Genomic DNA, 230,686 nt, shown 5'->3' on the forward strand with positions numbered 1-230,686 from the left:
GGCGCGCCGAACAGCTCGAACATTCGCTCGGCCGCGCCGCTCTTCACGATCGCGATGATCTCGTCTCCGGGCCGCAGCACCGTGTCGCCGGTCGGAATCTCGAAGTCTCGCTCGGCGCGGTTGATGGCAACGACGACGGAACCGTGTGGAAACTGCACCTCGGAGAGTGGCTTCCCCGCGAGCGGCGAATGCGGTGGAACGCTGACCTTGACGAGTCGCAGATCGCCCTTGCCGAACAGATGTAGCGTCTCGACGGCCGGCGCGTTACCTGCAGCGTTGACGTAATCTTGCAGCACGTCGAGGATGATCTCCGTCGACGAAATGACGGTGACGGGATCCTTAGGATCGAGGGACTCGAATATCTGGCGGTTGCGCGGATTGTTAACCCGGGCGATGCAGCGCGCCTTCGATCGCTTCTTCGTGATGAGCGCGACGACGAGATTGTCTTCGTCGTCGCCCGTATCGGCGACCACGACGTCCGCGCGCTCGAGGCCGGCGCCTTCGAGCACGATTGGGTCGCACCCGTCTCCGACGACGGCGACCTGCCGATCGATGAGACGCTCGAGCATCCTCGCCTTGCGCTCGTTCTTCTCGATGACGACGACCTCGTGGCCGGCACCAATGAGCGCTCGCGTGAGATAGGAGCCGACTTTCCCTCCGCCGACGACGAGGATGAACACTATGCCGGAACCTCGGCGCGCGTCGCCTCTTTGAAGAGCTTCGCAAAATCGCTGATGGCGTCCGGTGCGACGACGGCCTGCACTTCATCCCCGCGCTCGAGCACCGCGTCGTCGGTCGCAACGACCGCCTTCCCCGGTCCGCGGCGAATCGCGCTGATGCGAATGCGCCCGCGCGACTCGATCTCCGAGACGCGCCGGCCTGCAGCCTCGTTTCCGACCACCGCGCAGAGCGCGGTCAAACGTCCGTAATCGAACGGCTGCATGCCGTTCCACGGCGCGTCGACCAGCCGATCGCGAATCAGCTTGGCGCCAACGGTTGTCGGGCAGACGGTCTCCACGCCCAGCTCCCGATACATCTGTCCGCGGGGCGGGTCGTAGATCCGCGCAACGATACGCTTGATCTCGAACATGCGCTGCGCGATGAGCGCCGCCATGATGTTGCGATTATCGCCGTCGGTGACGGCGACGAAACCGTCTGCCGAATCAGCGCCGGCGTTCCTCAAGACTTCGTAGTCAATGCCGTTGCCGACGACCATGTGACCGCGAAACTTCTGGCCGAGCCGCTTGAATGCGTTAGGGTTCTCATCGACGACGATCACTTCGTGGCCGTCAGCATCGAGGAGTTTCGCGAGCGCGGAGCCTACGCGACCGCACCCGACGATTAGGAATCTCATGTGCGCCTCGTGACCTTCATGCTGCGACGGCGCCGCCCCTTGCGCGGGGCCTCTCGAGCGAGCGAACAAGGCAAGAGAGGCCTGCGAGCCGGCGGCTGCGAAACCTCTCCATCCCTCGGGGCGTGGCTCAGCTTGGTAGAGCGCATCGTTCGGGACGATGAGGTCGCTGGTTCGAATCCAGTCGCCCCGAAGTTCCTCCCGCTGCTCCGTAAAAGGACCCGGCTCACCGGTTGTTTTCGCACTTCACTCCCGCGTCGTGGCGCGTCGTTCGGGCGGCCGAGCAAGAGTCTCGGAACCACAACGACTACTTCATCGGTGCCGAGCATTTGCTCGCGGCGCTCTTGGAGGAGCGCGACCCGGCCGTCCTCTCTGCACTCGGCGCATCCGGCATAGACCTTCACGAGGTTTACGCGGAGGTGCGCCGCTGTCTTGGCAATGCCGGGGAGCGGCTCTGGGAGGGAATATTGGTGACGCCGCGCGTGCGCACGATCGTCACCTTGGCCGAGCAAGCGGCGGCGGGTCGCGAGGTGACGCCGCTCGACCTCTTCAACGCGCTGCGCGCGGAGGGAGGGAGTACGGCCGCGCAGGTGCTGCGCAGGCTGGCTACACGAAACACGGCACCGGCCGCCGAATAGCTATCGACGTTGATGCACTTTCAGAACGCGGTCCTCGCGCTCGTCCATCACTATGGCTACTTAGGCCTGTTCGTCGGACTGACGCTCGGCAACGTCGGCTTTCCGGCCGGCGCCGAAGTGCTCGTTCCGACGGCTGGCGCGCTGGTCGCAAAAGGCCATCTGAGCCTCGCGCTCGTCTTCGTCTCGGCGCTCGGCGGCGAGCTCGTCGGCGGGACGCTCGGCTACGCCGTGGGCCGCTTTGGCGGGCGCACCGTGGCCGAGCGCTATGGCAAGTACGTCGGGTTCCACCACGAGCGGCTCGACGCAGTGCACGCCTTCTTCGAGCGCTGGGGAAGCTTTGCCGTCTTCATCTGCCGCTTCATTCCGATGGTGCGCGGTTTGTCGCCCTTCGTCGCCGGCGTCGCCGAAATGGATCTCATGCCGTTCTACGTGTGGACGCTGCTCGGCTCGGCGATCTTCTGCGGCGGCCTGGCGCTGCTCGGCTATGCTCTAGGATCTCGGCTCGATAGCGTTCTGCCGGCGCTCGATCGGTGGAAGTACGCGATCGTGTCGGGGGCCGTCGTGCTCGCCGCCACTCTCGCGCTGATTGCCCGCGCGCGCGGACGCCGCACGCCTCGCTCCCGTCCGTGACGGCGCAGCTCGAGAGCACGCTCGCGCAGATTCCCGACGCTCCCGGGGTCTACATGATGCTTGCGAAGGACGCAGAGACGCTCTACATCGGGAAGGCGGTCTCGCTGCGCAACCGCGTACGTTCGTACTTTCAAGAGCGTGCCGCGCACCATCCGCGCATCGCTGCGATGATCGAGCGCGTCGCGGACGTTCGAACGATCGTCGTCACGAACGAAATCGAAGCGCTGATCCTCGAAGCGAACCTTATCAAGCGGCACCAGCCCGCCTTCAACGTGCGTCTGCGCGATGATAAACGCTATCCGTATCTCAAGGTCACGAACGAGGCGTTTCCACGTATCGTCTTCACGCGGGTCGTGAAAGACGACGGCGCGCGCTACTTCGGGCCGTATACGAACGCGCAGGCGCTGCGCGAGCTGATCGACCTCGTCCGCTTGGTGTTCCCATTGCGTACGTGCCGCGAGCCCATCGACGGGCGCCGCAAACGCCCGTGCTTGCAGTACCATATCAAACGCTGCCTCGCCCCGTGCGTCGGCTTTCAATCCGAGGCGCAATACGATGCGATGATCGACGAAGTCGTGCTCTTTTTGGAAGGTAAGCAGGACTCGCTCTTGGTGCGTCTGCAACGCGAGATGAAAGGCGCAGCCGAAGCACTGCATTTCGAGGCTGCCGCGCACATTCGCGATCGCATCGTGCACATTCGCCGCGTGACCGAGTCGCAGAAGGTCGTGTGGAAATCGCGGCTCGACATGGACCTCGTTGCCGTCGCGCGCGCGCAAGGGCAGGCGTGCGTACAAGTATTTTTCGTGCGCGGCGGCAAGCTCATCGGGCAGGAGCGATTCGTCCTCGACGGCGTCGCGGACCAAAGCGAGGCGTTCTTGGCGGCGGAGTTCTTGAAGCAGTTTTACACGGCGCGAACAGCGAGCGCGCCGGAAGCGAAGGGGGCTTCGGCGTTTCCCACGCGAAACGCGCGCGAGAACGAAGCGCCGGTGCCGCTGCGACGGCGTGGCGACGCGGCACTCGCGAGCGCCGCGATTCCCAAAGAGATCCTGCTGGAAACGATACCCGACGAGCGCGAGACGATCGAGGCGTGGCTTTCTACGCTGAAGGGCGCGCGCGTGCGGACGGTACGACCGCAGCGCGGGCCACGAGCGGAGTATTTGGCGCTGGTGCGTGAGAATGCGGAGCAGAATCTTCGCGCGTTCCTCGCGCATCAAGAGGTGCAGGAGTCGGCCCAGGCGCGCTCGCTCACGGAGCTCGCCGATGCGCTCGAGTTGCCGCGTCCGCCGCACCGTGTCGAATGCTACGACATCTCGAACATCCAGGGTGCTCACCCCGTCGCGTCGATGGTCGTCTTCGTCGAAGGACGGGCGAAGAAGAGCGACTACCGAAAGTTCAAGATCCAGTACGATCGCGGCGCGAATGATTTCGCAATGATGCAGGAGACGCTGCGGCGTAGGCTGCGTTACCTTCGCCACGCGACCGACGAGGACGTCGACGGCGATCCGCCGCGCCATCTCGCAATGCGCGAGCGCTTCGACAAAACCCCGGACCTGCTGCTCATCGACGGCGGAAAAGGGCAACTGTCGGCCGTCGTCGACGTCCTGGAGGAGCTCGACATGACGGGTATCCCGGTGGCGGGGCTCGCAAAAGAGCACGAGTGGCTGTACGTACCGGGCTCTTCCGAGCCGGTCGTCCTTTCGCCGAACTCGGCGGGGCTGCATCTCGTCATGCGGATTCGTGACGAAGCTCACCGGTTTGCTGTGACCTTTCACCGGGAGCGCCGGCGCAAAGCCATGACGCGTTCCGCGCTCGACGCGCTCGAGAATGTCGGTCCGGTGCGCAGGCGGCGTCTGTTGACCGCATTCGGTTCGGTCGCGGAGATCGAGCGGGCTCCACTCGACAAGATCGCTGCGGTGAAGGGGATGACGCCCGCGCTCGCCGCGCGCGTAAAGAGTGCGCTGGAGGCGCGCCACGGCGAATGATGCGTAATCCTCCACCGAGAATACCGGCCGGAAGCATGGATTCCGAAACGGTGGCGTCGGCCGCGCGGGAGTTTCGACAACGCGTACGCGCTTTCCAGCGCGGCATGTGGCGCAGCGGCCTCGCCGCGCTCTCGTGCGTCGGCATCATCGCCGCCGTCCTTGGCAACTTCTCTGCGCTCGAGCTGCTGTACGTCGCGGTCCTCATCGCCGCGTTCGGCACGGTCGCGTATTGGCTGGCCTCGGTCGTCGACCGGCACGAGCTGTCCTACGTCCGGCGTAGGCTCGCCGACGAATCCGCCCTGGACTTCCCGTCGGCGGTCCGGCGCCTACGAAACTTCGCGTGGCACGTAGCGGCGATCTACGTCGCGTGTTATGTCGTCGGCGCAATCGTGGTCGTCGGAGGCGCAAACGCATTGGCAGGTCTGCCCCTCGCCAAGAACCTTGGCGTAGGCGTTTTCGCGGCTTTCGCTGGAGCGGCAATCGACGTGGTACTCAGCACGCTCAACGCCGAGACGCTGGTTGCCGATCTCATCGCGATCCTTTGCCGCGTCCGCGATCGCGCTCCGCCGCTCGCCGGGCGGTCGAGAGGCGGAATCGGTCGCCGTTTCACGATCGTGGTGTTCATGGTCGTCGCGGTGCTCGTCGCCACGATGTCCGGCGCCGGCGTGCGTTTGTTCGGCGACTTCGTTTCGGGCCGGAGCAGCGCTTCCGCCGTGCTGCGCGAAGGGGCGTGGGACGCAGCCGCGCTCTTCGTCGTCATTCTCGCCGTCGGCCTCCTCGCGACCCACGCGCTCTCTCGTTCGATCGCGCGTCCCATCTTGCGCACGGTCTCGTTGCTCGAGCGATTTCGCGCCGGCGACATCGTCGAAGACCCGGGTCTCTTCGGCGAGCCGCGCGTGCCCCACGAGGCGGGGCTGCTCGTGGCCGCGGTGGCCGACGCGAATGCCGCACTCGGCAGGCTCGCGAGCGGCGGCGAGCGCCTTGCAGGCGGCGATCTTTCGGTGCAGCTCGTCCCGAGCAGCGATCGCGACATGGTTGCGATCGCCTTCCGCAAGGTCGTCGACGCGATGCGTACGGTGGTGAGCGACGTGCGCACGACGGCAGAGCTGCTCGAGAACTCCGCCGACGCACTGCGCGTGCGCGCGGAAGAGTTCGCAGGCGACGCTCGCGCGAACGCAACCGACCTCGCGCGCGCCGTGCTCACCGTCGGGACGCTCGACGAAACCGTTGCCGGCGTTGCCGAAGGCGCGGTCGACCTTTCGTCGATGGCGGCGCGCGCGAAAGACACTGCAGAACGCTTGGGAGCGGCCGCGCAGAACAATGCTGCCGGGCTCGACCAGCTCACGCGCACGGCGGCCGCAACGATCGACGCTGCCGGGGACGCGCGCGACATCTTCGAGTCCGCGGGACGCAGCGCCGACGACGCCGCACTCGCCATCACCGAGGCCGACCGCACCGCGCAAGACACGGAAGTCGTGATGAGTGAGCTGGTCTCAGGGATCGATTCCCTTCGCCTGACGTCCGAGCAGATCGGGTCGATCACCGAGAAAATCGACGAGATAGCGGATCAGACGAATCTTCTCGCGCTCAACGCTGCAATCGAGGCGGCGCGTGCGGGCGAGCACGGGCGAGGGTTCGCGGTCGTTGCCGACGAGATTCGCAAGCTTGCCGATTCGTCGGCGACCGCTACGCGCGAGATCTCGACGTTGATTCGCGCGGTGCAGCAAGAGATCGATCGCGCCGTGTTCGTCGCGAGGCGTGGAAACGAAGCCGTCGCGCACGGGCGCGTCAAGACGTCGCAAGTCGCACGAGCTCTCGTGCAGATCGTGGACAACGTGAAGGCCGTACGCGCGCGGATCGACGCCGTCGTGCTCGCGCAGCGCGAGCAAAAAGGCGCCACCGACTCGCTGGTCGACTCGACCCGTCTGGTCGAGCGCCTAACGTCGGACAACGCGCAGCTCGCGAAGACTCTTGCGAAGCTGGCGGGAGATTTACGCGGTTCCTCGGCGCAAGGTCAACAGGCAGCGCGATCGACGATCGAGGACGTGCAGGCCGTTGCCAGCCGCGGCGAGGGAATCGCGGCGGCCTCCGCCGAGCTCAAAGCGCTCACGCTTTCGTTGCGGGACGAGGCGGATCGTATTCGCGCGGCTATCGCAGGCTTCTCTCCCGCGGAGCGTTTGCCGCCGACGTCAGGCAACGGCGCGAAACGCGCCCTACGTTGACGAGATCGCGTCGAGCACGCGTTTTAGGCGCGCGTTCACATCGCTCGCGACGCCGTCCAACTGCGGGTTCCCCACGATCGCGAGCATCGCGCCCGCATCGACCGCGGAGACCGACGTCGCGCCGTCCAATTCTTGAACGACGACGTTGCACGGGAGCAGCAGACCGATCTGCGGTTCGGCCGAGATCGCACGATGTGCGAGCTGAGGATTACACGCGCCGAGGATGCAATACGGACGAAACGTCTCGCCGAGTTTTTCTCGAACCGTTGCTGCGACGTCGATCTCGCAGAGCACGCCGAAGCCTTCTTCCCTGAGGAGGGCCTTGACGCGCTCGACGGCCGCCGAATACGGGAGTGTGGTTTTTACCTGATTTCCATAGCTGGGCATGGATCAGAGTATACCCGGAGGCTGTGACGAACCGATGAAGCCTCTTCACCGGGCCTTCACGACCGGTGCGAAACCGGCGCTTGCTCGGGTGTGTTAGAATAGGTGTCCGCGGGGCTGAGATAGGTTCGACGGGAACATCCGCGGTTGACGCAAGCAGGCGGAGTTGCGAGCTCTCCTAAAACGATCGCAACGGCAATATCTGCCGACAATACCTACGCACTGGCTGCCTAATCTAGCGTAGCCACGGGACGCGAGAGGCTGCCGGAGCCATCTCGCCGACCGCCATGAAATCCGGCTAGCGAAGGCAATCGATCCGCCGCCTTCGCGAACCTAAGGATCTACGGCGAGTGCTAAGCCCGGCTTCGGGGCGTACGCTCGCTCAAAAACAAATGCGAAGCTGAGCCTGGAGAAAGCGGCAGCCGGGATTCTCGGACTCGGGGGGCAGCACCCCGACAGCTCCACCATTTTTGCTTTCGGCTCGCCTCGATCTCCGCGTCGGGCTCCGTCTTTGATTTCGCTTCCGAACGAGATCACGGATTCTGATCTTGAACGCCGCCGGTCACAGTAGCTGACCGCATGCGGGTGAAACCTGCGGTGGCCTTGAAGCGACTTCACGAATATGACCGATCAAGAAATCAACCCCTATGTCGGCAAGCCCGCTCGCGTGACTCTTGCCGATGGGCGCGTTCTCGCAGGGGTCCTACGCGCCAGCGATGACCACGGGCACGGGCATCGGCACTATGCCGTCTTCTCGGCCCCCCTCCGCGAAGGCGAACCGCCGGTGCGGGAGCTGATCCACGGAGGCGACCAGATCACGAATATCGACGACGCCTCCGGAGATGCCGCCGCCTCCCTGTAGCTCATTTCACGACCGAGCCAACTGGAACCGAGCATAATGAAGCATCCAGCCGTCTTCATGGCTAGCAGCGGCCGATGCATTCGTAGAAAGAGCGTTCAGCGGCTTCCGGAGGTGGCGTTATGGAGTTCACGCAGGTAGCAGACACGGGGCTGTGCCCTTCACGCATCGGCCTCGGAACGTGGGCGATGGGCGGATGGATGTGGGGAGGCGCTGACGACGATGCGGCTATTGCTACGATCGCTCGAGCGTTCGATGCCGGCATCACGCTCATCGACACCGCTCCTGTCTATGGACAGGGACATTCGGAGGAGGTCGTCGGTCGGGCCCTGTCCGGGCGGCGAGAGCGCGTGACCGTCGCTACGAAAGTCGGTCTGCGATGGGACGATCGCGGCGGCGTCACGCGTGACGCCTCGGCGGCGCGCATTCAACAGGAGGTTGAAGATTCGCTGCGGCGCCTCAGAACCGATTACATCGACATCTATCAAGTGCATTGGCCCGATCCCAGGGTTCCGATGGAAGAGACGGCGACGGCGATGGATGCGCTCTACCGCAGCGGCAAGATCCGCGCCATCGGCGTAAGCAACTTTTCGCCTATACAGATGGACGCGTTTAGGCGCTTTGCGCCGCTGCATACCGTGCAGCCGCCATACAACCTCTTCGAGCGTGGAGCGGAACGCGATGTGTTGCCGTACGCGAAAGAACATGGAATCGCGGCGCTGACGTATGGAGCGATCTGCCGCGGGCTGCTCAGTGGCCGCATGCGCGCCGACTCTGTGTTCACCGGCGACGATCTTCGACGCGACGATCCCAAGTTTCAACCGCCTCGCTTCGCGCAGTATCTGCGCGCGGTCGAGCGCCTCGACGCCTTGGCGCGCGAGCGCTTCGGCAGGCGCGTCATCCATCTCGCGCTACGGTGGGTGTTGGATCAGCCCTGGATCAGCGTCGCGCTCTGGGGCGCCAGGCGGCCGGATCAAGTCGATGCGCTCTCCGGCGCGCTCGGGTTTGCGCTCGATGATGCATCGAAGCGTGAGATCGAGCGCATCGTGGACGGCGAGGTGACCGATCCGATCGGTCCCGAATTCATGGCGCCGCCACTCGAGACGAGTGCCGTATGAAGCGCGTTGGAGTTGCCGGCCTCGGCAAGATGGGAAGCGCGATCGCGTGCAATCTCCTCGATCACGGCTATTCGGTATCGGTGTGGAACAGAACGACGGCGACTGCAGAAGAACTCGCCTCGGCGGGCGCGGTCGTTTGCCCGGACATCGCATCACTCGTAAGCGGAGTCGATGCCGTTATCGCGATGCTTTGGGACGATGCGGTCGCTCGAGAGGTTACGCTCAGCCAAATCATTCCTGCCGCGAAAAAAGGCCAGCTCGTCGTCGAGTCGTCGACGCTCTCACCGCAGATGTACGAAATGCTCGCGCAGGCGGCGGCACAACGCGAGATCGACTTTCTCGCGTGTCCGGTTATCGGGAGCATAACGGAGGCCCGCGCCGGTGCGCTCATTACGCTGCCGGGCGGTACGCAACAGGCGTACGATCGCGCCAACCTGCTCCTCGAAGCGATGGCGTCGACTGTCACGTACACGGGATCGCCGCTGGCAAGCGGTTACGTCAAACTTGCGAGCAATTCGGTTTTGGGCATCATCGCCGAAGCGGCCGGCGAACTCTTGCGCGTAAGCGACCGCGCGGGCGTCGATCGAGCGCTCGCGATCGAAATGATCCTCCACGCGTTCGCGCGTGCCCCGGGCAAGAAGGAGCAGCTGCTCGAGCGAGACTCGAAGCCTCGATTCTCCGTCGGCGCGCTCCTCAAAGATCTCCGGCTCGCTGAGGCCGCGTACGCAAAAGTGGACGCACCAGCACCGATTCTTGACTGCGTGCTGCCGAGTTTTGAACGCGCGGTAGGAGCTGGACTCAGCGACGCCGATTACATCGCGGTCGCACTTGCCATCGAAGAGTCGGGGCTGCCCGCGCGCTAGCTTTGTAAACATACACTGTGCCTCCGCCTGACGCACGCCGTACCTCGTTCGAGAAAGGAATCGCACGGTGCCCACACGTGGGGTGTCTTCGAATATACCGCCGAACGAGGACAATTCTTGGAGACCTTCGTCGTGGAATCGTGGGCGGAGCACTGCTCTCCCTGACCGTGGAATGAACGCGAAAATAGGGCATCCTCTGATCTCGAGGTAAGGTTGTGTACGTCAGACTCCCTTGCGACGACCGGCCGCCTTCCAGCGTGCCGAAGCACCCCGCATACGATGCCACGGGATCCGCTTGGGTGCTCCTTGCGACGATTTTAGGATCCGCGATGCCCGGTATCGATGCAACGGCCGTCAACGTAGCGCTTCCCGTACTGCAGCGCGAAATGCATGCCGGCGCAGATGCGATACAATGGGTCGTCGAGGGTTACTCCCTGTTTCTCTGCGCGCTGATCCTCGTCGGCGGATCGCTTGGAGATCATCTGGGGCGGCGGCGGATGTTCTTGTTGGGCGTGCTCGTCTTTGCCGGCGCATCTGCGGGGTGCGCTCTCTCGCAGACGATCGCCGAGCTGATCGCCGCGCGCTGCCTACAAGGAATCGGCGGCGCCTTGCTGGTGCCGGAGAGTCTCGCGCTGATCGCGGCGTCATTTGACGAGCGCCGCCGCGGCGCCGCCATAGGGACGTGGTCGGGCTTTCTCGCCGCGACGATGGCGATCGGGCCGCTGCTGGGCGGCTGGCTCGTGCAAGCCGTGTCGTGGCGCTTCGTGTTCGTCATCAACCTCCCGATCGCGCTCGCGATCGTCGTCGTCACGCGTCGCTACGTCGCTGAGAGCCGCGACGAACGAAGCGGACGGCGCATCGACTGGTCGGGGGCGGCGATCGTCACGGCAGCGCTCGGGCTGCTCACGTACGGCTTCATCGTGCTGCAGGGCACGCACGTAGAGATGGTGGGTTTTGCCGCGGTCGCGGGCGGCCTGGCGCTGTTCGGCCTGTTCGCGTACCTCGAGCATCGCGTTTCCGCGCCGATGGTTCCGCTGGAGATTTTTGCGTCGCCTGGCTTCGCGGTGGCGAATCTCTATACGCTGCTGCTGTACGCGGCGCTCGGTGCGGCCTTGTTCTTCGTTCCGTTCGATCTGATCAACGTTCAGCACTACGCGCCGGTCGTCGCCGGGGCGGCACTGCTGCCGATGATTCTCCTGATGGCCCTTTCGTCGCGCTGGTCGGGAGCGTTGGCGACGCGTATCGGTGCGCGCATTCCGCTTGCTCTGGGCGCGCTCGTCGCGGGCCTCGGCTTTGCCGCGCTCGGGTTCGCAGGCATCGGCGGCAGCTATTGGAGCGCGTTCTTTCCCGCCGTGCTGCTCGTAGGAATCGGCGCGTCGACGTTCGTCGCACCGCTTACCACGACGGTCATGAACTCCGCACCGCTGGAGCTGGCGGGGAGCGCTTCCGGCATCAATAACGCGGTCTCCCGCGCTGCCGGCTTGCTCGCGATCGCGCTCCTCGGCATCGTGATCGTTTCGTCGACGCATCAGGCGCTGCGGCGCAGCGACGGCGGTCTTCCGCCCGCGGTACGGCACGTGCTCGAAAAGAGCTCGCTGCTCAGTGGGCGCGCCCCGGATCGCGGCATCCCTCGAGCGCTGCGTGCAGCTGCGCAGCGCTCCGTCGATCGATCGTACGCAATCGGTTTCCGCGACGCAATGATGACCTGTGCGATCCTGGCGTGGATCTCGGCCGGGATTGCGCTCAGGCTGGTGCGTCCGGCTCCCGCGTAGACTCCCGGTCCGCTTCGTCCAGGCGACGCCACATGCGTAGGTGCGCGCCTACCGTTACGTCGCGCTGGAATCCGAGCTTGCTGAAGAAACCCGACGCACCGTGCGGGCCGGCCAGCGTCCACGCGTGGTAGCCGGGCGTCCCGGCCAGCGACTCTTCGAACGCCGCAACCAAGCGCGAGCCGACGCCACGGTCACGCGCATTGGGAGCCACCGCGACGAATCGCAGCTGGTGGCCGGCGTACGGTGCCGCCCCGAAACGCTTGGCCGGCTTCACGCGCGGCAGAAGAAGGCGCAGCAGCGATGCGTCGCGCGCGGAGGACGCCGCGATGCGCCACGCGTGCGCGCGAATGAAGTGCACGCGCGTTGCGTCGAGCTCGGGCGTGCTTCCCCCGATAAGAAAGCCGACGTCGTCCGCGCCGTCGGACGCGACGAAGAGGGCGGCGTTGCGTGCAAAGGCGTCAAAAAAAGCTCGCTCGATTGCCAGCTCTAGACGCGCGACCGGATGTCGCGGAAAACTCTGTGCGAACATTTCCACGATCGCGCGGCTCGGCGCTCCGCGCAGACGCACAACGACGATGCCATTGCTCGAACTCGGCTGCACCATGCGCAATCTCGCGTTTCCCAGCGCGCGCGAGGGCACCTGTTGTGCCACGGTTCGTGCACACTCCTTAAAGAAGCGCGAGACGTCCTCCGTCGACGATCAGCGTCGCGCCGTTGACGAACGCAGCATCGTCCGACGACATGAAGCAGATCGCGGCAGCGAGATCCTCCGGCCGCCCGACCGCGCCCGTGATCTTCTCCGCGCCACTCTTGACGTTCGGATTGTTCCACAGCATCGGCGTGTCGACCGCGCCCGGCGCAACCGCGTTCACGCGAATGCCGCGCGTGGCCATCTCGAGGCTGAAGCCGCGCGTAAACGCCTCAATCGCGCCTTTCGACGCCGCATAGGGAACGACGTTCTCCGTCGTCGCGTGGGCGTGCACCGAGCTCAGGTTCACGATCGCGGATCCCTGCGGCATGTGCGGTACGCCGTACTTCGCAAAGAAAAAGACCGAACCGAGATTGGTCGTGACGACCTTGAAGAAGTCTGCGTCCGCGATGTCGACGATCGGCGCGAACGTCATCATCGCGGCGTCGTTGACGATGACGTGGACCTGGCCGTACGTCGCTACCGTTTTGGAGATCGCGGCCTGCACCTGTGCTGCGTCTCCCACATCGCACTGGAGTGCCGTCGCCTCTCCCTTGGCTGCACGGATCTGCTCGACGGTGGCCTGGGCCGCATCGAGCCGCAAATCGGCGACGGCGACCCGTCCGCCTTCAGCCGCCATGCGCAACGCGGTGGCGCGGCCGATTCCCGAACCGCCCCCGGTGATGATGCACGTCTTGCCGGTAAATCGCATCTCGACTGCGTATGCTCCCATCCATGCACCCGTTTCCTCCCGATTTCCGCTTCGGCGTTGCGACCGCGGACCATCAATGCGAAGCGTACGACGGTCGGGACGACATCCGCGACGTCTGGGAGCGCGAACAGGAGCTGACGCCTCGCGGCAGGGCCACCGACTTCTGGAACCGCTACCCCGAAGACGTGGAGCTCGCGCGCGGTCTGGGCTGCACGGCGTTTCGCCTGTCTCTCGCGTGGGCGCGGCTCGAGCCGGCGGAAGGCGTTTGGGACGAGGAGGCGTTTGCTCACTATCGCGACGTGCTCGGCACGATGCGTGCTGCGGGCATGGCGACGGTCGTAACGCTCCACCACAATACGTGGCCCGTGCACGTGCAGGCGCTCGGAGGCGGTGCGGGGATGCTCGACCCGCGCTTTCCCGATCGTCTTGCAGCGTACGCGGGAGAGGTCGCTGAGCGCCTCGGCGATCGGATCGATTACTACGTCACGCTCAACGAGCCCAATCAACTCCTCTACGGTTTCGTGAAGCCGTGGTTCATGCGGACGTACGCGATGCCGCCCGGGCTCGGCCCGCACGCCACCTCGGAAGAGCAAATGGAAGCGCTGCTAGCACTCATCCCCAATCTCTTTCTGGCGCACGCACGCGCTCGCGCCGCCATACGGCGCGTTCGTCCCGCTGCGCGCGTCGGCAGCAACCCGCTCGTGCTCGGTCTGCCGCGGTGGCTGCAGCGTCTGGTCGACCGTGCGGCGACGCGTCTGAAGAGCGCCGACGATTTGCGCGCGCAGGCCAAGCGGCTCTCGCAATCGCAGATTCTCGATTCGGGCCGCGTCGACCTGACGATCGCGCAGCTCGAGCCGACGCAAGAGCGGATGACGCATGTGCTCTTTTCGAAACCGTATGCTCGCGGCTACGCCGTCGCCGTCGCACTCGGCAGCCATACGCTGCTTAACGTCGTCAACGCCGCCGTGCGTGAGCTCTGGCAACGCGGCACGCCGAGCGAGCCGGCGCGGCGACGCCTCGACGCTTCCGTCGAGGCGATCGTACGGCGCGGCACGCTTCGCGTCGGCGTTCGCGCGTCACCGGGAGTGTGCATGCGCACTGCCTCCGGTGAGTACGAGGGGCTTGAGCCGGATCTCGCGCGAAGCATTGCGCGCCGCATCTTCGGCGACGTGGAGCCGAAGGTGGAGTTCGTGCCGCTCGACGGCGAGGAGCGCATCGACGCGACGCGCTCGTGGCGCCGCCGGTTCGACGGCTTTCGTAAGGCGATCTCGATGTTCGCCACCATTCTCGGCACGAACTGGTGGAATCTCGGCATGGCTGGACGCTTGGCGCAGTTCCTGTGTCCCGCCGAGTGCGTCGGAGCGCTGGATTACGTGGGTTTCGATTACTACTGGGGCGTCCCGTCGCTACGGCCTTCGCAGCTCGAGCGCCTATTCGACGCCGCGCAGTGCCGCTACGCACGTGCCCCCGTGTGGCCGAACATCCTGCACGACATCCTCTGCGAGCAGCACGAGGACTTTCCAGGCAAACCGATCGTCGTCATCGAGAACGGATGCGTGACGAGCGCCGACGACGTCACGCGCGCGGAATACATCGCGCGCCACCTCGCCAACGTGCAACGTGCGGCAATCGACGGCGTTCCAATCGACGCGTATCTCTGCTGGAGCATAACGTCGAATCGCGAGTGGGGATTGCCGTTCGACGGGAATAGCGATTTCGGGCTCTACCACATCGATCTGGATACCGATCCGAACTTGACGCGCGTTGCGACGGCGGCGAGCGCCCGCTACGCCCAGATCATCTCGCGGCGCTCGGCCTTTTCGTGACGCTTCCCGGAGTGCACGCGGCGGTTCTGACGCCCTTGACCGAGTCCCTGGAGCCGGATGCGAAAAAGGCGACGGCGTACTACCGCGATCTTCTCGACCAAGGGTGCGACGGCGTCGTCATCCTCGGCACGACCGGCGAAGCGATGTCGTTCGACGTCGAGCAACGCCTGCGATTCATGGAAGCGATCGCGCGCAGCGGCTTGCCGCGCGAGCGCATCACCTGCGGCACCGGAGCGGCGTCGCTCGCGGGCGCCGTGCGCTTGACGCGAGCCGCCTTCGATCTCGGGTTTGCGGCGGCGCTCGTCTTGCCGCCGTTTTTCTATCGCGATGCCGGCGACGAGGGAATCCTCGCGTTCTTCGACACGCTGCTCGCGCGCTCGAACCCGCGCAACGGTGGGATCCTGCTGTACAACTTCCCGCGCATGAGCGGTATCACGCTACGTGCGCCGCTCGTTCGCCGGCTCGTCGATGCGTTTGCGGGCATCATCTGCGGGATGAAGGAGAGCTCGAACGACACGACGCTCCAGCGAGAGGTCATCGAGCGGCACGAGGGATTCGCCGTCTTCCCCGGCTCGGAGGCGTATCTCGCGCAGGCTCGCGCCTACGGCGCGGCGGGATGCATTTCGGGAAGCGTGAGCCTCTGGCCCGCGCTCGCTCAGGCGGTTTTTCGCACCGGAGATCCGGCCAAGGAAGCGGCGCTCGCGCAACGGCGAGAGCGTCTGAGCGGCGTTGCGTTCATCCCCGCCGTGCGCAGGCTCACCGCGGTTGCGCGCGACGACGCGTCCTGGGAACGCGCGATGCCGCCGCTGACGCCGCTTTCGCCGACATCCGTGCTATAATCCGCTCCATGAAAACGCGCCGTAGTGTCACGATTGCAGCGGTACTCGCCATTGCCTGCATTGCGGCGACGGGGCCCGGCGAAAACTGGACTGCCGACGTCGCTCGTTCTACGGCGACCTTCAGTACCGGTCACCTCTACGTCTCCACGGTCACGGGCACGATTCCGATCAAGAGCGCGGAGCTGACGATTCCTCCGGGCAGCGCGATACCGACCTCACTGAAAGCGACGCTCGACCCCGCGGGCGTAGACACGCACGACACCGCGCGCGATGCGGACTTGCGCTCCGCACGCTTTCTCGACGTTGCGGCGTATCCGACGATGACGTTCGAGAGCACGAGCGTCACCGACATCGACGCAAGCCGTTTCACCGTCACTGGAAATCTGACACTGCACGGCGTTACGCGTCCCGTCACGCTGAGCGCACGGTACGTCGGAGAGAGCGGCGCCGGGAGCGCGCTGCGCCTCTCGTACGAAGCAAATGCGACGATCGATCGAACGCACTGGGGAATGACGGGCGGCGCGCCCGTCGTCGGAACGTCGATCGCGATTGACTTGAAGGTCGACGTCACGCACGGATAGCTACGAACGCAGCATGTACTCGAGATCGGACGCGCCCGTCGGGTACGCGAAGAGCGTCGAGGCTACCAGATCGGCGTTCAAGCCGGCTCGCACGGCGAGCGCCAAGATGTTGATCTGCTCCTCCGCATGCGGGCCGAAGATCGTGGCGCCGGCGATCGTGCGCGAACCCGTCTCGACGACGACTTTATAGTACGCACCGCGTGCGGCGACGCGACGCGAGGAATACCACGACGTCATGTCGCCCACGTGCACCTCGACGTCGATCCCGCGCTCGCGCGCCTGCTGCTGCGTCAAGCCGGTCGTGCCGAGCGGCGGAATTGTGTAGACCACGTTTGCCAACCCCGCGGTGTCGAGCGTGCGCCGGTTCCCGTGCAGAATGTTCTCGGCGACGATCTCACCCTCGTATCCGGCAATCGGCGTCAGCGGGAGCGCGCCGCCGTCGGCGGCATCGCCCGCTGCATACACGTTGGGATTACTCGTGCTTTGCAGGTACGCGTTCACCGCGATGCCGCGCGGCGTTCTCGCTACGTTGCCGGCATCGAGCGCCAACTCGTCGATGTCGGCGACGCGCCCGGCAGCGAGTACGCCTGCTTCGGCGCGAAGCTCGCGCTGGCCGCCGCGCGCGGTCGCGCGCACGACGATGCCGCCGTCCACGTGCGCGACCGCCCGTACCGGCGCGTTGAGAACGAGCTCGATCCCGATCTCGCGGGTCGTTGCAACGAGCCTCTCGACGACGTCGGGATCGAATCCGCTCAGCACGCGATCGTGCGCGTGCACGATTGTGACCTTGGCGCCCGCGCGGGCGGCAACGTGAGCAAACTCGAGTGCGATGTATCCGCCGCCGACGAAGATCAACGATCCGGGCAGGGCCTGCAGATCCAGAAACTGCTCGCTGGTCAACAGGGCGTCGTCGCCGTCGGCGACGTGGCGAGGGCGCGCACCGGCGGCAATGACGACGTGCCCGGCACGCACGCGCTCGTCGCCGACGCGCACGGTTTGCGGATCATCGAACCGCGCCCGGCCGTGCAGCGTAACGATCCCTGCGGCGCCGTACTCGCGCTCGCGCTCTGGCGGGACGGGATCGGTAAAGGTGCGCTTGAAGCGCGCGAGCGCCGGCCAATCGATGACGGGTGCACGGTCGACGGCGCCGAGTGGAACGAGGCGCGTCGCGTCGTCGACGATGCTTGCGGCGCCGACGAGCACCTTCTTCGGATCGCAGCCCCGTAACGCGCAGGTCCCACCGTACGCGCGGTCATCGACGATCGCGACGGAACGCCCCTGCGATCGCGTCATCATCGCAGCCGTGCTGCCCGCGCTTCCCGTGCCGACGACCAGAACGTCGAACTCGCGCATCACGCGCCTCCTTTGCGTCTATGTGGGACTGATGGCTGGCGGCGCTCGTCGCCTTCGTTATCGGGATCCGGAAAGTTTTGCGATCAGAGCGGCGCGGCTATTGACCTGGAACGCCTTGAAGATCAGCTTGATGTGGTTGCGAATGGTGAACTCGCTGCGGCCGAGCGCAGTCGCGATCTCGGCCGTGGAGAGACCTTTGCGCAGCTGTTCCAAGACGCGGGCCTGCATCGGCGGTAGGGCAACGGGGCGCTCGGCAAGCTTTCGCAGCTCGTCTCCGAGCCAGCTCTGCGCGTAATGGCGCAGGAGTTCGCGCGCGGCGTCGAGGTAGGCAATCTCTCGCGTTGCCTCGTACAGGCGCAGCGCGCACCGGCCGGCCCTCCAATCGTAGGCGTGCGAGCCGAACGTCGCCAGCGCCTTCTTCAACAGATCGATGGCGATCTTGCGGTGATCCGTCGCCAGATCGACGATCGCCGCGGAGTATCCGGCGAGCGCACCCAGGCGCGGATCGCTCGTGAGGTGATGGTTGCGGCCCTCGATTCCGCCGGCGTCGTTGAAGCGCGCTTGATAGTACGATGCCTTTGCCGCGTCGATCGGAACGAACAACTCCGCGAGGAGAAGGAGCACGAGGCGCGCCTCGTCGCGTACCGCGTTCCAGTCGACGGCAGCGGCGTATTCCTCCGCTTCGGCCAACTCCTGGCGCGACCACAAGGGCTCGCCGTTGCAGCGCGCGAGCTCGGCACGCTCCGCGGCGGCGACCGTCCGCCAGGCATCGCTCGTCGCCTTGCGCGAGCACAGACGCAAGAAGCGAAACGCGTTGAAATAGTCGCCGCGCAACGCACACGCCCAGCCGAGAGCCTTGAGCGTTTGGAAGCGGCGATCGTCGAAATCGTCAGGCCACTGCGTCCCCCCGAGCTGGCGTTCGATCTCGCTCAAAGCTTCGGGCAGGTACAGTTCTCGGGCGAGCGTCGCGAGCGTGTTCGTCGCCCACGCGCGGATCTCCACGAACGCAAGGCTGTTAGGATCGATGCGGGAGAGCACGTGCATCAGGACGCGCGCCTGATCGTGATGCATTCCTTCCTGATCGAGAATGAAGCTCTCGAGGTGCAGCGTGCGCAGTTCGGCGAAGACGGTGTGGAGTGCCCGTGCTTCGGGAAGAAGAGCGCGCGCCGCATCGGGCCGTCGCTCGAAAAGGTACCGTTGTGCCCGATAATAGACGACGTCGTTCGCAAGCTCGCGGTCGGAGGATAGCCGCGCTGCAGCGTAAGCGGCGCCGAAGAGCTCGTCCGCGACGTCGTAGTGGCCGACGCGTGCGTGCGCCGATGCCAAGAACAGGTCGCGCCGCGCTGCGATGGCGGGGTCGCTCGTCGCGATCCCGTCCAGCAGCTTGATCGCGGCCGGAGCGTCGTCTTCGTTGAGATAGGCGCGTGCGCGAAAGAGCGCAGCGTGCGGGGGCGGCCTCTTGCCGGCCTCACGATCGTACGTCGCCGCCGCTTCGCGAAAGCGTCCGGCGTCCCAGGATGCCGCTATCCTTGCGGCGAGCGAGGAGCGCTGTGCCGACCCGGCCGCAGCCTCCGTGCGATGCCTCATGCCAGGCAACTCGCTTTCACGGGGCGGTGGGCCGGCCCTTGCCGTAGCACCACCCCCGTCCTGGACCGAGTTAGGATCAGCCCCCACCACCGCCGGTTGGGCATGCCGCCACCGTCGAGTACGGCGAGCTCCGAGGCGGCAAGGATGAGAAACGCAACGCGTGTGGCCATGGGAAGGAGCCTCCTTGCCCCGGCTTGCGGGCAAAGGACGAGTTACTAGCCTGTTATAACTAGCATGGAGAGGCTACTATGATCTTATTGAAGCAAGCTACCGCTAGGCAAGGAGGCCGGCGTACCGAAGGCTAAGCGATAGACCGATTGGGCCATCGCTGCTTCTCTCTTGCCGGCGCCGGTGTGGGCGAAAGGCGGGCGTCAGCCGCCGTTCAGGTCGAGATAGAGCTCGGTTGCGAAGGCGAGGAGAAATCCAAGCGTCATCATCGCGGTGGCCGCCGCGGAGAGGCCGGTGCGGCGAAGCACCGACCACATCTCTCCGATGACGAAGACAAGCGCGCCGACTGCGATCGCAAGAAAGAATACCGAGAGAAAGGGTGAGTTGAAGGCGTAGCCGACGATGGTGCCGACGAACGTTGGCCCACCGGCAACGAGACCGGCGATGGCGATCTGTCCCCAGCTGGGAACGACGCGTCCGATCAGCGGCGCAGCGACGCCGAAGCCTTCTGTGGCGTTGTGCAAGCCGAATCCGACGATCAACGCGAGAGCCACCGCCGTCGCACCGGACGACGCCGAAGCGCCGATGGCGAGGCCTTCGCCGAGATTATGCGCGCCGATGCCGATCGCGATGAGCGAGGCGAGCACCATAGGGTGATCCGCGCTCGTTGCCGCAGCAGCGCGAAACGCCAGCATCTGCGCGCCGCTTCCGAGGCCGATCAAGCCGAGTGCCAAACCTGCGACGAAGACGCAGACGAGACCGAACGGAAATGCGGCGCCTCCTGCGTGCCAAAGCGCGAGCTCAGCTCGAATCGGTGCGATGGCGTTCTGCGCGATCTCGATGACGAGATAGATCAAGATTCCGATAGCGAGTGCGTTGAGCAGCGCCACGGTCGACGGCTGCAAGCGCTGCGCTCGCGCGATCGGCAAACCGAGGAAGATCGTGAAGCCGGCAATCGCGCCCAGCAGGACCGTCATCCAGAAGGGAAGGCGCCGGCGCCCGCCGCTCTGCGCCTGCATCGCGGGCATCATTGCCGGCCCCATGCTGCGCAGGGTGTTCGGCGTGCCGGCATAGTGAATCGCCGTGATGAGCCCGTCGGCTCTACCGTGTGCGTCCTCGATATGGTCCAGTACGTGGCAGTGTACGAGCCACGTTCCCGGCTGCGCGTTCGCGTCAACGACGACGTCGGCGCGCTGCCCTGGCCCGATCAGCACCGTGTCTTGCATGTCGCGATAGGGTACGGGCTGCGCGTCACGATCGATGATCTGCTGATAGTGACCGTGCGTATGCATCGTGTGAAACTCTTCGCCCGAGATGTTGATCCACCGGATTCGAAAGCGCTCTCCGCGATGAACGTCCATCGTCTGCGTCGCCGGATACTCTTTGCCGTTGATCGTGAAGTGGTTCTCGCTCGTACTCTGAATTATCCACGAAGAGAGAACTTCCAAGAAATCGCCGCCGAGCCCGCGCTCCACCTGGCGCGGATGCGCGGGCTCCACGATGATCGCCCCGTAGAGTCCCGAATCGAGCATCGCCTCGTCGTCGTGCGTATGGTAGATGAACGTGCCAGGCGTGTCGGCGACGAACGTATAGCGAAAGTGCCCGCCGCGCGGAACGAGCGGTTGCGATATTCCCGCGACCCCGTCCATCGAAACCGGGATGTCGTGAATGCCGTGCATGTGAATCGAGTCGGGAACCGCATCGTCGTTCGTGTAGTCGATGACGAGCCTTTCGCCCTGGCGCACGACCAGCGCCGGCCCGGGAACGACGCCGTTGTACGTATTGGCCATGACGGTGAGTCCGGGTTTCAGCGTCCATGGCGCGGCGCGCTCGACGAGGTGGAAGGTCGCGGTTCGGCCGCGAGTCTGCGGGACGGCTTGGTACGAACCGTCGGGCCGGCGGAAGAGGCGCGATTCGCCCGGCGCCGGCGTCGAGACCGGAAGAGGGCCGGTCAGCGGCTGGAGCCCCGCCGCCGCAGGCACGGCGAGAGCGGCATCGGCGTCAGCCAGGGCCTGGAGGGGCATCGCGGTCGCCGCGACGACGGCGAGAAGAATGAAGAGGGACCTCATTTAGGAACTCCTAACGATGCTTCGCGGCATGCCTTACTCCACCCTCCCCTGGGTCTTGCGGACGGAGAGCGAAGCACGAGTCTCATGCAAAACCTGCCAGCGCTCGTCTACGACGAGTGGAGAGAGAGCCTCGACACGCTGCACTTGTGGACCCAGATCGTCGGCAAGGTGCGCCTGAAGCGGGAACCGCTTGTCAACCACTGGTGGAACGTGACGCTGTACGTGACGCCGCGCGGCCTCACGACGTCGACGATGTCCGCTCCGAATGGCGGGCAGTTCGAAATCTCGTTCGATTTCGTTTCGCACGAGCTGCGGATCGACCACAGCAACGGAGCGCAACGAGCCTTCGCGTTGCGTCCCATGAGTGTTGCGGCGTTCTACGAGCGCCTGATGCAAGAGCTGCGCGCGATCGGCATCGACGTACGGATCAATACGAAGCCGAACGAGGTTCCCGATGCGATTCCCTTCGAGAACGATACCGTGCACGCGTCGTACGACCCGCGCTACGTCGAGCGCTTTGCGCACGCGTTGCTCTTCGCGGATCGCCTCTGTAAGACGTTTCGTGCGCGCTTCCTCGGGAAGGCGAGCCCGGTGCATTTCTTTTGGGGAAGTTTCGATCTCGCCACGGCGCGCTTCTCTGGCCGACCGGCTCCGCCGCATCCGGGCGGATTTCCGAACATGCCGGATTGGGCGACCCGCGAAGCCTACTCGCACGAGGATCACAGCGTCGGCTTCTGGCCCGGCGGCTTCGGATTGGAAGCGCTCTTCTACGCGTACGCCTATCCCCAGCCGACCGGCTTCGCGGAGGCGGCCGTCGCGCCCGCGACCGCCGCATGGAACGCAACGCTCAAGGAGTTCGTGCTACCGTATGAAGTGGTGCGCGCGTCGGCGAACCCCGACGGTGCGGTACTCGACTTCTTCCAGTCGACCTACGACGCCGAGGCGACGCTCGCGCATTGGGATCCGGCGCTCGAGCGGCCGCGCGAGATTCCGTAGCTTCTGCGAAGCGCTACGTACCGCGCCTGAGGCGCAGCTCCGCGACAACGTGATTCCCGTACCCGCGCACGTGCTCGATCGCAAGGCGATCGCTCAGCTGCTGGGCGATGAAGAGTCCGCGCCCGCCCTCGCTCAAGGGGTCGTTCGGCAGACCGGCGCCTCGCCCGAACGCCGCGCCGCGATCGATGACGTGCAGCATGGGACGCTCGCCATGCCACTCGAGATGAACGTCGATGCCGCCGCTTGCGTGCCGGACGACGTTGCCGATCAGTTCTCCGAAAACGAGCTCCGCCGATTCGATGGCGCTCTCGTCGCTCACGTGCATCCGAAGATAGCGCACGAAATCGCTTCGCGCGTCGTTCGCCGCCTGCGCATTTTCGGCCGTGAACGTCCAGCCTTCCTGATCGCTGAATCGCATGGTGAGAATCGCCACGTCGTCGCTGCGGTCCTCGCGCACGCAGGCGTCGCGGATGAACGACGCGGGCGAGCGCGCGTGGAGCACGGCGTCGCTACGCATCACGGCGCGCAGACGCTCTTCGCCGTCGAGCAGCGTCTTGCGATCCTCGACGAGGCCGTCGGTGTAGAGCACGAGCAGGTCGGCGCCGCCGAGGGACGCGCTCTTCGTCTCGGAGGAAGCCGCGTTGCGCACGCCGAGCGGAAGCCCCGTCGATTGCAGTTCGACGATCTCGCCGCGCCGTCGTAGAAACGGCGGACGATGACCCGCATTTGCGTACCGGATGAGCGTGCGCTCCGGATTCACGATTCCGCAGAATGCGGTGATGAGAAGATCGGGGAAGCCTTGGCGCACGATGTGATCGGCCGCGTCGAGAATCGCCGACGGGTCTCGTTCGTACAGCGCCGCCACGGCGATGATCTGGCGAACCCGCGACATGATCGCCGCGGCGCCGATGCCGCGTCCCATGACGTCGCCGATGTCGACGAGCAGCGAACCATCGCGCAACAGGACGGAATCGTACCAGTCGCCGCCGATCTCCGCCTCCTCCGCGCCGGGCTGAAAGATGGCGTCGAGGTGCAGACCGGGCAACCTCGCGAGCGCGAGCGGCAGCGCCGCGCGCTGCAGCGTCTCGGCAATCCTGCGTTCTCGCTCGAAGCTCTTCGCGTTCTCCATGGCGATCGACGCCCGTCTGCCGATATCCTCGAAGACCGGCACGTCGCGCTCGTCCAGCATGCGAGTACCGTCGCCGTAGAAAAGGTACAGCCCACCGAACGTGATGCCGCGCGCGTGCAGCGGAATCGTCAGGGACGAGCGCGGGTGGAGCGGAGCGACGGCGGTTGCCAGATACGGCCAAAGCTGACCGCGTCCCGCCTCCAGGTTGAGATCGCCGATCACGCGCGGTCTTCCCTCGCGCAACCTCTGCCACTCGTTGCGTTCGGCGTCCGGCGTGAGCACACGCTCTCCACGCAGGCTCGCCACCATGCGACCGCGCTCGGGATCGCGATGCGCGGTCGCAACGGGACGTAGACGCCCGTCGTCGTCGGCGAGAAGCACGAGCGCGATATCTGCAGCGCGCGACACGATCAACTCGCAGAGCCCCACGAACGCTTTCTCGACGTCGAAGGACGCGAAGAGAATCTCGCTGGCCTGTGCCGTCAGCGCGAGGCTATCGCGCGCGCGACGCTGATCGTCGACATCGGTGCAGGTGCCGATCCATCGCAAGATCGCGCCATTCTCGTCGCGGACCGGCGTCGCGCGTGCGATGAACCAGCGGTAGAGCCCGGTAGCCGCTTCGCGCAGGCGGTACTCGATTTCGTACGCCGTGCCGCCGGCAAGCGCATTCGTCCAGCGCTCCCACATCGGCGGCAGATCGTCGGGATGGACCGTACCCTTCGCGCTGCCGTATTCGTGATTCGTCTCTTCCGTCGTGAGACCGGTGTAGGCGACCCAGCGGCGATTGTAATACTCGACGCGTCCGTCCGGGAAGGCGACCCACACGAGCTGCGGCATCGCATCGGCAATAGCTGCAAAACGCTCCACGCTCTCTCGGAGCGCGGCGGAAAGGGGGCCGAGATCACTACTATCGGTCACAAGGCTCAACAGGATCCTATTCCCGCCGTTCGACGCAGACAAACGTGCGATCGCCAGGGCCGACGTCCCTCCCGCCGGAAGGCTCCGAAAGTGCTTCCGTTGCGGCGCCTTCCACGCTCGCGGCTTGGCCGCATCCTCCTACGTACATCCGTAGTGACGACTGCGTTCCTTTTGGTCGCCTTCGTCCTCGCGGTCGCGCTGATTCAGGCAAGCGTCCAACACATGATCGTGCGAGGGGAGGCGATGCGCGCGGCCGAGATCGATCGCGCGCTCGTCCTCCGCTTGCAGATCGACGAGGAAACGAGCCTGCGCGGCTTTATGCTCACCGGCGACCGCTCGTTTCTCCTTCCGTTCCGTCGGGCGCGCGCGCGACTTCCGAGCGCCTTTGCGACCCTCGAGCGTCGCTTGCAGCGTTTAGCGTCGCCGCTCGTCTCCGTGGTGCACGAGCAGCGAGCGCTCAACGAGCGGTGGATTACCAGCGTTGCTCTGCCGATCGTCGCGCGCCGCAATCGCGCCGACCGGCATGCCTTGGAGTTGCAAGGAAAAAGGCAGATCGATCGTTTTCGTGAGCTCTCGACCCTCACCAGCGCGGCAGTGAACAGGCTCGCCGATGCGGCCGACCGCGAGGCTAGCCTCGATCTGCATCGCATCTTGATCGGAAGCGGAGTTCTTGGGGTTGTGCTTGCATTGGCGCTGGTCTTCTACGCGGGAGTGCAGATGCGGCTCAGCAGGGCTCTGTCGACGCAGGCGGATGAATACGAGCGGTTGCGCCGCATCGCTGCAGCGCTGCAAGAGTCCTTTCTCGTCGAACCGCTGCCTGACGTCCCGAATCTCTCGTTCGACGCGCTCTACGCGCCGGCAGTCGAGCAGGCGAGAGTCGGCGGCGACTGGTACGGCGTCTTCGCTCTCCCGGACGGTCGCGTTTTTTTCTCGATGGGCGACGTCGCCGGACACGGCGTGGCCGCAGCGGTCCTCATGACGCGCGTTCGCCAGACGATTCTTTCCATGGCGCTGCACGAGCGAGATCCATCGGTCATTCTCACGCGCGCAAACGAGGTCTTGCGGCTGCGCACCGAAACTCTGGTGACCGCGCTGTGCGGCTTCATCGTTCCGCAGACGCGGGAGATCTCGTACGCGAGCGCTGGACATCCGCCGCCGTTGCTCGTGACGCCGGAGGGAGGGTCCGTCTATCTCCCCAAAGGCGGGGCGCCGCTCGGCATAACGATCGACCCCGCTGCGCGGACGTTCACGCGTCGTGCGTCTGCCGGCTGCGTTCTGGTCCTCTACACCGACGGCATCACCGAGTTCGATCGCGATGTCGTGCGCGGCGAGCAGCGGTTGCGTGCCGTCGCGGAGACCGTGACGAAGGAGGGTGGCGACCGCCCCGCTGAGGCGATCGTGCGCCGTACGTTGAGCGGCGTCGAGCAGCGCGACGACATCGCGGTGCTCGTCGTGCGCTTTCTTCGCGACGCCTCTGCGTTGCTTGCGGAAGAAAGAACGAGCGAGACGGCGTAGAAGAACGCTAGCGTGAAGGCCCCCCGTATCGTCGCGCTACTCGTGCTTCTCGCGGTGGTCGCATACGTGTGCTGGTTCTTTCTGTTTCGTCCGCCACCGCCAACGGGACTGCTCACCGTCTATTATACGAAGCTCGACGGCTCGACGCTCGGAGCGTGGACGATCTCGCAGCGCCCGAGAGAACCGAACGAGAGCTCGCCGCAATATCTGCAGTATCGCGCGCTCTACGCTGCCATCCAGGCAGTCACGGGACCACCGAGCGACGTACGAGCGATCCGCTTTCCCAGCGGGACGCACGTGAACGCCGTAACGGTCGCGGGCCCCGACGCCGACGTCGATCTCTCGAGTGAGGTGACGCATCAAGCCGGTACGTTCGGTGAAAACGGCGAGTTCAAAGCGCTCGTCTACACGCTGACGGGCATCCGCGGCATCGATGCCGTCCAAGTGACCGTCGACGGACGCCGGTTGCAAACGCTCCCACACGGAAGTCTTGAGCTCGATACGCCGCTGCGCCGCTCGGATTGGTAGCGTCGCAGCCGCTCTCGCGTTCGTCGCCGGCACCTGCTGTGCGGCGCGCGCTGCGGGCAACGCGAGCGAGCTGCGGATCGTCAACGCTGCGTTCGTCTCGGTGAACGACGCATCGCTGCGCGGCGTTCTGCGCGCGATCGGTGCGACGCTTACGTGGCGCCGGGGCCGGCGCGACGTCATCGTTACGACGGCGAGTCACGAGCTCGTCACGTTCACGGTCGGCGACCGGCGATACGAAGCCGGAAGCGTGAGCGCTCAGGCCCCGTTCGCGCCGTACCTCAAAGCCGGGGTGCCGTTCCTCCCGACTGCTCCGCTCCTCTCCGCGCTGGCCTTAGGCTCGGCTCCGCAAGGCCGCACGCTGGTGCTCGAACCGGAAATCTCGTCGCTCGACGTCCGCAGCAGCGGCGCCGGCACGACGATCGTCGCCGTCGCCGCAATGCCCTTGCGTCCGCGCGTCGTGCGCCAAGCGCCGCGGCAGGTAACCTACGCGTTCGACGGCGTCGGCTCGACGGTTTCCGGTACGCGTCCCGTCGGCGGCGGCGGCGTGCGCGACGTCGCCGTGCGCTCGGTCGGGCGCGTGCCGTCGACGCGTACCTTCATTACTGTCGACCTGCTTGCCGGAGCGCGTCTTGGCGCGTCGCGCAGCGACGACGGGCGAGATTTCAGCGTCTCGGTTGCCGGCAACGCTCGTCCTAGCGTGCACGCAACGATCCCGGCACCGCGGCCGTCGGGCACGCAGGTGACGGCAGTCGACGTGATCCCCGCTACCGGCAGCTTTACCGTGGCGATCGCGATTGCCGGCGACGCGCGCTACGCGTGGCATCACTTGCCGCCGCCGGACAACCGCTTCTGGATAGACGTGGAAGGCGCGCGCTTGGACGCGCCACCGCGCGACGATCGCTGGATCGGGCGCGTCACCGGCGTTCGCGTACACCAAGACACGCCGGACACGGTGCGCGTCGCCCTTTCGCTGGCGGACCCTGCTGCGCTCACCGTCGTTCCGTCGGCAACCGGCGTGCGCATCGTCATCGGGAGTGCGGCCGCGCTCGACGCGCCGCGTGCGGGCAGCGGCAGCATCGGCAGTCTCGTTGCCGCCTCGGTGCAGGCCTTGCCACCAACGCCCGCGCCGGCCGCCACCGCTCTGCTGACGCCCGCTCCATACCATCCGCAGTACGTTGCGACGAATCCGCGGCTCATCGTCATCGATCCCGGCCATGGGGGCAACGATCCGGGCGTCGTGCGCGGCAGCGTCCAGGAGAAGACGCTCACCCTAGACATCGCGCAACGTCTGCGCGCGGTTCTCGTCGCCCGCGGGTGGCAGGTGCGCTTGACACGCACGACCGATATCGCTGTCGATGGTTCCGCCGCCTCGGATCGCGACGAACTCCAAGCACGCGACGACGTTGCCAACGACAACGGCGCTCGGATGTTCGTCTCGATTCACGTCAACGCGTATGCGCCCGATCCCGGGCCCAACGGTACGACGAGCTTCTATTCGAAGCCGGAGGACGTTCCGCTCGCTCGCGACGTCGAGAACGCCATCGCGGCCGGCGCGGGAATGCGTAACGACGGCATCGTCAAGAGCAAACTGTACGTGACGCTGCACGCGCGGATGCCGGCCGTTCTCGTCGAGACCGCGTTCATCACCAATGCGAGCGATTTTGCCAAGCTCGTATCGCCGGCGTGGCGCGAGCGCGTAGCGGAGTCCATCGCCGACGGCATCGAAACGTACGCGCGCGAAAATCCCGTGGCAACGCCGCCTCCCGGCCAGTGATCGGTCTTTTCGATTCCGGACTCGGCGGCCTGACGGTGTTGCGACGCCTGCGCGAACGGCTTCCCCAAGCCGACCTCGTCTACTTTGCGGATCAGGCGCACGTGCCGTACGGCGACAAGAACGTGAACGAACTCCGCGAGCTGCTCCGCACCAACGTCGCGTGGTTGAACGATTACGGCTGCGAACTCATCGCCATGGCCTGCAACACGAGCTGCTCGATCGCCAACGACTACGGGTGGCCGATCTCCCGCGCGCGGATTTTCGACCTGATCGATGCCGCGGCATGCGCTGTCGAAGCCGCAGGCTGCCGCCGCGTCGCCGTGCTCGCAACGACGGCGACGGTGCGCTCCGGAGCATACGCGCGCGCGATTCGCGCGCGCATCGCGAATGCGCGCGTCACGGAGATCGCCGCACCGCGCCTCGTTCCGCTCGTCGAGTCGGGCGCGGGCGCGACCGAGGTCGAGGCGGCCGTTTCCGCGTTGTGCGCGAGCGTGCCGCGTGAGATCGATGCGCTCGTGTACGGCTGCACGCACTACCCGCTGCTCGACGCGACGTTCGCGCGCTACGTCGGCACCGGTGTAGCGCGCATCGACCCCGCGATCGAACAAGCAAGCCGAGTTGCGCTCGCCGCCGAGCGTGCAGGCATTTCGGTTGAAAGCGGAGCAACGCACTATGTCACGACGGGTGACAGGGAGACATTCGATGCAAGCATCGCGGCACTCGCCGGCTAAGCCGGCATCGGCAGCAGGAACGCTTGTGCTGGGCGATCGCGTCGTCAATCGCGTCGGCTTCGGGGCGATGCGTCTGTGCGGCCCCGGCGTATGGGGACCGCCGGCGGATCCGCAGAACGCCGTTGCGGTCGTGCGCCGCGCGGTGCAGCTCGGCGTGACCTTCATCGATACCGCAGACTCGTATGGCCCCGACGTGAGCGAAGAGCTCATCGCGCAGGCGTTGCACCCCTACCCCGCAGATGTGGTCGTGGCGACGAAGGGAGGGCTCACGCGAGGCGGACCCGGCGAATGGGCGCGCGATTGCCGGCCGGAGCGGTTGAAGAGCTGTCTCGAAGGCAGTCTGCGCCGCCTGCGGCTGGATTGCATCGAGCTCTATCAATTGCATGCGGTGGACCCGAACGTCCCATGGGAGGACCAAGTCGGCGTGCTTGCGGAGATGCGAGCTGCGGGAAAGATCCGGCAGGTCGGGCTCTCGAACGTGGACGTCGAGCACCTCGAAGCAGCGCGGCGCATCGTGCCCGTCGTCTCCGTTCAAAACCGGTACAATGTCGGTGATCGCGCGAGCGAGCCGGTGCTGACGTACTGCGCGCAGCACGGCCTAGCGTTCATCCCGTGGTTTCCGCTGGACGCCGGCGACGTGCGTAAGCACGAAGGAATCGACGCGATTGCGCGCGCACATGGTGCGAGCGCATACGACGTGGCGCTTGCGTGGCTTCTGCACCACGCACCCGTGACGTTGCCGATTCCCGGAACGCAATCGCTGCAGCATCTCGAAGAGAACGTTGCCGTCGCGGCGCTGCGCTTGACCGACGAGGAGTACGCCGCGCTCGATCGTTCGGCGGCATAACGACGGCGGCAGGCGCATCCTGCCGTCGAACGGAAAGCTCCCTCCTCGCTTTGGGAACGAACTCTTGAGTACGCCTTTAGCATCGACACCGGTCGACGCGCTGCCGTCGATCCTTACGACCTATCCGCCGCGCGTCGCCGAAGCGATGCGCGAAGAAACGCTTGCGCCGAAGTCGATGACGGGTCGCATGTCGGGATATCATATCGGGTGGCTCGACGACGTGGGCCGCGAGCGCCGGGCCGTCACGGGGAAGCTCGTGCGCCCGAGTCTGTGCCTGTGGGCGTGTGAAGCGTGCGGCGGCGAGGCCGGCGACGCGATCCCCGCGGCGACGGCAGTCGAGTGGGTGCACAACTTCACGCTCGTGCACGATGACATTCAAGACGGCGATCGCGACCGGCACGGACGTCCGACGGTGTGGGCGGTATGGGGCGTCGCGCAGGCGATCAACGCGGGCGACGCACTGCACGCGCTCGCGTTTCGCGTTCTGACGGAGAGCGGCGTCGATCCGGAGCGCACGCTGCGCGCCGTTCGCGCGCTCTCCACGGCAACGCTGGAGGTGGTCGAGGGTCAGTGTCTCGATTTGGCGCTCGAGGGTCGCGTGCAGATCCCGGTACGCGCATACCTACGCATGGTGCGTGCGAAGACCGGGGCGTTGCTCGGTGCGGCCCTCGAAATGGGCGCGTTGACGGCCGGAGCACCGCTCGCGACGGTGCGCCGTTTTCGGCGAGCCGGATATCTGCTCGGCCTGTCCTTCCAAATGCGCGACGATTGGCTCGGCACGTGGGGCGACTCTGCGGTCACGGGAAAATCGAGTGCCGGTGACGTCGGACGGCGCAAGGCCTCGCTTCCGCTCGTCGCTGCCTATCACGCGCTCCCCCCGGCCGCGCAACGCCGCCTCTTGCGCGCATTTGCAGAACGCAGCGATGAGGCGACGTGCGAGATTCGTGCACTCCTGGACGACGCGGGCGGAGCGTGCTTGACGCGCGACGCGCCGCTACAGTTCGCGCAGAAATCGGTCTCCGTGGTCGCCTCGTGCGACGTGCCGGCGCGATTCCTTTCCGCATTCCGCGAGATGGCGCTTTATGTTGCAAACCGATCTCGCTAACGCGACGGCCGCGCGCAAAGCCGATCACCTTCGCATCAACGTCGAGGAGGACGTTGCCGCCAAGGGCGTGACGAGCGGCTTCGAACGCTGGCGCTTCGATCACTGCGCGTTGCCGGAAATCGATCTCGAGGACGTCGATTGCAGTACGTCGCTTTTCGGCCGGGCGATGCGCGCGCCGCTGCTCATATCGTGCATGACGGGCGGAACCGGCGAGGCGCGCGAGATCAACCGGCGGTTAGCGCGCGTGGCACAGCGGTGCGGGCTCGGCATGGGCGTCGGATCGGGGCGCGTGTTGCTCGAGCATCCGGAGCTGCTCGACACGTTCGACGTTCGCGACGAAGCGAAAGACGTGCCGTTGCTTGCGAACATCGGAGCGGTGCAGTTGAATCGCGGCTACGGTGTCGAGGACTGCAGGCGTCTCACCGAGATGCTGCGCGCAGATGCCCTCGTGCTCCACCTCAATGCGGTCCAGGAGGCGGTGCAACTCGAAGGAGACACGTGCTTCTCCGGCTTGCTCGAAAAGATCGCGCGACTCTGCGAGGCGCTCGAAACGCCCGTCGTGGTGAAAGAGGTAGGGTGGGGCATTGCGCCCGACGAGGTGGTGCGGCTCCTGGATGCCGGCGTACGCGGGGTCGATCTCGCCGGCGCCGGCGGAACCTCGTGGAGTGAGGTCGAGCGCAAGCGGCTGGACGAGCCCCGCCGCAGAAACGTAGCAGCCGCGTTTGCCGGCTGGGGCATCCCCACGGCAGAGGCGTTGGCACGCGCGCGGAAGGCGGCTCCCGGCGCATTGCTCGTTGCGAGCGGCGGGATCGTCGATGGCATCGACGTCGCAAAGGCAATCGCGCTCGGCGCTGACGCGGTCGGAATCGCCGGCGCCTTCTTACGTACGGCCGCACGCGGCGAAGAAGAGGCGGAGAGCTTCGCATGGGAGCTCACGTCGACGCTGCGCATCGCAATGTTCGCAACCGGATCCGCGACGCTGCGGGCGCTGCGCACGACGTCGCGGTTGCGTCGGGCGGAGCCGTCCACGTGAGCGAATACGCCGAGCTGCAGGCCGCCGATGCGTATTGCCGGCTGCTCACGCGAAAGCACTACGAGAACTTTCTCATCGTCTCGGGGCTGCCGAAGGGCCGGCTCCGCATCGACCTCATGCGAATCTACGCGTACTGCCGCACGACCGACGACTACGGCGACGAAAGCGGCGGCGCCGCAATCGCGCGGTTGGAGCTGTGGAGAGATCAGGTGCAAGCGCTCTTCGCCGGTGAGGCACCCGTGCACCCCGTGCTCGTCGCGTTGCGCGAAACCGTCGAGCACTACGGACTCTCCAGGGAGCCGTTTGCGAACCTCATCGAAGCGAATCTGCGCGATCAGACGACGACGCGATACGAGACGTGGGAGTCGCTGCGCGAGTACTGCACGTTCTCGGCTGCGCCCGTCGGCCGCATGGTGCTGGCGGCCTTCGGCATCGCGAACGCGCACATGGAACGGCTCTCCGACGACGTTTGCATCGGTTTGCAGCTCGCGAACTTTGCCCAAGACGTCACGTGGGATTTGGCCAAGGGCCGCAGTTACTTGGTTCAAGCGGAGGTGCGTGCGACGGGCGTTGCCGGCGCCGTTCGCGCGCACTGCGAGCGCGCGCGAAGCCTGCTCGCGTCGGGCTGCGAGCTCGAGCGTCTCGCTCCGCGCGCGCTGCGGCGGCAGCTCTCGTTGTACCGGCTCGGTGGCCTCGCGATCGTACGCGCGGTCGAGCGATCCGGCTACCGGAGCGATGCCGCCCGCCCTCGCGTGCCGACGCTTGCCAAGGTCGCGCTGCTCCTAGGAACCCTCGCGCATGTTTGAGGAGCGCAGCTACTCCTTGACGGGGAACGAGAACGCGCTCGACATCGCGCTCTCCGAGAGCTACTGTTCGGCGATCACGCGCTCCGAAGCGAAGAATTTCTATTGGGGGTTCATCTCGTTGCCGCGCGAGCAGCGGATCGCGATCTACGCGCTTTACGCGTTCGCGCGCGAGATCGACGACGAGGTCGACGACCAGCGGCGCTCGCGAGAGAATCTCGCGGCGCGTCTGCGCGCACAGCGCGATCGCGTGCACCGGTGCGTGCACGGCGATTATGCCGATCCCGTGATGCACGTGCTCTCGCGGGCCGTCGACCGTTTCGGCATCCCGGAGAACGAGCTGCAGGGGCTGATCGACGGGGTCGAGATGGATATCGAGCCGCGTGAGTACGCGACGTGGGGCGAGCTGCGCGGATACTGCCGGCTCGTGGCGGCCGTCGTCGGCCGGATGTGCGTCCGCATCTTCGGCTTTAGCGATCCGAAAGCGCTCGACCGGGCGGAAGAGCTCGGGGTGTCGCTCCAGCTCATCAACATGCTGCGCGACGTGCGTGAAGATGCAGCGATGGGGCGCGTCTATCTTCCGCGTGAGGACCGCGAGCGTTTCGGGATCGAGAGAAGCGTCTTTCGCGACGGCAACAGCGTCGCCGGGTGGAACGAGCTCGTTGCGTTCGAGGCGGAACGCGCGCTCGCGCTGTACTCGACGGGACTGGCCGTCGTGCAGTACATTCCGCACCGAGCGGGCGTCTGCGTCCGTTCGATGGCCGGCATCTATCGCGGCATCCTCGATCGCATCGTCGCCGACCCGGCGCGCCCACTGCGCGAGCGCGTCTCGCTGTCGGCGACGGCGAAGCTGCGCGTGGTCGTGCGGTCGTGGCTCGCCGTTCGGTAGCGGTCGTCGGCGGTGGTCTCGCGGGCCTCGCCGCGGGTCTGGAACTCTCCGACGCAGGATACGAGGTCGAGCTGTTCGAGCGCAGCCGATTGCTTGGCGGGCGCGCGACGTCGTTCGAGATCGACGGTGTTGAAGTCGACAACGGCCAGCACGTCTTCCTCGGATGCTGCAGCGACTTTCAGTCCTTCGTGGGGCGCGCGGGCATGGGCGATCGGCTTGCCCTGCAGGAGCGCTTCGATGCGCTCGTCGTCACGCGCGACGGCACCTCGCGCCTGCGTGCTGCGCGGCTTCCGGCACCCTGGCATCTCCTCGCATCCTTCGCGCGGTTCGGCGCTCTCGGCATCCGATCGAAGATCGACGTCGCGCGGGCTCTCGCCGCAGCGGCGCGAAACGGCGACGCGCGGAACGAGACGTTCGCGCAGTGGCTGCGGCGCCGCAAGCAGAGCGACGAAGCGATTCGCGTATTCTGGACGCCGTTCTTCGTGCCGGCGTTGAACGTAGCGCTCGATGAGATGGACGCGAGCGAGGCGCTCTTCACGCTGCGCACGGCATTCTTGGGCGATGCCGGCGCCGCGCGTTTCGGCTTCTCGACGGTTCCGCTCGCGCACATCGCTGACGCTGCCGCCGCGCGCGTTGCACGCGTGCATCGTTCGACGTCGGTTGCATCGCTGGAAACGAACGCGGACGCAACGCGCCTCGAAGGCCTCGTCACGACGTCCGGCGAGCGGCGAGAATTCGATGCGTTCGTTCTCGCGCTGACGCCTCCGCAGCTGCACCGGCTGCTCCGCGAACCCGCGCGCTACGGAGTGCCTCCGCTCGAGGTCTTCACGCCGCACCCAATCGTCGACGTTCATCTTCGCTACGCGTCGCCTCACCCCGAGCGCGTCGAAGGATTCGATTTTGCGGCGCTCGTCGATTCACCGGTGCAATGGGTCTTTCGCAAAGGCGAAGGATATCTGTGCTGCAGCATGAGCGCCGCTGACGCGCATTACCGCCGCTCGAGCGAGGACGTCATCCGCCTCGCCTGGGACGAAGTGCAGGCGATTCCCGCAATGCGCGGCGCTCGGCTGGAGCGCGGCGCGGTCACCCGCAATCCCGAGGCGACGTTCTCCGCGCCGCCGGATGCCGTGCGGCCCGGCCCCGAGACCTCCCTCGCGAATCTCGCCCTCGCCGGCTCGTGGACGAGGACCGGTTGGCCCGATACCATGGAGTCGGCGGTACGCAGCGGATTCGCAGCTGCGCGTCGCATCATGACGGGATGACCCCAGGCGTTCGCGTCCCCGACGCGATCTCGTGGCTCCTCGAGCGGCAGTCCCCGGAGGGCTGGTGGTTCGGCGAGCTGGAGACGAACGTCACGATGACCGCGGAGCACGTTTTGCTCCTGCGGTTTCTCGGCGTTAGCCTGGATCCGATTCGCGAAGGTGCGATCGCGCACGTTCTGCGCAACCAGCGAGAAGACGGCTCGTGGGGGCTCTACTACGAGGCGCCGGCCGACGTCAGCACGACGATCGAGGCGTATGCGGCGCTCAAGGTTCTCGGCGTCGATCCTAACTCGACGCCCATGCGCAAGGCCTTGCGCGTCATTCTCGATCTCGGCGGCGCGGCGCGAGCACGCGTCTTCACGAAGATCTGGCTTGCGCTCTTCGGCAAGTATCCTTGGGACGGCATTCCGACGATGCCGCCGGAGATGGTCTTCCTCCCGCCGCAGATTCCCTTCAATCTGTACGACTACGCATGCTGGGCGCGCGGCACCGTTGCGCCGCTCGCGGTGGTGATTTCGCACCGGCCGACGCGCGATCTCGGCGTTCCGCTCGGCGAAGTGATCGTCGAGGGAACCGAGGGCGAGCTGCACCGCGTGCAAGGCACGGGATTCTTCTGGTGGCTCGACAAGCTCGTGCTCAAGTCGTACGAACGATCGCCGGTGAAACCCGGTCGCCGGGTCGCGCGCAACCGGCTCACGCAGTGGATCGTCGAGCGTCAGGAAGCCGACGGCGGATGGGGCGGCATTCAGCCGCCGTGGGTCTACTCGCTGATCGCGCTCAACCTCGAAGGCATGACGCTCGATCATCCGGTCATGCGCAAAGGGCTCGATGGGCTGAGCGGCTTCTCGCTGCAGGACGAGCGCAACGGTTGGCGCCTGCAAGCGTGCATGTCACCGGTTTGGGATACGGCGTGGGCCGTCCTCGCGTTGCGTGCTGCGGGCGTGCCACGTTCGCATCCATCGATTCGCAGCGCGGTGCGTTGGCTACTCGACGAGCAGATCACCGGAAGCGGCGACTGGCAGATTCGCTGTAAAGACGCGCCGGAGTGCGGCGGCTGGGCGTTCGAGTTTCACAACGACATCTATCCCGACATCGACGACACCGCCATCGTCGTTCTCGCGTTGCTGCGCGGCGGCGAGGAGGACGAGGTGCGCGGCGCGCTCGAGCGGGCGCGGAAATGGGTCGTTGCGATGCGCTCTTCAAACGGCGCGTGGGCGGCATTCGATCGCGACAACTATCGCGAGCTGCTCTACCGGCTCCCCTTTGCCGATTTCGGTGCCTTCATCGACCCGCCGACCGAAGACGTCACGGCGCACGTGCTCGAGATGCTCGCCGGTCTGGGCAGTGACGGGCACGATCCCGCGGTCGCGAGCGGTCTCTCGTATCTGCGTGCGACGCAAAAACCGGGCGGCAACTGGTTCGGGCGCTGGGGCGTCAATCACGTGTACGGTACGTGGTGCACCATCGCCGCGCTCACCGCGCTGCGCGTGGGCGACGACATGGTGCAGCGCGCCGTCGCGTGGCTCGTCGAGCGGCAGAACGCCGACGGCGGCTGGGGCGAGACCTGTCATTCGTACGTCGACGAGTCGTTCGCTGGCGTCGGCAACAGCACGCCTTCGCAAACCGCATGGGCGGTGCTCTCGTTCCAACTCGCGGGCCTGCGCACGCACGACGCATGTCGGCGTGGCGTGTCGTATCTTCGGGAGCGGCTGAAGAACGGAACTTGGGAAGAGCCGTTTTACACGGGCACGGGCTTCCCGCGGGACTTCTACATCAACTATCATTTGTATCGCCACGTGTTTCCCTTGATGGCGCTTGCGAACGACGCGGCGCTGCACGAACGCGGTGTCATCTCGAATGCAGTCGAGGGAGCGCCGCGCGTCTCATCCCTCGCGTAGAAATGATCGCCTCTGGACGCGCGAATACCGGCGCTTCTGGGAATCGCGCTTCGATCGCCTCGACGATTGCTTGAAAACGCTTCAAACGGAGGTTGGACGCAGAGCCTGCAGCGCCTCGCAGACCACCTCACAAACCTGTGAATGCGTGAGAACGCGTCTCGCAAACGGAAGGATGACGGAAACGACGATTAGTCCAACGATCCAAAGGAGCCGCCGACATAACGACCGTTCTGTTTCGCTAGGACTGGCCGGCTGATCTTCAACGAACGCGAAGCTCGTGCAGCTCATCGACGGCCTCGACCGGAAAATCGAAGCCTTTCGAGAGAGCGTCGCATCGGACTTCCGCGATCTGCGTCTTGATATGGGGACCAGCGGTTCATGTGGCTGACGGGAATGATCGTTACGTCCTGGATCACGACGATCCTCACCGTCCTCTTTCACCGCTAGCCCCCGCAGCCGAGGGAACGCCAACTAGCCCAATCCGGGCCTTTTCGCAGGGGCCTCGGCCTCCGGGGGCAACTACAGAAGCATGAGCATGCCGTTAGCGCAGAAGATCGCAATCGGGAAGTACATCTTCGGCAAGCGCCTTCGCGGCGAAAAGAAATATCCGGTCGTCCTGGAGCTCGAGCCGCTCTTGCAGTGCAACCTCGCCTGCGCCGGCTGCGGGAAGATCCAGCATCCCGACGATATCCTGCGCAGGCGGCTCTCGGTCGACGAATGCATTGCCGCCGTCGAAGAGTGCGGCGCGCCGATCGTCTCGATCGCCGGCGGCGAGCCGCTCGTGCACGAGCAGATGCCGGAGATCGTAGAGGCGCTCGTGAAGCGCGGCAAGTTCGTGATCCTGTGCACCAACGCGCTGTTGCTGAAGAAGAAGATCGATCGGTTCAAGCCGAGCATCCGATTCGTGTGGATGATCCACATGGACGGTCTGCGCGACCGGCACGACGAGTCGGTCTGTCGCGACGGCGTCTTCGACAAGGCCGTCGAGGCGATCAAGATCGCCAAGGAGCGCGGCTTCCGAGTCTTCACGAACACGACGTTCTTCAACCAGGACGATCCGGCGTCGATTCGCGCGGTGCTGGACTACTTGAACGACGAGCTCAAGGTCGACATGATGCAGATCTCGCCGGCATACGCCTACGAGAAGGCTCCGGATCAGGAGCACTTTCTCGGCGTGGAGCAGACGCGCAAGATCTTCCGCGAGGCATTCGGCGAAGGCAAGCGCAAGAAGTGGCGCCTCAACCACAGCCCCGTCTACCTCGACTTCCTCGAGGGGAAGGTCGACTTCGAATGTACCCCGTGGGGCATTCCTTGCTATACGGTCTTCGGCTGGCAGCGGCCGTGCTATCTCATGAGCGACGCTCCATACGCGAAGACGTACAAAGAGCTGCTCGAGGAGACGGACTGGTCGCAGTTCGGCCGCGGCCGCAACGACAAGTGCGAAAATTGCATGGCGCACTGCGGGTACGAGCCCACGGCCGTCACGCGAACCGTGGGATCGCTCAAGGAGAGTATCCGCGCAGCCTTCGCGCACTGACTCATGCCGCCGACGGTTTTCCTCACCGGCGCCACGGGCTTCGTCGGGAGCCACGTTTTGCGCGTCCTCCGCGACGCGGACTACGACGTTCGCGCGCTCGTGCGATCCGCGGAGACGAAGCTCGACGCGCAAACCGTCGTCGGCGATCTCGCGCAGCCGGGGGCGCTGGCGCGTGCTCTCGACGGCTGCCGGTACGTCGTGCACTGCGCGGCGCTGTACTCCTTTGCGCCACACGCACGCGCGATGATGCATCGCGTGAACGTGCTCGGAACCGCCGGGCTGCTGGAGGCGGCGCGCATCGCAGGCGTTGAGCGCGCGGTCGTGACGTCGAGCTCCGCGACGCTGCACGCCCACGCAACGAACGGATCCGCGTACCATCGCTCGAAGGTCGAGCAAGAACGCGCGGCGCTCGCAGCGCGCGTGCCTGTCGTTCTCGTGCTGCCGACGGCGCCGATCGGTCCCGGCGACGCCAAGCCGACTCCCACGGGGAAGCTGGTCCTCGATTTTGCATGCGGGAAGATCGGCGTTGCACCGCCGCGCGGCGGCATGAACGTGGTCGCGGTCGAGGACGTCGCGCGCGCACACGTCGCGGCGCTCGAGCGCGGACGCGATCGCGAGCGCTACGTGATCGGGGGCGAGAATCTCACCTTCGAAGATATCTGGGCGCTTCTCGCGCGCGCGACCGGGCGTCGCAATCCGCGCGTGCGCATTCCGTACGGCGTACTGCTCGCCGCCGGCTGGTGCGACGAACTGCGCTGCCGCTATCTGCAGCCTGGGGCCGAGCCGGTGGTGCCGCTGGAGGGCGTACGCATGTCGCGGGAGCGCATGTTCGTCGACGCGCAGGCGTCGCGCAACGCGCTCGGCTTGGGCCAACCGGAGCCTGCGGGGCAGACGTTTGCGCGCGCGGTCGCATGGTATCGCGCGAACGCCCGGTAGTCGTTGCGGCGACGAGCCTCGAGGCGCGTGCCGTCCGTCACGCGGCACCGCACGTGCGCGTCGTCGAGTGCGGCGTCGCCTTCTCGCGCTGCGATCCCGAAGGACTCGGCACGATCGTCATTTCCTGCGGTCTCGCCGGTGGGCTGCGCGTCGATTTGCCGACCGGTACCGTGATCGTTGCCGACCGCGTGCGACGGCCGAACGGCGAGGAGCTCGTCTGCGACCGCGCGCTCGTGCTGCAGCTCACCGTTGCGGCGCGCAAACTCGGCTGCGAGCCCGTCGTTGCGTCGTTACTCACGAGCGCGTCGGTCGTGCACGGCGCCCAGCGAGAGCGATGGGCACGAGAAGGGTACGCGGCGGTCGACATGGAGAGCGGGCTCATCATCGCGCCGCGCGTCGGCGTGATCCGCGTCGTTCTCGACACGCCGGCTCGCGAGCTGTCCCCGGCCTGGCTGCATCCCGTGCGCGCCTTCGCGAATCCGCTCTTGTGGAAAGAGGGGCTTTGGCTGGCGCGCGAGGGCCCGCGCTGCGCCGCCCTCGGTGCCGCGGTGATCGCAGGAGTCGTGTGAAGAAACTCGTCGTGACCGCAGACGATTTCGGCGCCTCGCTCGAGATCAACGAAGCGGTCGAGCGCGCGCATCGCGAGGGCGTCTTGACGGCTGCGAGCCTCATGGTCGGCGAACCCGCCGCGGCGGATGCCGTCGAGCGCGCGCGCCGTATGCCGAGGCTGGGAATCGGTCTGCATGTCGCGCTCACGAACGCACGCCCGGTGCTGCCCGCTGCGCGCGTCCCCGATCTCGTCGACGGCCGGGGCCTCTTCGATTCCCGTCTGGTACGCGCGGGCGTGCGCTATTTCGCATCTTCGCGCGCGCGCGCGCAGCTTCGCGACGAGATCGCGGCGCAGTTCGACGCTTTCGCAGCGACGGGCTTGCCGCTCGATCACGTCGACGCGCACAACCACATGCACGTTCACCCGACGCTCTTTTCGATGATTCTCGAGAGCGGCAAAGCGCACGGTATGAAGGCGATGCGCGTGCCGTTCGAACCGTTCCACCTCTCCGCGGCGGGGATAGGAAACGCAATCGCGATCGGGCCGTGGGCGTCGCTCATGCGCGCACGTCTGCGCGGCGCCGGAGTCCTTGCCAACGATGCGGTATTCGGCCTGAACGACACGGGGCGTCTCGACGAGGAGCGCGTTCTCGAGATCGTCGCGCGGCTGCCGGAGGGCGTAAGCGAGCTCTACCTCCACCCAGCGACGTCACATGCCGGTTACGCGCGCGCTGAGGAGTTCGACGCGCTGCTCAGCTCTCGCGTGCGGGATGCGATCGCGCGCCGCGGCATCGCGCTCGTGACCTTCGGCGCTCTCGCCGCATGACGCACGTGCCGCTCGCGATCTCTGCCCTGTTCTTCGTTCTCGCGATCGCGAGCGTTCTGTATACCGATTTTGCGCTGATCCGGCTCGTGACGAAGCGCGCTGCGGCGCCGGCCGAGGGCAGCGAGCTGCCTACGCTGACGATCCTGAAGCCGCTCGCGGGGTTGGAGCCCGAGCTGGAAGAGAACCTTCGCACGTTCTGCGACCAGGAGTATCCACGCTTTCAGGTGATCTTCTGCGCGCAGAACGCCGACGATCCGGCGCTGGACGTCGCGCGCCGGATTCGCGCGTCGATGCCGCACTGCGAGATCGCGGTGGTCGCCGGCGGCGGAGCGCACGTACTCAACCCGAAGATCGAGAATCTGCTCGCCGCGCTCCCGTCGGCAACGGGGGAGATCCTCGTCGTCGCCGACAGCGACATGCGGGTCGAACGCGATTACCTGCGGCGCATCGCGAGCGCCTTCGCGGACCCCGCGGTCGGCGCTGCGACGACGCTCTACGGTGCGCGCGCGACGCAGGCTCTTGTCGCGCGCCTCGGCGCGATGTTCGTCAACGATCAGTTCATGCCGTCGGTCCTCGTTGCAACGGCGCTGCAGCCGTTGCGCTACTGCTTTGGGGCGACGATGGCGGTGCGCGCCCGGGTGCTCGACGAGGTCGGCGGCCTCGCGGCGATCGGGGCCACGATCGCGGACGATTATGCGCTCGGGGAACTGGTGACGCGCCGCGGTTATCGCGTCGCCCTCGCGAGCGCGATCCCGTTGACGCTCGTCTCGGAGAGGACGTTACGCGCGTTGCTGGCGCGCGAGATTCGATGGGCGCGCACGATTCGAGCCGTGCGTCCCTTGGGGTACGCCGGCTCGGTCGTCGCCTTCCCGATGACGTGGGGGCTGCTGAACCTCATCTTCGCGCCGGCCGCTCTCTCTGCCGGTGCACTCTTCGTGGCGGCCATCGCGTTTCGTGTTGCGGTGCACGTGTGGGCGCATCGCGTGTTACGCATTCCAGGCCGTTCTGCACCGTGGCTCGTGCCGCTGCGGGAAGCGTTGAGCGTTCTCGTATGGGCCGCCGGCCTGCTCGGAACGAGCGCTCGCTGGCGGCAAACCCGCGTCAGTACCCGCGCGGACGGCTGGTGAACCGGCCTTCTCGTCTCACCTAGTGCGCTGGAGCCACCTGCGTGATGTGGAAGAGGTGGAAGAAGAGAATCGTGGTTCCGGCACCCAGCGCGGCGCCGCCGACGACCTGTAAGAGCGTGTGCGCCCGTAAGTAGACGCGCGCCCAGCAAACCATCGGAATCAGCACGAGAAACGGAAGCGGCTGCCGGCCGTAGAGCAGCATAAGGGCGACGAGAGGTGCCGTGATGCCGAGGGCGTGCGTGCTGATCTTCCAATACCGCGTGATGAACTGCACGAGAATGGTCGAGAGCGTGTACCCCAGCATTGCAGCGATCATGACGCGCGGTGCGTGAACGAGATACAGCGCGATCGTGCCGAGAGAGTAGAAGACGACGAACGCGCTGAATATGGCTTCACGCTCGTGGCGCACGGACATGTCGAGGTCGGAGATGCGGTCGACCGCGTAGAGCCGAAAAACGTAGAGCATCGGGCCGATCGACGTAAAGCACGTCGAGAGGAACAGCAAGCGCCAGAAGCCCAGAACGTCGCGGCTTCCGACGTGTGCCAAGATCACGAACAGCGCCAATGCCGTGAGGAACGGGTTGAAAATCGTCGAGAGAATGCGCGCGAGGTCGCGCCAAATGCGCCGATTCTTGATCGGAACCACGGCCGGGCCGCTCTGCTCGGGCCTCACTTGCCTTCCTTCCGGGCGGATGGGTAAGGGTTCCTTGGGGGCCCACCGCGCAATCGGCGCAAGCGTACCGCTGCGCAAGGTCCAGCGCCGTTGGAGGGGAAGCAGGGCGGATGGTTATCGAGGGCATTGAACGACCCGCCGACGTCAAGGCGCTCACGCGGCCGCAACTCGACGTTCTCGCGCGCGAGATACGCGATATGCTCGTCGTCACGTGCTCGCGAAACGGTGGTCACTTGGCACCGAATCTCGGCGTCGTCGAGCTGACGATCGCGTTGCATCGCGTCCTCGATCTTCCACCCGACAAGATCATCTGGGACGTCAGCCATCAATCCTACGTGCACAAGCTGCTCACCGGCCGCCGCGAACGCTTCCACTCGTTACGCCAGGGAGGCGGAATCTCCGGTTTCTCGATGCGCAGCGAGTCCGAATACGACGTCTTCGGCGCGGGCCACGCGTCGACCAGCGTCTCTTCCGCACTCGGGATGGCGGTTGCGCGCGACCTCGCAGGCCGCGACGAGACGATCGTCGCGGTGCTCGGCGACGGAGCGCTGACCGGGGGGCTCGCCTACGAGGCGATCAACAATGCGGGGCAGCTCGGATCGAACTTCATCGTCATCCTCAACGACAACGAGATGTCGATCGCGCCGAACGTCGGGTCGATCGCGTCGTATCTTTCGATCCTGCGCAGCAAGCGATTTGCGAACGCTGCGCGCGAGAAGGCAAGGAACGTGCTGCACCGTCTTCCCTTCGGACGCATGGCGCGCAAGGCGTTCACCGCGGCGGAGATGGGTGCGATGCACTTCGTCTCACCGTCGGAGAAAACGACGGTGATCTTCGAGGAGCTCGGCTTCCGCTACATGGGGCCCGTGGACGGCCATAACATCGACGCACTCCTCGAAGCGATCGCTACCGCCAAAGGCATCGAGGGCCCGGTACTGCTCCACGTGCGCACGGTCAAGGGAAAAGGATACGAGCCCGCGGAGAAGGACTCGCGTACGTTCCATGGATGCGGCGCATTCGACGTCGAGAACGGGAAGCTCGAGGTCAAGCCGAACGCTCGCGCGACGTTCTCCGACGCGTTCGCCGACGCGATGAACGTCGTCGCTGCGAAAGATGCGCGCGTCATCGGCATCACCGCGGCGATGCCGGACGGCACGAAGCTGGCGAAGTTCGGCAAGAAGTTCCCCGAGCGATTCTTCGACGTCGGGATTGCCGAAGCGCATGCGGTCTGTTTTGCCGCCGGAGCCGCGTCGGCAGGGCTGAGGCCGGTCTGCGCCATCTATTCGACGTTCTTGCAACGCGCGTACGATCAGGTCGTTCACGACGTCTGCGTGCAGGAGCTTCCCGTCGTTTTCTGCATGGACCGTGCGGGGCTCGTCGGTGACGACGGTCCGACGCACATGGGCTTGTACGACATCGCGTACTTGCGGGCACTTCCCGGCATGACGATCATGGCACCGCGCTGCGAGGAGGAGCTGCTCCCGATGCTGGAGCACGCGCTCACGCTCGACCGTCCCGCGGCGATTCGCTATCCGCGCGGCTCGAGTACCGGGCGGCACGAAGATGCGGTCGCTCCGATAGAGCACGGAAAGGCAGAGGTGCTGCGGCGCGGTGAGGGCGTTGCGGTCCTTGCGCTCGGCAACACCGTGGACGTCGCCCTCGATGCGTACGACCTGCTCGAGACCTTGCGCGGCCACAACGGCCGTAAGCCGACCGTCGTGAACGCTCGCTTCGCACGACCGCTCGACGAGGGTCTGCTCGAAGAGCTTGCCCGTACCCACGACTGCGTCATGACGCTCGAAGAGCACTCGCTCGCAGGCGGCTACGGCTCGGCGGTCGTAGAGTGGTACTCGGATCGCGGCATCGCGATTCGCGTCGAGCGCGTCGGCATACCGAGCGTGCTGGTTCAGCACGATTCGCAGCCGCGCCAGCGGGTGGCGTTCGGCCTCTCTGCCGAGTTGGTGGCGGAGCGGATCGCGCAAGCATCGCGAGAAGGCGCGGCGCGAACGTCGGGTGCCGCGCAATCGTTGCGGGAATAGGGGAAGAGTTTGAGATCAGCCTTCACGATCGCCGCGGCTCCGCCCGCGGCGCCGCCGTCAATCGCGCCGGGGCCGCTGCAGAGCCCGCCTCCGCAAGTCACGCAGATCCCGACGTGGTGGCAGATGCACGCGTCGTGGTTCACGCACACGATCGCGGGAATCTTCGTGGTCTGCGCGATCTTGCTGATCGTCCTGCTCGCGGTCCAGACGACGAAGCAGGAGGGCTTGTCGGGGACGATCGGAGGACGCGTCGAGTCCGCATACCGCGGACGCATCGGCGCCGAGGAGCAGCTCAAGCGCGTGACAGGCTGGATCGCGGTCGGGTTCGTCGCCGCAGCTTTCATCCTGTCGCTGACGGGAATATAGGAGCTACCTTTCTGGCGACGCTGCTCGACGTTCGAAACCTCAGGACGACGTTCAGAACCGAGGACGGCCTAGCGACGGCCGTCAACGGCCTTTCGTTCTCTCTGCGGGCCGGTGAAACGTTGGGCATCGTCGGCGAATCCGGCTCGGGCAAATCCGTCACGGCGCTCTCGATCATGCGCCTCCTCCCGCGCAACGCAGCGGCCACGGCCGATGCCATCCTCTTCGCGGGCGACGACCTCTTGCGCAAGAGCGAATCGGAGATGCGGCGTATTCGCGGCCGCCGCATCGCGATGATCTTCCAAGATCCCATGACGTCGCTCAATCCCGTTCTCACGGTCGGCGAGCAGATCGCCGAGGCGGTGCGCCTCCACTTCGGCGCAAGCCGTAGTGAGGCGCGCAATCGTGCGGTCGAAATGCTGGAGAAGGTTCGCGTTCCCGAGGCGAGGCAGCGTCTCGACGAGTATCCGCACCAGTTCTCGGGCGGCATGCGCCAGCGCGTCATGATCGCGATGGCGCTGTCCTGCGGACCGGAGCTGCTCATTGCCGACGAGCCGACGACCGCGCTCGACGTCACGATTCAGGCGCAGATCCTCGAACTCATGAACGAAATTCAGCGTGAGACCGGCACGGCGATCATTCTCATCACGCACGATCTCGGGGTCGTGGCGGAGGTTTGCGCCAACGTGCTCGTCATGTACGGCGGCAACCTAGTCGAGTACGGTACGGCCACGCAGATCTTCGAGGCGCCGCGGATGCCGTACACGCAAGGTCTTTTGGCCTCGCTGCCGCGTCTGGACAAGCGCGATCGTACGCGGCTGGTTCCGATCAAGGGCCAGCCGCCGAACCTCCTGAACTTGCCGGCGGGGTGCGCGTTCGCACCCCGTTGCGCGTATCGTATGCCGATCTGTGACGAACCGGTCGCGCTCTACGATTTCGGCGGTGGGCACGTCGCCCGCTGCGTGCTCTATGACGACGCAGCGGCGACGCAGCGGCCCATCGAGGTCGAGACCGTGCCGCTCGCAAAAAAGTCGTGACGCCGTCGACGGCGGGCGCGCAGACGCCGCTCGTCGAGGTCCAGGATCTGTATAAGTATTTCCCCGTTCGCGCGGGGCTCTTCTCCCGTCACATTGCCGACGTGCACGCCGTCGACGGCGTCAATCTGAGGATCAAAGCCGGCGAGACCCTCGGCTTGGTCGGCGAATCCGGGTCGGGAAAGACGACGATCGGGCGTCTGATCCTGAACCTCGTGCGGCCGACGAAGGGCGCGATATTCTTCCGCGGCCGCAACATCACGAACCTACGCCGGCGGGAGGTCCGTGCTCTGCGCCGCGAGATGCAGATCATCTTCCAGGATCCCTATGCTTCCCTGAACCCCCGCATGACCGTCGGCGAGATCGTCGGCGAGCCGCTGCGCATCCACGGCATCGCACGTGGCGCAGCGGTCGCACGCCGCGTCGACGAGTTGATTCGCCTCGTGGGGCTGCGCTCGTATCACGTGAACCGCTACCCGCACGAGTTCTCCGGCGGCCAGCGTCAGCGCGTCGGCATAGCACGTGCGCTGGCGGTCAATCCGACGTTCATCGTGCTCGACGAGCCTGTCTCGGCGCTCGACGTGTCGATCCAGGCGCAGGTCATCAATCTGCTGGAAGACCTGCAGGAGCAACTCGGGTTGACCTATCTCTTCATCGCTCACGACCTCTCCGTGATTCGCCACATCTCGAATCGCGTGGCCGTCATGTACGTCGGCAAAATCGTGGAGGTTGCGCCGCGCGACGAGCTCTACGAAAATCCGCTGCATCCCTACACGCAGTCGCTCCTCTCCGCGATTCCGATCCCGGAGCCCGCCGTCGAAGCTCGTCGCAAGCGTATCGTGCTGACGGGCGACATTCCCTCACCGGTGCACCCGCCTTCGGGCTGCCGCTTTCACACGCGCTGCCCCGTCGCATACGACCGCTGCATCAAGGAAGAGCCGGCCTTGCTGCACTATGGAAACGGTCACTTTGCCGCGTGTCATCTCGTGGAAGAGCAGAGCGGCCGCGCTCCGTCGCTGATCGAAGGGCCGATCGTCGTTCCCGCGTCCTAAGAAGCCCTAAAGAGAAAAGAGACGACCGCATCGCGGCCGCCTCTCGTTCAATCTCTCGATCGGGTTGGTGCCTAGGCCTTTTTCTTCCGGCCACCCTTGCGCCGTCCGCCTTTGCGCGTTGCCTTCTTACGGCCGGCAGTCGCTTTCTTGCGTCCGCCCTTGCGTCCGGCTTTTTTGCGTCCGGCTTTCTTGCGTCCGCCCTTGCGTGCGGCCGTTTTACGGCCGGCCTTCTTGCGACCTTTGCGCGCTCCGCCTTTACGCGTAGCTGCTTTGCGCCCGGCCTTTTTCTTGCGTCCCGCGGTCTTGCGAACTGCGCCCTTGCGCGCAGCCTTCTTGCGAGACGTCTTCCGGCGTTTCGGCGGCTTGGGCTCTTCGCCCATCATTCCGCCGTTGCCCATGATGTCTTCCATCAAATCCTCCTCGTCCCAGGTGGGACGATCAGCGTTGGTTGACAGCGCATACATAGCGCTTTATTGCGCATGATAATGGATTTACGTCAACAATGCAAATCAACGCATTTGCAAATAACCAAGGCATTTTCGCGGGCGAGTCTCCCGCGTCACACGGATCGGTGCGGCAGATTCGCAGCGCGCGTTCGCGTAGGCGAGGTGAGGAGTGAGGTTCGCCCCACCGAGGAGGCTCTGAACGAGCCCCGGAGGCACGACGCCGAGAGGGCGACCCTCGCCCCGAGCCGCGTAAGCACCCCGGGAATTTGCCCTCTCCTTGACCCCGGGTGATATACTCGCCCCGTGAAAAAGCCCCTCATCATCGTCGAATCGCCGACCAAGGCACGAACGATTAAGAAGTTCTTGCCGTCGCGATATGTGGTGAAGGCGTCCGTGGGACACGTTCGGGACCTTCCGAAGTCTACGCTCGGGGTCGACGTCGACAACGGATTCACGCCGAAGTACCTGACGATCAAGGGTAAAGGCGACGTCATCAAAGAGCTGAAGAGCGCCGTCAAGGCCGCAGACGAGGTCTATCTCGCGACCGACCCGGACCGGGAGGGCGAAGCGATCGCCTGGCACTTGGCGGAGTTGCTGAAGCTTCCCGATCCGCACCGGATCGAGTTGCACGAGATCACGAAAGAGGCCGCGCTCGAGGCCATCAAGCACCCGCACCGCATCGACATGGATCGCGTGAACGCGCAGCAGGCGCGGCGCATTCTCGATCGGCTCGTCGGGTACAAGATCTCACCGCTGCTTTGGGCGAAGGTCCGCGGTGGGCTCTCCGCCGGGCGCGTGCAGTCGGTCGCCGTACGTCTCATCGTCGATCGTGAGCGCGAGATCCGAGCCTTCGTTCCGAAGGAGTATTGGACGATCGCGGCGCGCTTTGCGACGCCACGGGACCGAGAGACGGAGTTCGCGGCCGATCTCGTCACCTACCGCGGCGAGAAGCTCGAGATCGCGAATCAGGCGCAGGCCGACGCGGTCCTCGCGGGGCTCGAAGGCACGTCGTCGAGCCTCACCGGCATACGCAAGCGCGAGGTGCGACGTAACGCCTCCGCTCCATTTACGACCTCGACGCTTCAGCAGGAGGCTTCACGCCGGCTGCGTCTGCGCGTGCGCCGCACGATGCAGATCGCGCAGGCCCTCTACGAAGGCGTCGATCTCGGCGGGAAAGAGGGCACCGTCGGTCTCATCACCTACATGCGCACGGACTCGACGCGTATCTCCGATCAGGCGCGCGATGCCGCTCGCAGCTACATCACGCAGCAGTATGGCAAGGAGTTTCACGGCGGACGCGTGCACCGCGTCCGCGAAGGAGCCCAGGACGCTCACGAAGCGATCCGTCCCACGTCCGTGCTGCGCGCGCCGGCGCAGCTCGCAGGAATTCTCAAGCGCGATGAGCTGCGCCTCTACACGCTGATTTGGGAGCGTTTCGTCGCCTCGCAGATGTCGCCGGCGGTCTTCGACCAGACGACGGTGGAGATTACGGCGGGCGAGTACGGTTTCCGCGTGACGGGAAGCATTCTCAAGTTTGCAGGGTTCACCCGCGTCTACGAAGAGGGCAAGGACGAGCCCGCCAAAGAGCGCGTGCGCTTGCCCGAACTCTTCGAAGGCGATGCGCTCGAGCGGCGCGCGCTCGAGTCGAAACAGCACTTTACCGAGCCGCCGCCGCGGTACACGGAGGCTTCGCTCGTGCGCGTGCTCGAGGAGAACGGCATCGGCCGCCCATCGACGTACTCGACGATCGTTGAGACGATCCAGGCGCGCGGATACGTCACGCAGCAAGACCGGCGTTTCATGCCGACGGAGATCGGGGAAGCGGTCAACGATCTCTTGGTCGAGCATTTTCCGAAGATCGTCAACCCGGCGTTCACGGCGGAGATGGAGGGCGATCTCGATAAGGTCGCGGAGGGACACGAAGATTGGGTCGGCGTGCTGCGCGCGTTTTACGGTCCGTTCGCGGGCGAGCTCGAGGAGGCCGAGCGCAAGTTGCCGCGCCTCGAGGTGCGCGAGGAGCCGACCGACGAGATCTGCCCGAACTGCGGCCGTCCCATGGTCATCAAGATGGGACGCTTCGGGAAGTTCATCTCGTGCTCGGGATACCCCGAGTGCAAGACGACCCGCCCGATCGTGAAAGACACCGGCGCGAAATGCCCGAAGGACGGCGGCGCAGTCGTCGAGCGCCGCTCGCGCAAGGGCCGCACGTTCTACGGCTGCATCAACTATCCGAACTGCGACTTCATCTCGTGGGATCGCGTGATTCCGGAGCGCTGCCCCGTCTGCGGTTCGCATGTCGTCATCAAGACGCGACGCGGCTCGTCGCATCTCGAATGCGCCGCCGACAAAGAGCACGACGTGTCATCTCTGGTCAATGCCGAGCAGCAGGAGCAAGCAGAAGAAGCCGTCGCGTTGCCGTGAGACTGCTCGTTATCGGTGGTGGCCTCGCCGGATGTGAAGCGGCGTGGCAGGCTGCGCGCCAAGGCGTCGATGTCGATCTCTACGAGATGCGCCCGCACGCCAGCGGGCCGGCGCACAAGACCGCAAACCTCGCGGAGCTGGTCTGCAGCAACTCGCTGCGCGGTGCCGCGCTCGAAAACGCGGTGGGGCTGCTCAAAGAAGAACTCGCGCGCCTCGGTTCGCTGATCGTCAACGCCGCGCGTGAAACTGCGGTGCCCGCCGGCGGCGCGCTCGCCGTCGATCGCGAACGCTTTGCCGCGGCCGTCGAAGCGCGCGTCGTCTCCGAGCCCCGCATCACGCTGCATCGTGAGGAGGCGAAGGATATCCCGCTCGACCGGCCGGCGATCCTCGCCTGCGGCCCCCTCCCGAGCGACGCCCTGCTGGCAAGTATCGATCGCGTCATCTCCGCTTGTTGCCCGCATCCTGTCGAAGGGCGCCTCCACTATTACGATGCGGCCTCCCCCATCGTCGCGAGCGACTCGATCGACGAATCGAAGATGTATCGCAAGTCGCGGTACGAGAAGGGCGACGGTGACGATTACCTCAACATCCCGCTCGACCGCGAGCAGTACGCGCAATTGCTGTGCGACTTGCGAACGCTGCCGCGGCACGAAGCCAAGGAGTTTGACGGAACGCGATACTTCGAAGGCTGCCTGCCGATCGAGGAGATGGCCGATCGCGGCGACGACGTCCTGCGATTCGGGCCGATGAAACCTGTCGGTCTGCGCGATCCGCGCACCGGAAAGACGCCGTATGCCGTCGTCCAGCTTCGTAAAGAGAACCGCGAGGGGACCGCTTTCAATCTGGTCGGCTTTCAAACGCGCTTGACATGGCCCTCTCAGCGCGAGGCCTTCGGCCGTCTTCCCGGCTTGGAGCATGCGGAGTGGCTGCGCTTGGGCGTGATGCACCGCAACACGTTCATCGATGCGCCTCGGCTGCTCGAACCGACGCTGCGCCTGCGCGGAACCGATGCGCTCTACTTCGCCGGACAGATCACCGGCGCCGAGGGATACGTGGAAGCGGCAGCCTGCGGCGCGATGGCCGGCATCCATGCCGCGCGTGCGATGCTCGGACTGAAACCCGTCGAGGCCCCACGCGAGAGCGCGCTCGGCGCCGTCGTCGCCCATCTGCAAAATCGGGAATCGCCGGATTTTCAGCCCTCGAACGTCACCTGGGCGGCCTTCCCCGTTCTCATCACGCACGAGAGACTCGGTAAGCGGGAGAGGCATGCGCGGATGGCCGAGCGCGCGCTCGCCGCGCTCGACGCCTTCCGCGAGCGGTTGCAACCCGAACTTGTCGGTGCCGGTACTAAAGCGGGATGAAGATTCGCTCGACCACGATCGTTGCGGTCCGCCGCGACGGCAAGCTCGCGATGGCCGGCGACGGTCAAGTCACGATCGACAAGACCGTCGTCAAGCATCACGCGCGCAAAGTACGTCGCATCGCGGGCGGGACGGTGCTCGCAGGCTTTGCCGGGTCGGCCGCGGACGGGATCGCGCTGCTCGAGAAGTTCGAGGGTAAATACGCGGAGTTCAAGGATCTCACGCGTGCATCGGTCGAGCTTGCAAAGGATTGGCGCCAGGATCGCGTGCTGCGGCGGCTCGAGGCACTGCTCGTCGTCGGCACGCCCGAGCATCTCTTCATCCTTTCGGGTAACGGGGACGTGATCGAACCGGACGAAGGGATAGCGGCGATTGGCAGCGGCGGACCGTACGCGCAGGCCGCGGCTGCGGCGCTGCTGCGCACAACCTCGCTTGCGGCAGAGGAGATCGCGCGCGTCGCCATCGGCATCGCGGGCGAGATCTGCATTTACACCAACGCCGACATCACGGTCGAGGTTCTGCCATGAACGGACAGACGGCGCTCGACGGCGACGTGCAGGCGCTCACCCCGGCGCAGATCGCCAAGGCCCTCGACGCGTACATCGTCGGGCAGCAGAAGGCGAAACGCGCCGTGGCGATCGCGTTGCGAAATCGCTATCGGCGAGGGCGCGTGGCCGACGAGCTTCGCGCGGAGATCACGCCGAAGAACATCCTCATGATCGGTCCGACGGGCGTCGGCAAGACCGAGATCGCGCGCCGCTTGGCGAGCCTAGTCGGCGCGCCGTTCGTGAAGGTCGAAGCGACGAAGTACACCGAGATCGGTTACGTCGGACGCGACGTCGAGTCGATGGTGCGAGACTTGGTCGAGGTCGCCGTGCGCATGGTCATGGAGGCCCGCCGCACGGAGGTGCGCGACGTTGCCGAGCGTCAGGCGGTCGAGCGCGTCATCGACGTTCTGCATCCCGAAACGCGTCCGCCCCAGCCGCAAGGCCAGGGCGGGTTCGCGGCGACGCTCGGCTCGATCTTCGGGAACACGGCCGCGACGCAACCGGAGCCGCGCGTTCAAACGGTTCCCGGGCCGGACGCGCAGCGCGTGCGCGATCAGACCCGCGAAGAGGTCGAACGCGGCTTCTACGACGTGCGTTTGGTCGAGATCGAAGTGGAGGAGGCACCCGCGCTCCCGATCGGCGTCATCGCAGGCATGGGCGATCAGGGAGCGGACATCGGCGAGATGCTCGGCGGCATGCTGCCCAAGCGCAGGACGCGCAGACGCGTCACGGTCGCCGAAGCGCGCCGAATCTTCGTGCAAGAAGAAGCGGCAAAGCTCATCGACACCGAGGCAGTCAAACGCGAAGCGCTGCGCCGGGCGGGCGAAGACGGGATCATCTTCATCGACGAGATCGATAAGGTCGCAGGGCACGAGGGTTCTCGCGGCGGCCCGGACGTATCGCGTGAAGGCGTCCAGCGGGACATCCTTCCGATCGTGGAAGGCTCGACCGTCAACACGAAGCACGGCCAGATCAAGACGGATCACATTCTTTTCATCGCCGCCGGAGCGTTTCACATGAGCAAGCCCTCCGATCTCATCCCCGAGCTGCAGGGCCGCTTACCGATTCGCGTCGAGCTCGACTCCCTGACCGCCGAGGATTTCAAGACGATCCTCACCCAGCCGCGCAACGCGCTCGTCGAGCAGTACAAGGCGCTGCTCGGCACGGAGGGCGTGCAGCTCGAGTTTACCGACGACGGCATCGAAGAGCTCGCTCGATTTGCCATGCAGGTGAACGAGCAGAGCGAGAACATCGGAGCGCGACGGCTGCACACCGTGCTCGAGCATCTGCTCGAAGACGTCAGCTTCGCAGCCCCCGAGCGTGCCGGAGCCGTCCGCGTCGACGCGGAGTACGTGCGAAGCCGCCTCAGCGACGTGGCGCGCAACGCCGATCTCTCCAATTACATCCTTTAGAAACTCTAATCGCGCTTGTCGAGGAAGCACCTCGGAGATTTCCGAACGTATTATCTGCAATCGTCAATATATTTTGGGAGGATGCGCACGATGAACAAAGCTGGTCTCGCCTTGGTCCTTCTCGCCGGCTTGCTCGCCGGATGTTACGGAGGGCCTTCGTATTCGAACCCACCGGGGTACGGTACGAACTGCATTCCCCCGACGAACACCGTGCTCGTCTATCCGTCGAACAACGCAACCGGCGTTCCCGACAACACGATGACGGTGTACATCGCCGTTCCTACGCCGTTGCCGGCGCCGGGTACGAAAGACACGAATATCATCGGCCCGCCGTCGTACGGATCGCAACTCACGCAGGGCTTCACGGCGGTATCGTACGGCTCGATCCCGACGCCGAACACGGTACCGGGGTACCCGAACCCTCAATACTACGCAACGACGCTGCGGCAAACGCTGACCGCCGCCACGGCATTTGCGGTCCACTGGAACGATCTGGGCAGCGCGTGCAGCTCGTCGACGAGCGCCTCACTTCTGGGATCCTTCACGACGCAGTAAGCGCGGCAAAGGATTACGCCCGCGCGACTTCGTAGCCGGGCGCGGTGCCCTACAAGCGAACGATCGTCACCGAAGGTCACGCCGCCCTGCGGCGCGCGGCGAAGCGCGTCACGCCGCAGGAGCTCGCCGAACCACTCTTCCAGCAGCTGATCGACGATATGTTCCTCACGATGTACGAGGCGCCGGGCGTAGGTCTGGCGGCTCCGCAAGTCGGCATTTCGAAGCAGCTCTTCGTCGCCGACGTCAAAGACGAAGAGCACCAGCCCGTGGCCGTCATCAATCCGAAGATCGTCGCGGCTGAAGACGAGATCGAGCTCACCGAGGGTTGCCTCTCCGTACCGGGCTACGTCGGAGAGATCACGCGCTTTTCGCGCGTGGCCGTGAGCGGACTCGATCGTCACGGTCACAAGATCCGCTTGGAGGGCGACGGCCTCTTCGCGCAATGCGTGCAGCACGAAATCGATCATCTCCACGGCAAGCTGTACAAAGACAGCGCGCGCAACGTTCGTCTCTCTACGCCCGCCGACGAGCGCGAGGATCCGGAATCGGCGCAAGAAGCATGACGTCATGCTGAAGACGCTCTTCTTCGGAACGAGCGCGTTCGCGTTGCCGAGCCTCGACGTCATCGCCGATCGCACCGAGCTGCACGGCGTCGTCACGCAAGCCGATCGGCCGGCAGGCAGAGGCCTGCATCTGCAGTCGAGTCCGGTGAAACGCGCTGCCACAGAGCGCGCGCTGCCGGTCTACGAACCCGCGAGCTTGCGCGCGTTTGCCAGCGAGATATCCTCACTTGCGTTCGATGCCTTCGTCGTCGCGTCGTACGGGAAGATTCTCCCGCGGGACCTTCTCGAAATGCCCGCGCTCGGATCGCTGAACGTGCACCCGTCGCTCCTGCCGAGATATCGCGGGGCGACGCCGATCCAAGCCGCGCTCCTCGCCGGCGACGCCGAAGCGGGCGTGACGATCATGCTCATGGACGAAGGCATGGACACCGGCGACGTCGTCGCGCAAGAACGCCTGACGATCGCGGCAGACGAAGACTTCTCGACGTTGCACGACCGTCTCGCCGAGCTCGGCGCGAAAACGTTGGGGCGTGCGCTGGAGCGCGGGGAGCGCGAGGGTTTCTTCTCCCACCGTCCGCAGACGGGAGAGGCGAGCGTCACGCGCCCGATCTCCAAAGCCGATCTCGCCCTCGACTGGCGCTGGCCCGTCGCGCGCATCGTCAACCACGTGCGGGCATATGCGCCCACGCCGGCCGCGCGCGCCGTTCTCGGCGGCACGCTCGTGAAGGTGCTCGACGTCCGCGGGCTCGGGCGCGAAACGGCGAGCCCCGGAACGCCGCTCGGCATTCGAGACGAGAGCGTCGCCGTCGCGTGCGGCGACGGTGCCGTCGCCGTGCGGGCGCTGATTGCGCCGAATCACGGCCGCGAGAGCGGCGCGGCGTTCGCGCGGCGAACCGGCTTAGACTCCTTAGGGCCTCCCTAACATGAATGCGCGGGAGGTCGCGCTCTACGTCGTCCGCGACGTCTTCCCAACCGCGGGTCGCGCGCGCGGCGCGCAGGAGGCTCTCGATTACCGCGTGCGTGCAGCGGAACTCAGCGCTCGCGACCGCGCCTTCGCAACCGAGCTCGCCTACGGTGCGATCAAGATGCGCCGCCTTCTCGACTGGTATCTGCAGCCGTTCCTGGGCGAACGGGCGGCGACGCTTGCTGCCACCGCACACGAGGCGTTACGCCTTGCAATCTACGAGCTGCGATTCACGCGCGCGGACGAGCATGCGACGGTCTACGAGTTCGTCGAAATCGCAAAGCGTCGCGGGCATCGCGGGCTTGCCGGTCTCGTCAACGCCGTCTTGCGCTCCTACCTTCGCGAGCCGCCGCTCGAGCCCGCGCGCGACCTCTTCGACACCGAGGACGAGTACGTGGGAACGCGCTACTCTCTGCCGACGTGGCTCGTTCGGCAGTGGCGCGGCGTTTTCGGAACGAGCCTGCTGGAAGCAATATGCAGCGGCGTGAACGCTCCCACGCAGGCGGCGATAACCGTCAACCGCCGCCGTATCCAACCCGCCGCTTTGGCAGACCGCTTGCGAAACGAGGGGGTGGAGACGCGCCCTTCGCAGATCGTCGCGGACTGCCTGCTCGTCGAACGTTCCCCAGAGCCGCTCCACGAAGCGCGCGCAAATGCGGCGTGGTGGATGCAGTCGGAATCGTCGGCGGTTCCCGTCGAGGTCCTCGGGCCGCAATCGGGTGAACGGATCGTCGATCTCTGCAGCGGTCGCGGCAACAAGGCGCTGCAGATCGCAAGTCGCCTCGGCGACGACGGCGAGCTCGTGTGCGTCGATCGCGACGAGCGGCGAACGCAGGTTCTGCAGCGCCGTCTGGCCGAGTATGGTCTGGTCGCGTCGACGATCGTATCGGACGTGCGGGAGGTCGACTTCGGGCGGCGATTCGATCGCGTTCTGCTCGACGCACCGTGTTCCGGTACCGGCGTCGTCGGCCGTCATGCCGAGGCTCGCTGGAAGAAGGAAAGCACCGACGGCGAACGCCTTGCGGCGGTGCAGCACGCGCTTCTGGAAGCCGCGTCGGACGTCGTCCACGACGGCGGAGCGCTGGTTTACGCCGTCTGCTCGAACGATCCGCGTGAGAGTACGGAGGTGGTCGAACGATTTCTTTCGCAGCATCGCTTCGCTCGCGGTCTCATCCCCGCAGCCATGGAGCCGTTTCTGACCGATGCCGGCGACGTATCGATACCGCCGGGGATCGAGGGTCGCGACGGTTTTTACGTTGCTCGGCTGGAGCGTGCGCTGTGAGCCTGCTTTCCCGTTTCGAGCAAGCCTGTGCAGCGTTCATCGAGCGCGCATTCGCACGGAGCTTTCCGAGCGATCTTGCGCCCGCGCACGTTGCGCGCAAGCTCGTCGCCGTCATGGAGGCGCACGTGCGGCAGGATGGTGCAAGGCTCGTTGCTCCCGCATCGTACGAGGTCTCGGTGCATCCGACGGATTTCGAGCGGCTCGGCTCTGAGCGTGCCTATTTGGAGCGTGAATGGGCCGAACTGCTGCGCGATCTCGCGACGCGCGTCGGCGCCGTATTTTCGGGCGGCGAGCCCAACGTGCGGATGACCCCGCTCGAGGGAGTACCGCTCGGCGCGGCCCAAGTCGCGGTCGTGAGCCGGCCTTTCTACCGCCTTCGCATGGTCAAGGGACTGCCCGCCGACGGCGTCTATCGGCTCGACGCCGGCGTCAGCGTCGGCCGCGGCGAGGACGCGAACGTCGCGCTTACCGATCCGAGCGTCTCTCGCCGGCACGCGACCATTGCGATCGTCGACGGCGCTCCGGTCGTGCGCGATCTTGGATCGCGAAACGGGACGTTCGTCAACGGCGAGCGCGTGACGACGCGCGCGTTGCGAGCGGGGGACGTGCTGACCTTCGGGAACACCGAAATGCGGATCGAATCGGGCTGATGACCCCCGCACTCGCGGCGCAGTTGCGCATCGATTCCCTGGGCGTAACCATGCTGTTGTTCGCCGCCGGCGTGATCGCGGCGAACCCGCGCTTTCGCGCCTCGCGCGACGTCGGGCGTCTCGCGCCGATGCGTGTGGAGCTCGACGTCGTCGATCGGGACGGCGAGCATTTCCAGGACGTCCTGACACCGGCGACCATCGGGCGCGGAGCGGACGCGGACGTCGTCGTCGACGATCCCGACGCGAGCCGGCATCACGCTCGACTGGAGGCCGAAAATGGCATCGTCTACGTAACGGACCTGGAGAGCGCCAACGGCACGTTTCTCAACGGCCGGCGGCTGCGCCAGGCAATCGAAGTTCGTCCCGGCGACCGGATCGACGTAGGGACGACGCGATTGGTCGTGAAGGAGATCGTGCCATGGACGTAGCGATTCGGGGCGATCTCGCGAGTTGCTTGACGCTTCGTCTTGCCCCGTCGACGTGGCTGTTCGCGGTTGCGCGAGGCTTTGGCAGGGTCGATGGCCTGCCGATCGCGCGCGCCGCGCTCGTGCGCTTCGAAAACGAGTGCCGAAGGCGGGCGCGAGGCGAGGCGCGTCGCAACCGGTTTGGGCGTGCCCACGTCGCAGCCGGCTCGCTTTGCGGTGCGCTCGCACGCGTCAACGGCGCACTCTACCTGCGCAGCGCCGGACACGACGATTACGTCCCGGCCGCCTGCTCACTCTCTGCCGCGCTGGTCGTGCGCGATAGGGCCTACGTCGCGCATGCCGGCTCCACCGCAGTCTACCTCGTTCACGGAGACGATGTCGTGCCGCTCACGAGCGGGGACACGTTCGAAGACGCGGGCCTGCCAGTGCTGGCTCGCGCACTGGGCATCGCTCCGGCGCTGACGTTCACCGTTTCGTCGATCGCGCTCGAATGCGGTGACGTCTTGGTGCTGTGCGGCCACGCGCTTCACGAGACGCTCGATTCGCGCCGATTCGTCGAGGCGCTCGAAAGCGGAACCGAAGAACAGGTCATGCGCGTGCGGTACGAGCCCTCCGACGAGCTGCCGCTGGCGCGCGACGCGGGGTTGTGGCGCGGCGTCGTCGCGCGCTTGCGCGCGATCTTCCGCTGCTGAAGCTCGCCCGGCGCATAGCGCCGATGACGGGGGCGCTCGCCGCCGGCGCTTTTATTCTTTCGCTCGTTCAGCCCGGCATGCTCGGACCGTGGTGGATCGACGCGTCGCTCGTCGTGCTCGCGTATGCGTGGGTGCTGCTGCAGCCGAGCGGTACGGAACGCGACGACGCGCTACCGGCGCTTGCCATACTACTCTCCTGTCTCGGCCTCGCGCTGGTCGCGCGGCTCGAGCCGGCGCTTGCGCGCAAGCAGCAGGATTGGCTGCTCGTCTCGCTCGCGCTCGTCATCGTGCTCGGACCGGCGTTCACGCACTTTCGGCGCATGGCCGCGTACAAGTACGTCTGGGTCTTCGCATCGCTCGTGCTCTTCGTCATGCTGCTCGCGTTCGGCGAATCGATCAACGGCGCGCGGCTCTGGATTCGCTTCGGCTCCATCCACTACGAACCGGTCGAGTTGATCAAGCTCTTCATCGTGCTCTTCCTGGCAGCGTATCTTGCCGAGACAGCAGACGTGATCTCAACGGCGCGGCGCGTCTGGACGGCGAACGTGCGCTATCTCGGGCCGCTCTTTCTGGGATGGGGAGCGTCGACGGCGATCCTCGTCGTTCAGCACGACTTGGGAATGGCCACGCTGCTGCTCGTCACGTTTGCAACGATCCTCTACGTGGCGACGAGACGGATCGATATCGTACTCGCAGGATTCGCGCTCTTCGCCCTGACGGCGCTTTGGGCAGCCCACCACTTTGCGTACGTCGGATCGCGCATCGCGGTGTGGCTGCACCCATTTGCTTATCCGTACGCGCGCGGCTACCAAAGCTCGCAAGGCTACTTCGCATTGGCCGCAGGAGGATTCTTTGGAACGGGCTACCGTCTCGGCCACGCGCAGTTCATCCCCGACGTCGCAACGGATTACGTCTTCGCGGCGATCGCCGAAGAGTTGGGATGGATCGGCGCCGCTGCGGTGCTCACCCTGTTCTTTGCGATCGTTCGCCGCATTCTCGTCATCGGCGTCGAGCAGCCGGATCTCTACGCGAAGCTCCTTGCCGTCGGTTTGGCGGCGACGTTCGGCTTCCAGGTCCTCATCATCGTCGGCGGGGTGATCGGGCTCTTCCCCCTCACCGGCATCACGCTGCCGTTCATCTCCTACGGAGGAAGTTCGCTCGTTGCGAACTTCTTGCTCGTCTCGCTTGCCTGGGCGATGAGCGCAAAGCAGGCCGGACGCATGCCAAGCGCGTAGCACGAGAGAGCCGACTACAGCAGTAAGACGGAGAGGAAACGATGCGATTTCACAAGAGCCTGGCGGGTGTTATCGTCGCAGGAGCGCTGCTCGCGGCGTGCTCTCACGGGAATCAGAGTAGCAACTCGACCACGACAACCCAAGGCTCGCCTGCTGCGGCGAGCCCCGCAGCGGTCACGACCGCGTCACCCATGGCAAACGGCGCAGCTGCGAGTGACGGCGCGACCGTCTACCAAACCAACTGTTCGAGTTGCCATCAAGCCTCCGGTCAAGGGCTACCGGGAACGTTTCCTCCGCTGGCGGGCAATCCCGTGGTCGTTGGAGCCGCCGCTCGCGTCATTCACATCGTGAAGGACGGCTTCACGGGACAGACCAGCGTCAAAGGCGTGACGTACAACGGGCAGATGCCCGCCTGGGGACAGACGCTCTCGAACGGCGACATCGCCGCGGTCATTACGTACGTGCGCAGCGCATGGGGCAACTCGGCGAGCGCGGTGACGCCGTCGCAAGTCGCGGCCACGCACTAGCGGCCTTCCCTAGGCGGCGTTCGTGCGTTTGAAGCCGAACGCGAAAAGCTCTTCGACGTAGGCGTGCAGCGCCGGGTCGAGGCTGCGTAGACGCTCTCGCGTCGCGGGCGGCCACGCCGACGCCGCGTCATTTGCCTCGACGTAGGCGCGCAACGCTTCTGCGAAATACTCGTCGAGGCCCGTGGCCGCGTACGGCGTCACGAACGCTCGTGCCGCCGCGAAGCATCCTCGAATCACGGGATCGATGCCGGAGCGATAGACGCCGCCGCCGAGAACGCAGTCCAGCGCGTGACCGAACTCGTGCGTTACCGTCATCGGACTGCGCGAGCGCAGGTACACCGTGCGCTCTTCGACGACGAAGAGTCCGGCAGGCGGAGCCGGCCACGCATCGACGTCGATGCCGAGTCGTGCAAGCGCTCGTGAGAGCTCGCGATATCGCGCACCGCGCGGAAGCGGAACGACGTTGACGCCGCCGTTTTCGGCGAAGTGCAGCGCATCGCAGCCGAAGAGCGAGAGCGCGTCGACGATGGAGCGTTCCGGCGCGCGGGCGCAGATGCCGCCTACGAGGCGGGCTGCGAGGCGTCGAGCGTCGAGGTCCATCCCCCTCATCCTCGCGGATCGGCGTTACGGTGGTATCGACGTCACATGTCCACCGGATGAACGGCCGCGGGCGTTGAACTCCGTGCGAATGCTTGGTAAAGCGGGACAGCATTACGAGCGGCACCCGGGCGGGATCGCGATCGTACGCGACATCGTCTTGGGAATGTCCGACGGTTTGACCGTGCCATTCGCTCTAGCCGCGGGAATCTCGGGGGCTATCGCGGCGTCGCACATCGTGATTACGGCAGGCGTTGCGGAGCTTGCCGCCGGCGGTATCTCTATGGGCTTGGGCGGCTATCTCGCCGCGCGCACCCAACACGATTTCTACACGAGCGAGGAGCGGCGCGAACGCGAAGAGGTCACGAACGTTCCCGACGTCGAGAGAGCCGAGATCGCGGAGATCTTCCAGCGCTACGGCCTCGAAGGCGACGCGCTCGAGCGCGCGGTGGAGGCGATCACGTCGGATCACGATCGATGGGTCGATTTCATGATGCGCTTCGAGTTGGGTCTCGAGAAGCCGATCGCGGGCCGCGATCTGCGTTCCGCGCTTACGATCGGCGGAGCGTACGTCGTCGGCGGCGTCGTACCGTTGATTCCCTACGTCCTCATTCCGAGGACAGACGGCGCCTTTCCGGTCTCGGCCATCGTGACCGCCGTCGCGCTTCTGGTCTTCGGCATCTTCAAGGGGCGCTTTACGGGGGTGCGGCCGCTGCAGGCCGCCCTCCAGACGGTCGTCGTGGGCGGCATTGCCGCGGCGGTAGCCTTCGCGCTGGCTCGCCTGGTTTCGTAGCGGGGCGGGGGTCGCCAAAGGCCGCAACCGAATAGGGATGCCGACCTATTAAAAATAATAATGTCGCCCGCCGCCCCGGGAGAGAGAAGCCGATGAGCACGTATCGAGCCCCCTTGCGAGACATGCAGTTCGTCTTGCGCGACCTCGCCGGCATCGACGAGATCGCCAAGCTCCCCGGATACGAGGAGAGCGCAGGCGTCGCGGACTCGATTCTCGAGGAGGCGGCATCGTTCGCAAGCGGCGTGCTCGACCCGCTCAATCGCGTCGGCGACACGGTCGGCTGCACGTGGAAGGACGGCAACGTCACCGTCCCCCCCGGCTTCAGCGAGGCGTACAAGAAGTTTGCCGACGCGGGGTGGATCGGACTGCCGGTGCCCGAGGAGTACGGCGGTCAGGGACTGCCGCAGCTTCTGCTCGGCCCCGTGCTCGAGATGTGGAACGCGGCGAACATCGGCTTCGCGAACGGCCCGCTGCTCAACCAGGGCGCCATCGAGGCGATCGAGCTGACCGGGTCGGACGAGCAGAAGAAGCGCTTCATTCCCAATCTCGTCTCGGGAAAGTGGACTGGCACCATGTGCCTGACCGAGCCGCAAGCGGGATCCGATCTCGCGCAGGTTCGTACGAAGGCCGTTCCCGACGGCGACCACTACCGGATCAGCGGACAAAAAATCTTCATCACCTTCGGCGAGCACGACATGGCGGAGAACATCATCCACTTGGTCCTCGCTCGTCTTCCGGATGCGCCGGAAGGTACGAAGGGCATCTCGCTATTCGTCGTCCCGAAGGTTCTGGTAAATGCGGATGGAACGCTCGGCGAGCGCAACGACGTGTACTGCAGCGGCATCGAGCACAAGCTCGGGATCAACGCCAATCCCACATGCACGCTCATCTACGGCGAGAAGGGCCAAGGCGCCGTCGGGGATCTCGTTGGCGAGCGCAACAAAGGCCTGGAAAACATGTTCATCATGATGAACGCGGCGCGCTTCTCGGTCGGCGTCCAAGGCATCGGCCTTGCGGATCGCGCCTATCAATCCGCGCTCGAGTACGCGAAAGAACGCATCCAAGGCCGCGACGTCAATCCCATGGCAAAGGACAAGGCGCCGAAGGCGATCGCCCACCATCCCGACGTTCGCCGCATGCTCATGTGGATGAAAGCCAACATCGAAGCGATGCGCGCTCTCGCGCTCGTGACGGCCACGTCGCTCGATATCGCCGCGCGGCATCCGGACGAGAAGATGCGCAAGGAGCACCGCGCCTTCGTCGAGCTGATGATTCCGATCGTCAAAGGCTGGTCGACGGAGACTGCGACGGAGATATGCTCGACGGCGCTGCAGGTGTACGGCGGCATGGGGTACGTGGAAGAGACCGGCATCGCCCAGCAGTATCGTGACGTGCGGATCACGCCGATCTACGAAGGCACGACGGGCATCCAAGCCATGGACCTCGTCGGGCGCAAACTCATTCGCGACATGGGATCGACCGCGACGGCGACGATCGTACGTATGAAGACGTTCGCGGGAGAGCTCAAGACCTCTAAAGACAGCAGCTGCACGGCCATCGCAGCCGTCCTCGATCAGGGCATCGATGCGCTCGTCGACGTGTCGCAGTGGATCGGAATGAACGCGATGAGCGACCTGGGCACGGCCTTTGCGTGTTCGGTTCCCTATCTCAAGCTGTGGGGCGTCGTCGCGGGCGGCTGGCAGATGGCGCGCGCGGCGAAGATTGCTGCCGAACGCGTTGCTGCCAGAGATGGCGAAGCCGAGTTCTACAAGGCGAAGCTCGCGACGGCGCGCTTCTACGCGGACCACGTGCTCTCGCAGGCGTTCTGGTACAAGCACCAGATCAAGGGAGGAGCCGGCGACGTGATGGCGCTCACCCCAGAGCAGTTCGACCTCGATCGCAAGAGCGCGGTCACGGCATGACCGTCTGCACGAGCGATCGCGCGGGCGTCCGCGTTCTCACGCTCGATAATCCGCCGGTCAACGCGCTCTCCTTCGCGTTCTGCGCGGAGCTGCTGCCGGTCATCGAAGCGGCGAACGCCGACGAGAGAGTCAAGGCCGTCGTCTTCGCGGGCGCGGGTGGGATTTTCTCGGGCGGGGCCGATGTCAACGATTTCTCGACCGAGCCGACGCCCGAGACGAAAACGATTCGCGACGTGATTGATGCGATCGAACGGAGCGAGAAGATCTTCGCCGCCGCAATCGACGGAAACGCGCTCGGCGGTGCGTTCGAACTCGCACTCGCGTGCGATTATCGCGTCGGAACGCCGCGGGCGCGGCTCTCGTTTCCGGAGATTCAGCTCGGCCTGCTGCCGGGAGCGGGCGGAACGCAACGTCTTCCGCGCTTGGTCGACGTTCAAGAGGCTCTGCAGATCATGCTCAAGGCGACGCGTCTGAGCGCGGAGGAGGCGCTGGCCAAGGGCATTCTCGATCGCGTAGGAGACGACGCCGTCGAGAGCGCGATCGCAGCCGTGGGTGAAGGCCGCAAGCGCCGTCTCTCGGAGCGAAGAGCGATCCTACCAAAGGGCGTCGTACCGCAGGCCGTACCGTTCATCGTTTCACAGGCGCACAAGATGCTGCCTCCGGAAGAGAACGGAGGGTTTGCGGCGCACAAGCTCGTGGACGCAGTTGAAGCGGCCGTCACGCTTGCGTTCAAACTCGGGCTGGCGCGCGAGTTTCGCCTCTTCGACGAGCTGGTTCGCTCGAAGCCATCGATGGCGCTGCGCCACGTCTTTTTCGCCGAGCGCGCGCTCAACAAGATTCCGGGGCTCGCGCAGGCGCACGCAGCAAACGTCGCCCAGGCCGGCGTCATCGGCGGTGGCACGATGGGAACGGGCATCGCCATCTGTTTCGCCGATGCGGGCATCCCGGTCACCGTCGTAGAGCCGGTCGAGGAGCAGGTCGAGCGCGCGAAGCAGACGGTTTTCGGCATGTACGCGCATCAAGTGCAGCGCGGGCGGCTGACGCAGGAAGAGGCGTGGAAACGCGGACAGTCCATACGCTTCACCGACGAGTACGGCGAGCTGAAGGAGTGCGACCTCGTCGTCGAGGCCGTTTTTGAATCGATGGACGTAAAGAAAGACGTGTTTGCCAAGCTCGACGGCATCGTGAAGCCGGGCGGATTGCTCGCATCGAATACGTCGACGCTCGACATCGACGAGATTGCCGCGGCAACGCGGCGACCGGCGCACGTGCTCGGAATGCACTTCTTCGCACCGGCGAACATCATGAAGCTGCTGGAGATCGTGCGCGGGAAGGCCACGTCGGCCGACGCCGTCGCCACGGCGTTCGCCGTCGGAAAGAAGATGCGCAAAATCGCCGTGCTTTCCGGCAACGCGTTCGGCTTCATCGGCAATCGCATGCTCTTCGACTATGCTCGAGAAGCCGTATTCCTCGCCGAAGAGGGCGTGCCGCCGTACCGCGTCGACGCTGCCATGAAGACGTTCGGCTTTCCCATGGGCCCCTTCGCGATGTTCGATCTCTCCGGCATCGACGTTTCGTGGCATATCGCGCATGCTCGGCCCGACGTGATGACCGGGCGGACGAAGATCGTCGACCGGTTGTACGACATGAAGCGGCTCGGGCAGAAGAGCGGGGCCGGTTACTATCGCTACGACAAGAGCAAGGGCAGCGGACGGGAGCCCATTCGCGACGAGTCCGTCGAGGCACTCTTCGCGCAAGAGGCGGAGCGTACGGGCATCGCGCAGCGTTCCAATGTGAGCGATGAGGAGATCGTGCAGCGCTGCGTCTACGCGTTGATAAACGAGGGCGCCGCACTGCTCGAGCAGGGCATCGCCCTGCGTCCCGGCGACGAAGACATCGTCTACGTCTACGGCTACGGATTTCCGCCGCACCATGGCGGTCCGATGTGGTATGCGGACGAGGTCGGGGTGAAGAACGTGTACGAATCGATCCTGCGCTTTCGCGAAACCTTCGGCGCGCATTGGCAGCCCGCACGCCTGCTCGAAGCGATCGCTCGTGCCGGAGGCACGTTCGCTGCATACGAGGCAAAGGAGCCGGCGCATGCGTGAGGCGGCGATCGTGTCGGCGGCCCGCACGCCGATCGGGCGCGCGTTTCGCGGTGCTTTCAACCAGACGCCGGGCGCGACCATGGCGGGGCACGTCGTGCGCGCGGCGATCGAGCGCGCGGGCATCGATCCCGGTGAGGTCGAGGACGTCGTCATCGGCGTGGGCTTGCCCGAAGGCGCGACGGGAAACAACCTCGGGCGCACGGCGGCATTGCGCGCTGGAATGCCGGTCGAGGTCTGCGGCCAAGTTGTCAGCCGCTTCTGCGCATCCGGCTTGAACGCAATTGCTTCGGCAGCACAGCGCATCGTCGTCGACGGCGCCGGCACGATGGTTGCGGGCGGCTGCGAGTCGATCTCGATGGTGCAGAACGCGATGAACATGGTCGGCTTCGACGAGGAGTGGCTGCTGCGCCACACGCCCGACATCTACATGCCGATGCTCTACACCGCCGATACCGTCGCCAAGAAGTACGGCGTCTCGCGCGAAGCGCAGGACGCGTACGCGCTGCAGAGCCAACAGCGAACGGCGGCCGCGCAGCAAGCCGGGCGATTCGACGACGAGATCGTGCCGCTGGCGACGTGGAAGGTCGTCGAGGAGAAGGAGAGCGGCGCCGTTCGCGAGGAGCGCGTGACGCTGCAAAAAGACGAAGGAAATCGTCCGGAGACGACGCTCGAAGCCCTTGCCGCCCTCAAGGGCGCCGTGCCGGGGATCGCCGACACGACGATCACTGCCGGGAACTCGTCGCAGCTTTCGGATGGTGCTGCGGCGGTCGTGCTGATGGACGCGAAGCTCGCGGAGAAGCGCAACCTTGCGCCGCTGGGTTTCTACCGAGGCATGGCCGTCGCCGGCGTCGCGCCCGACGAGATGGGAATCGCGCCCGTCTTCGCCGTGCCGAAGCTGCTCGAGCGTTTCAATCTGAAGATCGACGACGTCGACCTTTGGGAGCTGAACGAAGCCTTCGCGGTGCAGACCGTCTACTGCCGCGACCGCCTTGCGATTTCCAACGAGATATTCAACGTCGACGGCGGCTCGATTTCGATCGGTCATCCCTACGGAATGACCGGCGCGCGCATGACGGTGCACGCGCTCATCGAGGGCAAGCGCCGCGGCGCCAAGTACGTCGTCGTGACGATGTGCATCGGTGGCGGAATGGGGGCGGCCGGCCTCTTCGAGGTCGCCTAAGGCTCCCTAAGCGCGTCGCGCGTTGCTACGCTATGATCTCGCCGGCGCTCGCGGTGACGTCTCGAGAAAGCGATCGGGGAGAGTACTTCATCGGGACGTGCGTTGACAAGGGGCGTCGCCGCGCGCAGAGAAGGCGCGGCCCGATGAAGGTTCGCTTATCGCTCTTTGCAGTGACGCTGCTGGCAGCGTGCGCCCGTCCGGCGGTCGCGCCGCCGCCGCTCGCGCATCAAACGCCCGGCCCGGCGCAAGGGAGCGCGGGAACGCCGGTGTACGCCGGCGAGCCTGCAGCGTCGGTGCGCATCGAGACGCGGATACTCGGCGTGAGCCCCGACGGCTACGCGCGCTGGCTCGCGGTCGCGCGATTCTTCGACGTGCACGGCAAACCAACGCGCATCCTCGCGAATAGTAATCTCGATTGGATACCGTCCATCGGCGTCGCACAGTGGCAGAATCGCATGCGCTACGGGCAGCCGTCGGCGATCGTCTCGACCGATCGCGACGGCCCTCTCTCGCTCACCGTCCGCGCGACGCTGCCGAAGCTGCCCAGCGTAATGGTGCGTATCGACACGACAGCCTGGCGCGGCGCGCGCGTCGTCGCCGGCGCGATCGGACCGCATCTCGTGCAGGTAGGATGGTTTCCGTATTCCGCGCGGCCCGTCACCGTCGCGCGCGTCGGTACGCACGGCGCGCGCACGGTCTTGGCGCGGCTACCCGGCGGATCCACGTACTACGACGCGAGCGCCGTACCGGGCACCGTCTATCGCTATGCCGTCACGCGCGGCAGCCGAACCCTGCTGACGAACGTCGTGCACGTGCCGCCGCGTTTGCCGCGCACGCCGATCGCAAATGCGTCGGGAAGCGCGATGTGGCTCTACTTCACCCTCGATCCGCTCGACGATCTCTATTACGCCAAGCTCGATCCGGCCGCGATCGTGCGGCAAGCCGTTGCGGCGCACCTGCACTACGTCGAGCTGCGCGCGGCGTACGGCGCGTACTTCGAGATCACGCCGCAAGCCAAACCGGTCGTCGACGCGATCATCGACGGATTGGAGTCGCACGGCATCGGCGTCGTCGGTTGGAGCGTGCCGCGCGAGGTGCGGTACGACGACCTGCGAGCGACGCTCGATGTCGCACGCTACCGTACGGCGAGCGGACGACGGTTCACCGGTCTCGCCGTCGATCTGGAGCGTGGGAGCGAGTTCATGGGAGACGGCCCTGCTGCGCGACGAGCATTAGGTGAGTATCTTACGCTCGTACGCGAAGCTGCCGGTCCGCGGTACCTGATCGTCGCAACGGTGGAGGATCCGTACTTCGAGCATTTGGACGCGGCGCAGTACCCTTATCGCGCGATCGCCCGCGCGGCGAGCGTATTGCAGCCGATGGCGTACTGGCGCATGATGCGCAAGACCGCGCCCACTACCCCGGCGAAGGTCGCCGCGCAGATGCGCGCGTCGTACGCGACGCTCTTGCGCATGGCGGGGCGCCGCATGCCGGTCTCGATGGGAGGCCAGACGAGCGCGCTTACGGCGACCGGCTACCCGCCGGCGGGCGAGATCACGGCCAGCCTCGACGCCAGCAAGCACGCCGGAGCGATCGGGGAGGCGTTCTTCGCGTGGAACGACACGCTGGCGCAACAATGGGAGGCCATCGGGCGGTTCAATTGGCGTGCGGCCGTCGTTCTTCGGCGATCTCGAGCGCCGGCTCGTCGATGACGAGAGCGGCCGCATTACCTAGTACTAGCCTGACCGCGCACTATCGCGCAACCGAGGCGATGCGCGCGGCATCGTCTTTTCGCGTCCGCCCCAAAGGAGTTCGATCGTGAGCGCAGCAGCACAGTTTCCGGCAGAACAGTCACGCGACGGGCACTTCGTGCGGCAGGACGACGCGTTTCGCGGCTGGGTACGCGCCGACGGAAGCGGCGCGTACCCAGCGGAAGCGGGCCGCTACCATCTCTACGTCTCGCTCGCGTGTCCGTGGGCCCACCGCACGATCGTCGCGCGCAGACTCAAAGGTCTCGAATCGGCGATCGGCATGACGGTCGTCGATCCGATTCGCGACGACGAGCACGGCTGGGCCTTTCGCGACGTTCGGGGTGCCTCGCACGATCCGGTCAACGGATTTTCGTATCTGAGCGAAGCGTACCGCGCGACCGATCCCGGATATCGCGGGCGCGTCACGGTTCCGGTGTTGTGGGATACGCGCACGCACCGGATCGTGAGCAACTCCGACGACGACATCATGCGCATGTTCGAAACGGAGCTGGACGCGCACGCGGAGCATCCTGGACTCGATCTCTACCCGATGGCGCTGCGTCCCGAGATCGACGCGCTTAACGAACGGATCTACGAGACTCTGAACAACGGCGTCTACCGTGCCGGCTTCGCCACGCGGCAAGAGGCGTACGAGCGGGCAGCACGCGAGGTCTTCGCGATGCTCGACGAGCTCGATGCGAGGCTGTCGAACCAACGGTATCTCTTCGGCGACGCTCCGGTCGAGACGGATTGGCGGCTGTTCGTGACGCTCGTGCGCTTCGACGCTGTCTACTACGGGCATTTCAAGTGCAACCTTCACCGGATCGCCGACTACGAGAACCTCTTCGGCTACCTGCGGGACCTGTATCAGATCGACGGCGTCGCGCAGACGGTCGATTTCGATCACATCAAGCGCCATTACTACATGACGCACGAGCAGATCAACCCTACGCGCATCGTTCCGATCGGCCCGGCGCAGGATCTCTCGGCGCTGCACGGCAGGGAGAGGCTCGTTCGGCGGTAAGGAGTGCTTCCTATGGAACCGATCGATCGCCGAACCTTTCTCGCAGCGACCGCTGGAGCTGCTACCCTGAGCGCAAGCGCGCGGGAGAGCGTCGCGGCCGCGGCTCCGCAGCGCGACGTCGTCTTTCTGTCGACGTGGCAATGGGGCGTCGAGGCGAACAAACGCGCTGCCGAGATTTTCGGCGGCGGCGGGTCGCTGGTGGAAGCGATCGAGAAAGGCATCAACGTCGTCGAGGACGACCCCAACGTCATGACCGTCGGATACGGCGGGCTGCCGAACGCCGACGGTGAGGTGGAGCTCGATGCCGGCATTATGGATGGTACGACCCACCGTGCCGGCGCGGTCTTCAACCTGCACGAGATCAAGAACCCGATCTCCGTCGCGCGCCTCGTGATGGAGAAGACGCGCCACACGCAGCTCGCGGGCGAAGGGGCGCTGCGCTTTGCGGTTGCCATGGGCTTCGCGCCGATGCAGCTGCTCACGCCGAAAGCGCTCGAAGCGTGGCTGAAATGGAAGAACACGCCCAACCACGAGACGTTCTGGATCGACGGCGAGCACCACGATACCATCGGCATGCTCGCTGCGAGCGGCGGGCGCGTTGCGGCGGGCTGTTCGACGAGCGGCCTCGCATGGAAGATTCCCGGGCGCGTCGCGGACTCGCCGCTCGTGGGCTGCGGCTACTACGCAGACGACGCCGCGGGCGCAGCCTCAGCGACCGGCGACGGCGACGTGATGACGAACTATTGCACCTCGAAACACATCGTGCAGAAGATGGCGGAGGGCATGCACCCGCAGGAAGCCTGCCACGACCTCATGCGGTACATGGCGACCAGCGCCGGCCAGCTGCACACCGACATGTACTGCGTCATCGCGATCGACCCGCACGGCGAGATCGGCGCGCTTTCGATGAACGCGAAGCAGCCACTGCACTATGCGCTGTGGCGCAACGGTACGGCGACCTTCCACACGGCCCCGCACTACCTCGCGTAAGCGTCAGGACTCAGCTCCACCGACTTTGCGAGCAGCCGCGCAGAGCTGTGCACGTGGAGTTCCTGACCCGCGGCGATTCGCTACGTTGGCGCGTCTTGGATGTGCGCGGCGTAGTCGCGCGGGTCGAAGTACCAACCGGGTAACGAACGCGGGAACGCGATGTTCTCGAACGAGTACTCCACGACTCTGTCATCGCTGTTGTAGCCGCCTTCGACGACGCCGTGAATGTGGGTGACGACGGGCATCCCGTCGAGTCTTCCGAGCGTTATCGTGAAGAGCGTCGGATAGGTCTCGCAGCGGTGGCCGACGCAGTACTCGAAGCGATCGGTGGCGAGAACTTTTTCGAGCTCGAACGTTCTGGGATCGACCCACAGCTCGCGCAGCCGGTTACGCTCCGGATCGCGGCGCGGCGTCAACACGACGTGAAGCAAACCTTGATCTGCGTTGACGGCGACGACGTAGTAGTCGGCGTTGACGCTGACGTTGACGCGGCCGATCACCGGCGGCATCGTTCCGGTCGGCTCGGGCGTGGGAACCCACGAGATCGGATGCGGGTGTGCGGGCGCGGGCTCGAAGAGGTCCGCGGTCGGCGGCCCGGGGTCTGCAAGCTCCGGATGATCCTCAGGAGCGTCGACCGAGTTGAACTGCGGGCGCATGAACTCCATCTGCCCGATCGCCCCGAGCCGCGAGAACTCCCGTCCGAGGGCAGCTTTGTCCGACGTGCGCATCCAGATGTGGAAGGTGTAGCTATCCGCGTAATCCGGGTAGCCTTCAGCGTCGTCGTTCTGCCGCACGAGCGTGTACGTTTCGTAGGGCGGCGGAGGACGATGCGAGCGAAAGACCTCGCGGATTTTGTAGAAGACGTCGTCAGGTGACATGCTCGGCAAGGGAACCGCCGCGGCGTAGGAGGCGCCCGATGCTCGCGCGGGCGTGCTCGCGACGCCCGGCGCCGCCACGAGCACCGCGGCCGCTCCCATGAGGAGCAACGCGCACAAGCGATGATGCATGGGGCTGCGACTTCCCGTGCCCGCCGGACGCAACCTTCGGTACGGACGCACGGTTGTTTAGGGGGTGGCCCCGGTCAGCTTGCACCGGAAGGTCTACCATGCTAGAATGGCCCGGCCAAGGTATCGAGTCTCGGTCCTATACTCTCGAGTGCTGAACGAGTCGATTCCGAGCAAAAAAGTCAATACACAGTCAATAGGAGTCCCTCGTTCATAATGTATCAAGATGAGTACCTTCGCTGCGTGGATTGCGGACGCGATTTCGCGTTCACGTCCGGCGAGCAAGAGTTTTTCGCATCCAAAGGCTTTCAAAACAAGCCCAACCGTTGCCCCGACTGCCGCGCGGCGCGTAAAGCGTCGGGTGGTGGCCGCAGCGGCGGCGGCGGCGGCGGTGGCGGCGGCGGTGGACGCGCACCACGTGAGATGTTCACGGCGACGTGCAGCCAATGCGGCGGCGTCGCGCAGGTCCCGTTCCAGCCGCGCAGCGACAAACCAGTCTACTGCCGCGACTGCTTCGCGACCCGCTCTTCCTCGTATAGGTAGAGCTTCTAGGAGCCTGTCGGGTTACGGCACATTTCCGTCTTCCAGCCGTCTTTCTTCCAGCCGTCTTTTGCCCGAATACTTCGTTGCTCTTCGGTCACGAAGCTACGGCTTCGATCCCTCATCGCGCCTCGTCTTCGAACAAAATTCGGCTGAAATCCGAAAACGGCCATAGCCCGACAGGCTCCTAGCGAACGTTCACGATAGCGAATGCGCTACGCCCGAACTCTTCGGGCTGATCGCGTAAGAACGCACGAGCGCCCGGCCAGCGATAGCTGCCGGGCGTTACTGCACGTGCGAGGTAGTGCATTTCGTAGATGCCCGGCTCGAGATGTTCGGCATACGCCGTTATGCGGTCGGCGTAGATTTGTTGGTTCTCGAGCTGCCAGCTGTCGGGCGCCGCTGTCGTAAACGTGCTCGACGTCTGCACCGAGGCGTCGATAGCTTCGAACCCCGCGGGTAGCGGGTCATCGATCAGGAGCCTGTCGACCGGGTGATCGACGATGACGCGAACGCCGACGTCGACGACCGTCCCCGCCTCGAACGACTCCGGTGCCGAAATCGGTGCCAGATCCATCGACGCGAGCAGATCGCCGCCTCCGATCGGCCGCACCTCGCGGATGACGCGTATGCCGGCGAGTACGCCCGGCGCGTCGTCACGGACCGGATAGGTATAGAGAAGCGCGTAGTGCAGCGTTCCTCCGCTCGACGAAAACGCGAGAGCGCCCGCGCGCACGGACGAGGCGGGAACGCGTACCGTTTGCACTCCGGCCGTCGATCCGAATCGTGCCTGCGCGAGCGTCTTTCCATCGGCGGTGACGGTTGCGGTGAACGGGACGAGGCGCTCGTGGGTGGCGTAGTCGGCGAGCGCTTCGACGGCCGATGCCGTCCCGACGAGGCTGCCCCATCCGCAACGGCACTGCTGCGAGACGAGCGCAGTGAGCGCACCGTCGATCTCATCGGCGGTTGCAGCGCGAGCAACGAGCAGTTGCAGCATCGCCGCCTGTCCCTCCACCTGCGTGCCGAGCCACCCCCAGGCATCGTGCGTCGAGAGCGTTGCGGTCCGTCCCGTGCGGTAGACGCTCTGCTCGAGCGTGCCGGCGAGGGCGAGCCCCGTCGCGCGATATCCCGGGACCGAAAGCAGGTAGCGCGCGAGGCGGGCTTGCGTCGCAGCGTCGAAGTTCGCGTTCTGTGCGAGGATGTCGGAGAGAAAATCGTTTCGCCGGTCGCCGAGCGCGTTCAGCGCGAGCAGCACCGCTAAGCGCATCCGCGCGCGGCATTGCGCGTCGCGGCACCAGGCGTAGCGAGACGGATTCGCCAGGGCTCGCGCGAGATAGGCTTTGGCGTTCTCCAAAGCGTGCGGATCGACCGCGACGCCCCGGTCGGAGGCAAACGCGAGTGCTTCGACGGCGTACGCTGACTCGAACGGATCGCTCGCCGTCCCTTTGAATGGCGCGAATCCACCGTCGCTCTGCTGCAGCGAGAGAATCGCGCTTCGCGCGTCGCGCTCCGCAGCGATCGGATCGAATGCGGGGTGCAGGTGATACCGCGCTTCGAGCGCGTGCGTCGCTGCCGCGATCGCGAGGCGGCTCGCCGCGTCGTCGAGGAACGGCTGCGGATCGGCCGCCATCGCGGCGGACGCCGGTAGGGCGAACTGCGGTACGACGGAGTTGGCGAGCGCGATCGCGAGCGTACCGCCGCTCGAGAGATCGACGGGGACCGAGACGCGTGACGTCGTCGCCCCCGCGTCGACCACCGACTCGGTTACGGCGCGATCGCGAACGGTGAAGGGGACGCGAAACGCGTCCGTCGCCGAGCCGAGCCTCGAGGAGAAGAGCATCGTCGTCGGCTCCGGCGCGCCGACGAGCATGGGAAAGCGTATCGCCTGAATCCCCGCGCCGAGAGTCGTCGTCTCATCAAGGCTGCGCGGCGAACCGCTCGTGAAGGTGAGGGCGCCGGTGACCGTGCCGTGGAGATGGAGCGTTCCGCCGCCGGCGACGTCGAGCGCCGAAAGGCCGGCGTCGATCGTGTCACCCGGCCGCGCGAACTGCGGCAGGAGCGGATCGGTCAGCAGCGTCTTCGTCGCGACGAAGGTTGCGTCCGCATTGCCGAAATGGCGATCGTCATTTGCAATTGCGACGGCCATCGTGCGCCACGTCGTCAACTCGTCGGGCAGCGTGAAGCTGATCGTCGCGTTCCCGTTGCGATCGATGGGCACGATCGCGTAGTACGCGAGCGGATTGAAGTATTCGCGCACCCGCGTCGATCCGGCGCCGGCGAGAAAGCCGCCACCGTATCCCCAGCCCTTCTCGACCGTGGGGCGCAGTGGTTGGAGCTGCACGTTCTGACGGTTGTCGGCGTAACGCGTCGCGATCGGCTGATCGGCGAAGATCGTTTGCACGAGGTCCGGCGGGCGATAGCCCGTGAGCTGCAAGATCGCTTCGTCGACGACCATGACGATGGCCTCGCCGGCCGCCGGTCGCCCCGCGGCGTCGCGAACGTGCAACGCGATGCGTTGGCGGCCGCCGGGTTCGACGCGCGCCTGTTGCGGCGAGACGGCAATCTTGAGATAGCGATCGGCGAGGTCGACGTGCAGCGCGGCGAAGCCGACGCGCGCGAGACTGTCGAGCGTTCCCGCACGCACGCTTCGAATCGAAGCGCCGCGTCGCACGACGATCGCCTCGACGGCTGCGTTCGGCAGCATCGCCGGCGTGACGCGGAACGAGATGGTCGGGCCGTTGCCCGTGACGTGGACGAGCCGGCTGAAGAGCACGTCTTGACGCACGACGGCAAAGTAGACGTCGCTCTGCGCGAACGGTGATGCGACGAGCGCGGTCGCGACGTCGCCGATCCGATAGATCTTCTTGTCGAGTTTGACGTCGGCGACCGACGTGTCTTGGCCTCCCCAGTCGACGCTCCCGGCGCCGGCCACGAAGGCTTGGAGGTCGGTCTCGCTTCCCGCAGCGCCGCCGGTAAAGTTGGCGAGGATGCGATAGGGTCCGGGATCGCGCGGGTGGAGTTGCACGGAGACCGGCGCGCTGCCGGAGGTCGCGTCGGCCGAGTCCACGGTCGCGTACTCCACGCCGTTTTGCGCGGTCTCACCGCCGGCTACCAGTTGCGTTGCCGACGTATAGCTCATCGACTGCAGCTCGACGTGCACGCTTCGGCCCGCAATCGGCGCTCCGGCGAGGTTCGTGACGACGAGCTGCACGCGTAGCGGCGATCCCGCCCTGCCCACGAGATCGGTCTTGAGGCCGATGGTGCCGTCGCTCGCCAAGGCGGTGAATGTTTGCGTCGTGTCGACGGAGAGGTTCGACACGTCCGTGGCCTGGACGTCGACGCTGTACGTCATCGGAAGCGGCAGGTCGTTCGCGACGGGAACGCTTGCCGAGAGGCTGCCGTTGCGATCGAACGTGCCCGTCGTTTGCAGAACGTCCGTATCGAACTCGGGCTCCTGATCAGGCCAGAACCATTGGCGGCCGAAGGAGAAGTCGTCCCATCCCGGAGGAGCGAGCGCCGCTGCATCGCGCGTGACGTCGATCTTCGCCGCCGCATTCGCGAGCGGAGCGCCGAAGAGGTAGCTTCCCCGAGCCGTTACGGCGACGTGCGAGCCCGCGAGCGCGGTCGGATGGTCGACGGTGACGTCGAGCGAGAAGTTCGGTGGCTTGAACTCCGCGACGCGCAGCCCACCATCGAGCTCGTTTCCATCCGGTCCCTTGGCGACGATGCCGTAATATCCGAGCGGTTGATTCGCTTCGAAGTGCAGCGGCAGCGAAAAGACGCCGAAGGCATCCGTGTGCACCGTTCCGAGCGAGCGCGCGTTGCCGCTCGGGTCGCTCAGGGTCACGACGTAGGCGGTATTCCGGTCGGCGTCGAGCGAACCGTTGCGCACTGCGTACGCGACGCCGGTGATGCGCGCGCTCTCGCCGGGTTGGTACATTTGCCGATCCGTGAAGAGAACTCCGCGCGAGAGCGGCGCGCCGCTCGTCCACGTCGTGTCCCCCGGCATGTTCTGCGTTCCGCTCCAAGCGTTGATCCGCGCGTACGCCCAATCGCCGCCGAGGCTCGCGACCGCCATGATCGGCGGCGCCTCGTCCGCGTACTCCTGGCCTCCGGCGTAACACGCTTGGAGCGGGTCGCCGCTCAGGTCGAACGTGCCGTCGGCGCCCGTTGCCCCGCGCGCGCACGGCGTCGTGGACGCGCTTCGCCCCGTGCGGTAGATAGCGATCTGCGCACCGCCGACGGGCGAGCCGTCCGAGAGCCGCTGCACGCGCACGATCGCGCGCGACGGAAAGGTCTGCGCGAAGACGCCGAGATTGGTGAGCGAGACCAGGCCCGTCTGCGTCGGCGTGAATCCGCGGGCGAGCGTGGCGCTCACGCCGTAGGCGAGGACGCCGCTATCGCGCCCGAGCGCGGCGCGTAAGGGAATCCGCACGACGCTCTGCACGTTGGGCCTGGCGCCGGGGATCGCGTGCTCTCCCCAATGCGACGCGTCGGGAAGGAGCGAGGATGGGTCGTCGCCGTTGACGAGCATCGCTGGGGAGATGCGCAGCATCGCTTCGCGATACGCGTTGCCTGGAAGGTTCGTCGCAAAGACGGTGAGCGCAAGATCGTCGACGCTCGGGAAGACGCTCGTGCCGCTCGGCGCCCAAATGCCCGGCGTGAAGTCACCCGTATGGATCGTGACGCTCTGCGGCGCGCCGAGCCGTTGACCGAAGACGTCCGCGAGCCCGGCTCCGACCGTGATCGTATACGTGGTGCGCGGCGCGAGCAGATAAGGATCGATGGAGATGACGTTCGGCGTGTCGCTGCTAATCGACGCGGGACTCTGCGCCGGTTGCGGCGCCGGAGAGATGGTGACGTTGCCTGCGAGGCTCTTGGGATCGAGCGGATTGTCGAACGCGATCTGCGGATCGCCGCCGGAGAATCGCTGGCCGAAGGTTCCCGGCTGCGGCGACGGCGTGGCGACGACGCCGAGCGCGGAGTACGTGCGGATCGCGCCGGCGTACGCCTTTGCGGTCGGCACATTGCCGTACGTCGGCGTTACGCCCGCGGCGATCGTGAGCCGATACGTCGTACCCTCGCGCAGCGTGCCGCGCGGTACCAAATCGTAGGTCCAGACGTCGAGCGCCGGATCGAAGGCTTCTTGCGCGCCGGTTCCGGGCAGCGGCGTCGGCTGCACTTCGAGCGTCGCGTCGAGCCCGACGGTTTGACCGCCGCCGACGAGCGTCGCGCGCGCGGAGAGCGAGACGGCGTCGACGCGCGCGTTCGCGGTGACGCGCAGCGTCGGGTGAAGGCTCGAAGGCGGCGGCGTCGCCCCGTCCACGTCGGCGGCGAGCGACGGGAGATCGCGTACGCGCAGCGGCGCGGTTTCGAACGTCCAGGCGAGGTCGTTCCGCAGTATGTCGCCGCTCAGATCACGCAGCCCGGCAACGAGCGTGACGCGCACGCGCGTGCCGACGGGCAGCGCCTGCTCTGGGACGAAACCGATCATGCGCGGGGTCAAAACGACGAAGCTTCCGCGTAACGCGGGCGCGACGCGCAGGTGCGAGAGCACGTCGGCGGGGCCGCTTCCCTCGAGAGCGCCCACGGTCGTGACCGGGCGCGCGAAGATCACGCGAATCTGTGAAAGCGTCGTGGCGCGGCTCGTCGGAGATATCGAGGCGATCCACGCGGGAAGCGACGGAACGGGCACGGCCTGGACCGGAGCGAGCGCGGCGCTGTTTCCCCCGCCCTGGCATGCGACGGCGGAGACGAGAACGAGCATCCCCGCACAGCCCAAGAGACGTCGCACGAAGATCTCCTTTCCGCGAGGCAGCGCCCAACAAGAAAGCGCTCCCTTCTGCGTGAATACGCCTGGAGATGGGCCGTCCCTCCGTGGCTCTCGTGTCGCTGGCAGCTTTCTCGCTGCTGTGGTTTCTCGCTCGAGCCGGATTGGGATTCGACGTCCGCGCGCTCCCTCACGGGCGCGGTACGGTCCACTTTACGGATCGTACGGGATTGCCGCTCGGATCGATTGCGGCATCGGATGCGCGCAACAGCGCGTGGGTAGCGCTCGATCGCGTCTCGCCGCTCTTTCTGCGCGCCATCCTCGCCGCAGAAGACGCGCGCTTCTACTACCACGGCGCGGTCGATGCGGGAGCGCTGCTGCGCGCAACCTACGAGTACGCGATCGACGGCGAGGCGCGCAGCGGGGGATCGACCATCGCGATGCAGCTCGCACGTTCGATCTGGCACGTTCCCGGCGGCGTGCGCGGAAAGATCGTGCAGATCGCGGACGCGGAACGCATCGTGCTGCGCTCGCCGCCGAACGCGATCTTAGAAGCCTACGTCAATCGCGTACCGATGGGAGGCGACGTGTACGGCGTCGAGGCGGCCTCGCGTTCGTATTTCGGCATCTCGGCGGGGGACCTCGACCTCGCGCAAGCTGCGCTCCTCGCGGCGATCCCCAACGATCCGTCGCGGCTTTCGCCGTACGCAAACTGGCGCGGATTGCGGGCCCGTCAGCGATACGTACTCGACCGCATGGAGGAAGACGGCACGATATCGCGCGCACAAGCGGCTGCGGCTGCGGGCGAACGCCTCGAGATCTTGCCGCCGGCGGGCGGTCCGCGCGCGGCGCAGCATTTTCTTTTTGCGCTGTATCCGCACGTGCCCCCGCAGAAGACGCTCGTGCGCACGACGCTGGACGCTTCGCTTCAGCGATACGTGCAAGCGCAGGTCCTCGCCGTCACCGCGTCGCTCGGTAGCCGGCACGTGACCGACGCCGCGGCGCTCGTCGTCGACAACGCAACGGGCGACGTTCTCGCCTACGTCGGCTCCCCCGACTATTTCTCCGACGCGCTGCTCGGGCGCAACGACGGCGTCACAGCGCTGCGACAACCCGGCTCGTCGCTCAAGCCGTTCACGTACGAGCTGGCACTCGAGCGCGGCGCGATCGCCTCGACGACGATTCTACAGGATGCCCCGGCGACGTACGCGATACCGGGGGGCGAGCTCTATCAGCCGGCCGATTATTCTACGCGCTTTGCCGGCCCAGTGCGCGTCAGATACGCGCTCGCGAACTCGCTGAACGTTCCCGCGGTGCGCGTGCTCTCGCGCGTCGGCGTCGGAGCGCTGCTCGAGCGCTTGCATCGGCTCGGCTTCTCGCACTTGGAGAAGCCGGCATCGTACTACGGGCTCGGGCTGACGCTCGGGTCTGGCGAGGTGACGCTCGAGGAGCTCGTTCGCGCGTACGCGACGATGGCGCGCGGCGGTGCGGCGATTCCTTTGCGCACGACGCTCGACGCACCGGTGCCCCGGCCCGTGCAGATCGGCGACGCAGCGACGTGGGCACTCGTTACGCGCATGCTCGCGGATGCGCACGCGCGAGCGCTCTCCTTCGGCGTGGACTCGATTCTGCGGCTGCCGTTTCCGGCTGCGGTGAAGACGGGCACGTCGTCGGATTATCGCGATACGTGGACGGTCGGGTTCACGCGGGACTACACGGTCGGCGTCTGGGCGGGTAACTTCGACGGGTCGGCGATGCAAGGCGTCTCCGGCGTGACGGGGGCGGCGCCGCTGTGGAACCATATCATGCTGCATCTCTACGAGCGCCGCAACGAACCGCCGGCTTTTGCGGCGCCTGCGGGATTCGTGCGCGTTCCGATCTGCGCGACGACGGGGAGGCGCCCGACCGCGGCCTGCGCCGCCGTCGTCACGGAGTGGATCCGCCCCGCCCAGGCTGCGGCGTGGCGCCGCCCGGCGGCGCGCTACGACGGCGTGCGGATCGTCTTTCCGGCCGACGACGACGTCTTTGCGCTGAACCGCCCTGCCGATTCCCGTAGCCGCTCGATGCAGCGATTGGAACTCCAGGCTGCCGGAAGCACGACGGTGCGGTGGAGCGTTTCGGGAAGCGCGCTTGGCGTCGACGCACAGGGGCACGCGTTCTGGCCGCTGCGCCTTGGACGTTGGACTATCGAAGCCAGGTCGGGACGCGAGCTCGATAGCGTCACCGTTCGCGTCGTGCCGGCGCCGGTCACGCGGCGCGCGGGCTTTACGGCCATCCAACAGGCACTCCCCCAGCGGCGGCGAAGCCAAATGCTGCTACCGCCTCGGCACAGTAAGGGCTCAGGCTTTAGCCCGCACTAAATCGGAATGCTAACGATGCGCCCGTTCGTATCGTTGGTGATTCTAGGTACCGCATACTTGCCTCATATCGGAAAAAAGAAAGGACCCGGACCTAGGAAATGAAGAGCCTTCTCACAGCGCTTACGGCCGCAGCGCTCTTCCTTGCGACCGCGCCGATGATCGCGCTTGCCGCTCATCCGCTGACGATCTACAACAACGCGGATCAGGCCATCGAGTACATCTACATCTCGCCGGTCGACAGCAACCAGTGGGGCGACGATTGGCTCGGATCCGATCAAGTTCTCGAGCCGAGCAACCACATCACGTTCACGGTGGAAAGCGGCTGCGCGCAAGACATCAAAGTCGTTTTCATGGACCATCATACGGTCGAAAAGCGAAACTTCGACACCTGCAACTACGATCTCAGGGTAAACTACTAGGAGCCTTAACCGGTAGGAACCGGACTCCGCTTGCCGTCGGCGGGCGGAGTCCACCCGCTCGCGCGTGAACCCTAGGCTTCTTGCGCATAGGAGTTGACGTCGGCGGAACGTTCACCGACGTCGTGCTCGTCGATGACGAGCACGACGTATTCTCTGCGCTGAAAGTGCCGACGACGCCGCGGGAGCCCGAGCGGGCGGTCCGCGAGGCGTTGGAGCGAACCGCGATCGGCGCGACGGTGACCTGGATCGCGCACGCAACCACGATCGCGACGAACGCGCTGCTCGGCCAAATCGGCCTTGAACTGCCACGCGTCGCGCTGATCGCAACCGAGGGTTTTCGCGATCTCGTCGAGATCGGCCGGCAGAATCGCTCCCGCGTGTACGATCTCTTCGTCGAGCGGCCGAAGCCGCTCGTCGCTCGCGAGGACCGGTTCACCGTTCGCGAGCGCATCGACGCGTACGGCGAGGTCGTCGAGCCGCTCGACGAGCCGTCACTGGAGCGAGCCGTCACGGCGATTGCCGCGCGCGGGATACGCAGCGTCGCCATCTGCCTGCTCAACGCGTACGCCAATCCCGCCCACGAGCGGCGCGTGCAGCGACGGTTGCGGGAGATCGCGGATCTGCCGTTCGTCCTCTGCTCGAGCGACGTCGATCCGCAGTATCGAGAGTACGAGCGCCTCTCGACGACCGTCGTGAGCGCGGCGCTGGCGCCGATCGTCAGTACGTATCTCAGCGCGCTCGCCCGCGACATTCGTGCGCTCGGCATCACCGCGCCGCTGTACGTCATGCGCAGCGACGGCGGTCTCTGCGAGGATCGTGTCGCCGCGCTGCGTCCCGCGTCCCTCATCGAGAGCGGTCCAGCGAGCGGCGTCATCGCCGCGGCGCAGGTCGCGCGCTCGCTCGAAATCGCTCGCGCGCTCTCGTTCGACATGGGCGGTACGACGGCCAAAGCGGGAAGCATCCTCGACGGGCGGCCGGAGATCGCAACGGAGTACGAAGCAGCGGGCGCGACCCACAGCGGGCGCGCGGTCAAAGGCAGCGGATATCCCGTTCGGTACCCGTTCGTCGATCTCTCGGAGGTGAGCGCGGGAGGCGGTACGATCGCATGGATCGACGACGCGGGCTCGCTGTGCGTGGGTCCGCGCTCCGCGGGAGCCGATCCGGGACCGGCGTGTTACGGACACTCCGATCGGGCAACCGTTACCGACGCCAACGTCGTGCTCGGACGTCTGCATCAGACCCATCTGCTGGGCGGAGCCTTTCCGATCGATGGACGGCGCTCGCGGCAGGCGATTGCCGCGCTCGCCGAGCCGCTCGGGCTCGGGGTCGAAGAAGCGGCAGCCGGCATCGTGACGATCGTCGACGCGCAGATGGCAAAGGTTCTGCGCATCGTGACGGTCGAGCGCGGCCTCGATCCGAGGGAGTTCACGATGATTGCGTTCGGCGGCAACGGGCCACTTCACGCGTGCGCGCTCGCCGACGAGCTGGGCGTCGCTCGCGTGCTCGTGCCGCGCCATCCCGGGCTCTTCTCGGCGCAGGGCCTACTGGCGGCGGATCTCTCTGAGACCCATCTCCAGCCCGTGCTCCGATCCACCGCCGAGGTCGAGCATGCGGAGCTGGAGCGGATCTTCGCCGACCTCGAACGCTGCGGACGGGATGCGTTGCGCGCGCAAGGCGCTCGCGACGAAAGGATGCGCGTTCGCCGTACGTACGACGCGCGATATCGCGGGCAGAGCTTCGAGCTGCACGTCGAGCACGACCGCTCGACGACGGCGATCGCGCAGCGGTTTCACACGCTGCACCGCGCTCGCTACGGCTACGCCGTCGAAGCGGAGTGCGTCGAACTGGTGAACGCCCGCGCGACGGTCTACGCCGAGCGCGTCGCGCCGCGCGCGCGCACCACGCCCGGCGCGCCGGCACCGCGCGTCGCGGGCAGGCGGCGCACGTGGCTGCGCGGTGGGTTCGCGGAGGTTGCGGTCCACGAGCGCTCTGGGTTGAATGCCGGGGCGGCGTTCGACGGACCCGCGATCGTGGAACAGTACGACTGCACGACATTCGTCGCGCCGGGATGGCATGCGCAGGTCATGGCTGACGGGTTGCTCTCCCTGGGGCGAGCGCAAGCGCGATGAGCGATCCGATCGTACGCGAGGTCATCAAGAACGCGCTGCTCTACGCGAGCGAAGAGATGGGCGTCGCCGTACGCAACAGCGCATACTCGCCGAACATCAAGGAGCGGCTGGACCACTCGTGCGCGCTCTTCGACCCCGATGCGAACCTCATCGCGCAGGCGGAGCACATCCCCGTCCACCTCGGGTCGCTGCCGTGGGGATTGCGCCGGATCGTGCGCGTGGTGAGCGAGCGCGGCGCGGCCATGCGCCCTGGAGAGATGTGGGTCGCGAACGATCCGTACGTCACGGGGACGCACCTGAACGACGTGACGGTCGTACGGCCGGTCTTTCGCGGCGCATCGCTCGTCGGGTTCGCAGCGAGCAAGGCGCACCACACCGACGTCGGTGGTGCGGCACCAGGCTCGATGTCGCCGGAGGCTGGAGATCTGTTCGCAGAGGGGCTCGTCGTCCCGCCGATGCGATTGGTCGAGGCAGACGAGCCGATCGCCGAGGCGATCGCGCTCTTTCGCAGCAACTCGCGCACTCCCGAGGCGCGCAGCGGCGACCTGCTCGCGCAGATCGCGGGCAGCTACACGGGCGAACGGCGCATGCTCGAGCTCTTCGAGCGTTACGGCGACGAGGTCGTGCTCGACGCGTTTGCGCGAAGCCTTACCGACTCCGAGCGGCGAATGCGTTCGGCTCTGCGCGAGCTGGGCGACGGCGTCTTCGAAGCCTCGGACGTTTTGGAAGATCTCGACGGGAGGCCGACCCTACGCATCGCGTTGCGTTTGGAGCTGCGCGACGGTGAAGCGCGGTTCGATTACGCGGGTACGTGCCCGCAGGTCGGCTTTCCGTTGAACGCGGTGTTCGGGGTGACGCTCTCGGGCGTGCACTATGCGCTGCGCGCCGTCACGGACGCGAGTATTATGATGAACGAGGGATGCTTTCGTCCGGTGCGCGTGCGCGTGCCGGAAGGCACGCTGCTCAACCCGCGCCGCCCCGCACCCGTCGCTGGCGGCAACGTGGAGACGAGCACGCGCAATGCCGAGGTCGTGCTGCAAGCACTCGCGCAGGCCGCACCCGAGCGCGTCCCCGCATGCAGTGGCGGAACGATGAGCAACGTCCTGCTCGGCGGCGCGCGCAGCGACGGGCGAAGCTGGGCGTTCTACGAGACGAACGGCTGCGGCATGGGAGCGCGTCCGACGAGCGACGGTCTCTCCGGCGTGCAGTGCCATATGACCAATACGCTCAACACGCCGATCGAAGCGATCGAGCGCGAGTTTCCGCTGCGCGTCACGCGCTACGAGCTGGCGTACGGAACGGGCGGCGCGGGGCGCCGGCGGGGTGGCGACGGTTTGATCCGGTCGATCGAGCTTCTCGACGGTTCGGCACGGGCGTCGCTGCTTGCGGATCGTCATACGGTCGCGCCCCCGGGGGCGCACGGCGGCGCGCCCGGATCGTGCGGCGAGCATGCGATCGTACGCGCGGGAAAGACGACTCGGCTTCCAGCGAAGACCAGCGTGTCGCTCGAGCCCGGCGATACGATCGTCGTGCAAACGCCCGGCGGCGGCGGATACGGCGCGATGGAAGAAGAGGCCTGCGCGCAGGTCGCCTCGCCGGAAAGCTAAAAGGTTCGTTCTCACCGTGTGGTCGTCAGTTCATCGGCCTAAAAGCCTCGCCTCGGCATTGCGCGCATGGCATGACGCTGCAGATGGGACGCGTCTCGTCGCGGGCGGCACCGATCTCGTCGTCGAGCAGCAGCGCGGCGTACACCCCGCGCGCGAGCTGATCGATCTCACGTCGCTCGAATCGGAGCTGAAGTACGTGCGCCGCGATGGCGATACGATCGTTCTCGGTGCTCTCGCCACGCACAACGACGTTCTTGCGTCGGCCGACCTGCGGCGCCATGCGGTGCCGCTCGTTCAGGCGTGCGCCGAGGTCGGCGCGCCGCAGATCCGAACGCGGGCGACCATTGCCGGGAATCTCGTCACCGCATCGCCGGCGAACGACACGATCGCCCCGCTCCTCGCGCTCGACGCACGGCTCGTCGTGGCAAGCATGGATGGCGAGCGCACGATCCCGCTCGCCGATTTCTATCCCGGCTTCCGGCAAACGGCGCTTCGTCCGGGCGAGATCGTGCGCGAGATACGCTTTCGCGCGCTTGACGCGACGCGCAGAGGCACGTTCCTGAAACTCGGTCTGCGCCGGGCCCAGGCCATCTCCGTGATCGACGTTGCGGTCGTCCTGCTCTTCGACGGTGCGCGCGTCGCCGACGCACGCATCGTTCTCGGCTGTGTCGCGCCGACGGTCGTGCGCGCGGCGGATGCGGAATCCGCGTTACGCGGAGCGACGCTCGACGCAGAGAGCATCGCGCGCGTCTGTGAACGGGCTGCGCGCGAGATCGCGCCGATCGACGACGTGCGTTCGTCGGCGGCATACCGGCATGACGCGGTCGCTGCGCTCGTTGCGCAGGCGCTCGAATCCCTGGCAGCCGGGCGCGAGGCGGAGAACGTTTCGGACGTACCGGTCCTGCTCGAGACGGGCGCAGCTGCACGTTCGCCGAGCGGGATCGACGGCGGTAGCGTCGTCGCCCGCGTCAACGGCGAGCGTCGCGAGCTTCCTACCGCGATGCGAACGACGTTGCTCGACGCGTTGCGCGACGTGGGCTGCACCGGCGTGAAGGAGGGGTGCGCGGAAGGCGAGTGCGGCGCGTGCACGGTCTGGCTCGACGGTCGAGCGGTGATGGCGTGTCTCGTGCCCGCCGCGCAGGCGCACGGCGCAGAGATCGTGACCATCGAGGGGCTCGCCGAAGGCGATGAGTTGCACGCGCTGCAGGAGGCGTACGTCGCGCGTGGTGCGGTGCAGTGCGGCTTCTGCATCCCGGGGATGCTGATGGCCGGAGCGAAGCTGCTCGACGAGCGGCAGGAGCCGACGCGCGACGAATGCAGGGTGGCGATCAGCGGCAATCTGTGCCGGTGCACCGGCTATCGAAAGATCCTCGATGCGATGGAAGAGGCAGCGCACGCGCGGGCGCGACCGCACGAGGTTCCCGCGTGAGCAAGATCGGCGCCTCCGCACCGCGGCCCGACGCGCTCGACAAGGTCACGGGCGCGGCGCAGTATCCGGCCGATCTCTTCGCACCGGGGATGCTGCACGCGAAAGCGATCTTCGCGCACCGTGCGAGCGCGCGCATCGTCGGGATCGACTCCGCCGCGGCGCAGCGCGTGGCGGGCGTGCGTGCAATTCTAACCGCAAAAGACGTTCCGTACAACCGCTTCGGCTTGATCGAAGCCGATCAGCCGCTGCTGTGCGAGGATCGGGTGCGCTTTGCCGGCGATCGCGTTGCGCTCGTCGTGGCGGATACGCCGGAGATCGCTGCCGCGGCGGCCGGCGCGGTGACGATCGAGTACGAGGATCTCCCCGTGGTCGCCGACGCGCTCGAGGCGATGCGACCGGGCGCACCGCGGGTGCACGAAGATCGTTCAAACGTTCTCCTGCATCAGAAGGTTCGCAAAGGCGATGTCGATGCGGCATTTCGCAGCGCGGACGTCGTGCTCGACGCGGAGTTTTCGACCGGCTGGCAAGAGCACGCGTACCTCCAACCGGACGCCGGCATCGCGTACTGGGACGCTGACGGTCGCCTCGTCTTGGAGACGGCGGGACAGTGGTTACATGAGGACCGCCGGCAGATCGCCGCGATGCTGCGCATGCCGGAGGAGCGGGTGGTCGTGCGGTACGCAAAGATCGGTGGTGCGTTCGGCGGTCGAGAGGATCTCTCGCTGCCGCCGCTCGTCGCACTTGCGGCGTGGCTGCTCGAGACGCCCGTCGCCATGCGCTGGAGCCGGGAAGAGTCCATCATCGGTCACCACAAGCGTCATCCGTTCCGCGTCACGAGCACGTGGGCTGCTATGCGCGACGGCACGATCGTCGCCGCGCGTACGCGCCTGGTTGCGGACGGCGGCGCGTACGCGTCGACCTCCGCCGAGGTGCTGAAGTGCGCGACGATCTTCGCCGTGGGTCCGTACGCGATCGCTAACGTGGCAACCGACGGCATCGTGTGCTACACGAACAACGTGCCGAGCGGGGCGTTCCGTGGATTCGGCTCCCCGCAGGCGCATTTTGCTGCGGAATCGATGGTTACGCGCCTCGCGCACGCGCTCGGACTCGATCCCGACGACGTTCGGAGGAAGAATCTGTACCGCGAGGGAGACGTCGAGTCGACGGGACGGCCGCTGCCATCAGGCGTCAGCGTACGTGAGGTCTTCGCACGCTGCGTGGAGGAGTCGCACGCGCTCTTGCCCGTGCCGCTGCGCAACGGCAGCCTCTCGCCCTTGCGCCGCGGCATTGGGGTCGCCTGCGGCATCAAGAACGTCGGATACTCGTTCGGATTTCCCGAACAGGCCACCGCGACCGTCGAGCTCGACGTCGCGTCGGTGGCAATTCGGGGCGCGCGCGTGCGTATCGGAACGGCCGACGTCGGCCAGGGCGCGCATCTCGTGTTGCGCCAGATCGCTGCGGAAGCGCTCGACCTCGATCTCGAGCGCGTGCAGATGATCACCGACGCCTCGGACGAAGCGCCCAACGCAGGGTCGGCATCCGCGTCGCGGATGACGTTCATGGGCGGGCGCGCGGTAAAGGACGCTTGCGACGAAGCGCGGCGCCGCTGGTTATCCGGCGAAACGCCGGAGGCGACCGTGCAGTACCGCGCTCCGCGAACGACGGCGCTCGATCTCGAGACCGGCGACGGTACCCCCAACTACTGCTACGGTTACGTCGCGCAGGCGGTCGAGGTTGAGGTCGACGTTCGTACCGGCCTCGTGCGGGTCGTTCGCGCGATCAGCGTCCACGACGTCGGGCGCGCGATCAACAAGCAGCAGGTCGAAGGACAGATAGAAGGCTGCATCGCGCAAGCCGTCGGCTTCGCCCTCACCGAGAACTTCATCTGTAAAGACGGCAAGATCCTCACGCCGTACTTTTCGACGTACCTTTTGCCGACGGCGCTCGACATGCCCGAAATCCATCCGGTCATCGTCGAGAACCCGGATCCGAACGGACCGTACGGCGCACGCGGAATGGCCGAGATGGCGCTCGTTCCGTTCGCAGCGGCAGTCGCGATTGCGGTACACGACGCGACCGGTGCGTGGGTGAGCGATCTGCCGATGACCCCGGAACGCGTGCTTCGCGCAATCCAGGCGCAACGCGTCACGGTGGGATGAGGCGGCGCGCGACGGCGTTGTGCTTCGCGACGAGCGCCGCCACGTCGATGCCGACGAGCGCACCGTCGCGAACCTTGATTCTTCCCGCGACGACGGTGAGTTCGGCACCTGGGATGCGGCAGAAGAGGAGCGCTGCGAGCGGGTCGTGGACGGCGCCGCCTGCGGTCTCGAGCCCGTCGACGCGGATACCGGTGAAGTCGGCAGCCATGTTCGGTGCGAGCGCACCGATGTCGTCGCGCCCGAGCACCGCGGCGCCTCCGCGCGTGGCGAGCCGAAGTGCTTCGCGGGCCGTCAGCATCGGGCCTCGATCGGGAATCGTCCCGCGTGCTGCGCGTTGTAAGAGCAACGCGTGGCGTGCCTCGTCGAGCATGTGGCTGCCGTCATTCGACGCGGAGCCGTCGACGCCGAGGCCGACGCGCATACCGGCTTCCATTTGATGACGCAGCGGAGCGATTCCGGACCCGAGGCGCATGTTCGACGTGGCGCAGTGCGCGACGCCGGTACGGCTCGCTCCGAGCCGCTCGATCTCTTCGCGCCGCAGATGCACCGCGTGCGCAAACCACACGTCTTCGCCGCTCCATCCGAGCGATTCGGCGAACTCTGCAGGGCGCTTGCCGAAGGTCTCCAGGCAGTACCGCTCCTCGTCGAGCGTTTCGCACAGATGCGTGTGTAACGTGAGCCCGTGCCTGCGCGCAAGGACGGCGCTCTCCCGCATGAGCCCGGGCGAGACCGAGAACGGAGAGCAGGGCGCGACGACGACGCGCGTCATGGAAAAGCGCGCGGCGTCGTGGAACGCGCCCGCGGCCCGTTCGCAGTCGGCGAGAATGTCGTCTTCGGGCTCGACGAGGTCGTCCGGCGGCAAGCCGCCGCGGGAACGGCCGATCGACATCGAACCCCGCGATGCGTGAAGGCGAAAGCCCATCGATCGCGCGATCTCGATTTCGTCGTCGATGCGCGCGCCGTTGGGCCACAGGTAACAGTGATCGGCAGCGGTCGTGCAACCGGAGAGCAGCAGCTCGGCGATGGCGACCGCCGTGCTCGTGCGAATCGCATCGGCGTCGAGTCGCGCCCAGATCGGATAGAGCGCTCGCAGCCAGGCGAAGAGCTCCTCGTTCTGCGCCGCCGGAACGTTGCGCGTCAGAGTTTGATAGAAGTGGTGATGCGTGCAGACGAGCCCGGGAAGAACGACCAGACCGTGCGCGTCGATCACCTCGTCGGCGCCGTCGGGAAGCGACGCGCTCGAGCCGACGCGCTCGATGACGCCGTCGCGGGCGAAGAGCCCGCCGTCTTCGAAGACGCGGTCCCGGTCGTCGAAAGTCGCAAGAAGCGTGGCGTGGCGGAGAAGGAGCGTGGCCATCGTAGAGAAGACTCTCCTATAGCACTATGGCAGTCACGATCGCGCAGCTCAATGCTGCCGACCGCGCCGCTTTCGTCGCGGCGGTCGGATTCACTTTCGAAGGCTCTCCATGGATCGCGCAAGAGGCGTGGAGCCGCCGTCCGTTCGCAAACGCAGAAGCGCTGCTCGCCGCAATGCTCGCGGCCGTCGCCGCGGCCCCCGAGGAACGGCGCGTCGAACTCATTTGCGCGCATCCGGATCTCGGCGGGCACATGTCGCGGCGCGGGCGATTGACGGTGCAATCGGTGCAGGAGCAGGCCGCCGCGGGTCTCGCCGCGTCGACGCCGGCGGAGATGGCGCGATTCGACGAGTTGAACGGCGCATATCGCGAGCGCTTCGGCTTTCCGTTCGTCATCTGCGCGCGCGAACACACGAAGGGCGCGATCTTCGCGGCGCTGGAGCGCCGTCTCGGTAACGACCGCGCGACCGAGATCGCGTCTGCGCTGGAGGAGATCGGCAAGATCGCCCGTTTGCGCCTTTTGGATGCCGTCGCATGAGTGCGTACGCGCTGGAGTGGCTCGACCTCATCGCTCGGTGGATCCATTTTACGGCCGGTATCGCATGGATCGGAACGTCGTTCTACTTCGTCTGGCTCGACGACAACCTGACCCGTCCGCGGCACGCGCAGGACGAGCAGGCCGGGGTTCTCGGCGAGCTGTGGTCCGTGCACGGCGGCGGCTTCTATCACAATCGCAAGTACTTGACGGGACCGAAGGGCGAGCCGCTGCCGGAGACGCTCCACTGGTTCAAATGGGAGGCGTATACGACGTGGTTCTCGGGAATCGCGCTCATGGCCGTCGTCTATTGGGTCGGCGCTTCCACGTTTCTCATCGATCCCAGCGTCATGTCGCTGACGCGCCCGGAGGCCATCGCGATCAGCATCGCGTCGCTCGTGCTCGGATGGGTGGTGTACGACGGCCTCTGCAGGCTGCTCCAGCGGCAGCCCCTCCTCCTCGGCGTCGCCGTATTCGTCTTCTTAGCAGCGCTCGCGTGGGCGCTGCTGCACCTCTTCAACCCGCAAGCCGCCTATCTCCACATCGGTGCGATCATGGGAACGATCATGGTCGCGAACGTCGCGCACGTCATCATTCCCGGTCAGCGCGCGATGTTGGCGCAGATTCGGGCGGGCAAGGCGGTCGATCCCCTGCCGGGAATACGCGGGAAGACCCGCTCGGTGCACAATACGTATCTCACGCTGCCGGTGCTCTTCACGATGATCAGCGGGCACTATCCGATGACATACCAAAGCCGGTTCGGGTGGCTCGTGCTCCTCGCGCTCGGCCTCGCCGGCGTGCTCGTGCGGTATTTCTTCATTCTCAGCCACGAGAAATACGGCCGCCGTCTCGTGTGGGGGCTTCCGATCGCAGCCGTAGTGCTGATCGCCGTCGCGGCACTGGCGATCGCGCCGCATGGCTCCGCGATGGCTGGACCGGTCAGCTTCGCGCAGATCGCGCCGATCGTGCGGGAGCGATGCGCGGTCTGCCACTCGGCACACCCGACGCAGCCGGGATTTGCGAGCGCTCCGAACGGCGTCCTGCTCGACACGCCCGAAGAGGTTCGCTCGAATGCCCAGCGCATAGAGGCGCAGGCGGTGGAGACGCACGCGATGCCTCTGGGTAACGTTACGGGCATGACACAGCGCGAGCGCGACGAAATCGGCGCTTGGATCGCACGCGGAGCGGAGGTTCCCTGAAATGCCGTTATCGACGCACGTCCTCGACATCGCGCGCGGCGTGCCCGCCACCGAGCTGAAGGTTTCGCTCTACCGAATCGCATCCGGCTCGGCGGCGTTCGTCGCGGCCTCTGTGACCGATGCCGACGGCCGCATCGCAGCACCCTTCGGCGGCGAGCTCGATGCGGGCATCTACGAGCTGCTCTTTGCCGCCGGAGCGTATTTCACGCACCACGGCATCTCCAGTTTTCTCACCGACGTCCCGGTGCGCTTCAGAATCGGCGAGGTCTCGGAGCGCTGTCACGTGCCGCTGCTCCTGTCGCCGTTCGGTTACAGCACGTACCGGGGAACCTAGGCTCCTAAGGTGTGCTATTCGGGCTGCGCTTTGTATGTGGCCCAGCTCCCGAGGTGCGAAATGTCGGGTTCGTCGTCGCGCTCGATGAGATCGCGCGGATAGAGCATTGCCGAGGCAAACGAACCGTCGTCGAGTTCGATCTGCGCCTCGTACATGTCGGGGGGCTCTCCCGCGAGCAGGTCGTTATATTGATCGTCGCTCAGTTCGTAGAGTTCGCCGAGGATCGAGACACCGCCGTCGCGGACCTGATAGATGCCGGGGTGCCAGCCGTTCTTGACGGAGTGAAGCCGGTACTTCGGCGCCGTTCTCGCTTCGCCCACGAAGCGCGCCGAGCCGAGGTTCTTGTGATCCGGCTGGCCGCGCAGCGCGGAGCCGCAGATGAAGAATCGCAACCGTCAGCCTTTCATCAGATGACGAGCCTATCGACTTCGACGATCGAGGCCGCGAGAGCCGCAACGCCGACTTCGAGGTCGTGCGGCGAGGTTTCTTCTTCGGCTACGTGACTCCGTCCGCCAACCGACGGTACGAAGAGCATGGCAGTCGGCGCGATGAGGGCAAGACACATCGCGTCGTGACCCGCGCCGCTCGGAACGTCGATGGCGCGCTCTCCCATCGGTGCGACCGCTCGCGCGATGGCAGCCCGCAGCTTCGGATCCATCGGCGTCGGAGCGCGCGCTTCGAGGCGTTCGATTGCAGCGGCGACGCGGCGCTGTGCGTTCACCTTGCCCGCGCTCTCGCGCAGTGCGGTTTCGACCGCGTCGATGCGCGCGTCGTCCGGAGAGCGAATGTCGACGGAGAACGTGACGCGTCCCGGAATGACGTTGGTCGCGTTCGGGTCGAGCGTCAGGCTTCCGACCGTTGCGACGCTCTCGCCGGCGACGAGCGCCGCCCGCTCGATTGCAAGGATCATCTCGGCTGCGGCGCAGAGCGCATCTCCGCGGCGCGACATGGGCACCGTCCCCGCGTGGCCGCTCGTCCCTTCGACGACGACGCGATACCGTCGCTGCCCCGCGATGGCCGTAACAATGCCGAGCGAAACGCCTTCGCGCTCGAGCACGGGACCCTGCTCGACGTGCAGCTCTACGTACGCCGCAACGCGCGTTTCGCTGCGCTTCGGAACGCCGTCGAGCAGTCCGCCGTCGGAGGCCGCAAGCGCCTGTGCTAGCGTCGTGCCGGCAGCGTCTGCGAGCGTGAGTGCGCGCGCGACATCGTACGCCCCCGTGAAGACGGAGCTGCCAAGACAACCCAGGGGAAACCGGCTGCCCTCCTCGCCGGCCCACGCAACGGCTTCGACCGGATGCTCCGTCGCCGCGTTGCGCTCGTCGAGCGCCTCGAGCGCGCAAAGCGCGGCGACCACGCCGTACGCGCCGTCGTACGCGCCGCCGGTCGGCACCGTGTCGAGATGCGATCCGACGAGAATCGGCCGAGCTCCGTCGCGCACGCCGTCTCTGCGCGCGAAGAGATTGCCGACGCTGTCTTGCGTGAGCGCGTAGCCGCGCGCCCGGGCCCAAGCGGCGAACGCCTCGCGAGCGCGGCGCTCCTGCGGCGTGGCGAGAGCGCGATCGATTCCCGTCTCGTGGCGTCCGAGTTGCGCCAGCTCGGCGAGTCGCTCGACGACCGCGCTCACCGCGCAGGATGCTCCGCGATCCAGTGCCGGGCGATTTCGACGCGGCGACACGTCCAGACGCGCTCGTGTGACAGGACGTGATCGAGAAAACGCTCGAGCGCCGCGGCGCGGCCGGGACGGCCGGCGAGACGGCAGTGCAAGCCGATCGACATCATCTTCGGCTGGGTTGCGCCTTCGCGATAGAGGACGTCGAACGTATCGCGGAGGTACTCGAAGTATCCCGACGGCGACGTAAACCCGGGGGCTACGGAGAACTTCATGTCGTTGGCGTCCAGGGTGTAGGGAATCACGAGATGATCCTTGTCGCGCACGCGCACCCAATACGGAAGATCGTCGTTGTAGGCATCGGAGTCGTAGAGGAATCCGCCCTCTTCGACGATGAGGCGGCGCGTATTGAGGCTCGGCGCGTAACGGCAATACCACCCGTACGGGCGTTCGCCGATCGTGCGCGTCAGCGACTCGACGGCGAGCCGCATCTCCTCGCGTTCTCGTTCCTCGCTCATCCCGGAGAAGTCGACCCACCGCCGGCCGTGCGAGCAGACTTCATGCCCTGCCTCGCGAATCGCTCGTGCCGCTTCGGGATTGCGCTCGAGCGCGAGCGCCGCACCGAAGATGGTCACGCTCAGCCGGCGCTCGGCGAAGATTCTCATCAAGCGCCAGAATCCGGCGCGGCTGCCGTATTCATAAATGGACTCGACGATGAGGTCGCGCTTGCCCGGGCCGAGCGTTGCCCCCGGCACCTCGGTGAGATAGGTCTCCGCGTGCTCGTCACCGTCGGGTATCGAATACTCGGAACCTTCCTCGTAGTTCAGGACGATTTGCACCGCGATGCGCGCATCGCCGGGCCAGTGCGGGTGAGGCGGGCGCGAACCATAGCCGACGAGATCGCGCGGATACGACTCCATCCCGCGAAGATAAAGGCTCGCGGCGAGAGTTTCCTGCCCCGGCAACGCGGCGGAAACATCCGCGAGCTATGCTGTGCTCTATGGAGATAACGTGGAGGCCGCTGCGCGCGCACGAGCCGCGCGCGAAGATGCCCGCAAGCGCGTTCGCGTTTCCAAAGGAGCGTAAAGAGCCCCTCGTCGACGCCGCGCACGTACGCAGCGCGATCGCACGGTTCTCACAGGTCGCGGGCGCAAGCGATCGCGAGCGCGCGCTGGCATTCGAGAACATTCGCGCCGCGGCGCAGTACTACGGCGTGAGCCTGCATGCCGGGAGCTGGCACGACCTGGTCGGGTAAGGGTCGCTAGGACGCCAGAGCGATCGCGATCTCGGCTGCCAGTGCAGCGTTCGATAGCACGAGCGCGACGTTCGCGTCGAGACTCTTGTGCGCAGTCGACGTCAGCAAACGGTCGAGGAGCCACGGCGAGAGCTCTTTTCCACCGATCCGTGCGGCTGCTGCGGCGGCGACGGCATCCGCGATGTACCGTTCCATTTCGGCTGCGGGGATCTCATGCTCCGCAGCGATCGGGTTTGCGACGACGATGCCCGAGCGCAATCCCAGTGCCGTCTGCGCGCGCACGAGGGCGGCGACCGCTGCCGGCGTGTCGAGCCGCTGCGCGAGGCGCAGCCCGCTCGAGCGACTCCAAAATGCGGGGAACTCGCTCGTGCGGTAGCCGACGACCGGCACGCCGCGGGTCTCGAGCGCCTCCAACGTCTTGGGAAGATCGAGGATTGCCTTCGCGCCCGCGCAGACGACGGCGACCGGCGAGCTCGCGATCGCGTCGAGATCGCCCGAGACGTCCATCGTTTGTGCGACGCCGCGATGGACGCCGCCGATGCCGCCGGTCGCGAAGACCGCGATTCCAGCGAGCGCGGCGCAATGCACGGTGGCCGCGACCGTCGTCGCCGCGTCGGCGTTCGTCGCCAGCGCATATGCGAGATCCGAACGGCCGGCCTTGAGCATCGGCGCCTGCGCTATGTGCGCGAGTTGCGCATCGTCGAGCCCGACGTGGATCCGGCCGCCGAGAACGGCGATCGTTGCAGGAACGGCTCCGGCGCCGCGCACGGCGCGCTCGATGTCGCGTGCGGTCTCGAGATTGCGAGGAAACGGCATACCGTGCGAGAGGATCGTCGTCTCGAGCGCGACGATCGGCGTCCTCGTTGCTCGAGCGCGCTCGACTTCTTGCGAGTAGTGCAGGATGCGGGTCATCGCGGAACCGCCGCGGGCGATTCCACCGTGCGTGCTGCCAAACGCAGACCGGCGCGAGCGGCGTGGTCGAGAGTGCGGCCCTGGAGCAGCCCGTAGAGCGTGCCGGCGATCAGAGCGTCCCCGGCGCCCGTGACGTCCACCGCGCGCGCGGAGGGCGCGCAGAGCTCGGTGCGCTCGCTACCGGCGACGATCGAGATGCCCTGCGCGCCGCGTGAGATTACGGTATTCCGTGCGTTGCATCGTCCGAGCACCGCGGCTTCGTCCCGGTTCGCGAAGAGCAAGTCGACCGCCGATAGGTCTTCGGGTAAAGAGCGCACTTTTGCGACGCTCGTGCCGTCAACGGCGAGACGCCAGCGAGCGGCGCTCCGGCGATCCACGCAGGCTGCGAGGATCGCTCTCGGGAGATTGCAATCGAGAAACACCCATTGCGCATCGGCGGCCGCTGCGAGCCAGCGATCGAGATCCTCGATCGAGAGCGATTCCAGGACGTGCGCGTCGCACGCTCCGGTAAAAAGCTCGCCGTCTGGACCGATGATGGCTGCGTACTCCGCCGTCACGGCGCGCGGCAGAGTGCGAACGCCTGACACGTCGCAGCCGGCGTCGGCGAGCTGCTGCAGCATCGCGCGTCCGCCCTCGTCGTCACCGACCACGGAGAAGAGCGAGACGTCGGCGCCCAGGCGCGCAAGGTTTTCGGCGACGTTGCGAGCGACGCCACCGAATCCGCTGCGGACCCGCGCTGGATTCGACGTTCCCACCAGCGCGGGCTGCTCGGTGAAGAAGATGCGATCGAGCGCAGCCGCGCCGATGCAGACGATGGGTCCCGGCCGGGCGCGCGTACGCATGCCGCTAGAACCGTCCGATGCGAAAGGCCGTGAGATCGACCGGCGGCGCCTCGTGCTCGAGCAGATCCGCAACGCAGCGCGCGGTAATTGCAGATTGCATCAAGCCCCGGCGCTCGTGACCGAACGCTACGACGATACCGGGGTGTCGAGGCAGCTCGCCGATCGCGGGAAGCGAATCCGGTAGCGAAGGCCGATTCCCCATCCAGCGCGTCGCTGGATCCCGTCGCAGCTGTGGAAGATACTTGCGCGCGATCTCGTAGAGGAGGTCCGAACGATAGAAGTTCGGCGGCGCGTCGAGTCCTGCGAACTCGACCGTTCCGGCGAGTCGCAGCCCGTCTTCCATCGGCGTCGCGCAGAAATGATCCTCCTCGAAGAGCAGCGTCCGCGTCGGCGCAACGCCGGGCTGCGCGAGCATGAGGTGATAGCCCCGCGCGCTTTCGAGGGGAACCGAATACCCGAGTCCGCGTAACAACCGGCCGGACCACGCGCCCGCGGCGATGACGACGCGAGGGGCGCGAACGTCATCGGCTCCCGCGCGCACGATCCAGCCGTTCCCGAACGGCTCGACTGCATCGGCTCGTGCGTGCAGCACGACGCCTCCATTGGCGCGGAAATGCTGCGCTAAGGCGGCGCCGTAGGCGCCTGGATTCGTACAGCGGTGCGAGTCAGGAAAGACGACGGCACCGGCGACGTCGCGGGAGACGATCGGCTCGGCGGCGAGGAGTGCGTCACGATCGATCGCTTCCGCGCGAAACCCTTCGGAGGCGAGAACCGGGATGAGCTTCGCCGTCATTTCGAGCGTTTTCGCGCTCGCGCATACGTGAAAGACGCTCTCGCGAACGAGATAGCGCGATGCTCCCGCGCGCGCGGCGAGGTCGTCGTGCGCATGCGCTGCAAGCCGGTTGAGCGGCGCGAGCGCGGCGATCGCGCGTCGTACCGCCTCCGGCCGGGCCGCCAAGAGAAAACGCAGGCCCCAACCCGCGAGGTGCGGCAGGTACGTGGGTGCGACGACGAGTGGACCGCGCTTGTCGAAGAGCATGCGCGCAAGACCCGCCGCCACCGCGGGCGACGGAATGGGAAAGATGTCGTCGTAGGCGAGGTATCCTGCGCTGCCCGCGGCAGTGCCGGCTCCCATTTCGTCGCGCTCGACGACGGTGACCGCACGGCCTCGCCGCTGGAGTTCGATTGCGGTGCACGTACCGACGATGCCGCCGCCGACGACGACGACGTCAGCGTTGGGCAATGGAAAGAAAGGCTTCGAGCGCCGCGGCGATCGTCCGGCGGTCCGCGTCTTCTAAAGGAAGACGCGGCGGTCGCGGTGCTCCGGCGGGATTGCCGATGAGATCGAACGCGTATTTGATCGCCTGGACGAACGTCGGCTTGGAGTCGTAGCGAAAGAGTGGAAGGAGGCGCCGGTAGAGATTCGCGGCTCTCTCGATCTCGCCGGCGCGTACGAGATCGTAGAGCTCGACGCTCTCGCTCGCGAGCACGTTGCTCAAGCCGGCTATCCAGCCGGTCGCGCCCGCAAGCATGCCTTCGAGAGCGAGATCGTCGCAGCCGACGATGACCTCGAGACGCGTGCGATCGAGGATTTCGGGAATGCGGCGAACGTCGCCCGAGTACTCCTTGACGGCTACGAGATTCTCGATGGGCGCGAGTTCCGCGAGGAGTTCCGGCGTCAGATCGACCGTCGTATCGAAGGGGTTGTTGTACGCAACGATCGGAAGGCCGACCGCGGCGAGCGCCTCGTACCACGCACGAATTTCGCTCCGGCTGGGGCGGTACGCGCTTGGCGGCAACGCCATGATGCCGGCGGCACCGCACCGCCGGGCATGCTCGGCCCAGCGCACGGCGTTGCGCGTCGAGGACGCGCCGGTTCCGACGACGACCGGCACGCGATCCCGGCAAACGTCTGCCACCGTTTCGACGACGAGCGTGCGCTCTGCATCGGCAAGCGCAGCGTACTCCCCGCACGAGCCCGCGGAGACGATGCCGTGAACGCCGCGATCGAGAAGCCACCGGACGTGCGTGCGAAGTCTCGCCTCGTCGACGCGATCGTCGTGCGTAAACGGCGTGATAACGGCAACGTAGACTCCGGCGAAGCGCGGCACTCGGGGCTCTTACGCCATCGGTATGGAAAATCCGTGTGGAAACGGGTCTTCGGGATCGAGGACGTAGCGTGCGTCGCCGGTTATCCAGGCGCTGCCTTGAACGACCGGCACGACCGCCCTCACGCTCTGCGTGAGCGCCACCTCGTCGACGAGATGTCCGAGGAATGACGTTCCGAGAAGGCTCTCGTGCGCGAACGCTTCTTGCAGACGCTGCTCTCCGCGAAAGTATCGCTGTGCCATTCGAGCGCTCGTACCTGTGCCGCAGGGGGAGCGGTCGAGCGTACCTGGATACAAGACGACGGCGCCTTTGGCGTCGGCATCGCCGGCGGGCGGCGCGGTGAAGAGCACGTGACGCAGCTCCGCGATACGTCGCTCGACCGGATGCTCGAAGCGATGCTGCTCGCGAACGGCGCGCATGATACGCATTCCACGCTCGATCACCTCGGGAGCTTCGTGTAACGCGAGCGTCAGTCCGACGCTGCGCGCGGGAAGGATCGCGTAGAAGTTCCCGCCGTACGCGAGATCGAAGGCGAGCGCGCCGAAGCCTTCGACGTCGACGACCGCGTCGCGCAGAGCGAGGAATGATGGAACGTTCGTCAGCGTGACGCTCGTCGCTCGGCCGCCTTCGACGGCGACGCTCGCGCGGACGAGCCCCGCCGGCGTGTCGAGTACGATCGTCGTTTGCGGCTCGCGCACGTCGACGAGGCCGCGCTCCACGAGCACCGTGCAGACGCCGATGGTCCCGTGGCCGCACATCGGAAGGAAGCCCGTCACCTCGATGAAGAGCACGCCGATGTCGGCGCGCCGGTCGCACGGCGGCATGAGGATCGCTCCCGACATGGAGCCGTGACCGCGAGGCTCGCACATCAAATAGCGGCGAAGGCCATCGAGATGTTCGCGCGCGTACTCGCGGCGTTCGAACATCGACTCCCCGGGAATCAAGTCGACCCCGCCAACGACTACGCGGGTCGGCATTCCTTGCGTGTGCGACTCGACCGTTTCGATCGTCACGCCCTATCCGGCGAGACTACGGTAGCAGTCCTCCCACAGCGAGATCGCCTGCCCGATTCGCTCCTCTTCGGGATAGCGCTCTTGCAAGTGGCGCAGCGTCTGCCCGTGCAGTTGGAAGACGCCCATGATTCCCGGCAACGCCTTGACGTCCGCTGCCAGAATCGGGTGAACCGGCGTGATTCCCGCAAGGCCCTCTTTGAGCGCGTTTAGGTTCTTGATCTGGCGGTACTTGACGCGGCTGTCGTCGCGCGCGCGCAGAAATGCGATTTCGTCGTCCGGTTTCATCATCACGAAGTTACCCAAATGCCTTGCACCGAGAGATAACGAAGTCGCGGGCTCTTCTGAGCCCAGCGCCTTCACGAAGAGAGACGTACGGGGCGCCCGGTTGCACTCCTGCGGGAACGACTCCCATGCGGGTGACGGGCAAAACGCCGGCCCGCAGTGAACCTTTGGGGCCTCGCACGCGTTGACCGGAATAGATCATCTCCTTCATGGCCCCCAGGGCCGCAGAAAGGCAACCCCGATGGAAAGAGATCGCGTACCGGCCTACGTGACCAAGGCGCTCAGCGTCGCCTTTGTCGCCGGTTTGTTACTGACGGCCGTACCGGCTGCAGCGCAGCAGCATGGCGGAGGCCGCGGAGGCGGTCACTCGTATTCGGGCGGCGGCGGCGGCGGTAATCGCGGCGGCGGCGGCGGCGGTAATCGCGGCGGCGGCGGCGGCGGCGGTGGTGGCTATCGCGGCGGCGGCGGTAATCGCGGCGGCGGCGGCGGCTATCGCGGCAATCCGGGCGGCGGCTATCACCCGAATCCAGGTGGCGGCAATCCGGGCGGCGGCTATCACCCCAATCCAGGTGGCGGCTATCGCGGCAATCCGGGCGGCGGCTATCACCCCAATCCAGGTGGCGGCTATCGCGGCAATCCGGGCGGCGGCTATCACCCGAATCCAGGTGGCGGCTACCAGGGCAATCCGGGAGGCGGCTATCGCGGCAATCCGGGCGGCGGCTATCACCCGAATCCAGGTGGCGGCTACCAAGGCAATCCGGGAGGCGGCTATCGCGGCAATCCCGGCAGCTACAACCACGGCGGATACACGGGCGGCAATCCCGGCAGCTACAACCACGGCGGATACACGGGCGGTAGTCGCGGCAATCCCGGCAGCTACAACCACGGTGGATACACGGGCGGTTATCGCGGCAATCCCGGCAACTACAACCACGGTGGATACACGGGCGGCAATCGCGGCGGCAATCGCGTCGGGTACTTCGGACACCGCACCGTCAACAACTACTACGTGCGTAACCCCGGCGCGTACGGCGGGCGCTGGGAAGACAACGACGGCGGGCGTTGGTACGACGGCTATTGGCACAACTACTGGGGCAGCGCGTCGTGGCTCTGGTGGGGCGGCCGCTTCGGCTTCTGGTTCCCGTTCAACGGCATCAACGTCTTCGTGTACGAAGTCTCACCGGACATCTGCCAGTACTGGGATGGCTACGAGTGGGTGCCGTACTACGATCCGCAGACCGGCTACTACTGCCCATACTAACGCATCCCTACGAATCGAATCGGCCGAGAGGCTCGCGAACGCGAGCCTCTCTTCTTTGTCGCTTCGGAGCAAGTGACGGTCAGCAGTGTTAGCTGCGCGCCGGCTTCGGGAATCGAGACGGAAAATCAGCGCTCGATGCCTACCGTCCGCGACGCCCACCATTGCGTCATCGAGAAGCGCGCGAGGACGGTGGCGACTACCATGCCGGCGATGCAGACGAGGCTTCCCGCGATCTCGTACGGCGTGATGGCGGCGTGGAGGAGCGGAATCGAGAAGAGTCCGGCGAGGATCGGCACGACGTAGGAGAAGAGCGAGACGCGCGCCGGTCCGATCCGTCCGATCGCCCACGTCCAGACCGGGTAGGTGAGGAGAATGGGAAAGAAGACGGCGTAGGCGAAGATCGCCCAAACGTGCCAGGGCATGCGGGCGAAGTTCGCGTGCGCGATCGACCAGATGCCGCCAGGTATCACCATGACGGCGCCGATGCACATCGTAAGCGCGACGAGTGAGAGCGGCGAGTATCGGGCAAGCAGCCTGGCCGAGAGCACGTTATAGCCCGCGAAGATCGCAGCAGCCAGGAGCGTGAGTGCGTCGCCGAGCCGCACCGTGGCTTGCCCGGCGAACGCACCCTCGAAGATCGCGATGCCGAGGAGCGCGATGCCGGCGCCTATCCAACGAATGCCGCTTACTCGCTCGTATCGCAGCAGCGCGAGCAGCAGGAGCGTGAAGATCGGGGCGAGGCTGCCGAGAAGGGCCGAAGCAAAGGCGGTCGTGTGTGCGAGACCGAGCATCCAGAAGTATTGGTAGACGCCGTATCCGCACGCGCCGCATGCGATCAACAGAGGAAGGTCGCGCCGCTGGAATGCGATCCGTTCGCCGGCGAGTCGAACCATCGCGAGCGCGAGGGGCGGCATCACGATGAAGCGCATCGCCATGAACGCGAGAGGATCGACGTAGGCGAAGACGAGCTTCACTAATACGGTATTGAGCGCCCACGCGAAGACCACGTACAGGAGACCGAGGGTTACGCGCAGGCGCATCGGCCAGGAGTTCGCAAGACGCCTGCGTATCCCGGCCAGGCTCGCGGCGCAAGCGCCGCGAAGGGCGCGCGATGAGCAGCGTTCGGGTCCTCGTGGGAACGCGCAAAGGCGCGTTCGTTCTCTCTTCCGACGGCAAGCGCGAGCGATGGAGCGTCGCTGGTCCGCACTTTGCGGGGTGGGAGATCTACCACGTGAAAGGCTCACCCGTGGACCAGAGCCGCATCTACGCGTCGCAGACGAGCGCGTGGTTCGGGCAAGTGATGCAGCGCTCCAGCGACGGCGGCGTGTCGTGGGAGGCGGTCGGGAGCGCCTTTGCGTACGACGGCGATGCGGGCACGCACCAGTGGTACGACGGCACGCAACGTCCGTGGACGTTCACGCGGATTTGGCATGTGGAGCCCTCGCTCGACGATCCCGATACGCTCTATGCCGGCGCCGAGGACGCGGCGCTCTTCCGGTCCGCCGACGGCGGCGACACCTGGCACGAGCTTTCCGGCTTGCGCACGCACGAATCGGGGCCGTCGTGGCAGCCGGGCGCGGGCGGAATGTGCCTGCACACGATTCTCTTGGATCCGCGGGATCGCGGACGGATCTTCGTTGCGATTTCGGCGGCGGGAGCGTTTCGCTCCGACGACGCAGGCGTGACGTGGCAACCGATCAATCGTGGGCTGCGCTCCGCGCAGATTCCCGACGAGGACGCTGAGGTCGGCCACTGCGTCCACCGCATCGCGATGCATCCGAGCCGGCCCGAGACGCTCTTCATGCAGAAGCACTGGGACGTCATGCGCAGCGATGACGCCGGTGCCTCATGGCACGAGATCAGCGGAAACCTCCCGACGGACTTCGGCTTCCCCATCGACGTTCATGCACACGATCCGGAGACGATCTACGTCGTTCCGATCACGAGCGACTCGCAACACTTTCCCCCGGATGGCAGACTGCGCGTCTATCGCAGCCGCAGCGGCGGGAACGAATGGGAGCCCCTGACGCAGGGGCTGCCGCAACGCGATTGCTACGTCAACGTCCTGCGCGATGCGATGGCCGTGGACGCACTCGACTCGTGCGGCATTTACTTCGGCACGACCGGCGGCCAGGTGTACGTCTCGCCCGACGAAGGCGATAGCTGGAACTGCATCGTGCGCGATCTTCCCGCCGTCCTCTCAGTCGAGGTGCAGACCCTGCCGTGATCCGGGTCGTGCTCCCCGCACATCTACGCACGCTCGCGCACGTCGACGGCGAGGTGCTGCTCGCCGTCGGAGAACCGGCGACGCAACGGGCGGTGCTCGATGCGCTCGAGGCACGCTATCCGGTACTCGAAGGGACGATCCGCGATCGAGAGACGAAACGTCGGCGCGCGTACGTGCGGTTCTTCGCGTGCGCGAACGACCTTTCGCACGAGCCGGCGGACGCTCCGCTCCCGGAGGCGGTCGCGCGTGGCGCCGAGCCGTTTCTGGTCGTCGGCGCCATGGCGGGCGGCTAGCCGGGCGCTTTTACGTTTCACGAGTTCTTCTCGGAGAAGAGTAGCCGGAGCCCCGTTCAGGCAGAGGCGATCGAGGCGGAGTTTCCGGCGTGCCGACGGGCCCGCACGTATGATTCGAACTCCGCTGCAGGCAGCGCTCGCGCGAAGAGATATCCCTGCGCGCTGGGGCATCCCGCCGTGCGAAGCCATTGCAATTGTTCCATCGTTTCGACGCCTTCGGCAACCGTCGTCAGCTCCAAGCTCTTCGCGAAGCTGAGAATCGCCGTGACGATCGCGGCATCCGTGCGGCTCGTCGCGAGGTCGCGCACGAAGCCCTTGTCGATCTTGAGCGCGCCGATCGGAAGCCTCTTCACGTTTGCGAGGCAGGCGTGACTCGTCCCGAAGTCATCGAGCGAAACGCCCACGCCCAGCTCGCGGCACCGCACGAGCGTCTGCCGCGTCTGCTCGCTGTCGTCGACAGCGAGCGATTCCGTGATCTCGATCGTTAACAGGCGCGGATCGAGTGAATGGCGGCAAACCGCAGCCGAGAGGCGATCGTAGAATGCCGGATCCTGAAACTCGCGCACGGAGACGTTGACGGCGACCGGCACGGCGATGCCGCGGTCGCGCCATTGCCGTAGCTGTGCGGCGACGGTATCCAGCACCCACGCTCCGATTGCAACCATCATGCCGTTCTGTTCGGCTGCCGGTATGAAATCGTCGGGCGGTACCAGCCCGCGCCGCGGATGCTGCCAGCGCAGGAGCGCCTCTGCGGAGACGACGCGGCGCGACGTGATATCGACGATCGGCTGGTACGCGACACGAAACTCCCGTCGCCGAAGCGCGGCGCGCATATCCGCCTCCAGGGCGATGTGCGCGACAGCTGCGTCGTGCAGCGCCGAGGAATAGAAGCGCAGCTGATTCCCGCCATCGCGCTTGGCCAAGCCGGCTGCGGCCGCGGCGGCAGTGAGTAAGCCTTCCGCGTCTCGCGCGTCGCTCGGGGCGACAGCGATGCCAACGCTCGCCGACGGAAAGACGCGCTGGCCTCCGGCGAGATAGGGCTGCCGAAGCGCCGCCAAGATGTCGTTGCCCATGGCGGTGGCGTCGACCGCGCGATCGATTTCCGGCGCGAGAATCATGAACTCGTCACCACCGGCGCAGCCGGCGAAATCCTGGCTTCGTAACGATGCGTGGACTCTGCGGGCGATCTCTTGAAGCAAGCCGTTTGCGGCGGCCGCTCCCAGCGCGTCGTTGATCGTGCGGAACCGATCGAGATTGAGGTGAAAGACTGCAGTGAGCGTGTCACGTCCGTCGGCGCGAGCGAGCGCGTCACGAAGCCGCTCCTGAAAGTGCCGTCGATTCGGCAGATCCGTTACTGCGTCGTGCTTTGCGACGTGCTCGGAGAGTGCGTGGAGCTCGCGATTGGAACGTGCGAGCGCCCGCGACATCGCGGCAACCTCGGTCAAGAAAACGGTCAGCATGATGCTCGACGAGGTCACGGCAAAGAACTTCCCGACATACCAGACGGCTGAGTAGCGGTCGGCAACGACGCCCATGATGGCGTCGAGCATCGAGGCCAGCACGGCGATCGGGAGCCAGAGCTCGACGGCAGACTCTGGCTGCGATCGCGTGAGCATGACGAGCGCGAGCGCGTCCAGAGCGCAGATGACGGGAAGCACGACGCCCACCATCAGCGGGGTGAAGCCGGTGCCGCTCATCAGCAGCGGGAGCGCTGTCGCGTACCGAGAGAAGAAGAACACGCATGCTGCCGCTGTCACCATGCTGGCCGCAACGATGATTGACAGCGTTGCAGCGCCGCTCTTTGATGAGCGTTCGTGCAGCGACGCGCGCTTCATCGCGGCAGCCGCGATCATCGCGAGCGGAAAACCGGCGTGCCAAACGCACCACAGCGAGAGCGCCGTCTCCTCGTTCGCACCGAAGTATCCGCTATGCGAAAAGACTCGCGGGAACGTAAGGAGATAGCCGACGATGAAGATTCCGGCGAAGAAGTAGCCGGCCCCGACGGCTGCGAGCCACGTGGCGCGGCACTCGAGATACTGATGGAAGAGAAGAAACGCCGACAGAAGTTCCGTGACCGTAACGGCGCCGATCAGCGCCGCGAGCACGCCCGGATTGCTATGGCCCGGCGTCCTGCCGAAAAGCGTTGCTATAAGGGCGACCAGCGCCATCGCGATCGCGATGCGTAGCGCCATGCGCCGTTGCCCCCGCGTGACGGTCGAGTTCGCGAACGTCAGGGGAGCCATACCCGCAGTATCCAAAGTGAAAGTCACTCCCTACTCCGAGTTGTCGGCGGCGCAGCCCGCGCTGTATCGGGAGGTGGGGGTTGTCGCGGTTAAGTTTGCGTCAAGGGCGCACGTGGCCGTCGGAGAACGTGCTCACCGTGCGTCGCGCGCTCCTCGCAGCACTCTTTGCCGCATTCGCCGCTTGCCACGCCGCGATCGCCGCTGCCGGCGAGCCGCAGATCATGAGCGTCCGCTTCGAAAGCCGGGCACTTAGCGGGTTTCTCGGGCATGCCGCCTACATGTACGCCACCGTTCTGCTGCCTGACTCATACTACGCGCAAGCGCATCGCCGCTATCCGGTCATCTACGTCATCCCAGCCTTCGACGGCCCGTTCACGATCGACGAGCAAACGGAGCTGAGCTGGCAACGACCCATGCGCGCGCTCGGGACGCAGTTCATCATCGTGGTTCTCGACGGGATGGTTCAGTTTCGAAACGAAGCGATCCATCAAGAGTTCGTCGACTCGCCGAACGACGGACCGTGGGGAACGGCGCTCACAAACGAGTTCATCCCGGCCACCGATGCGCACTTTCGCACGATCGATTCGCCGAACGCGCGCTTCCTCTTCGGGCACTCTTCGGGCGCGTGGTCTGCACTGTGGCTGCAAGTGACGTATCCCCAGCTTTTTAATGGGGCGTGGGCCGTCTCGCCCGATCCCGTCGACTTTCACGACTTCGTCGGCCCGGATCTGACGAAGGCTCCCGCGCAGAACTTTTACGTCGACGCCGCAGGAGCACCGTACATGATATCGCGCGTCCGCGGACACGACACGATGACGTTGCGGGATATGGTGCGCCGCGAAGATTGGGCGCGACGGCAAATGGATACGTACGATGACGTCTTCAGCCCGAGGTCGGCGAGTGGTTCTCCCGAACGGCTCTTCAATCGAAAGACCGGCGCTATCGACGCGGACGTCGCGCGATATTGGGAGGAGCACTTCGACATCACGCATCTCCTCGTCGAGCATTGGGCGCAATTAGGGCCGGAGCTTGGCGGGAAGCTTCACATCTTCGTCGGGACGGATGACACGTTCCATTTGGAGGAGGCCGTACGCCTAATGCAGGCCGCGACTACCCCGCTCGGAAGCGACGCGGAGTTCGTCTTCGCGCCGGGTGACGATCACTGGCAGATATTCGGCTGGAACGGCGGGGTTCAAGACTACGCGATGCGCGAGATGATCCAGCGAGTCAGCGCAATGCCTCCGAGGTGATTATCGACGTTCTCGTCAAGCCGGGGGCGAAGCATCCCGGCGTTTCGATGGAGAACGGTCTCGTCGTCGTGCGCGTTCGCGAACGTGCCGTCGAAGGCGCCGCAAACGCAGCATGCATTCGCGCTCTCTGCGAAACCTACGGCGTGAGCGCACGTGCGGTCCAGCTCGTTCACGGGCAGCGCAGCCGCCGTAAGCGCTTCGTCATCCGTGCACGGTAGAGGCGGAGCGCAGGAAGCGGGGTGCGCGCGCGTAACAGGCAGGCGTATGCTTCGATTTGCCTCGCTCATCCTCGCCCTGGGACTCGCGGCCCTTCCAGTCGCTACGAGCGCGCAGCAGGCGGTCCCGGGAATGGTACGCATATGGAACGGCTCGGGCAGCGGAGTCGTACGCGTCGCCGTCGCTCGCATGGCAGGCGGCGGATACGGCATTCGCGTGTGGGGCTCGTGCTCCCCAACGCCGTGCGACTGGGGTCTTCGTCCTCTTCACGTGTACGGCGGCACGGCGCACGCGCGGTTCGGCGCATGGGGCACCGCGACGTTCACGTCGAGCTTCAGCGTGACGCGGGTCGTCATCGAGTACGGCATGACGGGACTCGGCGTTCGCACGTTTACGCACTTCACGGACAACAGCGGCCGTTCCGATTACACGCTCTACGTCGTTCTTCTCTGACCGCGGGATGAGACGGTGCACGATTTACGGGCCGCGCGAGAAGAAGCGTTGCTCGCGTGCGATCTGTTCAACGACCGTCACGAGCGGAATCTCGATGGATTTCTGGCGCACATGCTCGCTGCATGGCGTCACGCATTGCGAGCGATTGCTGCAAAGGGCGGCCGGATCGAGCAGCTGGACGGCGCGGAGCTCGCATCGCGCCTACGCCGATACTTTCCGAGCGCGGCGAGCCCGGTGCGGGCGAACCTCGAGTTCTTCATCGAGCTCCACGAACGCATAGCGCATCGCTTTAGCCGCAAGCGGCTACGATTCGTCGAGACGCTCGTATCAGGGAAGATCAACGCACTGCTCCTGAACTTCGAAAGGACGCTCGTGGCGGAGTTCGGAGCGCGTGCATCGCTTGCCGATGCACTGCGCTTCCCCGTCTTTCTCTCGTCGCTCACGACGGAGTCTGCGCTTCTTCTGGAGCAAGCATACGAAGGGATGCCGAGCTCGCTCACGCGATTCATCGATTCCTACGAAGCCCGACTCGATCCATCGGTTCGCGTCAGCGAGGCGTACGATTTTCGCATCTACCTGATGCCGAAAGCATCGCCTGCGGCACGCGATCTTCCCGTCGAGTTCGTCGACTTGTCAAAGCTCTCGGCGGAAGAAGCCGAGGCGGTCGAGAACGCACGCGTCATCATCCGCGATCGCCAGATCGAAGCGATCAACGTCAACCGACTGAAAGCAAGCGAAGTCGTGGCGCGCGTGCAGACGATCTTCCCAAGCTTTTCTCTCTACCTGCATACGCTCGCCTGGAGGCATTACGGAGTTCGCCCGCCCAGTAATACGCCGGATCCCGCGTGCACGGACACGCGCTTCGCGCTCTACGACCGCGCGCATCGCGACTATCTCTACACGGAAGCCTGGGTCGAGCGCCTGAAGGAAGAACTCGCCGCCGATCCGGAGGCAGCGATCGGCTCATGGAAACCGGCTCGCGCCGAGCGCTCCGTCCCGGACTCGCCGTAGCGTAAGCCTTTCCGAACCCGTGGACCGGTCGCGGCGGGTAGGCGATGGCGTTTCGCAGAACGCAAGCAGCCTATGCTACGCTGGCTTCGCGTGCTGCTAAGCGCAGCCATATTGGCTACCATCCTGCCGCTGGCCGCATCGGCGCAACCGCACGATCTGGTCGTGGATAACGCGGCGGGCTCCGCCGCGATTGCGTCGATCAAAATCTCTCCTCCGACGGACGACGATTGGGGTGACAACTGGCTCGCCACCAACGAGCTCATCGGCGCCGGCCGCAGCCGCACGTTTTCCGTCACGCTTGGCTGCAGCGAAGACATTCGCATCACGTTTGCCGATCACGAGGTGCGCGAGTGGCGCGCCTACGACACGTGCCGGAATACGACTCTCAGCGTCGCGTCGGCGCCGGCATCCGGGCCCCCGCACGATCTCGTGATTTCCAACGCAAGCTCCGTCGCGATTCGCGACGTCGAGATCTCGCCGCCGGCGAACGACAACTGGGGTGAGAACTGGCTTGGCGGCAGCGAGGAGATCGCGGCCGGTCAGAGCCGCACCTTCGCGATGACCCGCGGCTGCGCGGAGGACATTCGCGTAACGTTCGCTTCGCATCGGCAGCGCGAATGGCCCAACTACGATACCTGTCAGCAGCCGAGCCTCAGCGTCGTATTGGCTGCGTCCTCGACACCGCCCCACGATCTCACCATTTCCAACGCAGCGTCGGGCGCGATCGAGTACGTGCAAATCTCGCCGACGACCGATGAAGACTGGGGCGATGATTGGCTTGGACCCTCGGAGGTCATCGCGCCGGGCAGCAGCCGCACGTTCTCGATCACGGGAGCCTGCGCGGAAGATATTCGCGTGACGTTCATGGACCAGCGGAGGCGCGAGTGGCGAGGTTACGATACGTGCAGGCAGCCACGTCTTCACGTCGACCCACTCACGACGAGCACGTAAAGACATCGCCTCCTTAAGGGGCGCTGCAACGGATCGAAGGAAAGCGGTTAATCGCAAGCATCGGGCCGTGCGTTGCCATTACCTTGCAGGCGTCCGCTGTACAAGGTCCTCGAAGGAAAAGCCGCGCCGGCAATGCGCGGCTTTTCAGAACGTAGCCCCAGCGAGATTCGAACTCGCGTCACCTGGTTGAGAACCAGGCATCCTAGGCCTCTAGACGATGGGGCCGTGGCTCCCGGGGATGGATTTGAACCACCATACGCAGATTCAGAGTCTGCAGTCCTGCCATTGAACGACCCGGGACTATGGGCGCACAAGCGCCCGCGGGATATACTACACGACCCGCGCGGACCCTCGCAATGGACCGGCGGGCAGGAAAACGAAGGAATTCGTGCGATTTTCCACGGTCGGTGGTTGAAGTGCAGGCGGTAATTCTGGTCGGCGGCGAGGGTACGCGCCTTCGTCCGCTGACGTATGGGACCCCGAAGCCGATGGTCCCCATCGCCGGTGTGCCGTTCCTCGCGCGCACGATGGAGCGGCTGCACGAAGCGGGCATCGACGACGTCATTCTGGCGGCGGGATACATGCCGCTCGCAATCACTGAGTACTTCGGCGACGGCGCGAACTTCGGGATGCAGATCAGGTATGCAATTGAAGAGACGCCTCTTGGAACCGCGGGCGCGCTGAAGAACGTCGAGGAGTACATCACGGGTCCGTTCTTCGTCTTCAACGGCGATGTTCTCACGAGCCTAGACCTGCGCGCGATGTTGCAGTTTCACCGGAGCAAAGGCGGTACGGGAACGCTGCATCTGATTCAAGTGGCGGATCCGTCGGCGTTCGGCTGCGTCGTGCACGACGACGACGGCCGCATCTCGGCGTTCATCGAGAAGCCGCCACCGGGAACGGCGCCCTGCAACGATATCAACGCGGGAACGTATCTGCTCGAGCGCGAGGTCCTGAATGCGATTCCGCCCGGCCGCCCGGTGTCGATCGAGCGCGAGACCTTTCCGCAGCTCATCGTCGGGGGCAAACGTCTCTACGCGCACGTCACGAACGATTACTGGATCGATATCGGCCGGCCTGAGAACTATCTCGCAGCGCACCGTGACGTGCTCACCGGCGCGATGCCGCTGCTCGTCGAGCCGGGGATTACGGGCAGTGGGGCCGCAGATGTCAGGGACAAGCGCTCTATCGTCGAGCCCGTGCACCTCGACGCCGGAACGTCGATCGACCCGAGTGCTACGGTGGGTCCGAACGTCGTGCTCGGTCGCAGCTGTTGGGTTGGTGCCGGCGCAGTCGTGAGGGACTCGGTCCTCTGGGACGATGTCCGCGTCGGCCCCCACGCCATCGTCGACGAGGCAATCCTGGCCTCAGGCGTCCGGGTCGGGGCAGGGGCTGCCATCGGCGCGGGTACCGTCATCGGCCACGGGTACCTCGTCCCGGATGGGGCAAAGATAGCTCCAGGTAGCAGACTGAGCGACCGGTAGCTACCTAGCGGAGGCTTTCCCGCTAGTTATGGCTAGGGCTTCCGGGGTAGAATCGAAGCATGCCCGGATCGCTGCAGACGCTCCGAACCGCCGGCGTACCCGGCGTGCTCTTTCTCGGCTCCTACCCTCCGCGGGAGTGCGGAATCGCCACGTTCACGCGCGACATGGTCGAGGCATTCGACCGGCAGTTCGGGACGCGAAGTCAGGTTATCGCTATCGACGAGCCCGGCGGCGAAGTGCGCCGCTACGGCCGCGAGGTCGTCGCGCGCATCAGCCAGGCGGATCGCTGCAGCCACGTCCGCGCCGCAGACTTCATCAACGCGCACCGCGCGGAGCTGGTCAACGTCCAGCACGAGTACGGGCTCTTCGGCGGCGAGCGCGGCGAGTGGCTCGTCGATCTGCTCTGCGCACTCACCAAGCCGTCGGTGCTGACCCTGCACACGGTGCTGCCGGAACCGGACGAGAAGATGCTCGACGTCACGCGCCGGCTCTGCCGATATGCCTCGAAGGTCGTGGCGCTCTCTGAGACGGGCCGCGAGCTTCTGGAGCGCATCTACCGCGTCGATCCTGCGAAGCTGCTCGTGATCCATCACGGCGTTCCAGACGTGCCGTTCCAAGGAACGCAGCCCGCGAAAGCCTCATTCGGCATCGGCGAACGCTCGGTGATCTCGACGTTCGGGCTCATCAATCGCGGCAAAGGCCTCGAGTACGCGATCGAAGCCATGCGAGCGGTCGTCGCGCGCCACCCGGAGACGCTGTATCTGATTCTCGGCGAAACGCACCCCGTCGTGCGCCGGCAAGAGGGCGAGTCGTACCGCGAGTCGCTCCAAGCGATGGTCCACGGCTACGGATTGCAGTACAACGTGCAGCTCGTCGACAAATATCTCGACTACGATGAGATCATCAGCTACCTTGGCGCGACCGACATCTATTTGACGCCCTACTTGAATCCGACGCAGATCGTGAGCGGCACGTTGGCCTACGCCGTCGGCTGCGGCAAGGCGATCGTCTCGACGCCGTATCTGTACGCGCAAGAGGTTTTAGCCTACGGACGAGGCTTCGTCGTGCCGTTCAAAGACGCGAGCGCGATTGCGGCGCGGGTCGTCGAGCTTCTCGATGATCCATCGCTACGGCGCGCGACCGAACGGCGTGCCTATCGCTTCGGCCGGCAGATGACGTGGCCGCACGTTGCGGCGGAGTACGGGCGGCTCTTCACCGAGCTGCTTCCGGCACGGCCGATCGAGCTCGTAGGAACCGCGTAGTGGCGCAGCGGGTACCCCCGCTCGACTATCTCGCCACTTTAAGCGATGACGTCGGCGTCATTCAACATGCGAACGAGAACGTTCCGAATCGTTCGACGGGCTATTGCACGGACGATGTCGCGCGCGCGCTCATCGTCGCGGTGGCGCGCATGCGCATCGATCCCGGCGACGATCGCGCGGGTGCGCTCGGCTCCACGTATCTCTCGTTCCTCGTCGACGCGCAGTGCGAGGATGGACGCTTTCACAACTTCATGAGCTACGACCGGCGCTGGCTCGACGAGCTCGGTACGCAAGACAGCAACGGGCGAGCACTGTGGGGCCTCGGGTACGCGTTGCGCTACGCACCCGACGCGCGCTGGCGCCGAGTCGCGCAGCGCGCCTTTCGTCGCGGGCTCGCATGCGTGGACTGGCTTGGCCACCCTCTTGCCGAGGCATACGCCGTGCTCGGCCTCGCGCACGCGCACGAAGCCGAAGCGCATGCGGCCTACGCCGCGGCACTGCGCACGCTTGCCGGGCGTTCGCTCGAACGGCTCGCCGCTGCGAGCGATGCGACATGGACGTGGTTTGGCGACGAGATGACCTACGACGTGGCACGGCTTCCCGAAGCGCTGCTGCGTGCGGGCGCGGCGCTGGGTGAGCGGCAGTACACCGAAGGCGGTCTCTTGGCGCTCGCGTTCTACGAGTCGATCGCCTTGGAGGGCGGCGTCTTCGTGCCGATCGGCAACCGGGGATGGTATCGGCGCGGCGGGGAGCGACCGCGATACGATCAGCAACCGCTCGAAGCGGCGGCAATGGTCGATGCGGAGCTAGCGGCGCTCGACGCCACCGGCGAGAAGACGCATCGCGCTGCCGCGAGGCTGGCAATGGCGTGGTTCGAAGGCGAAAACTCCGAGGGAATCGTCATGGAGCACGGCGGAGGCTGCTACGATGGCCTCGGTGCGGGCTCCGCGAACCGCAACATGGGAGCGGAGTCGACGCTGGCGGCGCTCGCGGCCGCGTACGCGCTTGCTACGCGGCGGAAATCGGACATTGCGGTCGCGCGCTAGTTCCTAGCCGTACTCCGACAGCCTCCTAGATGAAACTCCTCGCACTCTGTCGAAGAGAGTGCAAATGATCCTCGAGACCGAAGCCCTCAACGACGTACAAGCCGCCGCCGTTCGACATACGGACGGCCCGTGTTTGGTATTCGCCGGTGCGGGCAGCGGGAAGACGCGCGTCATCACGTATCGCATCGCGTATCTTCTTCGGGAGCTCACCGTCGCCCCGGATCGCATTCTTGCGTTGACCTTCACGAACAAAGCCGCCGGGGAGCTGAAATCGCGTCTCGAGAGCATGGTTGGCAGTGAGGCGCGTGGGATTTGGGCGGGTACGTTTCATGCGATGTGCGTGCGCTTGCTGCGGCGCGAAGGTTCGCGCGTCGGCGTCTCGCCCGGTTTCGGGATCATCGACGACACCGACCAACGCCAGCTTCTCAAGGAGATCGTCGACGATCTCGATTACGACGATCGCCAGCTTTCGCCCGGCGCGTGCCTGCACGAAATCGGCAACGCAAAGACCGCGATGCTCTCGCCGGAGAAGTATCTCGAGAAACAGACGACGTCGCTCGGCGAGCGGTTCGGCGAAGTCTACAAAGAGTATCAGCGTCGACTCGCGGCATCCAACAGCCTTGATTTCGACGATCTCATCTTGCGTGCCATCGACGTGCTCGAGGTTGACGGCGCCGTACGCGAACGCTATCAGCGCAAGTTCCAGTACATCCTCGTCGATGAATATCAAGACGTCAACTTGCCGCAGTATCGGCTCATTTCGATTCTCGGCGAGCTCCATCGTAACGTCACCGTCGTCGGGGACGACGATCAGTCGATCTATTCGTGGCGCGGTAGCGATCATCGGATGATCCTTCGCTTCGAGCAGGATTTCCCGGGTGCAACGGTTTTCAAGCTCGAGCAAAACTATCGCAGCACGCAGCGCATTCTCGATGCGGCAAACGCCTTGGTCGCCAACAACCGCTCGCGAGCGCCGAAGCGCCTCTACACCGAGCGCGGCGAAGGCGACCCGATCATCGTCTACCCGGCGGCAACGGAGCGCGACGAGGCACGATACGTCGTCGAGCAGATCAAAAGCGCGGTTCGTGACGGCGCGGCGTATCAAGATTTTCTCGTGCTGTACCGCACGAACGCGCAGTCTCGCGTCTTCGAAGAGGCGATGCTTTCCGACGGCATCCCGTATCGCGTCATCGGCGGCGTCGGGTTTTACGCGCGTTCCGAAGTCAAAGACGTCATCGCCTACCTGCGCTACGTGCTCAACGCCGCCGATGCGATCGCATTCAAGCGCATCGTCAACGTACCGCGTCGCGGCATCGGCCAGCAGACGCTGGGCGCGCTCGTCCAAGCGGCAAACGCGGCCTCGATGTCCGTGGGCGAGGCGATCTTCGACAACGCGGTTCTGCGTACGGCGGTCCCGAAGAAGCTCAAAGAGCTGGAGCGCTTTGCCGAGCTGATTGGGGAGCTGCGGTCCTGCATCGCCGAGATGTCGGTTCCCGATCTGCTCGTTGCGGTCATGGAGCGCTCGGGATACGTTCGCGAACTGCAGTCGGAAGAGACGAACGAGGCCCGCGCCCGCTTGGAGACTCTTCAGGAACTCGTCGGCGTTGCCCGGGAGTATCACGCCGCCGAAGCGGAGGCGACGCTTGCGGGTTTCCTCTCGAATATCGCACTCGTGAGCGACGTGGACGCCCTGGACGAGCGTGCGTCCTACGTCACGCTCATGACGCTGCACAGCGCCAAAGGCCTGGAGTTCCCGAGCGTGTTTCTCACGGGGCTCGAGGAGGGCGTCTTTCCGCACTCGCGCACGCAGAACGACGAGCACGAGATCGAAGAAGAGCGGCGCCTCGCGTACGTCGGTATCACGCGAGCCATGGAGCGTCTGCACCTGACGTTTGCACAACGGCGCGCGATCTTCGGGAATAGCTACGCATATCCGCGCTCGCGTTTCGTCGACGAAATCCCGGGCTTGCAGTTCCTCGAAGGCGAGAGTGTTGCGTTGCCGCGGCCGACGGGCGGCCGCTGGCGCGAGGTTTCGATTCACGAATCGGCCGGGGCGGGCATGCACATGCAGCTCGGTGCCGGCGATCGCGTGCGCCATCCCAAGTGGGGCGAGGGCAAGATCGCGAGCGTCGTAGGCGCGGGCGGCGACGGACTCGTGACCATCGACTTTCCAAACGTCGGGCAGAAGATGTTGATGCTCAAATACGCTCCCTTGGAAAAAATATAAGAGAGTCTCGATTCGGCCCATGCGGTCATGATTAGGGTTGCGGTTGCCGGGGCACTCGGGCGAATGGGAACGGTGGCCCGCGCCGCCCTGCGTGAAGCTGATGGTATCGACTATGCCGGTGGACTCGCCCGCGAGCGGATCGAGGGCGATATCCTTTACGACGATCTCGCGGCGCTGATCGCCGAGACCAAACCGGACGTGCTGCTCGATCTCACGACCTATCCTTCGACGGTGGAGATCTCGCGTGCGGCGATACGCGCCGGCGTCCGGCCCGTCATCGGTGCTACGGGGTGGAGCGATTTCGATCGCGCGGCGCTCGCCCGCGAAGCCGAGGAGCACGGTGTCGGGGCGATTCTCGTTCCGAACTTCTCCCTCGGCGCGGCCTTGATGATGCGATTTGCAGCCGAGGCTGCGCGCCACTTTCCGACGATCGAGATCGTCGAGTTGCATCACGACCGCAAGAAAGACAAGCCGTCCGGCACGGCGCTGCTTACGGCCGAGCGTATCGCGGCGGCAGGATACGAAGCGGAGATTCCGATTCACAGCGTGCGGTTGCGCGGGCTCGTCGCGCACCATGAGGTCCTCTTGGGAAGCGACGGCGAAGTGCTGACGATCCGTCACGACACGCTCTCGCGCGAAGCATTCGTTGCCGGCATGCTTGCGGCCGTGCGTGGGGTGATGCGCCTCGATCGCCTGGTTGTCGGCATCGATGCCGTGCTGGAAGGTGCGAAGGAGCCGCCATCCGCGTAGCCGTCGTCGGAGCCACCGGCGCCGTCGGCGAGACGATCGTGCGCGTGTTGGAAGAGCGCGATCTCCCGATCGAGCGTATCGAGGCGTTCGCTTCTCGGTCGCGGCCCGGCGCGGTGCATTTTCGCGGCGTCGCTCTCGACGTCGAGCCGGCAACCCCCGAGCGCCTACGCGATTTCGACGTCATTTTCTTTGCCGGCGGTGAGGATGCGAGCGAGACGTTCGTGCCGGCTCTCGAGAAGCACGGCATCGTCGTCATCGACAACAGCGCAACCTTTCGCATGCGCGACGGCGTGCCGTTGCTGATCCCGGAGGTCAATGCGGATGCCGTCCGCGCGGAACATCGTCTCTTTCCCGTTGGGAACTGCACGGCGATCATTCTCTGCACGGCGCTCGCTCCCGTTCGCGATCTCGCCGGCTTACGCCGCGTGCACGTCGCCAGCTATCAGGCCGTGAGCGGAGCGGGCCGAGGCGCGTTGGAAGCCTTCGATCGCGGCGAGGGCGACGTCGTGCGCAACGTCGTTCCCAAGATTGGCGAGCTCGACGCCGGCGGCGAGAGCGGGGAAGAGCGCAAGGTGCGCGACGAGTCGCGCAAGATGCTCGGCCTCCCGCAGCTCGAGCTGAGCGCGGTGTGCGTCCGCGTACCCGTACGCACGGCTCATTCGGAGGCGGTGTTCTTCGAGACCGAGCGTTCCACGAGCGTTGCGGACCTCGGCGCGGCGTTCGAGCGCGCGCCGTCGATCGTCTTCCATCGCTCGGGCATCGTGACGCCACTCGACGTCGAGGGGACCGACGACGTGCACGTCGCTCGGCTGCGCGCGACCGACGCGTCGGGCCATCGCTTCAGCCTGTTTTGCGTCGGCGACCAACTGCGCAAAGGCGCCGCGACGAATGCCGTGCAGATTCTCGAGCTGCTGATGGAGAAGGGGCTCGTGCGATGAGTTCGGTCGCGGTCCTGAAGTTCGGCGGAACCTCCCTTGCGACGGCGGAGCAGCGCGCGATGGCGCGCCTGCGGATGCGTGAAGCGCTGGGCGAAGGCCACGCCGTCGTTGCGGTCGTCTCCGCGATGGGTCGTGCGCCGGAGCCATATGCAACGGATTCGTTGCTCGCTCTCGTCGACGGGCGCGCGAGCACGCGCAATTCGGACCTTCTGCTCGCAACGGGGGAGATGATTGCAGCTGCGGTCTTTGCGCAGGAGCTGGAAGCGGCGGGTACGCCGGCGGTCGCGCTGACGGGCGCGCAAGCTGGCATCGTCACCGACGAGCGCTTCGGGGACGCGACGATCCTGCGCGTCGATCCGGCGGCGCTGCGCGAAGTACTCGAGCGGCGTGCCGTTCCGGTGGTCGCCGGGTTTCAAGGCGCGAGCGAGAGCGGTGCCGTGGTAACGCTCGGGCGCGGCGGTACGGACCTTTCGGCGATCGCCATCGGCCACGCGCTTGGCGCCGAGCGCATCGACATCTACACCGACGTCAGCGGCGTGATGACTGCCGACCCGCAGCGCATCGGCGGCGCGCGAAGCGTCGAGCGGGCAACGCTCGAAGAGGTCACCGAGCTCGCGCAGCACGGTGCCAAGGTCATGCACTACAAGGCCGCCGAGTACGCGCGCCGGACCGGGACGCGGTATCGCATTCGCGGTCTAGCCACGGATCGAGGAACGCTCGTCGATGAAAGCGTCGATCACCACCGGCCCGTTACCGGCGTCGCCGTCTCGGAGCGTCTCACATGGGTGCGCGTGATTCGCGGAGACATCGAAAATGCGACGCGGCGAATGGAGACGGAGATCGAGATGTTTCGCCGCATCGCCGGCGCCGGCGTCTCGATCGATCAGGTTACGATCAATCAGGCCGGCGTGGCATTCGTCGTCGAGGGCGATCGGGGGAACGACGTGCGCCGCCTTCTCGGGGACTTGAACCTCGCGGTTCGCGTACGCGAAGGCTGCGCCAAGCTCTCGGTGGTCGGGAACGGCATGCGCGAGGCGCCCGGCGTGATCTACGAGCTGACCTCGGCGCTCGCGGAGGAGAATGTCGAGATCATTCACTGCACCGACAGCAACGTGACGATCTCCGTGCTCGTGCCGATGCAGGACGGCGCGCGCGCGGAGGAGGCCGTACACAGGCGCTTTGGGCTCGACGTCGGAGATCCCGTAGCATGAAACGACCGGCGACGATTCTCACCGCGATGGTAACGCCGTTCGACGCTCGAGGCAGCGTGAACGCGGGCGAAGCCAAGCGGCTCGCGACGTGGCTCGTCGATCGCGGAAACGACGGGCTCGTCGTGGCCGGATCCACCGGCGAGGGACAGACGCTCGACGCCCGAGAGCGCGAGGCGCTCGTTCGCAGCGTGAAGGAAGCCGTCGCCGGGCGCGCGCTGGTCGTTGCGAACGCCGGGTCGAACGACACGCGCGATTCGGTTGGCGCGGTGCGCGAGGCGGAGGCGGCCGGCGCCGACGCGATCCTCGCGGTCGTTCCGTACTACAACAAGCCGCCGCAGAGCGGGATGATCGCGCACTTTTCGGCCATTGCGGACGCCACGAGCCTGCCGGTATTTGTGTACAATATTCCCGGGCGCACGGGCGCCAACATGCTGCCCGAAACGCTGCTCGAGCTTGCGCGGCGCAGGAAGAACGTCGCCGGGGTGAAGGAGTCGAGCGGCGACCTCAAGCAGATCGCCACGATTCTCCGCGATCGCGGCGACGGATTCGTCGTGTGGGCGGGTGACGATCACCTCTTCCTTCCAACGCTGGCCCTGGGAGGCGACGGCGTCGTCGGCGTCGCCTCGCATCTTTGCTCGCGCGAGTATCGGCGGATGTTCGATGCATTCCGCGCAGGTGAGACTGCGGAAGCCGCTCGCATTCACGCATCGCTCTTGGATCTGATCGACGCGCTGTTTGCGACGTCGAGCCCAATTCCGGTGAAGTGGGCGATGGCGCAGCTCGGCTTCGATGTCGGCGCGTGCCGCCTGCCGCTCGATGCGATGCCGGCCGCGCTCGCCGACCGGCTGCGGCCGCTGCTCGCGCCGTACGCCGCCGCCGCCATGTCCTAAGGGAAGCGCGTGCGAATCCTCGGCTGCAGACTCGACGACGTCGACGCGCGCGAGGCCGTCGAACGCATCCTCGCGCTCGCGCACTCGAGCGATGGCGCGCAGGTGGTGACGCTCGGCACCGAGATGGTTGTGTACGCGCAGCGCGACGCGCGTTTTCGCGCCGCGATCAACGCGAGCGCCCTTTCGCTGTGCGACACCGTCGGATTGCTCTGGGTCGCGCGCAGACGCGGAGCGCGTTTACGCCGCCGCGTCGCCGGCGTCGAGCTGATCGAAGCGCTTTGCGCGGGCGCCGGTCGCGAAGGCATTCGCGTCTATTTTCTCGGTGGAGCGCAAGGCGTCGCGCAGGCCGCTGCCGAGCGGCTGCGCGCCCGCTATCCCGGCTTGCTCGTTGCCGGAACGCGGAACGGCTACTTCGACGAGCGCGAGAGCCCAAGCGTCGTCGAAGACGTTCGTGCCGGCGGGGCGCGGCTGCTCTTCTGCGGCCTCGGGTTTCCACGCCAGGAGTTTTGGCTTGCCGAGCATCTCCGTGCGACGGGCTGCGGCGTGGGCATCGGCGTGGGTGGATCGTTCGACGTGATCGCTGGAAGGGTTCGGCGCGCGCCTGCCGCGTGGCGAACGCTCGGGATCGAATGGCTCTACCGTCTGCTAAAGGAGCCGCAGCGCTGGCGGCGGCAACTCGCACTGCCGGTCTTCGTCGCGCTCGTCGCACGTGACGCGCTCGGCGCGAGGAAGGAGGGCGGTTCCTGAAAGCGATGATTCTCGCGGGCGGCCTCTCGACGCGGTTATATCCGTTGACGAAGACCGTCCCTAAGCCACTCGTTCCGGTGCTCGGCGAGCCGAATATCGCGCATGTCATCCGGTACCTGAAGAGGTTCGGGATCACGGAGATCGCGACGAACGTGTTCTACTTTGCCGACGCGATCCGCGCCGCGCTCGGCGACGGCTCACGCTTCGGCGTTCGCCTGACGTATCTCGACGAGCCGAGCTTGAGCGGAAGCGCCGGTGCCGTAAAACTGATGCAGCCGTTTCTCGTCGAGAGCGATCCGTTCGTTGTCGTCGGGTGCGACGACATCACGAATCTCGATCTCGATGCGCAGATCGGCTTTCACCGCGAGCGCAAGGCGATCGCGACCATCGGCTTGGTGGAGCGCGACGACGTGCGCGAGTATGGCGTGGTCGTCGTCAACGGCGAGGGGAAGGTCGTCGGATTTCAGGAGAAGCCGCAACCCGGCGAGGAGCGTAGCCACTTCGTGAACACCGGCATCTACGTCTTCTCGCCGTTGATCTTCGAGCGCATTCCAGCAAACAGCGTGTACGATTTCGGCAAGCAGGTCTTTCCGAGGCTGCAGCAGGATGGCGCCGCATTCTATGGGTTCACGGCAGAAGACGCCTACTGGTGCGACATCGGCACGCCCGCCGAGTACCGGCGCGTAACGCGCGATCTTCTCGCCGGCACGTTCTCGCTGCCCGAGACGCACGTAGGCGGCGACGTTTGGACGGGACGCGGAGCCAGGGTCGCTCCGGATGCCGTCATCGTCGGGCCGAGCGTCATCGGCGACGGTGTCGTCGTCGAGAGTGGCGCGCGCATCGAGCGCAGCATCCTCTGGCAGGAGGCAGTCGTCGAGCGCGGCGCGGTCGTTGCCGGTTCGATCGTCGGCTCCCGCTACCGCGTCGCTGCCGGCGCGCGCCTCGATAACGCGATCGTCGGCAACGACGAGCCCTGAGACTCGTCGCCCCGCTGCGACGCGTGAAGGGCAGAGTATGTGGCAGCGAACATTAGACGTTCTCTTTCCGGCGCAGTGCGGTGGCTGCAGCGAAATAGGAAGTGGATATTGCGACCGGTGCGCGGCCGAAGCCGAGTCGTGCTCCGAGCGCCGAGGGGAGCTCGCGGTGCGCGCGTTCGGCGCGTACGCGGGCTCTCTGCGCCGCGCAGTCCTCGCCATGAAGGACGGACGCCGCGACGTCGCGCGAGCGCTCGGCGAGCGGCTCGCAGCGTTGGTCTCCGAGCGCTCGATCCTCGTGCCGGTCCCGACGACCGCCGCGCGCCGCAGAGCGCGCGGCATGGACGGCGGCGTAGAGCTTGCGCGATCTGCCGCGTCGCTCGGCGGCATATCGCTGCGAGAGCCTCTCGTCCACGCGGCGCGTGACGCACAACGCGGCCGTTCGCGGGCGGATCGGCTCGGCGCGCGCGGTCGCTTCGCCTGCCGCGAACGGTTCGGCGGCGAGCGCGTCGTTCTCGTGGACGACGTGTGCACGACCGGCGCGACGCTCGTCGACTGCGCGAGCGCGCTGCATGCGGCAGGTGCGACGGTGCGCGAAGCGGTGGTCGTTGCGCTGGCGCCGAATCACGGCCGGTCGTGATCTCGGACCTCGATCGCCTCTTTCTCGATCGCACCTACGAGCTGGCAGCGCGCGGTATCGGCAATACCGCGCCGAATCCGCCCGTGGGAGCCCTCGTCGCGCGCGACGCGACGGTGCTCGGCGAGGGGTACCATCATCGTGCCGGTGAGGCGCACGCCGAAGTCAACGCTCTCTCGCAGGCCGGCAACGCGAGCGGCGCGACGCTCTACGTTTCGCTCGAGCCGTGCAAACACGCCGGCAAGACGCCGCCGTGCACGCAAGCGATTCTCGCATCGCGCGTATCGCGCGTGGTCGTCGGTGCTACGGATCCCACGTCGTACGGCGGCGGCGCGCACGCGTTGCGCGAGCGCGGCGTGGATGTCGACGTTGCCGGCGACGACGCAGCCCGGGAGCTCGTCGCGATCTTTGCGGGCAGCGTCGAGCGCGGGCGGTGCTACGTCGCGCTGAAGATGGCGATGTCGCTCGACGGTTACGTCGCATCGCGACCGGGCGTCGCGGAATGGATTACGTCGGAGGAGGCGCGGCTCTACGTTCGCGATCTGCGCTGTGCGTACGACGCCGTCATGGTCGGCGCGGGGACAGTGCGCATCGACGATCCGCAGCTCACGGTGCGGCCGGCGGCGCAGCGGCTACGCGCGTTCGTGCGCATCGTGCTCTGCGAGAGCGAAGGCGTCCCCGCGGACCGGCGAATCTTCACGTCAGTGCCGGGGTATGCGCGCACGATCGTGCTGGCGCCGGCTGGGGGGCGCGCGCGGTTCTCGGCGCTGGAGAGCGTCGCCGACGTGCTCTACGTCGGTGACGCCGATGATGACGAGCTCGATCTCGAGCGTGCGTTGCAAGCGCTGCGCACGAGGGGAATCGCAAGCGTGCTATGCGAGGGCGGCCCGACCTTGGCGGCGCGCCTCATCGGGCACGGATTGGTCGACAAGATCTACTGGGCAATCGCGCCGATCGTGCTGGGCGGCGAAGCGGCCGTGCCGGTTCTCGCCGGAACTGAGCTCGACGGCGGCCCCCGCCGCCTGCGGTTCGAGCGGCTCGAGCGCGTCGGGAGCGACGCGATGCTCAGCGGACGTTTCGATGTTTAGCGGGCTCGTCGCGTACCGCGGGACGGTTCGTGCGCTGGAACGCGGCGGTTCCGGCGCGACCCTGCGCGTCGCGTGCGAGGGCGTGGCAGACGAACACCCGTCCGTAAAGGATTCGATCGCGATCGACGGCGCGTGCCTGACCGCAACGCGCATCGAGGGCGACGCGATCTCGTTCGACGTGGTTCCCGAGACGCTCGCGCGTACGACGCTCGGGGACTTGCGCGAAGGTGACGCCGTGAATGTGGAGTACGCGTTGCGGCTCGGCGACCGCATGGGCGGACACTTCGTCTACGGCCACGTCGACGCGGCGCTGCGCGTGCTCAGCGTCACCGGCGAAGGGCAGGGAAAGCGCATGCGTGTCGAACGCCCGCACGCGCTCGCGCGCGCCCTCGCCGAGAAGGGCTTCGTTGCGCTCGACGGCGTGAGCCTGACCGTGGCTGCGGTGGGCGAGGGATGGTTCGAGGCCGCGCTGATCCCGGAGACGCTCGTGCGCACGACGCTCGGGAGTCGCGCTGCGAGAGATCGCGTGAACGTCGAGATCGATCCGATCGCGCGCTACGCGATGGCGGCTGCAGATGCGGTGCGCGGTTGAGCGCGACGTCGCGGGTGGCCGTGCTGCTCGAGCCAGGTCGCCTCGAGCTGCGCGAGGAGGCGCGGCCGACGCCGCAGGCGGGCGAGCTCGTCGTGCGCGTTCGCGCGGCGCTGACCGACGGAACCGATCTGAAGACCTATCGCCGCGGTCACCCGCAGATGCCGACGCCGACGCGCTTCGGCCACGAGTTCTCGGGCGACGTCGCGGCCGCCGGCGAAGGCGTAACGGCGTTCGCGCCCGGCGATGCGGTGATGTGCGTGCACACCGCACCGTGCCGCGCGTGCTTCTGGTGCGCGCAAGGAGAGGAGGAGCTCTGCGAGCGCCTGATGTCGACGATGGTGCTCGGTGCGTATGCGGATTACGTCACCCTTCCGCAGGCCCTGGTCGCGCAGAACTGCTTTCACAAGCCGGCAGATCTTTCGTACCGTGAAGCGGCGTTTCTCGAACCGCTGTCGTGCGTCGTGCACTCGCTCGAGACGGCGCGGCCCCAGGGAAGCGTCGCGATCGTCGGCGACGGCGCCTTCGGACTGCTGCACGCGCTCGTCTTGCGCGAGCGAGGCGTGGATGCGATTGTCATCGGGCGGCGCGCCGAGCGGCTCGAGCGCGCGCGCTCGTACGGCTTCGATCCGGTCGACGCCCGCGCGGCCGATCCCGTACGAGTCGTGCGCGAGCGAACCGGCGGGCGCGGAGCCGACGCGGTAATCGAATGCACGGGGACGCAGAGCGCGTGGGAGGAGGCGCCATCGCTCGTGCGGCGGGGCGGCACCGTCTCGCTCTTCGGAGGGCTGGCGGCTGGATCGCGCGTCAGCTTCGAGGCTGCGCGCCTGCATTACGACGAAGTTCGCGTGCGCAGCCCGTTCCATTTTACGCCGCGCGCCGTCAGGGATGCGCGGTACCTGCTCGTCGAGCGGCGCATCGACGTCGGGCCGCTGATCACGCATACGTATCCGCTGCACGAGATCGCGAGCGCGTTTGCGCGCCTCGATTCGGGCGAAGGCATGAAAGCGTGCATCGAGCCGTGAGAGCCGCCGTTCTCTATGCCGTCGACGATATTCGCATCGAAGAACGACCTGTTCCGCAGATCGCCGAAGGGGAGCTGCTCGTGCGGACGCACGCGTGCGGGATCTGCAGCGGCGACGTCATGGGGTGGTACGTGAAACGCAAAGCGCCTTTGGTCTTCGGTCACGAGCCGGCGGGCGTCGTCGCGGCCGTGGGTCCGGGCGAGCCTCCGGCGGACGATTCGGGCCGCGCGTTCGCCGCCGGAGACCGGGTCTTCGCACACCATCACGCACCATGCTTTGTCTGTGCGGCTTGCTCGCGTGGCGACTTCGTGCAGTGCGAGCGGTGGCGCGCGAGCGCCATCGACCCCGGCGGCATGGCCGAATACTTTCGCGTTCCGCGCGAGAACGTGCGCGACACCCTGCGTCTTCCCGACGACGTCTCGTTCGAAGATGCCTCGCTCGTAGAACCGCTCGCCTGCGTCGTGAAGTCGCTGCGCAGGGGCGCAGTGCGTGCGGGAGAGACGCTGCTCGTGATGGGGCTCGGCATCATGGGGCAACTGCACGTGCTGGCCGCGCGCGCGCTCGGCGCGCGCGTGCTCGCGAGCGATTTCATCGAGACGCGCCGCGCTCTCGCAGCGAAAAACGGCGCGCTCGCGCTCCATCCGCGAGAGGTCGAGGAGGGCGCGGACGTCGTCGTCTGCGGGCCCGGAACGCCGGAGGCGCTTGGGAGCGCGCTTGCGACCGTGCGGCCCGGAGGCACGGTCGTCATGTTCACCCCGTTCGATCCAGCCGCTCGTGCCGCATTCGATGCGGAGCGTTTCTATTTCAAGGACTTGCGGCTCGTCGCGAGTTATTCCAGCGGACCGAACGACACGCGCGAAGCGCTGGCGCTCGTCGCGAGCGGCGTCGTATCCGCGAAAAGCGTCGGCGCGCAGACGTTTGCGCTCGAGGAGGCGGCGGCGGCCCACCGCGCGCTCGCGCAAGCGCAAATCGTCAAGCCGATCGTCGTCTTCTAGACGCGAGCTTGCGCGGTCTTAGGAATGGAGAGCAGGAGCAGGATCAACGCGAGGAAGACCCAGATTGCCGAGACGATCGGCGCGGCGTATGTGCCGTAGCCCGTCACGCCGGCGGAATCGCTGTGCGCGCCTCTTATGGGCAGCAGCGCCTTAAGCGGTATTCCTCGGCACCGAGACCATAAGCACGATCGACGCGATGAGGACCCAGACCCCCGAGAGAATCGGTGTGACGTACGTTCCATATCCCGCGACGCCCCAGGTGTCGCTCGTCGCGAAGACCGAGAGCGTGTAGACGAAGTCGACGATGAAGACCAAGTAGCCAAAGAGATTCAGCCATCCCGGCATCAAGCCCTTACGACGGGACTCGTGCGCCACGCCGAAAGCGAACGCGGCGAACGCGCCCATCGAAAAAACGAAGAGCACGACGTCGAAGACGTAGAGCGTCGGTAGTACGGCCGTCGCGCCGGGGCTCCGGATTGCAGCGGCAGCCAGGAGCGCCGAACTCGCGAGCGTGAGTGCGCCCCATATGACCGCACCGCCGCGACCCCACTGGCCGAGGCTGCGGTCGCCATCCGACGCATCGCGGAGATAGTCGAAGAGTCCGTACGCAAACCAGAGGATGAAGGCAACGGCGGGCACGGCGAGCCAGGCGCCGAGGGCCATGCCGAATGTGTGGGTCGAGAGAAACGCCGCCATCTCTGCCGACGTGGCCGAAACCGGCGGAAACTGGCCCGGCAACACGCCGGAGAGCACGAAGAGAATAGCGCCCAGGATGCCCGAGTAGGCGGCGGAGCGCTCCATACGGCGATTTTGCATGCTTATGTCGCTTTGGCAGGCAGGCGTGCCGTTCCTCGGGCTAGGAACCCAATCGCATGCGAAAGGTCAACACCAACGATATCGGGCCTCAGACGTGGTCGTCTCCGAAGGGGAGCTTTGCCGGCGAAGGCATCCAGATATCCGAGGCGCTCGGCCGAAAGCCGCTCTCGACGGATCTGCGCGAGCGCCATCCGTTCGACGTCGAGATTCTGCGGATCCCACCCGGCAAAGTGGCGTATCCATATCATTCACATAGCGCGCAGTGGGAGTTCTATCACATCATCGCGGGATCGGGCAGCGTGCGTCACAGCGAGGGATCGACGCCGATCATTGCCGGCGACGCGTTCATCTTCGAGCCCGGCGAGCCGCATCAGCTCATTGCGGACCCCACGCAAACGCTCGTCGTCTACGTCGTTGCCGACAATCCCATCGGCGAATCGACGCATTATCCCGATAGCGACAAGTGGGCCGTACGCTCGCCGGAGCGACGCCTCATGCGCTCGGAGTCTTTGGACTACTTCGACGGCGAAGAGTAAGGAAGTAGGACGGCCTCAGGCGCCTCAGATGTATCGTCTTGACCCGAGCAAGAGATCGAAGAGATCTTCGAATACGTTACCAAGCCAAGGAGCCTGCCGCCGATGACGGGAGCCATTCAGTTCTCCTTCGGGCGCACCATCCTAGGTGCTATCGGCGGGTTAATCCTCTGCATAGTTGCAGCGTTTGTCGCGGGGCTACGCGAGTGCGGGCCATCATTGGCTGGTGAAGCGCCAGTGGTTGCACTTCTGGGGCCCATATTCTATTGGAAAGGCGCGCTTGCCGTCGTGATCATCAGCGCCGTATTCGGCGGCCTTATCAAGATGCGCGGATCAGTGATTCTTCTCACCTTCCTTCTTGTTGCGCTGGCGATGATTGGCGCCGCGTGGTTGCTCGTGCCTCCGCTGGAGGGTGGATGCACTCCCATCTAGCGAAGCGGTGGCGCAAGGGCCTTGCGCCCCGGTCGCGCTGCCAAGTCTCCTATTCATCAGGAGTAGACCGCTTCGTGGGCTCAGCGATCTTCTCAACAATCTCTTCGACCTCTTCCTCGGCTTTCTTGAGGTCCTCTTTGGAAACGGAGAAGATGCGCCTCGCGAACTCCTCGAAGCGTTGCATCGGCGTGTCGCCGTCGCGAGACTTACGTTTCATTATTGGTGTATATCGGGAAACCGAACGATGTGTTTGCCGCCAAATGCTGTGGGCGCGCGGCTGTGTTGCGGGAAGGTTGCGCCATGCACATCCGTCAGATTCGTCTGAGTCGGGTCAGCGATGGCTACAGCCTGATAGCCCGTGCGGTCGATCAGCACTATTCGAAGCTCTTGTACGTAGCTCTCGTCTTTGGGATAGGCGAAAAACACCCATCCCGATACGACCCCGCCTGGTTGTATTGGGCGTTCAGTTTCAATGCCTAGGTCCATCGCCCTCGGCATAGGCCAACCAACTCCAAACCGATTCGACGAGAAATAATAGTCAACTCCGTCGTCTTGGTCCGGCATTGTTGCAAGCGGAACCCACTGCCCATCTATCAGGGCTTGAGCCTCGTACTTCGCAAGCCAAAGCTCCGTCGCTCCGTTGAAGAGGCGGATGTAGACGGAGGCATTTACTGGACTAACAACGTCGTGCGAGGGTACATATGCGAACCATCCTGCTGCGGTTGAGGCAGAGCCCTTTGACCAGTAAGCATAGGGAATCGCGGCAACGAATAACGGGGGCCGCAGATGCTCATATGCTGTGGCTCCAATAACCCCTAGAAAAGTAACTACTACCAAGATCGTCATTGGGATAGGCCAGGGTTGCTCTATTCTCGGTACAGGAGCATTCGGCACAAGCAGCGGCATGGACAGACGCTGCTCCTTCTGTTCAATGCTCAGGTACGCGCTATAGACGCTACCGATCATCAGGGCCACCAGCATCGCTATAATGAGAGCAGCGCCTAGGACAACGTGATTGAGCAGCACGACGGCAAATCCGAGAATCCCGACGATCTCGGAACTCACGCGAAACGCCTTCGGCGTGCTGTCCCACGCGAGTTGCACGAATCCGGCTGGACCTTTAGCCACAACGGGCACGGTTCGCCCGCATGCCACGCTCCCCCGGCCATCACGAGGGCTGGTGACTCATGTGGCTTTGCCTACAAAAGCGCGGTTGCCCATAAAATCAACCCGCTGCACAAAAATCACCCCGAAATTCACACGCGGTCCACAAGGAATCCCAGGGGACCCGGTAGCGAACGTATGTTTTCAGCGAGTCGCGATCTTGCGACTCACCCCTGAATAATAAGGAGTCCCAAATGGCCGAGAAGGAAAAGCCAACCGGCAAGCTCGCAAGCGCCGCCGCGAAGGCTCTCCACGACCCAAGAACGGCGACCCCGGCGATCATACGGAGCCTCGCCGCGCGCGTACTCGACTCGGAGAAGAACGACCCCCAACCCCACAAGAAGGGGAAGTAGGCAACTTCTCAACCGAGACAATAGCACCGGCAGGGATGACCATGATGCCACTACCCTGCCGGTTTTCTTTTTCGTCCGGGTATGCGATATGAGGAGCAACCGTCTTTGATCGCTCGTCCTCGGCTATTAGGTAGCCGACCGAAACGCACTCCAGCGAATCGACGCCGCGCCATTCTTTGAGATCGTGCCATCCGCGCGGGCTGCTGCTATCCAGCCATATAATTCGCACCAGGGGCCACGGCAACCGTTCCCTCATGCTGCCGCCCCCGCTAGATCAGCGGCTTTTCTTGCGCTCCTGGCGCGGCGTATTCCAATATGGGCTCTTGCACCTTGGGCAGACCCGAGGCTCCTGGTCCTTATCTCGGGGAAGCCATTCGTGATCGCACCGCTCGCAGCGGTAGCCCGTGAGTTTGACCTTCGGCATGGCCCCACTATATACCCTAAAGGAATACCCGTCAAGTATATCCTCTTGGGGTTGACGAGAGCCTTCCTCTGTGGTATATTCCTAGTAGAGATATACAGGAGGGTACAGGGATGGAAGCACGGGAGCAACGGGGCTTGGAGATCGCCGCAAAGACGCACCTGGAGCAGGGCAAGGGCGGCAAATGGCTCGTGCCCTCGTCCAAGGGCGACGGCTCCTACACCGTGGACCCGACCGTGTGGGATGGGACGACCTGCACTTGCCCCGACTACGAGTTGCATCGGTCGGCCTGCAAGCACGTCTATGCCGTCGAGTACACCATCCGCCGCGAGACGAAGGCCAAGGACGGAACGGTGACGACCGAGACGATCACCTACCGCCAGGAGTGGAGCGCATACAATGCCGCGCAGACAAACGAGAAGGCGCGCGTTGCCGAGCTTCTGCACGATCTCTGCTCGGTAATCGACAACCCAATTCAGAAGCGCGGTCGCCCGCGTCTTGCGCTCGCAGACTCGACCTTCTGCGCCGCGATGAAAGTCTATTGCGGAATGTCGGCCCGTCGCACCGCCGTCGATCTTCGGGAGCTTGCCGCTCGCGGCTTCATCGACCGTGCACCGCACTACAACTCCGTGCTCAATGCGCTGGAGAACCCTGACTTGACGCCGATTCTCAAGGCTCTTATCGAGGAGAGCGCGAGTCCGCTCGCCGCGCTCGAAACGGACTTCGCCGCCGATTCCTCGGGCTTCTCCACGAACACCTATGCTCGATGGTACGATCACAAGTACGGTCGCGAGACGAGCTACAACCGCTGGCTCAAGGCGCATATCATGGTTGGAACCCGTACGAACGTCGTCACGAGCGTCGAGGTGACGGAATCGAACGTCAACGACTCCCCGATGCTTCCCGCGCTCCTCAACACGTCGGCCAAGCGGTTTCAAATGAAGCGCGTCTCCGCCGATAAGGGCTACCTTGCGGAGTCGAACGTCCTGGCGATCACCGCGCACGGTGCCGAACCATTCATCGCGCCGAAGGTCAACACCGCATTCACTCGTCCGCTTGACGCAAGCCGCAGAAAAGCCGCCGCATGGGACAAGATGCTCGGCTACTACCTGTATCGCAGAGAGGACTTTCTGAAGCACTACCATCGCAGGTCCAACGTCGAAACAACCTTCGCCATGATTAAGGCCAAGTTCGGGAGCCGCGTTCGTTCTAAGACTGCTATCGCGGCCACGAATGAGGTCCTCTGTAAGGTTCTCTGCCACAACCTGTGCGTGTTGGTGCAGTCCGCGTACGAGCTTGGAATCGAAGCGACGTTCTGGGGAAAGCAAAGCGCCTAGTAATGAACGAATCATCGGTGGGGCTTTCGGTTAGCAACGAAGAACCAGGCAACGCACGACGCAATTCCAATGGAGGATAATGCGAACGCTGCTAAAACCGCATCTTCCAGAATGTCAAGGTTGGCGGTGCTAGGCCACGATTTAGACTGGTGGAATGGGGTAATGCTCTTGTCGCTGCTGTTCGCGGCACTTGTGGCATTTGCGGTCGCTGGAACGACTAGCATTGTCATCCATCTCCAGCGACAAGAGGCCCAGGCAGCCAAAGTTACAATCGCATCTCTAGAGAACGATGCCGCACAGGCACGCCTTGAACAGGAACGCCTCAAAGAGCAACTCGCGTGGCGTGTTATACCGTCAGCTAACGCGGTGATATTAGAACGGATACTAGCTGCCCACCCTGGTTCCGTTAATCTAAAGTTCACCACTGGCGACTCGGAGGCTATATATTTAGCCGTGCAATTCTCTAGGATTTTTGAGCAAGCGCATTGGCGCGTTGCTTCAGGTGCCCTCTCGTTCACGGGCGCAGTAGTCTTCGGAATACGGTTGTTACCTGGCTCGGCAGGGCCGGACGGCCAAACGCTAAGAGAGGCGTTGTCGGCAGCCGGCATGCCATTCTCAACCGAGGCCCTCCCACCGGTCACTATGGAGTTCGCTATGGGCAATTTTCCGAACGCGCCCACGTTGATGATCGGCTCAAAGTCGCCGCCTGCCATATAGGTTGGCGCGCAGCCGACGCTTGCCCATAAAAGCACGGCGCTGCCCACAAAAGAGGGCCACAAACGCCCTTTATGGGCAAACCCGACTCATGTATATCGACTTGACATTCGTAAACTCCCATTCTAATCTTGACGTGTGGAGAAAGGGTTTGCCGGGCGGTTGAACGCTGCCATGGAGGGAGCGGGACTGAGCGCTGCCGAGCTCGCGGATCGCTCGGGCTTGACGGAATCGGCCATATCGCTGCTGCGTGCCGGACGGCGCGAGCCTTCCTATAGAACGCTGCAGCGCTTGACGCATGTCATCCCGGCCCTCGCGTCGGAGCTGACAGGGGATTCGAACCCCTTCGATGCGATCGAGGGAGCCGTCGCCGATATCCGCGTCGGCAAGATGGTCGTCGTCCTAGACGACGAGGATCGCGAGAACGAAGGCGACCTCGTGATGGCCGCGCAGATGGTGACGCCGGACGCTATCAACTTCATGCGCCGGCATGGCGGCGGCCTCATCTGCGTTCCGCTGCCGGCGCGAAGGCTGGACGAGCTCCAACTCCCTCAGATGGTGAGCGACAACACGGCGCTGCACGAGACGGCCTTCACCGTCTCGGTCGAGGCGCGGGGCCTCACGACGACCGGCATCTCCGCTCCCGACCGTGCGGCGACCATCAAGAAGTTGCTCGATCCCGAAGCGCGGCCGTCTGACTTCCTACGCCCGGGGCACACGTTTCCGCTGCGCGCGCGTGAAGGCGGCGTGCTCGTACGCGCCGGACAGACCGAAGCCGCCGTCGATCTCGCGCGCCTTGCCGGGCTGTACCCGGCGGGCGTCATCTGCGAGATCATGGCCGACGACGGAACGATGGAGCGGCGCGACGGCTTGCGCAGCTTTGCTGATCGCCACGGCATGAAGCTCATCACCGTCAAGGACTTGATCGCGTATCGCATGCGCAATGAGAAGCTCGTCAAGCGCGTGGCCGAGTTCACGCTTCCTACGACGAACGGCACGTGGCGCGGGGTCGCCTACGAGAATACCGTCGATAGCAACGCGCACGTCGCGCTCGTCATGGGGGAGATCGGTGACGGAAAGGACGTTCTCGTGCGCGTCCATTCGGAGTGCTTGACGGGTGATGCCCTCCACTCCCTGCGCTGCGACTGTGCGGCACAGCGCGACGGCGCCATGGCGATGATCGCCGAAGAAAAGCGCGGCGTCTTCTTGTATCTCCGCCAGGAAGGCCGCGGCATCGGGCTTGCGAACAAGCTGCGCGCGTACGAACTGCAAGATCGCGGTGCGGACACCGTCGAGGCAAACATCGCGCTCGGACTTCCCGTGGACAAGCGGGATTACGGGATCGGTTCGCAGATCCTGCACGATCTCGGCGTGCGCGCGATGCGCGTGATCACCAACAACCCGAAGAAGATATTCGGGCTCGAGGGATACGGCCTCACGATCGCATCCCGCGTTCCGCTCCACACGCTGCCGACGCCGCACAACGAGCGCTACATCGCGACCAAGCGCGCAAAACTCGGTCACCTGGTCTCGTGAAACGCGACCGCGGAGCAGCTGCGCTCCCGGATTGCGGCGGAAAGCGCTTCGCACTCGTCGTGGCGCGCTTCTATCCGCAGATTGCCGATCGGCTGGTCGAGGGGGCGCGGCGCGCGCTGCGCGATTGCGCCGTGCGCGACGAAGACGTCGCACTGTACGAAGCTCCCGGCTGCTTCGAGATTCCGCTGCTCTGCCGGAACCTCGTTGCGGCGGAGCACTTCGACGCGCTCGTCGCACTCGGGGCGGTGATCCAAGGCGCAACGCCGCACTTCACGTTCGTCGCCGCAGAGTGCGCGCGCGGCATCATGCAGGTGCAGCTTTCGACGGGCGTCCCGATCGGCTTCGGCGTTCTGACGACGACGACGCAGCAGCAAGCGGAGGAGCGCGCGGATCCCGGGCGCGGCGACAAAGGGTACGACGCCGCGCTGGCCGCCGCGCTCCTGACGGTCACGCCCTCGGACCTTCCCCGCGCCGGCTTCCGAGCGTAGCGCGGGGCGCAGGGATTCGCAGTCCCGGGGCGCATAGAAGGGGCCTCGATCAACGACGCAGAGGGTCCTTAACGTGGAAGACAAGATTCTTACCTGTAAAGATTGCGGCGCCGAGTTCGTCTTCAGCGTCCGCGAGCAAGAGTTCTTCGCCGAGCGTGGATTCGTGAATCAGCCCGTGCGCTGCCGCGATTGCCGTCAGGCGCGGCGCTCAAGCGGCGGCGATGCAACGCGCGGCTCGACGCGACCGAGCTTCGAAGCGGTCTGCGCGCAGTGCGGCGTCAACACCACCGTCCCGTTCCGTCCCCGCGGCGATCGACCGGTCTACTGCCGCGACTGCTACGCCGCCCGCGTTCCTGCCGGAGTCTAAGCTTCCCGCAGCCGTCGCCTGGGCCGGCGACGCCGTACGCTACGTCGATCAGCGCGCGCTGCCGATCGACGTTCGCGTCGAGTCAGCGCGCACGGTCGAAGAACTCGTGGATGCGATCGCATCGCTTGCGGTGCGGGGAGCCCCGTGCATCGGCATCTTTGGCGCGTACGGTGTTGCGCTTCTTCGCCGCACGATCGCCGACGACGCAGCCTTCGCGACTGCGGCGGCGCGCGTGCGCGCAGCCAGGCCGACGGCCGTCAATCTCGCCTGGGCGGTCGACCGCGTCATGGCGGCCGACGACAAGCTGGCCGAGGCAGAGGCGATCCACCGCGAGCAGGCGGCCGTCGACGCCGCAATAGCACAGCACGGCCTCGAGCTGATTCCCGATCGCGCCCGCATCATCACGCACTGCCATACCGGAGCGCTCGCAACGGGGGCCGGAGGGACGGCGCTCGGCGTCATCCTGGCGGCGCATCGCGCGGGAAAGCGGCCGACGGTCTTCATCGACGAAACGCGCCCGCTGCTTCAAGGCTCGCGCTTGACCGAGCTCGAGCTGCGCGAGGCCGGCGTCGACGCGATCGTGCAAGTGGACGGCGCCGCCGCCTTCGCGATGGCGCGGCAGAACGTGGATCTCGTGATCGTCGGAGCGGATCGCATCGCTCGCAATGGCGACACCGCAAACAAGATCGGCACGTATGCACTTGCCGTGCTCGCCGCGCACCACAGCATCCCGTTCTACGTCGCCGCCCCGCGCTCGTCGTTCGACCTTTCGATCGAAAGCGGCGCCGGCATCCCAATCGAGGAGCGCGATCCCGATGAGATCACGACGATTCGCGGCACGCGCGTGGCGCAAGCGCAGGCGCGCGTTTTCAACCCGGCCTTCGACGTGACGCTGCACCGGCTGATCACGGCATTCATCACCGAGCACGGCGTGCTGCGACCGCCCTATGCCGAGAGCATTCGGTGAAGTTCTATGAGTTCGTCGACAAAGCGCCGGCAATCGGCCGGCTCGTGATCGTCGAGGGAACGGAGCAAACGCTCGCGGAGCGCGCCCTCGGTGCCCTGCTCGACCGGTTGCTTCCGCTCGAGGTGCGGGATCTCAACCTCGTGCGAATCGCGGCGAGCGACGTGGGCGACGCTGCCGGCGTGCGCGAAGCCGTGCAGGCGATGCCGTTTCTCGCCGAGCGTCGCGTCGTCACGGTGAGCGACGCGCAGACGCTTCGGGCGCAAGAGCGGCGCGATCTGTGGGAGGCGGCGCAGAGCGTCCCCGAAGGCAACACGCTCGTCGTGATGGACTTGCTCTCCCCGCGATCGCAGCGCCCGCAATCCTTCGGCGCGCTCGCCGGAAGGACGGCGTTGCGCATCGACACGACGGCAACGCAGGACGTTCGCCGGCGATTCGTCGAGGAGACGCTCGCGACGCTCGGTGCGAAGGCCGAGCTGCGCGCGATCGCGGCGCTGGTTGCAAGCACTGCAGATCTTGCCGCGGTACGCAACGACCTCGAAAAGCTCTCGCTCGGCGGCAAACGCATCGGGCTCGAGGATCTCGAGCGCGAGAGTCTGGTCGTGGAGGATCCGAAGGCGTATCGGTACGCGGGCGCGCTCGTCGAGGGCCGAGTTGCCGAAGCGTTCTCGATCGTCGAAGAGCTCTTTGCGCTCGATCCGCGCGGCGCTGCGATTCCGCTGCTGTCGGCGCTCGCGACCGAATACGCGCTGCTTTGGGATCTTGCGCGTCCGGGCGGGACGATTCCGCAGCGTCTGGCGTGGCGGGAGCGCGCGCTGCGACCGATCGCGCGGCGCATCGGCGCGACCCGCGCGCGTAACGCTTACGAGCGGGCGGTGCATGGCGTCGAGGCGATCGTGACCGGACGAGCCGGAAGCGACCCCGCCGACTATCGTACGTTGGTCGAGCGCATCAGCGCAGAGTGCGCCATGCTGGGGCGCCGTTGACGTTCGACCGTTACGCATCGCCCTTTTCGTGGCGGTACGGCAGCCCGGAGCTGCGCGCGCTCTTCTCGGAGCGCGAGCGGCGCAGGCTCTGGCGCGCGGTGTGGATAGCGCTTGCCGAGGCGCAGCCGGGGCTCGTGAGCCCCGCGCAGCTTGCGGATCTTCGCGCGCACGCGCACGACGTGGACGTGGAAGCGGCGCTCGAGATCGAACGGGAGACCCATCACGATCTCGTCGCGGAGTTGCGCCTCTTTGCGACGCAGGCGGCCGTCGGCGGAGGGCGCCTGCACCTCGGCGCGACGTCGATGGACGTCGAGGACACGGTCGAGATCTACCGGCTGCGCCGCGCGCTCTCGGCGCTCGGAGCGGCGCTGCGCCGGCTCCTCGGGCGGTTTGGCGAGCGCATTCGGGAGCACGCGGACCTCGCGTGCATGGGGTTTACGCATCTGCAGCCGGCCGAGCCGACGACGGTGGGGTATCGCCTCGCGCTGTACGCGCAGGACCTCCTTGCCGACTACGATCATCTGCGGTTCGTCTTCGAGCAGTTGCGTGCGAAAGGAATGCGCGGAGCGGTCGGGACGAGTGCGTCGTACGAGGCGCTCCTGGGCGGTAACGGCGCGTCGGAGGAGATGGAGCGGCGCGTACTCGCACGCTTCGGGCTCGAGGCTCGCGACGTGAGCAGCCAAGTCTACTCCCGCTCGCTCGACTACATGCTGCTTTCAGCGCTTGCCGCGCTCGCCGCGTCGCTGTCGAAGTTCGCGGCCGACGTTCGCATCTTGAGCGCTCCACCGTTCGGCGAGCTCTCCGAGCCGTTTGAAGAACGGCAAATTGGCAGTTCTGCGATGCCGTTCAAACGCAATCCGATTTTGAGCGAGCGCATCGATTCGCTGGCGCGCCTGCTTCCTGCCTATGCATCGGTCGCCTGGCAGAATGCCGCGACGAACTATCTGGAACGCACCCTCGACGACAGTGCTAACCGGCGGACGATCTTGCCGGAAGCGATGCTCTGCACGGACGAGCTGCTGGCACTCGCGTATCGCGTGGTCGATCGCGTTCACGTCGACGAGCGGCGCGTCGCGCAGAACCTTCGGACGTACGGTCCGTTCTCCGGCACGGAGGCGGTCATGATGGAGGGCGTGCGTGCCGGCGCCGATCGCCAAAAGCTGCACGCCGAGCTTCGCGATGCCGCGATGTCGGCATGGGCCGCGCTCGAGCGTGGAGAGGACAACCCGCTCGCCCAGTTGCTGGCCGAGAACGCCACGCTCAGGGCGTGCGTCGACCCCGCGGAGATTCGCCGGCTGCTCGACCCGGGGGGTCACGTCGGCACGGCGCCCGTTCGCGCGCGCCGGCTCGCGGAACGCATCGATGCGCTCGCGAAGTTCCCGGAGCAACGCGAGGTAGGATGATGCAGCAGAGCAAGGGTGCGGAGATCGCACGCGGCAAGACCAAAGTTCTCTACGAATGTGCCGGCGAGCCGGAGCGGCTCATCGTGGAGCAGATGGATGCGATCACGGCGGGTGACGGAGCGCGCCGCGACGTGATCTCCGGCAAGGGCCGCCTTGCCGCCTTGACGACCTCGCGCGTCTTCCGTTTTCTCAACCGGCGCGGCTTGCCCACGCACTATCTCGGAGGTGGCGAAGACGTAGACCACAACGCGATGCTCGTGCGCCGTTGCGCGATGATTCCTCTCGAGGTCGTCGTGCGCCGCGTCGTTGCGGGCTCGTATGCGCGGCGTAACCCCGGCGTGCCGCGCGGCACTCGCCTCGAGCCGCACGTCGTCGAGTTCTTCCTCAAGGACGACGAGCACCACGATCCGATGATCGCCGTCGACGAGATCGTCGCGCGCGGCATTGCAAGCCCGCAGGAGGTGGAGCGGCTCGGTGCGCTCGCGCGCGCGACGTTCGACGCTCTGGAAGAGGCGTGGCAAGACCGCAACGTCACGCTCGTCGATTTGAAGGTAGAGTTCGGGCGGCTGACGGGCGGCGAGCGTAACGGCCAGCTCGTGCTCGCCGACGTGGTCGACAACGACTCGTGGCGTATCTGGCCGCAGGGACGCGAGGAGACGATGCTCGACAAGCAGATCTATCGGAACCTGGCGCAGAGCGACGCCGAAGGTCTCGCGCGCGTAAAGCGCGCCTACGAAGAGGTTGCCGAGGCGGTCGCCGGATTCGACTCACGTTGATCGACGTTGCGCTGCACGGTGACGAGCGGCGCCGCATCGCCGAGGCGCTCGGGCGCGAGCCCACGCGCGTGGAGCTGTACGCATTTGACGCACAGTGGAGCGAACACTGCAGCTATAAGTCCAGTCGAGCGCAACTGAGGCGCCTTCCGGCGAGCGGCGAACGCGTCGTGCTCGGTCCGGGTGAGGATGCGGGCATCCTTCACCTCGGCGAGCACGAGGGGGAGCGCTACGCCGTCGTCGCCGCTCACGAATCGCACAATCATCCCTCGCAGGTCGTCCCGTTCGAAGGCGCGGCAACCGGCGTCGGCGGCATCGTGCGCGACGTGCTCTGCATGGGCGCGCAGCTGATCGGGATAGCGGACGCCCTGCGCTTCGGCGACGTCGCGACGCCCGGTACGCATCAGCGGCACGTCGCGCAGGCGGTCGTGGACGGGATTTCGGCCTACGGCAATGCGATCGGCGTGCCGAATCTCACCGGCGACGTCTTCTTTCACGAAGGGTTCAACGAGAACTGCCTGGTCAACGTGATCGCGCTCGGCCTGGTGAAGGAGAGCCAGATCGTGCACTCATTCGCGCCTCCGGGAAGCGAAGGTTGGCCGCTCGTGCTCGTCGGTAAGGCGACGGACGCAAGCGGCTTCGGAGGCGCGTCGTTCTCATCGCTCGCGCTCGATGCAGAGAACGACGCTGCAAACAGAGGCGCCGTTCAAGTGCCCGACCCGTTCCTGAAGAACGTGCTCATGCGCGCGACGTATCGCGTCTTCGCGTTGCTGCGCGAGCGCGGAATCGCCGCGGCCTGCAAGGACCTCGGTGCGGGCGGCGTGATGGGATGCAGCGCGGAGATCTGCGCTTCCGGGGGTTACGGTGCGCGCATCGACCTCGACCGCATCAACGTCGCGCAGGCGAACCTGCCGCCGGAAGTACTCGCGGTCGGCGAGACGCAGGAGCGCATGCTCTTCATCTTGCCGCCCGACGTCGTCGCGGACGTACTGCGCGTCTACAACGAGGAGTTCTCGCTTCCCGAGATTGCGTACGACGCGCGTGCCGTCGTCATCGGCAGCGTGACGAAAGAGCCGCGATACGTACTCAGGCACAACGGGCAGACGGTGATGGACGTCGACATCGAGCTCCTTACGAAGCCGCTCGAGCTCGCGGTCGCGCGCGGCGAGTATACCAGTGCGCAGAGGCTCGAGCCGCCGCCGCGCGTGGCCGCGTTTCTCTCGTCGCTCGACGGATGCTCGCGCGAGCCGCTCTACAGTCGCTACGATGCCGTGGTCCGCGGCTGTACCGTTCTGCCGCGCGGTTATGGCGATGCAGGCGTCGTCGCTCCCATTCCAGGGTCGTCACTGGGCGTTGCCGTTGCCGTCGCTGGAAATCCCCGCTACGGAGTCGTGGATCCTCGGCTCGCTGCCGAATGCGCGGTCCTCGAGGCGGTGAGAAAGGTCGTCGCCGTGGGCGCGCGCCCGATCGGTCTCACGGATTGCCTCAACTTCGGCAATCCCACCAACCCCGAGCACTACGCCGAGTTCGTCGCAGCCGTGGACGGCTTGGAGCGTGCGGCGCGTAGCCTCGGCCTGCCCTTCGTCTCCGGAAACGTCAGCTTCTATAATGAAAGCTCGGCGGGCAAAGCGGTTCCGGCATCGGCCATCGTCGCATGCATCGGCGCGATCGAGGACGTCGCGCGCACCGTCACGCCCGCGTTGAAGCGCGCGGGCTCGGCGTTGTGTTTCGCGCAAGACCTCGATGAGGTACTCCACGCGATGCAGGAGGGGCAAGTCCTCGCATGTCGTGCGATAACCGGCGGCGACGCATGCGCGGCAGCCGTGGAGATGGCATTCGCGTCGGCGCGCGCGGGGAGCGCGCTCGGCGTGTGCATGCCGGACGGCATCGCGGGAGTGGATCGCGGCGGCTTCCTCATGGAGACGACCACCCCGTTTGGAGAGCGGGTTGGAAGCGTGCTCGACGAGCCGGCGATCGTATTCGGGAAGACGAGATGGAACGTTCGCGCTGTGCACGACGCGTGGATGCGACCGCTCGCCGAGATCTACGCGTGAAGCGCGTCGCCGTCGTGATCTTCCCCGGCACGAACTCGGAGGAGGAGACGGTGCGGCTGCTCCGCGCATGCGGCGCAGACGCGCACTTGGTGCATTGGAGCCGCGCGCACACGCTCGGAGCGTACGACGGCTACGTGCTTTCCGGAGGCTTCGCGTATGAAGATCGCATTCGCGCCGGCGCCGTGGCGGCGCACGACGCAATGATGGATCCGGTGATCGATGGCGCGCGCAACGGCAAACTCGTCATGGGGATATGCAATGGTGCGCAGATTCTGCTCGAGGCGGGTCTCGTTCCCGGAACGGGGGACGCGCGCCGTCCCACGGCCGCATTCACGCACAACGTTCCGCCGCACTTCATTTGCAAGAAGGTCTACGTCAAGCTGGCGGTCCAGCCGCGGCGCTCGAGCATAACCGCCGCGCTGCCCCGGGATGCGGTGCTGCCCGCGTGGGCGGCGCACGGGGAGGGCCGGCTTGCCGCGCGGGCTTGCGAGATGGAAGAACTCGAGACGGGCGATCACCTCGCCTTCGTCTACGCGCACGCGGATGGCCGCGTCGACGATGCTGCGACGCCGAACGGGTCGGCGCTGCACTGTGCAGGGCTCGTGAATCGGGAGGGCAACGTTCTGGCGCTCATGCCGCATCCCGAGCGCGTCTTTCCGCCGCACGCGGCGCTCTTCAAGAGCTTCGTTCGTGGAGTAGAGGCCTCGTGACGCAGCGCAGAGTCGCCCTCCGCCTGAAGGTTCCCGACACGACCGCGTACACGGCGCTCGTGGCTTTACGGCGCCTCGGCGTGCCGGTGGCGCGCGTCGAACGCGCAACGCTGATTGCCGTACCCGCGGGCGACGACGACGCGGCGCTCGAGTGCGTCCGGCGCGACGAGTCCCTCTTCAACCCGAATCTCCACGAGATCGAGGTCGTGCGGCTTGGCGCGCCCGGGGCTGGCGAAATCTGGATCCGCGCGGACGAGGCCTCATCGATGCAGGCATGGCGTCTCACCGACGAGCAGGGTCTTCCCGTTCCGCCGCCGGTCCTCGAGCGCGCGCGGGATGCCCTGCTGTGCAACCCTGCGATTGAAACGGCGGTCGTCGGCTCGTGAACCTTCCGTACGCAATCGCGACGCTCGGATCGCATTCGGCCCTGCAAATCCTCAAGGGCGCGCACGACGAAGGGTTTCCGACGCTTGCCATCGTCAACGCCGAGACGGAGAGCCTCTATCGTTCTTTCGGTTTCGTCGACGAGGTGATCTCGTTACCGCGCTATGCGGATTTTCCGTCGATCGTCGCGGAGCTTCAGAAGCGGCGGGTTATCATCGTGCCGCACGGATCCTTCGTCGCGTATCTATCGCTCGAGGAGCACAAGCGGATGACGATTCCGTACTTCGGGAACAAAGCCGTATTGGATTGGGAAGCCAGCCGCGACCTCCAACGCGACTGGCTCTCGCGTGCCGGACTGCTTCTGCCGCGCCAGTTCCACAGCGGAGCCGAGATCGACCGGCCGGTCATCGTAAAGCTCTATGGAGCGGCCGGAGGCAAGGGGTATATGTTCATTCGTGACGCGGTGGATTTCGAGGCGCGTGCAGCGCGCCTGCAAGAGGCGTACATCATCCAGGAGTACGTCATCGGCGTACCGCTGTACATTCATTACTTCTATTCGCCGATCGAGAACCGCCTGGAGATTCTCTCGATGGACCGCCGGTACGAGACGAACGTCGACTCCTTAGGGCGCATTCCGGCCGCTGCGCAGGAGGGCATGAACGTCGATCCTTCGTACGTCGTCGTCGGCAACCAGCCGGTGAGCCTGCGCGAATCGATGCTCGCGCAAGCGTATCTCATGGGAGAGAACGTCGTGCGCGTGAGCCGCGAGCTCTGCGGGCCGAAGGGATTGTTCGGCGCCTTCTGCATCGAGACGATCATCACGCCGGACATGCAGTTTTACGTGATGGAGATCTCGGCGCGGATCGTCGCCGGAACGAACCTTTTTATCGACGGCTCTCCGTATTCGTACCTGTACTACTCGGAGCCGATGTCGACCGGCAGGCGGATCGCTCGCGAGCTGAAGAACGCGCTGCTGAGCAATACGCTCGCGACGGTGCTGGATGATTCGAGCGTCCTGTAGCGCGGCGCTGCTCGCGATCGCACTCTGCATCGTCCCATGCACCGCGCGCGCGACGCTCGAGGCCGATCCGCACGTGCTTTACCAGCAGATGAAAGCGGCCTACGCAAAGGCGCAGGCCAACGGTTGGGACTACTTCGATCAGCTCTCGTACTTGTCGACGATTTTCAACGCCGGCCGCGCGTACTCGCTGCAGCGGCCTGACGACCCCGCGTACGGCGAGCTGGCAACGCTGACCGTCCAGATCGGAGCCGCGCTGCATTACGATCCGCTCACCAATCACGACGCTGCGACGTGGTACGTCCGCGAAGCGTCCGTCTGGGTGATGAACCACGTCAACGATCCGGATCTCGTTCAGTCGGCCCAAACCTTGCTCGAGCGGGTCGACGCGGAAGACGGCGATCACCCCGTGGCGCTCGCGCGCTTCGCTGACGAGGACGCCGACGCGCTCGCCCAGCAGTTTCCGCACGAAGTTCAAGCCGACGTGCTGCCGTTGGAGGCCGACTGGCGCGGATGGGAGCTGACGCACGACCCGGCCTGGCGTTCGAAGGCGCTCGCGCGTGCAGCGCAGCCGGCATTCCCCATCGCCAATCTTCCCGACTCGTATGCAGGCGCATTCGTCGATGCCGCACGGGCCGCGATCGCCAACGTTCCCGGCTACACGGCAGACGATCGTGCGAACGCCGCGATCGCCGTCGAGCGGCTCCGCAGGCTCGGAAAGCTGGAGATCATCGCGCATTTGAGCGTCATGCCGCACGACGTCTATATGACGACGCTCGCTCCTGCGGACGAATACTTCGGGCCGCTGCGCATGTCGGTGCTCGGCATCGAGAACGAGATGAAGCGCGTAAACTTCATGCTCGATTATCGCTACGGAAATCGTGAGAGCGGCGCCGCGCTCGAGGTCGCGCGCTCCGTTGACGACATGCATAGAGTCTATCCCCGCGATCGCGACATGGCGAAACTGCTCTACGCGTGCATCCGGATGCTCGGGCGCATGTCGACGCCGGCAGTGGAAGAAGAAGCGCGCCACTTGCGGGGCGTCCTCACGGTCGAATATCAGGACTCGCCGCAGGCGCAGGCACTGCTCGGAGATGCTCTACCGTGAACGTCGCGTAGCGTGAGCGCGGTTCTCGTCGATCGGATGCAGTTCGCCTTCACGGTGATGTTTCATTATTTGTTTCCCATCGCGACGATGGGCCTCGCGCCGTTCGTCGCGTGGTACACGTACAAGGCTGCCGGCGGCCGGGACGAGGAAGCGCAGCGTGCGGCGCGCTTCTGGATGAAGATCTTTGCGATCAACTTCGCTGCCGGCGTCGTAACTGGAATCCCGATGGAGTTTCAGTTCGGGACGAACTGGGCGGCATTCGCAGCGAGGACCGGAGCGGTTGTCGGGCAACCGCTTGCGCTCGAAGGCGTCTACGCGTTCTTCCTCGAGTCCGTCTTCCTCGGCGTCTTGTTCTATGGCCGTCGCTTCGTGGGCGCGAGGCTGCACGCGCTCTCCGCGGTCTTGGTGTGCCTTGGCGCATGGCTTTCCGGGTACTTCATCGTGTGCACGGATGCGTGGATGCAGCATCCCGTCGGCTACACCATCGTCCCCGATGGGCGCATCGGCTTGACGAACCTCGGGGCCGTACTGCTTTCGCGTTTCGCATTGTGGCAGGTTGCGCACGTTCTGACCGGTGCGCTCATCAGCGGAGGCTTTATCGTGGCGGGTGTCGGCGCGTACTATCTCCTCGCGCACCGTAACGAAGCGCTCGGGCGGCGATTCGTGCGAGACGGAACGATCGTCGGACTGCTCTTTTCGTTGATTGCGATCTTTCCGACGGGCGACGGAAACGGCGCCGACGTCACACGGTGGCAGCCGGCAAAACTGGCGGCTATGGAGGGGTTGTTCACGTCTCAAGCGGGCGCGCCGCTGGCGATTATCGGGATGCCGGATGTGAAACAGCAGCGTCTCGTCGATCCGATCTACGTGCCGCGTCTTCTGAGTTATCTGGCGTACGGTAACTGGAAGGCCAACGTTCGCGGAATCGACGCGTACCCGTCGGCGCTACGTCCGCCTATCGAGCTCACCTACTACGCCTATCATATCATGGTTGGGCTCGGCACGATCTTTGTCGCCGTGTGTGCCCTTGGCGGCGTATTACTCGTGTCGGGAAAGCTTTACGGTGCGCGCCCCGTCTTGTGGGCGCTCATGCTGCTGATGCCTTTCCCGTACATCGCAAACGAAGCGGGCTGGATCGTCACCGAGGTAGGCCGGCAGCCGTGGATCGTCTACGGCGTGATGAGAACCAGCGCTGCAGCCTCGGCCACCGTTCCGGCGGGCGAGGCGCTCTTTACGCTCCTAGGCTTCGCGGGGATGTACTTCGTGCTCGGCGTTCTGGTTCTGCATCTTATGCTGCGAGAGATCGGGAAGGGTCCGGTCAGCGCGCCATGACCATCGCAGCGTTTGCCTTGGTCGCGTGCATGTTGACCGTCTATGTGATGCTCGACGGCTACGACCTCGGCATCGCGACGTCGCTGTCGGCGGTGGCGAGAAACGAGCGCGAACGAGCGGCTGCAATACGTGCGATAGGTCCCTTCTGGAACGGCAACGAGGTTTGGCTCATCGCCACGGGTGCCGTGCTCTTCGCGCTCTTCCCCAAGGCGTATGCCTCGGCGTTCTCAGGATTCTATCTTCCATTCATCGTGGTGCTTTGGCTGCTGATGTTCCGAGGGATTGCGATGGAACTACGCGGACACTTCGACAGCGTCCTATGGCGAGAGTTCTGGGATGCGGCCTTTTCGGCATCGAGCGCGTTGCTGTTGGCCCTCTTCGGCATCGCACTCGGCAACTTGCTGCGCGGCCTTCCTTTGGACGCGCACGGGTATTTCATGGGGACGCTCGCGTATCTTCTCAACGGCTACGCGCTGCTCGTCGGCATCTTTGCGGTCCTCGTGCTCGTGCAGCACGGGCTCGCATTTTTGAGTCTACGTGTCGATGGCGCATTTTCTCAGCGCGTACGCGGCCTCGCCTCGCACCTTTGGTGGGTGAGCGCCGGCGGCTACGTCGCGGTGACGGCCGCGACCTTCGCGGTGCGCGGATCCACGCTCGCTCTCTCACCCGTGGCCCCGGTTGCGCTGCTCTCGATCGTTGCGTTACTGCTGTTGCGGCGATGGATCTTGCGCGAGCGTGACGTTGCCGCATTCCTTGCCTCGTGCGCGTTCGTCTCGACGCTTCTCGCGGAGGCGGCTGCGACGATCTTTCCGTACCTGCTTCCGGCGCGGCCGCTCGGACATGGCGGTCTCTCAATATACGACGCCCAGCCCAATCCGATTGCCCTCGTCACCGCGTTCGTGACCACGATCGCCGGGCTCACCGTCGTCGTTGCGTACTCGGCGTTCGTGGCTCGGCGGATGATGGAGAGAATTCGCGTTGATGACTGACATCGCGCTCTGCTGCATCGGCAGCCATTCCGCGCTCGATGTCGCCGCCGGCGCTCGCGCGCAAGGGTTGCGTAGCCTGGTCGTGACGGCCCGCGGCCGCGAGCGCACGTACACGCAGTATTTTCGGCGTCACGCCGGGCCGCCGCAGCGTGGCTGCGTCGACGAGGTGATCGAGCTCGAGGAGTTCGCGCAGATCCTCGACGCGGACGTTCAATCGTTGCTGCTCGAGCGCAATGCCATCTTCGTCCCCAATCGCTCGTTCGAAGTGTACCTGCGCCAACGCTACACGTACGACGAGATCGAACGAGGCATGCGGGTGCCGTTCTTCGGAAACCGCCGGTTGTTGCGCGCCGAGGAACGAGACGAAAGCGACAACCAGTATGCGCTCCTCCGGCGAGCCGGAATCCTCCACCCGCTGCAGTTTTCTGCGCCCGAGGAGATCGACCGGCTCGTCATGGTGAAGGCGCCGCACGCGCGCGTGACGTTCGAGCGCGCATTCTTTCTCTGCTCGTCGCCGCGGGAGTACCGCGAAGCGGCCGCGAGGCTCATCGACGAAGGCGCGTTGAGCGAGGCCGGCCTCGCGAGCGCCGTGATCGAGGAGTATCTGCTCGGGCCCGCCATCAACCTCAACTTCTTTTACTCACCGGTGTTACGCGAGCTCGAATTGCTCGGGACCGACATGCGGCGGCAGACGAACCTCGAGGGGCTGCGAAACGTTCCACCGAGTGCGTTCGATGCCGTGCGGACGATTCCGATGCGCCTCGAGGAAGCCGGTCATATCGCCGCGACGATGACCGAGTCGATGCTCGAATCGGCATTTGCGATGGGTGAGGCCTTCGTCGCGGCGGCGCGCGAGGCGATGCCTCCGGGCGTCATCGGGCCGTTCGCGTTGCAGTGCGCGATCGTTGCAGGCCCGCCGAAGGCGCTCGTCTGCTACGATGTTTCCTTGCGTATCCCGGGCTCGCCGGGAACGCGCTTCACGCCCTACTCGAGCTACCGTTGGCACCGCGACGTCTCCGTCGGCGAGAGAATCGCCATGGAAGTAGTCATGGCACGCGATGCGGAATGCCTCGACGCTGTTTGCACCTAGGAGTTAGGAGGTTTCGATGACGACCCACGTAGTAACCGAGCGCCCGGGCGCCGTAACGTTCAAAGGCGAGCCGAAGACGCTCGTCGGACCGGAGCTGCGCGTCGGAGATCCGCTGCCGCAGTTCACGCTGGTGGGAGCGGACCTCCAGCCGGTGACGCCGCAGCGTCTCAGCGAGGGAAAACGTGCGGCGCTGCTGATCGTCGTTCCATCGCTCGATACGGGCGTATGCTCCCTCGAGTCGAAGACGTTCAACGCGCGCGTCGGGGAGCTGCCCGAGGGCGTCACGGCGTATGTCGTGAGCCGCGATCTTCCCTTCGCACAGGCGCGCTGGGCGAAGGAGCAGGGCGACGTCAGGCTCCAGATGCTCTCCGATTATCTCGATCACAGCTTCGGACGCGCTACGGGTCTCGAGATCAAAGAGCTCGGCCTGCTTGCGCGCGCGGTAATCGTCGTCGGGAGTGAGGGTCGCGTGCGCTACGTGCAACTCGTGCGCGAGGTCGCGCAGGAACCGAACTACGACGAGGCGATCGCTGCGGCGAGGAGCGCCGTATAGTCTTCATACTCGACTTCGGCGCGCAGTACAGCCAGCTGATCGCGCGCAGGACGCGCGAGCTCGGCATCTACTGCGAGATACTGCCTCACGATACGCCTTGGAGTACGCTTGCGCCACGTGCTCCGAAGGCCATCGTGCTGACCGGCGGCCCGGAGTCGGTGCTCGTCCCCGACGCGCCCAGGCTCGATCCGGCAATTCTCACGAGCGGGGTCCCCGTGTTCGGGATCTGCTACGGCATGCAGCTTCTTGCGCGCGAACTCGGGGGGGAGCTCGTGAAGCTCGACCGAGCCGAGTACGGCCCTGCCATCCTGCACGTCGAGGCGCGCGAGTCTGCGCTCTTCGCGGGCGTCCCGGAGACGTCGCGCGTCTGGATGTCGCACGGCGACTCCGTCGTGCGGCTTCCCGCCGGGTTTGCGACGCTTGCCTCCACCGAGCGCTGCGCCGTTGCGTCGATGGGTGACGCCGCGCGGCGCATCTACGGCGTGCAGTTTCACCCCGAGGTCGTGCACACCGAGTACGGTCGCGCAGTGCTCGCGAATGCTCTGCACGAGATCGCCGCCGTGCCCGCCGATTGGGCGATGGAGTCGTTCGTCGACGAGTCGATCGCGCAGATTCGCTCGACCCTCGGAAACGCGCGCGCGATCTGCGCTCTCTCGGGCGGCGTCGACTCGGCGGTGGCGGCCACGCTGGTGGCTCGCGCGGTCGGCGAGCAGTTGACGTGCGTCTTCGTCGACCATGGCTTGCTGCGCGCCGGCGAAGCCGAGCAGGTCGTGGCGGCCTTTCGCGACGTGCTGCAGCTGGACGTGCGCGTCGTGGACGCCCGCGAGCGCTTCCTGCAGGCATTGCGCGGCGTGGAGGATCCGGAACGCAAACGCATCGCCATCGGGCACGAGTTCATCGGCGTTTTTGAGGAGGCGGCGCGCGCGATTCCCGGCGCGCGCTTTCTCGTGCAAGGAACGCTCTACCCTGACGTCATCGAATCGAAGACGCCGCAGAGCAAGGCCGGTCACAAGATCAAGTCGCATCATAACGTCGGCGGGCTTCCGGAGCGCATGAAGCTGGAGTTACTGGAGCCCTTGCGTTCGCTCTTCAAGGACGAGGTGCGTGCGCTCGGGCGCGTCCTCGGACTGCCCGAGCCCATCGTGAGCCGCCAGCCCTTTCCGGGACCGGGCTTGGCGGTTCGCATCATCGGCGACGTCACCGAAGAACGTCTGCGCATCGTGCGCGAAGCGGACGCGATCGTGCGCGAGGAGATCGATGCCGCGCCCCTCGACCCGCACCCGTGGCAGTACTTCGCCGTGCTGACCCCCGTGCGCAGCGTCGGCGTCATGGGTGACGGCCGCACGTACGCGAACCTCGTCGCGGTCCGCGCGATCACGAGCGAGGACGGCATGACCGCGGATTGGGCGCGCCTTCCGCCGGAGTTGCTCGAGCGCATCTCGACGCGCATCGTCAACGAAGTCCGCGGCGTCAACCGCGTTGCGTACGACATCACCTCAAAGCCCCCGGCAACCGTCGAATGGGAATGAGCGGGCGCCGGTGATGCGCGTGCTCGTCGTCGGCGGAGGCGCGCGCGAAGATGCTCTTTCGTGGCGCATCTCGGAGTCTGCGTCGTGCGAAGCGGTCTTCGCGGCGCCGGGGAATGCCGGAACGGCCTCCCGCGGCATCAACTGGGCTATTCCTGCGACCGACGGCAAGGTGCTCGCGCGACGGTGTTTGGAGGAGCGCATCGATCTCGCGGTTCTCGGACCGGAGACGTCGATCGCCGCAGGCGTCGGCGACCGTCTGCGTGAGGCGGGCGTCGCCGTCTTCGGACCGAACCGCTCCGCGGGGAGGCTCGAGTCGAGTAAGATCTTCGCGAAGCGCTTCATGCAGCGTCACGGCATCCCGACGGCGCGAGCGAGCGTCGCGCATTCGCTGGACACCGCGCTGCGCGCGCTCCAGGAGCGCGGCGATGGCGTCGCGATCAAGGCCGACGGACTGGCTGCCGGAAAGGGCGTGGTGGTCGCGCGCGATCGCGAGTCCGCCAGGGCAACGCTCGGGCAATGGTACGGGCCCTCGCGCGTGCCGGGTGGCGGGAATGACGTCCTCGTGGAGGACCTGCTCGAAGGGCGAGAGCTGAGTCTCTTTGCACTGTGCGACGGCGAGCGGCTCGTTCCGTTCGGCGCCGCCTGCGACTACAAACGCGCCGGCGACGGCGACACCGGACCAAATACGGGCGGCATGGGTGCGTACGCTCCCCCGTGCGGCTTTCCCGAGGACTTCGAGTCCATCGTCTGCGAACGCATTCTCGAGCCGCTGCAGCGAGGGCTTGTCGCGGAGGGAGAGCGCTACCTCGGCGCGCTCTACTGCGGCTTGATGTGGACGAAAGACGGCCCGTTCGTCATCGAGTTCAACGCGCGCTTCGGCGATCCTGAAGCGCAAGTTCTCCTGCCGCGCATCGAAGGCGATTTCGCCGCGCTCTTGCGCTCGGTTGCGAGCGGAAAACTCGACGCCGATGCTGTCACATTTTCGCCGCGGTCGTGCGTCGGCATCGTCCTCGCGACGAGCGGGTACCCGGCAGCGGCAACGCCGATCGCAGGCCTCAGGCCGAACGTCGCGCTACCGGACGCCTGTCGTATGTTTTGGGGAAGCTCCGTTCTGCGAAACGGTGCCGTCGATGCGAGCGGAGGGCGCGTCCTGACCGTAACCGCGACCGGCGAGGACCTCGAGCGTGCGCGCGCGCGTGCGTACGAGGGCGTGCGCGCGCTCTCGGCGGCGTTCGGTGCGTACGATCTCTCGTATCGCACCGACATCGCTAAGGGTTCCTGTTTGCGATCGTGATCTCGGTCTTGCCGTTTTGGGAGTTGATGGCGACCGACGAGTTTCCGACTTTGAATACCGCGGTCTGCTGGCCGCTCGCGGAGGCCCGCATCATCTCGGCTCCGGCGGGCAAGTGCGACCGGTACCAGTTGTATACGGTATCGAACGAGTCGGTCGTCGTGGAGACCGAACCCGACGTTCCGAACGACGAGCCGCTCATCACCGCAGTCGCTCGGGGATAAGCCGGAACCGAGCCGTTGGCTGCGGCGCCGGGCGATGCCACCGTTGACGCCGCCGCCGCGGGCGCCGCCGTCGACTGCTGCGTCGTCGAGCTCGAAGACGAGTTGCCGTGACTGCAGGCGATCAACGTCAGCGCCGCGAGCAGGGAGAAAGAAGTAGCGAGTAATCTCATGCTCGCTCGTTCCGCGAAGGACCGGGCGGCCCTCCCAGAGCGCGATCTATGGGGCGAATCGCTCTGCGTAGCGCGCGTTGGGCGCGAACAGAATGCGCCGATGCGGGTAGTCGAGATAGAGATCATAATACCGCAACAGATCCTGACCAAGGATCCCGTCGTAGTCTTGGATTTCGAACGAAGAAGGGTCGAGCGTCATGTAAAAGAGCCATCGAGAGAAGGTCCACGACGCAACCGTCAGGGGTCCGAGCTGGACCGGACGGTACTGGATGCGGCCACCGACGCCTTCGAGATGCCCCACGAACGGAGACGCCGCCTCCATCTCGGTCCCGAGTCCTCGATCGAGCATCACATTTGCGTGATTCTTTGCAAAGCTCGAGAATAGCATGCTGCGGTCGGCGCCGGTATCGACGAGAAACCGCAATCCGGATGCCGATCCGATACGTGCGGCGATCGCGGGGACCCCGTCGTCCAGAGCGATGGGAAGCGATACCGTTCCCGCGGGTTGAGTAAATGCATTGGGATCGATCGCTTCGACGGTTCCGTCGGCGTAATCGATGTGGAGCACGACGCAGTCGATGAAATCGAATCCCAGCAGCCCCGCGATCGGATAGTTACCGGCAAGCGAGCCGAATGGAATGCTTTCTACGTGCACGTCGTGCATCGTCAGCGGCCCGATAACGATCGATGGGATGACCGCGCTGCTCTCGACGTACGGGCCCGCGGTCTCTTCCGTGACGCGCCCGTACTCGGCGTAGCCGAGTGCCCGGACGATTCCACGGTCGATCGCGATGCCGCTCGCGCCGCTATCGAGCTGTAGGTTCACCGTTCGGCTTCCGATCTGAACCGGAATGATGATGCGGTCGCCGACGATCTCACCCGGAAGCGATGACCGTGGCTTTGCAAACGAAACGATGGACCGGCTTTGGGGCATCGCGAGCCGCGACGGGTCCACGGGCGATCCGAGCGCGACGTCTTGCAGGCGCAAATCGATCTCCTGGCGGCCGCCGTCGATCGATTCGTGCACGTGCCACGCAAACCGGATTCCGAGGGTCGTTCGATAGTCGTCATAGGCGTACATGACCGTGTGACCGGGATAGCGCACGACGCGCCGGTCGAGCGTCCACGTCCGAGCGTTGATGTAGAGATCTTCCAGCACGCCGCCGGGCGGGTCGACCTGGACGTCGTATTCGTCTACCGGCCGCAAGACGTGGCCGGCGAGGCGGACGCCTCGCGTGGGGCCGCGCGCGCCGGTGGCAGCGCGAAGGGCTGCGTCGTCGATGGCGAGGCTACGGTGAATCCCACTGTCGACAACGACCTCTGCGTTCGCATTCATGCTCCACGAGACGCCGCCGAGGGTTCCCTCCGCCTGCGTGCTGGGGCCGAGCGTCGTGTCGATGCGCTCGTCGCTCCCCGACACGATGTGTGTTTCGGTACCGCGCAGACCGCCTTGCACGATCGTCCATTGGAACGAGCGCGTTTGCGGACGCCCCGGCGCCCACACGCCTTGTGCGCTGCGGTATGCTTCAAGAACCCAGGCGAGATCGTTGCGTGCCGGCAGCGCCGGCGACGCCGTCGCAGGCTGCAGCAGCGCAAGTGCGAGGACGACGGTGGCGCTAGTGCTTGCACTACGCATGGTGCTGGAGCTGAAGCAAGTAGTGATTGGGAGCGACGATGAGGCGATCGTGCGGATAGTCGAGATATACGTCGAAGAAGCGCAAAAAATCGAAGCCGATGGCGCCGTCGACCGGGCGGTCCTGGCTCAGGTACAAGGGATACGTCGACGCGCGTACGAGCGGCTGCTGAAAGTCGACCGCTCCGAAGTGCACGTCGCTCGGCTGCGCTCTCCACCGCTCGATGCGCCGGCCAAAGGATCCGTTGTCGGCAAAGGGCAGCTCGTCGGACTGGCGGGCTGCGGTCGCCGGTTTCGGAAATACGTCGCTATGGGCTTCGACGAACGAGCCGAAGAACTCGCTGTGGTCGATCTCGTTTGCGAGCAAGACGTCGGTGCTCGTAACGTTTCCGACGCGCAACGCAAGGAATGGCAGCCCGTCATCGAGATCGAGGGGATAACTAATGCCGCCCGGTACGGGGTCTTGCGCGTCGAACTCGGAAACCGGCATGACGTCGATCGCCGCTGCATAGTAATCGATCTTGAGCACGTTGTTCGCGAGGAAGTCGTAGCCGAGAACCCCGACCACTTCGATGTGACGCGACCACTGAAAGTTGAACGGCTCGGCGCGAATCGCCACATTCGTTTCGGCCAATGGCCCGATGGTGCTGGCCGGGATCGAGGTCTCGAACGGAAACATGACGTCTGCGTCGCCGCGATCGACATGCCCGTACGTCGGCAGCCCGAGTTGCTCGGCGACGCGTTCGTCGATGACGTTCTCGTTTACCGCGGTATCGAGCAGCATGTCCAAGCCGCGGCCGTTGACCGTCATGCGCATGATGATCGTGCCGTCGTCGTACATTTGTGCCGGAATGCGCAGCTCCACGCTCGACGGTGGATTCCTCGGAGTGCTGGACGGCTGCAAGAACTGCGCGCGATCGACGGCCGCGCCGACCTGCATGGCCGTGCGCACGTAGTCGTCGTCCAATTGGCGCGGATCCCAGTCGTCGTGAACGTGCCATGCGGTAGTGAGGCCGCCGGCCGTGCGGAAATCGTCGTACAGGCTCACGATCCTGCGGTCATCGCCCGTCACCCACTCGACGCGGCGTATGAGCCCGGTGGCAACGTCGTAGAATATCCACTCGGGGTGCCGGTCCTCTTGCCGCTTCACGCGCACGACGTACGCGGGATTTCCGCCTTGCGTCACTCCGGCGACGCTCGCGTCGTTCTTCGGATCGGCGGCGTCCTCGTTGACGCGCTCGGCGAAGAACGTCAAGTTATCCGTGGTCGTCGTGGGCGTAACGAAGCCGTCATAGTCGCGGTGCCATCGCTTGCCGTTGCTCTGTCCGTACTCTTCGACGAAGGGCCCGCTGACGATCCGCGAGTGGTAATCCATTCCGGCGCGTTCCAAGTGCTCGGTTCCGGTCATGCCGCTGTCGGTGAATCGCCAATCCTCGATGACCGTGTCGGGCCCCACGGGCGTTCCGACGGCTCGCACGTGCGCGGCGAGAATCTCGGAGAGATGCTCGCTGGTGGGGACGAGGCCAGCCGGTGGCGCGTCGAGCGGGTCGCCGGGTTTCGCCGACCCGGTCTGCACGGACGCTGCGAGCAGAAATGCCGCAATCGTCGTGCTCATGAACGCTCTGCGCATGGCCCTACACCCCGCAACGCAAGTATGAAGCGTTAGGCTCCTTTGTTCGGTTCCCGCCGAGCACTCCCTCGGCGAAGCGGCTCGATGCGGAGCACGTTCGAACAGGCGTTCGGAAACCCGCGTCGAAATCGGAACAGAGTAATGCAGTACGAGTATCAGCCGCAACGCACGCAGCTCGCCGGAGCGCCGGCCGCTACGCATTCGTTGTTGGCACAGGTGCTCGGCATCTCGGCGCTGGGCTTTTGCATCACCGCGCTTGGCGCGTGGATTTTTCAAACGGTAGCGCCGGGGCTCGGGCTGATCGCGATGCTCGTCGGGTTCGGGCTGCTCTTTGGGTGCATGGCCGCGCGCAACAACGAACCGCTGTCGCTCGCGCTCTTCTACGCATTCACGTTTTCCGAAGGGATCGGGATCGCGCCGGTCGTCAGCCAGTACGCGCACAGCGTCGGCCCGGGCGTCGTCACCGATGCCGCGCTGACGACGGGGCTCGGCATGTTCGCGCTGGGAGCGATCGTCTACGCGACCGGTCTCGATCTGCGGCGTTTTCAGGGCTACCTCTCGCTCGCGCTGCTGGGGCTGATCGTTCTCGGCGTCGTCTCGCTCTTCGTACGCATCATCCATCCGGCGCTGTTTGCCTACCTCGTCCTCGCGATCTTTACGGCCTACGTTCTCATCGACTTCGCGCGGATTCGCGCCGGAGGCGGCGGCGCCACGCCGGTCATGCTGGCCGTCAGCATCTATCTCGACGGGCTGAACATCTTTCTTGCCTTACTGCAGATTCTGGGGGGTCGCCGGAGGAGTTAGATGTGTGGCGTCACCGCTGTCTTTGCTCCGGGACGTGACGCGGCGCGCCTTGCCTTCTTTGCACTCTACGCGCTTCAGCATCGCGGCCAAGAGTCGGCCGGCATCGCCGCGGCGGATGGTCACACGATACGCTCGCACAAAGCGATGGGATTGCTCGGCGCGATTTTCGACGAGGAGGTGCTTGCGGGGCTCAGCGGCCACATCGCCGTAGGGCACACGCGCTATTCGACCTCGGGATCGTCGATCGTCGTCAACGCGCAGCCGCTGCTCGAACGGTCGGATCTCGGTGACGTCGCCTTCGCGCATAACGGAAATCTCACGAACACGGACGAGTTGCGGGAGCAGCTCTTTTCCAGGACGTTAGAGGCATCGTCCGATTCGGAGGTCTTGGCCAAGCTCTTGGCGGAGGATCGCGGACCCCTGATCGATCGCATCGCGCGCCTGCTCCTGCGCGCGCGCGGCGCGTATTCGGTCGTGCTCTGCACGAACGACGAGTTGTATGCGTTTCGCGACCCGTGGGGCGTCCGTCCGCTCGTGCTGGGAGCCTTCGACGAAGGCGGCTATATCGTCGCGTCGGAGTCGTGTGCCCTCGGCACGGTCGGAGCGCGATTCGTCCGCGAGATCGAGCCGGGCGAAACGCTCCGCATCGGGGCGGACGGCATCGAATCGCGTCGCATGGCGCTGCCGGCGCAGCGGCTAGCGCTGTGCATGTTCGAGTACATCTACTTCGCGCGTCCCGATTCGCAGTTCGGAGGGCGCTCGGTCTACATGGCGCGCTACGCGATGGGGCGCGCTCTCGCCAGGGAGCATCCGGCGGAAGCGGACGTCGTCATGGCGGTCCCCGACTCGGCCGTTCCTGCGGGCATCGGTTATGCGGCCGAGAGCGACCTGCCGTACATCGAGGGATTGATCAAGAACCGCTACATTGGGCGGACGTTCATCAGCCCGGATCAACAGATGCGTTCGCGAGGCGTTCAGTTGAAGTTCAATCCGCTCGTCGAGAATCTGCGCGGGCAGCGCGTCGTGGTCGTCGACGACTCGATCGTGCGCGGCACGACCACCCCGCGCATCGTGGCATTGTTGCGCGAGGCCGGTGCGAAAGAGGTGCATCTGCGCATCAGCTCTCCACCGATCCTACACCCCTGCTATCTCGGCGTCGACATGGCGACCTACGACGAGTTGATCGCTGCAAACATGACGGTCGACGAGATTCGCCGGCACACGGGTGCGGATTCGCTCGGATACTTGGGCCTCGATGCATTGGTCGAGTCGACGCAGCGCAGACGTGAGGAGATGTGCCTCGGCTGTTTGACCGGCTCGTACCCGAGCGTTCCTCCGGCGCACCGCGAGCACGTTCGCGCCGGCGGCGCTTGAGACGGGATTACCCGGGGAAGATGTGTTTGCGGACCTCGCCCGCATAGACGCGTAGCGCCTCGGTTGCCTCGCGGCCGAACTCCGCGTACCGCTTTGCAAAACCCGGCGAGTGCCCGTAGATTCCGAGCACGTCGTGGAGCACGAGCACCTGGGAGTCGCAGTACGCTCCCGAGCCGATGCCGATCGTCGGAATCGTGAGCAACTCGGTGATCTCGCGTGCGATCTCAGCGTCGACTACCTCGAGCACTACCGCGTAGGCTCCGGCGGCTTCGATCGCCCGGGCGTCGGCGAGGAGACGGTCGCGATGCGTACGCATCTTATAGCCGGGGCCGAGCCCCGCGGTCTGCGGTGTGATGCCGATGTGGCCGACCACGGGAATCCCGGCGCGCGCGATCGCTTTGACCCTGTCGGCTTCGTGAACGCCTCCCTCGAGCTTCACCGAGCACGCGCCGCCCTCTTTCACGAGCCTGATCGCGTTGCGCAGCGCTTCTTCGTCGCACACTTGGTAGGAACCGAACGGCATGTCGACGATGACGTGCGCGCGAGAGGTTCCGCGAACGACGGCCTGCGCGTGATGAATCATCTGCTCCATCGTTACCGGCGTGGTTTCGTCGTAGCCGAGGACGACATTTCCTAGGCTGTCGCCGACGAGAATCACGTCGATCCCGGCCTCTTCCGCGAAGCGCGCGAACGGCGCGTCGTACGCGGTGACGAGCGGAAACGTCTCCTTACGCTTGCGGCGCTTGATGGCGGCGGCCGTCAGTCGCCGGAACACCGGAGCCTTCGCAGGCTCGTAGGGTCGCGCCTCGGGATTCTTTCGCTCGTGAACGATCTTCGATTCCATGCTTATGTCTTCGACAGCTCCTGTGCAATTGCAAGGAAGGAGCGAACCGGGACGCCCGTCGGCCCCTTTGCCGACCATGCAGAAGCGCGGTCCAGGTACGCAGTGCCGGCGATGTCGAGGTGCACCCACGGGGTGTCACCCGCGAAGGGCTTGAGGAAGGCGGCAGCGGTCAGCACGCCTCCATCACGACCGCCGGTGTTTTTCAAATCGGCGATGTCGCTCTTCATTTGATCGCCGTACTCGTCGTAGAGCGGCATGCGCCAGAAGCGCTCGCCGGTCGGTTGCGCGCAGGCGAGAAAGCGTTCTGCAAACGCGTCATCGTTGGAGACCAACGCCGCGGTCACGTGACCGAGAGCGACGACGCAGGCGCCCGTGAGCGTGGCCGCGTCGACGATGCGCGTTGCTCCGAGCGCGTTTGCGTAGCAGAGCGCGTCGGCAAGAATCAAGCGGCCCTCCGCGTCGGTGTTGATGATTTCGATGCTCTTGCCGTTCATGGCTTTGACGACGTCGCCGGGTTTCGTCGCGTGGCCGCCGGGCATGTTTTCCGTCGCCGGGACGATGCCGACGACGTTGACGCGGGGTTTGAGCTTTCCGATAGCCCATATCGCCGCGATGACGCCGGCGCCGCCGGACATGTCGTACTTCATGTCCTCCATGCGCTCGGGCGGCTTGAGCGAGATGCCACCGGTGTCGAAGGTGATGCCCTTGCCGACGAGCGCAAGGAGCTCTTTGCTCGCGGTATCTCCCGTGTATCGCATGACGATGAACTTCGGCGGCTGCGCGCTTCCCTGTGCGACCGACAGGAACGACCCCATGTTCTGCTCGCGCGCCCACTGCGCGTCGCGCACGTCGATGGCGACGCCGGCGTCTTTGCAGGCCTTCGTCGCCTCATCCGCAAGATGCGTCGGCGTCATGTCGTTCGCAGGCGTCACCGCGAGGCGGCGCGCCAAGTTCACGGCCTCGCCGGTCACCACGCCGCGATGCATGCCGCGCTCGAGTGCCGCGTCGTCGATTTCGCTCGCGAGGATCGCAACCTCGCGCACGGCGAGCGGCCGCTCCGGCTTGGCTTGGTAGAGCGTCGTTTCGAAGACGCCGGTACGCGCGCCCTCGGCGACGGCCGCCGCGCACGCCTGCGGGTCGTTCGCAGCTTCGTCCGGCAACGTAATGGCGATGTCGTCAATGCCTTTGCGCCCGAGCGCGCGCACGGCGGCGCCGGCGTACCGCGCGAGGAGCTTCGGCTCGAACGCAGAGCGGTCGCCGAGCCCAACCACGAGAACGCGCCGGAAGGGGCGCTCCTTCGCGTGAACGAGCGTCGTCTCGCAGAGCTTGCCTTTGAACTCGCCGCTCTCGACGACGTCCGTGAGGGCTCCCGCGAGTGCTGCGTCGGCGGCGCGGGCCGCGTTGCAGAACGGGGTATCGGAGAAGGCGGGGACGACGAGCGCGCCGGCGCGCGCGTTCTCCGGCGCATCGTGAGCGATGCGAACTTGCATGGTCTGCCTTTCGAAGAGTGAAAGAGGTTACGGAATGCGCAGTAGGTCGGGATCGTCTTCGCGGTGAGCGACGCATACGCCCGCTCGGGCGTGGACATCGGCGCCGGGAACGAAGCCGTCGCGCGGTACAAGGCGCTGCTCCAGCAATGGCGACATCCGTCGCAGGTGGATGCCGTCGGCGGATTCGGAGGACTCTTTCGTCTCCCCGGCGACGAGCGCCGCGCGCTCGTCGCCTCGACCGACGGCGTCGGAACGAAGCTCTTGATCGCGGCGGCGATGCACCGGTACGACGACGTTGGAGCCGACCTCGTGAACCACTGCGTCAACGACATTCTCGTCTCCAACGCAACACCGCTGTTCTTCCTCGACTACCTCGCTGTGGGTCGGCTCGATCCCGAGGTCGCAGCACGCATCGTTGGCGGCTGCGCGCGCGCGTGCCGCGAGCACGGATGCGCGCTGCTGGGCGGCGAGACGGCCGAGATGCCTGGCGTCTACGCGCCCGAACACTTCGACTTGGCGGGGACGATCGTCGGGATCGTCGCGCTCGACGATCTTCCAAATAGCGCGAGCATCGAGCCGGGTGACGCCGTCGTCGGGTTGCCCGCGGTCGGGTTGCACACAAACGGATACTCGCTCGCTCGCGCGCTCATTCCGTCGAATGAGTGGACGCAGGCATTTGGGCTCGGCGGTACGTACGCCGACGCGCTGCTCGCGGAGCATCCGTCGTACTTCGCGGCCGTGCAGGCCGTTCGGGCCGTTGCGAACGTGAAGGCGATGGCGCACATCACTGGCGGCGGGCTGCTCGAGAACGTCCCACGCACGCTGCCGCCGGGAGTCAGCGCCATCTTCGAACAGGCGCGTTGGGAGGTTCCCGCGATTCAACGCGAGTTGATACGGCGCGCCGGCCTCTCGCACGACGAACGCTATCGGACGCTCAACATGGGGATCGGGTACACGCTCGTCGTTCCGCTCAACGACGCCTTACGTGCCGTTGCAGCGGTGCCTCGCGCAAAGATCGTCGGTTGGATCGAAGCGCGCGCAAGCGACGAACCTGCTGTCGTGGTTCACCCGGCGCGAGACTGAGCGTGACCGAGCTCGTCAACCTCGCCGTCGCACTCGACGAGCGGTACGACGAACGCGCCCGCGCGCAAGCGATCGCACGAGTCGAAGCGGCGGGCTGTGCGGTCAACGAATGCGACGGTGCAGAGGATCGCGTGCTCTCCTGGATCGATCTCGTCTTCGGAGGAGCGTGGAGCGGCGAGGCTTTTGTCGGAACGAACGTGGTTGCGACGCGCGGCGGGGCGCCGGTGGCGTTTGCGACGTTTGCGCCGCGCACGCTACGCTATCGGTGGCTGCGCGCGATGGCCGTGCGCCCCGGGGTCGGCGTGTTCGGGCCGTTCGGCGTCGCGCCGGAAGAACGCGGGAGCGTCCTCGGGCCTTCGGTGCTCACGCTCGCGTTGTGCGGATTGCGCAGGCATGGGTACGCGACCGCGCTGATCGGCGGCGTCGGCGACGAGAGGCTGATCGCGTACTACGCGCGTCACAGCGGCGCGCGCGTGGTAGAACGCTACGACCGTCTGCGCTGGTCCGCGCACCGGTATCGCACGGTCGTCATGGCAACGGGAGAGGGCTCGACCTTCCAGTCCCTCGCAGCTGCGGCCGCGAACGGGACGATTCCCTTGCACGTCGCTGCGGTCGTGTGCAACGTCGCCGGGGCCGGCGTGCTCGAGCGAGCGCGAGCGAGCAACGTGCCGTCTGTCGCACTTCCGTGGGAGCGCGGACGGGAATCGCGCGCCTCGTATGACGCGCGGTTGTGTGATGCCGTTGCCGAGCTCGAACCGGATCTCGTGCTGCTCCTGGGGTGGATGCATCTGCTCGACACGCGTTTCATCCGCACGTTCCGCGAGCTGCTAAATCTGCATCCGGCATTCTTGCCGCTCGACCCGGAACGCGACGACGTCGGCATGCCCGATGGAAGCACGATCCCTGCGTTTCGCGGCCCGCGTGCGGTCACGGACGCGTTTCGGGCGAAGAGCGCGTGGATCGGTTCCACGGTGCATCGCGTGAGCGCGAGCGCCGACCGCGGCCCCGTCGTGATTCGCGTTCCGCTCAAGGTGTCGCCGAACGAAGACGAAGCGGGCGCCTACGGGCGCTTGCGGCCGATCGAACGCGCGATGGTGCCGCGTGCCGTCATGCTCTGGGTGTACGAGCGATGAGCTCGCAGAGCCGATCCGGCTCTGCGAGGAAGGCATCGATCGCTGGAGAGGAAGCCTTGCGCCGCGCTCGATCGCAACCGCAGCTTCGTGGTCCTGGAGAACGCGCCGCCATAGTCAGGCAATCGTCGTAGCATCGCCGGCGAGGGCTCTTGCGACGGCATCTGGTTTGGCAGAGCAGACGTACGCTGCAGCGGCTCCGCCGCGCACGGCGATTGCGGCGGCGAGACTCTTCGGCTTCATGCTGTCGCGGCAGGCCTCGCTCTTCGCGAAGGCGAGCGCTTCATCGGCCGTCATGCGATCGATTCCCGATTGTGGATCGTCGGGGTCGCGCAGCACACGAGGCACGTTCGTGATCAGCACGAACGAAGACGCCGTCAGCCTCGCGGCAATTGCTGCAGCTGCAAGGTCCGCGTTCACGTTGTAGGCGTGCGAGCCGTCGCGCGCGACGGCGAGCGGCGCGATCACGGGTAGCATGTGGGCGTTCAAAAGGGCGTGCACGAGCGCCACGTTGCAGTCGGCGATCTCGCCGACAAAGCCCAGGTCCTCGCCATGCTGCCCGAGCATTTTTTCGGCAACGAGCGTACGCGCGTCTTCACCGCTGACGCCGACCGCGGGCACGCCCAGCGTCGAGAGGGCCCGAACGAGGCGCTTGTTGATCGTACCGCAGAGCACCGCTTCGACGGTTTCGAGCACGGCGGCATCGGTAACGCGGTGGCCGCCGATGCGCTCGGTTGCAATGCTGCGCTCCGCCAGGGCGCGGTCGATCTCTGGGCCGCCGCCGTGGACGAGGACGATCGCGTGGCCGGCGAGGTGGAGGGCGGCGATTTCGGCGATGACGGGATCGGGCTCTGAGGCCAACGCGGAGCCGCCGTACTTGACGACCAGCGGCCTTGCATGATTATTCCTCACAGTGTATAAATATGCAGAAGATGGCGATTTCCCTCGTTCCCCCTGGTGTCACCCCGGGCGCTTCCACGCTGCGAGGACGGAACTTCCTCGAGGTGACCGACTTCACGGCCGGCGAGCTGGAGCGCATCTTGCAGCTCTCCCAGTATCTCAAGGTCCAGGGTCGGGGCGAGCAGCGGACGCTCCTACGCGATCGGACCCTGGCGATGCTCTTCGAAAAACCGTCGTTGCGCACGCGCGTTTCGTTCGAGGTCGCGATGACGCACCTGGGTGGCGAAGTGCTCTTCGCGCAGGGCGCAGAGTTCATGGTCGGAACGCGTGAGACGCCCGAGGATGCGGCGCGAGTGCTTTCGCGCTACGTCGACGCCATCGTCATTCGCACCCACGAGCACGAGCCGCTACAGCGCTTCGCCCAAGCAGCGACGGTGCCCGTGGTAAACGCGCTCTCGGCGCGCGCACATCCGTGCCAGGCACTGAGTGACATGCTCACGCTGCGCGAACGGTTCGGGACGATTGCGGGATTGCGCGTCGCCTACGTCGGCGACGCGCGCAACAACGTCGCGACGTCGTTTGCCGAAGCCGCGGTTCTCTTGGGCGCCACGGTGCAGTTCGGTTGTCCGCCGACCCATCGGCCGTCGGAATCGTATCTCGCGAAACTCGACGGCTTGGGCTCGCGCAGCGGCGGCTCCGCACGCGCGTTCAGTAACGCCGTACGCGCGGTGCGCGGCGTCGACGTCGTCTATACCGACGTGTGGACCTCGATGGGGGAAGAGCGCTACCGCGAACGCAACGACGCCATGCTGCGTCCGTACGCCGTAACCGAGGAGTTGTTCGGATACGCGCAGGAATCGGCGGTTTTCATGCACTGCCTGCCGGCGCATCGCGGTGAAGAGACCGTCGCGGGCGTGATCGACGGCCCGCGTAGCATCGTCTTCGATCAAGCCGAGAACCGGATGCACGCGCAAAAGGCCTTGCTCGTGGCTTTGCTTACCGAACTGAAAGGACTACCGGTATGAAGGAGAATCGGCAGCGCGCGATTTTGACGCTCGTCGCCACGAGGCCCGTGCACTCGCAGGACGAGCTCGTCTCGCTGCTCGAGCGGCAAGGCTTCGAGGTGACGCAGGCGACGGTGTCGCGGGATATCAAGGAGCTCGGCCTTGCGAAGGTGCCGCTGCGCGAGAACGGCAGCGAGATCTTCAAGTACGTCGTACCGGCCGCAGCAGCGAACTACGTAAGCCGCCTGCATCGCGCGGTTGCTGAGCTGGTGACCGATATCGCGGGCAGCCTGAATCTCATCGTGCTGCGGACGCCTCCAGGCAGCGCGATGCTCGTTGCGTCGGCGATCGACGAAGCCGGATGGCCCGAGGTGCTCGGAACCGTCGGAGGCGACGACACCGTGCTCGCGATCGTGCGGTCGGCGGAAGAGATGCCCGTCGTCAAGCAACGTTTCATGGATTTGAGGAGCGCAGCATGAATCGCATCGTTCTTGCGTATTCGGGAGGGCTCGACACCTCCGTTCTGCTCAAGAAGCTCGTCCTCGAGGGAAACGACGTCGTCGCGATGACGGCCGATCTCGGCGAGAGCGACGCGTCCACCGCGCTCTCGACGGATGCGTCGAGCGGCGACCCGGCTGCGGAGCTCGAACACGTACGTGCCAAAGCCATCGCGCTCGGGGCTGCGGAGGCGGTCGTCGTGGACGCACGCGGACGCTTCGTCGAGGACTACGTCTACCGCGCGCTTCGCGCGAACGCGAGGTACCAAGGCGTCTATCCGCTGTCGGCGGCGCTCTCCCGGCCGCTGATCGGGGCGCTCCTGGTGGAAACGGCCCACGCGACGGGCGCGAGCGTCGTGGCCCACGGCTGCACCGGCAAAGGAAACGATCAAGTACGCATCGAGCTTGCCGTTCGGGCGCTCGATTCGCGCATCGCCGCGCGCGCGCCCCTGCGCGAGCATCCGCTTTCGCGCCCCGACGCGATCGCATTTGCGCGCGAGCACGGCATTGCCGTAAAGCACACGGCGGAGAGACCGTATTCGATCGACGCGAACCTGTGGGGGCGCTCGATCGAGGCCGGGATCCTCGAGAACCCATGGAACGCGCCGCCTGAAGACGCCTACGCGTGGACCGCATCACCCGGCACGCGTCCGGGGAAGCCGGACGAGATCGTCGTGCATTTCGACGACGGCGTGCCGTCGCTCGACGGCGACGGCGGCCCCGCGATGATCGCGCGTTTGAACGTGCTCGCCGGCAAGCACGGGATAGGCCGAATCGACATGATCGAAGATCGCGTCATCGGCATGAAATCGCGGGAAGTGTACGAGGCGCCGGCAGCCGTGACGTTGATCCTCGCGCATCAGGCTTTGGAACGCTTGGTGCTAACCCGAGACGAGCTGCGTTTCAAGGCGTCGTGCGATCAAAAATATGCGGAGCTGACGTACGATGGGCTTTGGATGTCGCCGTTGCGCGCCGCGCTCGATGCGTTCAACGCAACGAGTGCGTTCCGCGTCACGGGAGACGTTCGCGTACGCCTGCACCAGGGAAACGCAATCGTCGTCGGTGCGAGGGCTCCGCTCGCGCTCTATGAAGAATCGCTCGCCACGTACGGCCAAGGCGATGCGTTCGATCACCGCGCTGCCGACGGTTTCATCCGTCTGCACGGTCTGCCGCTCGACCTCGTAGCCCGCGTTCGAGAGCGCCCGGTGGAGGCTCGGTGAGACCCCCAGAGCTGCAGTGGGGGGGGCGTTTCGCGCACCACCCGGATGCGTCGCTTCTCGCCTTCGGTTCCTCGCTCGAGGACGATCTCGTTCTCGCGCCGTTCGACGTCGCGTGCTCGCGCGCGCACGTGGCGGCGCTCGAGGGCGGGAAGATCGTCGATGAACGCGTGGCGTCCGCATTGCGTGAGACGCTCCAGCGCGTCGGCGATGAGATCGAGCGTGGTGCGTTCGACGAGATCGCGCGGGCAACGGGCGCGGAAGACGTCCACGGTGCGATCGACGCACGCGTACGCGAGTTGTGCGCCGACGGAGAATCGCTTCACGCGGGTCGCAGCCGCAACGATCAGGTTGCAACGACGCTGCTGCTCTATGCCCGCGAGCGCGCCGAAGAGGGCGAAGCCGTCTCGCGCACGATCGTGCGCGAGTTGTTGGCACGCGCAAAGGACGAGCTCGCGGCGCAGACGCTGCTTGGTGCGATGACGCACTGGCAGCCGGCGCAGCCGGTGCTGCTCTCCTTTTGGCTCGTTGCCGCCGCCGAGCCGTTCGTGCGGGCGATGCGGCGCTTCGCGGATGCACGGGCGGAGTGCGCGCGCTCGTGTCCGCTCGGATCGGGTGCGGTCGCCGGATCGACGCTGCCGCTCGACCGCGAGGCGGCGGCGCGCGTGCTGGGATTTTCTGCGCCGTCGCGCAACGCCATGGACGCGGTAGGAACTCGTGACGGCGCGCTCGACGTCGCGCATGCATTCGTCCGCGCCGTGACCGACGCGTCGCGCGTCGCAAGCGAGCTCGTGATCTGGTGCACGCCGGCGTTCGGATACGCGCGTTTGGGAGATGCGTCGTCGACCGGATCGAGCCTGATGCCGCAGAAGCGCAACCCCGATCCCTTTGAGCTCGTGCGCGGGAGTGCCGCCGAGCTCGCAGGCGCGTACGCCGGCGCTCTTGCGTCGCTCGGTGGGCTCGCGCTCTCATATCACCGCGATCTGCAGCAGACGAAGCGTCTGGCCATGTCGGCGATCGAGCGCGGATTGGCGGCGCTCCACGCGTTCTCGCGCGCGCTCGCCGACGTACAGCTCGCGCGGGGGCCGATGAACGCCCACGCCGCGGACGGATATGCCGTCGCTACGGACGTTGCTGACGCGCTGATTTTGCGTGGCCTCTCGGCGCGGCGCGCGCACGCGCTCGTGGGCGCGGCCGTCGCGCATGCCGAACGGGAGGGCCGCGATCTCGCCGCGTCGGATCTGGTTCTCGCCGCTCGGGAGAGCGGCCTGGAGGCGTTGGAGGCGCCGCTCGACGCAGGGAGCTCGGTTCGGGCAAAACGCACGAGCGGTTCCACGAATCCCAGCGAAGTGGCACGTACGATCGCGGACCTGGAAGCGGAGCTCGCGTGACGCACGTTCACGTGTGGGGCGCGAGCGGCTACGCCGCCGCCGAGGCGATTCGGTTGCTCGAGCACCATCCGTCCGTCGAGCTGGGCGCACTCGAGAGCCGCAGTCACGGCGGCGATCTCCTGGCGGATCACTTCCCGTTGTTGCGAAGGTCGACGAGGCGCTTCGACCCGGAAGGAAGCGTCGTCGCGCGCCTGCGCAGCGGCGACGTCGTTTTCGCCGCCGGCGCGCACGGCGAAGCGCTCGCGCTCGTTCCGGCGCTGATCGAGGCCGGCGCACGGATCGTCGATCTCTCGGCGGACTACCGGCTGGACGAAGACGCCGCGTACGGCTTGACGGAATGGAATCGCGCGACGATCGCTGCGGCAAGCGTCGTGGCGAATCCGGGCTGCTATCCCACTGCGGCGCTGCTCGCGCTCCTGCCGCTCGCCGCGCTGGGCACTGCGCAGCACATCGTCGTCGACGCGAAGAGCGGCATCAGCGGAGCCGGCAGAACGCCGAACGTCGGCTCGCTCTTTGTCGAGATCGCGGGCGATATTCGCGCGTACGGCCTCGACGGCCACCGCCACCAGCCCGAGATGGAACGTGCGTTGCGCGCCCACGGAGTCTCGGCGCCCTTGCTCTTTACGCCCCACGTCGTGCCGCTCTCGCGCGGCATGCTCTCCGACGCGTACGTCGCGTTCGCGCAAGCACCGCCGGAGCGAGAGATCCGATCTGCGTTCGCGGCCGTCTATGGCGGATCGCCGTTCGTTCGTCTGCTCGACGCGGGGCGGGCCCCGAGCGTTCGAGCGGTGGTGGGCACGAACGACGTCGAGCTGCGCGTCGACGTTCGCGGGAGCGTCGTGCGGGTGCTCTGCGCGCTCGACAACTTGGGTAAAGGCGCGGCGGGCCAAGCGGTGCAAAATCTCAACGTCATGCTCGGCCTGCCGGAAGAGACGGGGCTTCAGGAGCGCGCGGTCGTTTGATGACGAGACTGAAGGGCGGCCTCGGCTGCGTATCGGGTATCCGGCTCGCCGGCGTCCACGCGGGCATCAAAGCGCGTAAGCGCGATCTCGCGCTCGTGTTCTTTGACGCTCCGCAAGTCTGCGCGGCGGTCGTCACGACGAACGACGTCAAAGCGGCGCCGCTTCTCGTCAGCGCGGCACACCTGAAGAGATCGGGCTCGGCCATGCGTGCCGTCGTGTGCAACTCCGGGTGCGCAAATGCCGCGAGCGGCGAGCGCGGCATGCGCGACGCGCGAGCGACCGCGCGCCAAGCCGCGGCACTGCTCTCCCTCGCGGCCGAACAGGTCGTCGTCGCCTCGACCGGCGTCATCGGCGTGTACTTGCCGATGGACCGCATCCAAAAGGGGCTCGAACGCGCGGTCGAGCAGCTGGAATCCGGCGGGAAGTCGGCACACGACGCGGCGGAGGCGATCATGACGACCGACCGCGTGCCGAAGATGGCCGCGTACGCATTCTATCGCGGGAAGAAGCGATACGTGGTCGGCGGCATCGCCAAGGGCTCGGGAATGATCTCTCCGTCGATGGCGACGATGCTGGCCTTTATCGCAACGGATCTTCCCCTCGCGCAAGGCGCGCTGCAGCGCGCGCTGCGACCGGCCGTCGAAGAGAGCTTTAACATGATCTCCGTCGACGGCGACATGTCGACCAACGACGCCGTCTACGCCTTTGCGCCGTCCGGGAAGGGCGCGGCGCCGGCCGAGCTTGCCGCCGCGCTGCGTCAGGTCTGCCTCGATCTTGCGCACGCGATGGTCGCAGACGGCGAAGGCGCGACCAAGACGCTCGCGATGCGGGTTAGCGGCGCGCGTACGATCGCGCAGGCGCGCGCGATCGCGCGCGCGATCATCAATAGCAACCTCGTCAAGACGGCGCTCTACGGCGAGGATCCGAACTGGGGTCGCGTTCTGTCGGCCGCCGGCGCTGCACGCGCGGGGCTCGATCCTCAAACGTGGGCCCTGACGCTGAACGGAAAGCCGTGGGTCGAGCGCGGCGGCATCGAGGCGCTCTCGGAGGCCGAGGCGCGCCGCGAACTGGAGGAGACGAATGTGACCATGGAGTTGCATTTGGGCATCGGTACTGCCGACGCGACGGGTTGGTGCTGCGACATCTCACGCGATTACGTGCGCATCAACGCGAGCTATCGCACGTGAGTGCGCGCGGCCCGCTGATGAACACGTACAATCGTGCTCCCATCACGATCGTTTCCGGGCACGGGTGCACGCTGGTCGATTCGGAGGGGCGCCAGTATTTGGATTTCATCGCCGGCATTGCGGTCTGCGCTCTCGGGCATGCGCACCCGGCGATCGCGCAAGCCGTGGAGGACCAAGCGCGGCGCCTCGTGCACGCGAGCAACCTTTACGCGCAGGAGCCGTCTGGAACGCTCGCGCACGAGCTCGTTCGCCGCTCCGGGATGAACGCGGCATTCTTCTGCAACTCCGGAAGCGAGGCGAACGAAGCCGCGATCAAGCTGGCACGCAAGTGGGCGTTCCGGCGCAATGAGCCTCGCCGGACGACCATCCTCGCTTGCACGGGGTCGTTTCATGGGCGTACGCTCGGCGCGCTGGCGGCGACGGACAACGCGCGCTATCGCGAAGGCTTCGCGCCGCTACCCGCCGGCTTCGCGTTCGTTCGGTTCAACGATGCGGCGGACGTGCACCGTAAAGTGGACGATCGCGTGGCGGCGGTACTCGTCGAACCCGTCCAGGGCGAAAGCGGGGTGCATCCTGCGGAGGCGGAGTTTCTGCGCGCAGCGCGTGCCGCGTGCGACGAACGCGGCGCGTTGCTGATTTTCGACGAGATTCAGTGCGGCATGGGTCGCATCGGTCCGCTCTTCGCGTTCCAGCGCTTTGGCGTGCGCCCCGACGTCCTGACGATGGCGAAGGCACTTGCAAACGGTCTGCCGATCGGCGTCATGCTCGCCGGCGATCGCGCCGCCGGTGCATTCGAGCCCGGCGATCACGGCTCGACCTTCGGAGGATCGCCGGTGCCGGCGGCCGCCGCGCTCGCGCATCTGCGCGTGCGCGACGAACTCGATCTCGAAACGCGCGTGCTCGAGCGATCATCCCTGCTCTTCGAGAAGTTGCGCGATCTCGCGGCGAGACACGCGAGCGTGCTCGGCGCGCCGAGAGGGATCGGGCTGCTCGCCGGCATCCCGGTGAACGATCCCTGCGATGCGAAGGCGATCCAAGCGGCCGCGCGCGAGCGCGGACTCTTGCTCGGAACGGCCGGTGGAAACACGCTGCGCATCGCGCCCCCGCTGATCGTCAGCGAGGAAGAAGTCGCGCGCGGCGTGGCGCTCTTGGACGAGGCGATCTCAGCGACGTTCGGCTAAGCCGCGCGGCAGCTCGAAGGGGAGATTCGGGTCGGCGGTGAGCGCGAGCGGATCCACGCGAACGGCGTCGCGCTGATAGAAGGCAGCGGCGGCAATCATCGCGGCGTTGTCGGTGCAATAGTATCGCTCGGGGATGAAGAGCTCGACGCCGTTGCGCGCCGCCCACGCTCGCAGCGCTCGCTGGAGCCCGGAGTTTGCCGCGACGCCGCCGGAGAGAACGACGCAACGATATTCGCGTCGTGCGAAGGCCGCGTCGACGCGGGCGACGAGCACGTCGACGACGGCAGCCTGGAACGATGCGGCGACATCCTCCGTTTTCGCGCGCTTCCCCTCGGGCGTCTCGAGAAAATAGCGTACCGACGTCTTCAGCCCGGAGAAGGAGAGGTCGAGGCTTCCTCGGTCGGGACGGTGGCGGGGAAACGCGTGCGCGGCCGGGTTGCCGAACTGCGCGAGCCGATCGATCGCTGGGCCGCCGGGGTAGGGGAGGCCGAGCAGGCGCGCCGTCTTGTCATACGCTTCGCCTGCGGCATCGTCGCGCGTACGGCCGAGAATCTCCATTGCGATCGGCGACGAGACGCGAACGACCTGCGAATGGCCGCCGGAGACGAGGAGCGCGAGGAAGGGATACGGCGGCGGTTTCGAGCGCTCGAGAAATGCGGCAAAGACGTGTCCGTGGAGGTGGTTGACGCCGTAAAGCGGTTTGTCGAGAGCGAAGGCAAGGGCTTTCGCGCTGGCAACGCCGGCCACGAGGCTTCCGATCAGCCCCGGGCCGCGCGTTACCGCAATGCCGTCGAGATCGCCGAATCCCACGCCGGCGCGTGCGAGCGCGTCCTCGATCGCTGCTGTGAGCAATGCAACGTGCTGCCGGCTGGCAATCTCCGGCACGATGCCGCCGTACCTCGCGTGGAACGCGTCTTGATCGGTCGACACAGAGGCGACGACGTCTCGGCCGTCGCGTACGAGCGCGGTGGCGGTATCGTCGCACGACGTTTCGATGCCAAGCAAGAGCACGGGGGTGGAACTTCCGGTCCTCGTTGCGAAGCTCCGCTCGATGGAAAACGTCACCGAGATTCTGCGCCTTCCGTCGCCGGCCCCCAAGCCGCAGTCGCTTGCTTTCGACGGACGCCTGCTGTGGATGGGCTCGATTGCAACGAATCGGCTATACGCGCTGCGCCCCGCGCAATGGACCGTTGAAGAGGAGGCTGCCGCGCCGGGAAAGCCGTACGGAATGACGGTCGTCGGTGACGACCTGCGCGTCATCTGCAGTGAGACGGCCGAGGACCACCGCACGGTACGCCGCTTCGTTCCCGGCCACGGATTCAAGACGCAAGGCGCCATTCGCTGTCCGGACGACACCGGCTCGCAGCTCGGTTACGACGGCGATCTCCTCTACATTAGCCAGTGGTACAATCGGCGGATCGTCGGCGTCGACGAGAAGGGCGAGGTCGTGACGCAGTTCACGGTGCCGCATGGCATCTGCGGACAAGTGATTGTCGACGGCCGCTTCTATCTCGTGACCACCGACGACGAAGACACCGAAGAGTACTGGCTGACGCGCGTCGACGCGCGCAACGGCGTACCAAAATCCGAGGATCTGGCGCGCATACCCTTCGCGGCTCGGGCTCTCGCGTACGATGGATCGCGGTTCTGGACCAACCATCGCGAGCACGACGAGATCGTCGCCTTCGCTCATCCGTGAGGCGGTGCTTGTATTAAGGCATTGACACAAACAGCAGTTTTGTGTTAAGTTGCTAATACAATGAATACGGGAATCTTTACGGAGCAGTCGTTGGTCGTGTCTGCGATGGCGGCGATCGCCGGCGTGGTGTACGTCGGTCACGCGGTGCGCGCGTGGCGCTACGAAACGCAGCCGGCAACTTCGTGCGACGAGAGGCCCTCTTCTTCGTGTTCGTGCGACGAGGGTCCGTCATGGCCGCGTTACGGCGTCGCCGTCATCGCCTTCGCGCTGGCCGCGCTCGTCTTGCTCGGCATCGTGCAGCCGGTGATCGGATACGCCGTGCTCTGTCTGGCCATGGTAAGCGTCTTCGTCGCAGATCTCGCCTACGAGGAGCGCGCGCGACGGCGGCGCATCGCGTCGCTCTCTCCACGCCCGCGCGCCGATCTCGTGCCGGCATCGTGGGCGATCCTTGCCGCGCTGTCTGCGTTCATGGTCGCTCCGTATGCGGTCGAGAGCTCCGCTCGTGCCGCAGCGATCATCATCGGCGTCTGCACGCTGGTCATGGCGGCTATGGCCTGGCGCATTGCGGCCGCTCCCGAACAGCTTGCCGGCCGCGATCCACGCGCCGAGCGGATCCTCGACCGGGCTTCGCGGGCCAGGCGCTCCGGCCTTACCTCCGTTCTCGCCGTCGGCATCGTCTTCGTGCTCGCGTCCTTCTTCAACGAGAACGAGAGCCGGGCGCTCGTGACCCCGCTCGAGTTCGCGATCAACTTCACGTCGCTCGGCGTCTGGGCCGGCATTTGGGCGTGGCAGGCGCTCTACGTTCGCCGGCTCACGCGAGCGGCTATGACGATTGCTTCGTGAGCGATATATTCCTCGCGGTCGATCCCGACCTCGACGCGGCACCGTTCCAGCAAATCGTCGGCCAACTGCGCGCTTTCATCGAACGCGGCGAGCTGCGTCCCGGCGACGCGTTGCCGACGGTTCGTCAGCTTGCCGGGGATCTAGGCGTGGCGCCCAACACGGTCGCACGTGCGTACGCAGAGCTGCAGGACGAAGGTTGGCTCTCGAGCGACGGCCGGCGAGGCACGAGCGTCGCCGCGCGGACGCCGGCGGGAGACCCGCGTGCACGCGTCAGAGCGCTGCGCGACGACGTGGCGCGATTCGTCAAAGGGCTCGCGCACCGCGGCTACTCTCGCGAAGAGGTCGCCGACGCTTTGCGGTCGTTCGTTCGCTAGCGAAGGCTCAAGTCGCGGCGCTCGGGAGCGACGAGAAAGCCGATTGCCGTGAAGACGAGCACGGCGAGAAGGACGGCGAAGGCGATCGCCGAGAGCGCAGCGGCGTAGTTGGGCGCGCCGCCGGGCGAGGCGAAATGCGTCTTGGCGATCGTCGCCTCGATCTGTGCGGCCGGTGCGGAGATCAAGTTGCCGAGTTGGTACGTGAAACCGGGGAACGTGCCGCGGGCGTTGCTCGGAGAGATCTCGTTGAGATGCGCCGGGATGATTCCCCAAGCGCCCTGCACCATGAACTGCAGAAGGAACCCACCCAGTCCAAGGAGAGCCACGGTCGGCGCGTGCACCCAGAGCGGTACGGTGACGATGCCCAAAGCGGCGGCGATGAGGATTCCGTAACGCCTGCCGATTCTCTGGGAGACGGCCCCGAAGACCACTCCTCCGGCGATCGCTCCGATATTGTAAACGATCGCGAGCCACGCAACCTCGTGCACCGAGAGCCCTCGCTGCTGTTGGAGAAACGTCGGGTAGAGATCCTGCGTCCCATGTGACATGAAGTTGAACGCCGCCATGAGCGCGACGCTGTAGACGAAGAGCGGAGCGTAGCGCACGAGCTGGCCGAGTTTGAGCGCGCTGCCGGATGGCGAGCGGCGCGAGGCGAGCCACACCGGCGACTCCGGCACGTTCTTACGTATGTAGAAGATGAGGAGCGCCGGCAGAACGCCGATGGCGAACATGCCGCGCCATCCGATGACGTTGAAGAAGAGGCCGAAGACGATTGCCGCCAAGAGAAATCCGACGGAATAGCCTTCCTGCAGCAAGCCGGAAAAGAGGCCGCGCCTCCGCGGCGGCAACGACTCCATTGCGAGCGCCGCCCCGAGCCCCCACTCGCCGCCCATGGCAACGCCGTAGAGCGCGCGCAGGATGAGAAAGACGGTGAAGTTCGGCGAAAAGGCCGTGGCGAGCTCGATTGCGGAGTAACAGGCGATGTCGATCATGAGCGGCGTCCGCCGGCCGTAGCGGTCGGCGATCCATCCGAAGAACAGCGCGCCCAGCGGCCTGCACGCCAACGTCAGCGTGATCGCGAAGACGACCTCGGGAATGGCGCGGTGAAAATCGGTCGCGACGCGTGAGACGACGAACGTGACGAGAAAAAAATCGAACGCATCGAGCGTCCACCCGAGGAAGCTCGCGACGAACGTTTTACTCAGGGAGAGGCGCTCGGTGACGGGCTCGGCGACGGGCTCGGAGCCGGCGACGCGGTCGACGAGGGCCGCTCGTCCGCATAGAGCACGAAGAGCCACGTCTCACCGCGCTTGATCGTCACGTGCGGCGGCACGATCGTGAAGCGTACCGCATTTGCGTCCAAGGTCGACTTCGAATAGGAGCCGACGAATGTGTCTCTGCGGCGGCCGTGGAGTTCGGCCGTTTCGCGGAAGAGCTGAACGGCGAAGCTTCGCCCACCGATCTGGTCTTGCGGGAGAATGAAGTCGGCGTCGGCCGTGCCGGCGAGCAGGAGGTCCGCGCTCGTCGTCACGCGCAACGCGATGAGGGCCGTCGTTGCCACGGCGTGCGTGGCGGGATTTACCATCGCCGGCGCGTCGTGCGGCTGCGCCTCCAGATGCAGAGAGATTGACGGCGTGGCGGTCGGTGACGGTGAGGGGTGCGGCGACGGGCCGGATGACGGCGTCGGAGATGGGGACGGCGTGGGCGAAGGAGACGGCGTCTTCGCCGGTCGCGACGATGCACTTGTGCTGGGACTCGGCGATGAGGCCGGCTCGTTCACGTGCAGAATGCAGCTATACCCGTTCACGCTCGGGCATCGGATGCCGGTTGAGACTTGTGCGAGGGCGTACGTCGCGGTATCTCCCGGAGGAGCGCTCGGCGTCGCAGTCGGCTGGCCGGGAGGCGCGAGCACGCCGGGCGAGCCGCCCGGGAAGCCCGGCGCCCCTTGCACGCCTTGCTGGACCGGAGGCGTGATGCCGCCTTCGGAGCCGTATCCTCCGGAGCAGCTCGCGAGTGCGAGCGCGGCCGCTGCAAGAGCGATGAGTGTGGATCGATGCATGCTATCCTCGAGACGAGACGACGGCCCGCAACTCCTCGATAAAGGAGGGAACCGAGAGCGTGCGCTTCTCTTCGACGCTCCGCTCGTTCACATTCAGGGTTCGCTCCTCGACCTCTTGCCGTCCAACGACGAGGATGTACGGAACTTTCTGCGTCTTCCAGTGACGTATCTTATACCCGAGCTTTTCGTTGCTGTCGTCGACGTCCACGCGAAATCCCGCTCCGCGGAACTCGGCAGCCGCCTCGTGAGCGTAGGGCAACTGTTGCTCGGCAATGGGAACGACGACAGCTTGCACGGGGGCAAGCCAAGCGGGGAAAGCGCCGCCGAAATGCTCGACGAGGATTCCGAAAAAGCGCTCCATCGATCCGGCGAGGGCGCGATGAATCATTACCGGCCGGTGCTCCCGTCCGTCGCTTCCTCGATAGGACAAGTCGAAACGCTCCGGCAGCATGAAATCGACCTGCACTGTGCCGAGCTGCCAACTGCGCCCGATGGCATCACGCACGTTGATGTCGAGCTTCGGCCCGTAGAACGCACCGGCGCCGGCGTCGACGCCGTACGAGAGCTTCGCACGATCCAGAGCGGAACGGATCGCGGTCTCGGCGACGTCGTCGGTCGCGCCGCGCTGCAACGGCTCGCGCGTCGAGAGAACGCATGAGAAGTCCTCGAACTTGAACGCGCTCATGAGCCGCAGCGCCTCTTCGACGGTTTGCTCGAACTCGCGCTGTAGCTGTTCGGGCGTGCAAAAGAGATGCGCGTCGTCTTGGGTGAAGCCACGAACGCGCGTCAAGCCGTGAAGCACGCCGGAGCGCTCGAAGCGGTAGACGGTTCCGAACTCGGAGTATCGGAGGGGAAGATCGCGATAACTGCGCAGCCGGCCCTTATAGATGAGGATGTGACCCGGGCAGTTCATCGGCTTGAGGCGAAAGCGCTGTTCCTCGACTTCGAGCGGGCCGAACATGTTCGCTGCGTAGTTTTCGAGATGACCGGAGATTTCGTAGAGGCGTTCGCTCACGACGTGCGGCGTTATGACCGGCGCGTATCCGCGCTCGCGCAGCCCTTCGCGGATGAACCCCTCGACGATCTCGCGCACGACGGCGCCCTTGGGATGCCAAAAGACGAGCCCGCCGCCGGCCTCTTCCTCAATAGAGAAGAGATCGAGCTCGGTGCCGAGCTTGCGATGATCGCGACGCTGCGCCTCGTCTAGCTGATGCAGATACGCGTCCAGCTCGCGCTCGTCGTGCCAGGCCGTGCCGTAGATGCGCTGCAGCACCGCATTGCGCTCGTCGCCGCGCCAATAGGCGCCGGCTACGCTCTGGAGCTTGAACGCGCGAATCTCGCCCGTGCGCTTCGCATGCCCGCCGCGACAGAGATCGGTGAAGTCACCGATAGTGTAGAGCGTGATCGGCTCGCCGTTGGGAATCTGCTGCGCGATCTCGATCTTGTATGGATTGTTGGGGAACGCCGCGATCGCGTCCTCGCGAGAGACTTCTCGCCCGACCATTGGATAGTCGGCGGCGACGATTTCGTGCATGCGCTCCTCGAGCCGGGCGAGATCTTCGGGCGCGAACGGCGTCGCGCGGTCGAAATCGTAGTAGAAGCCGTTTTCGATCGCGGGGCCGATCGTCGGCTTGGCGTCGGGAAAGAGATCCTGCACGGCATACGCGAGCACGTGCGCGGCCGTGTGGCGCAGTTCGGGAAGCGGCGTTTCGGACATGAGCGCCGAGCTTTCGGCGCTCACCTGCAGCATGGCCTCTAAGCGAGCGACCGCATCGTGAAGAGCTTCGCCGGCTGGAGAAGTAAACGGGCGCGCGATGCGGCAGCGACAGGGCTACGAGCGTATAGAGCGTAGCAGAGGGGATGCTTGCTCGGCGATTTGCTGTCGCGCTCGGCCTTTCGGTTGCCCTCGCATCGTGCTCGCCGGCGGCCGGCACGGTACGTCTGCTCGAGACCGGATCCACGCTGATCTATCCGCTGATGAACCTCTGGGTCGCCGCGTATCAAGGGGAGCACGTCGACGTCGAGATCACGACGCAGAGCACGGGAAGCGGTACCGGGATCTCGCAAGCGATCGCCGGCGTCGCACAGATCGGCGCGTCGGACGCGTACATGCCGGATGCGGCGATGCGCGAACATCCGATGCTCAACGTTCCGCTTGCGATCAGCGCGCAAGTCATCGCCTACAATCTCCCCGGCCTGGGCGGCGTGCATCTTCATCTCTCAGGACCGCTGCTCGCCGCAATCTATGGCGGCCGGCTCGCGTATTGGGACGACCAACGCATTCTCGCCGAGAACGCAGCATTACGCGGCAGACTGCCGCACCGCGCGATCGTGCCGATCCGCCGGTCGGACGGCTCCGGCGACACGTTCATCTTCACGCAGTATCTCTCGGAGACCACGCCGTCGTGGCGTAGCGGTCCGGGGTTCGGAACGACCGTGAGCTGGCCGGCGAGCGGCACTGTCGGAGCGAACGGAAATCCCGGCGTCCTTCAAACGTGCGAAGACGCCCCGTACTCCATCGCGTACGTCGGCATCAGCTTCATGGATCAGGTCAACGGCGCGCACCTAGGATATGCGGCACTGCGCAACCGCGCAGGCGCGTACGTGCTTCCAACGACGCCGGCAATCGCTGCGGCGGCGGCGGCGCTCGTCTCCAGGACCCCGCGCGACGAGCGCATCTCGCTCATCGACGCGCCCGGTGCCGGTTCGTATCCGATCATCAACTACGAGTACGCGATCGTGAACCCGCACCAGCCCACGCTGCAGATCGAACGCGCGTTGGCCGGCTTTCTGGAGTGGACGCTCTCGACGCGCGGGGGGCAGCGCCCCGTCTTCCTCAATGCCGTGCACTTCATTGCGCTTCCGCCGGTGGTCGCGCGGTTGAGCCGCGATCAAGTAGCGCGGATAACATCTCCTTAAGGCGTCCCTAAACCTTGCGTTAGGCTGGACCATGCATGATGTGCCGGGGGTCTAGCGAAAGGGCTTCGCCGAGAATGGCAGTCCGACAAGGCGAGCTCCGGCCCGCCGTCATGCAGCGGGTCCGCACGCAGCCGCTCCTGCGGTATGCGACCGGAGCGTTCGCATTGACGAGCTTCGGGATCATCTTCCTGATGCTGCTCTTTCTGCTCGCGTACGCGTTTCCGGCGATCCGCTTCAACGGTACGGCGTTCTTCACGTCTCCGATTTGGAACATCGGCAACCAATATGGCTCGGCAACCGTTACGCGCGCCGGTTTCACCGCTCAGGCCGGTGCCTCGTTCGGTTCTCTCGTCTTCGTCTCCGGCACGCTCCTCTCGTCGTTCCTCGCGATGATCGCCGCCGTTCCGTTATCGCTGCTGGTGGCGCTGGCCATCGTTTATCGCGTGCCGGCCAGTCTCAAGCCGCTCGCCAACGCCGTAGTCGAGCTGATGGCGGGAGTACCATCGGTCATCTACGGGCTTTGGGGGATGATCGTGTTGGTGCCGTTCATCGGAAACCGGCTTTCGCCAACGGGAAGCGGAGACGGATTGCTCGCGGCGACGTTGATCCTGGCGCTGATGGTCGTGCCCATCATGGTGGCGACCACGCGCGACGTGGTTCAGGCGCAGCAGGCGTCGATTTACGAAGCGAGCATGGCGCTGGGCAGCACGTCGTGGCAGGCGGTGACGCGCGCCGTGCTGCCGAGCGTGCGCAGCGGCATTGCCGGATCCGTGCTGCTCGCCTTCGGGCGCGCCCTCGGCGAGACGATGGCAGTACTCATGGTGTGCGGCGCCGCGATCAACACGCTGCCGCACGGCATCTTTTCGCCGATCAACACCATCGCCGCAGTGATCGTCTCGCAGCTCGAGTCGGCGCTCACCGATGCGAGCGGCATGGCGCAGCGCTCGCTCGGAGAGCTCGCGCTCGCGCTCTTCGTCATCACGCTGATCGTAAACGCCGTTGCGCGAATCGTCTTGCACGGCGGCGACCGGTCGGGAGCGATCGGATGACGGTTCGAGCGTTCGCGCGCCTGACATCGCACTTCTGGTGGGCGCTCAGCATCGCCGCTCTCGGTCTCATCATTGCGATTCTGCTCTCGATCTTCGCGTTCGTCATCGTCCGCGGTGCACCCGCGCTACGCCCCGCGCTCTTCACGACGGTTACGTCCGGCGTGGCCGGCGGTTTGGCGAATGCGATTGCGGGGACGTTGTTGCTCGTCTCGATCGGCCTCGTCATCGCGGGAGTCGTCGGCGTCGGAACGGCATTGTGGGTCGTCGAATACGCGCCGCAGTGGGCGGCGCGCGCGGTGCGTTACATGATCGACGTGCTTGCCGGCGTTCCCTCGATCGTCGTGGGCTACTTTCTCTACGTCGCGCTCGTCGAAGGTCTGGGGTGGGGTTTCTCACTCGTTGCCGGGGCGCTCTCGCTCGCGATCTTCGTTCTCCCCTACGTCGAGCGTTCGGCCGACATCGCGCTGACGAACGTTCCGCGAGAGCTGCGTGAGGCGTCGGTGGCGATGGGAGCGCGGCAAGGCGTCACGATGCTTTCGATCGATCTGCCGTATGCAATGCCGGGGATCCTCACGGGGTTGCTCGTCGCGATCGGCATCGGCTTGGGGGAGACCGCGCCGCTCATCTACACGGCCGGCTGGTCGAACTATCTGCCGACGCTCGCACCGACGCATTCGCCGGTCGGGTATCTCACGTACGTGGTGTGGACGTACATCAGCCAGCCGTTTGCGGCGTCGCACGCGCTGGCCTACGCTGCAGCCACCCTTTTGATGGTATTCGTCTTCGCGACCAACTTGATCGCTCGCAGCTTTGTGGAGTATCGTTTCAGCGGGCGGCACAGTCATTGATCCCGGCATTTGCCGTGTTTGCCGCCGTCGCGACCGTGGCTCCCGTCGCGCGCGCGAATCCGGCGCCGAGGCCGACGCCGAATCCGTTTGTTTTCAACGGATACGTTCGCGCATACGAGTTCGCGCGGCAGAACGCAAGCAACGACTCCGGGGCCGTCAACCAGGCCTCGTTCGAATCCGCGCTGAGCGCGCACGCTGCGTACGATTTCGCCGGCGGACTTACGATCGGCGCGAGCTATCTGTTCGCCGATCCTCTGGGCACGTGCGATATCGTCACCGATCACGAGGCAGGCTCGCCGTGCATCATGCAGCGACCCCCGAACACGATCCCGGACGACACGCTCCCCGGCTATCAGCTCGGCACGCTGTACGAGGCCTACGCCCAGTACGTGCGCCGCGGGTTCTTCGTTCGCGCCGGCAACCAAGTCATCAACACGCCGTGGGCCAACGCGGCTGACTCCCGCGCGAAACCCGAGGCATTTCAGGGTGCGGATCTTTCGTACGCCTCGGGCCCTTGGCTGCTCGAAGGCATGGATATGTTGCGGTTCCAGAGCCGCACGTCGTCGTTCTTCACGAGAACGACGCTGCTGACGAGCTATCCGCCGACGGGAAACTCTGGGCTTGCCGGCAACTTCACGCCACCCGGAAACATCAGGTTTGCATCGACCGATCCCTTCGGAGCGATCGAGACGGGCGGCTTCGCCTTCGGACGCATTGCGTACGCGGCGCATCGGCTTTCTGGTGACGTCGACTACTATGCAATCCAGGACATCGCCGACATGCTCTGGATCGACGGCAAGTACGCATGGGCCGCCCGCTTCGATCCCTTCGTTGCGGTACAGATCGGCAGCGAACACAATGCGGGCCGATCGGTTATCGGAAAGATCGACAGCCAGATCTACGGTCTGCAGGCCGGTTTGAACGTCACGCCCTCCGTGCAGATCGTTGCCGGCTATGATGCGATGCCGTGGCACGACGATCTCGTCACGCTTCCGTCCGGCGTCACCTGCAGCAGCTCCACGCATCTGCTCCACATCCCGACGCCGGCCGGCGGCTATTACACGTTCCCGTACTTCATCCCGAACAACGCGCCGCAATGCGTCCCCGGAAGCGCGAAAGGAACGGCGCAGATCCTGTACGGCGGCTGGGCGAGCCCGTACACGGATAGTTACGTCTCCGATCCAATGTTCACCACCGAGATGACGCAAAGCGTCGCTGACCGGCACGTTGCCGGAATCTCGCTCAAGGAAGCCGTGGTTTTTACCTCGGCGGACCGCCGGTTCGTCGGCCAGCTGAGCCACGCGCAGTACGACGCCGGCAACATCGGCGGCAACGAAACGTCGTACGAGAACGACGCCGACGCGATGTACTTCGTGAATCGCGTGGTTCCGGGGCAGCGTTATCGCGGACTCCTGTTGCGCTATCGGTACGGGGAGCGCTTCTTCAGCGAAACGCGGATCTACGGCGGCATACCGCTCTTTAAATACAGCCGCGCGCAAGTGGAGTACGATTTCTAGACGGTTGACAGCCGTACCGGAGGAGCGGTGGAGGGTGCCGGCCGTGGCGCAGGGAAGCGTTTGCATGACAGCCGTGCTCGACGTTTTCATCAGTTATGCGCATGAAGATAACGACTACCCGCGTTACGGACAGCGCGGCTGGGTCGAATACTTCTATGAGGCGTTGAAGGCTCGGCTCAACGGGATTCGCCGCGAGGAGATCGCGATTTGGCGGGATCAGAGCGAGGCCCGCATCACCGGCGGCACGGTGCTGACGCCGACGATCAAAGAGAAGCTTTCGGACTGCGCGGTTCTCGTAGTCGTCGTCTCGCCTGCGTACCTTTCGTCGAAGTGGTGCGCCGACGAGCTCGGCTTCTTCCGCGATGCGGCCGGAAAGCGCGGAGGCCTCTGCGTTACGACCAAGTCGGGCAGCCTCTCACGCGTTCTGAAAGTTCTCAAGCTGCCCGTGGAGCTCGGTGGTTTTCGTACCGGCCTCGTTGAGGTCGACGACGCCGTCGGTTATCCACTCTACCAGCGGACGGCTGAGGGCCGGCCCTGCATTCCGCCGATCGAGCTCGACCCGCCGTACGGCGAAAACATCGGAACCGACTTCGGGCGCGCCGTGAACTCGCTCGCGTACGACATCGACGCGATCCTTCAAGGGATGTCTTCGCAGACGGCCGCCTCCGCAAGCGGCCGCAGCGGCAACGGCGCGCGCATCTATCTCGCGGAGACCAGCTCGGACATGGCCGATTACCGCGAGCGCATGCGGCAGGAGCTGGAGCAGTTCGGCTTCACGATCGCTCCCGCCGCCCAACAGTTTCCCGGTCCTAACTATGCGGAGATTGTGAAGAGCGGCCTCACGGGCGCCCGTCTCTCCGTCCATCTCGTCGGAGAATCGTACGGTCTCATTCCAGAACGCGCGGATCAATCGATCGTCGAGCTCCAGTACCGCGTTGCCGGAAACGAGGCCGCCGCAAGGCCCGAGTTTTCACGCATGGTATGGATGCCGCCGGGCGTTACTGCTTCCGAGGAGCGGCAGCGCGGATTCATCGCCACGTTGCAGGACGATCCGCATCTCGTAGTGGCGCCATTCGAGGATTTTAAGACGCTCGTGCACGATGCGCTCAAGCCGAAGGTCGAGCCGTCACACGCTCCGGCGCACGGCGACGGCATGCCCAAGAGCGTCTACCTGATCTTCGACGCTCCAGACCAGGTGCGCGCAAAGTCAGTCGACGATTGGCTCTTCGATCGTGGCTTCGAGGTCCTCAAACGCTCGGCGGAAACGAAATCACGCAAGCAGCTTGCGTTGCACAAAGAGTTCTTGAGAGCCAGCGACGGCGTCTTGATCTACTATGGACAGGCGACCGACGAGTGGCTTCAAATGAATCTGATCGAGCTGCGAAAGGTCTTTGCGACCGAGAGCCGCCGAAGACCGCCATGCGGCGTCGTTCTCGGCGATCCAAAGCGTCCCGACAAAGAGGGGTTCCGGAGCAATCTCGTTCACGTCATCCCTGGGTTCGGCGGATTCTCGCCCGATCGGCTGGAGGAGTTCGTGCACGATCTCGAGGGCACGCAGCCCGCGTCGGCATGACGGCGAGGTTCAATCCGTTCCCCGGCCTTCGCCCCTTCGAAGACAGCGCGGAGGACATTGCGGTCTTTTTCGGCCGCGACGACCAAGTCGACGAGCTGCTCTCGCGGCTTGCGCAACGGCGATTCGTCGGCGTCGTGGGGCAGTCCGGGTGCGGCAAATCGTCGCTCGTGCGAGCGGGTTTGCTGCCGGCACTCCACGGCGGTTTCATGGCGGGCGCAGGCTCGCGATGGCGCATTGCGGTCATGCGGCCGGGCAGCGCTCCCATCGAAAGCCTCGCGCACGCGTTGGAGGCCTCGGGCGCGCTCGCGAACGTTGCCGAGGACGGCGCGCTGCGCGTCGGTTTGACGAGCGGCGTCCTGCACGGCGGAGCACGCGGTCTCGTCGAGGTCGTGCAGCAAGCGCACCTGCAGAAGGACGAGAACGTGCTCGTCGTCGTCGACCAGTTCGAAGAGCTGTTCCGCTTTCGCTATAGCGTCGGGTCCGCATACGTCTCGGACGAGGCCGCAGCGTTCGTCAAGCTGTTGCTCGCGGCTTCGCGCGATCGGGACGTGCCGCTCTATGTGCTCGTCACCATGCGCTCCGATTTCATCGGCGATTGCGCGCAGTTTCGCGACCTACCCGAGACCCTGAACGAGGGGCTCTTCCTCGTTCCGCGGCTCACGCGCGATCAGCTCCGAGAAGCGATTGCCGGGCCGGTCGGCGTCGCGGGCGCGACGGTCGCTCCGCGCCTCGTCAATCGCCTGCTGAACGAAATCGGCGACGATCCCGACCAGCTTCCCGTCCTGCAGCACGCGTTGATGCGCACGTGGGACATCTGGCGTGCGAAGAAACGGCCGAAGACGCAGATCGACGTTGCAGAGTACGAAGCCACCGGCGGACTGTCGGAGGCGCTCTCGCGCCACGGCGACGAGATCCTCGAGAGCCTTTCGACGCAGCGCCTTCGCGCGATCGCCGAACGCATCTTCAAGGCGCTCACCGAGCTCGGCGGAGACAACCGCGGCATCCGGCGGCCGACGGCATTTGCGCGACTCCGCGAGATCGCCGATGCAAGCGAGGAGGAGGTCCGCCGAGCGATCGACGCGTTCCGCGCGTCCGGCGTCTCGTTCCTGATGCCGCCCGCGCAGGTAGCGCTCGAAGAGAGCACCGTCATCGATCTCACGCACGAAGCGCTGATGCGGACCTGGGTGCGCCTGCGGGACTGGGTCGAAGAAGAAGCCGAGGGCGCGAAGCTCTACCGCCGGCTCTGTGACAACGCGGAGCTCTACGCGCAAGGCAAGGGCATGCTGCTCGCGGACCCGCTGCTCTCGTTTGCGCAAGAGTGGCGTGCGTCCAATCATCCGACGGCCGAATGGGCGCAACGGTACGGCGGCGGGCTTGCTGGCGTCAACGCGCTGATCGACGAGAGCCGTGCTGCGGTCAACGCCGAGGTGGAGCGCCGCGCTGCGGCGGAGCGGCGAGAGCGCGAGATGGAGATCGAACGGCGGCGCAGCGCCGAACGCCTCGCGCAACGGACGCGCGTTCTCGCGTCGATGATGAGCGTGATCGCGGTTTTGGCGATCGGAGCGGCAATCGCCGCAGTCGGCTTTGCGGCGCGTGCGCGCAGCGCCGAAGGTGTAGCAAGACAGCAGGCCGCAGCAGCGCAGCGGCAGCAGCAGATTGCGCTGGCGCAACGCGCGATCGCGGTGCGCTATGGGTTCGCGGCGCTGAAACAAGAGCGCATCGCTCGCCGCGAAGCGTCGATCGCGCGGCAGCAAGCGATCATCGCACGGAACGAAACGATAATTGCGCGCGCCGCAGAGGCGAGAGCGGTTGCCGCTCGCCTGCAGGTCGTGCAGTATGCGACGCGCCAGCGCTACGAAGCGGGATCGGCCGAGCTTGCTGAGATCGACCACGGGATGTACAACAACCGGTACGACAACCGCGTCGCCGGACTGATCGGCACGGACGCGTACGCGGCAAGCCCCACGGGCGACGCGCGCTCGGTTCTCTTGACCGCCGCCTGGACCCCGAACGCGATCGGCCGCGTCGCGCTGCCGCCGTGGGATCTCGGAGCGGTCATCGCCCGCGGCCGCACGCTCGTCGTGCTCGCGGGAGCGAGACAATCGCGCTACGGGGATCCCGTTGCCGGCTCTCTGGTTGCCATCGACGCCACGACGCTTGCCGTCCTCGGTAGAACCCCCGCGGTGACGGCAACGTTTGTCTGCGGGTTCGAGGACGGCGCGCGCGTCGCCGTGGCGAACGCACGCGCAATCGCGATCTACGACGTACGGCCGAACGGCCTTGCCGTGCGTTCCGCAAGCGTGCCGAGCGCGGCGGTGCGCGCGCTTGCGTGCCTCCCGCACGGCGAGCGCCTGCTCTTTGTCGACGCGCGCAATACCTTGCGCGTCGCCACCCTCGGCGGCCGCGGATCGCGTGAGGTCGGGCGCGTGGAAGGCAGCGTGGACGGCATCGCCGTGTCGAACTCGGGAGATCGCGCGGCGGTGGCGACCTCCGACGGGAATGTCGCTATCTACGACCTGGTGACGGACCGGCGCCTCGCACGCCAAAGACTCTTTGGAGATCCCGCAAGCGATTGCTCCGCCGTCGCCGGTTGTGCGGCCGCGATGACGTTTACCTCCGACGAGAAGCAGGTCGCGTGGTACGACGCGGGAGCGCTTCACGTAGCGCCGATCGCCTCGGCTACGGACGCCTCGTACCCCTGCGCGGCATCGCTATGCGCGCACGCCTCGCTCGTCTATTATTCGACCGGATCCACGATACCGATGCTCGTCGCAGACGGAGGCGTCGTGGGGTACGATCCGGACAAGAAGCAGTTTACGCGGCAGTACGACGACGCAGCCGGCTCGCAGCGGCGCCCGCTGCTCGATCGGCAATTCGGAATGTACGTGACGCCCTACGACCCCGCGGGAGCGCTGCAGCCCAATCCGTTTCACAGCGGCTTGGCCGAGCAGTCCTTCTCGCAGGTGCAGGGCCCGTTGCGAGGGACGGTTCCCGACTCGCAGTGGGTGCAGAGCTTCGCGCTCACAGGACACGACGTGCTGATTCCCGGTGCCTCGGGCTACATCGGGTTCGACCTCGACCACCTGCGCGAAGCGTTCGACCGCACCTACGACGTGAGCTACCGGGTGCGCATGCGCGATTGCGGCGACGGCGCTCACGCCGTGACGTTCAACATGTTTACGGGCGCGGTGCAGGTGCTCGACATTCGGTCGTCCACGCCGCGCGTACTGCACGCCTTTACCGTCGGGCGCGTACCGGTACGTGCCGGGAAATATGCGTATTTGGTCAGCGTCGGGTACGATCCGAGCAGCGGGATCATCACGCTTCTTTCGTATTCGACGACCTTTGCAACGGTTCGCCGCTTCAATGTTGCAGGCCACGTGCTCATGAGCGCCTCGCGGGCGCAGCTCTTGGCGCACGCGAACATCGTCCCGAGCCAAATCAACAATTGGACCTTGAGTCCGCGCGGAAACTACGTCGCCGTTGCGGTGCAGAGCCCGGCGCAGGACGCGATTCTTCGCCCGAACGGCGCCCTCGTCGGACGCGCGTACTCGATCGACATGATTGCGCCGAACGAGCGGCTCGTGATCGCAGAGAGCCGGAGTTCGGCCGGCTTCGCAGAGTCGGTCTACCGGCTGCCCGACTGGGCGCAGGTCGGCATCACGAGCATTCCGGTGCAAGCCGAAGGTCTCGCCATCGCGCCGGACGCGCGTACCGTTGCGTACTACGACGAAGAAGGGGGACGGCAAGTGCTCCATCTCTACGACTACCAATCGCGGGCGTCGTACCGTACGGCGCTGCCGTCTCCGCCGGACCTGGGAAAGTATACCACGCTTACGTTCAGCGCCGACGGGAGGTACCTGCTGGCCTCGTACGACGATCCTCAGCAGTATCATCGACTCGCAGTCTTTGCCGTCGAGCCGGGCGCGTGGGCGAAGGCCGCATGCCTCATGGCGGGGCGCTCGCTCACGCTCGAAGAGTTTCGCAGCTACGCCGGCAGCGACATTCCGTATCGTGACGGTTGCCTGCCGTACGCGAACGAGATGTACCGCTGGTAGCCGTACCGAGCAGCTCCCTAGACGACGACGATCTGAAGCGGGCGCTCGCGACGCGCAATCAGCCAATCGGCCTGTTCGACGAGCGCAGCGCGGCCGAGGCTCAAGAGGACGTGTCGCGCGTTGCCTCGCTTGTCGCGCGCGATGCTCAGGAGATCGCGCCGTCCGCGATCGAAGACGCGGAACATCCGCTCGTATCGCCGCGCATTTCCTTGAAGGTTTTGCTTGTTCGCGTAGTCGGCCAGGATCGCAGCGAGCATTGCCCCGAGCGCAAGCGGCACGCTGAGGAGATTCTCGAGAATGGCCGTCGTCCACCCCGGCCACGCCAGCGACGAAGGAAAGAGCGCTTGCGCCAGCTGCCCGCGCGCTCCGAGCGCGACGGCCGCGGCGATCAGGCAGACGATGCCGGCGCCGACGCCCGCGGCCATGGTGCGGTTCAACGCACGGTTGCACGCCGCTTCGCGCCGCCCGGCTCGGTAGTAGTACTGCCACTGCAGCCGGACCCAATCGCGACAGACCTCATGGTCGGGCGAGGCGTCCTCGCACTCGCTCGTCGCGCAGTAGACGAGATGAAAATAGCGCAAGGCCATGCGAATCCACTGCAACTCGCCTTCCTGCATGTGCAGGTACGATCGATCCACCAGCTCGCGGCGTTCGCCGGCGTAGTACCAGGCGTTCTGCACCCTCAGCGCCTCGGCGAGAGCGCGATAGTCTTGGTAACGGTTCTCGTAGTCGTTCTTGCGCGCCAATCGATAGGCGACGAATGCCGCGGCGAGACCGGCGACTTTCAGAATCGACGGAAGATGGCCGACGATTTGCACGGCGGCTGCGAGTAGGGCGAACGCGAGAAGCAGTACGCGAAAGAAATTCGTGCGCTTCTGAAGGCGATTGGCGACCGCGTCGGTCCTCTCGACCAGGGCATGAAGGCTCGCTCCGTCCGATGCGTGCGCCTGCAGCAGGTCGAGGTTGTACTGGTCGAGATGCCGTACGATCGTCTCGTATTCGCGCTCCATGCCGGTATCGTGCAGAAACCGTTGCGGAAAGATGCGTCTGAGCGCGTAGGCATCCGAGGGCGGCGTACCGGCCGAGCGGGGCGTGACGATGTGATAGACGGGCCCGAGATCGGGGAGGTACGGAATCTCGGCGACATCCGCGTCGAGGCCCGGCAGGCTCGTCGTGCGCATCCGGACGACGTCGGCCGTGCCGCCTTCACCGCGCCCGGCGTCGCCGTCCCAAAACGCCACGAGCACGTGACTGTACTGCGCGAGAAAGGTCCCCGCTGCGAAGTACCCGTTCTCTCTTTGCGCCGACGCGACGACGATGCGCGCGCACTTCTCGAGTAACCGGCGAAAGCGCGGAAGCTCTTCGGACGAGAAGTCTTTTTCGTATTCGTCGACGGGCATTGGGAGAACCGCGATAACCGGAGCGCTTCGTGCCATCGCTTCCTCGGCCGCCAGGCTGTCCGCGCCGGTGGCAAGGCCGGAGAGGACCACGAGGGGAACGTGCGGGCACGACGCCGAGAGCTCGCGAAGCGCCGTGCGAAACGTCTCGCGCAGCGGCGCCTCGTCGCGTGGTGCGATGTCGCGGTGACCAGTCACGCCGATCACGAGCGCAACGCGATCCGCCGGAATGTCAGACATTGGAATGCGTGAGGAAGCGTTCGAAGGGGCGCATCGAGACGCGCCTTTGCGCGAGGGCCGCGCCGACGAGCTTTAGCTCTTCGAGGTGGTCGATATTGTCGAGCGGCTGCACCGTCGCAGGATCGATGTGCTCGAGACCCAACGCGTCGAGGCCGGCCCGGGAGAGCTCGACGTCGTAGCGTGCGTACGTGAAGAGCTTTGCGCCGCCGGGGCTCGGGACGCCGGCGAGGTCGCCGAGCTCGAGATCGAGCGCCTCGCCGGCTTCGACGCGGCCGAACGCGCGGCACAGTACGTCTTGCTCGACCGACGCCGCGTGAATGAGCGCCGAGGGAATCGCAGAGGCGTTGTACAGCAACGTCATTTGCTCGGGCCGTAGCTCTGCGATGCTCTTCGGCCCGACGCCGGTTCCGACGGAGACGAGCAGCATGCGATCCTCTCCGACAGGCCACGCGACGCGGTACGGCTCGAGCGTCGCCATCAAGAAGAGCTGGAAAGCGGGGTTGTTGTAGACCGTGATCGCTCCGTCGACGAAGATGAAAGAGCGATCTCCGACGGTGATGACCTCGGGCGGAAAGTACGTTGGTGCGGCCGTGCTCGCGCGCACGAGCTGCCAGAGCGGCAAACGCAGATTGCAGTCGCGAAGCGTTGCGTCGTTGAACATCGCGCGCGGGTTGTTCGAAATCGGCCACGGCGAGTTTGTCGTGGCGTTGCGCATGACGAGCAAGAGCAGCGTCCGCAGATCGCCGCTCTCGAGCGTCGTCTGCTCCCCGATGACGTTCTGAAGGATGGCGCGGAGGTTGTCGGCAGTAAACCGGTTGCGGAAGCGCTCCCGCATGCGAGCGGGAGCGAACATGGCAGCTCCGGATTCGAGGTAGAACGTGCGTATGCGCTCGACGGAAAATCCGAGCGCCAGGCAGGTGGCGATGATCGCGCCGGTGCTCGTTCCGCCGATGTAGTCGAAGTACTCGGCGAGTACGAGATCGGGTGCGGAGAAGCGCTCGCGAAGCAGCGCTTCGATTCGGGCCAAGACCTCGATGGCGATGATGCCTCGAATGCCGCCGCCATCGAGGGCGAGCAGTTTCTTGGGTCCGGGTGCATCGAGCTTATCGTGGAGAGACACGGTCGGCGGCGGCTCCTTGAAGCAGGCTCACAGCTGGTTGCTCCAGAATTTGCTTCAGCCATGGGACGACTGCTCCTGGGACTCGCCGTCCTTTTGGCCTGCTTTTCCTCTGCAGCGTACGCGGCGGGAGGGAACGCAGCGCCGCCGCCGTCACCCGCTCTTTCTGCGCTCAACCCGGAGTTCTTCGTAGCAACGTACGGCGCGTCGGGCGCCGATGCGTCGACGAGCTCGATGCTCTCTCTCGGCGTCGGAACGGAACTCTACAAGGAAGTCGCGCGCCACGTCTCGCCCGCGGCGGCGCCGTGGATCATTCCGCAGCCGCAGTGGACTACCGACGATCTCGCGCGGCGCTGCGCGACCGATCCGCAGGCCATCGGCGGCGTTGCGATCGTCTACTATCAGGGCTATGCAACCCATTTCTACCTCTTATGGCAATCGGAGACGACGACGCTTGATCTCTTTGCCGAAGTGATCGTCTGCAATCACTCCGCCTCTCGGCCGCCGCCGGCGACCGGCATTGTGGTGGCGACGATCATGGAGCTTCCCGGCGCAAACGGAACCGACTGGCAGGTCCGCCGCACGCAAGTCAGCATTCCGCTGATCACGCTTGCCGGCGCCGGGTCGGTACTCGCGAAAGGGTCTACCGCCAATAAAGGCGGCACAAACCTCACGACGAGCGTGCTCCTCGGTTCGATCTTCAATCAAGCCAGCTCGCGAGACATCCCCGGCTACAGCGATCCGATCAGGTTGCGCCATGCCGCGCAGCACGTGGGCGTCGACGTCGTCTTCGCGATGCATCATTTCTGCAACCCCGCGCAAGGCGAGCCGGCGCCGTCGCCGCAGCTCGCGAGCCTCTGTACCGCGCTCGGGCTCTCGCGCTAGCGCCCGACGAACTCGTACAGGGAGCGGCCGAGCATCGGCCCGCCGACCGGACGAAAACGGGGATCGTTCAACGTTTCTCCCGCGGCGGGGAGCGCGTAGACGGGCTCGCGCCGCGACCACGCCGCGTACCGTGACGCCAGAGAGAGCGGATGCGCGGCGACGATCGTGCGGGTGGCAAGACTCCCATCGGCGTAGGCCCCGTACGCAAGCGTCGTAGCGTCCGCCCACGGCGTGACGACGATTGCGTGCTGCGGAACCGACTGCGCGATCCAGGTGAGGAGCGGGCGGCTTGAGACGCTGCGCTGCATCGAGGCGACGTCCGCATTGGCAATGCCGAGGTGAATCGCATTGCCGATGAGCACGAGCGCCCAGACGATGCGTCGCGGATCGATCGTCCAGGTGAACTCGACGGTGATGGCACCGGCGAAAAGCGCTGCGATCCAGAGCGGAAGCATGAGGTAACGCGAGGGGTCGCCTTCGGCGGCAGCCAAGCCGAATGCGATGAAGCTTGCCGAGATCGCGCCGGCGATCAGCATGATGCAGATCGCGCTGCGCCGCTGCAGCAGCAGGATGATTCCTAGGCCGGCCACGACCACGAAGACGATGTCGTACGTGGTGTGGATCGTCGCATAGAGTCCTTGCAGATACCCGAGCCAATGCTGTGGGTTGGCGACGTTCGCCCAGAGCGGTGCGGCGCCGAACGGCGCGCCCGAGACCTCGGTGACGAACCCCGCGCGCGTGCTCGGAGCATTCGCGTCCCAGTAGACGCGCGCGGCCGGCGGCGCGAGCATTTGCGTGGGGTCGATTGGATGTTGCTCGATTCCTGCCGCGCGTACCGGGAGATAGAGATAGGAGCACAGCACGAGCGCGAGCGCCATGAGCGACGCTCCGGCGTTCGAGAACGTCACGTGGCGTATGCGCGCGACGAGTGCGACCACGATGCAGGGGAGCAGCCACAGCGAAACGGGGTGCACGGCGAGCGCCGCTCCCCACGACGCGGCGGCGCCGACGATGTCGCGCGTTCGCTCGTGCTTGAGCCAACCGCATAAATAGTAGAGCGTCATCGCCTGGAAGAGCAGCGCGAGATCCTGTGTATCCGCTTGCGCGCCATGCATCCAAATGCTGCGCGCCCATGCGAAACACAGAAAAGCGCCGAGCGAGGTGACCGGCCCGATTCCAATGCGAATGGCGGTGATCACGCCCACGACGCAGGTGAGCGACATGCAGAGCGCGCCGAAGAGGTTCATGCGATAGGCAAGCGAGTCGACGGCCACGGCATGCGAGAAGAGCCAGCCGAGGAGCACGAAGATCGGATAGCCGGTGGCGTGAGGGATCCCGAGAAGGTACGGCACGCCCTGCATCTCGGCAAGGTCTCTCGAGGCGACGTCATGCGAGAGAGAAAAGACGTACGTCAGCATCGGTATGAGAAAGGCCAGCGCGACCACGATGCGATGGCGATGATGGTGCGCCGCTCGAACTGCGTGATAGCCGCCGTGGGCCATGCGCGCGTAGCCGAGGTACTCCAAGAGTCGTCTCCTTTCACGCCACCCGCGAGAAACGGTAAAACGCGGCACGCATGAGACGTGCCGGGGCCATCGCGTCGCATTGCCCGGCTGCCGCACCGGGTCCTGCTGGGTCGCCTCTCGGGCAAGTAGGACGTGGGCCGGTTTCGCGTTAGGCGTCCAGCGCTCGCCTGCCGAAAGGCGGCGCCTGACGTCGTTTCACCTGCGGTTCCGAAAATCTCTGTATGGGTACGTTGTACCGCATGAACGAGCCGGTTCCGAGCATGCGAATTGACGCGCTCGAGGTGCAAACGCCGATCCTCGACGTTCGCCAACAGCCGCACGTCTATCAGATCCGCGGCGCCATCCGCCACGATCCAGAAGCATTGCTTGCCGTGGAGCATCCGCATGTACCGGTCGACAAGACCGAGCCCCGTGGCGTTGTGCGGAGACGGCGTGGCGCAGGAGTAGTTGCGAAAGGAGCCCTTGAGATGAATGTGCCGGTCTGCGCTTGTGCGGCCTGCACGTGCGAGGTTCAACGCCAGGGCGATCGATGCTCGCAAACGTGCCGCGAGTGCGACGAACGCGCCGAGGTCTGTCTCTGCGCGCATCCGGGCTGCGCGGGCGGCGAGGTGGAAGAAGAGCTCTTTAGAGCTTCCTCATAAGGAGGGAGAGCGACGGGCCGCGCCGCACGTCGGCTCCATGCGCGCAGCCGTTGTCACGCTCTTCGTCCTGCTGCTCGTCGTGGCGTGTTCGCACGTGCAGCGCGTGCAGCAATCGGAGGCCGCGGCCACGGCAAGCGCACTCCCAACCGCTGCGCCGAGTCCGTCGCCGACCCCTGCGTACGTCGATATGCACGGCGTCGCGGCTGCGCCCTATATCGACCAGCTCACGCAACTGCAAGTGTTCTGGCCACCCGGCGGTCTCTTCGAGCCGGCCAAGCCGGTACTGCGGCGTGAGTTCGTCCGGTGGCTGATGCGAGCGGATGCAACGATCTGGGCCGCACATCCATCGGTAGTGCTGCATCCGGCGCAGCCGGGCGCGAAGCAGTATTTCAAAGACGTTGCAACCGACGATCCGGATTTCGCCGCCATCGAGGGCATGCACGATGCCGGCATCGTCATTGGATATTCGAACCGAACATTTCGGCCCAACGTCGCGATTACGCGCGAAGAGGCGCTCGCGATCAAAGCGTACGTGGACTGCGGCGCACCGGATCCCATGATCGCCGACGACCTCGCGCAGGCGTATTACGAGCTTCCACGGTGGAAGGACGCGCATCGCATCTCGCACGCCTACGTCGCGGCAATCGCGAGCTGTCTCTTGCAAGACCAAGGAACGACGCAGGAGAATCGGCTCGACACGATCGCGCGAACGTTCGGGAGCATCTCGGCCCTGCAGCCGCAGCGTCCCCTCGATCGGGCGGAGGCGGCGGCGATGCTCTGGGAAATCGGTCAGCAGAAGCCGGATTTGACGAACTTTCCGCCGCGTACGGCAGCCGAGGCGCTCGCTCCTTAGGGCGACGCGAGAAGCCTGACCGTTAGGAGCACGAACTCGTCGCGCGGCGGTGCTCGGCCAGCCGAGGCTGCCGCCTTGCCAGGGTGGCATTTCAGCGGCATCGTATGCGGGCGCGTTCATGTTGCGTTCATTTGTCCCGGGTACTCTGGATGAACGGTGCGCATTCTAGTCATCGAAGATGACGAGCCGCTACGAACGCTTCTGCGGCGGGGCCTGAGCGAGGACGGCCACGTCGTCGATGCGCTCGCCGACGGCCGCGATGCCGACGCCTACCTGGCCGGCATGGCATACGACGTGCTCATCCTCGATTTGATGCTGCCGCACGAGGGTGGCCTCTCGATCCTGCGGCGCATGCGCGCCTGCGGCGACCGGACGCCGGTACTGATTCTCACGGCCCGCGATTCGGTCGACGACATCGTTGCCGGACTCGACGCCGGCGCTGACGACTACATGTGCAAGCCGTTTGCATTCGCAGAGCTCGAGGCGCGGCTGCGCTCGCTCGCACGGCGCCCGACGGATTGGGCCGGCGACGTGCTCAGCGTCGACGACGTGTCGTTCGACTGCGCGACTCGTGAGGCGCGGCGCGGGGACCGGCAGCTCGACCTGACGGCGAAAGAAGCGGCCTTCCTCGAAATCATGCTGCGCAACCCCGGTCGCACCGTCCCGCGCTCGATGCTCGAAGCGCGCTTGTGGGATCGTGAGACGGATCCTGAATCCAACGTTCTCGACGTCTACGCGCGGCGGCTACGCATGAAGCTCAGCGCCGGCGGCGAGGTTCCTCTATTGCACACGATACGCGGTATCGGATTCCGGTTCGAGAAGCAGGAGTGAGCATACGGGCACGGCTGACCCGGACAGTCGTCGGCGTCGTGGTCTTGGCGATCGTCGTCTCCGGCGGTATCTCGTTCTTCGTCGTGGACCGTACGCTGCGCTCCAGCTTTCACGCACAGCTCGATACGCTCGTGCGCTCCGTCGCGGGCGCCGCCGACATTCGCGACGGACGTTTGAACCTCGACGCTCACGACATGCTCCAGATCTCTCTGGTGCACGCCGGGACGCCCTTCGCGCTTTTCGACCGCGCGCATCACCGGGTCGTCGGCGATCTGCTGCCGCCGCCCGCGGAGCGCGCAGGCCTCGCCGTTGCAACCGCGCCCGTGAGGCGAAACGGGATCCTCTACGGCTGGGCTGCCGCCTGGGAGCCCGAAGGCTGGATCGGCGCCTTCGATCGATGGGTGATCGGCGCGACGATCGCAATCGGGCTCGTCCTGGCGGCGGTCGGCATCGCACTCTCTCGCCGAACGGTCGGCGCGGTCCTCGCGCCCCTCGATGAGATCGCCTCCTTGGCGGAGCGCATCGAAGCTCACGACCTCTCCTCGCGGCTGCGCTCGACCGACGACGGTGAAGTCGGCCGCATTTGCGCTTCCTTCAACCGCATGTTAGATCGTCTCGAGCACGCGTTCGCACGCGAACGGCGATTCGTCGCGGACGTGTCGCACGAGTTGCGTACTCCGCTCGCCGTCATCACGGCGGAAGCGGAGCTCGCGTTGCGCCGAGATCGCGGCGGTCAAGAGTATCGTGAGGCGCTCGCTTCAATTCGGCGCGAGGCCGAACGCTTAGGCGAGCTAACCGGGGAGCTGCTCGAGGCCGCGCGTTCGCAAGTCGACGCGCAGGACGTGCAGAGGCTCGACCTGTCCCGCATCGTTACCGACGTCGCGAAGCGCGTGCACTCGGCGGCAGAGGTCCACGGCGTCACGGTGCTCCTCGATGCCAACGGCGCGGAGCCCGCCCGTGCGAACGCCGCCACCGTCGAGCGGGCACTGCTCGCGGTGGTGCACAACGCAATCCAGCACGCGGGGAATACGGGCACGGTGCTGCTGCGCGTCTTTGCGACCCCGAGCGTCGCCTCAATCGCCGTTGCCGACAGCGGCCACGGTTTTAGCGACGAGGCGCTCGCCCACGCAACCGAACGTTTTTGGCGAGGCGACGCGGCGCGTGCGCGGGGCGGCACGGGGCTCGGCCTCGCGATAGCACGAGCGATGATCGAATCCGGTGGAGGCTCGATTACGCTGTCGAATCGCGCTGAGGGCGGAGCGCTCGTGACGATCTCCTTACCGCGGGGCGATGCGTGAAGCTCGAAGATTTTTCGATTCGCCACGAGCGCGTCATCCTATTCGTCGTAGCGGTTCTGGTGGTTCTGGGCGTGTGGAGCTACACGCAGACTCGGGCGGCGATCTTTCCGACGATGACGTTCTCACGGATCGACGTCGTGGCAGATGCGGGCAACCTGCCGCCCGAGCAGATGCACGTCAGCATCGGGATTCCTTTGGAGCGGGCGTTCCTCGGCCTGCCGTTCGTGCAGCGCGTCCTCACGACGTCGGCGCAAGGCAGCACGGAGCTCGCCGTTCAGTTCGACCCCAAAACGAACGCGCAGACCGACCTGCAGTACGTGGAAGCGGCCGTGGCGCGTACCCGCTCTGCGCTTCCACCGGACGCGAACGTTCAAGCGAACATCATCTATCCTCAGAGCGAGCCGATCCTGGAGTACGGCCTGACCTCCCGGACCTTCTCGCAGACGTTACTGAACGAATACGCCAGCTTGAATATCGTTCCGGAGATTTATGGCATTCGAGGATTGTACCGGGCCCTCGTGGTCGGCGGTCCGCAGCGAGAGTATCACGTCGAGCTCGATCCCGCCGCGCTCGCGTCCTCGAAGCTGACGCCAGCGAACGTGGTGAACGCCATCGCGGCGGCCAACGACATCGCTGCCGTCGGCATCTCGCAGGCGTACTCGCAGCGTAGCGCCCTGCTCGTGGACGCGCAACTCCGCAACGCCGCCCAGCTGGAGCGCATCGTCGTTCCGACCATCCAGGGCCCGGGCGTCACCGTCGGCTCGCTCGGGGCGGTGCGCCTTGGAACCGCTCCGGAGAGCGTCCAAATGTCGATCGACGCGACCCACGGCGTCGGCCTCAACGTCTATGCGCTGCCGGGGGCGGATCAAGTTCGACTCGCGGACGCCGTGAAAGCGCGCGTGGCGCGCGTCGCGTCCAGGCTTCCGGCGGGCATAGGGATTCGCCGGTTCTGGGATTCGACGAAGATCATCGTCGACTCGCAGAAGAGTTTACGCGATGCAATTCTGATGGGAGCCTTGCTCGCCATCGGCGTAATATTCTTTTTCTTGCGTAACGCGCGCATCACTGCGGTTGCGGCGCTGGTGATCCCTGCGGCAATGGCGATCGCCGTGCTCGCGATTCACCTGTTCGGCGAATCGCTGAATATCATGAGCCTCGGAGGCCTCGCGATCGCCGTGGGTCTGATCATCGACGACGCGATCGTCGTGGTCGAGGCGATCGCGCACACGTTACACGACGTTGCGCGGATCTCCGTGCAGGATGCGGTGAGAGCGGCGATGCGCAAGCTCGTCGCGCCGATGACCGCGTCGACGTTGGCTACCGTGGTGGTCTTTGCACCGCTCTCACTGGTCGGCGGCGTGCCGGGCGCGTTCTTTCAATCGCTCGCGCTGACGCTGACGTGCGCTCTGGTCGTCTCTCTTGGGCTCGCGCTCTTCGTAACCCCCAGCCTGTTTCGCCGCCTTTTGGCAACGCGCGTGCCTCGGCTCGAGAGCGAGGGCATTCATCGCGTCTTGGATCGCTACGAGCCGGTTCTGCGCTGGGCGCTTGCAAATAGGCGCGTCGCGTATGCGATGGGCGGCGGCATCCTCCTGGTCACCCTCGCGCTTCTGATGACGTTGCCGACAGACTTCTTGCCGAAGCTGGACGAAGGCCAGTTCGAAATGATCTACCGGATGCCGGTCGGCACGACGCTAGCCGCTTCCGATGCTGCAGCGCTGGCGGTGGAACGGATCGTGCTGCGCGATCCTGCGGTCGTCGCCGAGGGGCGTTTTACCGGCATCGACACGAACGGATACTCACCGACGCCTGTGCGCAACGGAACGTTCCGCGTGATGCTCGCGCCGCTCGGGCAACGCAGCGCATTCGACGCGGTCGCAAATCGGCTGCGCGATGGGATCGCGGCCGCCGTACCGGCGATGCAGCTCGACATCCATCAGATCCTCGAAGATATGATCAACGACGTTTCGGGGGCGCCGGCTCCGATTCAGGTCGTGATCGGCGGCTCCGATCAAAACGTGCTCGTGCAGACGGCAACGCGCGTTGCGGCGACGATTTCGCGCGTTCCGGGCGTCGCAGACGTCTTCTCCGGCGTACGGAGAGACGACCCCACGATGCGCTTAGAGCCGAACTTCGCGCGCCTAGCGCGCATGGGCGCCGACACGCCCGCGCTGGCGCAGGCGTTGGCGGCGGGAGCGCAAGGCACGATTGCCACGCAGCTCCCGGAGCAGACGATGCTCGTTCCGGTCAGGGTCGCGATGGCCGGCGCCGCCGGCAACGCCGGTGCCGTTGCAAACGCCGTCAACGTCGCCGGGGATGCGATTGCGTTCACACAGATCGCCAGTGCACGGATGGATCGCTCAACGACCGACGTCACCGACATCAACGGCGTGCGATCGATGATCGTTACCGCAAACGTCGGAGGGCACAGTCTTTCCACCGTCGTGGCCGGGCTGCGTCGCGCCATAGCGGCGTCGAAGGTCCCTCCCGGCTATACCGTGCACATAGAGGGCGCCTATCAAGCGCAACAAGAGTCCTTTCGTCAGTTTGCAGAGGTCATCGGCATCGCGTTGGTTCTCGTTTTCAGCGCGATGCTCGCGTCGTTCAAATCTTTTCGGCAGCCGATCGTCATCCTGACGGCGGTTCCTCTCGCGCCGATCGGGGTAGCACTCGGTCTCGTGCTGACCCATACGCCCTTCAACGTCTCGTCATTCATGGGCTTGTTGTTGCTGATCGGATTGGTCGTGAAGAACGGCATCCTGCTCGTCGATGCGGCCAATCGCTTTCGACGAGAAGGAAACGACGTGACCGAGGCGCTCGTGCTCGCCGGCCGGGAACGTTTGCGGCCGATCCTCATGACGACGTTCGCGACCATCGGTGGGCTCTTGCCGCTGGCCTTCGGAATCGGAGCGGGTGCCGCGATGGAACGGCCGCTCGCGATTGCCGTCGTCGGCGGGCTTTCGACGGCGACCGTCTTCACGCTGATTCTGATTCCGGTGATGTACGCTGCGCTGTGCACCGCAGAGGAGCCCGCGATATGAGAGCGCGCCGAGCCGTCGCCCTGATTGCCGCGCTCATTGCCGGCGCGGGTGCGACTCCGACTAGAGGCGTGCCGGCATTCGCCGCGTTGTCGCTCGCGGGCGCGGAGTCGACGACCATCGCGCGCGACGTATCCGTCCAAGAAGCTTACGCTGTCGTCGCGCAGCGGTCCGCCCTGCTGCACCTTGCGCGCGTTCGGGCCTATCCTCATCTCGTCGGCGATTACAGCCTTTCCGCGCAAGCTGGGACCACGCCGAACTCCACGCTCGAGCAGCATCTATTGAGCGTAGGAGCGGGAATCTCTTTGAACGACATCCTCGCGAGCGCACAGGCGACTCGCTCCGCTGCCGGCGACGTGCTCGCGTCGCAACGACAGGCGGATGCCGCTGTGCTCGCCGCGCGCGAGCGGGCGGTGCGATTGTACTACGGTGCACTCTCTGCCGTGGCACTCGAGACCTTTCGGGCCGCCGAGCTTGCTGGCGCCCTGCGTGACCGGAACGCTGCTGCGCTTCGCGCGCGCAGTGGTGAAGCTCCCGAGCTCGACGTGATTCGAGCGGACGTCACGCTGGAACAAGCGCGAGCCGACCTCGCGCTGGCAGCCGCGCAGCGCGTTGACGCCATCGGAGCGTTGGCGTCGGCAACCGGCGTCGAAGCAGCGAGCCTAGCGACAATCACGACCGAGCCCGGACCGCCAGCCACGCGCGGCGGAGTCGACGCGTACGTCTCTCGCGCGCTCGCACAGAGGCCTGAGATTGCCGCGCTCATGGCGTTGGTCGCGGCACGCCGAGCTGACGTCTCTCTCGCCAAACAGAGCGCGCTTCCGAGTGTGACGGCCAGCGGCGGAGTACAAGGAGGGGCAGACACCGGTCAACCCATTCACGGATCCGTGGCGGGGGTGCACGTCGATCTCCCGCTGGGATCGCCGGCCTCGTCGAATACGCAGATCGCGCGCGCGCAGTTCGATGCCGTCAGCGCGCAGCTTATCGACGTTCGGAGAACGATCGCGCTGGAGGTTGCCGCCGCCTTCGGTGATGCTCACGCAGCGGATGCGTCGGCGCAAGCCGCCGCAGCGGCTAGCGAGCAGGCCGCGCGCGCGTTGCGCGCGGTCGAATTAGGATATCGCGAAGGTGCAAGCTCGAGCCTCGACGTTGCCGACGCGCGGCGCACGTACGTGCAAGCATCGGTCAACGCGGTCGTGGCGGAGTACCTACGGGCGCAAGCGCATGCAATCTTGGAGGTCATCGTTCCATGAAACGACCGTTCGTCATCGTCGCGGTCGCTGCTGTCGGCGTCGTTCTCATCACATGGCTGGTCGTGCGAAGTCATCGCGGCGTCGTAATGCCGGCCGCGCAGCAACAGGTTCCGGTCGCGATCGTACGCTACGGGAGCGTCGATGAGACGATCGAGCTCGCGGGTCGCGTGGGGCCGGCCGCCGGCACGCAGACGAAGCTCGCCTTTTCGATTCCCGGAACCGTCAGCGGCATCGACGTAAGCCTCGGACAGCACGTGCAAAGCGGCACCATCTTGGCGCGGCTCGACGCGCGGCCTCTCGCGCTTGTCGCACAACAAGCGCAAGCCCAAGCGCAGGCCGCGGCGGCTCAGGAAGCGTACGCGCGCATCGACCGGATATCGGTGAGGTTGCGCGTAGACGAGGCCGAGCTTGCGCGTCAGCGCGTTCTTCTCGGCGCGGGCGTGGTTGCGCGCCGCGACCTCGAGGCGGTGCAAGCCACGGTTGCGAGCGATCGCGCGGACGTGCAGAGCGCGCGCGACGCGCTTGCGGCCGCCGAAGCGACGGCAGCCGCGGCAAGTGCTCGTGCGTCGTCCGCGCAGTACGATCTCTCGCGCTCGGCGCTGCGGGCGCCCTTCGATAGCGTGGTCGTCGGTGTCTACGCCCAACCGGGGCAAGTAGTAGACGCGACCGTTCCCATCGTTGCCGTCGCGGCGGCACAAACGTACGTCGCGACGCTCGACGTCCCGGTTACGGACGTTCCACGCATTGCGAGTGGGGATCTCGTTCATGTGAACGCCGCCGGGAGAACGTTCGATGCGCGCATCGGTGCGGTGGCGCCGGCGGTCAATCCTGCGACCGGTCTAGCAGAGCTCAGCGTTGAAGGCATTCCAAGCGACATCCCACCGGGAACCCCGATCGACGCGCGCGTCGTGTACGGCCACGCTCGCGGGCTCGTCGTACCGCAGAGCAGCCTCATCGCCGACCCGCAAACCGGGAAGCTGCTGACGTTCGTCGAGTCGCACGACCGGAGCGGCACTCAACGCTTCACCATCCGCAACGTGAGCGTCGGCGCGCAGGACGCGCGCTCTGCGATCGTCGGCGGCCTGTACGCCGGCGAGCGCGTTGCATCGCAAGGAACGATAAACTTACTGGCGCCGCCGTCAGGCGGCGATTGAACCCTGGATTCCGTTGAGGAGCGGACTCGATTTGGACTCCCAGCACGGCAGCCTTTCGGGCTTCCATGCCGCTCGCATAGGAGAATCCCTTTCCATCCGGTACAGCTTCTCAAGGCGGGGGCCGGTCCCACATGGTGTTACCCGATGCCCTCTGATGAAGGAGGAGCCGTGCGTTCGAAAACAGCGTTCTGTCTCGCACTCTTCGCCGCGTGTACCGTGGCGGCATGGGCGGCGACGCCTGCCGAACGAGCTGCCGTAGCGGCGCTCGTGCACTACGAGCGCGCTCACTACGGCAACACGGATGTGGAGCAGCCCGTATGTTTCATCATCCAGAGTTGGGCGCAATGCTCGTTCGGAACGGGCCACGGAAACGCGGAAGTCAATGCTTGGCTTCGTTATAAGAGCGGCAGCTGGCGTTTCTTGGGCTCCGGTGGCGGCGTCACGAACGCGCAGATGTTGGAGAAGTCGTACGGCATTCCGCCGGCGATCGCGCGCGCGTTCCAAGCAAAGCAGTAACCCGCCTCTCGAATATGCCGCCGCGCGAATGGCGCCAAGTATAGCGATGTCGGATGGTGGGCGGTATTGGGATTGAACCAATGACCTCTTCCGTGTCAAGGAAGCGCTCTCCCACTGAGCTAACCGCCCGTCCTTCGACGCAGCCTGGACGACAGCGGGTTATTCGTAGTTCTGCGGCGGCCCTGCTTCGAAGGCCGCGATGGAGGAGCGCCATTCGTCTGGGACTCGAATGGAGTGCCCGTGGCGAAAGTCGTACGCGACGAGCACGGTCTTGCCGAGCGCTGCAACGTAGTCGTGGTCGCGGCTCCAGATCTCGTGGCTCATCTCGAAGGACTTGTTGCCGACGTGCGACACCTTGCAGCCGACGGTGACCTCTTCATGGTACCGAAGCTGCTGCTGATACGTGAAGTCGAGCTGGGCGAGAATCATGCCGCGTTCGCCGTTGATCGGCTCTTGTACCACGCGCGTGAAGTACTCACACCGAATCGTTTCGATCCAACGGATATAGGCGACGTTGTTGACGTGCTGGAGCATGTCGACGTCCGACCACGGCACGGTGAAGGTCCAGAGCAGAGGGAAGCCGCTGATCATGGCGCGCGCATTCTCCGCTGGACAGATTGGGTCCGGCAGGGGTAGGATAACGCCTGTCCAAGACGAGGGGCTGCGCTGCTGAAAGTGGCCGGTGACGTGGGCGCGTAGCTCAGTGGGAGAGCATCCGCTTCACACGCGGGGGGTCGTTGGTTCAATCCCAACCGTGCCCACCACCGTGGCGCTGTAGCTCAGTTGGTTAGAGCGCCGCCCTGTCACGGCGGAGGTCGTGGGTTCGAGCCCCATCAGCGTCGCCAGTTTGGTAGCGGGCGCACCGTACGAACGATGCGCCCGTGTACGGGAGCCGAGCCAAGGTAGCTCAGTCGGTAGAGCACGCGCCTGAAAAGTGCGGTGTCGGCGGTTCGATTCCGCCCCTTGGCACGCCGTCGCGAGCGCCCGCAATGCGGGCGCTCGCTCATTCTCTAGCGGGCGAGCTCTGCGAGAGCCTGAAAGAGCTTGCGAAGTGCCACGACGATCGCGACGCACGCGCCGATTGCGATGGCGATGCGCTCGATCTGCGCTTCCTTTTCTCGTGTCTCGTCAACGTTCTTCATCATCGATATCGTCACTCCAGCGTTCGGTGGAAGAAGTCCACCGAGCGGCGCCACGCCGTCTCCGCCTCCTCGTGTTTGTAATTTCCCAGACCCTTAGGATTGCAGAAGGCGTGTCCGGCATCGTACCGATAGAACTCGTATGGCACGTTGCCCGCCTTGAGTCGCTCTTCGAGCGCATCGACGGTCGCAATATTGAAGAACTCGTCGTGGAGCGCCCAGTGCCCCATCAAGGGAATGCGAATCTTCGACGGGTCGCCCGCTTCCGGCGGCGGGCAGCCGTAGTAGACGACGGCCGCGTCGAACTCCGGCACGTACATTGCAGCGAGAAGCGCGAGCGCGCCCCCCATGCAGTACCCGGTGACGCCGACCTTGGAACTGCGCTGTTTCAAGAACTGCGCCGCACCACGCGCATCCTGGTTCGCCGCGTCGCCGAAGTCCAGGCCCTGCATCAGATGATTGGCTTCGTCGCCCGTTGCAGCGACACGTCCGCGATAGAGGTCGGGGACCAAGGCCCTGAAGCCTTCGGAGGCGAGGCGCTCCGCGGTATGCTTCATCTGGTCGTTGACGCCCCACCACTCCTCGAGCATGACGACGCCCGGAGCGGCAGGCCGATCCGGCGGCTCGGCCAGATACCCGGGAGCGCGCTTTGCGTCGGGACGGGCGAACTCGATCATCGACCCCATGAGGCGTCCTTTAGGCGACGCCTTCCTCGGCGTCCTGTCGATCCATGTTGGAGGCCTTGTCGTTCGTGAGCCAGGCGTTTGCGGCGCGGACGCCCTCGGCCGGAACGCGCTCTTCGAACCAGCGAAGAATCTCCTCGTCGGTCGTGTGCGCGCGTATCGCAGCATTGAACTGCTCGGGAGTCACTCCCCAGCGTTCCAGCACCCCGCGATCCATCGGGCACGGATAGATGTAGTCGTGGATCGCGCCGGCCGCCGCTGCGCGCGCCTTGTCGAAGACGCGCAGGAGCCACAGCGCCCCTCCTGCAGACTCCCGACCTCGCCGTGGAAATGTCGTACCGTCGCGAAAATCAGTAGGCATGCGGCCCATAACCTCCGGCGTTCGGAGCGGGTTGCCGCCGCCGAGCGCACGAATCCGCGGCGAGAGATGAGCGTACTTCGGCTCGGGGACTCTTCACGCTGGCATGCGACGATCGCTGTTCTCGCAGCTGCAGCCCTCTACGCGCTGCTTCCTCCGAACTACACGATCGGGCCGGCGTGGATCGCCCCGATGATGGTGCTGATCGTGCTCGTTCCGCTGCTGGTCATGCGTGTTCGCGGCGCGGAATGGAAGCTCCAGCGCGCGGCGTCGATCGTGCTCATCGCGATCGTGAACTTCTTCAACGCCACGTCGGTCGTGCTGCTCGTCTACTATCTGCTCGCTGCCTCCCGCCATCAAACCGGTGCAGAACTCCTGACCGCCGGGGCGCAGATTTGGATCACGAACGTCCTCGTCTTCGCCCTTTGGTACTGGGAGCTTGACGGCGGTGGGCCGTACCCGCGGTCGCTGCATGCCTCGGCACGCGAAATCGCCGACGCGGACTTCCTCTTTCCGCAGATGGCCGCCAACCCCGGACAGGCCGCGTGCATTGCAGCCGACTGGAAGCCGCAGTTCGTCGACTACCTCTACCTCGCTTTCGTGACCGCAACCGCGCTCAGCCCTGCCGACGTTATGCCGCTCAGCCCTATGGCAAAGATGCTCATGCTCCTGGAAGGCTTGATCTCGCTCGTGACCCTGGCGCTCGTGCTGGCACGCGCGGTCAACGTCCTCGCATAGCTTCCCTAGGATGGCCGGGCGAGCGGAACGAACCGAGGGGGGCCGTGGCGCGCGGGTATGATGTAATGGTAGCCTGCGACCTTCCCAAGGTTGATGCGTGGGTTCGATTCCCACTACCCGCTCCACGTTTCGGCGACGTAGCCAAGTGGTAAGGCAGAGCTCTGCAAAAGCTCCATCCGGCAGTTCGAATCTGCCCGTCGCCTCAAACTCCCAGAAGTCCTCGACATGCGCGTCGCCGTAGTAGGCGCTGGGGCCATCGGCGGTTTTTTGGCAGCCGCGCTCGCTCGCTCGGGCATCTCGACTGCCGTGGTCGCGCGGGGCGAACACCTCGACGCGATCCGCGCGCAAGGCGTGCGCGTCGATAGCGATCTTGGCTCGTTCAGCGCGCGCGTCGACGCGGCAGCGGACCTGCGCGATCTCGCTCCGGCCGACGCGCTGCTGTTGACCTTCAAGGCGCATCAGTGGCCGAGCTTTCTCGAACAACTCGCGCCGTACGCCGGCAGAAGCGCGCCCATCGTAACCATGCAAAACGGCATTCCGTTTTGGTTCGAGCGTAATCCGCCGCTCGAGTCCGTCGACCCCGGCGGGCGAATCGGTGCGCTCTTCGACGACGCGCAGACGATCGGAGGCGTCGTGCACGTCTCGGGGCACGTGGCCGAGCCCGGTCGCGTCGTGCAGAGCGGCGGCCTTCGCTACATACTCGGCGAGGCGATCGGAACAAACGGCACGCGCGTAGCGGAGATTGCGAGCGTGCTGCGTACTGCCGGCCTCGCCGTGGAGGTCGACGACGCTATTCGTCGCGCGCTGTGGTTCAAGCTCGTTGGGAATGCGAGCCTCAACCCCGTGAGCGCTGCGACGCACGAGACCATCGGGCAGATCGTGCGCGATCCGCCGGTTCTTGCGCAGGTGCGCGCGCTGATGTGTGAAGTGCTCGACGTCGGCAAGCGTCTGGGCTTGGTGGGCAACGTGGAAGAAGAGGCTGACGCGCGTATCGCGTATGCGTCGCGCCTCGACGATGTGAAGACTTCGATGCTGCAAGATCTGGAGGCGGGCCGCCCGCTCGAGCTCGATCCGATTCTCGGAGCGGCGATCGAGCTTGCAGATCGGCGCGGCATCCCGGTGCCGCGCCTGCGCGCCATCGCCGAGCAGCTGCACGAGCTCGCGTCTTAGGCATTGCGCGTTGCTTGCCCGCCGCATCATCCCATGTCTGGACGTCAAAGACGGGCGCGTCGTCAAGGGCGTGAACTTCGTCTCGCTGCGCGATGCAGGCGATCCGGTTGGGCTGGCAGCGCTCTACGAGAGCCGCGGTGCCGACGAGTTGGTCTTTCTCGACATCACCGCGACGATCGAAGGGCGCAAGGCGACGCATGAGGTGGTACGGGCCGTGGCCTGCGATCTGTCGATTCCGTTTGCCGTCGGGGGCGGCGTTGATGGCGTGGAAGAGGTGCGCGCGCTGCTACGAGCCGGGTGCGACAAGGTGTCGCTCAATAGCGCTGCGGTTCGCGACCCGGACGTGCTGCGCCGCGCTTCGGCGGAGTTCGGCAGCCAATGCATCCTGCTGGCGATTGACGCGCGCCGGCGAGACGGCGGCTGGGATGTTGTGATCGACGGCGGCCGCACGCCGACCGGCCGCGACGCGATCGCGTGGGCGAACCAAGCCTGCGGGCAGAGCGGTGCGGGCGAAGTGCTGCTGACGTCGATGGATCGCGACGGGACGCGATCGGGCTACGATCTGGAGCTCACGCGCGCCGTTCGCGCTGCGGTTCCCGTGCCGGTCATCGCCTCGGGCGGCGCCGGATCGCTGGAGGACTTCGCGCGCGTCTTTATCGAGGCGGAGGCCGACGCCGCGCTTGCGGCATCGCTCTTTCACTTCGGCGAGATCGACATTCCCATATTGAAGGAAGCGCTGGCGAAGCGCGGCATTCCCATTCGACCATGGACCTCGCAGGGCTGAAGTTCGACGATCGCGGTCTGCTCCCGGTGATCATCTCTGATGCGTGTACCGGTGACGTGCTGACGCTTGCCTGGGCAAACCGCGACGCCCTCGAGCGCACAGCGCAGACGCGCGAGGCGCACCTCTTCAGCCGTAGCCGAGAACGCCTGTGGCGTAAAGGTGAAGAGAGCGGGAACGTCCAGCACGTCGTCGAGATGGTGGCGGACTGCGACGGTGACGCCGTGCTCTATCGCGTCGATCCGAGCGGCCCTGCGTGCCACACGGGCGAGCGGAGCTGCTTCCATACGACGCTGCTGGAGCGAGAACGGGACTGCGTTGCAGGCGACTTTCTCCGCGCCGTCGCGTACCTGCAGCGCGTCCTTCACGAGCGGAAGACGTCCGCGCCGGCCGGCTCGTACGTCGCAACGCTCTACGCCGGCGGAGTCGATCGAATCGGGAAGAAGGTTGGCGAAGAGGCGACCGAGGTCGTCATCGCGGCGAAGAACGCCGCCGACGACCCCGTTGTGTGGGAGGCCGCGGATTTGCTCTTTCATCTGTTCGTGTTGCTCCAAGCACGCAACATCTCCATCGACCGCGTCGGAGCGCATCTGCTCGAGCGTGCGCGGTAGCGACCCGATCGCTGCGCCCACGGCAATCGACGAGTTGGAGGGCGTCGGTGAGAAGTCCGCGCGGCTCTTTCGCGCGCTCCGCATCGAGAGCGCACGCGATCTACTCGACTATTTTCCGTTTCGCTACGACGATCTCCGCGAGCCGATGCCCGCCGCGAGTTTGCGCGACGTCGCGCCCGACGAGCATGCGGAGGTCAACGCGCTCGGCCGCGTCGTCGGCGTACGCGAACGGCGCGCCCGCAGTCTCGAGATCGTCGAGGTGCGGGCGGAAGACGAGAGTGGTGCGTTCATTGCGAAGTGGATTGGACAACGGCGGTTCGTCATCGGCCGCTTTCGCGAGGGGATGCGGCTCTTCGTTCGTGGTCGCCTCGAGCGCTCGCTGGCGGAGCCCATCGTGAACGTTACGCAGTATCGCATGCTTGGGGAGGACGAGCGGTACCGCGGCGAGTTGGTCCCCGTCTACCGCGCGAGCAAGGAGCTTCCGACGCGCAAGATCGGGCTCGTAGTGAGGAAGAATCTCTCGCTTCTGCTCCAGCTCGCGGGCGAGGACGTGGTTCCAGCGGCTCTGGCGCAAGAGCGCAATCTCCCGCCCTTGCACGACGCCTATCGCGCGGTCCACGCACCGCAGACGCCCGAAGAAGCGGAACGCGCGCGCGCGCGTTTTGTCTTCGCGGAGTTTCTGGTGCTCGCTGCGGGCGCGCAACTGCGCCGCCTCCACCGAGAGCGGGAGCACGACGCGGCAGCACTGCAGCCTCCCGCGTCTTTACTCGACGAACTGGAGGCGACGCTGCCGTTCGCGCTGACGAACGCGCAGCGACGCGCGATCGGTGAGATCTGGAGCGACATGTCGCGAGACGTTCCCATGAATCGTCTGCTGCAAGGCGACGTCGGCAGCGGCAAGACGCTCGTCGCAGCCGCCGCGGTGCTGCTCGCGGCGCAAAACGGCTTTCAGTCTGCACTGATGGCGCCGACCGAGATTCTCGCGACGCAACATGCGCAGAAGCTGAGTCAGCTGCTCGTGCCGTTTCATATAAACGTGGAGCCGATCCTAGGAAGCCAAGGGCAGCGGGCACGTCAAACGGCCGTGGACCGCATTGCCGGCGGAGAAGCCGGGCTCGCCGTCGGGACGCACGCGCTGCTAACCGAGAACGTAGAGTTTTCACGACTGGGCCTCGCGATCATCGACGAGCAGCAGCGCTTTGGGGTCGAGCATCGCGCGCGGTTGCGCGCAAAAGGCGTCGCACCGCACACGCTGCACATGACGGCGACGCCGATTCCGCGCACCCTCGCGCGAGTGCTGTACGCGGACCTCGATGAGTCTCGTGTGGACGAGATGCCTCCGGGTCGGCTCGCGGTGAAGACGTTTGCGGTGCGGGCGTCTCGACGCGACGACGTCTATGCGTTCGTGCGCGCGGTCGTGGCGCGGGGAGGCCAAGTGTACGTGGTCGCCCCGGCGATCGACGAGGCCGAAAATGGGGCGACCGGCGCTGTCGGTGTGTTCGAGCACCTGCAGCGCGACGTTTTTGCCGATCTGCGCTTGGGGTTGGTGCACGGCCGTCTCGGTGCGCGTGAGAAAGAAGCGACAATGCAGCGATTCCTGCGCGGCCAGATCGACGTCCTCGTAGCGACAACGGTCATCGAGGTGGGCGTCGACGTTCCAAACGCCCAGCTCATGGTCGTGCTCGACGCCCAACGGTACGGGCTCGCGCAGCTGCACCAACTTCGCGGGCGCGTGGGACGCGGAGCTGCGCAGTCGTCGTGCGTCCTCGTCTATCCCGACGACCGCGACGAGACGCAGCGCTTGGCGATCCTCGCGCAAAGCAACGACGGCTTTGCCATCGCCGAAGCGGACTTGGAGATACGCGGATCGGGAGAGTTCGCGGGAACCGTGCAGTCGGGCAAAGACGCGTTACGGTTTGGAGACGTCGCGCGAGACTTCGCGATCTACGCCGAGGCTCGAACTGCCGCGGAGCAGATCATGCGTGACGACCCCGCGCTCGGGGAGCCTGCGAATGCGGGGCTGAGGGCCGCGCTCGACGCGACGCCCTCACTGCACGTGCTGCTGACGTCGTCCTAGGAATCAGCACTTGCCTGAGCGCGCAAGGTGCGGCGCCGCTTCGGTTTGAAAGCCGCCGTATGCCCCGCGCCTTGATTCGCCTGCTGCTTTGCTGCTGCTCGCTCCTGCCGCTCGCGCTCTCGACGCGCTCGGCCGGTGCGCAAGGCGTGAGCGTCACGCGTGCGACGCTCGCAAACGGACTACAGGTGGTCGTCGTGCACGATCCGCTCGCCCCGGTGGTCACGGCGGTCATGAACTATCGCGTCGGCTCCGACGAGCAATCGTTGCCGGGCTTGGCGCACGCGACCGAGCACATGATGTTTCGCGGCAGCGCGACGCTGTCGTCCTCGTCGTTCATGGACGTCGTCAGCATGACCGGCGGCAACTTCGACGCGGACACGCGCAACGACGTCACGCAGTACTATTTTACGGTTCCGGCACGGTATCTCGATATCGCGCTACGACTCGAGCGCGCGCGCGCGACCGGCCTCTCGATGGCGCAGAGTCAGTGGAACCAAGAGCGGCTCGCGATCACGCAAGAGGTTACTCAAGACAACTCCAATGCGATCTACCGGCTCTTCACGAAGATGTCGCAGCGCATGCTGGCCGGAACGCCATACGCGCACAACACGCTCGGCACGATTCGCGCCTTCGCGAGAGAGATCAACCGGCCGCAGCTACTCTCGTTCTATCGCACGTGGTACCATCCGAATAATGCCGTCTACGTCATTGCCGGCGACGTCGATGGCCCGAGTACGATCGCAGCCGTGCGGCGCATCTTCGGCGACGTGCCGGCGGCGCCGCTGCCGCGCCGCCCCACGGTGCGCCTGCGGCCGCTGACGGCGGTAACGTATCGCGAGTCGAGCGACCTGCCGGTAACCGTCGTCATGCTCGGCTACCGGATGCCCGGCTACCGCAGTCCCGATTACGCCGCGGGACAGATTCTCGGCGACGTGCTGGCGAGCCAGCGCTCAGCTCTCTACGAGCTCGTGGCGCGCGGAAAGATGCTCTACACGACGTTCCAAGCCGACTCGTACGCGCGAACGTCGATCGGCGTCGTGTTTGGCGTCGTACCGGTAACGGCGAACGTGCAGGACGCTGCAGCGGAAATGCGCGCCGCCATAGATCGGTATCGCCGTAGCGGCGTGCCGCGAGACCTCGTCGCGGCTGCGAAGCGTCGCGAGATCGCGCAGCGCGAGTTCTCCCGCAGCTCGGTGCAAAGCCTCGCGTTCGATTGGAGCGACGCGCTCGCAGTGCAGGGCCTGCAGGCTCCCGACGACGCGATCGCCGCGTTCGGCCGCGTGACCGAGGCGGACGTAAACCGCGTCCTGCGCAGCGACCTCGCCGCCTCGCGTACGGTGAGCGCTTACGCGGTGCCGCACAACGCTGGTGCGCCCAGCATGGGATCGTCCGGTCTCGCTGCGGAGACGAACCGCATCGCGCCGACGAGTCACGCGCAGCTTCCGCCGTGGGCCCGCAACATTCTCGCCCATCCGCGCGTTCCTGCGCAGACGCTCTCGCCTGCGTCGTTCACCCTCGCAAACGGTCTGCGGGTCGTCATTCAGCCGGAGACGAGCTCCCACAGCGTGACGCTGAGCGGAACGATCCGAAACGATCCGCAAGTACAGGAGCCGGCTGGAGAGGACGGCGTGGCCGGCGTAACGTCGGCGCTGCTGCCGTACGGCACGACGACGTATAGCCGTCTGGGCTACCAGACCGCGCTGGACGCGATCGCCGCCGACGTCAACACCGGTACGGACTTCTCGCTGCGCGTGCTCGCGTCAGATTTCGATAGAGGTGTAGCATTGCTCGCAGACGACGAGCTGCACCCGGCGCTCTCTACGGCAGACTTCGCCATCGTCAAGCGGCAGGAGGCGCAGGCCCTCGTCGGCGAGGCAAACTCACCAGACCATCTGACGGACGTGGCGCTCGCCGACGCCCTCTATCCGCCCGGCGATCCAGCGCGCCGCTTCGCGACGGCAGCGAGCGTCGATGCGCTGACGCTGGACGACGTTCGCAACTGGTATGCGGCTGCGTACCGGCCCGACCTCACCACGATCGTGATCGTCGGCGACGTAGGCCCGCAGCACGCGCGCTCCGTGATCGAGCGATACTTCGGCGCGTGGCGATCGGTAGGCCCCAAACCACGTACCGAGCCTCCGCCGGTCGGGCTCAACATGCCGTCGGCCATCGTCATTCCAGCGACGGGGCGCGTGCAATCGTCCGTGACGCTCGACGAGACGTCGGGATTCGGCCGAACGTCGAGCGATTGGGCGGCACTCCAAGTCGCGAACACGGTCCTCACGGGCGGTTTCTATAGCTCCTTGCTCTATCACGACGTGCGGGAGGTGCACGGCTACGCGTACGCGGTGGGCAGCAGCATGGATGCGCGGCCGACGCGCTCCAGCGTCACGATTACGTACGCATGCGATCCGAAGAACATTCTGCCCGCGCAGGCTCTCGTCGTGCGCGACCTCCTGCAGCTCCAATCGCGCCCGTTGTCCGCCGATCGGTTGATGCTCGCCAAAGCGCTGTTGATGGGGCGCGTTCCGATCCTGGAGGCAAGCTACGACGGCGTCGCCGCGCAGCTCCTTGACGACGCGTCGCGCGGCCTTCCGCTGGACCAAAATCTCATCGACGCACGCGCAGAACTGCGCGCGACGGCATCGCAGGTGCAGGCGGCGGTGCGGCGATGGATCCGGCCGCGCGATTTCGTGCGCGTCGTCACCGGTCCTGGCCCGGGTCCCGGCGAGTGATTGCCGTGCAAACGTGCGCAATTGCCTTCGATATCGACCACACGCTCGCGATCGATAACAAGCTCGAGCGCATCGCCTTTCTGCGGCTCCTCGCGCGTATCGACGGCGAAGGGGGAAGGCTGCTCGGAACGCTCGACCAAGAGACGAGCGCGATCGACGCATTGTTGGAGCGCCAGCGCAGCGGCGCCTTCACGATCGACGATGCGGTCCGCCGCTTCGTCAGCGAGCGTGGCGTCACGCATACCAAGCCGTTCGTCGAGCACTTTCGCGAGATCGTTCTTTCGCTCGTCGACCACGTCGTCGTGCCGCTTCCGGGCGTACCACGAATGCTCGACGAGCTGCGCGCGCGCGGAATTGCGACGGCGGTGCTCAGCAACGGCTGGAGCCCGCTGCAGCAGCGCAAGGCGGAGCGCGCCGGGTTTGCCGGTCCCGTCCTCGCGAGCGCCGACGTCGGTGCGGCCAAGCCAGATCGCAGCGCCTTCGCCGCGCTCGTCGATCGTCTCGGCCTGCCGGCACAGTGCATTTGGTACGTGGGCGACAATCCACGCACCGACGTCGCCGGCGCACATGCGGCGGGATTACGCACCGCGTGGTACAACGCCGAAGGCCGCAGATACCCGGGCGATCTCACGCCGCCGGATGCGGTAATCGCCGACATCTGCGATGCGGTCGGTCTCGTCACGCTTGCGGTGGGCTCGTAGCGAATGCCGAAGATCACGGGAGGACAACTCGGAAGCCGTAAACTGCGCTCGCCCAAGGGCGGTACGGTGCGGCCGACGCCCGGACGCGTAAAAGAGGCCCTTTTTTCGATCCTCATGCAGCGGGTCGAGGGCGCAAACGTCCTGGACCTGTTTGCCGGGACAGGAGCCATCGGCATCGAGGCGGTCTCTCGCGGTGCGGCGCGCGTCGTTTGCGTCGAGGGGGATCGCGCTATCGCTCACGCGATCGAAGAGGCAGTAGAGGAGTTGGATATCGATAAAACGCTGAGCGTCGTAGCCGCGCCTGCGGAACGCGCCCTCTATCGTATCGAGGGGCCCTTCGATATCGTCTATCTCGACCCGCCGTATGCGAGCGACGTGCCCCTGCATCTCCTGGGGCTCTTGCGCGACCGCCGCTTGCTAGCACCCGATGCAGTCGTCATCTACGAGCATGCGGCCCGCCGCATTCTTCCCGACATACCGGGGTATCGCTCTACCCGCGAAGAAGTCTACGGCGATGTGGCGCTGGCATTTCTCGCTGCAGAAGCATCGTGAAGCTTAACGGGCGTGCGTCCGTTGCGACGCATGCCATCCTTCCCGGTTCGTTCGACCCGCCCACGAACGGGCATCTCGACGTCATCGAGCGCGCGGCGGCGTGCTTCGGCCGCGTAACCGTTGCCGTCGTCGTCAACCCGCAGAAGCGGCAGCCGATGTTCTCGCTCCACGATCGTGAAGCGATGCTGAAGGAGTGCACGGCACGCCTCCCCAACGTGGCGGTGGAACACTTTCGCGGCCTGCTTGCCGACTACGTGAAGCGGATGGAGGCCGACGTGATCGTGAAAGGGCTGCGCGCTGTTTCGGACTTTGAGAACGAGATGTCGACCGCGTTGATGAACCGATCGCTCTCCAACGTCGACACGTTCTTTCTGATGTCCGACCAACGTTACTCGTTCGTCAGCTCCAGCATCGTCAAAGAGGTCTTCTTTCTCGGCGGCGACGTCGCCGCGCTCGTACCCGAGCCCGTCCTGCGCATCATGAGCGCGAAGCGGGCCGCTCGCTCGACATAACGGAGGTTCAGATGTCGGTTTATCGCGTTTTGGACAAGCTCGAGGCATACGTGCGCGAGGGCACGTGGCTCCCTGCCGGGTACCGCATTCTCTCCGAGGAGCGGCTTTCGGAGTTCATCGAGAAGATGCGAGCGACGCTCCCTGAGGAAGTCGGACGGGCAAAGATCATCACGAAGGATCACGAGCGCATGTTGCGCGCGGCGCAAGAGAAGGCGCAGGCGCTCGTGGACGACGCGGCCACTAAACACGAAGAGATGGTCGATCAGCACGAGGTCGTTCAACGCGCGCGCCGCACGGCGGAGGCCGTTCTGCGCGACGCACAGGAGCGCGCGCAGCGGGTTCGCGAGGGTGCCGATCACTATGCAGCGTCGGTCCTCGGCGAGATGGAATCGCGTCTCTCAGGCGCGCTTGGTGCCGTGCGCAAAGGGCGCGATGCGCTCTCGTCTGAGGCGACGACCGGCACGACGAGCGCGCCGCAGCTCGCAGATGCCGCGGCAAAGAGCAAGCGCGCCGCATTCGATCAGGAGCATGCGCCTGCAGACGTCGAAACGGCGACGCTCGAGGCCGTCGAGAGCTGAGCTAAGCTTCCTAGACCGGCGGCGCTTGCACGTTGTGGGCGAAGGCCTCGAGCCTCGCCCGATCGATCGCTTTGACGCGTCCGCGATCGAGCTCTACCGCTCCCGCGTTCTTCAGGCGCAGCAGCGCGCGCGCCGCCATGTCTCGTACGGTTCCTGCGGCCGCGGCGATCTGTGCTTGCGAGAGATGTTCCACGCCGGGAAGGCCGCGGGTCATGCCGATCGAAGCGCGCGCGTAGCCCAAGAGAAACTTTGCGACGCGCTGCAGGACGTGGGCGAACGCAAGGTCGGCGATCGTGTCGATCGAGCGCCTTCGCGCCTGCGACGCGGCGATGAGGAAGCCCAGCGCGAGCTCGGCATCGTTGCGACACGCGTGGATCACCGCTTCGCTTGAAATGGTGAGGAGCGTCGCCTGCGTGAGCGCTTCCGCGCGCGTGGTGGCGCCGCCGCCGTCGAAGGTGCCGCTCTCGTTGATCGTGTCGTGCGCGAGGCGCTCGCCGATCGTATGTGTCTTCCCGTCCGGCGAGAGCAGCGTGTAGATGATCTTGCCGCTGCGCACGATGCCGAGGTACGGCCACACTTCGCCTTCGTCGAAGATCGTCTCGCCCGCTTCATAGGATCGTTCTCCCGTCTGGCTTGCGAGCTCCTTGATCGTCGATGCCTTGGCCGTGGAGAAGGGCGGCACGTGCTGGAGGAACGACTCGACGTCGGCGTTCTCGTCGATGCGCTCGAGGCGCACGGTCCAGCGGTTCCCTCCGAAGTTGCGTGCGTCCCATGAAAAGCGGCCTGGGCGCAGCTGCATCATCTCGTTGCGCAGCGCGCGTGGATCGGTCTCCTCGACGATCTCCATGACGCCGCCGAGCTGGAGCTTGTCAAAGCTCTCCACGATGTGCTCCGTCCGCGTCGCAGCCGAGAGCGACCGGGCATCGAGCGTGATGGCGGCGGGACGGGTGAATGGCATTCGCCAGGCCTCCTTAGGGGGCGCGTACGTCCGTGCCTGCCGGAAGGCTCCGCGCTCGCGGGGAAGCCTCAATGCATGTCCGTGAAAGACTCCGACGTCATCGTGGTTGCAGGCGCACGCACGCCGTTCGGCAATCTCGGCGGGGCTCTCTCCGAGCTCAGCGCTACGGACCTCGGCGTGCTTGCGGCGGAAGCCGCAATCGCTCGCTCGGGCGTTCCGAGGGACCGAATCGACGACGTCGTCTTTGGCAATGTGATCCAGACGAGCGTGGATGCAGCGTACATCGCACGCCATATCGGATTGCGTGCCGGGCTGCGCGTCGACGTGCCCGCGCTCGCGGTGAACCGTCTGTGCGGATCGGGTTTGCAGGCGATTCTTTCAGCGGCACAGTCGCTCGTGCTCGGTGACGCACGCTACGCCTTGGCCGGCGGCAGCGAGTCGATGAGCCAAGCGCCGCACGTGGTTCGCGGCGCGCGCAAAGGACTGCGTTTGGGAGCGGACGTTCGCTTCGAGGATTCGCTCTGGGAGGCGTTGACGGACTCGTACAACGGCATGCCGATGGCCATTACCGCCGAGAACCTCGCATCGCAGTACGACGTGACGCGCGCGCAGAGCGACGAGTTCGCGCTGCAGAGTCAGGAACGTGCGCTCTCGGCGCGGGCGTCGGGTTTCTTCGACGAAGAGATCGTGCCGGTACGCGTCTACGGCCCGAAGGGGGAATCGGTAATCGGTGCAGACGAGGGACCGCGCGCCGGGGTGACGCTCGAGCGTCTCGCCACGCTGCCGGCGCGCTTCAAGCCCAATGGCATCGTCACCGCGGGAAACGCGAGCGGTATTAGCGACGGCGCGGCTGCCGTCGTGCTGACGACGGTGCGCCAAGCGCGGGCGGACGGCATCGCGTGGCTCGGGCGCCTAGCGGGCGCAAGCGTGCTGGGCGTCGATCCCGACCTGATGGGCATCGGTCCCGCGTACGCAATTCCGAGGGCACTGCAGAATGCGGGCATCGGAGATGAGGACCTGGCGGTGATGGAGATCAACGAAGCGTTTGCGCCGCAGGTGCTCGCCTGCATGCGCGAGCTGCGGCGCGACCCGTTCGCGCAAAACGTCAATCCGCACGGCGGCGCGATCTCACTCGGGCACCCGCTCGCCGCGTCGGGCGCGCGCCTCGCGCTGACGACGCTGCACGAGCTGCGCCGCCGGGGAGGCGGTTACGGCGTCGCGTCGGCGTGCATCGGTGGGGGCCAAGGAATCGCCGCGGTCTTCGCCGTGGAGTAGGCGGGCTCGTGTTAAACCGGCTTTGGGATCTGCTGGCGGTCGTCATCGTGCTTGCGATTGCGTGGAAGATATTTCTCGCTCCACGGTCGCTTTCGGTCGCCGCGGCATATCCGGCGCCGCACGCAACGTACCAGCGCCTCGACGGCGGGGAGTTTCGCGTAACGCAGGCGCGGGGAAGCGTGCTCTTCCTCGATTTCTACGCATCGTGGTGCGAGCCGTGCCGCGAAGAGCTGCCGAAGGTCGAAGCATACGCTCGTGCGCACCCGTCGGTGGAGGTGGTGCCGGTCGACGTCGGAGAGCCGCGCGTGGTGGCCGCGAGCTTTGCGCGCCGGTTGAATCTGCGTAACGTCGCTCTCGACCCCGAAGCCCTCTCCCGAGGGTTCTTTTCGATCTCCGGGTTTCCGACGATCGTGGCGATCGATCCGCGGGGGCGCGTTCGCGCTACGTGGGCCGGCTATGATCCCCTCGTCGAGAGTACGATGGCACATGCGGTCGCGACGCTCGCGCGCAGCGTAGAGAGCGTTACGCCCCGCTGAAGCGCGGCTTGCGCTTTTCGAGGAAGGCCCGGGCGCCTTCGCTGAAATCTGCCGTCGCGACGAGCCGTGCAAACTCGGTCGCTTCGAGTTCCAAGGCGTCGTCGAGGCTGAGATGAGCGCCGCCGTCGATCGCGCGCTTGCACGCCGCGATGGCGAGCGGAGCCTTTGCGGCGATGAGCGCGGCGATCCGTCGTGCCTCGAGCATGAGATCGCCTTGCGGAACGACGCGCTCGACCAAGCCGATTCGCAGCGCCTCCTGCGCGTCGACGATCTCGCCGGTGAGGCATAGGTACATCGCGTGGGCCCGGCCGACGAGACGCGTGGTGCGCTGAGATCCGCCGTACCCCGGAATGATTCCGAGATTGACCTCCGGCTGCCCGAGCCGTGCCGTCTGGGAGGCGATGCGAATGTCGCAAGCCAACGCGAGCTCGCAGCCTCCGCCGAGCGCGAAACCGTTGATCGCCGCGATGATCGGAACGCGCATCCGCTCCATCTGACGGGTGAGCGCCTGGCCGGTCCGAGCAGCAACCTTCGCCGCGACCGACGATTCCAGCGCCGCAAGCTCGGCGATATCTGCGCCGGCCGCGAAAGCCTTCTCGCCGCTTCCTGTGAGGATCACCGCGCGCATGGCAGGGTCGGCGTCGATGGCACGCAGCGCCGAGGAGAGCTCAGCGAGCAGTGCGCCGTTGAGCGCGTTGAGGACCGCGGGCCGATTCAACGTGACGACCGCAATGCCGCCGGCGCTCTCGATGACGAGGTTCTCGTATCGGTCAGGCATACTCGTAGAATCCCTTTCCGCTTTTACGGCCGTAGCGGCCGGCGAGCACCAGGCGTTTGAGCAGCGGCGGCGGCGCCATCGCCGGATCTTTGAACTCGTCGAACATGATCTCCGCAATGTAATACGTCGTGTCGAGCCCGACGAAGTCGAGCAGCTCGAACGGGCCCATTGGATACCCGCAACCGAGTTTCATTCCCTTGTCGATGTCCTCTTTCGTCGCCACGCCCTGCTCATAGCACCGGATCGCAGAGAGCAAATACGGGACGAGCAGGCGGTTCACGACGAATCCCGGCGTGTCTTGCGCGAGTATCGGCTCCTTATCGAGCCTACGCGAGAAGGCGAAGAGCGTGTCGACGACCTCTTGCGATGTGGCAATCGTCTTCACGATCTCGACGAGCTTCATGATGGGCACGGGATTGAAGAAGTGCAAGCCGGCGACGCGGTTCGGGCGCGTGGTTTTTGCGGCAAGCTCGATGACGCACAGGCTTGATGTGTTCGTGCAGAGGATTGCGTGCGGAGCGAGCAGCGCGTCGAGTCGCGCAAACAGTCCCGCCTTTGCCTCGGCGTTCTCGACGATTGCCTCGATCGCCAGATCGCACTCCTTGAGATCGTCTATTTGCGTCGTCGGGCGAATGCGAGCGAGAACGCGATCGCGCTCGGCTCGATCGATGCGCCCTCGCTCGACGAACCTGTCGAGAGAGGCCTCGATCGCGGACATCCCGCGCCGTAGTGGAGAGTCTTCGACTTCCGCCAGGGTGACGTCGTAGCCCGCCGCGGCGCAGGCTTGCGCGATGCCGTTTCCCATCAAGCCGGCGCCGCAGACGCCGACCGCACGAATCTCCGTCATGACGTGACTCTACCACAAGCGCGCCCGATGACGTATAATGCTTTCATGCGAACGGTCTACCATGAAGCGCTCGAAGGGACGCGGCTCGACGTCGTGCGCCTGGGCGCGCTCGTCGGAGACGCACTGCGTGCGGCAGCCGACGCGCTCGAGCGGCGGAACGCGGCGACGGGGGCGCGCGTCGTGGCAGGCGACGACATCGTGGACGACTTGCGCCGCAAAATCGAGTCGAATTGCATCGAGTTGATCTGGCGACAGCAGCCGGTCGCGGGCGAGCTGCGAGAGATCGCCGCGATGTTGAACCTGGCGACCGATCTGGAGCGGATCGGCGACTATGCCGTGGAGCTGGCAAAGAACGCGATCAAGCTCGCCGACATGCCCTTGCGGCCGCAGCGCGTCGAGATCGACCGAATCGTCGGCGTGGTCCACGGGATGTTGCTCGATGCGATGAGAGCCTACTCCGAGCGCGACGACGCCCTTGCAAGCTCGGTGATCGAGCGCGACGCGGAGGTGGATCGCCTGTACAAACGGAGCATCACCGTCCTGCAAGAAGAGATGCAAGCCGATCCGGAGATCGTTCCTGCCGCGACGCGGTTTCTGTTCATCTTGACGTCGCTCGAGCGCGCCGGGGATAGGGCCGGCAATATCGCCTGGCACACCAAAGACATGCTCGGCCTCGGCTAGTTTTGTTCAGGCTGTTGTCGCCTCGGGGCTCGTTTACCATAGTAAACGTCGCCCGCTCGGCTCCTAAGCCTGAACAAAACTACCTCGAGAGCATGCTGTTGTCGCCTCGGGGCTCGTGTACCATAGTAAACGTCGCCCGCTCGGCTCCTAAGCCTGAACAAAACTACCTCGAGAGCATGCTGTTGTCGCCTCGGGGCTCGTTTACCATAGTACACGTCGCCCGCTCGGCTCCTAAGCCTGAACAAAACTAGGTCGAAACCGGATCGAGAACGTGTGACGCCTTTGCCGCGATCTGAGTTTCTCGTTCCCGAGAAGCTCGTGTATCTGAATCACGCTGCCACGGGCATTCTGCCGCGTTGCACGCGCGATGCGTGTACGGCTTTCGTGCAGGCTCAAAGCGAAGGCGGTGTCCTGGGAACGTTTCCATACGAGCTGCGGATGCCGGAGTTTCGCACGAAGCTGGCGGGGTTCATCGGAGCTCAAGGCGATGAGGTCGCCTTTCTGCGCAGTACGAGCGAAGCGACGAACGTTCTTGCGCTGGGCCTTGACTGGGCCCCGGGCGACGAAGTCCTTCTATGCGACAACGAGTTCCCTGCGAACGCGATTCCGTGGCTTGCGCTGCGTTCGCGCGGCGTCGTGGTGCGTTTCATCGAGACCGCGCGCGAACGGATGACGCCGGAGGTGCTCCGGCATTCGCTCTCTGCGCGCACGCGCGTCGTGACCGTGTCATGGGTTTCGTTTGCGGACGGATACCGGCACGATCTCGCCGCACTTGCCGAGATCGCGCACGCGCGTGGAGCGTTTCTCTGCGTCGACGGCATTCAAGGTTTGGGAGTCTTCCCGATGGACGTGGGTGCTTGCAACGTGGACGCGTTCTATGGCGGCGGGCAGAAGTGGATGCTCGCACTACAAGGAATTTCGTATCTGTACGTGGGCGAAAGACTGCGCGAGCGGCTCAGCGTCGCGGCGCCCGGGTGGCGGTCGCTTTCGAACATGTGGGATTTTCTCGACTATGCTCAGCCCTACGCCGGGGACGTGTCGAGATTTGAAGGCGGAACGCCGAGTTTCATCGGCGCCCTCTCGCTGGCTTCATCGGTCGAGTTCTTGGAACGCTACGATCGTCGCGCGGTCGCGGAGCACGTGCTCGCGCTCACCGATCGTCTCGTCGAAGGCATAGAGCGCGCCGGCGCCGAGACCGCCGCTCCGCGGGGGCCGGGCGTCTCTTCGGGCATCGTAACGATCGTTGCGAGCGGCGAGGATCCGGTCGAGCTCGGGCGCAGACTGCAGCGCGAAGGCATCGTCACCACGTATCGAGGCAACGGCATCCGCGTGGCGCCACACGGCTACAACACATTCGAGGAGATCGACGCGCTGCTCGACGCAATCGCGCCTAGTATCCGCCTTCCTTAACGACGCAGGGAGCCATGACCGCTTCCTTCATGCCGTGGATGAGATGCTTATCCGACGGCGCGACCGTCGCCAGCACGCCGCCGAGCGTAACGTTCTGCTCCGCGGCTGTAGCCTGCCCTGAGCTCGTCGAAGGGACGAAATAATAGGGGCAGAGCCGAACGCGCCCCTCGAAGTGCGCGATCTCGTCTTTAGCGCGATCGAAGTACGGCTGGCGCAGGCGCTTGCCTTTGTGGAAGCGCTGCAAGACATACGGCGTGCGTTCGTACGACGCGAGCGCGGTGTCCAGCGCCTGGGCCCACTCTTCCTTGGTGAGGTCGTTGGCAATCTTCACGCCGCGCGATCCCCAAGCAAGTTCTGAGAAGCCCGACGGTTTGGTGACGAAGGTGCGCTCGCTTTTGCCGAGGTCGAGCAGCTGCTTCCAATCGTTCACCGGCACGCCCGATGCCGTGAGATCGTCTAGCGACGCCTGCGGCGGGAGTGGGCGAGGATCGAGAACCCACGTGCGCGGCATGAGCGCGCGAACGCGATCGTACGCGCCGGATCCCATCTCGGCGCGCCAGAGCGCCGCGAGCGCCGGATGGTGCAGGAGCGCGAACGAGAGCTTCTCCTCGAGCTGCGCCTTCGGCGGAGGCGTCATCTTGACGCGGCCGTGACGAGCGGCGTAGAGCATCAGCTCTTGCTTGGGAATGTTGAGGAGATCGAAGAGCTCGAAGTTGCGATAGAGAACGTCGAGCTTCTCTTCGCGGCCGTCGGGGAGCCGAACAAAGAGTGCGTCCTCCGTGAAGACGATGTCTTGCGGAGCGCAGACGTAGACGTTTCCTGCGCGCAAGCGTCGCACTGCGTCGGCGATCCAGTTCATCTCGGCGCGGTAGTCTCCGGACTCATCCGAGACCACGACGGCGGTCGCCGGCTCGGCCACTCCGGATGCGGAGCGCAGCATGCCGGCAAACGCCAGCGGCATACCGTCGACGCCGCCGATCGACTCGATGCCGAGCTTGCAGTATGCTTCGGTCATCGCACCGACGAAGCCGAGGCCGCCCGGAATGCTGTCGAGTTCGGTCGCGACGAACCCATCGTCGGTCAAGAGGAGATCGGGGCGAATGACGCCCGGTAGGTCTTGTTTGAAGCGGTTCTGCCTTGCGAGACGCACGATGTGCTCAGGTTTGCCGAGGTCTAAATAGTCGGCGATGAACGCCGGTGCGGTTCCGCGCGCGCTACGCAGATAGAGCGCATTCAGCGCCCGGTAGAAGGCCAGAAGGTCGGCACCGATTTGCTCGATGCGCGCCGCGCTCTGCGGCGACAATGGAAACGGCTCGGGGCTGATGCGCCAGGCGATTCGTTCGTGCTCGTCCTCGACCCTGAAGAGCCCGGACGGAATCGTCTCGTACAGGAAATGCGCTTGCTCGCGAGCCGTGAGATTGGGTTGGACTGCCGTGCAGGCCATTAGTCGTCTCTCCCGCGGCAACAGTCCGGAATTTTGGGGTCCTTGAAGGCGATATATCTGCGTCGCACGGTCCCCATAAGGTTCCCTGCCGGCCCCCGGGTTTCACCTGCTCGACCGGGGTTTGACGCGGCGGGGTATTCTAGGGGTGGTGTCCATAGATCTCATCGCCCTCGATCTCGACGGGACGCTGCTCGATTCGCACGAGCAGGTCTCCGAAGCCAATCGCGCCGCCATCGCAGCCGCACTCGCGGAGGGCATCCGCGTCGTCCTCGTGACCGGCCGTGGCGTCGAAGCCCCGACGCAGATCTCTCACAACCTCGGGCTGGCGTTGCCGGTCATCTGCTGTCACGGCGCGCTCACGAAAGACATTCAGACGGGGAAGACCATCGGCCACATTCCCGTTCCCGCGATGTATGCGAAGCCGATGCTGGAGTTTGCGGAGGCGAAGGGCATCGACGTCGCAGTGTATCTGGAGGAGCGCTTCTATCGCATGCCGGGAGCGCGCCGCTATATGAGCGACATGCGCGGCCCTGAGTGGCAGGAGATTGCGAGCTTTCGGGATCTCCCGCAGATCGCTCCGACGTTTCTGCGCTTCCTTGGTACGGACGCCGTCTCCACGTTACGCGCGACGTTCGGCGATCTGCCGTTGCACTTCAAGTACGAAACGTGGGGTGAGTTCGAAGAGTGCGCGGTGACGAGCCGTGACGCGACGAAGCGCAATGCGCTTACGAATCTGTGCGCGACGTACGAGGTTCCGCGCGAACGCGTGCTTGCGATCGGCGACTCGCGCAACGACGTGCCGATGCTGCGCTGGGCCGGCATCGGCGTGGCGATGGGGAACGCCGAGCCGGACGTCGCCCGCGCGGTCGGGCGCGTGACGGCGGGGAACGACGACGACGGCGTCGCGCGGGCCATCGAGCGATACGTGCAAAGAGCGCCGTATCGCGCGCGCAGCGCATGACGGTTCGCGTCGTCGCCTTCGCGCGCATTCGCGAGCTGCTCGGCGCTTCGGAGAGCCTGCTGACGCTTCCCAGCGCAGCGCGCGTGCGCGACGCATGGTTGGCGTTGGCGGAACGTACGCCTGCGCTCCGCGAGCTGAGCCCGTCGACGCGCATCGCGCGCAACGGACTGCTCGTGCCGCGCGACGAGCGGCTGCAGGATGGAGACGAAATCGCGTTGCTGCCGCCGAGCGGGGGAGGGTAACGTGTTCGCCATCGCGCGTGACGAAATCGACGTAGCCGCCGTGGAGGAGGCCGTGCGCTCGCCGGAGTGCGGAGCGATCGTCACGTTCGTGGGCGCCGTGCGCGGGCAATCGGACGACGGCCTTCCCGTCGCTGGTCTCGAGTACGAGGCGCACGAGCCGCTGGCCATCGAAGCGTTCGAGCACATTGCGCGAGAGGCGCGAGCGCGCTGGGGCGAGCTTCGCGTTGCCGTCGTGCATCGCTCCGGTGTGCTCGACGTGGGCGACGTTGCCGTCGTGGTTGCCGTCGCGGCGCCGCACCGGTCGGAAGCGTTCTCGGCGTGCGCCTTTGCAATCGACGAGCTGAAGCAGCGCGCGCCGATCTGGAAGAAGGAGCGCTATCGGGAAGGCTCGGCAGACCGCTGGCGCGAGAATCCGTGAGGCTCGAGCTGCTTCGCGTCGCGGCCACGCGTAACGAGATCGCGGTCCTGCGCTACGTGCCGCGCAGGCCCCGCGGCCTCGCGCTCGTCGTTGCGCACGGGTATTCATCGTCGAAGCAGAATCTCGATCCATTGTGCGCGTTTCTTGCCGCGCACGGTTTCGAGCTCTTCAGCCTTGACTTTCCCGGCCACAAGCTGGGTGCTTCGGGAGGACGCCTGCACGATTTCGAGGAGTGCCTCGACACGATGGCGTCGGTCACGCGCTCCGCGCGCTCGGAGTGCGGCGATCCTATCTTGCTCGGGCACAGCCTCGGAGCGGTGACCGCGCTCGTCTGCGCAGCCCGCGATCCGGCGATTCCGGGAGTCGTCGCGATCGCAACCGGGTATCGCCGGCCGGCCGCGCTCGACGCGCTGCAACGAAACGTCACCGTCGATCTGCGCGCTGCCTACGTGGACGGCCCGTCGTTACCCGAGCTCTTTGCGGGCGTCGATGAGCGCCTCGACGAGGCGCTCCCGCTGCTCGCGGGGCGACCCGCGCTCTACGTGGCGGCCGAACGCGACGCGATGGTTCCACCGTCGAGCGTGAAGGAGCTGTACGAGCGCGCGCCCGAGCCCAAGCGCTTTGCACGCGTCGAGAGCAATCACACCGCGGCAGGCGAGCACGCGCGAACGCCGGTGCTGCAATGGCTAAACGAGTTGCAGCCGCGCACGTGAGCTCGCTTCAGGCTGCCGAACTACGGCGATACAGCAGGCATCTGCTGATCCCGGAGGTTGGCCTTGCGGGACAAGAGCGACTCGCACGTTCGCGCGCGCTCGTGATCGGCAGTGGCGGCCTGGGCTCGCCGGCGCTGCAGTACCTTGCCGCCGCGGGCGTCGGGCGCATCGGCATCATCGACGATGACGTCGTCGACGAGACGAACTTGCAGCGGCAGACGATCTTTGCGACGAGCGACGTCGGAACGCCGAAGGCGCAAGCCGCAGCAGAGCGCGTTCACGCAATCAACCCGTTCGTCGCGGTGGACGCGCTGCATCTGCGGTTTGCGCAAGAAAACGCGCGGGAGCTCGTTGCACTCTACGACGTCGTGCTCGATTGTAGCGATCGCTTTCCCACGCGGTACCTCGTCAACGATGCATGCATTCTCGAAGCTAAACCCGACGTGTACGGTTCGATCTTCCGGTTTGACGGCCAGATCGGCGTCTTCACGAAGGGCGCGCCTTGCTACCGGTGCCTCTATCCCGAACCTCCTCCGGCGGGAAGCGTGCCGACCTGCGCGGAGGGGGGCGTCCTCGGCGTTCTCGCAGGCATCGTGGGATCGTGGCAGGCGAACGAGGCGCTCAAGCTGCTGCTGGGAATCGGCGAGCCGCTTGCCGGCCGCCTGATGCTGATCGATGCGCTTGGCGCGCGAACGCGCGAGGTATCTTTCGCGCGAGATCCGGCGTGCGCGCTCTGCGGGGAAGAGCGCGTACTAGATGAAGCGCGGGAGATGGACTACGGGGCGCCGACCTTGGGCGCGGGGGAGGAGGTCGACGCGGCGGACCTGGATGCGGTCCTCGGTGAATGGACGCTGCTCGACGTGCGGGAGCCGCACGAAGCCGTCCTCGGAATCATCGCCGGCGCGGTTGCGATTCCGGCTAGCCAGCTCGAAGCGCGCCTGCACGAGCTTGACAGCGCGAAACCGTATGTGGTTGCGTGCCGCGTGGGCGCGAAATCGCAGTGGGCCGTCCAGCGTATGCGTGACGCCGGCTTCACTCGCGTGCGTCACGTGCGCGGCGGGTTGCTCGTCTACGCCGCGCGGCACGACGAGTTCGCGTTCTTCTAGGAGCCCAGGCGATGAAGCAGAGGCTCTTCGGAAAAACGGGCGTCGCGGTGCCCGTCATCGGTCAAGGAACATGGGATATTCCCGAGCGCGGCGACGGGCGCGCGCACGCGCTCGCCGCGCTCCGGCGGGGCATCGAGTTGGGCATGACGCACGTCGATACGGCAGAGATGTACGGGGCTGGACGCGTGGAGGAGATCGTCGGCGAAGCGATCGCCGGCATTGCGAGAGACGGTCTCTTCATCGCGAGCAAAGTTCTCCCGAGCAATGCGAGCTTCGAGGGAACGCTTGCGGCATGCGATGCCTCCTTGCGGCGCTTGCGGCTCGACTATCTCGACCTCTACATGCTGCATTGGCCCTCGGAGTATCCACTGGCGGAGACGATGCGTGCGTTCGAGCGTCTGGTGCGCGACGGCAAGACGCGCTTCGTCGGCGTGAGCAACTTCGAGCTCGAGGAGATGCAGGAAGCGATGCGTGATCTTCGAGACGTTCCGCTAGCGTGCAATCAGGTGCTCTATCACCTGCGCGAACGCGGCGTCGAGCGGCGCCTAATCCCGGCGGCACGCGATGCCCAAGCAGCCGTCGTGGCGTACACGCCGTTCGGTCGCGGAAGCTTCCCGCGCGCTCTCGCTGCGCCCGGCGGCGTTCTCGATCGGGTCGCGCGCAAGCACGGTGTGACGCCGCGAACGGTGATTCTCGCATTTCTGACGCGCGAGCCGAACGTGTTCACGATTCCGAAGGCATCGAGCATCACGCACGTGGAAGAGAACGCTCGTGCCGGCGACTTGCAGCTCGATGCCGAGGACGTCGCGGCGATCGACGCGGCATCGCCCATGGGCCCCGATGGACCGCTCGCAACGCTCTGAGGCGCGGGATGCCGCGCTCGTGCCATCGTCGGGCACGGCCGGCCCGAGAAAGGCGAGATTCGTGCGCAGGTCGGCGCGGCGTTCGACTGGTTGATGGAGCGTTGACGAGAACGGTGGTTGCGAAGGAGGCCGTGGTCGAGCTCGTGCGCGATGCTGCAGCGGAGAACGGAGCGTGTGACGTGCGCATTGCTCCGGCATTCGTCGACGAAACCACGCGTACGCGGCTGCGTGCGGCGTTCGCGCGCGGCGATTTCGCGACGTGGGGCTATGGCGACGACCGGGCCGTGCGAGCCACGGACCCGGCGACGATTCTCGAGCGCGCAAGCAGCGTGCTGTGCGTTGCGTTCGCCTACGCGACCGCCGCGCCGAGTCGCGCGCCCTTGACAGGGCGCGTCTCGAACTACGCGTGGTCGCTCGACTACCACGAACGCTTGTTGCACGTGCTTCGAGCGGCGGCCCGTCGCATCGACGAGCTGGCCGGTGCGCCCGTGACGGCTATCGCCTGCGACACGAAACCGATTGCCGAACGTGCGTACGCAGCACGTGCGGGGCTGGGTTGGACCGGCAAGCACACGAATCTGATCTCCCGCCGCCTGGGATCGTACGTCTTTCTGGGGGAGATCGTCACCACGCTCGAGCTCGAGCCGGACGCGCCGCTGCGTACCGGTTGCGGGGCGTGCTCGCGTTGCGTCGATGCGTGTCCGACGGGCGCGCTTCGCGGCGATTATACGATCGATGCGACGCGCTGCATCTCCGATTTGACACAGCGCACGGACGCGATTCCACGCGAGCTCCGTCCGCTCGTCGGCGAGTGGGTGTGGGGATGCGACATCTGCCAGAGCGTTTGCCCGCCGACGCAGCGGGCGGGCGAGCGCGGAGCGCGCGCGGACGCGGCGGTGAACGCATTCGCGGCCACGCCTGAACTCGTGCGCCTGCTGCGGATGCGCTCGAGCGAGTACCGCAGGTACATTGCACGTACGGCGATGGGCTGGCGAGGCGCCGCCGTGTTGCGCCGTAACGCGGCGGTGGCGCTTGGCAACGCGTTGGATCGTTCGACCGTTCCGGCGCTGGTGGAGGCCTTGGATCGCGACCCGCACCCGATGGTGCGCGGGCACGCAGCCTGGGCCTTGGGACGCATCGGATCCCCAGCGGCGCTCGCGGCACTGCAGGCGCGGATGGAATGCGAACGAGACGGTACGGTACGCGAGGAGATCGCAGCAGTGCTCGTGCGCACGTGATCGTCTGCCGATTCACGCGCGACCTACGCTTGGAGGATCACGCCGCACTCGCGACGGCAGCGGATCGCGGGCCCGTCCTTCCGGCGCTGGTCGTCGACGGCGAGCTGAACGCAAGTCTCCGCCGGTCGCCGCGCCGCGCGGCGTTCTTTGCCGGCGCGGTGCGCGCGCTCGATGAGGCGTTGCGCGAGCGTGGGAGCCGCCTCGTCGTACGTCGCGGCGAAGCCCCCGAAGCGTTGGTGCGCTTGGCGCGAGAGAGCGGGGCGAGCGGCATCGTCTGGAGCGCTCGATACGACGGCGCGGGCGCGCGCGCCGATCTATCGCTACGCGCGTCATTGGAAGAGGCGGGCGTGCACGCGCAATGCGTTCACGATGCTCCGGCAATCGGCCCCGAAGAGATCGCACGCAGCCCGGACGGCGGTTATCGCGCGTTCCAGCCGTACTTCGAGCGCTGGCGATCGCTCCCGATCGCATCCTACGATCGTCCGATCCTCCTGCACTTTGCGCAGCCCGAGAGCGAGAGCGAGGCCTTGCCGGCAGCGCGAGAGTTCGGGGCAACGAGCGCGGCGGAGGACGCCGCACCAGCCCACGCGCTCGAGCGCCTCCAGGCGTTCCTTGACGGCGCCGCGCGCGGATATGCGGCAGATCGCTACCTGCCCGCGGTCGACGGAACGTCGCGCCTTTGCGCGCACCTTTCGTTTGGAACGCTCGCGCTGCGGACGGCGGTGCGCGCAACCCAACGCTGCCTCGAGAATCCCTTTCTGCTCAACGAGGAGCGCCGCTCCCTGCGCCTCTTCCTGCGCTCGCTTGCGTTGCGCGACTTCTTTCTGCAGCTCGCATGGTTCCATCCCGAGACCGACGACGCGGCACTGCAGGTGCGCATGCGCGAGTTCGCGTTTGCACGGCAGCACCCGCATCTCGATGCGTGGAGAGAAGGCAGGACCGGATACCCGCTCGTCGATGCGGGAATCCGGCAGTTGCGAAAGACGGGGTGGATGCATCCGCACGTCCGCTCGGTGGCTGCCTCTTTTCTCTGCTTCGATTTGGGAGTGGACTGGCGCGTAGGGCGGGAGACCTGGGATCGTTTCGAGGTCGAGGACGATGCGGCAATCGCGAGCGGAAACTGGCAATGGATTGCGGGCATCGGTGCAGATCTCGTGCAGTATCCGAGGATCTACAACCCTCGCCGCCAACAGCTGCGCTTCGACCCGCTGGGTGAGTACGTGCGGCGATGGATTCCGGAGCTGGCGCACGCGCCGTTGCACGGTGCACGCGAGCGCGTGCCGATGCTGCCGCTTTACGACGCAGCATCATACCCGTCGCCGGTGGTCGATCACGCGCGCGAAGCGCGCGCGTTTCTCGAGCGCTATCGCTCGTACGCCGCGCCCCGGCGGGGCGGCGCGCAAGGTTCCCCGGCGACGGGGGGGTAACCGGGTAACGGATGACCCGCCGGGCGGTACTTCAGCGTCTTGCACGCGAGGCGCGACCCTATTACCCGCGCATCGGCATCGCGTTGGCGCTCGGAACGCTCGCCGGTGTGCTGAGCCTGGTCGCGCCGTGGGCCTTCGGCGCGATCATCGGGCGGGTGCTCGCTCCGCCCGCAGGACACCACCCCGACGTGCGCGTGCTCTATTTCGGCTTGGCAGCGACGTTTGCCGCGCAACTCCTCGCCAATCTCGCGACATACTTTCAGACGTACCTGACGGCGTGGAGCGGCCAACACCTGATCGCGCGGTGGCGCGTCGCACTCTTTACGCGCGTGTTGAACCTCCCGCTCGGAGAGTTCGACAAGTGGCGTCCGGGCGAGCTCATCGCGCGTTTCAGCAACGATCTCCAGCTCATGACCGACGCGGTGAGCGTCTCCCTGCCGCAGTTCGTCGTTGCCGTGGTGACGTTTGCCGCATCCTTCGCGATGATGATCTACCTCGATTGGCTCCTGACGCTGACGCTCGTCGTCGTCGCTCCGATCGTGTCGTTTGCCGTGTCGAAGTTCCAGGGCCTGATCTCCACGAGCACGCTCAACACGCAGGAGCGCGTCGCGGACCTGTCGGCGAATCTCGCCGAGGTTTTAAGCGGCCAGCGCGTGGTCAAAGCGTTCGGTGGAGAAGAGTACGAGATTCGGCGTTTTCGCCGCTCGAACGACGACTTCTTCGGCGCGTATATGAAGCTTACGCAGTTCATCCAAACGCAGCCGCTCGTCGTTTCGACGATCATGGTGCTGGCCGTCGTGATCATCATGTGGCTCTCGGTGCGGGAAGTACTCGTCGGGCGCCTGACGACGGAGCACGTCTTCAACTACTGGCTGCTCCTGGTCAATCTCGCCAACCCGCTGAATCGTCTAGCCGCGTTCGTCGGCGATCTCGCGAAGTCGGTCGTCGGCGCGGGGCGCGTTTTCGAGATTCTCGATCTCCCGGTCGAAGTAGCGGATCGCCCCGGAGCGCGGCCGCTCGAGGTAATGAAGGGGGCGATCGACTTCGAGAACGTCTCGTTTTGGTACAAGCTCGACGATCCGCCGGCGCTAACCGGCGTGAACGCGAGCGTTGCTGCAGGCGAGATCGTCGCGCTCGTCGGCCGATCGGGTGCGGGGAAGACGACCCTCGTGAATCTCGTACCACGTTTTTACGAACCGCAGCGCGGCGTCGTGCGAATCGACGGAACCGACGTCGCGGAGATTCGGCTCGCGGATCTCCGTCGCGCGATCGGCATCGTGCCGCAAGATCCGCAGCTGCTGCGCGGCACGATCCTCGACAATATTCGTTACGGGCGCCTCGACGCGCCCGATGACGAGGCGCGCGCGGCGGCGCGCGACGCGAATGCCGACGAGTTCGTCGAAGCGTTGCCGGACGGCTATGCGACGCAGGTCGGAGAGCGCGGCATACGTCTGTCAGGCGGGGAGCGGCAACGCATCGCGATTGCCCGTGCATTGCTGCGCGACCCTCGAATCCTGATTCTGGACGAGGCGACGAGCGCGCTGGACTCTCATTCGGAAGCGTTGATCCAGCAAGCGCTAGAGCGCCTGATGCAAGGCCGCACGACGCTCATCATCGCGCACCGCCTGTCGACGATCCGCCGCGCGCATCGTATTCTCTACATCGAAGGAGGCCGGGTAGCCGAGATCGGCACGCACGACGAGCTGATCACGCGCGGCGGGGCCTATGCTTCCCTTCACTCTGCGCAGTTCGCGTAACAGGAGCCGCTGTGAAACTCATCGTCGAGCTGATTCTCTCGGTCATACTGCATCCCATCGCCGTGATCTTCGCATGGATCAATCTCATCGGGCGCGACGACATGGACGGGTGGAAGAAGCTGCTATGGGCGCTGGTCTGCCTCTTGTGGCCGATCGGCGTGCTGCTCTACATTCTTCTGGGGGACGGCGCCCTGTGGTAAAGACGCGGCTCGGGCGGGGCCTGCAAACGAACGCCCGATGCTAGCTGCCCGAGTTGTGGCGATTGCACGCGAGAGAAGGCGCCCGAATAGAAGTCGGCTGCGTCGAGAAGCGCGATTCCGCCGGGGCTGCGCGCGTTGCGATAAGCGCCGAGCGCAGCGTGAAACGATTCTTCGGGAGCGCGCGCAACCCACCCGACGCTCTGCGTGCGGTCGCCGGCGACGACCGCGAAGAAGACGGCGTTTGCCGGATCCCACGCCGGCGCCGGCGTGGGATGCGGCGGGACCCAGCACCATCCGTACGTCGGATCGTCGATCCACGCGCCGTAATGATAGGGGATCCATCCCCACGATTCGCGCGCGATCCACGTCCAGCCGATTCCCCGACGCCAGAACCAGCGCCCGTCGCGATAGGGCGCCCAGCGCGGGTATTCGTGCGGCTGCCACGTAAGTCCGTACGGCTTCAGCGTCCTCCACGTGCCGTACGCCGAGAACTCCGTGACGCCGCGCAGCGGCGGTGGTAGGCGCGTATCGTTGCGAGCGGCGATCTCGACGGCGTCACGCGTCTGGTTGAACCCGTCGAACGCGTCGCTCGGCGGCTGCGCCGCGTAGCGCAAGACGGGCTGCGACGCCGGACCGGCGATCGTCACATCCTCCCCGGGAGAGAGAACCTGCGTGCCGTTGGGGGTGATGATGCGTATCGTGCCGCGATGGGCGCCAACCGACGTCTGGCCGCCGGTAACGGCGATGCGGAAGAGGCCGGGAGCATCCGGCCCGAGGGCGATCGACGCCGTGTCGACGCGCGGTGAGTCGCCGTTGGGCTGCGACGAGACCTCGAGCGTTCCGCCGAGGAGCCGAACGTCTCGATGGTGCGGCGTGAGCGCGACGATCTGCAGCGTCGTGTTCTGATCGAGCCGCAGCGCGACGGTGGGGTCGAGTTGGAGCTCGGCCTGCGCGCCGGCGCGCGTTGCAAACGTGTCGCCGGCGAGGAGCGGTGCGTTGCGCAGCGCAACGACCTGCCCGCCCTCAGCGCGCGTTATCGTTGCGCCCCCTTGCAGCACGCTGATATGCGCGACGAGGGCCACCGCCGCTACTCCGACCATCGAATCGTCACCCCCGCATCGTGAAAACCAAAGTAGCGCTGCGCAGAGCCTCGGAGGTACG

At 65.8% G+C, this 230,686-nt stretch carries 212 protein-coding genes, 9 tRNA genes and 1 other RNA gene (1 of these 222 cut by a window edge); 167 read left to right on the top strand and 55 right to left on the bottom strand.

Going from position 1 to position 230,686, the window contains the following annotated elements; all coding sequences use genetic code 11:
• Positions 1-680, bottom strand: a 680-nt coding sequence (locus VMV82_00635; protein HUY40063.1) for a TrkA family potassium uptake protein, incomplete at its 3' end; no start/stop codon positions are given.
• Positions 680-1,354 carry a TrkA family potassium uptake protein gene (locus VMV82_00640; GenBank protein ID HUY40064.1) on the bottom strand — a complete coding sequence of 225 codons (675 nt, stop codon included), beginning with the start codon at positions 1,352-1,354 and terminating at the stop codon, positions 680-682. The genes VMV82_00640 and VMV82_00635, both read right to left, overlap by 1 nt.
• Before the next feature lie 116 nt (positions 1,355-1,470).
• Here VMV82_00640 and VMV82_00645 point away from each other — a divergent pair.
• The 5 genes from VMV82_00645 to VMV82_00665 all read left to right on the top strand — a co-directional run bounded on the left by VMV82_00645 (position 1,471) and on the right by VMV82_00665 (position 6,823).
• A tRNA-Pro gene (locus tag VMV82_00645) sits at positions 1,471-1,544 on the top strand.
• 40 nt (positions 1,545-1,584) lie between these two features.
• On the top strand, positions 1,585-1,989 hold the full coding sequence (locus tag VMV82_00650) for a Clp protease N-terminal domain-containing protein (protein HUY40065.1): 405 nt from the start codon (positions 1,585-1,587) through the stop codon (positions 1,987-1,989).
• Positions 1,990-2,001: 12 nt separating this feature from the next.
• Positions 2,002-2,619: a DedA family protein gene (locus tag VMV82_00655; protein HUY40066.1), complete on the top strand. Its 618-nt coding sequence runs from the start codon at positions 2,002-2,004 to the stop codon at positions 2,617-2,619.
• Positions 2,616-4,601 (top strand): excinuclease ABC subunit UvrC, encoded by a 1,986-nt coding sequence (uvrC, locus tag VMV82_00660; protein HUY40067.1) that lies wholly within the window; start codon positions 2,616-2,618, stop codon positions 4,599-4,601. The genes VMV82_00655 and uvrC overlap by 4 nt, the downstream gene beginning before the upstream one ends.
• 35 nt (positions 4,602-4,636) lie before the next feature.
• Complete coding sequence (locus VMV82_00665; GenBank protein ID HUY40068.1) at positions 4,637-6,823, top strand: methyl-accepting chemotaxis protein; 2,187 nt, start codon at positions 4,637-4,639, stop codon at positions 6,821-6,823.
• On the opposite strand, the gene VMV82_00670 is transcribed toward VMV82_00665, so the two are convergent.
• Positions 6,815-7,210: a DUF302 domain-containing protein gene (locus tag VMV82_00670; protein ID HUY40069.1), complete on the bottom strand. Its 396-nt coding sequence runs from the start codon at positions 7,208-7,210 to the stop codon at positions 6,815-6,817. The genes VMV82_00665 and VMV82_00670 overlap by 9 nt on opposite strands.
• Positions 7,211-7,320: 110 nt before the next feature.
• Here VMV82_00670 and ssrA point away from each other — a divergent pair.
• The 5 genes from ssrA to VMV82_00695 all read left to right on the top strand — a co-directional run bounded on the left by ssrA (position 7,321) and on the right by VMV82_00695 (position 11,819).
• Positions 7,321-7,674, top strand: a transfer-messenger RNA (tmRNA) gene (ssrA, locus tag VMV82_00675).
• A 155-nt stretch (positions 7,675-7,829) separates the two neighbouring features.
• Positions 7,830-8,069: a hypothetical protein gene (locus VMV82_00680; protein ID HUY40070.1), complete on the top strand. Its 240-nt coding sequence runs from the start codon at positions 7,830-7,832 to the stop codon at positions 8,067-8,069.
• Between the two features lie 119 nt (positions 8,070-8,188).
• Positions 8,189-9,184 carry an aldo/keto reductase gene (locus tag VMV82_00685; protein ID HUY40071.1) on the top strand — a complete coding sequence of 332 codons (996 nt, stop codon included), beginning with the start codon at positions 8,189-8,191 and terminating at the stop codon, positions 9,182-9,184.
• Positions 9,181-10,047 (top strand): NAD(P)-dependent oxidoreductase, encoded by an 867-nt coding sequence (locus VMV82_00690; protein HUY40072.1) that lies wholly within the window; start codon positions 9,181-9,183, stop codon positions 10,045-10,047. The genes VMV82_00685 and VMV82_00690 overlap by 4 nt, the downstream gene beginning before the upstream one ends.
• A 329-nt stretch (positions 10,048-10,376) precedes the next feature.
• On the top strand, positions 10,377-11,819 hold the full coding sequence (locus tag VMV82_00695; GenBank protein ID HUY40073.1) for an MFS transporter: 1,443 nt from the start codon (positions 10,377-10,379) through the stop codon (positions 11,817-11,819).
• Here the strand turns inward: VMV82_00695 and VMV82_00700 are convergent.
• Both VMV82_00700 and VMV82_00705 read right to left on the bottom strand, forming a co-directional pair.
• Entirely contained in the window at positions 11,791-12,423 is a 633-nt protein-coding gene (locus VMV82_00700) for a GNAT family N-acetyltransferase (GenBank protein HUY40074.1), read from the bottom strand. The genes VMV82_00695 and VMV82_00700 overlap by 29 nt on opposite strands.
• Positions 12,424-12,487: 64 nt before the next feature.
• Complete coding sequence (locus VMV82_00705) at positions 12,488-13,240, bottom strand: SDR family oxidoreductase (protein ID HUY40075.1); 753 nt, start codon at positions 13,238-13,240, stop codon at positions 12,488-12,490.
• 2 nt (positions 13,241-13,242) lie between these two features.
• Here VMV82_00705 and VMV82_00710 point away from each other — a divergent pair, with 2 nt between their 5' ends.
• Genes VMV82_00710 through VMV82_00720 form a run of 3 tightly spaced genes read left to right on the top strand, consistent with a single transcriptional unit; the run spans position 13,243 to position 16,465 of the window.
• Complete coding sequence (locus VMV82_00710; GenBank protein HUY40076.1) at positions 13,243-15,045, top strand: family 1 glycosylhydrolase; 1,803 nt, start codon at positions 13,243-13,245, stop codon at positions 15,043-15,045.
• Complete coding sequence (locus VMV82_00715; GenBank protein ID HUY40077.1) at positions 15,042-15,884, top strand: dihydrodipicolinate synthase family protein; 843 nt, start codon at positions 15,042-15,044, stop codon at positions 15,882-15,884. Before VMV82_00710 ends, VMV82_00715 begins: the two co-directional genes overlap by 4 nt.
• 8 nt (positions 15,885-15,892) lie before the next feature.
• On the top strand, positions 15,893-16,465 hold the full coding sequence (locus VMV82_00720; protein HUY40078.1) for a YceI family protein: 573 nt from the start codon (positions 15,893-15,895) through the stop codon (positions 16,463-16,465).
• Here the strand turns inward: VMV82_00720 and VMV82_00725 are convergent, their stop codons facing one another.
• The 3 genes from VMV82_00725 to VMV82_00735 all read right to left on the bottom strand — a co-directional run bounded on the left by VMV82_00725 (position 16,466) and on the right by VMV82_00735 (position 21,642).
• Positions 16,466-17,818 carry an NAD(P)/FAD-dependent oxidoreductase gene (locus tag VMV82_00725; GenBank protein ID HUY40079.1) on the bottom strand — a complete coding sequence of 451 codons (1,353 nt, stop codon included), beginning with the start codon at positions 17,816-17,818 and terminating at the stop codon, positions 16,466-16,468. It abuts the gene before it with no gap.
• A gap of 57 nt (positions 17,819-17,875) precedes the next feature.
• The gene (locus VMV82_00730; protein HUY40080.1) at positions 17,876-19,405 is read right to left on the bottom strand and encodes a LuxR C-terminal-related transcriptional regulator; all 1,530 of its coding nucleotides are present in this window, start codon (positions 19,403-19,405) and stop codon (positions 17,876-17,878) included.
• A 371-nt stretch (positions 19,406-19,776) separates the two neighbouring features.
• Positions 19,777-21,642, bottom strand: a complete 1,866-nt coding sequence (locus VMV82_00735) for a multicopper oxidase domain-containing protein (GenBank protein ID HUY40081.1) — start codon at positions 21,640-21,642, stop codon at positions 19,777-19,779.
• An 84-nt stretch (positions 21,643-21,726) separates the two neighbouring features.
• On the opposite strand from VMV82_00735, the gene VMV82_00740 reads away from it, so the two are divergent.
• Entirely contained in the window at positions 21,727-22,638 is a 912-nt protein-coding gene (locus VMV82_00740) for a DUF5996 family protein (protein HUY40082.1), read from the top strand.
• A gap of 13 nt (positions 22,639-22,651) precedes the next feature.
• Here the strand turns inward: VMV82_00740 and VMV82_00745 are convergent, their stop codons facing one another.
• The gene (locus VMV82_00745) at positions 22,652-24,634 is read right to left on the bottom strand and encodes a SpoIIE family protein phosphatase (GenBank protein ID HUY40083.1); all 1,983 of its coding nucleotides are present in this window, start codon (positions 24,632-24,634) and stop codon (positions 22,652-22,654) included.
• A gap of 204 nt (positions 24,635-24,838) precedes the next feature.
• Here VMV82_00745 and VMV82_00750 point away from each other — a divergent pair, with 204 nt between their 5' ends.
• From VMV82_00750 to hpnI, 16 genes are all read left to right on the top strand, one after another.
• Entirely contained in the window at positions 24,839-26,200 is a 1,362-nt protein-coding gene (locus VMV82_00750; GenBank protein ID HUY40084.1) for a SpoIIE family protein phosphatase, read from the top strand.
• Between the two features lie 12 nt (positions 26,201-26,212).
• A complete protein-coding gene (locus VMV82_00755; protein HUY40085.1) occupies positions 26,213-26,728 on the top strand; it encodes a GerMN domain-containing protein in 516 nt (171 codons plus the stop codon).
• On the top strand, positions 26,691-28,502 hold the full coding sequence (locus VMV82_00760) for an N-acetylmuramoyl-L-alanine amidase (GenBank protein ID HUY40086.1): 1,812 nt from the start codon (positions 26,691-26,693) through the stop codon (positions 28,500-28,502). Before VMV82_00755 ends, VMV82_00760 begins: the two co-directional genes overlap by 38 nt.
• Positions 28,499-29,233, top strand: a complete 735-nt coding sequence (gene murI, locus VMV82_00765; GenBank protein HUY40087.1) for a glutamate racemase — start codon at positions 28,499-28,501, stop codon at positions 29,231-29,233. Before VMV82_00760 ends, murI begins: the two co-directional genes overlap by 4 nt.
• A complete protein-coding gene (locus tag VMV82_00770) occupies positions 29,205-30,080 on the top strand; it encodes an aldo/keto reductase (GenBank protein HUY40088.1) in 876 nt (291 codons plus the stop codon). Before murI ends, VMV82_00770 begins: the two co-directional genes overlap by 29 nt.
• Positions 30,081-30,144: 64 nt before the next feature.
• Complete coding sequence (locus tag VMV82_00775; protein ID HUY40089.1) at positions 30,145-31,185, top strand: polyprenyl synthetase family protein; 1,041 nt, start codon at positions 30,145-30,147, stop codon at positions 31,183-31,185.
• Positions 31,163-32,218 carry a type 2 isopentenyl-diphosphate Delta-isomerase gene (gene fni / locus VMV82_00780; protein ID HUY40090.1) on the top strand — a complete coding sequence of 352 codons (1,056 nt, stop codon included), beginning with the start codon at positions 31,163-31,165 and terminating at the stop codon, positions 32,216-32,218. Before VMV82_00775 ends, fni begins: the two co-directional genes overlap by 23 nt.
• A complete protein-coding gene (locus VMV82_00785; GenBank protein HUY40091.1) occupies positions 32,215-33,024 on the top strand; it encodes a squalene/phytoene synthase family protein in 810 nt (269 codons plus the stop codon). Before fni ends, VMV82_00785 begins: the two co-directional genes overlap by 4 nt.
• Complete coding sequence (locus tag VMV82_00790) at positions 33,017-33,910, top strand: squalene/phytoene synthase family protein (protein ID HUY40092.1); 894 nt, start codon at positions 33,017-33,019, stop codon at positions 33,908-33,910. Before VMV82_00785 ends, VMV82_00790 begins: the two co-directional genes overlap by 8 nt.
• A complete protein-coding gene (gene hpnE, locus VMV82_00795) occupies positions 33,892-35,172 on the top strand; it encodes a hydroxysqualene dehydroxylase HpnE (protein HUY40093.1) in 1,281 nt (426 codons plus the stop codon). The genes VMV82_00790 and hpnE overlap by 19 nt, the downstream gene beginning before the upstream one ends.
• A complete protein-coding gene (gene shc / locus VMV82_00800; protein HUY40094.1) occupies positions 35,169-37,070 on the top strand; it encodes a squalene--hopene cyclase in 1,902 nt (633 codons plus the stop codon). Before hpnE ends, shc begins: the two co-directional genes overlap by 4 nt.
• A 529-nt stretch (positions 37,071-37,599) precedes the next feature.
• Entirely contained in the window at positions 37,600-38,607 is a 1,008-nt protein-coding gene (gene hpnH / locus VMV82_00805; protein ID HUY40095.1) for an adenosyl-hopene transferase HpnH, read from the top strand.
• Positions 38,608-38,610: 3 nt separating this feature from the next.
• Positions 38,611-39,543 (top strand): NAD-dependent epimerase/dehydratase family protein, encoded by a 933-nt coding sequence (locus VMV82_00810; protein ID HUY40096.1) that lies wholly within the window; start codon positions 38,611-38,613, stop codon positions 39,541-39,543.
• Entirely contained in the window at positions 39,519-40,112 is a 594-nt protein-coding gene (locus VMV82_00815; protein HUY40097.1) for a hypothetical protein, read from the top strand. Before VMV82_00810 ends, VMV82_00815 begins: the two co-directional genes overlap by 25 nt.
• A gap of 11 nt (positions 40,113-40,123) precedes the next feature.
• Positions 40,124-40,918, top strand: coding sequence for a hopanoid biosynthesis-associated protein HpnK (gene hpnK / locus VMV82_00820; GenBank protein HUY40098.1), 795 nt, complete (start codon positions 40,124-40,126; stop codon positions 40,916-40,918).
• On the top strand, positions 40,915-42,045 hold the full coding sequence (gene hpnI / locus VMV82_00825; protein HUY40099.1) for a bacteriohopanetetrol glucosamine biosynthesis glycosyltransferase HpnI: 1,131 nt from the start codon (positions 40,915-40,917) through the stop codon (positions 42,043-42,045). The genes hpnK and hpnI overlap by 4 nt, the downstream gene beginning before the upstream one ends.
• Before the next feature lie 19 nt (positions 42,046-42,064).
• Here hpnI and VMV82_00830 read toward each other — a convergent pair whose 3' ends face one another.
• Complete coding sequence (locus tag VMV82_00830) at positions 42,065-42,718, bottom strand: phosphatase PAP2 family protein (protein HUY40100.1); 654 nt, start codon at positions 42,716-42,718, stop codon at positions 42,065-42,067.
• Positions 42,719-42,828: 110 nt separating this feature from the next.
• Between VMV82_00830 and dxs the strand changes: the two genes are divergently transcribed.
• Genes dxs through VMV82_00850 form a run of 4 tightly spaced genes read left to right on the top strand, consistent with a single transcriptional unit; the run spans position 42,829 to position 47,206 of the window.
• Entirely contained in the window at positions 42,829-44,757 is a 1,929-nt protein-coding gene (dxs, locus tag VMV82_00835) for a 1-deoxy-D-xylulose-5-phosphate synthase (GenBank protein ID HUY40101.1), read from the top strand.
• Between the two features lie 9 nt (positions 44,758-44,766).
• Complete coding sequence (gene secG, locus VMV82_00840) at positions 44,767-45,123, top strand: preprotein translocase subunit SecG (protein ID HUY40102.1); 357 nt, start codon at positions 44,767-44,769, stop codon at positions 45,121-45,123.
• 11 nt (positions 45,124-45,134) lie between these two features.
• Positions 45,135-46,157, top strand: a complete 1,023-nt coding sequence (locus VMV82_00845) for an ABC transporter ATP-binding protein (GenBank protein ID HUY40103.1) — start codon at positions 45,135-45,137, stop codon at positions 46,155-46,157.
• Positions 46,154-47,206: an ABC transporter ATP-binding protein gene (locus VMV82_00850; protein ID HUY40104.1), complete on the top strand. Its 1,053-nt coding sequence runs from the start codon at positions 46,154-46,156 to the stop codon at positions 47,204-47,206. Before VMV82_00845 ends, VMV82_00850 begins: the two co-directional genes overlap by 4 nt.
• A 71-nt stretch (positions 47,207-47,277) precedes the next feature.
• Here the strand turns inward: VMV82_00850 and VMV82_00855 are convergent, their stop codons facing one another.
• Positions 47,278-47,670 (bottom strand): hypothetical protein, encoded by a 393-nt coding sequence (locus VMV82_00855; protein HUY40105.1) that lies wholly within the window; start codon positions 47,668-47,670, stop codon positions 47,278-47,280.
• Positions 47,671-47,955: 285 nt separating this feature from the next.
• Between VMV82_00855 and topA the strand changes: the two genes are divergently transcribed.
• From topA to VMV82_00920, 13 genes are all read left to right on the top strand, one after another.
• A complete protein-coding gene (topA, locus tag VMV82_00860; GenBank protein HUY40106.1) occupies positions 47,956-50,073 on the top strand; it encodes a type I DNA topoisomerase in 2,118 nt (705 codons plus the stop codon).
• Complete coding sequence (trmFO, locus tag VMV82_00865; GenBank protein ID HUY40107.1) at positions 50,070-51,434, top strand: methylenetetrahydrofolate--tRNA-(uracil(54)-C(5))-methyltransferase (FADH(2)-oxidizing) TrmFO; 1,365 nt, start codon at positions 50,070-50,072, stop codon at positions 51,432-51,434. Before topA ends, trmFO begins: the two co-directional genes overlap by 4 nt.
• Complete coding sequence (hslV, locus tag VMV82_00870) at positions 51,431-51,961, top strand: ATP-dependent protease subunit HslV (protein HUY40108.1); 531 nt, start codon at positions 51,431-51,433, stop codon at positions 51,959-51,961. Before trmFO ends, hslV begins: the two co-directional genes overlap by 4 nt.
• Complete coding sequence (gene hslU / locus VMV82_00875; protein ID HUY40109.1) at positions 51,958-53,394, top strand: ATP-dependent protease ATPase subunit HslU; 1,437 nt, start codon at positions 51,958-51,960, stop codon at positions 53,392-53,394. The genes hslV and hslU overlap by 4 nt, the downstream gene beginning before the upstream one ends.
• Positions 53,395-53,484: 90 nt before the next feature.
• Positions 53,485-53,949, top strand: coding sequence for a hypothetical protein (locus VMV82_00880; protein HUY40110.1), 465 nt, complete (start codon positions 53,485-53,487; stop codon positions 53,947-53,949).
• Positions 53,950-53,993: 44 nt separating this feature from the next.
• Positions 53,994-54,512 (top strand): peptide deformylase, encoded by a 519-nt coding sequence (gene def, locus VMV82_00885; GenBank protein HUY40111.1) that lies wholly within the window; start codon positions 53,994-53,996, stop codon positions 54,510-54,512.
• Positions 54,513-54,516: 4 nt separating this feature from the next.
• Entirely contained in the window at positions 54,517-55,434 is a 918-nt protein-coding gene (gene fmt, locus VMV82_00890) for a methionyl-tRNA formyltransferase (GenBank protein HUY40112.1), read from the top strand.
• Position 55,435: 1 nt separating this feature from the next.
• Positions 55,436-56,758, top strand: a complete 1,323-nt coding sequence (locus tag VMV82_00895) for a transcription antitermination factor NusB (protein HUY40113.1) — start codon at positions 55,436-55,438, stop codon at positions 56,756-56,758.
• Positions 56,755-57,408, top strand: coding sequence for an FhaA domain-containing protein (locus tag VMV82_00900; GenBank protein ID HUY40114.1), 654 nt, complete (start codon positions 56,755-56,757; stop codon positions 57,406-57,408). The genes VMV82_00895 and VMV82_00900 overlap by 4 nt, the downstream gene beginning before the upstream one ends.
• Positions 57,408-57,836 (top strand): FHA domain-containing protein, encoded by a 429-nt coding sequence (locus VMV82_00905; GenBank protein ID HUY40115.1) that lies wholly within the window; start codon positions 57,408-57,410, stop codon positions 57,834-57,836. Before VMV82_00900 ends, VMV82_00905 begins: the two co-directional genes overlap by 1 nt.
• Positions 57,827-58,525 carry a hypothetical protein gene (locus VMV82_00910; GenBank protein HUY40116.1) on the top strand — a complete coding sequence of 233 codons (699 nt, stop codon included), beginning with the start codon at positions 57,827-57,829 and terminating at the stop codon, positions 58,523-58,525. The genes VMV82_00905 and VMV82_00910 overlap by 10 nt, the downstream gene beginning before the upstream one ends.
• Positions 58,480-59,760: an FtsW/RodA/SpoVE family cell cycle protein gene (locus tag VMV82_00915; GenBank protein ID HUY40117.1), complete on the top strand. Its 1,281-nt coding sequence runs from the start codon at positions 58,480-58,482 to the stop codon at positions 59,758-59,760. The genes VMV82_00910 and VMV82_00915 overlap by 46 nt, the downstream gene beginning before the upstream one ends.
• A 41-nt stretch (positions 59,761-59,801) precedes the next feature.
• Positions 59,802-60,287: a cytochrome c gene (locus tag VMV82_00920; protein HUY40118.1), complete on the top strand. Its 486-nt coding sequence runs from the start codon at positions 59,802-59,804 to the stop codon at positions 60,285-60,287.
• Positions 60,288-60,296: 9 nt separating this feature from the next.
• Here VMV82_00920 and VMV82_00925 read toward each other — a convergent pair whose 3' ends face one another.
• Positions 60,297-60,887 carry a hypothetical protein gene (locus VMV82_00925; GenBank protein HUY40119.1) on the bottom strand — a complete coding sequence of 197 codons (591 nt, stop codon included), beginning with the start codon at positions 60,885-60,887 and terminating at the stop codon, positions 60,297-60,299.
• 88 nt (positions 60,888-60,975) lie between these two features.
• On the opposite strand from VMV82_00925, the gene VMV82_00930 reads away from it, so the two are divergent.
• The 7 genes from VMV82_00930 (at position 60,976) to VMV82_00960 (ending at position 70,652) form a co-directional block, all read left to right on the top strand.
• The gene (locus tag VMV82_00930; GenBank protein ID HUY40120.1) at positions 60,976-61,677 is read left to right on the top strand and encodes a VIT1/CCC1 transporter family protein; all 702 of its coding nucleotides are present in this window, start codon (positions 60,976-60,978) and stop codon (positions 61,675-61,677) included.
• 92 nt (positions 61,678-61,769) lie between these two features.
• Entirely contained in the window at positions 61,770-63,599 is a 1,830-nt protein-coding gene (locus tag VMV82_00935; GenBank protein HUY40121.1) for an acyl-CoA dehydrogenase, read from the top strand.
• Positions 63,596-65,707, top strand: a complete 2,112-nt coding sequence (locus tag VMV82_00940) for a 3-hydroxyacyl-CoA dehydrogenase NAD-binding domain-containing protein (GenBank protein HUY40122.1) — start codon at positions 63,596-63,598, stop codon at positions 65,705-65,707. Before VMV82_00935 ends, VMV82_00940 begins: the two co-directional genes overlap by 4 nt.
• Complete coding sequence (locus VMV82_00945; protein ID HUY40123.1) at positions 65,700-66,887, top strand: acetyl-CoA C-acyltransferase; 1,188 nt, start codon at positions 65,700-65,702, stop codon at positions 66,885-66,887. The genes VMV82_00940 and VMV82_00945 overlap by 8 nt, the downstream gene beginning before the upstream one ends.
• Before the next feature lie 143 nt (positions 66,888-67,030).
• On the top strand, positions 67,031-68,599 hold the full coding sequence (locus VMV82_00950; GenBank protein ID HUY40124.1) for a hypothetical protein: 1,569 nt from the start codon (positions 67,031-67,033) through the stop codon (positions 68,597-68,599).
• A 106-nt stretch (positions 68,600-68,705) separates the two neighbouring features.
• Positions 68,706-69,662 (top strand): glutathione S-transferase family protein, encoded by a 957-nt coding sequence (locus tag VMV82_00955; protein ID HUY40125.1) that lies wholly within the window; start codon positions 68,706-68,708, stop codon positions 69,660-69,662.
• Between the two features lie 12 nt (positions 69,663-69,674).
• Complete coding sequence (locus tag VMV82_00960) at positions 69,675-70,652, top strand: isoaspartyl peptidase/L-asparaginase (GenBank protein HUY40126.1); 978 nt, start codon at positions 69,675-69,677, stop codon at positions 70,650-70,652.
• An 80-nt stretch (positions 70,653-70,732) separates the two neighbouring features.
• Here VMV82_00960 and VMV82_00965 read toward each other — a convergent pair whose 3' ends face one another.
• A complete protein-coding gene (locus VMV82_00965; GenBank protein ID HUY40127.1) occupies positions 70,733-71,659 on the bottom strand; it encodes a hypothetical protein in 927 nt (308 codons plus the stop codon).
• A 213-nt stretch (positions 71,660-71,872) separates the two neighbouring features.
• Here VMV82_00965 and VMV82_00970 point away from each other — a divergent pair, with 213 nt between their 5' ends.
• On the top strand, positions 71,873-72,199 hold the full coding sequence (locus VMV82_00970; GenBank protein ID HUY40128.1) for a zinc-ribbon domain containing protein: 327 nt from the start codon (positions 71,873-71,875) through the stop codon (positions 72,197-72,199).
• Positions 72,200-72,383: 184 nt separating this feature from the next.
• Here the strand turns inward: VMV82_00970 and VMV82_00975 are convergent, their stop codons facing one another.
• A complete protein-coding gene (locus VMV82_00975) occupies positions 72,384-77,990 on the bottom strand; it encodes an Ig-like domain-containing protein (protein ID HUY40129.1) in 5,607 nt (1,868 codons plus the stop codon).
• A gap of 83 nt (positions 77,991-78,073) precedes the next feature.
• Here VMV82_00975 and pbpC point away from each other — a divergent pair, with 83 nt between their 5' ends.
• The 6 genes from pbpC (at position 78,074) to VMV82_01005 (ending at position 88,069) form a co-directional block, all read left to right on the top strand.
• A complete protein-coding gene (gene pbpC / locus VMV82_00980; GenBank protein HUY40130.1) occupies positions 78,074-80,326 on the top strand; it encodes a penicillin-binding protein 1C in 2,253 nt (750 codons plus the stop codon).
• A 98-nt stretch (positions 80,327-80,424) separates the two neighbouring features.
• On the top strand, positions 80,425-80,745 hold the full coding sequence (locus VMV82_00985; protein HUY40131.1) for a hypothetical protein: 321 nt from the start codon (positions 80,425-80,427) through the stop codon (positions 80,743-80,745).
• An 80-nt stretch (positions 80,746-80,825) separates the two neighbouring features.
• Positions 80,826-82,874: a hydantoinase/oxoprolinase family protein gene (locus tag VMV82_00990; protein ID HUY40132.1), complete on the top strand. Its 2,049-nt coding sequence runs from the start codon at positions 80,826-80,828 to the stop codon at positions 82,872-82,874.
• Entirely contained in the window at positions 82,871-84,481 is a 1,611-nt protein-coding gene (locus tag VMV82_00995; GenBank protein ID HUY40133.1) for a hydantoinase B/oxoprolinase family protein, read from the top strand. Before VMV82_00990 ends, VMV82_00995 begins: the two co-directional genes overlap by 4 nt.
• 16 nt (positions 84,482-84,497) lie before the next feature.
• On the top strand, positions 84,498-85,910 hold the full coding sequence (locus tag VMV82_01000; GenBank protein HUY40134.1) for an FAD binding domain-containing protein: 1,413 nt from the start codon (positions 84,498-84,500) through the stop codon (positions 85,908-85,910).
• Positions 85,907-88,069: a xanthine dehydrogenase family protein molybdopterin-binding subunit gene (locus VMV82_01005; GenBank protein HUY40135.1), complete on the top strand. Its 2,163-nt coding sequence runs from the start codon at positions 85,907-85,909 to the stop codon at positions 88,067-88,069. Before VMV82_01000 ends, VMV82_01005 begins: the two co-directional genes overlap by 4 nt.
• Here VMV82_01005 and VMV82_01010 read toward each other — a convergent pair.
• Complete coding sequence (locus tag VMV82_01010; GenBank protein HUY40136.1) at positions 88,056-89,426, bottom strand: 8-oxoguanine deaminase; 1,371 nt, start codon at positions 89,424-89,426, stop codon at positions 88,056-88,058. The two genes, VMV82_01005 and VMV82_01010, sit on opposite strands and share 14 nt — an antisense overlap.
• Positions 89,427-89,452: 26 nt before the next feature.
• On the opposite strand from VMV82_01010, the gene uraD reads away from it, so the two are divergent.
• From uraD to uraH, 3 genes are read left to right on the top strand one after another with little or no spacing between them, the layout of a single operon-like run.
• The gene (gene uraD / locus VMV82_01015) at positions 89,453-89,962 is read left to right on the top strand and encodes a 2-oxo-4-hydroxy-4-carboxy-5-ureidoimidazoline decarboxylase (protein HUY40137.1); all 510 of its coding nucleotides are present in this window, start codon (positions 89,453-89,455) and stop codon (positions 89,960-89,962) included.
• Complete coding sequence (locus VMV82_01020) at positions 89,959-91,158, top strand: urate hydroxylase PuuD (protein ID HUY40138.1); 1,200 nt, start codon at positions 89,959-89,961, stop codon at positions 91,156-91,158. Before uraD ends, VMV82_01020 begins: the two co-directional genes overlap by 4 nt.
• A 1-nt stretch (position 91,159) precedes the next feature.
• Entirely contained in the window at positions 91,160-91,492 is a 333-nt protein-coding gene (uraH, locus tag VMV82_01025; protein ID HUY40139.1) for a hydroxyisourate hydrolase, read from the top strand.
• A gap of 14 nt (positions 91,493-91,506) precedes the next feature.
• On the opposite strand, the gene VMV82_01030 is transcribed toward uraH, so the two are convergent.
• From VMV82_01030 to puuE, 3 genes are read right to left on the bottom strand one after another with little or no spacing between them, the layout of a single operon-like run.
• Positions 91,507-91,884 (bottom strand): gamma-glutamylcyclotransferase, encoded by a 378-nt coding sequence (locus VMV82_01030; GenBank protein HUY40140.1) that lies wholly within the window; start codon positions 91,882-91,884, stop codon positions 91,507-91,509.
• 14 nt (positions 91,885-91,898) lie between these two features.
• A complete protein-coding gene (locus tag VMV82_01035) occupies positions 91,899-93,119 on the bottom strand; it encodes a M20 family metallo-hydrolase (GenBank protein HUY40141.1) in 1,221 nt (406 codons plus the stop codon).
• Positions 93,116-94,024 (bottom strand): allantoinase PuuE, encoded by a 909-nt coding sequence (puuE, locus tag VMV82_01040; protein ID HUY40142.1) that lies wholly within the window; start codon positions 94,022-94,024, stop codon positions 93,116-93,118. The genes VMV82_01035 and puuE overlap by 4 nt, the downstream gene beginning before the upstream one ends.
• Positions 94,025-94,104: 80 nt before the next feature.
• On the opposite strand from puuE, the gene VMV82_01045 reads away from it, so the two are divergent.
• Complete coding sequence (locus VMV82_01045; protein ID HUY40143.1) at positions 94,105-94,359, top strand: DUF6582 domain-containing protein; 255 nt, start codon at positions 94,105-94,107, stop codon at positions 94,357-94,359.
• Between the two features lie 6 nt (positions 94,360-94,365).
• Here the strand turns inward: VMV82_01045 and VMV82_01050 are convergent, their stop codons facing one another.
• Genes VMV82_01050 through VMV82_01075 form a run of 6 tightly spaced genes read right to left on the bottom strand, consistent with a single transcriptional unit; the run spans position 94,366 to position 99,526 of the window.
• Positions 94,366-95,271, bottom strand: a complete 906-nt coding sequence (locus VMV82_01050; GenBank protein ID HUY40144.1) for a pseudouridine-5'-phosphate glycosidase — start codon at positions 95,269-95,271, stop codon at positions 94,366-94,368.
• Positions 95,268-96,113, bottom strand: coding sequence for a PfkB family carbohydrate kinase (locus tag VMV82_01055; GenBank protein HUY40145.1), 846 nt, complete (start codon positions 96,111-96,113; stop codon positions 95,268-95,270). Before VMV82_01055 ends, VMV82_01050 begins: the two co-directional genes overlap by 4 nt.
• A gap of 4 nt (positions 96,114-96,117) precedes the next feature.
• Entirely contained in the window at positions 96,118-97,356 is a 1,239-nt protein-coding gene (locus VMV82_01060; GenBank protein ID HUY40146.1) for an FAD-dependent oxidoreductase, read from the bottom strand.
• Positions 97,343-98,224 carry a dihydrodipicolinate synthase family protein gene (locus VMV82_01065; protein HUY40147.1) on the bottom strand — a complete coding sequence of 294 codons (882 nt, stop codon included), beginning with the start codon at positions 98,222-98,224 and terminating at the stop codon, positions 97,343-97,345. The genes VMV82_01060 and VMV82_01065 overlap by 14 nt, the downstream gene beginning before the upstream one ends.
• A gap of 9 nt (positions 98,225-98,233) precedes the next feature.
• Positions 98,234-99,235, bottom strand: a complete 1,002-nt coding sequence (locus VMV82_01070) for a proline racemase family protein (GenBank protein ID HUY40148.1) — start codon at positions 99,233-99,235, stop codon at positions 98,234-98,236.
• A 3-nt stretch (positions 99,236-99,238) separates the two neighbouring features.
• Positions 99,239-99,526 carry a hypothetical protein gene (locus VMV82_01075; protein ID HUY40149.1) on the bottom strand — a complete coding sequence of 96 codons (288 nt, stop codon included), beginning with the start codon at positions 99,524-99,526 and terminating at the stop codon, positions 99,239-99,241.
• Positions 99,527-99,758: 232 nt separating this feature from the next.
• Here VMV82_01075 and VMV82_01080 point away from each other — a divergent pair, with 232 nt between their 5' ends.
• Complete coding sequence (locus VMV82_01080; GenBank protein HUY40150.1) at positions 99,759-100,778, top strand: hypothetical protein; 1,020 nt, start codon at positions 99,759-99,761, stop codon at positions 100,776-100,778.
• 125 nt (positions 100,779-100,903) lie between these two features.
• On the opposite strand, the gene VMV82_01085 is transcribed toward VMV82_01080, so the two are convergent.
• Positions 100,904-101,818 (bottom strand): DMT family transporter, encoded by a 915-nt coding sequence (locus VMV82_01085; GenBank protein ID HUY40151.1) that lies wholly within the window; start codon positions 101,816-101,818, stop codon positions 100,904-100,906.
• 71 nt (positions 101,819-101,889) lie between these two features.
• On the opposite strand from VMV82_01085, the gene VMV82_01090 reads away from it, so the two are divergent.
• Both VMV82_01090 and VMV82_01095 read left to right on the top strand, forming a co-directional pair.
• Positions 101,890-103,005 carry an exo-alpha-sialidase gene (locus tag VMV82_01090; GenBank protein ID HUY40152.1) on the top strand — a complete coding sequence of 372 codons (1,116 nt, stop codon included), beginning with the start codon at positions 101,890-101,892 and terminating at the stop codon, positions 103,003-103,005.
• The gene (locus VMV82_01095; protein ID HUY40153.1) at positions 103,002-103,298 is read left to right on the top strand and encodes a MoaD/ThiS family protein; all 297 of its coding nucleotides are present in this window, start codon (positions 103,002-103,004) and stop codon (positions 103,296-103,298) included. The genes VMV82_01090 and VMV82_01095 overlap by 4 nt, the downstream gene beginning before the upstream one ends.
• Positions 103,299-103,354: 56 nt before the next feature.
• On the opposite strand, the gene VMV82_01100 is transcribed toward VMV82_01095, so the two are convergent.
• Positions 103,355-105,541: an EAL domain-containing protein gene (locus tag VMV82_01100; protein ID HUY40154.1), complete on the bottom strand. Its 2,187-nt coding sequence runs from the start codon at positions 105,539-105,541 to the stop codon at positions 103,355-103,357.
• Between the two features lie 137 nt (positions 105,542-105,678).
• On the opposite strand from VMV82_01100, the gene VMV82_01105 reads away from it, so the two are divergent.
• The 5 genes from VMV82_01105 to VMV82_01125 all read left to right on the top strand — a co-directional run bounded on the left by VMV82_01105 (position 105,679) and on the right by VMV82_01125 (position 109,422).
• The gene (locus VMV82_01105; protein ID HUY40155.1) at positions 105,679-106,791 is read left to right on the top strand and encodes an alpha/beta hydrolase; all 1,113 of its coding nucleotides are present in this window, start codon (positions 105,679-105,681) and stop codon (positions 106,789-106,791) included.
• Positions 106,788-107,009 carry a DUF167 domain-containing protein gene (locus VMV82_01110; protein HUY40156.1) on the top strand — a complete coding sequence of 74 codons (222 nt, stop codon included), beginning with the start codon at positions 106,788-106,790 and terminating at the stop codon, positions 107,007-107,009. Before VMV82_01105 ends, VMV82_01110 begins: the two co-directional genes overlap by 4 nt.
• Before the next feature lie 46 nt (positions 107,010-107,055).
• Positions 107,056-107,460: a hypothetical protein gene (locus VMV82_01115; protein ID HUY40157.1), complete on the top strand. Its 405-nt coding sequence runs from the start codon at positions 107,056-107,058 to the stop codon at positions 107,458-107,460.
• Positions 107,461-107,475: 15 nt separating this feature from the next.
• Positions 107,476-108,471 (top strand): DUF3644 domain-containing protein, encoded by a 996-nt coding sequence (locus VMV82_01120; GenBank protein HUY40158.1) that lies wholly within the window; start codon positions 107,476-107,478, stop codon positions 108,469-108,471.
• 111 nt (positions 108,472-108,582) lie between these two features.
• Positions 108,583-109,422: a hypothetical protein gene (locus tag VMV82_01125; GenBank protein ID HUY40159.1), complete on the top strand. Its 840-nt coding sequence runs from the start codon at positions 108,583-108,585 to the stop codon at positions 109,420-109,422.
• A gap of 152 nt (positions 109,423-109,574) precedes the next feature.
• On the opposite strand, the gene VMV82_01130 is transcribed toward VMV82_01125, so the two are convergent.
• Positions 109,575-109,647: transfer RNA gene (locus tag VMV82_01130), tRNA-Glu, on the bottom strand.
• 1 nt (position 109,648) lies between these two features.
• Positions 109,649-109,722: transfer RNA gene (locus tag VMV82_01135), tRNA-Gln, on the bottom strand.
• 107 nt (positions 109,723-109,829) lie between these two features.
• Between VMV82_01135 and VMV82_01140 the strand changes: the two genes are divergently transcribed.
• From VMV82_01140 to VMV82_01210, 15 genes are all read left to right on the top strand, one after another.
• Positions 109,830-110,906 carry an NDP-sugar synthase gene (locus VMV82_01140; protein ID HUY40160.1) on the top strand — a complete coding sequence of 359 codons (1,077 nt, stop codon included), beginning with the start codon at positions 109,830-109,832 and terminating at the stop codon, positions 110,904-110,906.
• A gap of 59 nt (positions 110,907-110,965) precedes the next feature.
• Positions 110,966-112,168, top strand: coding sequence for a glycosyltransferase family 4 protein (locus VMV82_01145; protein HUY40161.1), 1,203 nt, complete (start codon positions 110,966-110,968; stop codon positions 112,166-112,168).
• A complete protein-coding gene (locus VMV82_01150; protein HUY40162.1) occupies positions 112,168-113,214 on the top strand; it encodes a hypothetical protein in 1,047 nt (348 codons plus the stop codon). Before VMV82_01145 ends, VMV82_01150 begins: the two co-directional genes overlap by 1 nt.
• 64 nt (positions 113,215-113,278) lie before the next feature.
• Positions 113,279-115,441, top strand: a complete 2,163-nt coding sequence (locus VMV82_01155; GenBank protein ID HUY40163.1) for a DUF3553 domain-containing protein — start codon at positions 113,279-113,281, stop codon at positions 115,439-115,441.
• A 27-nt stretch (positions 115,442-115,468) separates the two neighbouring features.
• Positions 115,469-116,191 carry a 4-hydroxy-tetrahydrodipicolinate reductase gene (dapB, locus tag VMV82_01160; GenBank protein ID HUY40164.1) on the top strand — a complete coding sequence of 241 codons (723 nt, stop codon included), beginning with the start codon at positions 115,469-115,471 and terminating at the stop codon, positions 116,189-116,191.
• A gap of 38 nt (positions 116,192-116,229) precedes the next feature.
• Entirely contained in the window at positions 116,230-117,129 is a 900-nt protein-coding gene (locus tag VMV82_01165) for an Asd/ArgC dimerization domain-containing protein (protein HUY40165.1), read from the top strand.
• Positions 117,126-118,340, top strand: a complete 1,215-nt coding sequence (locus VMV82_01170) for an aspartate kinase (GenBank protein HUY40166.1) — start codon at positions 117,126-117,128, stop codon at positions 118,338-118,340. Before VMV82_01165 ends, VMV82_01170 begins: the two co-directional genes overlap by 4 nt.
• On the top strand, positions 118,337-119,230 hold the full coding sequence (dapA, locus tag VMV82_01175; protein HUY40167.1) for a 4-hydroxy-tetrahydrodipicolinate synthase: 894 nt from the start codon (positions 118,337-118,339) through the stop codon (positions 119,228-119,230). Before VMV82_01170 ends, dapA begins: the two co-directional genes overlap by 4 nt.
• A gap of 9 nt (positions 119,231-119,239) precedes the next feature.
• Positions 119,240-119,977 carry a WecB/TagA/CpsF family glycosyltransferase gene (locus VMV82_01180; protein HUY40168.1) on the top strand — a complete coding sequence of 246 codons (738 nt, stop codon included), beginning with the start codon at positions 119,240-119,242 and terminating at the stop codon, positions 119,975-119,977.
• Between the two features lie 5 nt (positions 119,978-119,982).
• Positions 119,983-120,954 carry an NDP-sugar synthase gene (locus VMV82_01185; protein ID HUY40169.1) on the top strand — a complete coding sequence of 324 codons (972 nt, stop codon included), beginning with the start codon at positions 119,983-119,985 and terminating at the stop codon, positions 120,952-120,954.
• A gap of 37 nt (positions 120,955-120,991) precedes the next feature.
• Entirely contained in the window at positions 120,992-121,591 is a 600-nt protein-coding gene (locus tag VMV82_01190; GenBank protein ID HUY40170.1) for a phosphoribosyltransferase family protein, read from the top strand.
• Positions 121,588-122,676, top strand: a complete 1,089-nt coding sequence (gene ribD, locus VMV82_01195; GenBank protein HUY40171.1) for a bifunctional diaminohydroxyphosphoribosylaminopyrimidine deaminase/5-amino-6-(5-phosphoribosylamino)uracil reductase RibD — start codon at positions 121,588-121,590, stop codon at positions 122,674-122,676. Before VMV82_01190 ends, ribD begins: the two co-directional genes overlap by 4 nt.
• Positions 122,669-123,268, top strand: a complete 600-nt coding sequence (locus VMV82_01200) for a riboflavin synthase (protein HUY40172.1) — start codon at positions 122,669-122,671, stop codon at positions 123,266-123,268. The genes ribD and VMV82_01200 overlap by 8 nt, the downstream gene beginning before the upstream one ends.
• The gene (locus VMV82_01205; protein ID HUY40173.1) at positions 123,265-124,290 is read left to right on the top strand and encodes an alcohol dehydrogenase catalytic domain-containing protein; all 1,026 of its coding nucleotides are present in this window, start codon (positions 123,265-123,267) and stop codon (positions 124,288-124,290) included. The genes VMV82_01200 and VMV82_01205 overlap by 4 nt, the downstream gene beginning before the upstream one ends.
• Positions 124,275-125,285: an alcohol dehydrogenase catalytic domain-containing protein gene (locus VMV82_01210; protein ID HUY40174.1), complete on the top strand. Its 1,011-nt coding sequence runs from the start codon at positions 124,275-124,277 to the stop codon at positions 125,283-125,285. Before VMV82_01205 ends, VMV82_01210 begins: the two co-directional genes overlap by 16 nt.
• A gap of 150 nt (positions 125,286-125,435) precedes the next feature.
• Here the strand turns inward: VMV82_01210 and VMV82_01215 are convergent, their stop codons facing one another.
• Positions 125,436-126,101 (bottom strand): hypothetical protein, encoded by a 666-nt coding sequence (locus tag VMV82_01215; protein ID HUY40175.1) that lies wholly within the window; start codon positions 126,099-126,101, stop codon positions 125,436-125,438.
• Between the two features lie 56 nt (positions 126,102-126,157).
• Here VMV82_01215 and VMV82_01220 point away from each other — a divergent pair, with 56 nt between their 5' ends.
• Positions 126,158-126,637 carry a cupin domain-containing protein gene (locus tag VMV82_01220; protein HUY40176.1) on the top strand — a complete coding sequence of 160 codons (480 nt, stop codon included), beginning with the start codon at positions 126,158-126,160 and terminating at the stop codon, positions 126,635-126,637.
• 102 nt (positions 126,638-126,739) lie between these two features.
• Complete coding sequence (locus tag VMV82_01225) at positions 126,740-127,066, top strand: hypothetical protein (protein ID HUY40177.1); 327 nt, start codon at positions 126,740-126,742, stop codon at positions 127,064-127,066.
• 49 nt (positions 127,067-127,115) lie between these two features.
• Here VMV82_01225 and VMV82_01230 read toward each other — a convergent pair whose 3' ends face one another.
• Positions 127,116-127,283 (bottom strand): hypothetical protein, encoded by a 168-nt coding sequence (locus VMV82_01230; protein ID HUY40178.1) that lies wholly within the window; start codon positions 127,281-127,283, stop codon positions 127,116-127,118.
• The gene (locus VMV82_01235) at positions 127,283-128,131 is read right to left on the bottom strand and encodes a hypothetical protein (GenBank protein HUY40179.1); all 849 of its coding nucleotides are present in this window, start codon (positions 128,129-128,131) and stop codon (positions 127,283-127,285) included. The genes VMV82_01230 and VMV82_01235 overlap by 1 nt, the downstream gene beginning before the upstream one ends.
• Positions 128,132-129,117: 986 nt before the next feature.
• On the opposite strand from VMV82_01235, the gene VMV82_01240 reads away from it, so the two are divergent.
• The 20 genes from VMV82_01240 to purD all read left to right on the top strand — a co-directional run bounded on the left by VMV82_01240 (position 129,118) and on the right by purD (position 149,633).
• Positions 129,118-130,341 carry a transposase gene (locus VMV82_01240; GenBank protein ID HUY40180.1) on the top strand — a complete coding sequence of 408 codons (1,224 nt, stop codon included), beginning with the start codon at positions 129,118-129,120 and terminating at the stop codon, positions 130,339-130,341.
• A gap of 69 nt (positions 130,342-130,410) precedes the next feature.
• Positions 130,411-131,058, top strand: a complete 648-nt coding sequence (locus VMV82_01245; protein ID HUY40181.1) for a hypothetical protein — start codon at positions 130,411-130,413, stop codon at positions 131,056-131,058.
• Positions 131,059-131,193: 135 nt separating this feature from the next.
• On the top strand, positions 131,194-132,591 hold the full coding sequence (locus tag VMV82_01250; GenBank protein HUY40182.1) for a bifunctional 3,4-dihydroxy-2-butanone-4-phosphate synthase/GTP cyclohydrolase II: 1,398 nt from the start codon (positions 131,194-131,196) through the stop codon (positions 132,589-132,591).
• Positions 132,588-133,079, top strand: a complete 492-nt coding sequence (ribH, locus tag VMV82_01255; protein HUY40183.1) for a 6,7-dimethyl-8-ribityllumazine synthase — start codon at positions 132,588-132,590, stop codon at positions 133,077-133,079. The genes VMV82_01250 and ribH overlap by 4 nt, the downstream gene beginning before the upstream one ends.
• Positions 133,080-133,152: 73 nt before the next feature.
• A complete protein-coding gene (locus VMV82_01260) occupies positions 133,153-133,446 on the top strand; it encodes a zinc-ribbon domain containing protein (protein ID HUY40184.1) in 294 nt (97 codons plus the stop codon).
• Entirely contained in the window at positions 133,433-134,413 is a 981-nt protein-coding gene (gene mtnA, locus VMV82_01265; protein HUY40185.1) for an S-methyl-5-thioribose-1-phosphate isomerase, read from the top strand. The genes VMV82_01260 and mtnA overlap by 14 nt, the downstream gene beginning before the upstream one ends.
• Entirely contained in the window at positions 134,410-135,396 is a 987-nt protein-coding gene (locus VMV82_01270; GenBank protein HUY40186.1) for a hypothetical protein, read from the top strand. The genes mtnA and VMV82_01270 overlap by 4 nt, the downstream gene beginning before the upstream one ends.
• Positions 135,372-136,799: an adenylosuccinate lyase gene (gene purB / locus VMV82_01275; GenBank protein ID HUY40187.1), complete on the top strand. Its 1,428-nt coding sequence runs from the start codon at positions 135,372-135,374 to the stop codon at positions 136,797-136,799. The genes VMV82_01270 and purB overlap by 25 nt, the downstream gene beginning before the upstream one ends.
• Positions 136,796-137,575, top strand: coding sequence for a phosphoribosylaminoimidazolesuccinocarboxamide synthase (locus VMV82_01280; protein ID HUY40188.1), 780 nt, complete (start codon positions 136,796-136,798; stop codon positions 137,573-137,575). Before purB ends, VMV82_01280 begins: the two co-directional genes overlap by 4 nt.
• The gene (purL, locus tag VMV82_01285; protein ID HUY40189.1) at positions 137,572-139,626 is read left to right on the top strand and encodes a phosphoribosylformylglycinamidine synthase subunit PurL; all 2,055 of its coding nucleotides are present in this window, start codon (positions 137,572-137,574) and stop codon (positions 139,624-139,626) included. Before VMV82_01280 ends, purL begins: the two co-directional genes overlap by 4 nt.
• Positions 139,623-140,336 carry a phosphoribosylformylglycinamidine synthase I gene (purQ, locus tag VMV82_01290; protein ID HUY40190.1) on the top strand — a complete coding sequence of 238 codons (714 nt, stop codon included), beginning with the start codon at positions 139,623-139,625 and terminating at the stop codon, positions 140,334-140,336. The genes purL and purQ overlap by 4 nt, the downstream gene beginning before the upstream one ends.
• Positions 140,333-140,722: a hypothetical protein gene (locus tag VMV82_01295; GenBank protein HUY40191.1), complete on the top strand. Its 390-nt coding sequence runs from the start codon at positions 140,333-140,335 to the stop codon at positions 140,720-140,722. Before purQ ends, VMV82_01295 begins: the two co-directional genes overlap by 4 nt.
• Complete coding sequence (locus VMV82_01300) at positions 140,719-141,741, top strand: formate--phosphoribosylaminoimidazolecarboxamide ligase (GenBank protein ID HUY40192.1); 1,023 nt, start codon at positions 140,719-140,721, stop codon at positions 141,739-141,741. The genes VMV82_01295 and VMV82_01300 overlap by 4 nt, the downstream gene beginning before the upstream one ends.
• Positions 141,722-142,846 (top strand): hypothetical protein, encoded by a 1,125-nt coding sequence (locus tag VMV82_01305; GenBank protein HUY40193.1) that lies wholly within the window; start codon positions 141,722-141,724, stop codon positions 142,844-142,846. The genes VMV82_01300 and VMV82_01305 overlap by 20 nt, the downstream gene beginning before the upstream one ends.
• Positions 142,847-142,858: 12 nt before the next feature.
• Positions 142,859-144,178: a cytochrome ubiquinol oxidase subunit I gene (locus tag VMV82_01310; GenBank protein ID HUY40194.1), complete on the top strand. Its 1,320-nt coding sequence runs from the start codon at positions 142,859-142,861 to the stop codon at positions 144,176-144,178.
• Entirely contained in the window at positions 144,175-145,167 is a 993-nt protein-coding gene (gene cydB / locus VMV82_01315; GenBank protein HUY40195.1) for a cytochrome d ubiquinol oxidase subunit II, read from the top strand. Before VMV82_01310 ends, cydB begins: the two co-directional genes overlap by 4 nt.
• Positions 145,160-146,257, top strand: coding sequence for a DUF1297 domain-containing protein (locus tag VMV82_01320; protein HUY40196.1), 1,098 nt, complete (start codon positions 145,160-145,162; stop codon positions 146,255-146,257). The genes cydB and VMV82_01320 overlap by 8 nt, the downstream gene beginning before the upstream one ends.
• Before the next feature lie 16 nt (positions 146,258-146,273).
• Positions 146,274-146,810: a thiol peroxidase gene (gene tpx / locus VMV82_01325; GenBank protein ID HUY40197.1), complete on the top strand. Its 537-nt coding sequence runs from the start codon at positions 146,274-146,276 to the stop codon at positions 146,808-146,810.
• Positions 146,807-148,339 (top strand): glutamine-hydrolyzing GMP synthase, encoded by a 1,533-nt coding sequence (gene guaA, locus VMV82_01330; GenBank protein HUY40198.1) that lies wholly within the window; start codon positions 146,807-146,809, stop codon positions 148,337-148,339. The genes tpx and guaA overlap by 4 nt, the downstream gene beginning before the upstream one ends.
• A gap of 13 nt (positions 148,340-148,352) precedes the next feature.
• A complete protein-coding gene (purD, locus tag VMV82_01335; GenBank protein HUY40199.1) occupies positions 148,353-149,633 on the top strand; it encodes a phosphoribosylamine--glycine ligase in 1,281 nt (426 codons plus the stop codon).
• On the opposite strand, the gene VMV82_01340 is transcribed toward purD, so the two are convergent.
• The 3 genes from VMV82_01340 to VMV82_01350 are packed head-to-tail and all read right to left on the bottom strand — an operon-like array spanning position 149,608 to position 153,287.
• Positions 149,608-150,024 carry a hypothetical protein gene (locus VMV82_01340; protein HUY40200.1) on the bottom strand — a complete coding sequence of 139 codons (417 nt, stop codon included), beginning with the start codon at positions 150,022-150,024 and terminating at the stop codon, positions 149,608-149,610. The genes purD and VMV82_01340 overlap by 26 nt on opposite strands.
• 46 nt (positions 150,025-150,070) lie before the next feature.
• A complete protein-coding gene (locus tag VMV82_01345; GenBank protein ID HUY40201.1) occupies positions 150,071-151,660 on the bottom strand; it encodes an aspartyl protease family protein in 1,590 nt (529 codons plus the stop codon).
• Positions 151,653-153,287 (bottom strand): aspartyl protease family protein, encoded by a 1,635-nt coding sequence (locus VMV82_01350; protein HUY40202.1) that lies wholly within the window; start codon positions 153,285-153,287, stop codon positions 151,653-151,655. Before VMV82_01350 ends, VMV82_01345 begins: the two co-directional genes overlap by 8 nt.
• A gap of 141 nt (positions 153,288-153,428) precedes the next feature.
• Here VMV82_01350 and VMV82_01355 point away from each other — a divergent pair, with 141 nt between their 5' ends.
• Both VMV82_01355 and purF read left to right on the top strand, forming a co-directional pair.
• Positions 153,429-154,091 (top strand): Bax inhibitor-1 family protein, encoded by a 663-nt coding sequence (locus VMV82_01355; protein HUY40203.1) that lies wholly within the window; start codon positions 153,429-153,431, stop codon positions 154,089-154,091.
• The gene (gene purF, locus VMV82_01360; GenBank protein ID HUY40204.1) at positions 154,092-155,465 is read left to right on the top strand and encodes an amidophosphoribosyltransferase; all 1,374 of its coding nucleotides are present in this window, start codon (positions 154,092-154,094) and stop codon (positions 155,463-155,465) included.
• A 7-nt stretch (positions 155,466-155,472) separates the two neighbouring features.
• On the opposite strand, the gene panB is transcribed toward purF, so the two are convergent.
• On the bottom strand, positions 155,473-156,309 hold the full coding sequence (panB, locus tag VMV82_01365) for a 3-methyl-2-oxobutanoate hydroxymethyltransferase (protein HUY40205.1): 837 nt from the start codon (positions 156,307-156,309) through the stop codon (positions 155,473-155,475).
• Positions 156,310-156,311: 2 nt separating this feature from the next.
• Complete coding sequence (locus tag VMV82_01370; GenBank protein ID HUY40206.1) at positions 156,312-157,799, bottom strand: leucyl aminopeptidase; 1,488 nt, start codon at positions 157,797-157,799, stop codon at positions 156,312-156,314.
• A gap of 63 nt (positions 157,800-157,862) precedes the next feature.
• Between VMV82_01370 and purM the strand changes: the two genes are divergently transcribed.
• The gene (gene purM / locus VMV82_01375; protein ID HUY40207.1) at positions 157,863-158,882 is read left to right on the top strand and encodes a phosphoribosylformylglycinamidine cyclo-ligase; all 1,020 of its coding nucleotides are present in this window, start codon (positions 157,863-157,865) and stop codon (positions 158,880-158,882) included.
• 2 nt (positions 158,883-158,884) lie between these two features.
• A complete protein-coding gene (locus VMV82_01380; protein HUY40208.1) occupies positions 158,885-160,015 on the top strand; it encodes a formyltransferase family protein in 1,131 nt (376 codons plus the stop codon).
• A gap of 114 nt (positions 160,016-160,129) precedes the next feature.
• Here the strand turns inward: VMV82_01380 and argB are convergent, their stop codons facing one another.
• The gene (argB, locus tag VMV82_01385; GenBank protein HUY40209.1) at positions 160,130-160,924 is read right to left on the bottom strand and encodes an acetylglutamate kinase; all 795 of its coding nucleotides are present in this window, start codon (positions 160,922-160,924) and stop codon (positions 160,130-160,132) included.
• Positions 160,925-160,944: 20 nt separating this feature from the next.
• Here argB and argF point away from each other — a divergent pair, with 20 nt between their 5' ends.
• The 7 genes from argF to VMV82_01420 are packed head-to-tail and all read left to right on the top strand — an operon-like array spanning position 160,945 to position 168,351.
• Positions 160,945-161,937: an ornithine carbamoyltransferase gene (gene argF, locus VMV82_01390; protein HUY40210.1), complete on the top strand. Its 993-nt coding sequence runs from the start codon at positions 160,945-160,947 to the stop codon at positions 161,935-161,937.
• Complete coding sequence (gene argR, locus VMV82_01395; protein HUY40211.1) at positions 161,934-162,395, top strand: arginine repressor; 462 nt, start codon at positions 161,934-161,936, stop codon at positions 162,393-162,395. Before argF ends, argR begins: the two co-directional genes overlap by 4 nt.
• The gene (locus tag VMV82_01400; protein ID HUY40212.1) at positions 162,392-163,633 is read left to right on the top strand and encodes an argininosuccinate synthase; all 1,242 of its coding nucleotides are present in this window, start codon (positions 162,392-162,394) and stop codon (positions 163,631-163,633) included. Before argR ends, VMV82_01400 begins: the two co-directional genes overlap by 4 nt.
• On the top strand, positions 163,630-165,021 hold the full coding sequence (gene argH / locus VMV82_01405; GenBank protein HUY40213.1) for an argininosuccinate lyase: 1,392 nt from the start codon (positions 163,630-163,632) through the stop codon (positions 165,019-165,021). Before VMV82_01400 ends, argH begins: the two co-directional genes overlap by 4 nt.
• Complete coding sequence (gene argC, locus VMV82_01410) at positions 165,018-165,983, top strand: N-acetyl-gamma-glutamyl-phosphate reductase (GenBank protein HUY40214.1); 966 nt, start codon at positions 165,018-165,020, stop codon at positions 165,981-165,983. Before argH ends, argC begins: the two co-directional genes overlap by 4 nt.
• Positions 165,983-167,170 carry a bifunctional glutamate N-acetyltransferase/amino-acid acetyltransferase ArgJ gene (argJ, locus tag VMV82_01415; protein HUY40215.1) on the top strand — a complete coding sequence of 396 codons (1,188 nt, stop codon included), beginning with the start codon at positions 165,983-165,985 and terminating at the stop codon, positions 167,168-167,170. Before argC ends, argJ begins: the two co-directional genes overlap by 1 nt.
• Positions 167,167-168,351: an aspartate aminotransferase family protein gene (locus VMV82_01420; protein HUY40216.1), complete on the top strand. Its 1,185-nt coding sequence runs from the start codon at positions 167,167-167,169 to the stop codon at positions 168,349-168,351. The genes argJ and VMV82_01420 overlap by 4 nt, the downstream gene beginning before the upstream one ends.
• Here VMV82_01420 and tsaD read toward each other — a convergent pair.
• A complete protein-coding gene (gene tsaD, locus VMV82_01425) occupies positions 168,334-169,416 on the bottom strand; it encodes a tRNA (adenosine(37)-N6)-threonylcarbamoyltransferase complex transferase subunit TsaD (GenBank protein HUY40217.1) in 1,083 nt (360 codons plus the stop codon). The genes VMV82_01420 and tsaD overlap by 18 nt on opposite strands.
• Here tsaD and VMV82_01430 point away from each other — a divergent pair.
• From VMV82_01430 to VMV82_01440, 3 genes are read left to right on the top strand one after another with little or no spacing between them, the layout of a single operon-like run.
• Positions 169,403-170,050 carry a hypothetical protein gene (locus tag VMV82_01430; GenBank protein HUY40218.1) on the top strand — a complete coding sequence of 216 codons (648 nt, stop codon included), beginning with the start codon at positions 169,403-169,405 and terminating at the stop codon, positions 170,048-170,050. The genes tsaD and VMV82_01430 overlap by 14 nt on opposite strands.
• A gap of 60 nt (positions 170,051-170,110) precedes the next feature.
• On the top strand, positions 170,111-170,893 hold the full coding sequence (locus VMV82_01435) for a hypothetical protein (protein ID HUY40219.1): 783 nt from the start codon (positions 170,111-170,113) through the stop codon (positions 170,891-170,893).
• The gene (locus tag VMV82_01440) at positions 170,890-171,267 is read left to right on the top strand and encodes a GntR family transcriptional regulator (GenBank protein ID HUY40220.1); all 378 of its coding nucleotides are present in this window, start codon (positions 170,890-170,892) and stop codon (positions 171,265-171,267) included. The genes VMV82_01435 and VMV82_01440 overlap by 4 nt, the downstream gene beginning before the upstream one ends.
• On the opposite strand, the gene VMV82_01445 is transcribed toward VMV82_01440, so the two are convergent.
• Genes VMV82_01445 through thrS form a run of 3 tightly spaced genes read right to left on the bottom strand, consistent with a single transcriptional unit; the run spans position 171,264 to position 175,043 of the window.
• Entirely contained in the window at positions 171,264-172,565 is a 1,302-nt protein-coding gene (locus VMV82_01445) for an MFS transporter (protein HUY40221.1), read from the bottom strand. The two genes, VMV82_01440 and VMV82_01445, sit on opposite strands and share 4 nt — an antisense overlap.
• Positions 172,469-173,326, bottom strand: coding sequence for a hypothetical protein (locus VMV82_01450; GenBank protein HUY40222.1), 858 nt, complete (start codon positions 173,324-173,326; stop codon positions 172,469-172,471). Before VMV82_01450 ends, VMV82_01445 begins: the two co-directional genes overlap by 97 nt.
• 1 nt (position 173,327) lies before the next feature.
• Entirely contained in the window at positions 173,328-175,043 is a 1,716-nt protein-coding gene (gene thrS, locus VMV82_01455; GenBank protein ID HUY40223.1) for a threonine--tRNA ligase, read from the bottom strand.
• 143 nt (positions 175,044-175,186) lie between these two features.
• Between thrS and pstS the strand changes: the two genes are divergently transcribed.
• The 6 genes from pstS (at position 175,187) to VMV82_01485 (ending at position 185,290) form a co-directional block, all read left to right on the top strand.
• Positions 175,187-176,245, top strand: a complete 1,059-nt coding sequence (gene pstS, locus VMV82_01460) for a phosphate ABC transporter substrate-binding protein PstS (GenBank protein ID HUY40224.1) — start codon at positions 175,187-175,189, stop codon at positions 176,243-176,245.
• A 74-nt stretch (positions 176,246-176,319) separates the two neighbouring features.
• Complete coding sequence (gene pstC / locus VMV82_01465; protein ID HUY40225.1) at positions 176,320-177,294, top strand: phosphate ABC transporter permease subunit PstC; 975 nt, start codon at positions 176,320-176,322, stop codon at positions 177,292-177,294.
• Complete coding sequence (gene pstA, locus VMV82_01470; protein HUY40226.1) at positions 177,291-178,142, top strand: phosphate ABC transporter permease PstA; 852 nt, start codon at positions 177,291-177,293, stop codon at positions 178,140-178,142. The genes pstC and pstA overlap by 4 nt, the downstream gene beginning before the upstream one ends.
• A gap of 14 nt (positions 178,143-178,156) precedes the next feature.
• The gene (locus VMV82_01475) at positions 178,157-179,659 is read left to right on the top strand and encodes a hypothetical protein (GenBank protein ID HUY40227.1); all 1,503 of its coding nucleotides are present in this window, start codon (positions 178,157-178,159) and stop codon (positions 179,657-179,659) included.
• Positions 179,660-179,723: 64 nt separating this feature from the next.
• Positions 179,724-181,232, top strand: a complete 1,509-nt coding sequence (locus VMV82_01480; protein HUY40228.1) for a TIR domain-containing protein — start codon at positions 179,724-179,726, stop codon at positions 181,230-181,232.
• Complete coding sequence (locus tag VMV82_01485; protein ID HUY40229.1) at positions 181,229-185,290, top strand: ATP-binding protein; 4,062 nt, start codon at positions 181,229-181,231, stop codon at positions 185,288-185,290. The genes VMV82_01480 and VMV82_01485 overlap by 4 nt, the downstream gene beginning before the upstream one ends.
• Before the next feature lie 17 nt (positions 185,291-185,307).
• On the opposite strand, the gene VMV82_01490 is transcribed toward VMV82_01485, so the two are convergent.
• Together VMV82_01490 and VMV82_01495 are read right to left on the bottom strand one after the other, a co-directional pair.
• Positions 185,308-186,927, bottom strand: a complete 1,620-nt coding sequence (locus VMV82_01490; protein HUY40230.1) for a DUF4231 domain-containing protein — start codon at positions 186,925-186,927, stop codon at positions 185,308-185,310.
• On the bottom strand, positions 186,920-188,047 hold the full coding sequence (locus VMV82_01495) for a patatin-like phospholipase family protein (protein ID HUY40231.1): 1,128 nt from the start codon (positions 188,045-188,047) through the stop codon (positions 186,920-186,922). Before VMV82_01495 ends, VMV82_01490 begins: the two co-directional genes overlap by 8 nt.
• Before the next feature lie 60 nt (positions 188,048-188,107).
• Between VMV82_01495 and VMV82_01500 the strand changes: the two genes are divergently transcribed.
• A complete protein-coding gene (locus VMV82_01500) occupies positions 188,108-188,929 on the top strand; it encodes a hypothetical protein (protein HUY40232.1) in 822 nt (273 codons plus the stop codon).
• Here VMV82_01500 and VMV82_01505 read toward each other — a convergent pair.
• Complete coding sequence (locus VMV82_01505) at positions 188,926-190,455, bottom strand: DUF2723 domain-containing protein (GenBank protein ID HUY40233.1); 1,530 nt, start codon at positions 190,453-190,455, stop codon at positions 188,926-188,928. The genes VMV82_01500 and VMV82_01505 overlap by 4 nt on opposite strands.
• Positions 190,456-191,133: 678 nt before the next feature.
• On the opposite strand from VMV82_01505, the gene VMV82_01510 reads away from it, so the two are divergent.
• The 7 genes from VMV82_01510 to VMV82_01540 all read left to right on the top strand — a co-directional run bounded on the left by VMV82_01510 (position 191,134) and on the right by VMV82_01540 (position 200,036).
• A complete protein-coding gene (locus VMV82_01510; protein HUY40234.1) occupies positions 191,134-191,949 on the top strand; it encodes an S-layer homology domain-containing protein in 816 nt (271 codons plus the stop codon).
• A 156-nt stretch (positions 191,950-192,105) separates the two neighbouring features.
• Positions 192,106-192,780 carry a response regulator transcription factor gene (locus VMV82_01515; protein HUY40235.1) on the top strand — a complete coding sequence of 225 codons (675 nt, stop codon included), beginning with the start codon at positions 192,106-192,108 and terminating at the stop codon, positions 192,778-192,780.
• Entirely contained in the window at positions 192,777-194,078 is a 1,302-nt protein-coding gene (locus VMV82_01520) for a HAMP domain-containing sensor histidine kinase (GenBank protein HUY40236.1), read from the top strand. Before VMV82_01515 ends, VMV82_01520 begins: the two co-directional genes overlap by 4 nt.
• Positions 194,075-197,116 carry an efflux RND transporter permease subunit gene (locus VMV82_01525; protein ID HUY40237.1) on the top strand — a complete coding sequence of 1,014 codons (3,042 nt, stop codon included), beginning with the start codon at positions 194,075-194,077 and terminating at the stop codon, positions 197,114-197,116. The genes VMV82_01520 and VMV82_01525 overlap by 4 nt, the downstream gene beginning before the upstream one ends.
• Positions 197,113-198,366 (top strand): TolC family protein, encoded by a 1,254-nt coding sequence (locus VMV82_01530; GenBank protein HUY40238.1) that lies wholly within the window; start codon positions 197,113-197,115, stop codon positions 198,364-198,366. The genes VMV82_01525 and VMV82_01530 overlap by 4 nt, the downstream gene beginning before the upstream one ends.
• Positions 198,363-199,520, top strand: coding sequence for an HlyD family efflux transporter periplasmic adaptor subunit (locus VMV82_01535; GenBank protein HUY40239.1), 1,158 nt, complete (start codon positions 198,363-198,365; stop codon positions 199,518-199,520). Before VMV82_01530 ends, VMV82_01535 begins: the two co-directional genes overlap by 4 nt.
• A gap of 168 nt (positions 199,521-199,688) precedes the next feature.
• Positions 199,689-200,036, top strand: coding sequence for a hypothetical protein (locus tag VMV82_01540; GenBank protein ID HUY40240.1), 348 nt, complete (start codon positions 199,689-199,691; stop codon positions 200,034-200,036).
• Positions 200,037-200,090: 54 nt separating this feature from the next.
• Here the strand turns inward: VMV82_01540 and VMV82_01545 are convergent.
• Positions 200,091-200,165: transfer RNA gene (locus VMV82_01545), tRNA-Val, on the bottom strand.
• A 30-nt stretch (positions 200,166-200,195) separates the two neighbouring features.
• Positions 200,196-200,627, bottom strand: a complete 432-nt coding sequence (locus VMV82_01550; protein HUY40241.1) for a thioesterase family protein — start codon at positions 200,625-200,627, stop codon at positions 200,196-200,198.
• A gap of 98 nt (positions 200,628-200,725) precedes the next feature.
• Here VMV82_01550 and VMV82_01555 point away from each other — a divergent pair.
• The 3 genes from VMV82_01555 (at position 200,726) to VMV82_01565 (ending at position 201,005) form a co-directional block, all read left to right on the top strand.
• Positions 200,726-200,800, top strand: a tRNA-Val gene (locus tag VMV82_01555).
• A 4-nt stretch (positions 200,801-200,804) separates the two neighbouring features.
• Positions 200,805-200,881 (top strand) — tRNA-Asp (locus VMV82_01560).
• A gap of 51 nt (positions 200,882-200,932) precedes the next feature.
• Positions 200,933-201,005, top strand: a tRNA-Phe gene (locus tag VMV82_01565).
• A 41-nt stretch (positions 201,006-201,046) separates the two neighbouring features.
• On the opposite strand, the gene VMV82_01570 is transcribed toward VMV82_01565, so the two are convergent.
• The 3 genes from VMV82_01570 to VMV82_01580 are packed head-to-tail and all read right to left on the bottom strand — an operon-like array spanning position 201,047 to position 202,219.
• Complete coding sequence (locus VMV82_01570; GenBank protein HUY40242.1) at positions 201,047-201,181, bottom strand: hypothetical protein; 135 nt, start codon at positions 201,179-201,181, stop codon at positions 201,047-201,049.
• 8 nt (positions 201,182-201,189) lie between these two features.
• Positions 201,190-201,861 (bottom strand): dienelactone hydrolase family protein, encoded by a 672-nt coding sequence (locus VMV82_01575; GenBank protein HUY40243.1) that lies wholly within the window; start codon positions 201,859-201,861, stop codon positions 201,190-201,192.
• 10 nt (positions 201,862-201,871) lie between these two features.
• The gene (locus tag VMV82_01580; GenBank protein ID HUY40244.1) at positions 201,872-202,219 is read right to left on the bottom strand and encodes a DUF5069 domain-containing protein; all 348 of its coding nucleotides are present in this window, start codon (positions 202,217-202,219) and stop codon (positions 201,872-201,874) included.
• 66 nt (positions 202,220-202,285) lie between these two features.
• On the opposite strand from VMV82_01580, the gene VMV82_01585 reads away from it, so the two are divergent.
• The 12 genes from VMV82_01585 (at position 202,286) to VMV82_01640 (ending at position 212,671) form a co-directional block, all read left to right on the top strand.
• Positions 202,286-202,954: an ion channel gene (locus VMV82_01585; protein HUY40245.1), complete on the top strand. Its 669-nt coding sequence runs from the start codon at positions 202,286-202,288 to the stop codon at positions 202,952-202,954.
• Positions 202,955-203,005: 51 nt separating this feature from the next.
• Positions 203,006-203,079 (top strand) — tRNA-Gly (locus tag VMV82_01590).
• A 6-nt stretch (positions 203,080-203,085) separates the two neighbouring features.
• A tRNA-Cys gene (locus VMV82_01595) sits at positions 203,086-203,157 on the top strand.
• Positions 203,158-203,179: 22 nt separating this feature from the next.
• Positions 203,180-204,124 carry a 2-dehydropantoate 2-reductase gene (locus tag VMV82_01600; GenBank protein ID HUY40246.1) on the top strand — a complete coding sequence of 315 codons (945 nt, stop codon included), beginning with the start codon at positions 203,180-203,182 and terminating at the stop codon, positions 204,122-204,124.
• A 10-nt stretch (positions 204,125-204,134) separates the two neighbouring features.
• Complete coding sequence (gene hisF / locus VMV82_01605) at positions 204,135-204,908, top strand: imidazole glycerol phosphate synthase subunit HisF (protein HUY40247.1); 774 nt, start codon at positions 204,135-204,137, stop codon at positions 204,906-204,908.
• Positions 204,890-205,516, top strand: coding sequence for a bifunctional phosphoribosyl-AMP cyclohydrolase/phosphoribosyl-ATP diphosphatase HisIE (gene hisIE / locus VMV82_01610; GenBank protein ID HUY40248.1), 627 nt, complete (start codon positions 204,890-204,892; stop codon positions 205,514-205,516). The genes hisF and hisIE overlap by 19 nt, the downstream gene beginning before the upstream one ends.
• The gene (gene recG / locus VMV82_01615; GenBank protein ID HUY40249.1) at positions 205,506-207,593 is read left to right on the top strand and encodes an ATP-dependent DNA helicase RecG; all 2,088 of its coding nucleotides are present in this window, start codon (positions 205,506-205,508) and stop codon (positions 207,591-207,593) included. The genes hisIE and recG overlap by 11 nt, the downstream gene beginning before the upstream one ends.
• A 59-nt stretch (positions 207,594-207,652) precedes the next feature.
• The gene (locus VMV82_01620) at positions 207,653-210,328 is read left to right on the top strand and encodes a pitrilysin family protein (GenBank protein ID HUY40250.1); all 2,676 of its coding nucleotides are present in this window, start codon (positions 207,653-207,655) and stop codon (positions 210,326-210,328) included.
• Complete coding sequence (locus VMV82_01625) at positions 210,325-211,029, top strand: HAD family hydrolase (protein ID HUY40251.1); 705 nt, start codon at positions 210,325-210,327, stop codon at positions 211,027-211,029. Before VMV82_01620 ends, VMV82_01625 begins: the two co-directional genes overlap by 4 nt.
• A gap of 3 nt (positions 211,030-211,032) precedes the next feature.
• Entirely contained in the window at positions 211,033-211,581 is a 549-nt protein-coding gene (gene rsmD, locus VMV82_01630) for a 16S rRNA (guanine(966)-N(2))-methyltransferase RsmD (GenBank protein ID HUY40252.1), read from the top strand.
• A complete protein-coding gene (gene coaD / locus VMV82_01635; protein HUY40253.1) occupies positions 211,578-212,093 on the top strand; it encodes a pantetheine-phosphate adenylyltransferase in 516 nt (171 codons plus the stop codon). Before rsmD ends, coaD begins: the two co-directional genes overlap by 4 nt.
• 11 nt (positions 212,094-212,104) lie before the next feature.
• Positions 212,105-212,671 (top strand): hypothetical protein, encoded by a 567-nt coding sequence (locus tag VMV82_01640; protein ID HUY40254.1) that lies wholly within the window; start codon positions 212,105-212,107, stop codon positions 212,669-212,671.
• A 10-nt stretch (positions 212,672-212,681) separates the two neighbouring features.
• Here the strand turns inward: VMV82_01640 and VMV82_01645 are convergent, their stop codons facing one another.
• Entirely contained in the window at positions 212,682-213,629 is a 948-nt protein-coding gene (locus VMV82_01645) for a cyclic nucleotide-binding domain-containing protein (protein ID HUY40255.1), read from the bottom strand.
• Positions 213,630-213,704: 75 nt separating this feature from the next.
• On the opposite strand from VMV82_01645, the gene VMV82_01650 reads away from it, so the two are divergent.
• A complete protein-coding gene (locus VMV82_01650) occupies positions 213,705-214,904 on the top strand; it encodes a thiolase family protein (GenBank protein HUY40256.1) in 1,200 nt (399 codons plus the stop codon).
• An 8-nt stretch (positions 214,905-214,912) separates the two neighbouring features.
• Positions 214,913-215,440, top strand: a complete 528-nt coding sequence (locus VMV82_01655) for a redoxin domain-containing protein (GenBank protein HUY40257.1) — start codon at positions 214,913-214,915, stop codon at positions 215,438-215,440.
• Here VMV82_01655 and VMV82_01660 read toward each other — a convergent pair.
• Together VMV82_01660 and VMV82_01665 are read right to left on the bottom strand one after the other, a co-directional pair.
• Positions 215,427-216,218 carry an enoyl-CoA hydratase-related protein gene (locus tag VMV82_01660; protein ID HUY40258.1) on the bottom strand — a complete coding sequence of 264 codons (792 nt, stop codon included), beginning with the start codon at positions 216,216-216,218 and terminating at the stop codon, positions 215,427-215,429. The two genes, VMV82_01655 and VMV82_01660, sit on opposite strands and share 14 nt — an antisense overlap.
• Positions 216,211-217,065: a 3-hydroxybutyryl-CoA dehydrogenase gene (locus tag VMV82_01665; GenBank protein ID HUY40259.1), complete on the bottom strand. Its 855-nt coding sequence runs from the start codon at positions 217,063-217,065 to the stop codon at positions 216,211-216,213. The genes VMV82_01660 and VMV82_01665 overlap by 8 nt, the downstream gene beginning before the upstream one ends.
• A 27-nt stretch (positions 217,066-217,092) precedes the next feature.
• Here VMV82_01665 and phoU point away from each other — a divergent pair, with 27 nt between their 5' ends.
• Together phoU and VMV82_01675 are read left to right on the top strand one after the other, a co-directional pair.
• Positions 217,093-217,746, top strand: a complete 654-nt coding sequence (gene phoU / locus VMV82_01670; GenBank protein HUY40260.1) for a phosphate signaling complex protein PhoU — start codon at positions 217,093-217,095, stop codon at positions 217,744-217,746.
• Between the two features lie 282 nt (positions 217,747-218,028).
• A complete protein-coding gene (locus tag VMV82_01675) occupies positions 218,029-219,156 on the top strand; it encodes an aminotransferase class V-fold PLP-dependent enzyme (protein HUY40261.1) in 1,128 nt (375 codons plus the stop codon).
• Here VMV82_01675 and VMV82_01680 read toward each other — a convergent pair.
• Complete coding sequence (locus tag VMV82_01680; GenBank protein ID HUY40262.1) at positions 219,137-220,600, bottom strand: hypothetical protein; 1,464 nt, start codon at positions 220,598-220,600, stop codon at positions 219,137-219,139. The two genes, VMV82_01675 and VMV82_01680, sit on opposite strands and share 20 nt — an antisense overlap.
• Positions 220,601-220,748: 148 nt before the next feature.
• On the opposite strand from VMV82_01680, the gene VMV82_01685 reads away from it, so the two are divergent.
• The 10 genes from VMV82_01685 to VMV82_01730 all read left to right on the top strand — a co-directional run bounded on the left by VMV82_01685 (position 220,749) and on the right by VMV82_01730 (position 229,525).
• The gene (locus VMV82_01685; GenBank protein HUY40263.1) at positions 220,749-221,561 is read left to right on the top strand and encodes a Cof-type HAD-IIB family hydrolase; all 813 of its coding nucleotides are present in this window, start codon (positions 220,749-220,751) and stop codon (positions 221,559-221,561) included.
• Complete coding sequence (locus VMV82_01690; GenBank protein HUY40264.1) at positions 221,558-221,803, top strand: MoaD/ThiS family protein; 246 nt, start codon at positions 221,558-221,560, stop codon at positions 221,801-221,803. The genes VMV82_01685 and VMV82_01690 overlap by 4 nt, the downstream gene beginning before the upstream one ends.
• 1 nt (position 221,804) lies before the next feature.
• Positions 221,805-222,221, top strand: coding sequence for a molybdenum cofactor biosynthesis protein MoaE (locus tag VMV82_01695; protein HUY40265.1), 417 nt, complete (start codon positions 221,805-221,807; stop codon positions 222,219-222,221).
• Positions 222,218-222,934, top strand: coding sequence for an alpha/beta fold hydrolase (locus VMV82_01700; protein ID HUY40266.1), 717 nt, complete (start codon positions 222,218-222,220; stop codon positions 222,932-222,934). The genes VMV82_01695 and VMV82_01700 overlap by 4 nt, the downstream gene beginning before the upstream one ends.
• On the top strand, positions 222,904-224,040 hold the full coding sequence (moeB, locus tag VMV82_01705; protein HUY40267.1) for a molybdopterin-synthase adenylyltransferase MoeB: 1,137 nt from the start codon (positions 222,904-222,906) through the stop codon (positions 224,038-224,040). The genes VMV82_01700 and moeB overlap by 31 nt, the downstream gene beginning before the upstream one ends.
• An 11-nt stretch (positions 224,041-224,051) precedes the next feature.
• Positions 224,052-224,903 carry an aldo/keto reductase gene (locus tag VMV82_01710; GenBank protein ID HUY40268.1) on the top strand — a complete coding sequence of 284 codons (852 nt, stop codon included), beginning with the start codon at positions 224,052-224,054 and terminating at the stop codon, positions 224,901-224,903.
• Between the two features lie 113 nt (positions 224,904-225,016).
• Positions 225,017-226,141 carry a tRNA epoxyqueuosine(34) reductase QueG gene (queG, locus tag VMV82_01715; GenBank protein HUY40269.1) on the top strand — a complete coding sequence of 375 codons (1,125 nt, stop codon included), beginning with the start codon at positions 225,017-225,019 and terminating at the stop codon, positions 226,139-226,141.
• Positions 226,138-227,568: a deoxyribodipyrimidine photo-lyase gene (locus tag VMV82_01720; GenBank protein ID HUY40270.1), complete on the top strand. Its 1,431-nt coding sequence runs from the start codon at positions 226,138-226,140 to the stop codon at positions 227,566-227,568. Before queG ends, VMV82_01720 begins: the two co-directional genes overlap by 4 nt.
• 11 nt (positions 227,569-227,579) lie before the next feature.
• Entirely contained in the window at positions 227,580-229,325 is a 1,746-nt protein-coding gene (locus VMV82_01725) for an ABC transporter ATP-binding protein (GenBank protein ID HUY40271.1), read from the top strand.
• 11 nt (positions 229,326-229,336) lie between these two features.
• Positions 229,337-229,525, top strand: a complete 189-nt coding sequence (locus tag VMV82_01730; GenBank protein ID HUY40272.1) for a PLDc N-terminal domain-containing protein — start codon at positions 229,337-229,339, stop codon at positions 229,523-229,525.
• On the opposite strand, the gene VMV82_01735 is transcribed toward VMV82_01730, so the two are convergent.
• Complete coding sequence (locus VMV82_01735; protein ID HUY40273.1) at positions 229,492-230,607, bottom strand: DUF6600 domain-containing protein; 1,116 nt, start codon at positions 230,605-230,607, stop codon at positions 229,492-229,494. The two genes, VMV82_01730 and VMV82_01735, sit on opposite strands and share 34 nt — an antisense overlap.
• A 5-nt stretch (positions 230,608-230,612) precedes the next feature.
• Positions 230,613-230,686, bottom strand: the 3' portion of a protein-coding gene (locus VMV82_01740) for an NUDIX hydrolase (protein ID HUY40274.1). 376 nt of this gene lie beyond the right edge of the window; only the last 74 of its 450 coding nucleotides appear in the window; the start codon falls outside the window, past its right edge — the gene reads right to left on this strand; the stop codon is at positions 230,613-230,615.

The organism is Candidatus Dormiibacterota bacterium, from assembly GCA_035532035.1.
Classification (GTDB): Bacteria; Vulcanimicrobiota; Vulcanimicrobiia; order Vulcanimicrobiales; family Vulcanimicrobiaceae; genus Tyrphobacter.

What these genes read in the sequence shown, in the direction of transcription:
- VMV82_00655 (HUY40066.1), top strand. Translation starts at nt 2,002, where the DNA reads ATGCACTTTCAGAACGCGGTCCTCGCGCTCGTCCATCACTATGGCTAC.
- VMV82_00855 (HUY40105.1), bottom strand. Translation starts at nt 47,670, where the DNA reads ATGTATGCGCTGTCAACCAACGCTGATCGTCCCACCTGGGACGAGGAG.
- VMV82_01115 (HUY40157.1), top strand. Translation starts at nt 107,056, where the DNA reads ATGCTTCGATTTGCCTCGCTCATCCTCGCCCTGGGACTCGCGGCCCTT.
- VMV82_01620 (HUY40250.1), top strand. Translation starts at nt 207,653, where the DNA reads ATGCCCCGCGCCTTGATTCGCCTGCTGCTTTGCTGCTGCTCGCTCCTG.
- VMV82_01055 (HUY40145.1), bottom strand. Translation starts at nt 96,113, where the DNA reads ATGCGTACGCGCGCCCGGCCGGGACCCATCGTCTGCATCGGCGCGGCT.
- uraD (HUY40137.1), top strand. Translation starts at nt 89,453, where the DNA reads ATGGCAGTCACGATCGCGCAGCTCAATGCTGCCGACCGCGCCGCTTTC.
- VMV82_00690 (HUY40072.1), top strand. Translation starts at nt 9,181, where the DNA reads ATGAAGCGCGTTGGAGTTGCCGGCCTCGGCAAGATGGGAAGCGCGATC.
- VMV82_00730 (HUY40080.1), bottom strand. Translation starts at nt 19,405, where the DNA reads ATGAGGCATCGCACGGAGGCTGCGGCCGGGTCGGCACAGCGCTCCTCG.
- VMV82_01050 (HUY40144.1), bottom strand. Translation starts at nt 95,271, where the DNA reads ATGACCCGCATCCTGCACTACTCGCAAGAAGTCGAGCGCGCTCGAGCA.
- VMV82_00680 (HUY40070.1), top strand. Translation starts at nt 7,830, where the DNA reads ATGACCGATCAAGAAATCAACCCCTATGTCGGCAAGCCCGCTCGCGTG.
- VMV82_01305 (HUY40193.1), top strand. Translation starts at nt 141,722, where the DNA reads ATGATTCGAGCGTCCTGTAGCGCGGCGCTGCTCGCGATCGCACTCTGC.
- rsmD (HUY40252.1), top strand. Translation starts at nt 211,033, where the DNA reads ATGCCGAAGATCACGGGAGGACAACTCGGAAGCCGTAAACTGCGCTCG.
- VMV82_01230 (HUY40178.1), bottom strand. Translation starts at nt 127,283, where the DNA reads ATGAAACGTAAGTCTCGCGACGGCGACACGCCGATGCAACGCTTCGAG.
- VMV82_00670 (HUY40069.1), bottom strand. Translation starts at nt 7,210, where the DNA reads ATGCCCAGCTATGGAAATCAGGTAAAAACCACACTCCCGTATTCGGCG.
- pstC (HUY40225.1), top strand. Translation starts at nt 176,320, where the DNA reads ATGGCAGTCCGACAAGGCGAGCTCCGGCCCGCCGTCATGCAGCGGGTC.
- VMV82_01690 (HUY40264.1), top strand. Translation starts at nt 221,558, where the DNA reads ATGACGGTTCGCGTCGTCGCCTTCGCGCGCATTCGCGAGCTGCTCGGC.
- uraH (HUY40139.1), top strand. Translation starts at nt 91,160, where the DNA reads ATGCCGTTATCGACGCACGTCCTCGACATCGCGCGCGGCGTGCCCGCC.
- VMV82_01345 (HUY40201.1), bottom strand. Translation starts at nt 151,660, where the DNA reads ATGCGTAGTGCAAGCACTAGCGCCACCGTCGTCCTCGCACTTGCGCTG.
- VMV82_00930 (HUY40120.1), top strand. Translation starts at nt 60,976, where the DNA reads ATGCTTGGTAAAGCGGGACAGCATTACGAGCGGCACCCGGGCGGGATC.
- dapB (HUY40164.1), top strand. Translation starts at nt 115,469, where the DNA reads ATGATTAGGGTTGCGGTTGCCGGGGCACTCGGGCGAATGGGAACGGTG.
- VMV82_00925 (HUY40119.1), bottom strand. Translation starts at nt 60,887, where the DNA reads ATGGACCTCGACGCTCGACGCCTCGCAGCCCGCCTCGTAGGCGGCATC.
- VMV82_00945 (HUY40123.1), top strand. Translation starts at nt 65,700, where the DNA reads ATGCGTGAGGCGGCGATCGTGTCGGCGGCCCGCACGCCGATCGGGCGC.
- pstS (HUY40224.1), top strand. Translation starts at nt 175,187, where the DNA reads ATGCTTGCTCGGCGATTTGCTGTCGCGCTCGGCCTTTCGGTTGCCCTC.
- VMV82_00735 (HUY40081.1), bottom strand. Translation starts at nt 21,642, where the DNA reads ATGAGGTCCCTCTTCATTCTTCTCGCCGTCGTCGCGGCGACCGCGATG.
- panB (HUY40205.1), bottom strand. Translation starts at nt 156,309, where the DNA reads ATGGAATCGAAGATCGTTCACGAGCGAAAGAATCCCGAGGCGCGACCC.
- VMV82_01535 (HUY40239.1), top strand. Translation starts at nt 198,363, where the DNA reads ATGAAACGACCGTTCGTCATCGTCGCGGTCGCTGCTGTCGGCGTCGTT.
- VMV82_01370 (HUY40206.1), bottom strand. Translation starts at nt 157,799, where the DNA reads ATGCAAGTTCGCATCGCTCACGATGCGCCGGAGAACGCGCGCGCCGGC.
- VMV82_00935 (HUY40121.1), top strand. Translation starts at nt 61,770, where the DNA reads ATGAGCACGTATCGAGCCCCCTTGCGAGACATGCAGTTCGTCTTGCGC.
- hslV (HUY40108.1), top strand. Translation starts at nt 51,431, where the DNA reads ATGAAGATTCGCTCGACCACGATCGTTGCGGTCCGCCGCGACGGCAAG.
- VMV82_01710 (HUY40268.1), top strand. Translation starts at nt 224,052, where the DNA reads ATGAAGCAGAGGCTCTTCGGAAAAACGGGCGTCGCGGTGCCCGTCATC.
- VMV82_01080 (HUY40150.1), top strand. Translation starts at nt 99,759, where the DNA reads ATGGAAAGAGATCGCGTACCGGCCTACGTGACCAAGGCGCTCAGCGTC.
- argF (HUY40210.1), top strand. Translation starts at nt 160,945, where the DNA reads ATGGCGATTTCCCTCGTTCCCCCTGGTGTCACCCCGGGCGCTTCCACG.
- VMV82_01085 (HUY40151.1), bottom strand. Translation starts at nt 101,818, where the DNA reads ATGCGCCTGCGCGTAACCCTCGGTCTCCTGTACGTGGTCTTCGCGTGG.
- VMV82_01660 (HUY40258.1), bottom strand. Translation starts at nt 216,218, where the DNA reads ATGCCTGACCGATACGAGAACCTCGTCATCGAGAGCGCCGGCGGCATT.
- VMV82_00815 (HUY40097.1), top strand. Translation starts at nt 39,519, where the DNA reads ATGGTATCGCGCGAACGCCCGGTAGTCGTTGCGGCGACGAGCCTCGAG.
- dapA (HUY40167.1), top strand. Translation starts at nt 118,337, where the DNA reads ATGAAACGACCGGCGACGATTCTCACCGCGATGGTAACGCCGTTCGAC.
- VMV82_01640 (HUY40254.1), top strand. Translation starts at nt 212,105, where the DNA reads ATGTCGGTTTATCGCGTTTTGGACAAGCTCGAGGCATACGTGCGCGAG.
- VMV82_00920 (HUY40118.1), top strand. Translation starts at nt 59,802, where the DNA reads ATGCGATTTCACAAGAGCCTGGCGGGTGTTATCGTCGCAGGAGCGCTG.
- VMV82_00695 (HUY40073.1), top strand. Translation starts at nt 10,377, where the DNA reads ATGCCCGGTATCGATGCAACGGCCGTCAACGTAGCGCTTCCCGTACTG.
- tpx (HUY40197.1), top strand. Translation starts at nt 146,274, where the DNA reads ATGACGACCCACGTAGTAACCGAGCGCCCGGGCGCCGTAACGTTCAAA.
- shc (HUY40094.1), top strand. Translation starts at nt 35,169, where the DNA reads ATGACCCCAGGCGTTCGCGTCCCCGACGCGATCTCGTGGCTCCTCGAG.
- VMV82_00950 (HUY40124.1), top strand. Translation starts at nt 67,031, where the DNA reads ATGAAGGTTCGCTTATCGCTCTTTGCAGTGACGCTGCTGGCAGCGTGC.
- VMV82_01010 (HUY40136.1), bottom strand. Translation starts at nt 89,426, where the DNA reads ATGGCCACGCTCCTTCTCCGCCACGCCACGCTTCTTGCGACTTTCGAC.
- hisIE (HUY40248.1), top strand. Translation starts at nt 204,890, where the DNA reads ATGGACCTCGCAGGGCTGAAGTTCGACGATCGCGGTCTGCTCCCGGTG.
- VMV82_00970 (HUY40128.1), top strand. Translation starts at nt 71,873, where the DNA reads ATGTATCAAGATGAGTACCTTCGCTGCGTGGATTGCGGACGCGATTTC.
- VMV82_00640 (HUY40064.1), bottom strand. Translation starts at nt 1,354, where the DNA reads ATGAGATTCCTAATCGTCGGGTGCGGTCGCGTAGGCTCCGCGCTCGCG.
- phoU (HUY40260.1), top strand. Translation starts at nt 217,093, where the DNA reads ATGACGTATAATGCTTTCATGCGAACGGTCTACCATGAAGCGCTCGAA.
- VMV82_01550 (HUY40241.1), bottom strand. Translation starts at nt 200,627, where the DNA reads ATGATCAGCGGCTTCCCTCTGCTCTGGACCTTCACCGTGCCGTGGTCG.
- VMV82_00720 (HUY40078.1), top strand. Translation starts at nt 15,893, where the DNA reads ATGAAAACGCGCCGTAGTGTCACGATTGCAGCGGTACTCGCCATTGCC.
- VMV82_00710 (HUY40076.1), top strand. Translation starts at nt 13,243, where the DNA reads ATGCACCCGTTTCCTCCCGATTTCCGCTTCGGCGTTGCGACCGCGGAC.
- VMV82_01585 (HUY40245.1), top strand. Translation starts at nt 202,286, where the DNA reads ATGAGCGTACTTCGGCTCGGGGACTCTTCACGCTGGCATGCGACGATC.
- cydB (HUY40195.1), top strand. Translation starts at nt 144,175, where the DNA reads ATGACCATCGCAGCGTTTGCCTTGGTCGCGTGCATGTTGACCGTCTAT.
- VMV82_01340 (HUY40200.1), bottom strand. Translation starts at nt 150,024, where the DNA reads ATGAGATTACTCGCTACTTCTTTCTCCCTGCTCGCGGCGCTGACGTTG.
- VMV82_01570 (HUY40242.1), bottom strand. Translation starts at nt 201,181, where the DNA reads ATGATGAAGAACGTTGACGAGACACGAGAAAAGGAAGCGCAGATCGAG.
- VMV82_01020 (HUY40138.1), top strand. Translation starts at nt 89,959, where the DNA reads ATGAGTGCGTACGCGCTGGAGTGGCTCGACCTCATCGCTCGGTGGATC.
- VMV82_01665 (HUY40259.1), bottom strand. Translation starts at nt 217,065, where the DNA reads ATGACGGAGATTCGTGCGGTCGGCGTCTGCGGCGCCGGCTTGATGGGA.
- VMV82_00960 (HUY40126.1), top strand. Translation starts at nt 69,675, where the DNA reads ATGGAACCGATCGATCGCCGAACCTTTCTCGCAGCGACCGCTGGAGCT.
- VMV82_00995 (HUY40133.1), top strand. Translation starts at nt 82,871, where the DNA reads ATGAGCGATCCGATCGTACGCGAGGTCATCAAGAACGCGCTGCTCTAC.
- argJ (HUY40215.1), top strand. Translation starts at nt 165,983, where the DNA reads ATGACGAGACTGAAGGGCGGCCTCGGCTGCGTATCGGGTATCCGGCTC.
- fni (HUY40090.1), top strand. Translation starts at nt 31,163, where the DNA reads ATGTTGCAAACCGATCTCGCTAACGCGACGGCCGCGCGCAAAGCCGAT.
- VMV82_01490 (HUY40230.1), bottom strand. Translation starts at nt 186,927, where the DNA reads ATGTCTGACATTCCGGCGGATCGCGTTGCGCTCGTGATCGGCGTGACT.
- VMV82_00810 (HUY40096.1), top strand. Translation starts at nt 38,611, where the DNA reads ATGCCGCCGACGGTTTTCCTCACCGGCGCCACGGGCTTCGTCGGGAGC.
- pstA (HUY40226.1), top strand. Translation starts at nt 177,291, where the DNA reads ATGACGGTTCGAGCGTTCGCGCGCCTGACATCGCACTTCTGGTGGGCG.
- VMV82_01190 (HUY40170.1), top strand. Translation starts at nt 120,992, where the DNA reads ATGTGGCAGCGAACATTAGACGTTCTCTTTCCGGCGCAGTGCGGTGGC.
- VMV82_00705 (HUY40075.1), bottom strand. Translation starts at nt 13,240, where the DNA reads ATGGGAGCATACGCAGTCGAGATGCGATTTACCGGCAAGACGTGCATC.
- VMV82_01500 (HUY40232.1), top strand. Translation starts at nt 188,108, where the DNA reads ATGGGACGACTGCTCCTGGGACTCGCCGTCCTTTTGGCCTGCTTTTCC.
- VMV82_01530 (HUY40238.1), top strand. Translation starts at nt 197,113, where the DNA reads ATGAGAGCGCGCCGAGCCGTCGCCCTGATTGCCGCGCTCATTGCCGGC.
- VMV82_00665 (HUY40068.1), top strand. Translation starts at nt 4,637, where the DNA reads ATGGATTCCGAAACGGTGGCGTCGGCCGCGCGGGAGTTTCGACAACGC.
- hslU (HUY40109.1), top strand. Translation starts at nt 51,958, where the DNA reads ATGAACGGACAGACGGCGCTCGACGGCGACGTGCAGGCGCTCACCCCG.
- hpnH (HUY40095.1), top strand. Translation starts at nt 37,600, where the DNA reads ATGAGCATGCCGTTAGCGCAGAAGATCGCAATCGGGAAGTACATCTTC.
- fmt (HUY40112.1), top strand. Translation starts at nt 54,517, where the DNA reads ATGCTGAAGACGCTCTTCTTCGGAACGAGCGCGTTCGCGTTGCCGAGC.
- moeB (HUY40267.1), top strand. Translation starts at nt 222,904, where the DNA reads ATGGCTAAACGAGTTGCAGCCGCGCACGTGAGCTCGCTTCAGGCTGCC.
- VMV82_01600 (HUY40246.1), top strand. Translation starts at nt 203,180, where the DNA reads ATGCGCGTCGCCGTAGTAGGCGCTGGGGCCATCGGCGGTTTTTTGGCA.
- VMV82_00770 (HUY40088.1), top strand. Translation starts at nt 29,205, where the DNA reads ATGCAAGCATCGCGGCACTCGCCGGCTAAGCCGGCATCGGCAGCAGGA.
- VMV82_00895 (HUY40113.1), top strand. Translation starts at nt 55,436, where the DNA reads ATGAATGCGCGGGAGGTCGCGCTCTACGTCGTCCGCGACGTCTTCCCA.
- VMV82_01045 (HUY40143.1), top strand. Translation starts at nt 94,105, where the DNA reads ATGGAGATAACGTGGAGGCCGCTGCGCGCGCACGAGCCGCGCGCGAAG.
- argR (HUY40211.1), top strand. Translation starts at nt 161,934, where the DNA reads ATGAAGGAGAATCGGCAGCGCGCGATTTTGACGCTCGTCGCCACGAGG.
- VMV82_01430 (HUY40218.1), top strand. Translation starts at nt 169,403, where the DNA reads ATGGAAAACGTCACCGAGATTCTGCGCCTTCCGTCGCCGGCCCCCAAG.
- VMV82_01400 (HUY40212.1), top strand. Translation starts at nt 162,392, where the DNA reads ATGAATCGCATCGTTCTTGCGTATTCGGGAGGGCTCGACACCTCCGTT.
- VMV82_01355 (HUY40203.1), top strand. Translation starts at nt 153,429, where the DNA reads ATGCAGTACGAGTATCAGCCGCAACGCACGCAGCTCGCCGGAGCGCCG.
- VMV82_01225 (HUY40177.1), top strand. Translation starts at nt 126,740, where the DNA reads ATGACGGGAGCCATTCAGTTCTCCTTCGGGCGCACCATCCTAGGTGCT.
- dxs (HUY40101.1), top strand. Translation starts at nt 42,829, where the DNA reads ATGGTTATCGAGGGCATTGAACGACCCGCCGACGTCAAGGCGCTCACG.
- VMV82_01680 (HUY40262.1), bottom strand. Translation starts at nt 220,600, where the DNA reads ATGGCCTGCACGGCAGTCCAACCCAATCTCACGGCTCGCGAGCAAGCG.
- VMV82_00700 (HUY40074.1), bottom strand. Translation starts at nt 12,423, where the DNA reads ATGGTGCAGCCGAGTTCGAGCAATGGCATCGTCGTTGTGCGTCTGCGC.
- VMV82_00725 (HUY40079.1), bottom strand. Translation starts at nt 17,818, where the DNA reads ATGCGCGAGTTCGACGTTCTGGTCGTCGGCACGGGAAGCGCGGGCAGC.
- VMV82_00985 (HUY40131.1), top strand. Translation starts at nt 80,425, where the DNA reads ATGAAGAGCCTTCTCACAGCGCTTACGGCCGCAGCGCTCTTCCTTGCG.
- VMV82_01145 (HUY40161.1), top strand. Translation starts at nt 110,966, where the DNA reads ATGCCCGGATCGCTGCAGACGCTCCGAACCGCCGGCGTACCCGGCGTG.
- VMV82_00910 (HUY40116.1), top strand. Translation starts at nt 57,827, where the DNA reads ATGGACGTAGCGATTCGGGGCGATCTCGCGAGTTGCTTGACGCTTCGT.
- hpnI (HUY40099.1), top strand. Translation starts at nt 40,915, where the DNA reads ATGACGCACGTGCCGCTCGCGATCTCTGCCCTGTTCTTCGTTCTCGCG.
- VMV82_01320 (HUY40196.1), top strand. Translation starts at nt 145,160, where the DNA reads ATGACTGACATCGCGCTCTGCTGCATCGGCAGCCATTCCGCGCTCGAT.
- VMV82_01240 (HUY40180.1), top strand. Translation starts at nt 129,118, where the DNA reads ATGGAAGCACGGGAGCAACGGGGCTTGGAGATCGCCGCAAAGACGCAC.
- VMV82_01725 (HUY40271.1), top strand. Translation starts at nt 227,580, where the DNA reads ATGACCCGCCGGGCGGTACTTCAGCGTCTTGCACGCGAGGCGCGACCC.
- purD (HUY40199.1), top strand. Translation starts at nt 148,353, where the DNA reads ATGCGCGTGCTCGTCGTCGGCGGAGGCGCGCGCGAAGATGCTCTTTCG.
- VMV82_01450 (HUY40222.1), bottom strand. Translation starts at nt 173,326, where the DNA reads ATGCATCGATCCACACTCATCGCTCTTGCAGCGGCCGCGCTCGCACTC.
- VMV82_01280 (HUY40188.1), top strand. Translation starts at nt 136,796, where the DNA reads ATGATGCAGCAGAGCAAGGGTGCGGAGATCGCACGCGGCAAGACCAAA.
- VMV82_01485 (HUY40229.1), top strand. Translation starts at nt 181,229, where the DNA reads ATGACGGCGAGGTTCAATCCGTTCCCCGGCCTTCGCCCCTTCGAAGAC.
- VMV82_00940 (HUY40122.1), top strand. Translation starts at nt 63,596, where the DNA reads ATGACCGTCTGCACGAGCGATCGCGCGGGCGTCCGCGTTCTCACGCTC.
- VMV82_01580 (HUY40244.1), bottom strand. Translation starts at nt 202,219, where the DNA reads ATGCCTACTGATTTTCGCGACGGTACGACATTTCCACGGCGAGGTCGG.
- VMV82_00740 (HUY40082.1), top strand. Translation starts at nt 21,727, where the DNA reads ATGCAAAACCTGCCAGCGCTCGTCTACGACGAGTGGAGAGAGAGCCTC.
- VMV82_00790 (HUY40092.1), top strand. Translation starts at nt 33,017, where the DNA reads ATGTTTGAGGAGCGCAGCTACTCCTTGACGGGGAACGAGAACGCGCTC.
- VMV82_01650 (HUY40256.1), top strand. Translation starts at nt 213,705, where the DNA reads ATGTCCGTGAAAGACTCCGACGTCATCGTGGTTGCAGGCGCACGCACG.
- VMV82_01185 (HUY40169.1), top strand. Translation starts at nt 119,983, where the DNA reads ATGATTCTCGCGGGCGGCCTCTCGACGCGGTTATATCCGTTGACGAAG.
- VMV82_01245 (HUY40181.1), top strand. Translation starts at nt 130,411, where the DNA reads ATGGAGGATAATGCGAACGCTGCTAAAACCGCATCTTCCAGAATGTCA.
- VMV82_01100 (HUY40154.1), bottom strand. Translation starts at nt 105,541, where the DNA reads ATGGCTCCCCTGACGTTCGCGAACTCGACCGTCACGCGGGGGCAACGG.
- purF (HUY40204.1), top strand. Translation starts at nt 154,092, where the DNA reads ATGTGTGGCGTCACCGCTGTCTTTGCTCCGGGACGTGACGCGGCGCGC.
- VMV82_00880 (HUY40110.1), top strand. Translation starts at nt 53,485, where the DNA reads ATGAACAAAGCTGGTCTCGCCTTGGTCCTTCTCGCCGGCTTGCTCGCC.
- VMV82_01480 (HUY40228.1), top strand. Translation starts at nt 179,724, where the DNA reads ATGACAGCCGTGCTCGACGTTTTCATCAGTTATGCGCATGAAGATAAC.
- VMV82_00965 (HUY40127.1), bottom strand. Translation starts at nt 71,659, where the DNA reads ATGCATCATCGCTTGTGCGCGTTGCTCCTCATGGGAGCGGCCGCGGTG.
- VMV82_01090 (HUY40152.1), top strand. Translation starts at nt 101,890, where the DNA reads ATGAGCAGCGTTCGGGTCCTCGTGGGAACGCGCAAAGGCGCGTTCGTT.
- VMV82_01645 (HUY40255.1), bottom strand. Translation starts at nt 213,629, where the DNA reads ATGCCATTCACCCGTCCCGCCGCCATCACGCTCGATGCCCGGTCGCTC.
- VMV82_00685 (HUY40071.1), top strand. Translation starts at nt 8,189, where the DNA reads ATGGAGTTCACGCAGGTAGCAGACACGGGGCTGTGCCCTTCACGCATC.
- VMV82_01575 (HUY40243.1), bottom strand. Translation starts at nt 201,861, where the DNA reads ATGGGGTCGATGATCGAGTTCGCCCGTCCCGACGCAAAGCGCGCTCCC.
- VMV82_00905 (HUY40115.1), top strand. Translation starts at nt 57,408, where the DNA reads ATGACCCCCGCACTCGCGGCGCAGTTGCGCATCGATTCCCTGGGCGTA.
- VMV82_01350 (HUY40202.1), bottom strand. Translation starts at nt 153,287, where the DNA reads ATGCGCAGAGCGTTCATGAGCACGACGATTGCGGCATTTCTGCTCGCA.
- VMV82_01170 (HUY40166.1), top strand. Translation starts at nt 117,126, where the DNA reads ATGAGTTCGGTCGCGGTCCTGAAGTTCGGCGGAACCTCCCTTGCGACG.
- VMV82_01215 (HUY40175.1), bottom strand. Translation starts at nt 126,101, where the DNA reads ATGCAAAATCGCCGTATGGAGCGCTCCGCCGCCTACTCGGGCATCCTG.
- thrS (HUY40223.1), bottom strand. Translation starts at nt 175,043, where the DNA reads ATGTCCGAAACGCCGCTTCCCGAACTGCGCCACACGGCCGCGCACGTG.
- puuE (HUY40142.1), bottom strand. Translation starts at nt 94,024, where the DNA reads ATGGAGTCGTATCCGCGCGATCTCGTCGGCTATGGTTCGCGCCCGCCT.
- VMV82_01200 (HUY40172.1), top strand. Translation starts at nt 122,669, where the DNA reads ATGTTTAGCGGGCTCGTCGCGTACCGCGGGACGGTTCGTGCGCTGGAA.
- VMV82_01220 (HUY40176.1), top strand. Translation starts at nt 126,158, where the DNA reads ATGCGAAAGGTCAACACCAACGATATCGGGCCTCAGACGTGGTCGTCT.
- VMV82_01510 (HUY40234.1), top strand. Translation starts at nt 191,134, where the DNA reads ATGCGCGCAGCCGTTGTCACGCTCTTCGTCCTGCTGCTCGTCGTGGCG.
- VMV82_01435 (HUY40219.1), top strand. Translation starts at nt 170,111, where the DNA reads ATGAATACGGGAATCTTTACGGAGCAGTCGTTGGTCGTGTCTGCGATG.
- VMV82_01155 (HUY40163.1), top strand. Translation starts at nt 113,279, where the DNA reads ATGATCCTCGAGACCGAAGCCCTCAACGACGTACAAGCCGCCGCCGTT.